The following is a 230686-nucleotide window of genomic DNA, read 5'->3' as shown; positions in this document are numbered from 1 at the left end:
AGCGTAACGACTACCAGCGTCAGGGGGAATAACGATGCGTAAGTCAGTTATTGCGATTATCATCATCGTTCTGGTAGTTCTGTTCATGTCTGTCTTTGTGGTCAAAGAAGGCGAGCGCGGGATTACTCTGCGCTTTGGTAAAGTTCTGCGTGACGATGAAAACAAGCCGCTGGTTGTGGCACCAGGCCTGCACTTCAAGATTCCGTTTATTGAATCTGTGAAGATGCTGGATGCGCGTATTCAGACCATGGACAACCAGGCCGATCGCTTTGTTACCAAAGAGAAGAAAGACCTGATCGTTGACTCCTACATTAAGTGGCGCATCAGTGACTTTAGCCGTTACTACCTGGCAACGGGCGGTGGCGATGTTTCTCAGGCAGAAGTCCTGCTGAAACGTAAGTTCTCTGACCGTCTGCGTTCTGAAATTGGTCGTCTGGACGTGAAAGACATCGTTACCGATTCCCGCGGTCGTCTGACGCTGGAAGTTCGTGATGCGCTAAACTCCGGTTCTGCTGGCACGGAAGATGAAGTCGCGACACCAGCGGCAGATAGCGCGATTGCCGAAGCGGCTGAGCGTGTTCAGGCTGAAACAAACGGTAAAGTACCGGTCATCAACCCGAACAGTATGGCGGCATTGGGCATCGAAGTGGTTGACGTGCGTATCAAGCAAATCAACCTGCCTGCTGAAGTGTCTGAGGCTATCTACAACCGTATGCGCGCTGAGCGTGAAGCGGTAGCGCGTCGCCATCGTTCACAAGGTCAGGAAGAAGCGGAAAAACTGCGTGCCACGGCGGATTATGAAGTGACTAAAACGCTGGCAGAATCTGAGCGTCAAGGCCGCATCATGCGCGGTGAAGGCGATGCAGAAGCCGCTAAACTGTTTGCCGATGCGTTCAGCCAGGATCCTGACTTCTACGCCTTCATCCGTAGCCTGCGTGCTTACGAGAAGAGCTTCGAAGGCAACCAGGACGTGATGGTCATGAGCCCGGACAGCGATTTCTTCCGCTACATGAAGACACCGAGCACTACGACACGCTAATAAAGTTCCAGCGGTTTTAAACCAGCAAAACCACCGGCATCCCCAGGGATGCGGTGGTTTTCTTTTTATAAAAGGACGATGGATGAATTCAACAATTTTGCTGGCGCTCGCGCTGGTTTTGGTGCTGGAAGGCCTGGGCCCTATGCTTTATCCCCGCGCGTGGAAGAAAATGATTTCCGCAATGGTGCAACTTCCCGAAAATACTTTGCGTCGTTTTGGTGGAGGTCTTGTGGTTGCGGGCGTTGTGGTCTACTACATGTTGAGGAAAACGATTGGCTGATCAATAAGTAGCCTATTTTGCGGATTTTCGCATGCAAAAAGTGCTGTATATCTGAAAAAGCGGTGGTAGAATCCATTTTTAAGCAAACGGTGATTTTGAAAAATGGGTAACAACGTCGTCGTACTGGGCACCCAATGGGGTGACGAAGGTAAAGGGAAGATCGTCGATCTTCTGACTGAACGGGCTAAATATGTTGTGCGCTACCAGGGTGGTCACAACGCAGGCCATACTCTCGTAATCAACGGTGAAAAAACCGTCCTCCATCTTATTCCATCAGGTATTCTTCGCGAGAATGTCATCAGCATCATCGGTAACGGTGTTGTACTGTCTCCGTCCGCGCTGATGAAAGAAATGAAAGGACTGGAAGATCGTGGCATCCCGGTTCGCGAGCGCCTGCTGTTGTCTGAAGCTTGTCCGCTGATCCTTGATTATCACGTTGCGTTGGATAATGCTCGTGAGAAAGCGCGTGGCGAGAAAGCGATCGGTACTACCGGTCGTGGCATCGGTCCGGCTTATGAAGACAAAGTAGCTCGTCGCGGTCTGCGCGTTGGCGATCTGTTTGATAAAGCAACCTTCGCTGAAAAACTGAAAGAAGTGATGGAATATCACAACTTCCAGCTGGTGAATTTCTATAAAGTTGAAGCAGTTGACTACCAGAAAGTGCTGGATGATGTGATGGCGATTGCCGACATCCTGACCTCTATGGTTGTTGATGTTTCCGATCTGCTGGACCAGGCGCGTAAGCGTGGCGATTTCGTCATGTTCGAAGGCGCACAGGGTACCCTGCTGGATATCGACCACGGTACCTATCCGTACGTAACGTCTTCCAACACCACCGCAGGTGGCGTGGCGACCGGTTCCGGCCTGGGTCCACGTTATGTGGATTACGTTCTGGGTATCATTAAAGCTTACTCTACACGTGTAGGCGCGGGTCCGTTCCCGACTGAGCTGTTTGATGACGTTGGCGAGTTCCTGTGCAAACAAGGTAACGAGTATGGCGCGACCACCGGTCGTCGTCGTCGCACCGGTTGGCTGGACTCCGTTGCGGTACGCCGTGCAGTACAGATTAACTCCCTGTCTGGCTTCTGCCTGACCAAACTGGACGTACTGGACGGTTTGAAAGAGGTGAAAATCTGTGTCGCTTATCGTATGCCGGATGGCCGTGAAGTAACGACTACCCCGCTGGCTGCAGACGACTGGAAAGGTATCGAGCCGATCTACGAAACCATGCCGGGCTGGTCTGAATCCACCTTCGGTGTGAAGGAACGTAGCGGTCTGCCGCAGGCAGCACTGAACTACATCAAGCGTATTGAAGAACTGACCGGTGTGCCGATTGATATTATCTCAACTGGCCCAGACCGTACTGAAACCATGATCCTGCGCGACCCGTTCGACGCATAATTCTGGTTATAGCGTGGCGTCGAATGGCGCTGCGCTTGCACTATCTTAGGCCGGATGAGGCGCTTTGCATCATAATCCGGCTTAAAATCACGTAAGTTCCTCGCTTTTTTCCTTCCTGAACTGAAATAAATTAGCGACCTGGCTGGTGGCTGGTTTATCATCAATGTAATTAATACCACCAGGTTTATCCGTTTTATCCCTTTTCCTGAGGTTGATGTGCAGTTAACAAGTTTCACCGATTACGGATTACGTGCGCTAATCTACATGGCGTCACTTCCCGAAGGACGTATGACCAGTATTTCTGAGGTGACAGAAGTCTACGGCGTGTCCCGTAATCATATGGTCAAAATAATCAATCAACTTAGCCGTGCGGGCTTCGTTACTGCTATTCGAGGAAAAAATGGCGGTATCCGCCTGGGTAAACCAGCTAAGGATATTGGTATTGGTGATGTGGTTCGCGAGCTGGAACCACTATCGTTGGTCAATTGTAGCAGCGAGTTTTGCCACATTACCCCAGCCTGTCGACTTAAACAGGCGCTTTCTAAGGCAGTGCAAAGTTTTCTCACGGAACTGGACAACTACACACTTGCTGATTTGGTTGAAGAGAATCAACCGCTTTATAAATTATTGCTGGTGGAGTGACGAAAATCTTCATCAGAGCTGACAATGGAGGAACCTCGATGTCACAAGATCCTTTCCAGGAACGCGAAGCAGAAAAATACGCGAATCCTATCCCGAGCCGGGAATTTATCCTCGAACATTTAACTAAACGTGAAAAACCGGCCAACCGCGATGAGCTGGCCGCTGAACTCAACATTGAAGGTGAAGAGCAGCAAGAAGCGCTGCGTCGCCGCCTGCGCGCCATGGAGCGTGACGGGCAACTGGTCTTCACTCGTCGTCAGTGCTATGCGCTGCCGGAGCGTCTTGACCTGCTGAAAGGTACCGTTATTGGCCACCGTGATGGCTACGGCTTTCTGCGCGTTGAAGGCCGCAAAGATGACCTGTACCTGTCCAGCGAGCAGATGAAAACCTGTATTCATGGCGATCAGGTGTTGGCACAGCCGCTGGGAGCGGACCGTAAAGGTCGTCGCGAAGCGCGTATTGTGCGCGTACTGGTACCGAAAACCAGCCAGATTGTCGGTCGCTACTTCACCGACGCTGGCGTTGGGTTTGTCGTCCCTGACGACAGCCGCCTGAGCTTTGATATCCTGATCCCGCCGGAAGAGGTGATGGGTGCTCGTATGGGTTTCGTGGTCGTGGTTGAGCTGACCCAGCGTCCGACGCGTCGCACTAAAGCGGTGGGTAAAATTGTTGAAGTCCTGGGCGACAACATGGGAACCAGCATGGCCGTTGATATGGCGCTGCGTACTCATGAAATCCCGTATATCTGGCCTCAGGCGGTCGAAAAACAGATCGCTGGCCTGAAAGAAGAAGTGCCGGAGGAAGCGAAAGCCGGACGTGTCGATCTGCGCTCCCTGCCGCTGGTCACTATCGATGGCGAAGATGCGCGTGACTTCGACGATGCGGTTTACTGCGAGAAGAAACGCGGCGGCGGCTGGCGTTTATGGGTGGCGATTGCTGACGTAAGCTATTACGTTCGCCCGCCGACTCCGCTGGACCAGGAAGCGCGCAGCCGTGGCACATCCGTCTACTTCCCATCGCAGGTTGTTCCGATGCTACCGGAAGTGCTGTCTAACGGATTGTGTTCGCTCAACCCGCAGGTGGACAGGCTGTGTATGGTCTGTGAAATGACCATTTCTTCGAAAGGCCGCTTAACAGGCTTTAAATTCTACGAAGCGGTTATGAGCTCCCATGCGCGTCTGACCTACACCAAGGTCTGGCACATGCTGCAGGGCGATCAGGAACTGCGTGAGCAGTACGCGCCGTTGGTTAAACACATTGAAGAGCTGCATAACCTCTACAAAGTGCTGGATAAAGCGCGTGAAGAGCGTGGCGGTATCTCGTTTGAAAGTGAAGAAGCGAAGTTTATCTTCAATGCTGAACGCCGTATTGAGCGTATTGAGCAGACGCAGCGTAATGACGCGCACAAACTGATTGAAGAGTGCATGATCATGGCGAACATCTCAGCGGCGCGATTCGTTGAGAAAGCCAAAGAGCCGGCACTGTTCCGCATTCACGATAAGCCGACGACCGAAGCGATTAATTCGTTCCGTTCGGTGTTGGCGGAGCTGGGGCTGGAGCTGCCCGGCGGTAATAAACCCGAGCCGCGTGATTACGCTGAACTGCTGGAGTCGATTGCTGACCGTCCTGACGCAGAAATGCTGCAAACTATGCTGCTGCGTTCAATGAAGCAGGCGATTTACGATCCGGAAAACCGCGGTCACTTTGGTCTTGCGTTGCAATCTTATGCACACTTTACCTCGCCGATCCGTCGTTACCCGGATCTCTCCTTGCACCGGGCGATTAAGTATCTGCTGGCGCAGGAGCAGGGCCATAAAGGCAATACCACGGAAACGGGTGGCTACCATTATTCGATGGAAGAGATGCTGCAGCTGGGTCAACACTGTTCGATGGCCGAGCGCCGTGCTGACGAAGCCACACGCGACGTCTCTGACTGGCTGAAGTGCGACTTTATGCTGGATCAGGTAGGTAATGTCTTCAAAGGCGTGATCGCCAGCGTTACCGGGTTTGGTTTCTTCGTCCGTCTTGATGAGCTGTTTATCGACGGTCTGGTGCATGTCTCCTCCCTGGATAACGACTACTATCGTTTTGACCAGGTTGGGCAGCGTCTGACGGGGGAATCCAGCGGTCAAATGTATCGCCTGGGCGATCGCGTGGAAGTTCGCGTGGAAGCGGTCAACATGGACGAGCGTAAAATCGACTTCAGTTTGATCTCCAGCGAACGTGCACCGCGCAATGAAGGTAAAACCGCGCGTGAAAGAGCGAAAAAAGGCGATGCGGGTAAAAATACCGGTAAGCGTCGTCAGATGGGCAAAAAAGTAAATTTCGAGCCGGATAGCGCTTTCCGCGGCGAGAAGAAAGGCAGAGCCAAACCTCAGGCGGATAAAAAAACGGCTGAGAAGAAAGGCGATAAAAAAGCGAAAAAGCCATCGGCAAAAACGCTTAAAATCGCTGCCGCCACCAAAGCTAAACGCGCGACGAAAAAGAAAGTCGCGCAATAACAGCCATAAACAGTAAGTCGGGCAACCTCGCGTTGCCCGCGTTACGCATAAACTATTAACGAGTACATTCATGAGTGAAATGATTTACGGCATCCATGCGGTGCAGGCTCTGCTGGAACGTGCGCCTGAGCGCTTCCAGGACGTCTTTATTCTCAAAGGTCGTGAAGATAAACGCCTGCTGCCGCTGATCCACGCACTGGAAGCACAGGGTGTTGTCATTCAGCTGGCTAACCGCCAGTTCCTGGATGAGAAAAGCGAGGGTGCGGTACATCAGGGAATTATTGCTCGCGTGAAGCCGGGTCGTCAGTATCAGGAAAACGATCTGCCGGATCTGATTGCTACGCTCGATCAGCCGTTCTTTTTGATCCTCGATGGTGTTACCGATCCGCATAACCTGGGGGCATGCCTGCGTAGCGCCGATGCTGCTGGCGTCCATGCTGTTATCGTACCGAAGGATCGTTCTGCGCAGTTGAATGCAACGGCGAAAAAAGTGGCCTGCGGCGCGGCAGAAAGCGTACCGCTGATCCGTGTGACCAACCTGGCGCGCACTATGCGTATGCTGCAGGAAGAGAATATCTGGATCGTCGGAACCGCAGGTGAAGCTGATCATACTCTCTACCAGAGCAAAATGACCGGACGTCTGGCGCTGGTGATGGGCGCAGAGGGTGAAGGTATGCGTCGTTTGACCCGCGAACACTGTGACGAACTGATCAGCATCCCGATGGCTGGGAGCGTTTCGTCGCTGAATGTTTCAGTTGCGACGGGCATCTGCCTGTTTGAGGCTGTACGCCAGCGCGGCTAAACTATCTCCCTCATTTCTCTCTTCTCTCAAGCCATCCTTCCGGATGGCTTTTTTGTGACCGTTGTCCCATGCGTGCAGCCCTCTGCCTGACCATACTTAAGGTGACGGCCATTGACGGAGGGAGACACAATGCACTGGCAAACGCATACCGTTTTTAACCAACCTGTACCGCTCAATAACAGCAACTTATATCTGTCCGATGGCGCGCTGTGTGAAGCGGTTATCCGTGAAGGCGCTGGCTGGGATAGCGATCTTCTCGCCAGTATTGGTCAGCAGCTAGGGACTGCCGAGTCGCTCGAGCTTGGCCGTCTGGCCAATGCTTTTCCACCCGAGTTGTTGCGCTACGACTCGCAGGGTCAGCGGCTGGATGATGTGCGTTTTCATCCTGCCTGGCATTTACTGATGCAGGGATTGTGCGCCAATCGCGTACATAATCTGGCCTGGGAAGAAGACGCGAGGCAGGGAACATTTGTTGCCCGGGCGGCCCGTTTCATGCTGCATGCGCAGGTGGAAGCGGGCACGTTGTGTCCGGTTACCATGACTTTTGCCGCCACGCCGTTGTTACTTCAGATGTTACCTGCCCCCTTTCACGACTGGTTTACGCCGCTGCTAAGCGACCGTTATGACTCGCATTTACTGCCCGGAGGGCAAAAGCGTGGGTTATTGATCGGCATGGGAATGACCGAGAAGCAGGGGGGGTCAGATGTGCTGAGTAATACCACTCAGGCAGAACGTCTTACAGACGGCTCGTATCGGCTGGTGGGACATAAGTGGTTTTTCTCCGTGCCGCAAAGCGATGCCCATCTGGTGCTGGCCCAGGCAAAGGGAGGCTTATCCTGCTTTTTTGTACCGCGATTTTTACCCGACGGGCAGCGTAATGCTATCCGTCTGGAGCGGCTGAAAGATAAGTTAGGCAATCGCTCCAACGCCAGCTGCGAGGTTGAATTCCACGATGCGATTGGCTGGCTATTGGGTGAAGAAGGGGAAGGTATACGTCATATCCTGAAAATGGGTGGGATGACGCGTTTTGACTGTGCGCTCGGCAGTCATGGCATGATGCGACGTGCTTTTTCTGTCGCGATTTACCATGCGCACCAGCGACAGGTTTTTGGCAAACCATTGATCGAACAACCGATGATGCGCCAGGTATTAGGTCGGATGGCGCTCCAACTGGAAGGTCAGACGGCGTTACTGTTCCGACTGGCGCGGGCCTGGGACCGTCGCGCTGATGCCAAAGAATCTCTGTGGGCCAGGTTGTTCACACCAGCAGCGAAATTCTCTGTTTGCAAGGCCGGTATGCCGTTTGTTGCAGAGGCGATGGAAGTGCTCGGCGGGATTGGCTACTGCGAGGAGAGTGAGTTGCCGCGCCTGTATCGTGAGATGCCGGTAAACAGTATCTGGGAGGGCTCTGGCAACATTATGTGCCTCGATGTATTGCGGGTGCTGACAAAACAACCCGGCATATACGATATGCTCAGCGAAGCCTTTGCTGAGGTAAAAGGGCAAGACCGACATTACGATCGAATGGTACGTCAACTACAGCAGCGTTTACGTAAACCCAGCGAGGAGTTGGGACGGGAGATTACACAGCAGCTTTTCCTGCTCGGTTGCGGGGCGCAGATGTTGCGCTATGCCTCTCCGCCAGTGGCGCAGGCCTGGTGTCAAATGATGCTCGATACGCGTGGTGGACTACGATTGTCCGAACAGGTGCTGAACGACTTGCTCCTGCGGGCAACGGGGGGATTACGGTAATAATATGCCTGATGGCGACGCTGGCGCGCCTTATCATGCCTACATTCAATGTAGGCCGGATAAGTTTACGCCATCCGGCAATCTGTTAAGCATAGAGTATGGCCTGTACGCGCCAGTTGTCGGGCTGCTGGTCTTCGTACATCTGAATGATCCGATACCATGAGGCACCCTGTTCATCCGCTTTTAACGCGACTACTCGTTCTACATCCTGCGGATTCCCTGCAATGTTACTGACAGATATCAGGCCAATTTCGTTCAGGCCTGTAACGCAGTCAGCACTGGCGAACTCGGCAGACTGCGCCGTAGTACCTACCAGTCCGGCAGAAAGCAGCAGTGAGGATAAGGCAAGTGATTGTTTCATCGTCAGCTCCATTATTCGTACCCCTACACACGGCAGGGCATTCCATCGCGATCATAAACCTCAAGCTTCCTGCTGTTGGTTTATTGTGCACAGGTAAACGCATAGCGGCGCAAAGCAATGTAAAGCTGACTAAATTCCAACCCAATGTTATTTACGATACAAAATAGCCTGTGAATACCATTGGCCTGTCACGATGGTTTCATCCACTAATAAAACCACGTAGTAATCAGCTTTAGCCGCGACGGCTTTGTCACGGATCTCTGCCAGCGCATCATCCGGAGAGCCTCTTACCAGCGCGCTGACCGTTCCTATTCGCTGTAACCCATTACTCTGGTCACGGCGGATCTCCTGCGGGTGGTCGGCAACGGGCGGTGCGGGTTGCGGCGTTCCCTGTAGCACGCTACAGGCGCTTAAAAGCATCACCAGCAATAAAGAGGCAAACCGACGCATAACTCTATCTCGTTTCCTGATAGCCATAGTGTAGTGCCTTATCAATTTCCCTTTAGGGGAATGTTCCCGAAGTGTTATCTCTCACGCGATTTTCGAATGAAAATGTTGCGAAAGCGTAACCCAGTTCTCAACATTATGAATCATTGCCGAACACATTCGCTTGCGTTAAGTATTGCTGCATGGCATACCAGAAAAAAAGAGGCGACAAATGATCGAAATTGAAACACGACAGTTGGCTGGTATCCCTGTCTTGCACGCCGTTCCGGCTGGCAAACGCGAGAGTTCACTCCCTTGCATTATTTTCTATCACGGGTTTACATCTTCAAGTCTGGTCTATAGCTATTTTGCCGTTGCTCTGGCTCAGGCCGGATTCCGGGTTGTCATGCCAGATGCGCCCGACCATGGTGCCCGCTTCAACGGTGATGCTCAGGAGCGAATGTTCCGCTTCTGGCATATATTGCAGCAAAACATGCAGGAGTTTACGACGTTACGTGCGGCGCTGGTGGCGGAAAATTGGCTATCAGATGAAAGACTTGCTGTTGCGGGGGCGTCGATGGGAGGCATGACGGCGTTGGGCATTATGGCCCGCCATCCCGAGGTTAAATGTGTAGCCAGCCTGATGGGTTCGGGCTATTTTACCAGTCTTGCACAGACGCTTTTTCCCCCTTTACGAGTCCAGACGCCAGAGCAGCAGGCAGAGTTCGATGCCGTTATCGCACCGCTCGCCGAATGGGACGTTACGCATCAGCTACAACGCCTGGCCGACAGACCGTTGCTGTTGTGGCATGGACAGGAGGACGATGTGGTGCCCGCGGTTGAAACCTTCCGCTTACAACAGGCCCTGATTCAGGCAGGGCTGGATAACAATTTAACCTGCCTGTGGGAAGCGGGCGTGCGCCACCGCATCACGCCAGAGGCGCTGGCAGCGACGGTAACGTTTTTTCGCCAGCACCTTTAAACGCGCACGATGTTTACGCCCTGAGCTTCAAGTTGTTGCAGAATCTCAGGGTTAGCGTTTTTTCCGGTAATGAGCATATCGATTTGATCGGCGCGACTGAACAGCATCCCCGCGCGTTCACCGACCTTACTGCTATCGACCAGCACCACCAGTTTACCCACTACGTTAAGCATCTTCTGCTCAGCCATCGCGGTTAGCATATCGGTTTTATACAGTCCGTCCGCGGTCAACCCTTTACCGCTGGTAAACATCCAGTGTCCGGCATACAGGCTATTTTCGCTGCCTTGCGGACTAAGCGTGATGGACTGGCTTTTGTTGTATTGCCCTCCCATGATGATCACGCTGTCATGCTCCTGGTCGATCAGATAGTTCGCCAGCGGCAGATAATTGGTGATGATCTGCACTGGCTTGCCGCACATTTCACGACCAAGCAGGAAGGCGGTTGATCCGCAGTTGATCACCACGCTTTCACCCGCATTTACAAGCTGGGATGCGGCCTTGGCAATGCGAACTTTTTCATCGTGGTTCTGCGCCTGATGCAGATTCATAGGTGTCCAGCGCGGACGTTGCTGAGTAATGGCTTCTGCGCCATTGCGGACTTTCTTGAGTTTGCCGCTTTCGTCGAGTTTATTGATGTCCCGGCGTGCTGTGGCTGGTGAAATCCCCAGACGCTCAATCACGTTCTCAACGGTAACAAAGCCCAACTGCGCCAGCATATCCAGCAATATTTGATGTCTTTGTGCTTCAGTCATGAGCTATTCCGATACAAATTGATTTGAAAAGATGATATTTGAAATAGCCTGGAAATACTAAAGTAAATGGGAAAAAATGCCGGAATATCCCGGCATTTTGTAGGGGTCACAAGAAGGATTTAAACGGCAGATCCGGTTCAATCGTGAAGCAGTCATCAAAGCCGCGCGGATAGTGATATTCAAAGTTATCTTTATCCAGCGGCCAGGTGAACTTACCGCCCACCTGCCAGATAAACGGCTTAAAGCCATACTTCAGTCGATCTTTTTTCATCTCCCACAGTACGCGGATCTCCTGAGGGTCGGCCTGGAAGTTTGACCAGATGTCATGATGGAAAGGGATCACCACTTTCGTATTCAACGCTTCCGCCATGCGCAGCATGTCGGAGCTGGTCATTTTGTCCGTAATCCCGCGCGGATTCTCACCATAGGAGCCGAGCGCAACGTCGATCTGGTGCTCGTTGCCATGCTTTGCGTAGTAGTTAGAGTAGTGCGAGTCTCCGCTGTGGTACAGCGTACCGCCCGGTGTTTTGAACAGGTAGTTTACCGCACGGGCATCCATACCATCCGGCAGCACACCTGCCGCTTTTTGATCGGCAGGTAGCGTGATTAATGCCGTACGATCAAACGCGTCAAGCGCATGAATTTCAATATCTTTCACTTTCACCACATCGCCTGGTTTTACCACGATGCAGCGCTCTTTTGGCACACCCCAACCCATCCACAGATCCACACAGGTTTGCGGCCCGATAAATGGCACGTCATCGGCGCAGTTTTGCATGACGGCGGCCGCGACATTCACGTCGATGTGATCGTTATGATCGTGTGTCGCCAGCACCGCATCGATCTGTCGAATTGCAAACGGATCAAGAACAAACGGCGTGGTGCGCAGGTTTGGCTGCAGTTTCTTCACCCCAGCCATGCGTTGCATCTGGTGGCCGGTTTTCATTAGCGGGTTACCGTGACTCTGTTTACCCGTCCCGCACCAGAAATCGACGCAAATGTTCGTCCCGCCTTCCGACTTCAGCCAGATGCCGGTACAGCCAAGCCACCACATAGCGAATGTGCCCGGGGCGACCTGCTCCTGTTCGATCTCTTCATTCAGCCAACTTCCCCACTCCGGGAATGTGCTCAGGATCCATGATTCACGCGTGATGCTTTTTACTTTACTCATCGCATTTACCTTCATATTTATTCAGATTAAGTCAATTTATGATTTGTTTTGATTGATATTGACATCATTTTTTCAAGAAGGCAATGCGTTGATTTTCGCTGTTCAACGGGGAAATGTGATCAAATCACAGCGTGACAGGATGGTCTACTTGAATGTTGGTTTTGTATTTTATTGTTTTAATAGAGTTTATTTTGGAAGCGATGAATTAGAAGTAAAGCCACTCTGCAAGTGTGTGAATTATTTGCGTACTGCATCACATTTAATCAAATTCAATCTTGTTGTGATTATTTTTGAAAATTAGAGTGAGGGCACAACATCCTGGGCATCTGTAATGAATGTTCAGCAACTTCGTCTACTGGAGATCGTTATGGAGATCCTCTACAACATCTTTACCGTCTTTTTTAATCAGGTTATGACCAACGCGCCCTTGCTGTTGGGTATTGTGACCTGTCTTGGTTACATCCTGCTGCGTAAAAGCGTCAGCGTTATTATCAAAGGCACGATCAAAACGATTATCGGTTTTATGTTGCTGCAAGCGGGATCGGGCATTCTGACCAGCACGTTTAAACCGGTGGTGGCGAAGATGTCTGAAGTTTACGGTATCAATGGTGCGATTTCCGATACCTATGCCTCCATGATGGCAACCATCGAACGTATGGGCGATGCCTATAGCTGGGTGGGTTATGCGGTGTTGTTGGCGCTGGCGCTGAATATTTGTTACGTACTGCTACGGCGTATTACCGGCATTCGCACCATCATGCTGACCGGCCACATTATGTTCCAGCAGGCGGGCCTGATTGCCGTCTCTCTCTACATCTTTGGTTACCCGATGTGGACCACTATCATCTGCACCGCGGTGCTGGTGTCCCTCTACTGGGGCATTACTTCCAATATGATGTACAAGCCGACGCAGGAAGTGACCGACGGCTGCGGTTTCTCCATCGGTCACCAGCAGCAGTTCGCTTCATGGATTGCCTACAAAGTCGCGCCTTATCTGGGTAAGAAAGAGGAGAGTGTTGAAGATCTGAAGCTGCCGGGCTGGCTGAATATCTTCCATGACAACATCGTTTCTACCGCGATTGTTATGACCCTCTTCTTCGGCGCGATCCTGCTCTCTTTCGGTATTGATGTGGTTCAGGCGATGGCGGGTAAAACCCACTGGACGGTCTATATCCTGCAGACCGGTTTTTCGTTTGCCGTCGCTATTTTCATTATCACTCAGGGCGTACGTATGTTCGTTGCTGAGCTTTCAGAAGCGTTCAACGGTATCTCTCAACGTCTGATCCCGGGTGCAGTGCTGGCTATCGACTGCGCGGCGATTTATAGCTTTGCGCCCAACGCGGTGGTCTGGGGCTTTATGTGGGGCACCATCGGCCAACTGATTGCGGTGGGCATCCTGGTGGGTTGCGGCTCTTCTATTCTGATTATCCCTGGCTTTATTCCGATGTTCTTCTCGAACGCGACTATCGGCGTGTTTGCTAACCACTTTGGCGGCTGGCGCGCGGCGCTCAAGATTTGCCTGGTGATGGGGATGATCGAAATCTTCGGCTGCGTCTGGGCGGTGAAGCTCACCGGGATGAGTGCCTGGATGGGCATGGCGGACTGGTCAATTCTGGCGCCGCCGATGATGCAGGGCTTTGCCTCCATCGGCATCGTGTTTATGGCCGTCATTATTCTGATTGCACTGGCTTATATGTTTTTCGCAGGACGCACCTTGCGCGCTGAGGAAGACGCAGAAAAACAACTGGCAGAACACTCTGCTTAATAAGGAGTTCCGATTATGACCGTACGTATTTTGGCTGTATGTGGCAATGGGCAGGGGAGTTCCATGATCATGAAGATGAAGGTGGATCAGTTTTTAACCCAGTCAAATATTGACCATACGGTAAACAGTTGCGCAGTAGGCGAATACAAAAGTGAACTGAGCGGCGCGGATATCATCATCGCTTCTACCCATATCGCCGGTGAGATTACCGTATCAGGCAATAAATATGTTGTTGGCGTACGCAACATGTTGTCTCCCGCCGATTTTGGACCAAAACTGCTGGAAGTGATCAACGCGCATTTCCCTCAGGACGTGAAGTAAGGAGGCGGCCTATGAAATTACGTGATTCGCTGGCAGACAATAACGCCATCCTTTTACAGGCCGAGGCCAGTTCCTGGCAGGAAGCGGTAAAGCTGAGCGTGGATCTGCTGGTTAAGGCTGATGTGGTTGAACCACGCTACTACCAGGCCATCCTCGACGGAGTCGAACAGTTCGGCCCGTATTTTGTGATTGCGCCCGGCCTGGCGATGCCGCACGGCCGTCCAGAGGAAGGGGTCAAGAAAACCGGTTTTGCGCTGGTGACGCTGAAAACACCGCTGGTGTTTAACCACGAAGATAACGACCCGGTCGACATCCTGATCACCATGGCGGCAGTAGACGCCAACACACATCAGGAAGTCGGCATCATGCAGATCGTGAATCTCTTTGACGACGAAGCCAATTTCGACCGTTTACGCGCCTGCCGTACCGCGCAGGAAGTGCTGGATTTAATTGATAACGCCACTGCGGCGGCTGTTTAAAAGGATACCAAAATGTCATTACCTATGTTGCAGGTTGCGCTGGATAACCAATCAATGTCTTCCGCCTATGAAACGACGCGTCTGATTGCCGAAGAGGTCGATATCATTGAGGTGGGCACGATTCTTTGCGTGGCAGAGGGGGTGCGCGCCGTACGCGATCTGAAGGCGCTTTATCCGCATAAAATTGTGCTGGCGGATGCCAAAATCGCCGACGCGGGTAAAATCCTCTCGCGCATGTGTTTCGAAGCCAACGCTGACTGGGTTACCGTCATCTGCTGTGCGGATATCAACACCACCAGGGGGGCGCTGGAGGTGGCGAAAGAATTTAACGGCGACGTGCAGATTGAACTGACTGGTTACTGGACCTGGGAGCAGGCGCAGGAGTGGCGTGACGCGGGCATTGGGCAAGTGGTATATCACCGCAGCCGTGACGCGCAGGCGGCGGGTGTGGCGTGGGGAGAGGCAGATATCAGCGCCATCAAACGCCTTTCTGATATGGGCTTTAAGGTCACCGTCACCGGCGGCCTGGCGCTGGAGGATCTGCCGCTGTTCCAGGGGATCCCTATCCACGTCTTTATTGCCGGACGCAGCATTCGCGATGCCGCCTCTCCGGTAGACGCTGCGCGTCAGTTCAAACGTTCCATCGCCCAACTGTGGGGATAAGGAGCGACTATGCTGTCGAAACAGGTCCCGCTCGGTATCTATGAAAAAGCGCTCCCCGGCGGGGAGTGCTGGCTGGAACGCTTGCAGCTGGCGAAGGAACTGGGCTTTGATTTTGTCGAAATATCGGTTGATGAGACCGACGATCGCCTGGCGCGTCTTGACTGGCGCCGCGAGCAGCGACTGGCGCTGGTGGCCGCTATCGCCGAGACAGGGATACGCGTACCGTCCATGTGCCTGAGCGCTCATCGTCGTTTCCCGCTTGGCAGTGAAGATGATGCGGTGCGCGAACAGGGGCTGGAGATCATGCGTAAAGCCATTCAGTTTGCGCAGGATATCGGTATTCGCGTTATTCAACTGGCGGGTTACGACGTCTATTACCAGCAGGCCAATAACGAAACGCGTCGTCGGTTTCGCGATGGGCTGAAAGAGAGCGTGGAGATGGCGAGCCGCGCGCAGGTGACGCTGGCGATGGAAATCATGGATTATCCGCTGATGAATTCGATCAGCAAGGCACTGGGTTATGCCCACTATCTCAACAATCCGTGGTTCCAGCTGTATCCCGATATTGGCAATTTGTCGGCGTGGGATAACGACGTGCAGATGGAGCTGCAGGCTGGGATGGGTCATATTGTTGCCGTACACGTGAAGGATACCAAACCCGGTGTATTCAAAAATGTGCCGTTTGGTGAAGGGGTTGTTGAGTTCGAACGTTGTTTTGCGACGCTCAAACAGAGTGGGTACTGCGGACCATACCTGATTGAGATGTGGAGTGAAACGTCGGACGACCCGGCACGTGAAGTCGCGAAGGCGCGCGACTGGGTGAAGGCGCGAATGGCCAGCGCAGGTCTGGTGGAGGCGGTGTAATGCAAAAACTTAAACAGCAGGTTTTTGAGGCCAATATGGATTTGCCGCGCTACGGGCTGGTGACGTTCACCTGGGGGAACGTCAGCGCCATTGACCGCGAGCGCGGTCTGGTGGTGATTAAGCCTAGCGGCGTCGACTACCAAACGATGCAGGTAGATGACATGGTGGTTGTGGATCTGGCCGGCAACGTAGTGGAAGGGCGCTATCGTCCTTCTTCTGATACCGCCACCCATCTGGTGCTGTATCGCCGCTATTCTTCTCTCGGCGGCGTGGTGCACACCCACTCAACCCACGCGACGGCATGGGCGCAGGCGGGTCTGGCAATTCCCTCGTTCGGCACGACGCATGCGGATTACTTCTTTGGCGATATTCCCTGCACCAGGGCGTTAACTGAAGCTGAAGTTCAGGGCGAGTATGAGCTAAATACCGGTAAGGTGATTGTCGAAACGCTGGGGGAGGTGGAACCTTTGCATACGCCTGGCGTAGTGGTGTACCAGCATGGCCCGTTTGCCTGGGGCAAGGATGCTCACGATGCGGTACATAACGCCGTGGTGATGGAGGAAGTGGCAAAAATGGCATGGATTGCGCGTGGCATTAATCCGGCGCTTAGCCCCATCGACAGTTATCTGATGAATAAGCATTTCATGCGTAAGCACGGTCCAAACGCCTATTACGGACAGAAGTAACGACTAAGTCCTGGAGCCCAATCATTCAGGTGATGTTATCGATCTGGCTTCGGGACTTTTTTGCAAAAAAAGCCCCCTGTGAAGGGGGCAAATTAAACTGCAGCAATGTTCTCGTTGGTTATTTCTGGTGCTAGCGGTAAATGTCTGCACTGGCGTGCATATTTCCGTTACTACCGGGTTCCCTGGTGAGGATCACGTGGTAGTAGGTTGCGCCTTGCGCATCGGTCTCTTCATTCAGGGCCTGAGTGGCTTCACTTTCAGTGGCGAAGTTATGATTTATGTAAATGACGCCTAAGCTCTGCACATCGTCCATATTCCTGGCCTGATGATTGTCAATTTTGATGGCTGCCGTTGCATTTGCACTAAGCAAAAGCATAGCCAGAAGGGTCAAAACACGGGCTCGCATATGTACCTCCTCGACTGCGGTCTCTGGTTGCCTCTCTCCTGTGAGTGATTAGCTTCTGATGTAATTTTAACCGTTACCGGCGCAGTCGATAGCGACCATTTCTGATGCAGTTGTTCAAAAAATTACCGCATAGCCATCTTTTCTTTTATTAACAGGCCGCTGGTGTGTACCGCGCGGTGAAAAATACCTGTCTTTCGCGCATAAGCACTTACCAAATAGTCAATTTAATCGGGTGAGTACGCCGTTTATAGTGAGCCGGATAATTAATATAACTTTATGATAATAAGGCAAAAACTTATGGATACTTCATTCATGGATTTCAGCTACTTTGTGATTATGTTTATGGTCGCGCTAGTGGCAGGCTTTATTAACGTGGTGTCGGGCGGCGGTGGTTTTCTCTCGATTGGCGCACTGTTAATTTCTGGTTTACCCCCGGCGAATGCGCTGGCAACCAATAAAATTCAGGCGCTGGGCAGCTCGCTGACCTCCGGGATTTATTTTTTACGCCGGGGGCATATCAACGTGCAGGAGCACAAGTATGTGTTTTTATCTGCCTTTATCGGTTCTGCGATGGGAACGACGCTTATCCAGTTCATTGAACCGGAGCTGCTGAAGAAACTGCTCCCGATCCTGATTATCGCGGTCGCTATCTACTTTATTTTGGCGCCAAATCTCAGCGAACCGAAAAGAAAGCAGCAGGTATCCCTGTTTCTCTTCTCGTTGATCGGCGGGGGATGCATTGGCTTTTATGACGGCTTTCTCGGTGCCGGGGCTGGCTCCTTTTATACCCTCAGCTATATCCTGCTGTGGGGATACAGCATCGATAAGGCGCAAATTCACTCGAATTTTATTAACCTGGCGTCCAACATCGCCTCGATATTGTTCTTCATTTTTGGCGGTAAAATGATCTGGTCGCTGGGGCTGGTGATGTTTGCCGGGCAGTCCCTCGGCGCACGTCTTGGCGCGACGGTCGTACTAACGCGCGGCAAGAAAGTTATCCGACCCATGATTGTCATTGTCTCCATTTGCATCAGCGTCAAAATGCTGCTGGATATGTATTAATGGCGACATGATAAATAATCGTACAATTACCTTGAGTTTAGTGGCAGGCGCCAGTATTATGACGCGTCAATTTTTCAGCCGACCTTTAACACGTTCCTTGCCTCCCCGGGCCTCGGCTGACCCAGACAGGAGGCTGAATAATCCGTAAGGAGCAATTCGATGCGTCATTACGAAATCGTTTTTATGGTCCATCCTGACCAGAGCGAACAGGTTCCGGGTATGATCGAACGCTACACTGCTGCCATCACTGGTGCAGAAGGCACGATCCACCGTCTGGAAGACTGGGGCCGCCGTCAGCTGGCTTACCCGATCAACAAACTGCACAAAGCTCACTACGTTCTGCTGAACGTTGAAGCGCCGCAGGAAGTGATCGATGAGCTGGAAACTACCTTCCGCTTCAACGATGCCGTTATCCGCAGCATGGTTATGCGTACTAAACACGCTGTTACCGAAGCATCTCCGATGGTTAAAGCGAAAGACGAGCGTCGTGAACGTCGCGATGATTTCGCTAACGAAACCGCAGATGATGCTGAAGCTGGGGATTCTGAAGAGTAATTTCTGATGACCAACCGTCTGGCGTTGTCCGGCACCGTGTGCAGGGCTCCCCTTCGAAAGGTCAGTCCATCAGGAATTCCTCATTGCCAGTTCGTGCTTGAGCATCGTTCTGTGCAGGAGGAAGCCGGGTTTCACCGGCAGGCGTGGTGCCAAATGCCCGTTATTATTAGCGGACACGAAAACCAGGCCATTACTCACAGTATAACGGTCGGTAGCGCAGTGACCGTTCAGGGGTTCATCTCTTGCCACAAGGCAAAGAACGGCCTGAGCAAAATGGTTCTGCATGCCGAGCAGATTGAATTGATAGATTCTGGAGACTAGCCATATGGCACGTTATTTCCGTCGTCGCAAGTTCTGCCGTTTCACCGCGGAAGGCGTTCAAGAGATCGACTATAAAGATATCGCTACGCTGAAAAACTACATCACCGAAAGCGGTAAGATTGTCCCAAGCCGTATCACCGGTACCCGTGCAAAATACCAGCGTCAGCTGGCTCGCGCTATCAAACGCGCTCGCTACCTGTCCCTGCTGCCGTACACTGATCGTCATCAGTAATCGGTCACGGTCCATTAATACGACTTTGAGAGGATAAGGTAATGCAAGTTATTCTGCTTGATAAAGTAGCAAACCTGGGTAGCCTGGGTGATCAGGTTAACGTTAAAGCGGGCTATGCTCGTAACTTCCTGGTACCACAGGGTAAAGCTGTTCCTGCTACCAAGAAAAACGTTGAATTTTTCGAAGCGCGTCGCGCTGAGCTGGAAGCTAAACTGGCTGACGTTCTGTCCGCTGCTGAAGCTCGTGCTGAGAAAATCAACGCACTGGAAACCGTAACCATCGCGTCTAAAGCTGGCGACGAAGGTAAACTGTTCGGTTCCATCGGTACTCGCGACATCGCTGACGCTGTAACTGCAGCTGGCGTTGAAGTAGCTAAGAGCGAAGTTCGTCTGCCGAACGGCGTTCTGCGTACCACTGGTGAGCACGAAGTGAGCTTCCAGGTTCACAGCGAAGTGTTTGCTAAGCTGACTGTAAACGTAGTTGCAGAATAAGTTTTTATTCTGATTACCGCGTAAAAGCGCCGGCCTTGTGTCGGCGTTTTGCTTTTCTGTTCCCTCCGCTTTTCGCTCTGGCTATTCTTTATCCTTTTCGGGATAATCATAAAAATAAAACATTATTTTAAAATGGTGATGGAATGGAACCAACGCACCAACCTCTGTTTGCGCGTAAAAATGTTGTCTACCTGAGCGCAGCGTTCTGCTGTCTGCTGTGGGGGAGCGCCTATCCGGCGATCAAAAGCGGATATGAGATCTTCCAGATTGCCACGGATGACATTCCTTCAAAAATTGTCTTTGCCGGCTATCGCTTCCTGTTTGCTGGATTATTGCTGCTATTGCTGGCGTTGGCGCAGCGTAAACCGATTGGCCGGTTAAGCCCGCGTCAGTACGGTCAGCTCACGCTGTTGGGACTTACGCAAACCTCGCTGCAATACATTTTCTTCTATATTGGCCTGGCGTTCACGACGGGGGTGAAGGGGTCGATCATGAACGCGACCGGCACCTTCTTCAGCGTGCTGCTGGCCCATTTTATCTATCAGAACGACAAGCTGAGCTACAACAAAGTGCTGGGCTGTATCCTGGGCTTTACCGGTGTAATGGTGGTGAACTTTAGCAGCGGACTGGATTTTAACTTCAGCCTGTTAGGGGACGGTTCAGTGGTGATGGCGGCCTTTATTCTTTCTGCCGCCACGTTATACGGTAAACGCATTTCTCAGACGGTAGACCCGACGGTAATGACAGGATATCAGTTGGGTGTCGGCGGTCTGGCGCTGGTTATCGGCGGCTACGCTTTTGGTGGCACGCTGACCGTACATGGCGCGTCATCGGTGGCGATTCTGGGCTACCTGACGTTACTCTCTTCGGTCGCTTTTGCGTTGTGGAGTATTCTGCTCAAGCATAACCGCGTGGGGATGATTGCGCCGTTTAACTTCCTGATCCCGGTTTCGGGGGCGGTTCTGTCGGCGATATTCCTCGGCGAAAACATTCTCGAATGGAAATATGCGCTGGCGCTGGTGCTGGTCTGTTCCGGGATCTGGTGGGTGAACAAGGTGAAGCGCTGACGCTTCACCTTGATGTCTGATGCGCTGTGTTTATCAGGTCTACAGGTGTGCTGGTTAACGGGCGCGAATAAAACTGCCGTTAGGTTGTCGAGTAAACAGTACCTGCTGACCATTACCGGTATCAATGGTTAATCCCGTTACCACGCCGTTGGCATTCTGCCTGATTTGTACCATCTGGCCGTCTTTCAGGTTGCTCAGCGGTTTTCCGGCACCTTCAACCTGCGCCATTGCGTATACATCGGTTGGCGGGAGGTTATGGTCACGGAATACCTGCGCCAGCGTTTTGCCCGAGTCTACGCGATAGGAGCGCCACTGCTGCTCAATTCCACTATCCTGTTGGAAAGGTTGCGTCTGCGGCTGAGATTGCTGAGCCTGCGGCTGCGCGTCTGGTTCTCCTTCCTGGATTGGCTCAGGCGCAAGCGGAGCGACCTGGCCCGGATCGTTTTGCGGGGCGACCAACTGTGCCTGCAGTTGAGCTTCGGTCGGCGGCTGCGACTGTGACTGTAAATCCAGCTGGGCAGTACGCGTAACCACAGGGGCATCGCTGGTGTCACTGGAGGGCAGCAGGAAGCCTATCACCAGCACGATAGCAGCAATTATAATGCCGCGTCGGTGCATAGGCGGTAGCGGATCCATAATGCGAAAATTGTCCGGTGCATGCCAGATTTTCGCCAGGGTTGGTTTTAATTCAAAGCGCCCGGGCATGGCTTTCCTCCTGCTCCGCGTCTCGTTCCTCGATCATAGAGTATAGATGGCTAATGCTATGATGTTCGTCATATTACCCGCTTTCGTGACGTCAACGCGGGGTATTCCTATTGTTTATGTTTCCTCGCGATTTGTCATCTGTTCCCGAGACAAAGTTTTACCGGATGCGGCATGGCTGATATGCTGCCCGCTACTTTACATCCGATGAAAGGAAATATGATGGCTAACCCGACTTTTGACACTATCGAAGCGCAAGCAAGCTACGGCATTGGTTTGCAGGTAGGACAACAGCTGAGTGAATCCGGACTGGAAGGACTGTTGCCTGAAGCGCTGGTAGCGGGTATCGCTGACGCGCTGGAAGGTAAGCACCCGGCAGTGCCGGTTGATGTTGTGCATCGCGCACTGCGTGAAATCCACGAACGCGCTGATGCAGTACGTCGCGAGCGTTTCCAGGCTATGGCGGCTGATGGCGTCAAATATCTGGAAGAAAACCGTGAGAAAGACGGTGTGAACAGCACTGAATCCGGTTTGCAGTTCCGTGTTCTGACTCAGGGCGAAGGTGCTATTCCTGCGCGTACTGACCGCGTTCGCGTGCACTACACCGGTAAACTGATCGACGGTACCGTGTTTGACAGCTCTGTCGCACGCGGCGAACCGGCTGAATTCCCGGTTAACGGCGTGATCCCTGGCTGGATTGAAGCGCTGACCCTGATGCCGGTAGGTTCCAAATGGGAACTGACTATTCCTCAGGAACTGGCTTACGGCGAGCGTGGCGCTGGCGCGTCCATTCCTCCGTTCAGCACGCTGGTGTTCGACGTTGAGCTGCTTGAGATCCTGTAAGCAGTGACTTCTGTTCCCTCCGAGGCCGGGGGGAACAAAAAAATAGCGTGAAAAGCTATAGTTACGTGGTTGTCGATATTTTATTTTGCAAATGCCTCGTTAGCGTGTATTTTTGTGAGCTGATTCGCGCTATCAGAGTGATATGACACTCACTTTAAACATTAAATTAACATTATATCTAAATCTTAGTATTCATCCCGCCAATTCTTACCTAATATCGATGAGTCCTGATAATCAGGAACGTCGTATCATAGACACACTAAAGGCCGTAGAGCCTGAACAACACAGACAGGTACAGGAAGAAAAAACATGGTAGATCAGGTAAAAGTCGACGCCGCTGAAGAGGCTTCGTCTGAACAGTCGCTACGGCGCAATCTCACAAACCGTCATATTCAACTTATTGCCATTGGTGGTGCTATTGGTACCGGCCTGTTTATGGGCTCTGGTAAAACCATCAGCCTCGCCGGACCGTCGATCATCTTTGTGTATATGATTATCGGTTTTATGCTGTTTTTCGTGATGCGTGCAATGGGTGAATTGCTGCTCTCGAATCTGGAGTACAAATCTTTTAGTGATTTCGCCTCTGATCTGCTCGGGCCATGGGCCGGGTATTTTACCGGCTGGACTTACTGGTTCTGCTGGGTTGTTACCGGGATGGCAGACGTTGTCGCCATTACGGCGTATGCGCAATTCTGGTTCCCCGAACTTTCAGACTGGGTCGCCTCGCTGGCGGTGATCGTGCTGCTGCTGAGCCTCAACCTTGCCACTGTAAAAATGTTCGGTGAGATGGAGTTCTGGTTTGCGATGATCAAAATCGTCGCCATCATCGGCCTGATTGTCGTTGGTCTGGTGATGGTGCTGACGCACTTCCAGTCGCCAACCGGCGTTCAGGCATCGTTCACGCATCTGTGGAATGACGGTGGCTGGTTCCCGAAAGGTCTGAGCGGCTTCTTTGCTGGCTTCCAGATAGCCGTGTTCGCGTTTGTGGGTATTGAGCTGGTGGGAACGACCGCTGCAGAAACCAAGGACCCGGAGAAATCTCTGCCGCGCGCCATTAACTCGATTCCGATCCGTATCATCATGTTCTACGTTTTTGCGCTGATCGTGATTATGTCCGTAACACCGTGGAGCTCGGTAGTGCCAACCAAGAGCCCATTCGTTGAACTGTTTGTGCTGGTCGGTCTGCCTGCCGCGGCGAGCCTGATCAACTTTGTGGTGCTGACTTCAGCTGCCTCTTCCGCAAATAGTGGCGTGTTCTCTACCAGCCGTATGCTGTTCGGCCTGGCACAGGAAGGCGTAGCGCCTAAAGCGTTTGCCAAACTGTCTAAACGCGCAGTTCCGGCGAAAGGTTTAACCTTCTCCTGTATCTGTCTGCTGGGCGGCGTGGTGATGCTTTACGTGAACCCGAGCGTGATTGGCGCGTTCACCATGATCACCACCGTGTCGGCGATTCTGTTCATGTTCGTCTGGACCATCATTCTTTGCTCGTACCTGGTGTACCGCAAGCAGCGTCCGCACCTGCATGAAAAATCAATCTACAAGATGCCGCTAGGCAAGCTGATGTGCTGGGTATGTATGGCGTTCTTCGTCTTCGTACTGGTACTGCTGACGCTGGAAGATGATACCCGCCAGGCGCTGATCGTGACGCCGCTGTGGTTCATCGCGCTGGGTCTGGGTTGGTTGTTTATCGGTAAGAAACGTATGGCAGGTATGCGTTAATTTTAGTGCCCGGTAGCGCGATGCTTACCGGGCCTGAATTCCGTAGGCCGGATTCGCGTTAGCGCTATCCGGCGATATCTTTACTCCCCGGCGAGAGCTCGCGGGAACAACACATTATTTTCCAGACTGATGTGTTCCATCAAGTCGTCGATCATCTCGTTAATGCCGTTATACATGGCTTTCCAGGTGGTGCAGGCTTCTGGCGGCGGCGTCACGTTATGGGTGATGTGTTTGATCACTTCGACCAGTTCACCGGCATCGTCATGTTCGCTTTCCATCACGCTGATTGGTCCCATCGCCTGGCTACCCATGCCCTGTTTGATCATCGGGAACAGGATCTGCTCTTCTTTCATCATGTGGCTGGACAGCTCTTCATGTAGCATGGTCAGGTTTTTCGCCAGACCGCGTGGTACGTTCGGTTTATCTGCGTGAACGCGTTCAACTTTCGTGGCCTGCAGGATCAGTTCCGGTAGCTGTTCGCGGTGTCTGTCGTGATAACGCACGATGATATGATCGATGATTTCAGCCAGTGCCACGGTACGCCAGTCTTTCTCCAGCGGCTGTTCAGCCAACTGCGCGAGCTGTGCCTCAATAACGTCTAAATCCAGCTCTTTACGCGCAGCAGCGCGTGCCAGCGTTTGCTTACCGCCGCAGCAGTAATCCATATCGTATTTACGAAACAGGGCCGAAGCGCGAGGAATAGAGAGCGCCAGTTCACCTAAAGGTTGATCGCGATAAGACATTGCCGTTACCTCATTCTCAATAATATAAGATGTATTTTAAATGCAACTTATGGCGAAGGATATAACCCTTTCGGGGTGGGGTGTTTTGTGAGGAATGTCACGAAAATTTCTTGTTTCGTTAAGGTGCTGAATCTTATTAGAAAGGAGAGGGGCGGCGAAAAAAGCCGCGCGACAGGATTAAATAAGCGCACGCCGCTGCCGATAGTTAGACCTCAGACAATACCTGCATAATAAAAGGCTACAGATGTTTAAACGAATCAAAGTGATAACCTTACTTATCACCGTGTTACTCGCCTTGGGCGCGATGCAGCTCATCTCCGCGGGCGTCTTTATTGGCGCGCTCAATAACGATAAGCAAAACTTTAACGTCTCTCAGCTTTCCAGCCAGAACGTGGCCGAGTTTACCGATGCGTGGATTAGCCTGAACCAGGCTCGCGTCACGCTCAACCGGGGCATGTTGCGTTTACAGGGAACGATGGCCAGCGAGATTAACGGCGGTCAGTTGAAGGAACTGGTGAACACGGCAAATCGCCTGTTGGCCGAATCGAAAGAGCATTACGATAAATACTACGCCCTGCCGGAAACGCCGGGGCTTGATGAACATCTGGCCGATCGACTGGAAGAGCAGTACGGCATCTATTCTGCGACGCTGGCTAAAATGAACGCGCTGCTGGCTGAAGGTAAGCTGGAAGAGATGTTCAAGCAGAATGCCGAGCAAAAGCAAACGGCCATGCAGGAAGTCTATCGGGAATGGCGTAGCGCGCAAACGGCGCTGGCCACTGCTGGAGTACAGGACAATGAGAGTGATTACCAGAAGATAATCTGGCTGCTGTCTGCCGTGATGCTGATTGTCGTCACCGTGATTATCGCCAGCTGGCTGGCGATGCAGCGAGTGCTGCTCAAGCCTCTCCACGAAGTGATGGGACATATTCGCCACATTGCTGCGGGTGATTTGACGCACAGCATCAACGCCGATGGCAGCAATGAGATGGCGCTGCTGGCAGTCAACGTTCGCGACATGCAGCAGGCGCTGGCGAACACAGTCAGCGTGGTGCGTGACGGGGCTGACACCATCTATACCGGCGCAGGTGAAATTGCCGCCGGCAGTAACGATCTCTCTTCACGTACCGAGCAGCAGGCCGCCTCTCTGGAAGAGACTGCTGCCAGCATGGAACAACTCACTGCTACCGTGAAACAGAACGCGGATAACGCGCGTCAGGCGACCAGTCTGGCAAAAAATGCCTCACAGACGGCGCAAAAAGGCGGAACCGTGGTTGATGGCGTAGTGCGTACGATGGATGAAACCGCCACCAGTTCCAGCAAAATCGCGCAAATTACCAATGTTATCGACGGCATTGCCTTCCAGACCAATATTCTGGCGCTGAACGCGGCAGTAGAAGCGGCGCGTGCGGGCGAGCAGGGGCGCGGGTTTGCCGTGGTCGCTGGCGAGGTCCGTACACTGGCGCAGCGTAGTGCTCAGGCGGCGAAAGAGATTAAGGCGCTGATTGATGACTCGGGGAATCGGGTGAATGCCGGTACGGCGCTGGTGCATGAAGCGGGTGAAACGATGGCGGAAATTGTTAGCGCCGTGACCCGTGTGACCGACATCATGGGCGAGATAGCCTCGGCTTCTGATGAACAGAGCCGGGGTATCGATCAGGTAGGTCAGGCGGTTGCCGAGATGGATCGCGTGACGCAGCAAAACGCCTCGCTGGTGGAGGAGTCCGCTTCCGCCGCCGCCGCGCTCGAAGAGCAGGCAGCACGACTGAATCAGACCGTAGCGGTGTTTAAAGTTTAACGTCTACTCCGGCCTACAAAATAATATCTTGTAGGTCGGATTAGCGCAGCGCCGTCTGGGCCATTATGATTGTGGAACCACGACGACGCTTGGTTTCTGTGGTTTGGCTCTGACGGCTATCACCACCCCAACAATCAGCAGCGCAATGCCGCTTACCGTCAGCAGCGGTGGAAATTCCTGGCGCAGGATAAAGGTGTACAACAGGCCAGCCAGCGTTTCGAAGACAATCAGCGGGCCGAGGATCACCGTCGGCAATTTTTGGCTGGCGACGTTCCAGCACAGTGCGCCAACCCACGAACATAATACCGCAATCGCTATCATCAGGCCGATAAACACGCCCGGACGCGGGCCGAAGGGCAGGGCAAAGTCCGGCGTTTGTCCGTTCAGCCACAGGCAGGCTGCAATATAACCGAGCAGAGAAACAGGCAACGTTACCAGTGCCTGGGCCGTCGCCCACATCATCGGGTGCTTATCTGGATTCTCGCGCAGCCAGCGGGCATTACGCAGCGCATACCACGCCCAACACACTACCGAGATCAGCGCCAGCGCGATTCCAGAACCATAACGCCAGCCGCTAAAGTCGGGTAAGCCTTGATTCAGCTCCGAGATATTCACGCACAGCAGACCGATACCAATCAGCACCAGCGCAGGCGACAGACGCCACCATGATAATTTGCCGTCGCGCTGGCTGTAGAGCAGGTTAGCGAAGACCGGGATCACAACCGGCAATGTACCAATAATCATCGTTGAAACCGGCGCGCCAGTGCGCTGGATGGCGCTTGCCAGGCAAACGTAATAAATCAGATTACCCATCATCGTTAGCGCCAGCGCAGTGACCCAGTCTTTGCGCGTCAACTGACGCAAGCGCACACGCCCCAGCCAGGCAATCGGCAATGCTATTAGCCCCAGCGCCAGATAGCGCCCCATCGACTGCAATACCGCCGGGTATTCCGGTACGATCAGCGGCCCAACAAAAATTAATCCCCACATCAGCCCAGCCAGCAGGGCATACAACACGCCGCTAATCATTTTTGACATCCACATCGCTTAACAATAAGTCGAGTGTAGGCAGGAAAAATGCAGCCGTATTGTATGAGATTGCTGTTCAACGCCGGACGACTTGTTTCTGATAACGTACCGGCGTAATACCGTAGCGATGGGTAAACGCGCGGGTGAGATGCGACTGGTCGGTGAGGCCGGTTGCGGCAGCGACCTCCGCGGCGGGCATTCCGTGAGTGAGAAAACCTTTGGCTCGCCACAGGCGGATAGCCATCAGCATCTGGTGCGGCGTGACGTGGAAATGAGATTTAAACTGGCGCTGAAAATGCCAGGGACTCAGCGCTGCAACCCGCGCCAGTTCGTCGAGCGTGACCGGGTGCATATAATTATCGTGCAAATACTCGCGTACCCGCTCAAAGCGATGCGCTCCCTCCGGTAATACCGGCGCATGGCGGGCCAGCGGCTGGAACGTGTCGATCAGATCGAGTAATAGCCCTTTTTGCGCCAGCGGATCCTCAGTGTTCCACAGGCCATGGATCAGCGAGCAGATCTGGCGCGAGCGTAGCGGATCGTGACGCGTTACGTCATGAAACCACCAGTGGCGAATCCCGGTGACTTCTTCCAGGAGATCGGGCTCAAGATAGATCATCCGATAGCGCCAGCCGTCGGCGGTTTCCGCTTCGCCGGTATGTAGCTCATCGGGATTCATGGTGACGACAGAATGGGCGGGGGCCACGTACTGCGTGCCGCGATAGCGAAAACGTTCGGCTCCGGCTTCTATCGCGCCAATACCAAACGCTTCATGGGTGTGGGGTTCAAAGGCGTAACGCGAGATGTGCGCATGATACAGCTCAACGCCCGGCACCTGTGCCAGATGGCGAAAGCGGGCGCTGTCTTTCTCATCAATAAACTGCTCAGGTACACCTTGCACGTCTTCTCTCCCCACGCATCATCATGTCATTATCAGAGAGGATGCGTGGGGATGCCACCACAATTAACTAATTTTTAACACTTACACGATGCCTTTGACGCTGTCTGCCAGCGACGTGGTTGGGCGACCAATCAGTTTGCTCAGCGTATGGCTGTCGTCGAAGAGGCCACCTTTAGAGGCACCGACGTCTGAGTCAGCCAGCATGTCCGCCAGTCCGGCAGGCAGACCAACACCTTTCAGCGCGGCGGCAAAATCAGCTTCGCTCAGGTTTTGATACACCACTTTTTTACCGCTCTGTTTTGCCAGTTCGGCCGCCAGCTGGCTCAGGGTCCAGCCTGCGTCGCCCGCCAGTTCATAGATTTTACCGGCATGACCGTCTTCACTGATGACGCGCGCGGCGGCAGCGGCATAGTCGGCACGGGTCGCCGAGGCGATTTTGCCTTCTCCCGCCGCCCCAATAAACACGCCGTGTTCCAGCGCGGCTGGTGCGCTGGCGAGATAGTTTTCGGTGTACCAACCGTTACGCAGCAGCGCGTACGCGATACCGGATTCAGCCAGCATCTTCTCGGTTGCGACATGCTCATCAGCCAGCCCCAGCGGGGAGCGATCGGCGTGCAGCAGGCTGGTGTAGGCGATAAATTTCACGTGGGCCGCTTTCGCCGCGTTAATCACGTTGCGATGCTGCGGGGCACGTTGTCCCACTTCGCTGGAGGAGATTAGCAGTAACTTGTCTATCCCCTGTAAGGCCGTGGTAAAGGCAGCTTCATCACTGTAATCAGCCTGACGAACGGTAATGCCCTGCTGGCTAAGCGCCGTCGCTTTAGCAGGATTACGCACAATAGCCACAATCTGGCCGGCAGGAACGGTTTTCAGTAGCGTTTCAATAACGTGTTGGCCCAGTTGGCCAGTGGCACCAGTAATCGCGATCATAGGATAACTCCTTTGGTATTGGTCTTGTGTTTAATCACATTAACACCTAAACTTACTTTTAGTAAGTACGTACAAAAAGGTTAGTATGAAAATGACAGCTTTGACGCTCTCCCAGCAATTACGTGATGGCAACTTGTTTGCCGAGCAGTGTCCCTCCCGCGAGGTGTTAAAACACGTCACCAGCCGCTGGGGTGTATTGATTCTGGTGGCGCTGCGCGACGGTACGCACCGCTTCAGCGATTTGCGCCGTAAGATGGGCGGCGTCAGTGAAAAAATGCTGGCGCAATCCCTGCAGGCGTTAGAACAGGACGGGTTTATCAATCGGGTGTCATATCCGGTGGTACCGCCGCATGTGGAGTATAGCCTGACACCGTTGGGTGAGCAGGTGAGCGAAAAAGTCGCAGCGCTGGCGGACTGGATAGAGGTGAATTTGCCGCAGGTTTTGGCAAATCATACCGTTAAGAACGAAGACGTCCCGGCATCAGCGTAAACGACCCGGTCGGGCTTGCCGGATGGCGCAGCGCCACCCGGCGTGATCTTACTTACTCAAATCCAATTGATAAATGGCGAAGCCGATGTCATCGGTAGCGACTTTCTTCAGTGGATACTGGCCTTTCTCTTTGATAAACGCAGCGGCTTTATCAGACGGTGATGTTTCAAAGCGAATATCCAGTTGTGTCTCGCTGTGAATCGGCGCCAGACGCCAGTTGTTATCTGCCGCTGGGTGAATTTCGCCTGCGCTCTTTGTCTGGGAACCTATCCATGCTGCCAGCACCGAGCGGTTTTCATCTGGTGATGCAAACGCGATGTGGCTGTCGCCGGTCCCGGCAAACTTACCGCCGTAGGCGCGGTAGTTGTTGGTCGCGACGAGGAAGGTTGCGTTCGGATCGATCGGTTTGCCGTTAAAGGTCAGATTTTTAATACGCTCCGCTTGCGGGTTAATCGTCTGGCATTCACCGTCATAGCGAGCGGGTTGTGAAACATCAATCTGATAATTCACGCCGTCAATCACGTCGAAGTTATAGGTACGGAAGCCATCCCAGTTAATTAACGACTGTGGTTTGCTGCTGTGGATATCAATCTGATTAAACTGCCCGGCGGAACATTCCAGCCACTCTTTCACCTCTTTACCGCTGGCTTTCACCACGACCAGGGTATTGGGATAGAGATACAAATCAGCGGCGTTACGGAAGGTAAGCTGACCTTTTTCGACTTCGACAAAGCTGGCCGGATCGTTCTTGCGTCCACCGACTTTAAACGGTGCAGCGGCGGAAAGTACCGGTAGTTTCGCCAGGTCCGGATCGCCCTGGATAAAATGTTCCACATAGGCTTTCTGCGCGTTATTCACCACCTGCACGGTCGGGTCGTCCTGAACCAGCGCCAGATAGCTGTACATGTTGTCGGCAGATTTACCGATTGGCTTGCTGACAAATTCACGCGTGGCATCGTGATCGGCTTTTAGGATCTCAACGATTTTTTGGTCTTCGCCAGCCAGTGATTTTTTGGCCGCGGCGTCATAAATCGGGCGCGCCTGCGCTTTCCCCTGCGTAACCTGCCATTTACCGCTGTCGTTATTCAGCACTAAATCCACCACGCCCAGGTGATCGCCCCACATGCCCGGCATCACCGCAGGAACGCCATTGAGCGTACCTGTAGTGATATCTGCGCCTTTGATGTTGGCAAAGTCTTTCCCCGGGAAAACGGCGTGAGCGTGACCAAACATAATGGCATCCACGCCCGGAACTTCACTGAGGTAGTAAACGGAGTTTTCCACCATCGCCTGGTATGGGTCGGTAGAAAGCCCGGAGTGAGCAACCACCACCACGACATCGGCACCTTTGGCTCGCATTTCCGGCACGTATTTACGTGCGGTTTCCGTAATGTCATTCACGGTCACTTTGCCGCTGAGGTTGGCTTTATCCCAGGTCATGATCTGCGGCGGCACAAAACCGATATAGCCAATTTTCAGCGTCTGCTTGTTTCCTTCCTGATCGACAACCTCAGTCTCTTTGATCAGATAAGGAGTAAACAGCGGCTTTTTGGTCTTAACGTCGATGATATTGGCGTTAACGTAAGGGAACTTCGCCCCGGCTAGCGCGTTGTGCAGATACTCAAGACCGTAGTTAAATTCATGGTTGCCAAGGTTACCCACTGCGTAATCCAGCGTATTCAGTGCCTTATATACCGGATGCGTTTCGCCCGCTTTCAGCCCCTTGGCCGCCATATAATCCCCGAGCGGGCTGCCCTGAATCAGATCACCGTTATCAACCAGCACGCTGTTTTTGACTTCACCACGTGCTGCGTTGATCAGGCTTGCCGTACGAACCAGGCCAAATTTTTCAGTCGGCGTATCTTTGTAATAATCGAAATCCATAATATTGCTATGTAAATCAGTGGTTTCCATTATACGCAGATCGACGGTCGCGGCATTGACGCTGGCTGCAATCAGCGTGGCCAGAAACGTTGCACTAAACTTAATCATCAGGGGCATCCTTTTAAGATCTAAGCCACAAAAGAAAATGTATATAAATCTTCTTGCTTACAGAACTGTGAATCATGACATGAATATAGCGTTTAAAACCGCAGACGCTATCACAGTTGGCGGATCCTTTGGCGATCGGGTATAAGTAAAACAACGAGTTAACACCACGACAGAAACGAGGTGGAGAATGTTAGAACATGTATGCCAGCTTGCACGGAATGCGGGCGATGCCATTATGCAGGTCTACGATGGAATCAAACCGATGGAGATTACCAGCAAGCAGGACGATTCTCCGGTCACGGCGGCGGATATCGCCGCGCATACGGTGATCCTCGAAGGATTACTGGCGCTGACGCCGGATATTCCGGTCCTGTCTGAAGAAGCGCCTCCTGGCTGGGATGTTCGCCAGCACTGGCAGCGCTACTGGCTGGTAGACCCGCTGGACGGTACCAAAGAGTTCATTAAGCGTAACGGTGAATTCACCGTCAATATTGCGCTTATCGAGCAAGGAAAGCCGGTACTGGGCGTGGTTTACGCGCCGGTGATGAAAGTGATGTACAGCGCGGCAGAAGGTAAAGCGTGGAAAGAAGAGTGCGGCGTGCGCAAACAAATCCATGTTCGTGACGCGCGTCCGCCGTTGGTGGTGATTAGCCGCTCGCATGCTGACAATGAGTTAAAAGAGTATCTGCAACAGTTGGGTGAGCACCAGACCACGTCGATTGGCTCATCGCTGAAGTTCTGCCTGGTGGCGGAAGGGCAGGCACAGCTGTACCCACGTTTTGGGCCAACTAACGTATGGGACACTGCCGCTGGCCACGCCGTTGCTGCCGCAGCCGGGGCGCACGTTCACGACTGGCAGGGGAAATCTCTGGATTACACCCCACGTGAATCATTCCTCAACCCCGGCTTCCGCGTCGCTATTTACTGAGTAATTTGTGCAGCAGGGCAATAACCTGCTGCACCTCTTCCTGCGTCAACGCACCATCTTTTGCCCACTGAACGCGTCCGTCCTTATCAAGTACGGCGATAGCGGAGCTCTCTTCATCCAGTTGCCAGGCTTTACGTGCAATGCCATTGCTGTCGACAATAAATTGTGACCACGGGTAGAGCTTCTTATTGCTCTCCAGACTGCTGCGCACAAACATACCGGAGCCAGGAATGGCGTCATCGGTGTTGACGATCGTGGTGGTCTGGTATTTGTCGTGCGGCAGGTTGGCCGCCTTGATTGCCTCGATCAGCGTAGCATTTTTCTCTTTGGCGGAGGTGCGTCCGGCAATGTGTTGCACAATTCGCACTTTCCCTGGCAGCTGCGCGCTATTCCAGCTTTTGTAGCTAAACTTATCGTTATCGAGAATCAGTTCGCCGCGATCGGCGATCCCCACCGGCGGTACGCGCTGGTTGGTCTCAAACGAATGCGCACCGGCAATCATCGGCAGCAGCAGGCACGACAGCGCCAGCAGTTTTTGTAAGGTCATAGGTTTTCCTTCTTTCTTTATTTTGCAGGTGATCCGACCACTTGGGTCTGGAATTTAATCATATGTGCGATTGATGCTTTTTCCCGCAAGCGCGATGCCAGTTTGCGGACGGGCGCACAAATCCTGCGAAAAATGAAGGCTTATACTGAAGACAGCGAAGCGTTGAAAAGATAATTCTGAATATTTGTAACCTGAAGGTAAATAAACTTATACACGCTGGAAACATGAGCGAGATAGTCTATAGTCATAGGGCATTAAAATTTGCGCCTGAGGATTGTCGGACCGATTGTGGTACCGCAAAGGCGTAATGCTCAGCAGGAGACAACAATGAAAATTTTCCAACGATACAACCCGCTGCAGGTGGCGAAGTACGTGAAGATCCTGTTTCGTGGACGGTTATATATCAAGGATGTAGGCGCTTTTGAATTTGATAAGGGTAAGATTCTTATCCCAAAAGTGAAGGACAAACTGCATTTTTCCGTGATGTCCGAAGTTAACCGTCAGGTCTTGCGTCTGCAAACTGAGATGGCTTGATCAAAGTGCTATGCGGTAGTTAAAAAAACGGCTCCTGGATGGGAGCCGTTGATGTTTCTGCAGGACGTTAAGACGCCTTTGCCTCTTCTTTTGCATCCGGCAGTTTCGGTACCAGTACGGTAGGTTTACTGTCCAGACGCGTCACCAGCAGTTGATCGATCTTGTAGTTATCGATATCCACCACTTCAAATTTGTAGCCTGAATACTTCACCGAGTCGGTGCGTTTCGGGATTTTACGCAGCATGAACATCATAAAGCCGCCGATGGTTTCATAGTTGCCGGACTGCGGGAACTCATCGATATCCAGGACGCGCATAACGTCATCAATCGGCGTACCGCCATCGACTAACCATGAGTTTTCATCGCGCGCCACGATCTGCTCTTCCAGACCCTGACCGACTAAATCGCCCATCAGCGTAGTCATAACGTCGTTGAGCGTGATAATCCCCACCACCAGCGCGTATTCGTTCATGATGACGGCAAAGTCTTCGCCTGCGGTTTTGAAGCTTTCCAGCGCTTCAGAGAGCGTCAGCGTATCCGGCACAATCAGCGTATTGCGGATCTGTACGCCACTGTTCAGCGCCATGCTTTGGTTCGCCAGTACGCGGTTGAGGAGATCCTTGGAATCGACATAGCCAATGATGTGGTCGATATCTTCGTTACACACCAGGAATTTGGAGTGTGGATGTTCCGCCACCTTGTTCTTCAGGCTTTGCTCATCTTCGTGGAGATCGAACCAGATAATATTCTCGCGCGAGGTCATGGAAGACGGTACGGTACGGGATTCCAGTTCGAACACATTTTCAATCAGCTCATGTTCCTGCTTACGCAGAACCCCTGCTAACGCACCTGCTTCGACCACGGCGTAAATATCGTCCGAGGTGATGTCGTCTTTACGCACCATCGGGATCTTAAACAGACGGAAGATGTTATTTGCCAGACCGTTAAAGAACCACACCAGCGGGCGGAAGACGAGCAGGCAGAAGCGCATCGGGTTGATGATACGCAAAGCCACAGCTTCTGGCGCAATCATACCGATGCGTTTCGGAGTTAAATCCGCGAACAGGATGAACAGGCCAGTAACCAGCGAGAACGACAGAATAAAGCTTAACTGTTCGGACAGCTCTGGAGTGAAGTACTTCGAGAAAAGGCTGTAAAACGCCGGGGAGAATGCCGCATCACCGACAATACCACCGAGAATTGCGACCGCGTTAAGGCCAATTTGCACGACGGTAAAAAACATGCCGGGGTTTTCCTGCATCTTCAAAACACGTTGTGCGTTTACGTTGCCTTCATCGGCAAGCAGTTTAAGTTTTATTTTGCGTGATGCAGCAAGCGAGATCTCGGATATCGAGAAAAACGCACTCACGGCGATCAGGCAGAGAATGACTAAAATACTGTTTAACATATCTTATCCGACCGTTAAGGCCAGATCCTCGGAAGGGATAAATTGATAAATCCGTGTGAAATACACATTGAAAACCGGTCCGAAGGGAGTGGACCGGCAATTTCAGGAGCTAGTATAGCGTAAGGTACTGTAAAGCCGCCAGAGGGTGGCGATTATCCTTGTGGCGGCAGACAAACGCCAATCCCGCCAATGCCACAGTACCCATAAGGATTTTTATGCAGATACTGCTGGTGATCGTCCTCGGCATAGTAAAACGGGGTTGCGGTAGTGATTTCCGTTGTAATGGTGCGCTCGTCGCCAGCGGCGGTCATTGCTGCCTGAAAACGCTCAAGGCTTGCCCGTGCCGCGACGGTTTGCTCCGGCGTTAACGGGTAAATGGCGGAGCGATACTGCGTCCCCTGGTCGTTCCCCTGACGCATGCCCTGCGCCGGGTCGTGATTTTCCCAGAACACCTGCAGCAGTTGCTCGTAGCTGATAACATGCGGATCATAGACGACGCGCACCGCTTCGGCGTGTCCGGTATCGCCGGAACACACTTCCCGATAGGTTGGGTTAGGGGTGTAGCCGCCGGTATATCCAGCCGCTGTGCTGTATACCCCGGGTAATGACCAGAATAAACGTTCAACGCCCCAGAAACATCCCATGGCGAAAAAGGCTATCTCCATACCGTCGGGCACGTTGGTCATCGAATGTTGGTTAACCGCATGCAGCGTTGCCACTGGCATCGGGGTGTTGCGTCCAGGTAGGGCATCTGCTTGAGTAACAAGATGCTTTCTATCAAATAAACTCATGGCCGTTCTCCCGAAATCAGTCATTTGGGTTAAGGTTGTAACGAGACGCGTCTTTGCCCACAATAAACGGCGTGAATACGTCTAGAGTTAAACATAAGAAATATTTGGGTTGTCGTCTGTTTTTCAACTCTTATTGTTGATTTTTTGTTAAGCCGAGGAACGGCATAGTATTTTTTTCCAGGGGTGGGAAAAAAGGATATTCAGGAGAAAATGTGCCACATATCCGTCAGTTATGTTGGGTGGGATTACTGTGCTTAAGTGGCTCCGCCGCCGCAGCGAATGTTCGCTTACAGGTCGAGGGATTATCAGGACCGCTGGAGAAAAACGTCCGTGCGCAGCTATCCACGATTCAAAGTGATGAAGTCACTCCAGACCGACGCTTTCGTGCGCGCGTTGATGATGCCATCCGCGAAGGGCTAAAAGCGCTGGGCTACTTTGAGCCAACCATTGATTTTGAGCTGCGTCCGCCGCCGGCGAAAGGACGCCAGGTGCTGATTGCCAAAGTGACCCCTGGTGAGCCGGTGCTGATTGGCGGCACCGAAGTGATTCTGCGCGGTGGCGCACGTACGGATAAAGATTACCTGGATCTGCTGAAAACGCGACCGGCAATCGGCACCGTGCTGAATCAGGGGGACTATGATAACTTCAAAAAATCACTCACCAGCGTAGCGCTGCGCAAAGGCTATTTCGACAGTGAATTTAATAAAAGCCAGCTTGGGATAGCGCTCGAACGCCGCCAGGCATTCTGGGATATCGATTACAACAGCGGTGAACGCTATCGCTTTGGCCATGTCACTTTTGAAGGCTCGCAAATTCGCGATGAGTACCTGCAAAATCTGGTGCCCTTTAAAGAGGGTGAAGAGTACGAGTCGAAAGATTTGGGCGAACTGAACCGTCGTCTGTCGGCGACCGGATGGTTTAATTCCGTGGTCGTCGCACCGGAATTTGATAAAGCCCGTGAAACCAAAGTGCTGCCGCTGAAAGGTGTGGTGTCGCCGCGAACAGAAAACACCATCGAAACCGGGGTCGGTTACTCAACTGACGTCGGTCCACGGGTGAAGACCTCGTGGAAAAAGCCGTGGATGAACTCCTATGGCCACAGCCTGACCACCAGCGCCAGCATCTCTGCGCCAGAGCAGGTTCTTGATTTCAGTTATAAAATGCCGCTATTAAAGAACCCGCTGGAACAGTATTACCTGGTGCAGGGGGGCTTTAAGCGTACCGATTTAAACGATACCGAGCAGGACTCCACTACGCTTGCGGTTTCCCGCTACTGGGATCTCTCCAGCGGCTGGCAGCGCGCGATTAACCTGCGCTGGAGCCTCGACCACTTTACCCAGGGTAACGTCACTAACACCACCATGCTGCTCTATCCGGGCGTGATGATCAGCCGGACGCGCTCGCGCGGCGGTCTGATGCCAGTCTGGGGCGACTCCCAACGTTATTCTATCGATTACTCCAACACGGCCTGGGGTTCAGACGTTGATTTCTCCGTCTTCCAGGCGCAAAACGTCTGGATCCGCACGCTGTACGATCGTCATCGCTTTGTGATGCGCGGCAACCTCGGCTGGATCGAAACCGGGGACTTCGACAAAGTACCGCCGGATCTGCGTTTCTTCGCCGGGGGCGATCGCAGCATTCGCGGCTACAAATACAAATCTATTTCGCCTGAAGGCAGCGACGGCAAGCTGAAAGGGGCCTCGAAGCTGGCGACCGGCTCGCTGGAATATCAGTACAACGTGACCGGAAAATGGTGGGGCGCGATGTTTGTCGATAGCGGCGAAGCGGTCAGCGATATCCGCAGAAGCGATTTCAAAACCGGTGCCGGGGTCGGCGTACGCTGGCAATCGCCAGTGGGACCCATCAAGCTCGACTTTGCTGTCCCTGTGGGCGACAAAGATGAACATGGTTTACAGTTTTACATCGGTCTGGGGCCTGAATTATGAGTTTATGGAAGAAGATAAGCCTCGGCGTGCTGATTTTTATCCTGCTGTTGTTAGGCACGGTGGCGTTCCTCGTCGGCACCACTTCGGGCCTGCATCTGATCTTCAACGCGGCGAATCGTTGGGTTCCGGGGCTGGAGATTGGTCAGGTCACCGGCGGCTGGCGGGATTTATCGCTCAAAAATATTCGTTATGACCAACCTGGCGTGGCGGTGAATGCTGGCGAAGTGCATCTGGCCGTGGGGCTTAACTGCCTGTGGGACAGCAGCCTGTGCGTCAACGATCTGTCGCTGAAAAATATCAACGTGGCGATCGACAGCAAAAAGATGCCGCCATCAGCGCCGGTTGAAGAGGAAGAGAGCGGTCCGCTTAACCTTTCCACACCTTACCCAATCACGCTTTCGCGCGTGGCGCTGAACAACATCAATATCAAAATCGATGACACCACGGTTTCGGTGCTGGAATTTACCTCCGGCCTGAACTGGCAGGAAAAAACGCTGACCCTGAAGCCAACGTCATTACAGGGGCTGCTGATTGCCCTGCCTAAAGTGGCGGAAGTGGCGCAGGAAGAGGTTGTCGAACCAAAGATTCAAAATCCGCAACCGGATGAAAAACCGCTCGGCGAAACGCTAAAAGATCTGTTCTCAAAGCCGGTGCTGCCGGAAATGACCGATGTCCATCTGCCGCTCAATCTCAACATTGAAGCGTTTCGCGGCGAGCAGCTGCGCGTGACCGGGGATACGGATTTAACGGTACATAACATGCTGCTGAAAGTGAGCAGCATTGACGGCAACATGAAACTCGATGCACTGGATATCGACTCGAATCAGGGGACGGTAAAAGCCAGCGGCACGGCGCAACTGACCGACACGTGGCCGGTCGATATTACGTTAAACAGCACGCTCAACGTCGATCCGTTAAAAGGCGAAAAGGTGAAGCTGAAGGTCGGCGGCGCGCTGCGTGAACAGCTGGAAGTCGGCGTAAATCTGTCTGGTCCGGTGGATATGGATCTGCGGGCGCAGGCGCGTCTGGCGGAAGCCGGATTGCCGCTCAACCTTGAGGTGGTGAGTAAGCAGGTTTACTGGCCGTTTACTGGCGACAAGCAGTTCCAGGCTGATGACATCAAGCTCAAACTGACCGGTAAGATGACCGACTATACGCTGTCGATGCGTACCGCTGTGAAAGGGCAGGATATTCCTCCGGCTACCATCACGCTGGACGCCAAAGGCAACGAACAGCAGATCAATCTCGACAAACTCAGCGTTGCGGCGCTGGAAGGGAAAACTGAGCTGAAAGCGCTGGTGGACTGGCAGCAGGCGATCAGCTGGCGCGGGCAGCTAACGCTGGATGGCATCAACACGGCGAAAGCGATCCCGGAGTGGCCATCAAAACTGAATGGCCTGGTGAAAACTCGCGGCAGTCTGTACGGCGGAAGCTGGCAGATGGAGGTGCCCGAGCTGAAGCTGACCGGCAACGTGAAGCAGAACAAGGTTAATGTGCACGGCTCGCTGAAGGGTAACAGCTACCTGCAGTGGACGATCCCGGGCCTGCATCTGGAACTGGGACGCAACAGCGCGGATGTGAAAGGGGAACTGGGGGTCAAAGACCTCAATCTCGACGCGACGATTGATGCCCCGAGCCTGGATAACGCGCTGCCGGGACTGGGCGGTACGGCGAAAGGGCTGGTAAAAGTTCGCGGTACGGTTGAAGCGCCACAGCTGCTGGCGGATATCACCGCCCGGGGTCTGCGCTGGCAGGAGCTGTCCGTCGCTCAGGTGCGCGTCGAAGGCGACGTGAAATCGGCAGAGCAAATCGCTGGTAATCTCAACGTTCGCGTAGAGCGGATTGTACAGCCTGACGTGAATATTGGCCTGGTGACGCTCAATGCCAAAGGTAGCGAAAAGCAGCATGAGCTGCAGCTGCGCATTCAGGGGGAACCGGTCTCCGGGCAGCTCTCCCTGGCAGGTAGCTTTGATCGCCAAGAGCAGCGCTGGAAAGGTGCGTTAAGCGATACCCGCTTCCAGACGCCGGTCGGTCCGTGGTCCCTTAACCGCCCTGTCGCGCTGGATTATCGCAATCAGGAACAGAAAATCAGCATTGGGCCGCACTGCTGGAACAACCCGAATGCGGAACTGTGCGTACCGCAAACCATTGATGCCGGTGCACAAGGACGCGCGGTGGTGAACCTTAACCGCTTTGACCTGGCGATGCTAAAACCGTTTATGCCGGATACAACCCAGGCCAGCGGTGTTTTCACTGGCAAAGCAGATGTGAGCTGGGACACCACCAAAGAGGGGCTGCCGCAGGGGCAGGTTACGCTGAGCGGACGTAACGTGAAGGTCACGCAAAGCGTGAACGATGCGCCGCTCCCTGTGGCGTTTGAAACGCTGAATCTGACCGCCGACCTGCACAATAACCGTGCCGAGCTGGGCTGGCTGATTCGCCTGACCAACAACGGGCAGTTTGACGGCCAGGTGCAGGTGACGGATCCGCAAGGACGCCGCAGTCTCGGCGGCAACGTCAACATCCGCAACTTCAATCTGGCGATGGTGAACCCCATTTTCTCACGCGGTGAAAAAGCGGCAGGGGTGATCAACGCCAACCTACGCCTGGGCGGTGATGTGCAAAGCCCGCAACTGCTCGGACAGCTGCAGCTGAGCGGTCTGGATATCGACGGCAACTTTATGCCGTTTGACATGCAGCCAAGCCAGTTAGCCGTTAACTTCACCGGAACACGCTCAACGCTGGCGGGCGTGGTGCGTACGCAGCAGGGCGAAATTAACCTGAGCGGCGATGCCGACTGGAGTCAGATAGACAACTGGCGGGCGCGCGTTGCGGCTAAAGGCAGCAGGGTTCGTATTACCGTGCCGCCGATGGTCCGCCTGGACGTATCGCCGGACGTGGTCTTTGAAGCCACGCCGAGCCTGTTTACCCTCGATGGCAACGTGGATGTGCCGTGGGCGCGTATCGTGGTACACGACCTGCCGGAGAGCGCGGTAGGGGTTTCCAGCGATATGGTCATGCTTAACAACAATCTGCAACCGGAGAAACCGCAGACAGCAGGTATTCCGATCAACAGCAACCTGAACATCCATGTCGGTAACAACGTGCGTATTGACGCCTTTGGTCTGAAAGCGCGTCTGACGGGCGATCTGAAAGTGGTGCAGGATAAGCAGGGGCTGGGGCTGAACGGACAAATTAATATTCCGAGCGGGCGTTTCCATGCCTATGGTCAGGATCTGATCGTACGTAAGGGCGAGCTGTTGTTCTCCGGTCCGCCTGATCAGCCGTTACTCAACATCGAAGCAATTCGTAACCCGGAAGCCACCGAAGACGACGTGATCGCCGGGGTTCGCGTCACGGGCACCGCCGATGAACCGAAGGCGGAGATCTTCTCCGACCCGGCGATGTCGCAGCAAATGGCGCTTTCCTACCTGCTACGCGGACAAGGACTGGATAGCGAACAGAGCGACAGCGCGGCAATGACTTCAATGCTTATTGGTCTGGGGGTTGCACAAAGTGGTCAGGTTGTGGGTAAAATCGGGGAGACATTTGGCGTAAGCAATCTGGCACTGGACACACAAGGGGTGGGTGATTCATCTCAGGTGGTTGTCAGCGGATACGTACTGCCAGGTCTGCAGGTGAAATATGGTGTGGGTATATTTGACTCCTTAGCGACACTCACGCTACGTTATCGTCTGATGCCTAAGCTATATCTGGAAGCAGTGTCTGGCGTAGATCAGGCACTTGATTTGCTCTATCAGTTCGAGTTTTAGCAATGCGAATATTTGTCTACGGCAGTTTACGAACCAAACAAGGCAACAGCCACTGGATGACCAATGCCCTGTTGCTGGGAAATTTCAGTATCGACAACTACCAGTTGTATAGCCTGGGCCACTATCCAGGCGCCGTTCCGGGAAAAGGAACAGTACACGGGGAAGTTTATCGTATTGATAACGCCACGCTGGCAGAGCTTGACGCTCTGCGTACCCGCGGCGGTGAATACGCACGCCAGTTAATTCAAACGCCGTACGGAAGTGCATGGATGTACGTGTACCAACGTCCGGTTGATGGCTTAACGCTGATTGAAAGCGGTAACTGGTTAGACCGAGACCAGTACTGATATGAACACGCCACCCTCGGGTGGCGTTGTTTTATTCTGGATTTAAAACTCCACGCGCGCGCCGAGGTTATAGCGGCGTCCTTCCACCTGTGCGGATTCGTTCCACGCGGTTGTCAGTTTCGGATCCTCATCCAGCACGTTGTAGACCCCAGCCATCAGTTGCGTGTGCTTATTGAGCTGATAACGTACGCCTACGTCCACCATCGTGTAGTCATCATATTTATAGTTATTGCCGCTGTTGCGGTTACTGCTGCGATAATTCACCGTACTCCATACGTCCAGGCTTTGCGTTGCCGCCCAGTTCAGCGACAGATTCGCCATATGGCGCGGATAATCGTTTAGCGCGTAGCCTTTGTTAACGCCGCTTTTTTGTTCGCTGTGGTTCCAGGTGTAGTTAGCGTTGGCTTTTACATCGGCGGTAATCTGCCAGTCGGCATTCAGTTCTATACCGTATACATCCGCCTCGCTGACGTTGAAGTATTTACTGACGGAATCCGCGTTGTAGCCGTTGACGGAGCACTGGTTCGTCGACGTGGTTTCACAAATAGTTTGTTCAGCAATTTTGTCTTTGAACTGCGTATAGAAGACGGTGCTGTCGAGCGATAGCGCATCTCCCGTCCAGTAGAGGCCCAGTTCAGAGTTAACGCTTTGTTCAGGTTTCAGGTCGTCGTTACCAACGGTGAGGAAGGGATAAGGTACGGTTGAGCCGTAAGGGGTTACGAAGTTGCTGGACGTCGCGCGCAGCTCCGGTTTTTTATAGCCTGCGGAAACGCCGCCTTTCAGCGCCCAGTCATTGCTAAAGGCCCAGTTACCGTACATTTTCGGCGTAATATGTGTGCCAAAATTGTCATCCTGGTCCATCCTCGCTGACGTGGTCAGGATGAAATCGCCAATGCTCCAGCCGTCTTCAGCAAACAATGCCCAACCGTTACGGCTGATTTTGGTCACCGGGTCAGATCCGGGCAGCGTTTTGTTGGCCACATCAAAGCGGTCATTCAGCTCTTCGCGCGTGAAATTCGCCCCAACAGTCAGTTTATGGGTGTCGAGCGTGAAAGTGGTTTGCGAATTGGCGACGTAGTTCTCCATCTGCACATACTGCGGGGACTGTCCGTCATAAACGTACTTCGAACGGCCTTTTTCATAGTTTATGTAGTTGGTCGTCGCGATGGTGTCGTCTGCATACCAGCCGGTATGCGTCAGGGTGGCGGCGTTACGATCGAACAGCCATGACCACGGCGCACCGCGTTTCTGGGTACGGTTTTTTTCCTGCTCACCGGTGACCACGTTGAGATCGAACAGGTTATTCTCGCTGGCGGCCAGGCCCAATGTCATATCAACGGATTTACGATTGTGTTTGCCAAAATAGTTATTGCGATCGTCATCGCGACGGTCAAGCCAGTCGGCCGCCACGCTAAGGCCGAGAACATCGGGCACAATCGGCCCCATGGTAAACAAATTCATCTGGCTGGTATTACCTAAATACTGGTGTTCCTGCAGCCAGGTATTGGCAGCAATTGCCGTGGTCCACTCTTTTGCGCCGTACGGTTTTTTGGTAATGACGTTAACCACACCGCCGATGGCGTCTGAGCCGTACAGCGAGGACATCGGCCCACGGATAACTTCGATACGCTCAATGGCCTCCATTGGCGGTAAGAAGTTGGCTTCAGTACCAATATCATGTCCGTAAGGGCGAGATTCACCGGTATTTTGTTTGACGCTGTTGACCATAAAAGCGGTATAGGACGGGTCCATGCCGCGGATCATAATGCTACCGGCGTTCATGCCACTGCTGTTGGTGACCGAGACGCCGGGAAGGTTTTTAATGGCTTCACCGATGCTACGGTCCGGCTGAATATCCAGCGTGTTACGATCGATAACTGAAATAGTGGCCGGCGCTTCGCGTTTTTGCTGCGAGAATCCGGATGCGGTGATCACCATTTCATCTTCGCTAGTGCGTGAGGTCTCGGTGAGTTCTTCTGCCTGGGTGGGGAAAATAACACCGCCTGAGAATGCAACGATCCCTGTCAGCGTAATAAGTTGACGCGTTTTCATAATATAGACACCTGAAAAGTAAAAAATAAAAACATCACCTTGCAGCTCAAAAAAGCTGCAAGGTGCAGATAGTTTTTTAATTATTAATATTTAGAGAGATCGATTTTCAGCACGTAGTCGGGCTTCACACCTGTCATTTTTTCCGACTGTTTGACGCTGACGTACAGGGTGTTAGCATCTGCCGAGAGCGCCAGGCTGTTAGGTAAGGCATTGGTTTCAATGCTTTGTTTTACCTGGTAGGTCTTGCTGTTCACAATGCTGATGCGTTTAGCATTACGGTGGGTGATATAAACTTCCTGGCGTTTTTCGTTATATATCACTGCCAGCGAGTTAATAACCTTAATTGGTGCAATAACCTTACCGGTATTAAGATCAACAACCAGTACGTCCGCTAAATCCGGATCGGTCAGGAATGCGCGGTTATTTTTTGCATCCAGGGCAATATTCAGGAAAAAATGTTTTTTATTTGGCTCAATTGTAAAGCGATTAATAATTTGATGGTTGGTGGTATCCAGCGTAATAAGTTCGTTTCGGCCATTCACAACATACAGGCGGTTCTTATTTGCATCCACGGCCATGCCGGTCGGGTACTGGCCCATGTTCTCGAGGGTGGCGATTTTCTCGCGCTTTTGTGTGTCCACCACCCAGACTATGCCTTTTTCAGCCACGCCGGAAACGTACAGACGGTGGTGCTGTTTATCGAGCACCATTTCACGCGTATGAACAATATCTTTCGGGTTTTTGGCTTCGCTCAGTTGTAGTATCGCCAGCTCTTTACCGCTGCGGGTATCGACTAGTGTTACTGAACCTTCCAGCGTGTTGCCGACATACAGCACCTGGTTTTCTTCATCCAGCGCGGTGGCAAAGGCACGGCGGCTGGTGTCGATGACTTCAGTCGTCGTGAGTTTCTCCAGATCGAGTTTGTAGATAAGCCCGCTGGTTTTATCTTTATCAAACGACGGCGACGAGGCGACAAAAAGCGCATTCTGCTGGCTATCAACCGCCAGCTCATACACGCCGTTACCGACATCGCGGGTCAGAAAATCTTTCTCAGGTAGCGTCTGCGCCACGCTGGACAGGCTGGTAAATAACAGCGCTGTGGCGAGTGCCACGCAGGAATAGCGTTTCAGGGACTTCACATTGTGGAGGTTCATTGACTTTTATTCACATTTATTTACATGATGAGAATGATAATGAGATCTAATATCATTCGCAATTAAGATAAATGAAATGTGACTACCCATTCTGGTAGGTCAAAAAGAAAACAGCGAAGGGGAGAGGTGGTAGAACGTAGAAATTTAAAAACCCTTACTAACCAGAGACTGGCGTTCAGGGTTTTAAGCTAACGCGAACTTACTTCTTCGCGCGCTCGAAAGAAGCAACGATTTCAGCTTTAGCGGCTTCAGCGTTGTCCCAACCGTCAACTTTCACCCATTTGCCCGCTTCGAGATCTTTGTAGTGTTCGAAGAAGTGGGTGATCTGTGCTTTCAGCAGTTCCGGCAGGTCGGTCACATCTTTGATGTGATCGTATTCTTTGCTCAGCTTAGTGTGCGGAACCGCAACCAGTTTCGCATCTTCACCGGATTCGTCAGTCATTTTCAGTACGCCAACCGGACGGCAGCGGATCACTGAACCTGGCTCCAGCGGGTACGGAGTCGGGACAAGAACGTCTACCGGGTCACCGTCCAGAGACAGGGTGTGGTTGATGTAACCGTAGTTGCACGGATAGAACATCGCGGTGGACATGAAGCGGTCAACGAACAGGGCGCCGCTCTCTTTGTCAACTTCGTATTTGATCGGATCTGCGTTGGCAGGGATCTCGATAACAACGTAGATATCTTCCGGCAGGTCTTTACCGGCAGGGACGTTGAGTAAGCTCATGTCTGTTTCCTTTAAATAAGCTATGGCAAACAAGTGGCGGGTATTATAGCCAACTCGCGCTGAATGTCTCCGCTTGTTTTCGCTTTCTCTGCGCTCATTTTCTTCTTTTTACCCCTCTATCGTGACAGAAAAATCCATATCTTCAGCCGCATTTTTCATAGCGGGATGAAAGCGATTACAAAGTTGTGATTAACGTTTTATTTACTTTTTTGAAGTGTGATGTAACGCAATTCGTTACATGCTCAATTGTCTATAGTTTTTTCGCGACGGTTTATTAACCAACAATAATCACCCTACGAGGACGCACTTATGTGGAAGCGCTTACTTTTAGTCACAGCAGTTTCGGCAGCCATGTCGTCTATGGCAATGGCAGCCCCTTTAACCGTAGGATTTTCGCAAGTTGGCTCTGAATCCGGCTGGCGCGCCGCAGAAACCAACGTTGCGAAAAGCGAGGCTGAAAAGCGTGGTATTACGCTGAAAATCGCTGACGGCCAGCAAAAGCAGGAAAACCAGATTAAAGCAGTTCGCTCATTTGTTGCGCAGGGCGTTGACGCCATCTTTATTGCGCCAGTCGTGGCAACGGGTTGGGAACCGGTTTTAAAAGAAGCTAAAGATGCCGACATTCCGGTCTTTTTGCTCGATCGTTCCATCGATGTAAAAGACAAATCTCTCTATATGACCACGGTCACCGCCGACAACGTGCTGGAAGGTAAATTGATCGGCGACTGGTTGATTAAACAAGTGAACGGCAAGCCGTGTAACGTCGTTGAGCTGCAAGGGACCGTCGGGGCCAGCGTGGCCATCGATCGTAAAAAAGGGTTTGCTGAAGCCATCGCCAACGCGCCAAACATTAAGATTATCCGCTCACAGTCCGGCGACTTCACCCGCAGTAAAGGGAAAGAAGTGATGGAGAGCTTTATCAAAGCGGAAAACAATGGCAAGAACATCTGCATGGTTTACGCTCATAACGATGACATGGTGATCGGGGCAATCCAGGCGATTAAAGAAGCAGGCCTGAAACCCGGCAAAGATATTCTGACCGGTTCCATCGACGGTGTACCGGATATCTACAAAGCAATGATTGATGGTGAAGCCAACGCCAGCGTCGAGCTGACGCCGAATATGGCAGGCCCGGCATTCGACGCGCTGGAGAAATTCAAAAAAGACGGCACGATGCCTGAGAAGCTGACCATTACCAAGTCGATCCTCTATCTGCCGGATACGGCGAAAGAAGAGTTAGAGAAGAAGAAAAACATGGGCTACTAGTTTTGCTGCCGGTCTTCCGTAGGCCTGATGGCGTTGCGCTTATCAGGCCTACGAAAAGGCCGTGATTTCGTACCGGAGGAATGCCATGACCACCGACCCCCATCAGGAAATCCTCCGCACCGAAGGATTAAGCAAATTCTTTCCCGGCGTCAAAGCGCTGGATAACGTGGATTTCAGCTTGCGTCGCGGTGAGATTATGGCGCTGCTGGGAGAAAACGGAGCCGGTAAATCGACGCTAATCAAAGCCCTGACCGGCGTTTACCACGCCGATCGCGGCACGATCTGGCTCGAAGGCCAGCCTATCTCCCCCAAAAATACCGCCCATGCCCAGCAGTTGGGGATCGGTACCGTGTATCAGGAAGTGAACCTGCTGCCCAATATGTCGGTAGCGGATAACTTGTTTATTGGCCGTGAACCGCGGCGTTTTGGCCTGCTGCTGCGCAAGCAGATGGAAAAACGCGCGACGGAGTTGATGGCGTCATACGGTTTTTCCCTCGACGTGCGCGAGCCGCTGAACCGCTTTTCCGTGGCGATGCAGCAGATCGTCGCCATCTGTCGGGCGATCGATCTCTCCGCGAAAGTGCTGATCCTCGATGAGCCCACCGCCAGTCTTGATACCCAGGAAGTAGAAATGCTGTTCGGCCTGATGCGGCATCTGCGCGATCGGGGCGTCAGTCTGATCTTCGTTACCCATTTCCTCGATCAGGTCTATCAGGTCAGCGATCGCATTACCGTCCTGCGTAACGGCGGCTTCGTTGGCTGCCGTGAAACCCGCGAACTGCCACAGATCGAACTGGTCAAAATGATGCTGGGTCGCGAACTGGATACCCATGCGCTACAGCGTGCGGGCCGTACGCTGCTGAGTGATAAACCAGTGGCGGCCTTTAGCGACTTTGGCAAGAAAGGCACCATCGCGCCGTTTGATCTACAGGTGCGCCCTGGTGAGATCGTCGGTCTCGCTGGACTGCTGGGATCCGGGCGAACGGAAACGGCGGAGGTGATCTTCGGTATTAAACCCGCCGACAGCGGCAGTGCGCTGATCAAAGGCAAAGCGCAGACCTTGCGATCGCCGCATCAGGCTTCGTGTCTGGGGATCGGCTTCTGTCCGGAGGATCGCAAAACGGATGGTATTATCGCCGCCGCTTCGGTGCGGGAAAACATCATTCTGGCATTACAGGCGCAGCGTGGCTGGCTGCGGCCTATTCCGCGGAAAGAACAAAATGAGATTGCCGAGCGTTTTATCCGCCAGCTCGGAATTCGCACCCCCAACGCTGAACAGCCGATCGAGTTTCTCTCTGGCGGCAATCAGCAAAAAGTATTGCTCTCGCGCTGGTTACTGACCAAACCGCAGTTCCTGATCCTCGATGAACCCACGCGTGGGATCGACGTCGGCGCGCATGCCGAGATCATTCGCCTGATCGAAACGCTGTGCGCGGATGGTCTGGCGCTGCTGGTGATTTCATCCGAACTGGAAGAGTTAGTGGGCTATGCCGATCGGGTCATTATTATGCGCGATCGCAAACAGGTGGCTGAGATCCCGCTGGCTGAACTGTCCGTACCGGCGATCATGAACGCCATTGCGGCCTAAGGAGACTATGGTGATGCCTCAATCTCTCCCTCAATCCACTCCGCCGCAACGGCGATTCCGCTGGCCAAAGGGCATGCCACAACTGGTGGCGCTACTGCTGGTGCTGCTGGTGGATAGCCTGGTCGCGCCACACTTTTATCAGGTGATTTTGCAAGATGGTCGGCTGTTCGGTAGCCCGATTGATATTCTCAACCGTGCCGCCCCCGTGGCGCTGTTAGCGATTGGCATGACACTGGTGATTGCCACCGGCGGCATCGACCTTTCCGTGGGCGCTGTCATGGCTATTGCCGGTGCCACCACCGCGGCGATGACGGTGGCCGGGCACAGTTTGCCGGTGGTGCTGCTTGCCGCCTTAGGCTCCGGCATTCTGGCAGGGTTATGGAACGGGATTCTAGTGGCAATCCTCAAAATCCAACCGTTCGTTGCCACGCTAATCCTGATGGTGGCCGGACGCGGAGTGGCGCAACTTATCACCTCCGGGCAGATCGTCACCTTCAATTCGCCCGAACTGTCGTGGTTTGGCAGCGGCTCGCTCTTACTGTTCCCCACGCCAGTGATCATTGCACTGCTAACGCTGGTGGTGTTCTGGCTACTGACGCGTAAAACGGCGCTGGGGATGTTTATTGAAGCGGTAGGCATCAACATTCGTGCGGCAAAAAACGCCGGGGTGAACACGCGCATTATCGTGATGCTCACCTATGTGCTGAGCGGTCTGTGTGCGGCTATCGCCGGCATTATCGTCACGGCGGATATCCGCGGGGCAGATGCCAATAACGCCGGATTGTGGCTGGAACTGGATGCCATCCTGGCGGTAGTCATCGGCGGCGGCTCGCTGATGGGCGGGCGCTTTAATCTGCTGCTGTCGGTGATCGGGGCATTGATTATTCAGGGCATGAACACCGGGATTTTACTGTCGGGCTTCCCGCCAGAACTAAATCAAGTGGTCAAAGCCGTGGTGGTGTTGTGTGTGCTGGTCGTGCAATCACAACGCTTTATCAGCCTGATAAAAGGAGTGCGTGGTCATGATAAAACGTAATTTACCGCTGATGATCACCCTCGGCGTATTTGTACTGGGTTACCTCTACTGCCTGACACAGTTTCCGGCCTTTGCTTCAACCAGAGTTATCTGCAATATCCTGACCGATAACGCTTTTCTGGGCATCATCGCCGTGGGCATGACTTTCGTGATTCTCTCTGGCGGGATCGACCTGTCCGTTGGCTCGGTGATCGCGTTTACCGGCGTATTTCTGGCGAAGGCCATTGGCTACTGGGGTATATCTCCGCTGCTGGCGTTTCCCCTGATTCTGCTGATGGGCTGCGCGTTTGGCGCGTTTATGGGGTTACTGATTGATGCGCTGAAGATCCCGGCATTCATAATACCCTGGCGGGAATGTTCTTCCTGCGCGGCGTCAGCTATCTGGTGTCTGAAGAGTCGATCCCAATTAACCATCCGGTTTATGACATGCTCTCAAGCCTGGCATGGAAAATTCCCGGCGGCGGTCGCCTGAGCGCAATGGGATTGCTGATGCTGGCGGTAGTCGTCATTGGCATATTCCTGGCGCACCGTACGCGCTTTGGTAATCAGGTTTACGCGATTGGCGGCAACGCCACCTCTGCCAACCTGATGGGGATCTCAACCCGCAGCACGACCATCCGTATCTATATGCTGTCGACCGGGCTTGCGACGCTTGCTGGCATTGTCTTTTCAATTTACACCCAGGCGGGTTATGCGCTGGCGGGCGTCGGCGTTGAGCTGGATGCGATTGCCTCAGTCGTGATTGGCGGAACCCTGTTGAGCGGTGGGGTCGGTACGGTGTTAGGAACGTTGTTTGGTGTCGCCATTCAGGGGTTGATCCAGACCTACATTAATTTTGATGGCACATTAAGTTCCTGGTGGACGAAGATCGCGATTGGCATTTTATTGTTTATTTTTATTGCCTTACAGCGCGGTCTGACGGTACTTTGGGAAAATCGTCAAAGCTCGCCAGTAACCAGAGTGGGGACGGCGGCAACACCAAAGTAACATCCTGATTTTTCACTAAACATTTAAATACCTAAACTTTTTCCGGTTGTAGTCGATAGGTTCTGTACAGGTCTGTTTTAACCCTACAACCGGAAATATAACGATGCCAAAATCCCTTTCAATTCGATCAAGTTTGTTGGTGTTATTGTCTCTGCTGACGTTCCTTCTGTTGCTGACCGGCGGTATGGGGCTATATGCCTCTACCCGCATCATTACTTCGTTGATTTACCACGGTATTATGAGTGCCTCGATGTTGGCTGCCCTCGCATTGCTGGCGGTGATTTGGTTCATGCTGCGAAATAAGTTTCTCAAGCCGCTGGATAATATGGTTGAGCAACTGGAACGTCTGGCGACGGGGGATTTGTCGCCGGTTACCGCGCTGTCGGCCAGCGCCGAATTCAACCGTCTGAACGCGGCAATGGATGAAATGCGCCATGCGCTGGGCGACTCGGTACAGCGTGTCCGCGATGCCAGTTTACAAATTGATATTGGTAGCCGTGAGCTGACGGCCGGGAACCAGCATCTGGCACAACGTACTGAATCGACAGCCACTTCGCTGGAGCAGACCGCCGCCAGTATGGAAGAACTCACGGCGACCGTGAAACAGAATGCGCAGAACGCGGAACAGGCACACCAGTTGGCAAAATCGGTGTCGGATACCGCCGATCGCGGCAGTGAGATGGTGTGCTATGTGATTGAGAAAATGCGCGATATTTCCGGCAGTTCCAGCCGAATCGCCGACATCCTCAGCGTAATCGACGGTATTGCTTTCCAGACCAATATCCTGGCGCTCAATGCTTCTGTTGAAGCGGCACGTGCCGGTGAGCAAGGGCGGGGCTTTGCGGTCGTTGCAGGTGAAGTGCGTAATCTGGCCAGCCGCAGCGCCGAGGCGGCAAAAGAGATCCGCACGTTAATCAGCGATTCACACACCCATGTGGGAGAAGGCAGCGAGCTGGCGCAGCAGGCGGGCGAAACCATGGATGAGATTGCCAATGAAGTGATGCGCATGACCAAACTGATGCGTGAAATTGCCAGCGCGTCGCAGGAACAGAGTCGCGGCATTGAGCAGGTGAATATCGCGGTGATTCAGATGGATGAAACGGCGCAGCAAAATGCGGCGCTGGTACAGCAATCTTCAGCGGCTACCCGCTCGCTGGAAGAGCAGTCACATGCGCTGCTCGAAGCAATGGCGGCGTTTAAAGTACAAACGGCGTAGGGGATAAATTTGCCGGATGATGGCGTTAACACGTCTCATCCGGCAAAGCGTATTACGCGTCCGGGAATTCGCGGATAAAGCGTTCTACATCTTCAACCATATGGTCGTTACCTACGAAGAAGGAGCGACGCTGGTGCAGGCTTTCCGGGGTGATATCCAGAATGCGATCTTTACCATCGCTCGCTTTGCCGCCCGCCTGCTCGGCCAGGAAGGCCATCGGATTGCATTCGTACAGCAGACGCAGCTTCCCTTGCGGGTGGCTGGCGGTGCTTGGGTACAGGTAGATCCCGCCTTTGAGCAGATTACGATGGAAATCCGCAACCAGAGAGCCAATGTAGCGCGAGGTGTACGGGCGCTGAGTTGACTTATCTTCTTCCTGGCAGAATTTAATGTACTTCTTCACGCCGTTCGGGAATTTAATGTAGTTGCCTTCGTTAATGGAGTACGTGCTGCCTTTCGCCGGGAAGCGCATACGTTCCTGGCTGAGGCAGAATACGCCCAGAGAAGGATCGTAGGTGAAGGCGTGTACGCCACAGCCGGTGGTATACACCAGCATGGTGGAAGAACCATAAACAACGTAGCCCGCAGCAACCTGCTTGTTGCCTGGTTGCAGGAAATCCTCTTCCGTGACCGGCGTGCCGACTGGGGTTACGCGGCGATAAATAGAGAAAATCGTACCGACAGAGACGTTAACATCGATGTTGGATGAGCCATCCAGAGGATCCATCAGCACAACATATTTTGCGTGTTCACAGCCTTCAAAGACGACGATTTCATCTTCTTCTTCCGAGGCAATGCCCGCCACAATGTCGCGCGCCTTCAGTGCAGCTTTCAGTTTTTCGTTCGCGAACAGATCGAGTTTTTGCTGAACCTCTCCCTGCACGTTCTCAGCACCGCTGGCACCCAGGATATCGACCAGACCGGCCTTGTTGATATCGCGGTGGATGATCTTGGCGCCCAGCTTTATTGCCGACAACAAAGCAGTGAGTTCACCGGTAGCATGAGAAAACTCGTGCTGCTTTTCGACAATAAATTCACCTAACGTTTTCATAACACTTTCCCTGCAATTTATGTGGAGTAAAGCGACCGCAACAATATTAACAAATATTTCCATTGCCGCGCTTAGGTGAATCGCGCCAGCAAACTACGGAATATCCTGAAATGCGTTTCTCACTTGCCGGACATGTGCGTAAAATGGCCCCCAGATTAAAAAAGGATAGTGACGTATGCGCATTCATATTTTGGGAATTTGTGGCACTTTTATGGGCGGTCTGGCGATGCTGGCGCGCTCACTCGGTCATGAAGTAACCGGTTCGGACGCCAATGTGTATCCGCCGATGAGTACCTTACTTGAGAAGCAAGGCATTGATCTGATTCAGGGTTACGATGCCAGCCAGCTCGATCCGCAGCCGGACCTGGTGATCATTGGCAATGCCATGACCCGGGGTAATCCGTGTGTGGAAGCGGTGCTGGAAAAGAACATTCCGTACATGTCCGGCCCGCAGTGGCTGCATGACTTTGTACTGCGCGATCGTTGGGTACTGGCGGTTGCGGGGACGCACGGCAAAACCACCACCGCCGGAATGGCGACCTGGATCCTCGAAGCCTGCGGCTATAAGCCTGGCTTTGTGATCGGCGGAGTACCGGGTAACTTTGAGGTTTCCGCGCGCCTGGGTGAGAGCGACTTCTTCGTTATTGAAGCGGATGAGTACGATTGCGCCTTCTTCGATAAGCGTTCTAAATTCGTACATTACTGCCCGCGTACGCTGATCCTCAACAACCTTGAGTTCGATCACGCGGATATTTTTGACGATCTGAAAGCGATCCAGAAACAGTTCCACCACCTGGTGCGTATCGTGCCGGGCCAGGGACGCATTATCTACCCGGAAAACGACATCAATCTGAAACAGACGATGGCGATGGGCTGCTGGAGCGAACAAGAGCTGGTTGGTGAACAAGGTCACTGGCAGGCGAAAAAGCTGACCACTGATGCATCCGAATGGGAAGTGTGGCTGGACGGTGAAAATGTTGGCGTGGTGAAGTGGGGCCTGGTAGGTGAGCACAACATGCACAACGGTCTGATGGCGATTGCTGCCGCGCGCCATGTTGGCGTCGTGCCTGCAGATGCAGCCAATGCGCTGGGCTCGTTCATCAATGCCCGTCGTCGTCTTGAGCTGCGCGGCGAAGCCAATGGCGTGACGGTGTATGACGATTTCGCCCATCACCCAACGGCCATTCTGGCAACGCTTGCGGCGCTGCGCGGTAAAGTGGGGGGCACGGCGCGCATCATCGCGGTGCTGGAACCACGCTCGAACACCATGAAAATGGGCCTGTGCAAAGATGACCTGGCGCCGTCGCTAGGGCGTGCGGACGAAGTGTTCCTGCTGCAACCCCCGCATATTCCGTGGCAGGTAGCAGAAGTCGCTGAAGCCTGCGTTCAGCCTGCGCACTGGAGTGGCGATGTGGATGCGCTGGCAGATATGGTGGTGAAAACTGCACAGCCTGGCGATCACATCCTGGTGATGAGTAACGGCGGGTTTGGTGGCATCCATCAAAAACTGCTGGATGGCCTGGCGAAGAAAGCCCAGGCAGAAGAAGAGTAAAAAAATGCCCGGTGGCGCTACGCTTACCGGGCTTACGATCCGTTGTGGGCCGGATAAGGTGTTTACACCGTTATCCGGCACTTTCTCAGGAGCACGATCTCCGTTGCCATCCGGCCTTCTGGTTACGCCATACTTCTCAACGGAATGGGAAGCCTCCATATGGAAATTTATAACTCAGATCGCAGAAATTAATTTCTAAATCATAAAATCTATTTCCGCTTTTCCCTTGCTAATATCCCCTCGAGAGCCAATGTGGCGTAAGTGCCACATAATAAAAGGTGCGCTCCATGCGAAAAAATTTAACCAATAATGAACTGCGAGTTTATAAATTCTGTCAGGAGAACCCTGCTGATGTTTATAAAATGAAAATTCATGAACTGGCAGATCGCGTTTATACTACCGCGCCATCTATTTCTAAGTTGGTAAAGAAATTAGGCTTTAATAATTTCCAGGAGTTTAAGGTCAACATTCGGGACGTATTCTCCAGAACGCAAAACTCGCAGCACCATAACGCGTTTGTTAGCGAATATATACAAGAAATGCAGGATGCTTTAACCAGAGTGTCTGAGAATAAAGTCAAAGTCTTTTGTGATTTTTTGTCCGACTGCAATACGATTATCACCTGGGGATACGGTACATCAGATAGCGTGGCGAACTATGTTAGCTATAATTTGATGGTGCTGGGCTTTAATATCCTCAATGAAACCGACTACACCAACTGTAATGTCCGCAGCCGCTTTCTGACCGCTAACGATTGTATGCTGATTGTTTCCAACAGCGGTGAGTCAGAAATGCTGGAAGAGATAATTTTTAATGCCAGAAAAAACGGCATCAAGGTGGCCGCGATTACCAGCCGGGAAAACTCTACGCTGGCGCTTAAGGCCGATGCAGTCTTGATCTACAAAAACGCCATTATTAAAGATACTGCTTTCGAAAATATAAGCTATCCGATCCAGATAGCCATCGTGGATATTATGCTTTTCCATTTATCCAATGTCAGAAAAGTGTCGTTGAAATTTAATTCAAAAGTAGAAGACTAATGAAAAAACTAAAACTCGTGGTGATTGGCGCGGGTAGCAGCTATACGCCAGAACTGATTGAAGGGGTAATTAAAAACTACCACCAGCTTCCCATCTCTCACATCGCTTTTGTCGACGTTGAAATGGGTAAAGAGAAAATGAACATCATTTTCGATCTCACCAAAAGAATGCTTGCCAAAGCAAATTTACCAATTGATGTCATCCAAACTTTTGACCGCAAAACAGCGCTGCTGGGTGCCGACTTCGTGGTGACTCAACTGCGCGTCGGTGGTATCGATGCCCGAATCGTTGATGAAAAACTGCCGAAGTCATACGGTTTTATTGGCCAGGAAACCAACGGCGCGGGCGGGATGTTCAAAGCTCTGCGCACCATTCCGGTCATCATTGAAATAGCGAATGAAATGAAGGCGATTTGTCCAAACGCCTGGCTGATTAACTTCACCAATCCAGCTTCCATGGTGACAGAAGCGGTACTCAAATACAGCCACAACAATCGGGTCATCGGCCTGTGCAATGGTCCTGTCAATATGACCCATCAGGTGGCCGGGCTGCTGAATGCCAACGTAGAGGATTTATACGTCGAGTTCAAAGGCTCCAACCATATGAACTTTATTACCAAAATTCTGCATAACGGCGTCGACCGTACCCGCGAAGCCATCGAGATAATCAACGCCGCCGACGTCGATGCACTGAGCTTTAAAAACATCAGCAATGAGCAGTTTAATAAAGAGCTGCTGGCCGCCGCCAATCTGATCCCCTCTTCCTATTTAAAATACTACCTCAAGACGACTGAAATGCTGGCCGAGCAGGAAGCAGCCGAGCAATCACGGGGTGAGATCGTCAAAAATATCGAAGCCGAACTGTTTAAAAAATACAGCGACGTTACGCTTCAGGATAAGCCTAAAGAGCTGGAAGCCCGCGGCGGCGCGCTTTATTCCACCGCCGCGCTGAACGTTATTCGCGCTATTTACCTCGACGATAAGAGCATTCAAACCGTCAACGTTCGTAACGGCGGTGCTATCACTAATTTACCGGAAGAGGCGGTAGTTGAAGTGAACTGTGTGCTTACCCGTAATGGTCCGATTCCAATTTGTACTGGCGAGATCCCATCTCCTGCGAAAGGGATTGTTTCCATGATGAAAGACTATGAAGCGCTGATCGTCAAAGCCGCCGCCACCGGCGATTATCAAGCGCTTATTTCAGGCTTTATTTTCAACCCATTATGCTCAAGCGACACTTCGGGCGTGGCGTTAGTCAAAGAGATGCTGCTGGCCAATAAAAAGTATCTTCCTTTATTCGCCAAAAAGATTGAATCACTTTAATAGCGAGAAGAAACGGATGAAATGTACAACGTTTGATACCAATGCCGCGCTGGCTGAACAGGTCGTTAGTGAGCTATCCGCGCTCAAACCACATTCTCGCGTGCTGATCCCCTCCGGTAGCACGCCTCACTGGATTTACGAAGCACTGGCAGCGACACCGTTTGCCGAACGCCTTACCTTCTTTGCGCTGGATGAGTGGGTCAACGTGCCCAGCGAATCAGATGGCAGCTGCCTGAACATGATTAATCAGGACTTTGTGCACAAATGTGCTTATCCGGTGCGGTTAGTCCATTTCAATCCGTTTGCCTCTACGGCACAAAATATTGCCCATTACCAAACCGCGCTCAACGGTGAAGAGTTTGACTATGTAATTCTGGGCGTGGGAATGAACGGGCATATCGGCTTAAACGAGCCGGGCGTGCCGTTTGATGAGGATTATCTACAAACTCAACTGGATGACGTAACAATTAACGTCGCCAGCCATAAATACTTCTCCGGAGATGTCACCCTCACCGAGGGTATTACCGTCGGACTGAATAAAATCATCAAGGCTGGAAAAGTGATTGTCATCATCAACCACGATGCGAAAAAAGATATTTATCAGGAGATTGTTAACGGCGATGCGCACCACACTCAGGTTCCTGCCATCTATATCAAGCAGTTCCCGCAGGTTAATTATTACGTGACAAAAAACCTTATAGGGTAAGCGGGCATGAGCATAACCTCTCTACTCGAACAAAAGATGTTGCCACTGGCCGAGAAAATCTCGTCAAACATCTACCTGACCGCACTAAAAAATGCGTTTATTGCCCTAATTCCCTTTTTGATTGTCGGTTCATTTTTCGTATTGTTAACCAACTTTCCTGTTAACGGCTATCACGAGTTTATGAGTTCGCTGTTAGGGGAAGGCGTGCTGGATAAGCTCAATTACGGGATTAACGCCAGCTACGGATTAATGACGCTGCTGGTGATTATCACCTTCTCAAAGGAGTTAGTTGAAAAGCTTAATCTCAGCCAAAGTTCCGCTATTTTACCGGTGGCGATCTTCTTCTTAATGTCGCCTGGTCATATTACGACAGGATCGGGAGAAATCGTCGCCGATGCTTACGCGTTGCTCGACTTTAGCTCTGAATCGATGTTCTTAGGGATTATCGTTACTGTGGTCACCATCAAGGTGGTTCAGTTTCTGGAAAACAGGGCTTTTACCATCAAGATGCCTGCGAGTGTCCCGCCAGAGATTGCCAGGTCGTTTAAATCGCTGGTACCTATCTTCTTAGTGCTACTGTTCTGGATTATCGTCAAGGTGCTGTTTGAGAACACGCCTTTTGGTACGCCGGGGAAATTTATCAGCGTCATGCTGCAACAGCCGTTGCTGTATCTGGGGAATTCCCTCTTATCGCAACTGATTGCTGAGATGATGATCAGTTTCTTCTGGTTCTTTGGGATCCATGGCGACTCTATCATGACATCCGTAATGGGGCCTATCTGGCAAACGCTCAGTGCGCAGAACCTGGCGCAAACTCAGGCCGGGCTGGTAGCGACCAACATCATTACTCAGCAGTTCAGGGATGTCTATTTGATTGCCGGCGGTACGGGTTTTACCGGGGCACTGTTGATTAGCATCTTTATGGTTGCCAAAAGTACGCGATTAAAGCAGCTCTCACGGCTGGCGGCACCGGCGGCAATTTTTAACATTAATGAGCCGGTTATTTTTGGTTTGCCAATCGTGCTTAATCCGCTGATGCTTATCCCGTTTATCATTACCCCAATGGTGCTGTGTACGGTTACTTATGTGGTTATCGCATTCGGCTGGGTTCCCCCCACCTCTGGTATCTCCATTCCCTGGACAACGCCGATCTTTATTTCTGGTTTCCTCACCACCGGGATTTCAGGCATTGTTTTACAGGCAGTGAATCTGGTTATCGCCACCGCGATTTATACACCGTTCGTGAAGATTTTAGATAAGCAGTATCTGCATGAAGAGAGTCAGTCAGAGAACGCTATGGGCGAAATGCAGCCCCAGCAGTAAGAGCACAGAATCCTGGCCGGATGAAGTATTTACATCATCCGGCACTTTCTGCAGACGAAGAGGTTAGATTTCGTTTTCCGCCAGTTCACGCAGATACTGGAAAATCTGACGTGCTGATTTTGGCGGCTTGTTGCCTTCTTGCTCTTTCTTCGCATTGCGAACCAGAGAACGAAGCTGCTGGCGATCGGCGTTTGGCCACAGGTTCAGCACTTCCGCTACCGCATCATCACCTTCGGCGATCAGGCGATCGCGCAGTTGCTCAAGCTTGTGAAACAGTACAACCTGTTGGTTGTGACGGTTTTTCAGCTTGTCCAGCGCCTGACGGATAGGATCAACATCGCGCTGGCGCAACATTTTGCCAATCAGCTGCAGCTGGCGGCGGCGACCTTCCATCTTAATACGCTGGGCCAACTCAATCGCGGCACGTAAATCCGCGTCGAGCGGGATTTTATCCAGCGCGTTTTTCCCCAGTTTCACCAGTTCCACACCCAGGTGTTTTAACTCCTCGGCGTCACGTTTTATTTCACTTTTACTAACCCAGATAATTTCATCGTCTTCGTCTTCGATGTCATCACCGGGAACGTCGTCGAGCCAGTCTTCGGGCTGCTTAGTCATGTCAGGCTCCTTAAAAAAAGAGGCTAATGTTACCAGTTAAGATGCGTACTGAAAAACGGTTCTCTGTTAGACTTCAGAGAAACTCTCTCTACATTATGGCATTTGCGATGAAAGTAATCTCACAAGTTGAAGCGCAGCGTAAGATTCTGGAAGAAGCGGTCTCGACGGCACTGGAATTAGCGTCAGGTAAGTCGGATGGCGCGGAAGTCGCTGTGAGCAAGACCACGGGTATTAGCGTCAGCACCCGTTATGGTGAAGTGGAGAACGTAGAATTCAATAGCGATGGCGCGCTGGGGATTACGGTTTATCACCAAAACCGTAAGGGCAGCGCATCGTCCACAGATTTAAGCCCGCAGGCGATTGCACGTACCGTGCAGGCCGCGCTGGATATTGCACGTTATACCTCACCGGACCCGTGCGCGGGCGTGGCAGATAAAGAACTGCTGGCCTTTGATGCGCCCGATTTGGATCTGTTCCACCCGGCGGAAGTTTCCCCTGACGAAGCTATCGAACTGGCAGCCCGCGCTGAACAGGCGGCGCTACAGGCCGATAAGCGTATCACCAATACCGAGGGTGGCAGTTTTAACAGCCACTATGGCATCAAAGTGTTTGGTAACAGTCACGGGATGCTGCAGGGCTACTGCTCCACGCGTCATTCTCTTTCCAGCTGCGTCATCGCGGAAGAAAATGGCGATATGGAGCGTGATTACGCCTACACCATTGGCCGGGCGATGGGCGATCTGCAAACGCCGGAATGGGTGGGGGCAGACTGTGCTCGCCGTACCTTATCTCGCCTCTCTCCGCGTAAACTTTCCACCATGAAAGCGCCGGTGATTTTTGCCAACGAAGTAGCGACTGGGCTGTTCGGACATCTGGTCGGCGCGATTGCCGGTGGTTCGGTGTACCGTAAATCCACCTTCCTGCTCGACTCGCTGGGCAAACAAATTCTGCCGGAATGGCTGACTATTGAAGAACATCCGCACCTGCTGAAAGGGCTGGCGTCGTCGCCGTTCGACAGCGAAGGCGTACGGACCGAACGCCGTGACATTGTTAAAGACGGCGTGCTGACCCAATGGCTGCTGACCAACTATTCCGCACGTAAGCTGGGACTGAAGAGCACCGGTCATGCGGGCGGGATCCACAACTGGCGAATTCCGGGACAGGGTCTAAGCTTCGAGCAGTTGCTCAAAGAGATGGGCACAGGTCTTGTGGTTACCGAGCTGATGGGGCAGGGCGTTAGCGGCATTACCGGCGATTACTCGCGCGGCGCGGCGGGTTTTTGGGTCGAAAACGGCGAAATTCAGTATCCGGTGAGTGAAATTACCATCGCCGGGAACTTAAAAGAGATGTGGCGCAATATTGTGACCGTAGGCAACGATATTGAAACGCGCAGTAATATTCAGTGTGGTTCGGTATTGTTACCGGAGATGAAAATCGCCGGGCAATGATACTCGTTAAGGCGTTAATTTTTTAATAATAAAAAAGGAAGTGAGCAATGCGTAAACACCTGTTAGCGATCGTCGCGGCTTCAACGCTGGTTCTTGGTTCTTCTGCGTTTGCAGCCGATCTCGAAGATGACATGGGGATCCTCAACGACAACCTGAAGGTCGTCGAAAAAACGGACAATGCGACTGAACTGAAAGACGCGTTGACCAAAATGCGTGCAGCCGCGCTGGATGCTCAAAAGGGAACGCCACCGAAGCTGGAGAGCAAATCCCCGGACAGTGCGGAGATGAAAGATTTCCGCCACGGCTTTGACACGCTGATCGGTCAGATTGACGGCGCGCTTAAACTGGCGAACGAAGGTAAAGTCAAAGAGGCGAAAGCCGTTGCGGAAGACCTGAAAAAAACGCGCAACGAAAACCACAAGAAGTTCCGCTAATCTACTCTATCCGGCCTGCATAACCGTAGGCCGGATAAGACGCTGCGCCCCTGCATCCCATAAGTAAACGCTATCCCCATCACATTTTTTCATTTTTATCGTCCATTCATTGTTCGCATTTCCTTCCATTTTGCTGCTCACTCTTGCGATCTCAATCACATTCTTCCAGTGATTAATCGTGGTCCCGGCCCTTTTTGCGGCACAGATCACTATCGCTGCGCCCCTTTCCACTTCGAAGTGGAAAACAACTCGCTACAAACTTTTAACCCCCGCCGCTAAGTTACCCTCAGAGCCACTAGTGGGGTAAGACGAGTGAATAACGGAGCTGTAATGAATGACATGGGGGAATCGGTGGAACTGGCCGACCGCATGCTGGCGCAGGTGTATGCCTTGCTGCGTGAACGCCACATTATTCCCAACGCTGTACAGGAACAGATGCTGACGTCGCATGTTCGCGCCATGGCGCACCGCTCGGTAACGGGTGAACCCTTACCAGAAGTCGATGCCAGCTTGTTTGATGAAATTTCTGCCGAATCAATGGCGCTTGCCCGTGACGTGGTCGCTGAGTTTGGCAATCTTCCTGAGGAAGAGGCCTGGCTGCTGTCGGTGCACTTCGAAGTCGCGAAAGACAACCTTTAAGGAGCAAAAGATGGAACAGATTACCGTAGTGATTGGCGATCGTCTGGGTAAAGGCCAGAAAGTGGCGGCAGGCGTTGAGAAAGCGGGCGGCCGTGCGGTTGTGGTGCCGGGCGTTGCGGCAGATATGAAGCTGGGTGACGTGATGAAAGCGGAAAACGCCACCTTTGGTATCTCGTTTTGCGGCAGTGGCGGCGCGGGTGCGATTACCGCGCAGACCAAATACGGCTACAAGGCGAAATACGGCATGCGCTCGGTTGATGAAGGGGTCACTGCCATCAACGAAGGTTGCAACGTGCTGGGGTTCGGTTTTATGGACAAAGAAGAACTCGGTGAGCGTCTGGTACAGGCGTGGCAAAAGAAACACGGCGCTTAAGAGCATGAAAGAACAATTCACCACCACGGTGAGAGTCACTGGCAAGGGCGAGGCCAAAGCGCGCGCCTTTGCCGATGCCCTGAACCACGTTCAGGCTGCGGTGATGAAAGCGTCGCCGCATACCTTACTGCGTATTGAGCCACAGGATGTGCAGGTTGTTCAAGCGCGTGAATCGGTGCGCAAAGAGGCATTTTTATTCCTCTTTTTGCGCCGGGAAAGACGCACCTTCAGCGTGGAGCTGGACGTGACCGTCAACGTGACTGCCATCAATCTCGACAAGGTGGATTTCGTTACGCAACGCTGATTCTTTATTAAAAGGCATAATTATGTTCCTGATAATATTAATAAAATCGCTCATCATCGGCGGCCTGGTTGGCGTCGGTGTCGGCGCTGGGGCTGCACGCATGTTTCATGCGCCTACCACTCAAGGGATGGGCGCGTTTCGTACTCTGGGAGAACTGAATTCCTGCGAAGGGGATCCGGCTTCTCACTTCTCGTTCGGCCTGGGCTTCTTCTTTAACGCCTGGGCTTCCTCCGTTGCGGCGGGGGCGTTCACTCAGGACGTCGACCATCGCATCATCCCCAACTGGGGCGCTGCTGCGCTGATGGTTAAAAACCGCAACGTCGGTGAAACGCTGCACGATCCCAAGCGCATGGCGATTGCCTGCGGCGTTATCGGGATGATCGTCGTGACCTTCCTGAATCTTACGGCGTCATCCGTACCGGAAGCGTTGCAGGTGACTGCCGTCAAGGTGCTGGTGCCTGCGGCTAACCTGCTGGTTAACACCGTGATGCCGGTGATCTTCTGGCTGGCGGCGATCGATGCCGGTAAAAAATCAGGCTTCTGGGCCACCGTCTTTGGCGGCGCGGCGCAGCTGATTATGGGCAACGCCGTTCCGGGTCTGGTCCTTGGCATTCTGATCGGTAAAGGCGTGGAAGAGAGCGGCTGGAACCACGTCACTAAAGTGATGATGGTGGCTATCGTCGCGCTGTTTGTCCTGAGCGGCTTCTTCCGCGGCTTCGACATGAAGATGATCGAATCCTTCCATCTGACCGTGCCTAACTGGCTCGAACTGATCCACAACTCGCTCAGCGGCAAATAACGGAGGCCATCATGGAACAGAATAAAGGTTTTTGGTTCGCTGACTGGTCGTTCCCGATCTTCGTTGGCCTGCTCTCCTCTGGCGTATTTGCCGGAACGCACATGTACTACCTGTACGGTATTGGCGCATTTAACGAAGTCGCTTTTGTGGCGATGCTGAAGGCGGGAATGGACACCGGCTCCTACGGGGCGGTGGCGGCATTTGGTGCAAGCTTCCTGTTTGCCCGCATCATTGAAGGTTCGCTGGTGGGGATTCTGGATATTGGCGGGGCGATTCAGACCGGGGTCGGGTTAGGTGTTCCGGCGCTGCTGTTGGGCGCAGGTATTATCTTCCCGGTTGCCAACTTCGCAGCGTCGCTGGTCACCGGTCTGGTGATTGGTCTGGCGATTGGCTACATCATTATTCTGGCGCGTAAGTTCACCATCAATCAGAGCGACTCGACCTACGGTGCGGATGTCATGATGGGGGCCGGTAACGCCTCCGGCCGCTTCCTCGGACCATTGATTATCCTCAGCGCGATGACGGCGTCTATCCCTATCGGCATCGGTTCACTGGCGGGCGCGCTGCTGTTTTACCTGTGGCAGAAACCGATCACCGGCGGGGCGATCCTTGGGGCGATGATCCTCGGGTCCATCTTCCCGATTGCCATTAGCTAACTGTTGATTTGTAAGCCGGATGAGGCGATTGCGCCGCCATCCGGCAAAGGAGAGAGCGATGTTTGATTTACTCCTGCGCCGTGCGCGCCTCGTTGACGATACGGTGAGCGATATTGCGCTCAAAGACGGCAAAATTGCGGCGTTGGGCGACGTTGATGGCCCGGCGCTGAAAACCATCGAACTGGGCGGCGAGTACTACGTCAGCGCAGGTTGGATTGATTCCCACGTTCACTGCTACCCGAAATCCCCGATTTATCACGACCAGCCGGACAGCGTCGGTATAGCTACCGGCGTTACTACGGTGGTGGATGCGGGCAGTACCGGGGCGGATGATATCGATGATTTTTATACCCTGACCCGGGAAGCGACCACCGAAGTGTATGCGCTGCTGAATATCTCCCGCGTTGGGCTTATCGCCCAGAACGAGCTGGCTAATATGGCCAACATTGACGCCGATGCGGTGCGACAGGCGGTGAAGCGCCATCCTGATTTTATCGTCGGCCTGAAGGCGCGCATGAGCAGCAGCGTGGTCGGTGAAAACGGCATTACGCCGCTGGAGCGCGCCAAAGCGATGCAAGCGCAGAACGGTGACCTGCCGCTGATGGTGCACATCGGCAACAATCCGCCGGATCTGGATGAGATCGCCGAACGCCTGACCGCGGGCGATATCATTACCCACTGCTACAACGGTAAGCCGAATCGCATTCTGACGCCGCAAGGCGAGTTGCGGGCGTCAGTGACGCGGGCGATTTCACGCGGTGTGCGTCTGGACGTTGGGCATGGCACCGCCAGCCTGAGCTTTGCGGTGGCAAAACGCGCTATTGGTCTGGGCATTTTGCCGCACACCATCAGCTCCGATATTTATTGTCGCAACCGTATCAGCGGCCCGGTGTATTCCCTGGCGAATGTGATGTCGAAATTTCTCGCCATTGGGATGTCGCTACCGCAGGTCATTGAGTGCGTTACTGCCAATGCCGCCGATGGTCTGCGCCTGAAACAGAAAGGGCGACTGCAGGTTGGTCTGGATGCCGATTTAACCCTCTTTACGCTTAAGCGCCAGCCAACCGTGCTGGTAGATGCAGAAAACGACAGCCTGCAGGCTGAACAACTGCTGGTGCCGCTTGCCGCAATACGTGCGGGCAAGGGCTATATGACCGAACAAGGGAGCGCGGAACATGCCTTCGATTTTTGAGAAATACAATTTAAAACAGGTGATTAACACCTCAGGCCGCATGACGGCGCTCGGCGTTTCTACGCCACGACCAGAAGTGGTTGAGGCCGCAATGGCGGGGATGAATCAATATTTTGAGATGAAAGACCTGGTCAATAAGACCGGTGACTACATTGCGAAATTGCTGGAGGTGGAAGGGGCTACCGTCGTCTCCTGCGCTTCGGCCGGAATCGCCCTGTCAGTGGCTGGAGTGCTGGTTAAGGACAGCGACTGGCTGCTGGAGAACCTGCACGTCGCGTCGATCGAGAACAACGAAATCGTGCTGCCCAGAGGCCACAACGTCAACTTTGGCGCTCCGGTTGGCACCATGGTGGCGCTCGGCGGCGGCAAGCTAGTGGAAGCGGGTTATGCCAACGAATGTTCCGCCACTCAGTTGGCGGCGGCCATTACGCCACGCACGGCGGCCATTCTGTATATCAAATCTCACCACTGCGTCCAGAAAAGCATGCTCAGCGTGGAACAGGCTGCGGTGGTGGCGCGTACGCATAATCTGCCGCTAATCGTGGATGCGGCAGCGGAAGAGGATTTGCAGTGCTACTACCGGGTTGGTGCGGATCTGGTGATTTATAGCGGTGCGAAGGCGATTGAAGGGCCAACCAGCGGCCTGGTGATTGGCAAAACCCAATACGTTGAGTGGGTGAAGCGCCAGACCGCGGGGATTGGTCGGGCGATGAAGGTAGGCAAAGAGGGGATTCTTGGCCTGACCTGCGCCATCGAACTGTATCTGAACGCGCAGAAAGAGAGCGGCGCGGAGATGGTCGAGAAAATGACGCCGTTCATTAATGCGTTAAACCAGCTTCACGGCGTAAGCGCCCGCGTGGTGTGGGACAGCGCAGGGCGCGACATCGCGCGCACCGAAATTAAGTTTGACGAAGCGACAACCGGCATCGCCACAGGTGAACTGGTCGACGCGCTCAAGCAGGGAGATTACGCGATTTACTTCCGTGGTTACAAAGCTAACGAAGGCATTATCGAAGCCGATGTGCGCAGCGTGGATCGCGCGCAACTGGAGATTGTGGCCCGTCGAATTAGTGAAGTGATTTCGCAGGAGAAAAAAGCATGAAACTGACCCCTAACTTTTATCGCGACCGCGTCTGCCTGAACGTGCTGGCGGGCTCCAAAGAAAATGCCCGGGATATTTACGCGGCGGCGGAAGGACACGTGCTGGTCGGTGTGTTGTCAAAAAATTACCCGGATGTCGCAAGCGCGGTTGCGGATATGCGTGAATACGCAGCGCTTATCGACAATGCCCTCTCCGTGGGGCTGGGGGCGGGCGATCCAAACCAGTCGGCGATGGTCAGTGAAATCTCCCGTCAGGTGCAGCCACAGCATGTTAATCAGGTCTTTACCGGCGTGGCGACCAGCCGCGCGCTGCTGGGTCAGCAGGAGACGGTGGTCAACGGTCTGGTCTCGCCAACCGGCACTCCGGGCAGGGTGAAAATCTCCACCGGTCCGCTGAGCAGCCAGACGCCGGACGGCATTGTGCCGGTAGAAACCGCGATTGCGTTGCTCAAAGACATGGGGGGGAGCTCGATTAAATACTTCCCAATGGGCGGCCTGAAGTGCCGTGAGGAATACATTGCAGTTGCCCAGGCCTGCGCCCGCCATGACTTCTGGCTGGAGCCAACTGGCGGTATCGATCTGGATAATTTCACTGAAATTTTGCAGATCGCCCTGGATGCCGGAGTGAGCAAAATCATTCCTCACATCTATAGTTCGATTATTGATAAGGTGAGTGGTAACACTCGCCCGGACGACGTGCGCCAGCTGATGGCGATGACCCGGGCCTGCGTAGGCTAACTGACTGATGAGGAAACTGACGTGCGATTCCCCAACCAACGTTTAGCGCAGCTGTTTGGCATGCTGCAAAACGAAGCGCTTCCACAGGACGAGCTGGCGCAGCGGTTGTCGGTTTCCACACGCACCGTACGGGCGGATATCACTGCGCTAAACGCGCTGCTCACTCAGTACGGCGCGCAGTTTGTCCTCAGCCGGGGTAACGGTTATCAACTCAAAATTGACGACCCGGCACGTTATCATGCCCTGCAAACGCAGCGACCAGACGCGTTGCTGCGCATCCCTCGCACCAGCCAGGAGCGGGTGCACTGGCTGGTGGTTCGTTTTCTGACGTCGGCCTTTTCGCTGAAGCTGGAGGATTTGGCTGATGAATGGTTTATCAGCCGCGCGACGCTGCAAAACGATATGGCTGAGGTGCGCGAGCATCTGCAACGTTATCATCTGACGCTGGAAACGCGCCCCCGTCACGGTATGAAGCTGTTTGGCAGCGAGATGGCGATCCGCGCCTGTTTGACCGATCTGCTATGGACGCTGGCGCAGCAGGATCCACAGCACCCGCTAGTGACGCAAGAGGCACTAAATGCCGGGATCCCTGAACAGCTACAACCTGTTTTGCAGGATATTTTTGCCCGTTTTCACATTCGCCTGACCGATGAGGGTGAGCTGTTTTTGCGGTTGTACTGCGCGGTGGCGGTACGGCGGATTAGCGAAGGGTATCCCCTCCCGGAATTTGCCGCAGAAGAAGCCGAGCAATCAGTGTGCCTGGCCACGCGGGAAATCGCAGCGGTATTGCACCGACTGGCGGATAAACCGCTTACCGTTTCCGAAGAGAACTGGCTGCAGGTGCATATCGCCGCCCGCCAGGTACAAGAGATCGCCCCCAGCGCCATCAATGCGGATGATGACGAAGCGCTGGTCAATTACATCCTGCGGTTTATCAACAGCCAGTACAACTACAACCTGTTGAATGACAAACAGTTACATGCTGACCTGCTGACGCATATTAAGACGATGATCACCCGGGTGCGTTACCAGATAATGATCCCCAATCCGCTACTGGAAAATATTAAACAGCACTACCCGATGGCGTGGGACATGACGCTGGCCGCTGTCTCGGGATGGGGAAAATATACGCCGTACACCATCAGTGAAAATGAGATTGGCTTCCTTGTGCTGCATATTGGCGTCGGGCTGGAGCGTAGTTACAACATCGGTTACCAGAGGCAGCCGAAAGTTCTGCTGGTATGCGATGCTGGAAATGCGATGCTGCGGATGATTGAGGCGGTGCTGGCGCGTAAGTATCCGCAGATAGAAATCGTTGATACCGTGACGCTACGCGACTACGAACAGCGGGAAAGCATCAGCGAAGATTTCGTCATCTCTACCGCGCGGGTTGGTGAAAAAGATAAGCCTGTGGTGATGATTGCACCGTTCCCTACCGATTATCAACTGGAGCAAATTGGCAAACTGGTGCTGGTCGACAGAACCCGTCCGTGGATGTTGAACAAATTCTTCGATGCCGCCCATTTTCGTGTGATCGACGAGCCAATGGATCAACAAACGTTGTTCAACGTTTTATGTCGCCAGTTGCAGGATGAAGGCTTTGTCGATGCGGAGTTTCTTGATTCGGTGGTTGAACGTGAGGCCATCGTCAGCACCATGCTGGGTGACAGCATTGCCCTGCCGCACGCCCTCGGTCTGCTGGCAAAGAAAACGGTGGTCTACACCATCCTCGCCCCGCAGGGTATCGCCTGGGGGGATGAAACGGCGCATGTGATCTTCCTGCTCGCCATCAGCAAAAGCGAATACGAAGAAGCGATGGCGATCTACGATATTTTCGTCACCTTCCTGCGCGAGCGCGCGATGACGCGACTCTGCGCATGCCGGAATTTCAGCGAGTTCAAAACGGTTGCAATGGAGTGTGTGAGCCGTTTTTGAGGGGCGGAAAACAGAACCTCTACTGCTGGAAATTAACGCAAGTGATGTACAACCTGATTACTGCTCCCGCGCCAGATTAGCGCCGGGTCTTTGAGATCCTGCACGTATTTGCCATCGACCAGCACGTTGATGAGATCGACAACCTGCATTTGCGCGGCATCGAGTTCATCGAGCTTGTAGCCGGTCCACACCCAGATGTCTTTTCCCGGACACTCAGCGCGAATGCGCTGCACCAGTTGCAGAATATCCGGCACGTTTTGTGGATGCAGCGGATCGCCGCCGGAGAGCGAGATCCCCTGACGGTGAATACGCGTGTCGTTCAGATCGGCAATGATCTTGTCTTCCATCTCTTTGCTAAACGGCTGGCCGGAATTGAGCCGCCAGGTGCTTTTGTTATAGCAACCGGGGCATTCATGCACGCATCCTGAAACAAACAGGGTACAGCGAGTGCCGGGACCATTAACGATGTCGACAGGGTAATACTGATGGTAATTCATTTGCGCTTCTCATCCGTTTATCAATTCGCGCCATAGCTGCTTCGTGCGCCCGAGTCACTTACTTATGTAAGCTCCCCGGGACTTACTCATTTGCTGCCTTGCTATGACGTGAATTGCGTTGCGGAAATAATGGCCCGAAAAGCGTCGCATCGCCGGGCAATAAAATCGTCTAAATTAACCGATCTGCCCGTTCCCTAAATGCTTAACGCGGCGCTTCACTTCTTCCTGCTTACCGGCGTTAAACGGACGAGCGTCCGGGCTGCCTAAGTAACCGCAGACGCGGCGGGTGACCGATACGCGCGCGGCGTCGTGGTTACCACATTTCGGGCAGGTAAAGCCTTTGCTGGTGCACTCAAACTCACCGGTAAAGCCGCACTCGTAGCATTCATCGATTGGCGTGTTGGTCCCGTAATACGGCACGTGCTGATAGCTGTAATCCCAGACGTCTTCCAGCGCTTTCAGGTTGTGCTGAATATTCGGGTATTCGCCGTAGCAAATGAAGCCCCCGCTTGCCAGCGGCGGGTACGGCGCTTCGAAATCGATCTTGTCGTACGGGTTAACCTTCTTTTCCACGTCGAGGTGGAAGCTGTTGGTGTAGTAGCCTTTGTCGGTCACGCCTGGGACCACGCCAAATTCGGCGGTATCCAGACGGCAGAAACGGTCGCACAGGTTTTCACTTGGCGTGCTGTACAGGCTAAAGCCGTAGCCAGTCTCGTCTTTCCACTGATCGACCGCTTGGCGCAGGCGTTCCACAATGGCGATACCTTTGGCGCGCAGCTGCTCGCTGTCATACACATGCTTGTCGCCAAACAGCGCATTGATGGTTTCGTGAATACCGATGTAGCCCAGAGAGATGGATGCGCGACCATTTTTAAAGATTTCTGACACGTCATCGTCCGCTTTCAGACGCACGCCGCAGGCCCCTTCCATATACAGAATGGGCGCCACGCGGGCCTTCACGCCTTCCAGGCGCGCAATGCGGGTCATCAGCGCTTTACGCGCCAGCACCAGACGATCGTCGAGCAGTTTCCAGAAGGTGGCTTCATCGCCATGCGCTTCCAGCGCGATACGCGGCAGGTTAAGGCTGATAACGCCGAGGTTGTTACGCCCGTCGTGAATCTGTTCGCCGTTCTCGTTTTCCCACACGCCGAGGAAGCTGCGACAGCCCATTGGCGTTTTGAACGAGCCGGTCACTTTGACCACCTGATCGTAGTTCAGGATGTCCGGATACATACGCTTGCTCGCGCACTCTAGTGCCAGCTGCTTGATGTCGTAGTTCGGATCGCCAAACTTGTGGTTCAGACCGTCACGAATCGCGAACACCAGTTTCGGGAACACTGCGGTTTTACGGTTTTTACCCAAGCCGGCAATACGGTTACGCAGAATGGACTGCTGGATCAAACGCGATTCCCAGCTGGTTCCCAGGCCAAAACCAAAGGTCACGAACGGCGTCTGACCGTTGGCGGTATGCAGGGTGTTCACTTCATACTCGAGAGACTGGAATGCGTCGTAGCACTCTTTCTCGGTACGGGAATGGGCATAACCGTCGGCGTCCGGGATCTGCCACTCTTCAGCGGTTTTACGATGTTTATTAAAGCTCTCGGTAACGAACGGCGCGAGAACTTCATCAATACGGTTAATGGTGGTGCCGCCATAAATATGGCTGGCGACCTGCGCGATAATTTGCGCGGTGACGGCGGTCGCGGTAGAGATGGATTTTGGCGGTTCAATCTCCGCGTTACCCATCTTAAAGCCCTGCGTCAGCATGCCTTTCAGGTCGATCAGCATGCAGTTAAACATTGGGAAGAACGGAGAGTAGTCGAGATCGTGATAGTGAATATCACCACGCTCGTGCGCCTGGACGACATCACGCGGCAGCAGGTGCTGACGCGCATAGTGTTTGGCAACGATACCGGCCAGCAGGTCGCGCTGGGTTGGGATCACTTTGCTGTCTTTGTTGGCATTTTCATTCAGCAGAGCAGAGTTGGTTTGCTCAACCAGACCACGAATTTCCTGGTTCAGACGGCCACGTTTTTCACGCTGGATATCACGGTCGTGGCGATATTCGATGTACGCACGGGCGAGTTGTTTGTACGGGCCAGACATTAGCTGGTTTTCTACCGCTGTCTGGATCTCGTTGATATCGACCTTGCTGCGCTCATTCATCTGGCTACTAACGACTTCTGCGACGGTGGCACAGTAATCTGCGTCATCGACTCCCGCTGCTTTAGCTGCACGCAGAATGGCTTCTTTGATGCGCTCTGATTTAAACGGCACTTTACAGCCATCTCGTTTCATCACATGCGGTGTCATGATCACTCCATATTTATAAGAACAGGTTATCCACAGAGGTTGGGGAGGTCATCAGGGCTTTATTCATCTCTATTGCCAATGACTTCCCGCAATCCTGACCCACTTTATCCACAATTCCACCGTGAAGCGGTGCACTGTAGTTGTAGCAATTGTAGTCGATTAATACAACATATTGGGTCGGCGTGCATTTTAAGTTCTATATGTAGTGATTTGCATCAAGGATGTTTACGATTTATTTGATGTAGCGCAAAGTAAAAATCGGAGCGTACAGATGACGGGCACTACAGCCGATTGTAAATTGTGGGCAGAAAATTCTGATTAATTATTCAACAAAAACAGAAAGGTAAGCTGAGCGTATGCATCAAAGCCCGGCAGCGTTATGCGTACCGGGCCTGAACATAATTGCAAGCTATTTTTGCAACCACCAGACGGCTTCAAAAGGACGCAGCGTCATGTCTGCGGGTTGGCTGGCGACCTCGGCATAGTTGTGCATCAGCACCTGCCAGTTGCCGTCGGTCTGGGTCGGCTGCCAGCTCTGGAAGGTATCGCTCAGATTAGCAATGACCAGCAACCGCTGTCCTTGCCATTCACGTTGATAGCACCACAGATGCGGGCTGCCCGGTAGCAGATCCTGATAGTCGCCCCAGGTGATAACCGGCTCTGCTTTACGCAATGCGATCAGCTTCTGATAGGTATAGAACACCGAGTCGGTATCGCGCAGCGCTGCCGCCACGTTGATATCCGCTGCGTTGTCGCACAGATTGATCCACGGCTCACCCTGGGTGAAGCCCGCGTGTTTGCTGGCATCCCACTGCATCGGCGTGCGGCTGTTATCGCGCGATTTACTGGCGAGGATCGCCAGCAGCTCTTGCGCATCGCGCCCCTGGCCGTTCAGGGTGGCAAACATGTTATGGCTTTCCACATCGCGGTAATCGGTAATCTGGCGGAAGTGCGGATTGGTCATGCCGATCTCTTCACCCTGGTAGATGTAGGGCGTGCCCTGCATACCGTGCAGCACCATCGCCAGCATTTTTGCGGCCGGAACGCGGTATTTACCTTCATCGCCAAAACGCGACACGATGCGTGGCTGGTCGTGGTTACACCAGAACAGCGCGTTCCAGGCCTGATTGTGCATGCCTTGCTGCCAGTGGCGGAACAGGGTTTTGAGCGCCACATAGTCGGGTTTGGCTAACGTCCACTTCTCACCGTTGGGGTAATCCACTTTCAGGTGGTGGAAGTTGAAGGTCATCGACAGTTCGCTGCCATCGAGTGCGGCGTACTGCTGGCAGTTTTCCAGCGTGGTGGAGGACATTTCTCCGACCGTCATCAGGCCGCGGGGCGTGAAGACGTCGCGATTCATTTCACGTAAAAACGCATGCGCGCGCGGGCCGTCGGTATAAAAACGCCGCCCATCGCCGTCGGGATCGCTCGGGAAGTCCTGATCTTTAGAGATAAGATTCACCACGTCGAGACGCAGCCCGTCCACGCCGCGATCGGCCCAGAACTCGCACACTTTTTTTAGCTCGGCGCGGACCGCCGGATTCTCCCAGTTCAGGTCTGCCTGCTCCGGAGCAAAGAGGTGCAGATAGTACTGCTCGCTTTCGGCGTGCCAGCCCCAGGCGCTGCCGCCAAATTTGGAGCGCCAGTTATTCGGGAGACTGTCTGGCGTGCCGTCGCGCCAGAGGTAAAACTGACGATACGGGCTGTCTTTATCCAGCGCCTCGCGAAACCAGGGGTGCTGGGTTGAAGTGTGGTTAAACACCATATCGAGAATAATACGGATGCCGCGCGCTTTCGCCTGCGCCACCAGTTCGTCAAAGTCTGCAAGCGTTCCGTAGGCCGGATCGACAGACATGTAATCCGCGACGTCGTAGCCGTTATCAACCTGCGGCGAAATATAGAACGGCGTTAGCCAGATGGCATCAACCCCCAACGTTTGCAGATAGCCGAGACGCTGCGTCACGCCGCGTAAATCGCCGGTGCCGCTGCCGGTGGTGTCCTGAAAACTCTTGGGGTAAACCTGATAGATGACGCCGTTTTGCCACCAGTGGGGAATATTCATGGTTGTTTCCTGGAAATACGATGGGGCGCAACTGCGCCCCGAAGAAAAGTTAGACAATTTGTAGTGTGCCCATACGGTGTTTACGCTGATAAACGAATGAGGTCAGTACCATGGGGATAACAATCGCAATGACCATTGCCATGCCAAATACCTGCCAGTAAGTCGGCTGGATGGAGAGGATGCCTGGCAAACCGCCGACGCCAATTCCGTTCGCCAGCACACCGTTCAGGCCGCACAGCAGTCCGGCGAGACCGGAACCGATCATCGCGCACAGCATCGGGAAGCGGTATTTCAGGTTGATCCCGTACATGGCCGGTTCAGTGACCCCGAGATAGGCGGAAATCGCGGCAGGAACGGAGATTTCACGTTCATTGTGTTTGCGACTGGAGATGATGATCCCGACTACCGCAGAGGCCTGAGCGATATTCGACAGTGCGATCAGCGGCCATACCGGCGTACCGCCCATGCTCTGAATCATCTGCATGTCGATAGCCAGCGTGGTCTGATGCACGCCGGTTATCACCAGCGGGGCATACAGGAAGCCGAACAGCGCCGCGCCAATCGGGGCAAAGCTGCCGGTCAGCAGGTGACGGACCGCAAACGCGACACCGTCGCCGATCATGCGGCCAAACGGACCGATAAAGGCGTGCGCGAGGAACACCGCGAGGATCAACGAGCACACCGGGACGATCACCAGATACAGATAATCCGGGACGATGCGTTTCATGCGTGTTTCAATAAACCCGAGCGCCAGACCGGCCAGCAGTGCCGGAATAACCTGCGCCTGATAGCCCACTTTCTCAATGCTGAACAGGCCGAAGTTCCACACTTCCGGTACCTGTTGACCGAGTAGATAGGCGTTCATTAGCTGCGGTGAAACCAGGGTCACGCCCAGCACAATACCGAGGATCGGCGTTCCGCCCATTTTCTTCACTGCTGACCAGCAGATCCCGACCGGCAGATAGAAGAAGATCGCTTCGCCAATTAGCCACAGGAAGTCGTAAAGGGTTTTCAGCGAAGGGTGCATCTGCGCCAGCGTCTGCCCGTTGCTCATGGGCAGATCGCCAATCACATTACGAAAACCCAAGATCAAGCCGCCGCTAATCAGCGCTGGCAGCAGCGGGAAGAAGATCTCCGCAAAATGAGAAATCAGCTGTTCGTGCCATTTCATATTCTGCCGCGCGGCTTTTTTCGCCTGCTCTTTGTCGGCGCTGGCCTGACCGGTTGTCGCCAGCAGCGCTTTGTAGTAATCGCCCACTTCGGTGCCAATCACCACCTGAAACTGCCCGGCGTTGGTGAAGCAGCCTTTGACCATTGGCAACTGTTCGATCTCTTTTGGCCTGGCATTCGCAGGCTGATTCAGCACAAAACGCAGGCGAGTAATGCAGTGACTTACCGTGGCGATATTGTCGCGCCCGCCTACCAGCTCAATCAGCCGGTCGATGTCTGCTTGTTTTATTTTGCTCATGATGATGTGTGTTCCCCGTAGGCCGGATAAGACGTTTTAGCATCGCCATCTGGCAACTCTCTCGTTGCTGTGGCCAGAGTATATCGTCGATGATTTTTTAAAAATGGGAACGTTCCCGAAACGTAGCGAAGATCACAAATTAACGCTCAGAAAGCGATCAGGAGAGGGTGGAAGGAATAACGATTTGTCGTAGTTCGCTACGGCCGTTGATCTGCTCGATCAGCTGCGAGGCAGCTTGTCGTCCGGCTTCGGCATATCCTGGATCGACGGTGATAATTTCCGGATGGAGGAATTTCATCAGCGGCGTACTGCCCACGCTCGCCAGCTGTAGATTCTCAATTCGCTGCTCTTGCAGATATTTGCTGACACCAAGGGCGAGGGTGTCCGTCGCGCAGACTAAGGCAGTGGTTTCCGGGGTGATGACGTTGGCGGCCTGCTCATAACCCTGCTTCATGGCAAGACCCGGTAGCGCGGCTACAGGATGCAGTTTGTGTTTCTTACAGAACGCCAGGTAGGCTTCATGGCGACGCTTACCGGTGGTCACGTCGCTATGGGGAACGCCAAGAAAGCTGATATGGCGATGCTCGCGATCGTATAAACGCTGCATCAGGGTGCGAATGGCGCCTTCATCGTCATAGCAGACGGAGGCAAAGCCTTTGGCATCTCTTGCCAGCAGCACCAGCGAATCCTGCCAGGAGGCGAGCATGGATTCACTTATGCCGGTAAAACCAAACAGCACCACGCCGTCAATATTGCGGCGTCTGAGCATGCCGAGATGCTCTTCAACCAGCTCGGGCGAGAACTGGCTTTCCATCATGATCGGGTCGTAACCCTGCTCATAAAAGGCGGGCAGCATGGTTTGCACGGCGAGATTTTCCGAAAGCGAGTCCAGACGCGTGACGATGATCGCCACCACCTTGTCACTTTGTCCGCGCATGGCGCGTGCGGAGCGGGAAGGGGAAAAACCGTGCTGATTCATCACCGCTTCAACGCGTTCGCGGGTGCGTTCGCTCACGCCGCTTTCATTGTTAAGCACACGGGAAACGGTTGATTTTCCCACACCGCTTAAGCGGGCGATGTCTTTAATTGTCAGCCGGTTTTGCATCCTGTTTTCCCGTGTTGCGTGTGAAGTTATGCCAAATAGAGAATAACTTTACTCAAGCGCAGCGCAATGGGCAAAGTCTGGTATACGTTTGGTTTAGTTTCCATGGTTTATCATACTGCCATAATTGCCACAAACCTTATGGTTTTCTGCGTATAATCCGCAGCGCAAATCATTCACTTACCGGAGGCTATATGGATCCCGATCCCACCCCTCTCCCGAGATGGAGAAACTCCCCTTTCCGGTAAGCCTGTCTTTCACTGTCTTACCGGAGCAGTAAGACAGTGACGTTCTGACGTCCCTGTTGTGATTTTAATATTGCCATCAGGTAAGGCTTTGCCACGCCTGAAGGATTTACTGCGCCTGTTGAGACTGGCGCAGAGGGACTGCCTATGTTCAAAAATATTACTCGCCAGCTATTTGCCCGGCTAAACCGCCATTTACCACATCGTCTGGTGCATCGCGATCCGTTGCCTAATGCCCAGACCGTTGCCAGCACGCCGATCCCACCATCGCTGAGCGAACATTGTCTGAAAATGGCGCTGATGGACGAAGCCGCGCTGTGGAAAACGTTTGGCGCGCACCCGGAAGGATTAAACGCCGCAGAAGTGGAAAACGCTCGCGAATTACATGGTGAGAACCAACTGCCGGCGCAGAAGCCGTCGCCGTGGTGGGTGCATCTGTGGGTCTGCTACCGTAACCCGTTTAATATTTTGTTGACCATCCTCGGTGCGATTTCCTATGCCACCGAAGATCTGTTTGCCGCTGGCGTCATTGCTCTGATGGTCGTCATCTCTACGATGCTGAATTTTGTGCAGGAGGCGCGTTCCACCAAAGCGGCAGATGCGCTGAAAGCGATGGTCAGTAACACCGCTACGGTGCTGCGCGTTATCAACGAGAAAGGAGAGAACGGCTGGGTTGAACTGCCGATCGACCAGTTAGTTCCCGGCGATATCATTAAGCTGGCGGCAGGGGATATGATCCCGGCCGATCTGCGTGTGGTGCAGGCTCGTGACCTGTTCGTGGCCCAGGCTTCGCTGACCGGTGAATCGCTGCCGGTGGAGAAAGTCGCAACCAGCCGCGACCCGCAGCAAAGCAACCCGCTCGAATGCGATACCCTGTGCTTTATGGGCACCAACGTGGTGAGCGGCACGGCGCAGGCCATCGTGATTGCGACCGGAGCCAATACCTGGTTTGGGCAACTGGCGGGCCGCGTCAGCGAGCAGGAAAGCGAGCAGAATGCTTTCCAGAAAGGGATCAGCCGCGTCAGCATGCTGCTGATCCGTTTTATGCTGGTGATGGCGCCGATTGTGCTCATCATCAACGGCTATACCAAAGGCGACTGGTGGGAAGCGGCGCTGTTTGCCCTGTCTGTCGCGGTGGGGCTGACCCCGGAAATGTTGCCGATGATCGTCACCTCGACGCTGGCGCGCGGGGCGGTGAAGCTGTCAAAACAAAAGGTCATCGTCAAACACCTCGACGCCATTCAGAACTTTGGCGCGATGGATATCCTGTGTACCGATAAAACGGGCACCCTGACACAAGACAAAATTGTACTTGAGAATCATACAGATATATCTGGTAAACCCAGTGAGCACGTCCTGCATTCTGCGTGGTTGAACAGTCATTACCAGACCGGGCTGAAGAATCTGCTGGATACGGCAGTGCTGGAAGGCGTGGACGAAGAATCAGCCCGCCAGCTCTCTACCCGCTGGCAGAAAATTGATGAGATCCCGTTTGACTTCGAACGCCGCCGCATGTCGGTGGTGGTCGCTGAAGAAACCGATGTGCATCAGCTGGTGTGCAAAGGCGCGCTGCAGGAGATCCTCAGCGTCTGCACCCAGGTGCGCTACAGCGGTGAGGTTGTCCCGTTAGATGACAACATGCTGCGTCGGGTGAAGCGCGTCACGGATACGCTGAACCGCCAGGGGCTGCGCGTGGTGGCGGTGGCGACGAAGTACCTGCCAGCGCGTGAGGGCGATTACCAGCGTATTGATGAATCAGATCTGATCCTCGAAGGCTATATTGCGTTCCTCGATCCGCCGAAAGAGACCACCGCGCCAGCGCTCAAAGCGCTGAAAGCCAGCGGTATTACGGTGAAAATCCTGACTGGCGATAGCGAGCTGGTGGCGGCGAAAGTGTGTCATGAAGTGGGGCTGGATGCGGGCGATGTGGTTATCGGCAGCAGCATTGAAGGGGTAAGCGACGATGAGCTGGCAACGCTGGCCCAGCGCACCACGCTGTTTGCTCGTCTGACACCGATGCACAAAGAGCGCATTGTCACGCTGCTCAAGCGCGAAGGTCATGTGGTTGGCTTTATGGGGGATGGCATTAACGATGCCCCGGCGCTGCGCGCGGCGGACATTGGTATCTCCGTTGACGGCGCGGTTGATATTGCGCGTGAAGCGGCTGATATCATCCTGCTGGAAAAGAGTCTGATGGTGCTGGAAGAAGGGGTGATCGAAGGACGCCGTACTTTTTCTAACATGCTGAAGTATATCAAAATGACGGCCAGTTCTAACTTCGGTAATGTGTTTAGCGTGCTGGTGGCGAGCGCCTTCTTACCGTTCCTGCCGATGTTGCCGCTGCACTTACTGATTCAGAATCTGCTGTACGATGTATCCCAGGTGGCGATTCCATTTGATAACGTCGACGAAGAGCAGATCAAAAAGCCGCAGCGCTGGAATCCCAGCGAGTTGGGGCGCTTTATGATCTTCTTTGGACCGATCAGCTCGATCTTCGACATTCTGACATTTTGCCTGATGTGGTTCGTCTTCCATGCGAATACGCCAGAACATCAGACGTTGTTCCAGTCTGGCTGGTTCGTGGTAGGCCTGCTGTCGCAAACGCTGATTGTGCATATGATCCGTACCCGCCGCGTGCCGTTCATCCAAAGCCGCGCCGCATGGCCGCTGATGCTGATGACGCTGGTGGTCATGGTGGTAGGCATTGCATTACCGTTCTCGCCGCTGGCCAACTATCTGCAATTGCAGGCGCTGCCGCTGAGCTACTTCCCGTGGCTGATTGCGATTCTGGCGGGCTACATGACATTAACCCAGCTCGTGAAAGGTTTTTATAGCCGCCGCTACGGCTGGCAGTAAGCACAAGATATCGGCTGCGTTGGCCCCTTAAAAAGCCAACGCAGCTGTAACCTGGCGCAGGAGGAGTATCGGAATCGCCCGATGATTCGCGCCGCAGAAAATTCATGCGTATTATTATTTCTGTTAAAAGATAATTAATTCGATAAATGTGAATGATAAGTGAATAAATTCACCTAGAATATTGTTTTTTAATATTCATATATTAAAAATTATAATTTATAAGATATGCCTTAGCACTCCCCCTCCATTCATTCCGTAAAATATCGAGAATTAAAAAATTTACATAAAAATCTATGATTGCAACATGTTGTATTTTATGTTTTTTTTAATGATTCCTTTATTCTTATTTTTATCAATTCCAATAAAAACAATGCGTTGAGATATATATTCATGGCGATGATTCGTTGTTATGAAATATGTCTTTGGATATACTCGCTTCTATATAAATTTATTTATATGGTGCCGCTGTTGCACAGGTTCGGAGAATCTGCGGCGGCATGTTTCGTCGCTATGTCGTTTTATCTATATCATTTCGCTCACATCAGAGAGAGTAACATTATGCAAAGGAAAGCTATTTCATTTTGTATTGCCCTGGCATTAAGCGGTAATACATTTGCCGCCGATCTTAACAACAACGAAGACAAAAAAAAGCAGTGTCCCGAAAATATCAGCAGCCTTTCTCAGGCTGAGCTGGCTAAACTGTCGCCGGAGTGCCAGAAAGCCACGGAAAGCTTTTTAGAGCAGAACTGGGCGTGGGTGACGGGCGGTATCGCCGCGCTGGCGGCCACGGTGGGTATCGCGGCGAGCGGCGGAGGTGGCGGCGGCAGCCATTCGTCCTCCGGGTTGCCTGTTGATCCGGTGGACCCTGTCGACCCTGTCGATCCGGTGGACCCCGTTACACCTGATACCTCCACCTTCGTTTATGACAATGGCGTTACCCTTGATCGGGGCGCGAAAACCCTGACCTTTGCCTCTCTGGTGGTGAATGGCGTCACTTATACCAATACCACCTTCGCCATTACCAAGCAGGGCGACGGCTACCTGCTGACCGCACCGGACGGCAAAACCCTGACCGTGACCAGCCTGAACGTGATGGGCAATGCGCTGGTGATGCAGGGAACGTACGGCAGTAACAACCTGTTCTGGTCGTACAACCGCGCAGGAGAGCTTACCCTGGCGAGCGCAGATACCACGGTTATCGACGGCGACGGGCAGCAGAAAACGGTTGATGGCGGCTCCACCGCAGGCGGCCCGGGCGATACCGGGACGATTATCAACGGTGATGATAACGATGTTAATGTGAATGGCGATACCGGCGCTACTGGCGGCGGCACCGGCACCGACGTGGACGGCAACGGCAACACCATCAACAACGGCGGCAACAACACCGCAGACGGTGAAGGCTCCAATGGTACCGATGTTAACGGCGACGGCAACACCATCAACAACACCGGTGATAACAGCGGCACCAACGGTGGTACCGGCACCGACGTGGACGGCAACGACAACACCATCAACAACGGCGGCAAAAATACCGCAGACGGTGAAGGCTCCACCGGTACAGACGTGACCGGCGACGGCAACGACATCAACAACACCGGCGATAACGGCGCCACCAACGGCGGCACCGGCACAGACGTTGACGGCAACGGCAACACAGTTGATAACGGCGGCAACAATACCGCCGATGGCGCCGGCTCTACCGGTACTGACGTGACCGGCGACGGCAACACCATCGACAATAAAGGTAACAACACTGCCGATGGCGCAGGCTCTACCGGTACGGACGTAGACGGTAACGGCAACACCATTAACAACGGTGGCGACAACAGCGGCACCAATGGTGGTACGGGCACTGACGTGACCGGCGACAACAACGACATCAACAACAACGGCAAAAACACTGCCGACGGTGAAGGCTCCACCGGCACCAAAGCTGACGGCGACGGTAACTCCATCAATAACGGCGGCGAGAGCAGCGCCACCAACGGCGGTACCGGCACCGATGTGAACGGCGACGGCAACACCATCGACAACAAGGGTAACAACACTGCCGATGGCGCAGGCTCTACCGGTACGGATGTAGACGGTAACGGCAACACCATTAACAACGGTGGCGACAACAGCGGCACCAATGGTGGTACGGGCACTGACGTGATCGGCGACAACAACGACATTAACAACACCGGTGACAACAGCGCCACTGGCGGCGGTACCGGCACTAAAGCTGACGGCGACGGCAACACCATCGACAATAAAGGTAACAACACTGCCGATGGCGCAGGCTCTACCGGTACGGATGTAGACGGTAACGGCAACAAAATCATTAACGAAGGCGACACCAGCGCAGCCAATGGCGGCACCGGCACTAGCGTGGACGGCAACGAGAACGCCATCGACAACAAGGGCAAAACCACGGCGGATGGTGCGGGCTCCACCGGTACAGACGTGACCGGCGACGGCAACGACATTAACAACACCGGTGACAACAGCGCCACTGGCGGTGGTACCGGCACTAAAGCTGACGGTAACGGCAACACCATCGACAACAAGGGTAACAACACTGCCGATGGCGCAGGCTCTACCGGTACGGATGTAGACGGGAACGGCAACAAAATCATTAACGAAGGCGACACCAGCGCTGCTGCAGGCGGCACTGGCACCAGCGTGGATGGCAACGACAACATCATCGACAACAAAGGCAAAACCACCGCTGATGGCGCAGGCTCCATCGGTACGGATGTCACTGGCGACAAAAACGAAATCACTAACGAAGGAGATACCAGCGCCACTGCCGGCGGCACCGGCACCAGCGTGGACGGCAACAATAATACCGTTGATAACAAAGGAAAAACGACTGCGGACGGCACAGACTCTGCCGGTACAGATGTTGCTGGTAATAACAACATTATCAATAACGACGGCGAGAGTTCTGTGACTGGTGGCGCGACGGGGACAAAAGTCAGCGGCGACAGCAACACTATAAATCAGAATGGTAAAATGGTGGTGGGCGAGTTATCCACCGGTCTGAACGTGACAGGTAATGCAAACATCGTTAACCTGGCGTCTGACGATATGACAATTACCGGCAAGCAAGCGACGGGGGCCATAGTTGCTGGTGATGATAATGAGGTCACGCTGTCGGGCGTAATGAATGTTAATACCTCTGCAACAGGTCTGAATGTTTCTGGCACATCGGCGGATGTTAAATTATCCGGTACGGTGAATGTTACCGCGAATACGGAAGACTCACTCAGCAAACCATTGCGTTTTGCTGATGGCCTGGGCTATCGCGGCGTTGTTGTCTCGTCGCAAAATGACTCTGCACAAAACGCCACCAACGTTCTGGTTGATGGCTCTATCAACGTGAAGGATAACCGCACCGACCCGATGGCGTATCCGAATTCACCGACCGATCCGGTGCCGTTTGGCCGTGATATGACGGGTCTGGATGTATCAGGAGCCTTTAATAATGTGACGGTGACCGGATCGATTTCCCTTGATGCTACTCCTTATCACACTGAATTGATTAATAACGGCACAATTAAAGGCGCGACTAACACTTATCAGGACCATGTGAAAGGGCTGAACGTTACCGGAAACAACAATGCGGTGGTGGTTCAGGACGGTATCAATCTTAACAGTGCCATAGAAACATCCGACTGGGCCATTGCGCCGGATATGGTCGGTATTGCGGTTAATGGTGCCGGAAACCAGGTCACAGTTCAGGGGGCATCAAGCTTAACCGGTAGAAGTGCAAGTGATGGTTACATGGAGTTTGCCAGCATAACCGGCGGCGGTTTGTTGATATTAGATGATACTTCGACGCTGAACATCGCTACTAAAAATAACGGTAGTAACGCGAATATTTTTGGTACTCAGTCAATTTTGGTTGAGGATGCCAACAGTAAATTTATAAACAAAGGCGACGTCAAGGTGACCGCCACAGGAGGGTCTTTCAACTCGCTGGCTTTTGCTAAAAAAGGAAGCATGATTGAGAACAGTGGTTCCATAACGATGGATGCAACACCGATAACCGTAAGTAATGGTTATATTGTTGACACTTTAGCTGGTTTTAATAGTGGTACTAAAATCATTAATACCGGTGATATTAATGTCATCCACAATAAGATCGCCAATCAGACATGGTACACTTTCACAAACGACTATACCCCTATAGCTAATAAGATTTCCGTTTTAGGGATTTCGGTAATACAGCCAGGTGTGACAGGTTCTAATAGTGGAACAATAACCACGACGGGAGGGAATACCTGGGCAATGGGGGCAAATATGGGTGCCACCATTACTAACGAAACCGGCGGTGTGATTGTTCACAATGCAAACTCTGCGACGCAAAACTTAACGCTTCAGTGCAACGCTAACCTGAATTGTATTTCTGCTATTGGCGGCGGTATGGTTATCAAAAGCGGAACCGCGACGAATAACGGCGCCATTACCGTCAATGACTCCGGCGTGGGGATGTATGCCAACGGCGGCACCATTATCAATAAAGGCACCATCAACCTTGAGAATACAACCGAGACAACACCTGCAGCGAATACGCAATTAATTGGCATGGCTGTGTTCAATGGCGGTGTTGCGTACAACGATGGCACCATCAATATTAATGCCGACAACGGCCAGGCGTTCTACAACGATGGCGCAGCAGGCAGCACCATCCATAACAGCGGCACCATTAATCTGAACGGCGGTGCAATGTCGTCAGATGATACACAGATGGGTTCTGCGCCAACTGACAGCAATTCTGCCCCCGCTTCTGTTCAGCGTGTGAGAGGTTATGTGTTGGGTACCAGCGCCAGCGGCTCTGTCGGTACGCTTAATGCGGGTAATAACGCCCTGGCACTGGATTCTGTCAGCGTGGATACCGGTTTCACCGCAGGTACGGCTGCCACGACTCAGACCTTCGACAACGTCTTTACCGGGGCTGATGTGGAAGGCGTGGAAAACATCACCTCTGAAAGCGTGGTGTGGAGCGCGCAGGGTCAGAAAGACGCGAACGGCAACGTGGACGTCACCATGACCAAAAACGCCTACACCGATGTGGTGACCGACAGCAGCGTCAGCGGTGTTGCCGGCGCGCTGGATGCCGCGTACACCAACAACGAGCTGTTCAGCAGTCTGAACCTGAAGACCTCTGCCGACGTGACGAAAGCGATGAAGCAAATCAGCGGCAACAAGGCTGTGAACGTCTCCCGCGACGCCCGCAGACTCAGCAACCGCTTCGATATGCTGGCGGATGCCGCGCCGGAACTGGGTAACGGTCTGTCGTTTAACCTGGTGGCGAAAGGTGACCAGCGTGCCGAACTGGGTAAAGACACGCAGTACGACATGATGGCCCTGCGTCAGAAACTGGGCTTTGGCGATAATCAGTCGCTGACCATGGAGTACGGTATTGCCCGTCTGGACGGTAAAGGCAATGTCTCTTCCGGCAGCGACGGTATCACCGGCGGTTACAGCCAGTTCCTGGGTCTGGAGCACGCCATGCCGCTCGGTGAGGAAGGTCTCTCCTGGAACAACGCCCTGCGTTACGACGTACATCAGCTCGACAGCAAACGCGGCATTAACTACGGTGATGTCAACAAACAGGCGCTGGCGGACAGCCGTCAGCAGTACCTGGAGCTGCGTACCGAGGGTCGTAAAACCTTCGCCGTCAGCGAAGGGCTGGATGTTGTGCCATATGCTGGTCTGAAACTGCGTCACACCATGGAAGACGGTTATCAGGAGCGCGGTGCTGGCGACTTTAACCTGAACATGAACAGCAGCACGGAAACGGCGGTTGATTCAGTGGTGGGTATGAAGCTGAGCTATGCCGGTAAGGATGGCTGGGCAGCAACGGCGACGCTGGAAGGCGGCCCGAACCTGAGCTACGTCAGCACTGGCAAAAAAGCGTCCCTGCAGGGGGCGGCAGGTCAGAGCTTCAACGTTGACGACGGTCAGAAAGGTGGCAGCATCAACAGCATGGCACAGGTGGGTGTGAAGTATAACGCCGGTAACACCAGCGCCGGGCTGGACGCTTTCCACTGGAAAGAGGACAACATCAGCGACAAGGGCTTTATGCTGAATATTAAACACAATTTCTGATAACAGCCTGAGTGAGTAAAAACAGAACCGCCGGAGTGATTTCCGGCGGTTTTTTTTACGCTTAGCGACGAACGGCGATCGCTTCAATCTCGATTTTCACGTCTTTCGGCAGACGGGCAACTTCCACGCAAGAACGCGCCGGGAAAGTGGCGTTGTGCTCGGTGAAGAACGCTTCGTAGGTCGCGTTTACGGTTGCGAAATCGTTCAGGTCTTTAACGAAGACGGTAGTTTTTACGATGTCGCCCACTTTCAGGCCTGCTGCTTCAACGATAGCTTGTACGTTTTCCAGCGACTGACGCGCCTGAGCGGACACGTCTTCCGATACGGCACCGGTTTTCGGATCGACCGGGATCTGACCGGAAGTGATTACCATGCTACCCAGGTCAACGCCCTGAACGTATGGGCCGATTGCTGCTGGTGCATTTTCCGTCGCGATAGTCTTGCTCATGATTTCTCCTGAATTACAGCGGTAATAGAATGTTCTCGGCCATTATAGGGAGCCGGGAAATCATTACCAACACCAATTAGTTGGCCAGCACCACATAATGCGAAAACTCTTTTTCACAGTATTTGCATTTGAGTGCGATGTCGTCAGCGCGCTTTTTCACTGAAAAACTGGACGATACTGGTTCAGCATGGCTGATGCAGTTGCTGTTCGGGCAAACCAGCACGTTATCGATACGTTCAGGCAGGCTCGGACGTGATTTACCCACCACGTCATAATCGTCAATGCGGTTTACCGTTGCCTGCGGAGCGTACAGGGAGAGCTGGTTTACCTGCTCGTCGGTCAGGAACGTATTTTCGATTTTAATCAGGTCTTTACGGCCCATTTCGCCAGATGGCAGGTTCAGGCCGATGGTGATACGCTGGTCGGTTTCAGTCAGTTTGAACAACGTCAGCAGCTTAAAACCAACCTGTGCGGGAATATGGTCAATTACGGTGCCACGTTTGATGGCTTCAACCTGCAGTTTGTTATCGTGTGTCATCTCTTTTTCTCCCTTACAGTGCCAGTTCGCTATTCAGTACCAGTGCCAGTAACGCCTGGCGGGCGAAGATGCCGTTGCCAGCCTGCTGGAAATACCAGGCGTGCGGCGTCTTGTCGACGTCGGTGGTGATTTCATCAATGCGCGGCAGCGGATGCAGCACCTTCATGTTCGCTCTGGCACCGTTCAGATCGCTGGCACGCAGAACAAACTGTGCTTTCACATTGGCGTATTCGGACGGGTCCAGACGCTCTTTTTGTACGCGGGTCATGTAGAGGATATCGACCTCCGCCATTACCTCTTCGATAGTGCCATGCAGGCTCCAGGCGATACCTTTTTCATTCAGCATATCCAGAATGTATTGCGGCATGGCCAGCGCGTCCGGGGCGATGAAGTAGAAGCGGTTACCTTCGAACTTTGCCAGCGCCTGGGTCAGGGAGTGGACGGTGCGGCCATATTTCAGGTCACCCACCATGGCGATTTGCAGATTGTCCAGGCGACCCTGCGTTTCCTGAATGGTAAACAGATCCAGCAGCGTTTGGGTGGGATGCTGGTTGGAACCGTCGCCGGCGTTCAGTACCGGCACGTTACCGGAGAACTCGGTTGCCAGACGCGCGGCGCCTTCCTGCGGATGGCGCATCACGATGGCGTCAACATAGGTGCTGATGACGGAAATGGTGTCGGCCAGAGTTTCGCCTTTTTTGCCAAGCGACGTGTTGCTGCTGTCAGAGAAACCCACCACGCTGGCGCCCAGACGGTGCATGGAGGTTTCAAAAGATAAACGGGTGCGGGTTGACGCTTCAAAGAAGCAGCTGGCGATGACCTTATGTTTTAACAGCTCTGGCTGCGGGTTAGCTTTTAATTTCGCCGCCGTCGCGAGGACCAGATTAAGGTCATCGCGGCTGAGGTCGTTTATGGAAATGATGTGTTTTTGATAGAGCGGGTTAGCCATGTTTATCTCCTGACGCCTGGGCAAAAAAAAAGCCCCTCAATTGAGGGGCTCGGAATGGGTGATCAACGGAAAGAAAAACGGCAGGCCAGCGTCCTTTTTCAGACGCGGTAAGACAAAATGTCGTACACACTGAACCATACATCCTCCCGGCAAATTGTCCGCGATTATACTCAGCTCCGTTATGGGATCAAGCGAAAAATGCACTATTTATTCATCGCAAACGGTTCTTATGAATTTTAATTCATTTTGAATAGATAATTAATCTGTTTATGGACCAGGCCCGTTCGCTGTACCACCCGCGGCGCGACCCAGACAATACTGCTACCGGCAATGACGCCGAGAATTTCTGGTAACGCGTGATAATCGAGGATTCTGGCTACGGCGCGACCATAGCCAGCCGCCGTGTGGATGAGGATAAACTCGCTATTGTGTTCCACGCTGACCACCATTTCAGCAATCGATCGGGCAGCATCAGGCGCGGGTCGTGATTGCGGATTTACAGAATAAATTTTTTGCCCTTTTGTATTTCTTATTTTTATAGCACCGAGCAGTTTCAGCAGACGAGATACCGTTGACTGGCTAATCCCGGTGAAACCATGGTGTTGTAGATCGCGGCGAAGCGCTTCCTGAGACAGGTAGCTTTTTTCGCTAATCAGGCGCTGACAAATCGCCAACTGTTTCTGCTCTTTGGTCGAGTAATCATCGAATTCCTTCATAAAAAACCCTAAATTTATCATTTGTATCAATGCGATGGCGAAATTCACCACATTTGCAGTATCAATAACGGCTCAAACGGGCGGTTGTGCAGAAAAACGAGAGCGCGCTCAAAAAAGCCGTCGGGATCCGACGGCCAACAGGACTACAGCATCGCGCCGATACTCAGAACAACCATGTTCAGCACCGTCAGAATTAGCAGCAGTGGTGCGACCCATTTCAGGTAGCGCACATAAGGAACACGAGCGATGGCCAACCCTCCCATCACAACCGCTGAGGTGGGGGTAATCAGATTCACAATGCCGGAAGCGGATTGATACGCGGTGACGACCAGATCCCTTTGCACATGGGCGAAGTCAGCCAGCGGGGCCATAATGGGCATCGTGAGCACCGCCAGGCCAGACGAGGAAGGGACCAGGAAGGAGAGCAAGACTTCCAGCCAGTAAGTCACATTGATGAAAATGGTGGTGGACAGACCGGAGACTAAATTTTCGGCGCTGTGCAAAATGGTGTGGGTGATCATGCCGTTGTCCATCACCACGACGATACCGCGCGCAATGCCGATAATCAGCGCCACGCCGAGCAGATCCCGAGCCCCGTCAATGAAGGTACTGGTGAATGCTTCTTCACTCATGCGGGCAATCACGCCGACGATAATCGCAGATGCCAGAAAAACCCCAGATATTTCCGCCATCCACCAGCCGAGCACCGCGACGCCATAAATCATCACTGCAAAGGCGGCGGCGAATATCAGCAGGATCCACTTACGCGTAGCCGTGAATTCAAGATTGGTATTGGCGCGACTACCGAGAAAATGGGCACGGTTTTCCTCCATTTTATCGGCCACGATGGAAAGCTCAGGATGGCTGCGAACTTTCCGTGCATAGCGCATGACCCATACCACACAGATAACATAGCCGACGACCAGCAGCAGAATGCGCATCAGCATTCCCTGGGTGAAGGGGATCCCGGCGGCGTTAGCGGCGATAACCGTTGCGAAAGGGTTGATTGTTGAACCGAGGGTGCCGATGCCTGCGCCAAGCAAAACGGTTGCAGCAGCAACCAGTGGATCAAAGCGCGCAGCCATCATGACCGGAACCAATAAGGTGTAGAAAGGGAGTGATTCTTCCGCCATGCCGTAAATCGTGCCTCCGGCGGCGAAAAGTCCCATCAGGATGGGGATCATCCACTCTTCTTTGCCGTTCAGCCTGACCGTCACGCGTTCGATGCCGGCGTCGATGGCGCCCGTTTTGTTTACCACGCCGAGAAACCCGCCAATAATCAGGACAAACAACGCCACATCAATCGCGCCTGCGGTGTAGGTTTCGTGGTTATAAAGCCCGTCAATCGGAGCCAGCAGTACAGCCGTTAAACCTTGTGGATGCGCCTCTGTTGGGGCATAGGTACCGGCAACCGGCACTTCTTTGCCCAGGGTGGCATTTATCGCCATCTGGTATTTCCCGGCAGGGACAATCCAGGTCATAACGGCGACGAGCGCAATAAGAATAAACAGGATGGTATACGCGCTGGGAAATTTGAATTTGCCCATGATGTTCTCCGGATAGCTTGGGCATATGCCGCCAGGCGACACATGCCCGCTGGGGTTAGTCGCCGAGTGTCGCTACCATGACCGCTTTAATGGTATGCATCCGGTTTTCTGCTTCGTCGAAGACGATGGAATGCGCTGACTCAAATACCTCCTCCGTGACTTCAAGCCCTTTCAGGCCGTAAGCCGCTTCGATTTCACGGCCCACTTTGGTGTGCTCGTTATGGAAGGCGGGCAGGCAGTGCATGAATTTCACATTGGGATTGCCGGTCGCATCGATGACCTGCTGGTTAATTTGATAAGGCGTCATCAGGCTGACGCGTTCTGCCCACGCCTCTTTGGGTTCTCCCATCGAAACCCAGACATCGGTGTAGAGAAAGTCCACGTCGTAAACGCCTTCCTCAACATCCTCTGTGAGCGTAATGCGCGCGCCCGTCACGCTGGCGATTTCACGGCATTCGGCAACCAGCGCCTCGTCCGGCCAGAAGGATTTCGGTGCGACCAGACGAATATCCATCCCCATTTTCGCCGCGCCGACCATCAGCGAATTGCCCATGTTATTGCGGGCGTCACCGAGGTAAGCGAAGCTCAGTTCGGGTAAGGTTTTACCCGGGGCGTGTTCCAGCATGGTCATCAGATCCGCGAGGATCTGCGTAGGGTGGAATTCATTCGTCAGCCCGTTCCAGACCGGCACACCAGCGAACTGCCCCAGTTCTTCCACGATCTCCTGGCCGTAGCCGCGGTATTCAATACCGTCATACATGCGACCTAACACGCGGGCGGTATCTTTCATCGACTCTTTATGACCAATCTGCGAGCCGCTTGGGCCAAGGTAGGTCACCTGTGCGCCCTGATCGAAAGCGCCGACTTCAAAGGCGCAGCGGGTGCGAGTTGACGTTTTTTCGAAGATTAGCGCGATATTTTTACCGACCAGCGTTTGCCTTTCGCGCCCGGCTTTTTTCGCCGTTTTTAACTCGATAGCCAGATCGATCAGGTACTGGATTTCCGTTGGGGTGTAGTCCAGCAATTTGAGAAAATTGCGATTTTTCAGGTTAACAGTCATGAAAATATCCTTATGTAGGCTGGATAAGGCTTCGCTTTACCCAGCAAAAAAAGCCTTAAGCGTTAACATCAGTGGCTTCGCGCCGAATTAGCGTGCCTTTGTCACCGGCGAGAATGGCCGAACCGTCAGCCAACGAGCCGATGCCAGCAATTCCGTGACAGTGAGAGACAAATTCCGCGCAGGCGGTGACTTTGGGGCCCATTGAACCGGCGTCGAATTGCATTTCGCCGAGCCGTTCCGGCGTAACCTGGGCCAGCGGGCGCTGGGTAGGTTTGCCCCAGTCGAGATACACCGCATCGGCATCGGTCAGGATCAGCAGCGCATCGGCGTGGATTTGTTTGGCGAGCAGGGCGGCGGAGAGATCTTTGTCGATCACCGCTTCAATACCGTGGTAGCCATCGGCTTTTTCCACCACCGGTACGCCGCCACCGCCGTTGCAGATAACCAGATGATCGCGGGCGATCAGTGTGCGAATGGCGTCACTTTCCACGATACGTTTGGGTTGTGGAGAGGGCACAACACGGCGGAACGCTTTACCATCGGCTTTGAAAACCCAGCCTTTTTCCGCCTGTAACGCGTGGGCCTGGGGTTCGTCATAAATAGGCCCGATATATTTGGTGGGATTGCTGAAGGCTGGATCGTGGGCATCGACTTCAACCTGAGTCAGCAGGACACTAATTTCACGCTGTGGGAGCTGGTTTTTCAGGGCCTGTTGCAGCATATAGCCAATCATTCCCTGACTTTCTGCGCCGAGAATATCGAGCGGATAGGGGGTGACGTTGGCATACGCACTGTTTTGTAACGCCAAAAGTCCAACCTGCGGGCCATTGCCGTGTACCAGAATTACGCGCCACTGCTGCGTGAGTTGAGCGAGAGTTCTTGCCGCCAGCTCAATATTCTTGCGTTGGATGTCGGCTTCCAGCGGTTCGCCACGTTTGAGTAGTGCATTGCCGCCCAGCGCCACAACCAGGGTAGGTTTGTTTTCCATAACGTCTCCTTAAATACCGTCGCGTTCCAGCGGACAACTCATGCAGCGCGCACCGCCGCGCCCACGTCCCAGTTCGTCGCCAGGAATGGGTAAAACAGTGATGCCAGCTTTGTCGTATTTTTCGTTGGTCCAGATGTTGCGTTCGTAGCCCACCACAACCCCGGGGCGCAGCGTCAGAACATTGTTCGCGTCATTCCACTGTTCGCGTTCAGCTTCGAAGGCGTCGCCACCGGTGGTGATCAGATTGATCTGGTCGAGGCCAAGTGCTTTTTCGAGGGCATGTACCAGCGTACTTTCCTGGGTGCGTTTCAGGCCGCCACGCCCGTCTGGTGTCAGGGTCCAGCACTGGACATCCGGGCGCACCACTTCCGGGTAGACGGAGAAGGTATCGATATCGATGTGGGTCATGACGGTATCGAGGTGCATACAGGAGCGATGTTTCGGCAGTTCGACTGCGATGACGCGTTCTGCCTGGCGATGCTTAAATAGCGACTGGGCAAGGAACTCAATGCCCTGCGGCGTGGTACGTTCCGACATACCGATGAGAACTGCGCCGCGACCAATGACCAGCACATCTCCACCTTCTAATGTGGCGTGGTCGTAATTAATATTTTCATCGCCGAAATATTTAATAAACTCACCATCGGCAAATTGTGGATGCCAACGGTAAATCGCCCGCAAGTTATTAGTTTCTCGTTGACGTGCAGTTTTTGCCATCGGATTAATGGATACGCCGTTATATATCCAGCATGAGGTGTCGCGGGTAAATAAGTGGTTTGGTAATGGCTTCATAATAAAGTCATTAATATCGTGAGTATCGACCACCATATTTTTGATTGAGGCAGGAATTTCTCCGTATGTCAGCCCACCGCTTAAATGTCGGGCGAGTTCCCGGTGCTGCATATCTGCAAGCCAGGCGCGAATATCCGTGGCGAAAGCGGGGCCAAGCCGATAATCAGAAATTTGTGTATCCAGTAGCCAGCTTTTGGCATCGGGGATATCCAGAGTTTGTGTCAATAAATCAGTGAGTAACAGAACCTCAATTCCCTGTTGACGTAACGTGTTGGCGAAAATGTCATGCTCTTCTCCTGCACGTTCTACCGAAAGAACATCATCAAAAAGCAATTCCTGGCAATTTGATGGCGTCAGCCTTTTTAGGCTGAGGTTAGGGCGATGTAGCATTACGCTACGTAATTGACCGATTTCAGATCCGACATAATGCTTTTCCATCATTATTCCTTTAATACGATTTTAAAAAATAAAGAGGAGATGCCTGCAAATAATGTTTATTGCAGTCATGATTTTTCAGCTGATTTCAGAATCTATATTTAGATCTTATCTGATATAGAAACGTGATTCATTTCACAGTCAGGTCGATGTTTGGCATTTGTTGTTTAATTTATGAGATGGCTCTGAGAATTTAAAAAATAAAAACATGAATAATTGAATTACTACGCAGGAATATGTCTTGTTATTTAACTGTGTTAATTTTATGTACATATCTAAATATTTAATAAATTAAATAGTGCGTTGATTTTTATATGTTTTTCTATATTTAATGAATTTTTATGCGAATCTATTATTTTATTATTTGTGCTGTAAGGTTTATTTCAAAATAAATATGACGATGAAGAAAGATAACGAAGGAGACGTAAACTGTGATCGATAGCTGGTTTTTCTAACAAAGCTTTCTATAACAGTGAGTTAGTGACTGAGTTGAAAAGTATGAGACGAAAGTTATGCAGAGTTTATGCATAACCTGTTGCTGGCTATTAGCAATTATTTAACATCATCAGCGATAAACATGCGTTGACGCAAAATATCGGTAAATAGCAGTGGTATGGCAGACCGTTTTTTCGTATAACAACCAAAATGAAACGATGTTTTAATTAAGGGGTTTGAAATGATTGTCGGCAATATTCACAACCTGGATGCCTGGCTGCCGGAAGAGCTGCGTCAGGCGATTGAGCACATTAAAGCGCACGTGACGGATGCGACGGAAAAGGGTAAGCACGACATCGACGGCGAACGTCTGTTCTATCTGATTGCTGAAGATATGACGGAGCCGTTTGCGCAGCGCCGCGCCGAATATCACGCTCGCTATCTGGATATTCAGATCCTGCTCAAAGGTCAGGAAGGCATGACTTTCAGCACGCAGCCTGCGGGCGCACCGGAAACTGACTGGCTGGCGGATAAAGATATCGCCTTCCTGCCGGAAGGCGAACAGGAGAAAACGGTGGTGCTGAATGAAGGTGACTTCGTCGTCTTTTATCCGGGTGAAGTGCATAAACCGCTGTGCGCAGTCGGCGCTCCGGCGCTGGTACGCAAAGCCGTGGTGAAAATGCGGGTAGCATAAACCAGTTTGCCGGGTGCGACTTACCCGGCCTACGGAAGTGCGATGGTAGGCCGGATAGGGTGCGTCAGCATCGCCATCCGGCAATTCAATCACGCAATGCTATGATTTGGAAAGCGTCGCGACCATCACCGCTTTGATGGTGTGCATTCGGTTTTCCGCCTGATCAAATACGATACTGGCGGGTGACTCAAACACCTCGTCGGTCACTTCCATGCCGCCGTGCAGACCATATTCCTGCGCCATTTGTTTGCCAAGCGTGGTTTGATCGTCATGGAACGCGGGCAGGCAGTGCAGGAATTTCACCTGCGGATTGCCGGTCAACGCCATCATCGCGCTATTAACCTGGTACTTACGCAACTGCGCAATACGTTCGGCCCATTTCTCTTTCGCTTCGCCCATCGATACCCAGACGTCGGTATAGATGAAGTCCGCGCCTTTCACGCCCGTGGCGACATCTTCGGTTAGCGTTATATTGCCGCCGTTTTTCTGTGCCAGCGCTTTGCACTCTGCAACGAGGCTTTCCTCCGGCCAGCAGGCCTGGGGCGCGACCAGACGCAGATCCAGTCCGGTTAACGCAGCGGCTTCCAGCATGGAATTGCCCATATTGTTGCGGGCATCGCCGGTGTAGACCAGCACCATCTCATTAAACGCTTTACCCGGCAGGTGTTCCTGCATCGTGAGTAAATCCGCCAGCAACTGGGTGGGGTGAAATTCGTTGGTTAATCCGTTCCAAACCGGAACTCCGGCATATTCCGCCAGCGTCTCGACAATTTCCTGACCGTGGCCCCGATACTGAATACCGTCGTACATACGACCGAGTACGCGGGCGGTGTCTTTGATCGACTCTTTATGACCAATCTGGCTGCCGCTCGGCCCGAGATACGTCACGCGCGCGCCCTGATCGTATGCGGCAACTTCGAAAGAGCAACGGGTGCGGGTTGAGTCTTTTTCGAAGATGAGCGCGATGTTTTTACCGGTGAGTTTAGCGACCTCTGTACCGTTTTTCTTATCCGTCTTGAGCTGCGCGGCGAGCTGGAGCAGTGACGTGAGTTCAGCAGAGGTGAAATCAAGCAGTTTCAAAAAATGTTTCTGATAAAACGCAGACATAGTTCCCTCACATGGCTTAGGCCATTTATTGAATTAAAATTCAATTTATATGGATGTTTATTCATTTGCAACCTTGTTTAACAAATCTTTCCTGGAAAGGTGGAGGCAATGACAGCGGTATGTGACAATAAGAGTATCGGCAGGACATTATGAGGAATGAGCCATGGCAAACCCGGAACTACTGGAAGAACAGCGTGAAGAAACGCGCTTGATTATTGAAGAGTTACTCGAAGATGGCAGCGATCCAGACGCGCTGTACACCATCGAGCATCACCTTTCCGCGGACGACTTTGAAACCCTGGAAAAAGCGGCAGTAGAAGCCTTCAAGCTGGGTTATGAAGTGACCGAGCCGGAAGAGCTGGAAGTGGAAGAGGGCGACACGGTTATTTGCTGTGACATCCTGAGCGAATGTGCTCTGAATGCCGAGTTGATCGACGCTCAGGTTGAGCAACTGATGAACCTGGCTGAAAAATTTGATGTGGAATACGACGGTTGGGGCACCTATTTTGAAGACCCGAACGGCGAAGAAGGTGAAGACGGCGACGATGAAGACCTCGTCGACGAAGATGATGACGGCGTGCGTCACTAAGTCATCTGCTGACCTACGGTAGCGTCTGCTGCCGTAGGCCAAGGATAACGTATGGATTACCTGCAAATACTTTCCCCGATCCACAACTTCCTGCACTGTAAAACGCCCCAGGCCTGGCTTGATAAAGCGCGAGCCCCGGCGAATCTCCCTCTGTTACTGACGGATCATCTCGTCTGCGAGCTGAAAGCGGCGCAAACGGCCATGCTGCTGGTGCGTAAGTATGTTGCAGATAAACAGGGATCGCAGGCGCTACTGGACTGGCTGAAACCCTATGAAGCGTATGCTTTCAGAGAAGGGGATGAACCGGATTTTATCGCGCTGAATAAACAGATTAGCAAAAGCGTAATGCCGCAAACTGACGATCCGTGGGGGCGTAAGCTGATCGACAGCATGGTTTTGCTGATCAAAGAAGAGCTGCACCACTTCTGGCAGGTGCGTGAGGCGATGATGAGCCGCAACATTCCCTACGTCAAAATTACCGCCAGCCGTTATGCCAAAGGCATGCTCAAAGAGGTGCGAACCCACGAGCCATTAACGCTAATCGACAAACTGATTTGCGGGGCTTACATTGAGGCGCGTTCTTGTGAACGGTTCGCCGCGCTGGCGCCGTATTTGGATGACGATTTACAGGCATTTTATCTTTCGCTGCTGCGATCCGAGGCGCGGCACTATCAGGACTATCTGGCGCTGGCACAGCAGGTTTCTGCCGACGATATCAGTAGTCGGGTGCGATTCTTTGGCGAAGTAGAAGCCGCATTGATTACTTCTCCCGACGATGAATTCCGCTTCCACAGCGGCGTGCCAGCCTGACTTCCTTCTCTGACGCGCGGCGCTAATCGTCGCGCGGTTTTACCTTTCCTGTTTCCATTAGCAAAATCTGGTGGCTGGAAATCGCTCGCTGCTGCCGTAATAATCAAAACACACGAAGGGGAAATATATCCCCGCAACAGAGACTGTTTTGCATAAGGATGGTTAATGAACTGGGCACACGTATTGTTGGCGGGTTATATCGGGGCGGTGATTGCTATCGTCGTTGGCATGTTTCGCAAAAAAGGCTGGCTGGGCAAGATCTCCGGCGCGGTGGTTTTTGTGGTAGCGATTGTCGCGTGGAATCTGTTTGATGTGCACTACCTGATCCCGCGCGAAAGCCCTGATTATGGGCTGACGGACGCGCAGAAATTTGAAAATGCGATGCTGGCAATGCCTGTTTATCAGGTACTTAAAGAGCAGGAACCCGCGTTATGGCAGAACATCCTCAACCAGGCAACGCAACTGAAAGAAGCTGGGAAAAGCGAACAACAGATTATCGACGCTATTCAGCCGCAAATCCTGCAGGTACAGATGGCGCGTTTGCAGCAGGCACCCGATGCCAATGTGATTGAGTATATGAAAATTAACCTCGAGCAGATTGCTGCGGTGGCAAAAGTGGGCGATGACGAGTGTTTTCGCTTTCTGTTCCCGGCGGTGAAAGGCGGGATTAACCCGGTGCGTATTATTCCGCGGGAGCTGATGAATAGTCGAATGGCCAGCGACATGAGTATGATGCACGCGGCTTATGGCCCGAATAAACATACGGTTACGGCGCAAGAGAAACAGCTGGCGCTTCAGGATCTGCAATCCATCAGCCCGGGATTGGTACAACGCTTTGGACCGGATATCCAGATTATGGCTGATCCGAGTAAAGGCGTGGGCAAAGAGAAAGTCGCCTGTGAAATGGTGCAGGATTTATGGTCACAGGTGCTGAAGCTGCCAACCGCTCGCGCGGCTGGCGTCATTCGGCTGATGCTCTCCGCCGAAATGCAGTAACACAACCATTGCCCCTCCGGCTGAAGTCAGAGGGGTTTTAACATCCGCACTTCGCAATCTACGTGCCCGGTACAGCCCAGCGCTTCGCTGATATGCTCAAACCCTAAATGTTCATACAGGCGGATTGCCTCGGTCAGAAACGCCGTGGTCTCCAGATAGCACTGTTTGAAACCCTGCTCACGGGCATGTTCGAGGGCCATCAGCGCCAGCTTTTTCGCCAGCCCCTGACCGCGTGCGCTCGACAGGAAGTACATCTTTTGCAGTTCGCAAATGTCCGGTTCGCTACATCCTAACGGCGCAACGCCGCCGCCGCCCACGACTTCACCGTTTTGCTCAACCACCCAGTAGGCCGCGCCCGGCTGGCTGTAAACCTGGAATAGTTCATCCAGATTAGGGTCGGCAACGGTATAGCCCTTATCGGCAGTAAGCCCGTATTCAGCGGAAACTTTGCGGATCACCGCAGCGATAGCGGCATTATCTGCTGCGGTGATTCGGCGCAGCGTAAGCGTGGTGGGTAGCACAACATTCATAATATGGCTCAATTCTAAAAATACACTTATATATTTATTTAATACCACTCTCTTCTGTCGGGTGCAAGACGTTCCTGAATCAGAAAAAATTAAAACACATTGGCTAATTAAAAATAGTATTGTAAACGAACCAGTAAATAAACACTGGTTTTTATTTTTTATCTTAATGGAATTTATATTAGGGATATTGTTCATGAATGATTTTGTTGGTGGTCGGGAAAATCAACGACACACATTTATTTTTATCGGTAAAGGATGGCAGTACTTTATTATTTGCATTGTCAATTTTTTGCTGTGTTGTATTACTCTGGGTATTTATACACCGTGGGCGATAGTGAAATGTCGGCGTTATATTTACGAGAATATGACTCTCAATGGCCAACCCTTTACCTATAAGGCGACAGGTGGCGCGATATTCGTAAGCTTCTTGTCGATTATGGTGGTTTATGGTGCCAGCATGAGTTCTATTGCTAACGGCAGCCCTCTCGTTGGTTTTACTTTGATTGGTTTACTGGTAGCTGTCCTTCCATTAATGACCATAAAAAGCCTGCAGTATCAGGCGATGATGACGTCGCTTAACGGTGTGCGTTTTGGTTTTGACTGCTCACAATTACATGCATGGCTTTTTTTACTGGTTGTGCCAGTGGTGCTTGCTCTGGTGAACTGGGGAGTGATTTATCTTCTGATACTTGCCACCGACTGGATTGAGGGCAGTACTGGAATGCTTATCAGAATAGCATTTATCGCGTTGGTGGGAATTGTGGGCATGGGTATCACCTACGGTATTACCTATGCAAAATGGATGCAGTTAGTGGGTAATGGCGGTAATTTTGGTATTCACCGCTTTACTATTAACGTCAATATGAAAGCAAGCATAGTGGGGTGTATTAAAGCCGTGCTGGTACTGCTGCCATTTGTTGTTGTGATTGTCTGGCTAATTGCCCCTATTTTTCTGCAAATGGTGATGTTGGCTGTGTTAGGTGTGGCCGACGACGAATTTATCCGGGAGAATCAGAGCAGAATAATGGCGAGCTATTTTCTCTATTTCGCTGGAATTATTGTGGTTGGAAGCTATTTATACACCACGCTACGTAATCTGTTCATGAATAACCTGGCGCTGGCCGAGGGCAAAATCCGCTTTCATTCTTCCGTCACTGCACATGGCCTGATCTGGCGTTTTGTACTGGTGTTGTTTATTTCAGGCATCACGTTTGGGCTAGCTTATCCGTGGATGAAAATGTGGCTGGTCAGTTGGCTGGCCAGTAACTCCCATGTACAAGGGGATTTGGATGCGCTGGAACTGACTGACCATACAGAGGCGTTGGAAACAGGTCCGGCGATGTGGGTATCACGTGGTATGATGACCTACTTCCCGTTCATCTGATACAACAAGGCCGGAGCATGCTCCGGCCTTTAATACGTGTATAACGTCAACGGCAATTACAGCGCGGCGATGACCGCCTGCTGCTCAATCAGCTTCGCTTTCGCTTCCGCATAACCGTCCAGCTTCTCACGCTCTTTGGCGATAACTGCTTCCGGTGCGCGAGCAACGAAACCTTCGTTGGAAAGTTTGCCTTCGATACGGGCAATCTCACCTTCGATTTTCGCCACTTCTTTCGCCAGACGCGCCAGCTCATCTTCTTTATTGATGAGGCCAGCCATCGGGATCAGCAGCTCGGCGCCGTCGATGATTTTGGTCACGGAGACTGGACCTTTGTCATCGGCTGGCAGTACGGTGATGCTTTCCAGACGCGCCAGGTTCAGCAGGAAGCTGCGGTTATCGTTCACACGGCGCATCGCATCAGCGCTGCAACCGCGCAGCAGCAGTTCGAGCGGTTTACCTGGGGCGATGTTCATTTCCGCACGGATGTTACGTACGGCAACGATCGCCTGCTTCAGCCATTCGGTATCAGCCAGTGCGGCTTCATCAACCTGTGCGGCGTTATATTCCGGGAACGGTTGCAGCATGATGGTGTCGGCGGTAATACCGGAAATCACCTTCACGCGCTGCCAGATGGTCTCGGTGATGAACGGGATGATCGGATGCGCCAGGCGCAGTAGACCTTCCAGAACGGTGACCAGCGTATTGCGGGTGCCGCGCAGTTCAGACTCGGAACCGCCGTTCATTACCGGCTTGGTCAGCTCCAGATACCAGTCGCAGAACTGGTTCCAGGTGAATTCGTACAGAATGCCCGCGGCGATGTCGAAGCGGAAGTTGTCCAGCGCTTCGCGGTACGCTTTGATGGTCTGGTTGAATTCAGCAAGGATCCAGCGATCCGCCAGCGACAGGGTCATTTCGCCGCCGTTGAAGCCGCAATCCTGGTCTTCGGTGTTCATCAGCACGAAGCGACTAGCGTTCCACAGCTTGTTACAGAAGTTACGGTAACCTTCCAGACGCTTCATATCCCAGTTGATGTCGCGACCGGTAGAGGCCAGCGCCGCCAGGGTGAAGCGTAGTGCGTCGGTGCCGTGCGGCTCGATGCCGTCCGGGAACTGCTTCTCGGTACGCTTGGCAATCTTCTCGGCCAACTGCGGCTGCATCATGTTGCCGGTACGTTTCTCCAGCAGTTCTGCCAGGGAGATACCGTCGACCATATCCAGCGGGTCAATGACGTTGCCCTTGGATTTGGACATCTTCTGGCCTTCGTCGTCGCGGATCAGACCGGTCATGTAGACGGTCTTAAACGGCACCTGCGGCTTGCCGTTTTCATCTTTGATGAAATGCATGGTCATCATGATCATGCGGGCAATCCAGAAGAAGATGATGTCGAAACCGGAAACCATCACGCTGGTTGGGTGGAACTGACGCAGCGCGTCGGTGTTTTCCGGCCAGCCCAGGGTAGAGAAGGTCCACAATGCGGAGGAGAACCAGGTATCGAGAACGTCTTCGTCCTGGCGAAGCTGAACGTCGGCACCGAGGTTGTTTTCCTGACGCACTTCGTCTTCGGTACGGCCAACGTAGACGTTGCCGTCGTTGTCATACCATGCCGGGATACGGTGACCCCACCACAGCTGACGGGAAATACACCAGTCCTGAATATCGCGCATCCAGGAGAAGTACATGTTTTCGTACTGCTTCGGTACGAACTGAATGTCGCCGTTCTCAACCGCTTCAACCGCCGGTTTCGCCAGCACGTCGGCACGGACGTACCACTGGTCGGTCAGCATCGGTTCAATAACCACGCCGCCACGGTCGCCGTAAGGTACGGTCAGGTCGTGCGGTTTAATTTCTTCCAGCAGGCCCAGCGCATCAACAGCGGCAACCACCGCTTTACGCGCGGCAAAGCGCTCCAGCTTCTGGAACTCGGCCGGGATTTCATTGGAATAAACGTCGGACTCTTCGCCTTTGGTGTCGTACACTTCCGCGGTTTCACGGATGTCGCCGTCAAAGGTCAGAATATTGATCATCGGCAGGCCGTGACGTTTCCCGACTTCGTAGTCGTTAAAGTCGTGCGCCGGGGTGATCTTCACGCAGCCGGTGCCTTTTTCCATATCAGCGTGTTCATCGCCGACGATGGGAATGCGGCGGTTAACCAGCGGCAGAACAACAAATTTGCCAATCAGATCTTTATAACGCGGATCTTCCGGGTTGACGGCCACGCCGGTATCGCCCAGTACGGTTTCCGGACGGGTGGTGGCGACGACCAGGTAATCTTTACCATCAGCGGTTTTCGCACCGTCGGCCAGCGGATAGCGGATGTGCCACATTGAGCCTTTCGACTCGCGGTTTTCCACTTCCAGGTCGGAAATCGCGGTGCGCAGTTTCGGGTCCCAGTTCACCAGGCGCTTGCCACGGTAAATCAGGTCTTCTTTGTACAGGCGAACGAAGACTTCTTTCACGGCATTGGAAAGACCTTCGTCCATAGTGAAGCGCTCGCGCTCCCAGTCAACGGAGTTGCCGAGACGGCGCATCTGGCGGGTGATGGTGCCGCCGGATTCCGCTTTCCACTGCCAGATTTTGTCGATAAACGCTTCGCGACCGTAGTCGTGGCGGGTTTTACCTTCTTCAGCGGCAATCTTACGCTCAACCACCATCTGGGTTGCGATACCCGCGTGATCGGTACCTGCCTGCCACAGGGTGTTTTTACCCTGCATGCGCTGGTAGCGGATCATGGTATCCATGATGGTTTGCTGGAAAGCATGACCCATATGCAAACTGCCGGTGACGTTCGGCGGCGGGATCATGATGCAGAAGGACTCTTTGCTTTCATCGCCGTTAGGTTTGAAATAGCCCTGCTTTTCCCAGTGCTCGTAAAGCGGCTGTTCGATATCTTGTGGGTTGTATGTCTTTTCCATTATTTCCAGGTTGCCGTATTCAGGTTAAAACCGGCCACGCGGTAAGCTTTGTAGCGATCGCGTGCCGATTGTTTCAAAGAATCTTCGTAAGGAACGAAGTCTATCACTTCTGTGAAAGCGGTGGCAAAATCTGCAAAGCCAACGCGCAAACTGATAAGCAGGTCGCGCGGGCTGCTGTTGCGTTTCTCCGGCCAGGCAATCTCTACCGGTGCGCCGCCTCTGGGGCCTTCACCTGCCAGATTATGCGGAACAAAGCTTTCTGCCGGTCTTGCCCACAGGGCTTCATCCAGTCGAAGAGCCTGCTTTTCGTTTTCGCAGGCGATCAGCACGCGCTTGCCAGCACGCCAACGTTCTGCGGCAATTTCACACACCAACTGCTCGACGGCGCTTAAGCCATCGTGTTGCGTGTCATTGTCCAGAAGATAGAAAGTTGCGTTTCTCATATATGGGGCTTCTTCTGGTGAATTTAAATGCGTTGCCATGATGCACAACCGTAGGCCGGATGGCGTTGCGCTTATCCGGCCTACGGGTCTTATTGCTTGTGCTTACCGCCTTACTCTTCGCCGTTAAAACCGGCACGATTGAGCAGGAACTGCGACAGCAGCGCCACCGGACGACCGGTTGCGCCTTTGGCTTTCCCTGAACGCCATGCGGTACCGGCGATATCGAGGTGCGCCCAGTTGTACTTACGGGTAAAGCGTGACAGGAAGCAGCCCGCGGTAATGGCGCCGCCAGGACGTCCGCCGATGTTCGCCATATCCGCAAAGTTGGACTCTAGCTGCTCCTGGTATTCATCGCCCAGCGGCAAACGCCACGCGCGGTCGCCAGCCTGTTCGGACGCACCGATCAGCTCATGCGCCAGCGGGTTGTGGTTCGACATCAGGCCAGTGATGTGATGGCCCAGCGCAATCACGCACGCGCCGGTCAGGGTTGCGACGTCAATCACCGCTTCTGGCTCAAAGCGCTCGACGTAGGTTAATACGTCGCACAGGACCAGACGGCCTTCGGCATCGGTATTGAGTACTTCAACGGTCTGACCAGACATGGTGGTCAGCACGTCGCCTGGGCGATACGCGCGGCCACCTGGCATGTTTTCGCAGCCTGCCAGCACGCCGACGACGTTGATTGGCAGTTGAAGCTCGGCCACCATGCGCATCACGCCATATACCGCTGCCGCGCCGCACATGTCGTATTTCATCTCATCCATGCCTTCGGCAGGTTTGATGGAGATACCGCCAGAGTCAAAGGTTAACCCTTTACCGACCAGCACGATCGGACGCGCGTCTTCGGACGGATTGCCTTTGTACTCGATGACCGACATCAGCGACTCATTCTGCGAGCCGTGACCGACGGCCAGATAAGAGTGCATGCCCAGCTCTTTCATCTGCTGCTCGCCGATCACGCGGGTTACAACATTTTTGCTGTAGCTGTCTGCCAGTTGGCGCGCCTGAGAGGCAAGGTAGGCGGCGTTACAGATGTTCGGCGGCATGTTGCCGAGATCTTTTGCCGCTTTAATGCCGGCGGCGATCGCCAGACCGTGCTGGATCGCACGCTCACCGCTGGTCAGTTCCCGGCGGGTCGGTACGTTGAAGACCATTTTACGCAGCGGTCGACGCGGCTCGCTTTTGTTGGTCTTCAGTTGATCAAAGCTGTACAGCGTTTCCTGTGCCGTCTCAACGGCCTGACGCACTTTCCAGTAGTTATTGCGCCCTTTGACGTGCAGCTCAGTCAGGAAGCAGACGGCTTCCATTGAGCCAGTATCATTCAGCGTATTGATGGTTTTCTGAATGACCTGCTTGTATTGGCGCTCATCAAGCTCGCGCTCTTTGCCACAACCAATGAGGAGAATTCGCTCAGACAGAACGTTAGGAACATGGTGCAGCAACAGGGTTTGACCTGGTTTGCCTTCCAGTTCGCCACGACGCAGCAGTGCGCTGATGTACCCGTCGCTGATCTTGTCGAGCTGCTCTGCAATCGGAGAGAGACGGCGTGGTTCAAAGACACCCACGACGATGCACGCACTCCGCTGTTTCTCCGGGCTACCGCTTTTTACACTGAACTCCATGCACTACGCTCCTGAATCTTAAAGACAACGGCGGTGGCTACGGATAGAATTGCAAGCTTTCGTAACTCATACCCGCTGTTGCGGTGACTTCGTGTTAATCTTAACGTTATTACGGCATTGGCACGTCAGAACAATTTCTGAGAGGTGGATCCGTTGAGTATAATGATCTTAGCGACGATTTCGACGACTCAAGAGAATAAATGACGTTTAAGCCATGAAACAAGCTAAATTCCGGCAAAAGACGGGTTTTTACGGGCGTATTTAAAGTGATAATCATAAGATATCTGGTTCGGGAAACGCTCAAAAGCCAACTTGCGATCCTATTCATCCTGCTTTTGATCTTCTTTTGTCAAAAGTTAGTCAGGATCCTTGGTGCGGCGGTTGACGGTGATATCCCGGCGAATCTGGTGCTCTCGCTGCTGGGGCTGGGCGTGCCAGAAATGGCGCAACTTATCTTGCCATTAAGCCTGTTCCTCGGGCTGCTGATGACGCTGGGCAAACTGTATACCGAAAGTGAAATTACGGTCATGCACGCCTGCGGGCTGAGCAAGGCTGTCTTAGTAAAAGCGGCGATGGTGCTGGCGCTGTTTACCAGTATTATTGCGGCGGTCAACGTGATGTGGGCCGGACCGTGGTCCTCCAGACATCAGGACGAAGTCCTGGCGGAGGCGAAAGCGAACCCCGGTATGGCGGCGCTTGCTCAGGGGCAATTCCAGCAGGCCACTAACGGCGGCTCGGTGCTGTTTATCGAAAGCGTTGACGGCAGTAATTTCAACGATGTGTTCCTCGCGCAAATCCGCCCGAAAGGTAACGCCCGTCCTTCGGTGGTGGTAGCGGACTCCGGTCATCTTACTCAATTGCGCGATGGCTCTCAGGTCGTGACGCTGAACCAGGGGACGCGTTTTGAAGGGACCGCGCTGCTGCGCGATTTCCGCATTACCGACTTCCAGAATTATCAGGCGATTATCGGTCATCAGGCCGTGGCGCTGGATCCAAACGATACCGACCAGATGACCATGCGTACGCTATGGACCACCGACACCGATCGCGCCCGTGCGGAGCTGACCTGGCGTATCACGTTAGTATTCACCGTATTTATGATGGCGCTGATGGTTGTACCGCTGAGCGTGGTGAACCCGCGTCAGGGTCGCGTACTGTCCATGCTGCCAGCAATGCTGCTTTATTTGCTGTTCTTCCTGGTTCAGACATCGCTGAAGTCGAATGGCGGCAAAGGCAAGCTGGATCCGGTGTTCTGGATGTGGACGGTTAACCTGGCGTATCTGGCGCTGGCGATTGTGCTTAACCTCTGGGATACGGTGCCGATGCGCCGCTTACGTGCCCGTTTTATGCGTAAAGGAGCGGTATAATGCAGCCTTTTGGTGTACTTGACCGCTATATCGGTAAAACCATTTTCACCACCATCATGATGACGTTGTTCATGCTGGTGTCGCTCTCCGGGATCATCAAGTTTGTCGACCAGCTGAAAAAAGCCGGGCAGGGGAGCTACGATGCGATGGGCGCCGGGCTGTATACCCTGCTCAGCGCGCCGAAAGATATCCAGATCTTCTTTCCGATGGCGGCGCTGCTGGGTGCTTTGCTGGGGCTGGGCATGCTGGCGCAGCGCAGTGAACTGGTGGTCATGCAGGCTTCTGGCTTTACCCGTATGCAGGTGGCGTTGTCGGTGATGAAAACCGCGATTCCGCTGGTGCTGCTGACGATGGCCATCGGCGAATGGGTGGCGCCGCAGGGCGAACAGATGGCGCGTAACTACCGTGCGCAGCAGATGTACGGCGGTTCGCTGCTCTCGACCCAGCAAGGTTTGTGGGCGAAAGATGGCGACAGCTTTGTCTACATTGAGCGGGTGAAAGGTGACGCCGAGTTAGGCGGAATTAGCATCTACTCCTTTAACGACAAGCGCCGTTTGCAGTCCGTCCGCTATGCCGCAAGTGCGACGTTTGACCCGGAGCAGAAGGTCTGGCGTTTGTCGCAAGTGGATGAATCCAACCTGACCGATCCGAAGCAAATCACCGGCTCGCAGACGGTGAGCGGCACCTGGAAAACCAACCTTACACCCGACAAGCTCGGCGTCGTGGCGTTGGATCCTGATGCGCTCTCGATTAGTGGTCTGCATAACTACGTGAAGTACCTGAAGTCGAGCGGCCAGGACGCCGGACGCTACCAGCTCAATATGTGGAGCAAAGTCTTCCAGCCGCTGTCTGTGGCGGTAATGATGCTGATGGCGCTGTCGTTTATCTTTGGTCCGCTGCGTAGCGTCCCGATGGGCGTGCGCGTGGTGACAGGGATTAGCTTCGGCTTTGTGTTCTATGTGCTGGACCAAATCTTTGGCCCGCTGACGCTGGTGTACGGCATTCCGCCGATTATCGGCGCGTTGCTGCCAAGCGCCAGCTTCTTCCTGATAAGCCTGTGGCTGATGCTGCGTAAGTCCTGATATTCGCCCCTCCCGCTGTGCGGGAGGGGCGCCTTCCTGCTAGCGTTTTCTCCCGCCCATCAAACTCCCCAACATGCCGCGGATTATCTGATTGGTGACCTGTCGCGCCGCGCTCTTCGCCACACTCTGTACCACGCCATCGCGCTTGCCGCCGCGCGGTCCGGTGCTGCCAAACAGAATATCCTTCAATCCACCGAGAATACCGCCGTCCACATCGATCGCTTTACCGTTGGCGGGAGGTGTATTTTGCTGCTCGGTGCTGGCCTGCACGCCTTGCTGTAAACGCTCATAGGCGGACTCGCGGTCGATCTGTTCTTCATATTTACCGTACAGCGAGGAGTGATTAATCAGCCCGTTACGCTCGTCATCCGTCACTGGTCCCATCCGCGAGCACGGCGCAATCACCATTGCTCGTTCAACCACAGACGGGCTGCCTTTAGCGTCCAGAAACGACACCAGCGCCTCGCCGGTTCCCAGTTCCTGAATGGCTTTTTCGGTATCAAATGCCGGGTTGGCGCGCATGGTTTGCGCGGCGGTTTTCACCGCTTTCTGATCCTTCGGTGTGAACGCGCGCAGGGCGTGCTGCACGCGGTTCCCCAACTGACCGAGCACGTTGTCTGGAATATCTGACGGGTTTTGCGAGACGAACCACACGCCGACCCCTTTCGAGCGGATCAGGCGGATCACCTGTTCGATTTTATCCAGCAGCACCTGCGGAGCGTCGTTGAACAGCAGGTGAGCTTCATCGAAGAAGAACACCAGTTTTGGCTTCTCCAGATCGCCTGCTTCCGGCAGCTGTTCGTACAGTTCGGAGAGCATCCACAGCAGGCTGGCGGCGTACAGTTTGGGCATCTGGTAGAGCTTCTCTGCGCTGAGGATGTTGATCATCCCTTTGCCGCTGGCGTCAGTTCGCATCCAGTCTTTGATGTCCAGCATCGGTTCGCCAAAGAAGTGCGCCGCCCCCTGTTGCTCCAGCGACAGCAGTCCACGCTGGATTGCCCCGACCGAGGCGCTGCTGATATTGCCATATTGATTCTGGAAGGATTTGGCGTTATCGCCGATGTACTGGGTAATGGCTCGCAGGTCTTTGAAATCGAGCAGCAACAGACCCTGGTCATCGGCAATGCGGAAGATAATATCCAGCACGCCGGACTGTACGTCGTTGAGGTTCAGCAAACGGGCCAGCAGCAGCGGGCCGAGGTCAGATACCGTGGCCCGCACGGGGTGACCTTTTTCGCCGAAGATATCCCACACCGTGACCGGATTAGCATGCGGTTGCCAGTCGGTAATGCCGATATTTTTCAGGCGGGCGAGCAGCTTTTCAGAGGCCTGCCCTTCCTCGGCCACGCCGGTTAAGTCGCCTTTCACATCGGCCATAAATACCGGTACGCCAATTTCAGACAGCGATTCGGCCAGCTTCTGTAGCGTGACGGTTTTACCGGTCCCGGTCGCGCCGGTAATCAGTCCGTGACGGTTGGCCATGCCTGGCAGTAAAAACAGTTCGGTGTCCGGCGTGCGGGCAATTAGCAGGGGTGTGCTCATTGAGATTTCCTCCATTTATCTTGCCTGGAGTATAGGCAATGTCCATCAAAGAGAGTATGCGATGGCCAGAGAAAATGACTTAAAGCGTATTGCCGTGATAAATCTGGTACCCCAAATCCACGGTGTTGTGGTTATGGTCGTTGTTCTTGATTTTGCTCAGCAACATCTGCGCTGCCATGCGGCCAATGTCAAAACGCGGGGTGATCACGCTGGCGAGGCTTGGGATCATCTGCCTGCCCATTTCCAGCCCGTGAAAACCGGCAATTGAGATCTGTTCCGGAACGGCCAGATCGCGCTCGCGGCACAGCAGCAGCGCGCCCATCGCAATATCGTCGTTGGTGCAAAAAACGCCGTCTAAATCCGGATGCGCGGCGAGCGCGTCACGCATCATCTGGGTGCCGAGATGGATGGACGAAATAGAACGCGGATTGACGCGCAGCGGCGCCAGACCCCGGCGGGTCATGGCATCGCAATAGCCGCGATAGCGCTGTTCATCGCGGACGTCGTCTTTCGAACCGAGATAGAGGATTTTGCGCCGCTGGCGTTTATCCAGCATGGTGCTGACCATATCAAATGCCGCCTGACGGTTATCGAAGCCCACTTCCATGTCCAGACGATCGCCCTGAATATCCATCAGCTCCACCACCGGAATGTTGGCTGAACGCAGAAACTTCACCGTACGCAGGGTGTGATATTTCTCGGACAGGATAATGCCGTCGATATTGTATGACAGCAGATTGATCACCGACTCTTCCTCGGATTCCCGGTCGTAATTGTAGTTGGCGATCAGCGTCTGATAGTTATGGTCCGAGGTGACCGACTCAATGCCGGCCAGAATGTCAGCGAACAGCTGGTTTTGAAACGAGGGGATCAGCACGCCAAGCGTATAGCTTTGCGCATTCAGCAGCATCGCGGGCGCGCGGTTGGGGATGTAATTAATCTCCTCCATAATCTGCGCGATGCGTTCACCGGTTTCCTTTGCGACCTTTTTTGGCGAGCGAATGTAGCGGCTCACCGTCATTTTGGTCACGCCCGCCAGCGTGGCGATGTCTTGCAAAGAAATTCTGTGGTTCCTCATTTTCTCTCCAGTGCCGGGGAGCGCGGATCTGTGCTCCCCGGTGATGACTGTCTTAATGCAGAATGGCGTTCAGCGCCAGAACCCCCAGCAGCCCCATAATGGAAATCAGCGTCTCCATTACCGTCCAGGTACGCAACGTTTCCCCGACGCTGAGATTAAAATAGCCTTTAAACAGCCAGAATCCCGGATCGTTAACGTGGGAGGCAATCACGCTGCCCGCGCCGGTAGCCAGCACCATCAGCGCCGGGTCGGCATGAGTGACGTTGATAATCGGCAGCACCACGCCTGCGGTGGTGATCGCCGCCACGGTGGCTGAACCGAGCGCGATACGCAGCAAGGCGGCGACCGTCCAGCACATCAGCAACGGAGAAAGCGACGTGCCGGTCATCAGGTGCGAGATATATTGCCCCACGCCGCTGTCGACCAGAACCTGCTTAAACGCGCCGCCCCCGGCGATGATAAACACAATCATCGCAATCGCGCCGATAGAGTCGCCAATGATATCCATAATTTGCTCGATCGTACGTCCGTTACGCCGACCAAGGGTAAAAATGGCGAGCACGATAGCGATAAACAACGCGACCGCAGGGTTACCGATAAACTCAAAGAACACCCGTACGCTGTTGGTTTTCGGCAGCGTGATTTCGCACACTGCGGCGACCGCCATCAGTATGACCGGGATTACCGCAGCAAAGATACTGTTCCAGAACGACGGCATCTCTTCTTCGGTGAACAGATGCGGGTTGAATAACCCTTCCGGCGGCGCTTTCTCAAAGCGGGTCAGCAGCTTAGAAAACAGCGGCCCGGCAACAATCACCGTCGGGATAGTAATAATAAAGCCGTACAGCAGGGTGGTGCCGAGATTAGCCTCGAAAATGGTGGCAATCGCGGTCGGCCCCGGATGCGGCGGCAGAAAACAGTGGGTCACGGACAGCGCAGCTACCATCGGGACGCCAACATACAGCAGCGGCAGGCCGGAAGAGGCCACCACCGTAAACACCAGCGGCAGCAGCAGAACAAAGCCGACTTCGAAAAACATCGCCAGACCTACCACCAGTCCGGTGATCACCAGCGCCCACTGCACGCGTTTCTTACCAAACGTGCCAATTAACGTGGTGGCGATGCGCTGAGCCGCGCCGGTATCGGAAATCAGCTTACCGAGCATTGCACCGAAGCCAAGGATCATCGCCAGACCGCCGAGCGTCCCGCCGATCCCATTTTGTATTGAATGCAAAACGGCCTGGGCATCCATCCCTTCGGCAAAACCGACGACCGCCGCCACCAGGACCAGAGCAATAAAGCCGTTAACTTTAAAACCAATCATCAGGACCAGGAGCAGCGCGACGCCTGCCGCAATTATTATTAATGGCATAATCGTTTCTCTTATATCCCCGTCATACTGCAAGTTGCAGGTGTGTTGGCTGCGCTCACTCACCCGAATCACTTACTCAAGTAAGCTCATCGGGTTCATTCACTTGCCGCCGTCCTGCAACTCGAATTATTTAGGGGTGGCCAAAAATGCAGCGCCTGGGCGCTGCGTGATGTTGCGTTGTGTTGTATCAGACGGCGACCAGCATGCCGCCATCGACAAACAACAGGTGCCCGTTAACAAAATCGGATGCTTTGGAAGAGAGGAATACCGCCGCGCCAATCAGCTCCTGCGGATCGCCCCAGCGCGCGGCTGGCGTACGTTTGCAAAGCCAGGCGGTGAAGGCTTCATCCTCGACCAGCGCTTTGGTCATCTCGGTTTTGAAGTAGCCCGGTGCGATACCGTTGACCTGGATATTGTGGCGCGCCAGCTCAACGCACATACCGCGGGTGAGCATTTTCACCGCGCCTTTCGAGGCGGCATACGGCGTGATGGTGTCGCGGCCCAGCTCGCTTTGCATGGAGCAGATGTTGATGACCTTTCCAGCCTGACGTTCCACCATGCGACGCGTTACTGCCTGCGAGACCAGGAACACCGCCGTCTGGTTAACGGCAATCACATCGTTCCAGTCCTGCTCCGGGAACTCGGTAAACGGATGGCGGCGCTGAATACCGGCGTTATTCACCAGCACATCGAGTGGGCCAATGTCTTTTTCGATATGGTCGATGGCGGCATCAATGTCCTGTTTCTGCGTAACATTGAAGGGCGCGGCAACGGCGCGGATCCCTTCCTGTTGCAGTTTGGCGACGGCGGCCTCCGCGCGCTCCGGCGTAATATCATTGACGATAATCTGCGCGCCATATTTACCCAGCCCGGTCGCCAGTAAATAACCAATACCCTGGGCCGAACCGGTGATCAGAATATTTTTGCCATCCAGTGAAAAAAGATCGTTCATTATGTTCTTCCTTATTTTGTTTCAGCAAAAACGAGCTGGACTTTCGCTGCCTGGGTTTTATCCCCGGCAAAGATCAGCGCCTGTTCAAGCTCGGTAAACGGATATTCGGCGCTGAGTAATGGCAGCGGATCGATAACGTTATTCGCCAGCCACGACACCGCAGTGTTGAACTCGGTGGTAAAGCGGAACGAGCCTTTGAGCGCGATCTCTTTGCCGATCAGCATCATCATCGGGAAGTCCGGCACCGCACCGCCCATGCCGACCTGCACCATCACGCCTTTCGCGCGGGTGACTTCCAGGCAGGTGGTGATTGAGGACGGATGACCAGAGACTTCGAAGCTGATGTCGAAGTAGCCTTTTTCTTTTTTCCACTCATCGAGCGAGTCCTGCTGCGGGTTAATCAGCGTGTTAGCACCCATCTGCTGGGCCAGCGACAGCGAGCGCGGGCTGATATCAGCACAGACAATTTCTGCTGCGCCGAGCGTTTTCACCGCGCTGACGATCAGGCAGCCGATAGGCCCCACGCCGGAGATAAACACGCGCTTGCCCTGCAGGTCTCCTGCTTCATGCGCGGCGTGGATCGCGACTGCCAGCGGTTCGGCAAAGGCCATGACTTTTTCATCGGCGTGCTGGGGGTAGGGGATGCACTGCGCGGTATCGACGGTTTTAAATCGGGTAAAGCCGCCGTCAACGTGGGGAAAATACATGGCGCTGCCAAAAAAGCGCATTTCCGTGCACTGGTTTTCGTCGTGCTGCAGACAGTATTTACAGTGGCCACAGGGCTTCGACGGATTAATAGCCACCGACTGACCTTCATGTAATTCTTTTGAGTCGCTGTGCACCACTTTACCAATAACTTCATGGCCTAAAATCATCGGTGCTTTAACGGTAAAATTACCGACTTTTCCTTCCTGATAATAATGTAAGTCGGAACCACAAATTCCGCCGCGGGTAATTTGTACCAGCGTTCCTTTATTATTCCATTCAATATTTTGGTCGGTAACGGCAACAGTTTTCTTACCCGCGACAACGCAGGATTGGGTTTTGACTTGCATAAATGCCTCACTGGTCAGGTAGTAACCTCGGCAGCATTTAAACGGTTTTGATTGTTATTATTTGTGATAAAGATCACGCTGGAAAATTGTTACACTACAATGTTACGCATAACGTGATGCGCCTTGTAAATCTGCTCAGCCACGCCGAAAAAAGGTGAATTCTGCAATGTGGAAGGCGTAGTATCGCGCCATGGAATATGAATCTGGAGTTTTTTCAATGGCCGGGGAAAGTTATATTTTGATGGGCGTTTCGGGTAGCGGTAAATCTTTAATTGGCAGCAAAATTGCTGCAGTATTATCGGCTAAATTCATTGATGGTGACGATCTCCATCCGGCCAAAAATATTGATAAAATGTCTGAAGGTATTCCATTAACCGATGAAGACCGACTACCGTGGTTAGCACGATTAAATGACGCTTCATACAGTTTATATAAAAAGAATGAGACCGGGTTTATTGTCTGCTCGTCATTAAAAAAACAGTATCGCGATATATTGCGGCAGGGCAGTCCGAATGTGCATTTTTTGTGGCTGGACGGCGATTACGAGACCATTCTGGCGCGCATGCAGCGCCGGGCAGGGCATTTTATGCCGGTGGGATTACTCAAAAGCCAGTTCGATGCGCTGGAGTGCCCGCAGGAGGACGAACGTGATATTGCCCGCATCGACGTGAACCATGACATCGAGCATGTGACGGAACAGTGCCGCCAGGCGGTGCTCGCGTTTCGTAACAGGCAATAAGCTCAGCCCCTTGCGGGACTGAGCCTTGCATCAGAAGTCGGCTTTCAGCACCACGCGGTAGCGGGCTTTGCCGTCACGCACGTGCTGGATAGCGTCGTTAATTCGCGACATCGGGTACAGTTCGGTGGTGGGCGACACCTTGCTGCGCCCGGCAAACTTCATCAGCTTGCGCAGTTCGAACGGCGTACCGGTTGCCGAACCGGAGATGCTGCGATCGCCGGCAATTAAGGTGAACGCTGGCACCGGCAGCGGCTTCAGCACCGCGCCGACGGTATGGAAGTTACCACCGTAGGCCAGCGCTTCAAAATACGGCTGCCAGTCGAGATCGACGTTAACCGTGTTAATAATGAGATCGAACTGGCCCGCCAGCGCTTTTAGAGCATCCGGATCGCGGCTGTTAACCACCTTATCCGCCCCCATCGCCAGCACTTCCTGCTCTTTCGCCGGATTGGAGCTGAACGCGGTCACTTCGCACCCCATCGCGTGTAACAGCTTAATGGCGATATGCCCCAGGCCGCCGATGCCGATCACCCCAACGCGGCTGGTGGCGGTGATATGGTGCATCAGCAGCGGTTTGAACACCGTGATACCGCCGCACAGCAAGGGACCCGCCGCCGCCAGATCGATGCTTTCCGGCAGCGGGATCACCCACTGCCAGTCGGCCCGCAGCTTCTCGGCAAAGCCACCGCGATTGAGAATAGTGGGAACGGAACCTTCCAGGCAGTTAATCTGATTGCCGCTGATACAGGCGTCGCAATGCCCGCAGCTGCGCGCCGTCCAGCCAATGCCGACTCGCTGACCAACCTTCAGACCTTTATCTTGCGCCGCGCTGCCGAGCGCCGCCACGCGACCAATCACCTCATGCCCGGCCACCAGTGGATACTGAGAGAATCCCCATTCGTTGTCGATCATCGACAAATCGGAATGGCAGATACCGCAGTAATCGACCTGGACTTCGACATCTTCCGGCTTAAGCTCGCCCGCATCATATTCATAGAGTTCGAGTTCGCTGCCCGCCGCTTTTGCGGCGTAGCTTTTTATCATCGACATCGTGTTTCCCTCAGTGTGGTGTTGAACTGGAAGTGTAGAGCATGGGGAAACGGGACGCTTCGCAGAAGGGGGGATTAATAAGGGGGCAAACTGTGACGATGGTTGCAGGTGAGAAAGGGAATGCTGAAATTTTCAACACTTAGCGAGTCAGGCACACGCTGGTGCTTGCATGGTGGCGCATGACAGGTATAATCCACAACGTTTTCCGCATCCCTTCCGTGCCGGAGTGGCGAAATCGGTAGACGCAGTTGATTCAAAATCAACCGTAGAAATACGTGCCGGTTCGAGTCCGGCCTTCGGCACCAAAAGCATGTAAATGGACCTCAATTGAGGTCTTTTTTTATGTCTAAAATCCAGTATTTACCCGCTTTTCCCGCTATATTAACTCTCTCAAGGTCAACCGACATCAACGTACATCTACCAACATATGTTGGTACAGATGATGGTATTTCCGGTTCGATAATGCTTGTACCAACAGGGAGGGGATAAGCATGGCGTTAACAGATATCAAAGTCAGAACAGCCAAGCCAACGGATAAGCAATATAAGCTGACCGATGGCAGCGGTATGCACCTTCTTGTCCATCCTAATGGTTCTAAATACTGGCGTTTGCAGTATCGTTTTGACGGCAAGCAAAAGATGCTGGCACTTGGGGTTTATCCTGAAATCACACTGGCGGATGCCAGAGCGCGTCGTGACGAAGCGCGTAAGCTGCTAGCGAATGGCGTCGATCCGGGAGACAAAAAGAAAAATGATAAGGTTGAACAGAGTAAAGCGCGGACCTTCAAAGAGGTGGCGATCGAGTGGCATGGCACCAATCAAAAGTGGTCTGAAGATCATGCCCATCGCGTGCTAAAAAGTCTGGAAGATAATCTCTTTGCAGCGCTTGGTGAACGTAATATCGCTGAGTTAAAAACTCGGGATTTATTAGCGCCCATTAAAGCCGTAGAGATGTCTGGACGTCTTGAAGTGGCTGCCCGGCTTCAACAGCGCACTACAGCCATCATGCGTTATGCGGTGCAAAGCGGGTTAATTGATTATAACCCGGCTCAGGAGATGGCAGGAGCGGTTGCTTCTGGCAATCGACAGCACCGTCCTGCGCTGGCGTTAAAGCGTATCCCAGACCTGCTTCAGAAAATAGATGGCTATACCGGAAGACCATTAACCCGTTGGGCAGCCGAACTTACCCTGCTTATCTTTATTCGATCCAGTGAACTACGTTTTGCTCGTTGGTCGGAGATTGATTTTGAAACGTCGATGTGGACGATCCCGCCAGAGAGAGAACCTATCCCTGACGTTAAGCATTCTCACCGGGGATCAAAGATGCACACACCGCATTTGGTGCCGCTTTCTAAACAAGCGCTGGCGATCCTGAAGCAGATAAAACAATTCTGTGGCGAGCATGAGCTGATTTTTATTGGCGATCACGATCCGCGTAAGCCGATGAGTGAAAACACGGTGAACAGTGCATTGCGGGTGATGGGCTATGACACCAAGGTTGAGGTTTGTGGTCACGGCTTCCGCACGATGGCCTGTAGTTCATTGATTGAGTCAGGGTTGTGGTCGAAGGATGCGGTAGAACGACAGATGAGCCATATGGAGCGTAATTCAGTACGAGCGGCATATATCCATAAGGCGGAGTTTATCGACGAACGCAAACTGATGCTGCAATGGTGGGCTGATTTCCTGGACGCAAACCGGGAGAAGGGGATTACGCCGTTTGACTATGCGAAGATCAACCAAGGGAACGGTGAGTGAGTCGGGTACCTTTATTTCCCAATTGATTTTTAAATTAAAATTCCCCGCCAACCCGATTCGGGTTGGCGGGGAATATATCTCTTTTTTATCGTTGTGTGAAACGTCCAGATACGGTTTTCTGGCATCTGAAGTGGGAGCAGAACTGCAAAATATGGAGCAGTATTTAACCATCTGACGCTACCAGTTACTTTGTTTTTACTTGTTCTGGCACAGGGTTTAAGCCGCCTAATTTGACGGATTGTTCTGTGCCACATGCGAACGTTGTAAATGAAATAGATGAGCAAATTAAAATTGCTAATTTTCTGACCGCTGTCGACGAAAAAATCATACTACTGGGTAAGCAGTATGATCTGCTGTGCCAGTACAAGAAAGGTATTATGCAGAAGATTTTTAGTCAGAAATTGCGATTTAAGGATGAAAATGGTGATGTATATCCTGCGTGGAAGACTAAATCATTTAAGGAACTGTATAAACTATTAAATACTAATTCTTTATCTCGCAGTGAACTTAACTACGAAAATGGTTATGTTAAAAATATTCACTACGGTGATATTCATACAAGATTTAATAGTCGGTTTGATATAACTAAAGAATTAGTTCCTTATCTTTCTAAGACTATGAAAATTTCTGAGGAATGCTTCTGTAGAAATGGCGATCTAGTAATTGCAGATGCATCTGAGGATTACAATGACATTGGTAAATGTATTGAGATTACTAATGTTAATCAGCAACAAATAGTTGCAGGATTACATACTTTTTTAGCAAGACCTATCACCAGTATGGCTTTAGGTTTCGGTAGCTATATGATGCAGTCATCAGAGGTCAGAAGAAAAATAAAAATAATTGCGACCGGTGTTTCTGTCTTAAGTATTACAAAGAAAAATCTATTAGATCTGATGATTCCATTACCAAGCATTGATGAGCAAACCAAAATCACCAATTATCTTTCCTCCCTTGACGACAAAATTGCCGTCAAAAAAGCGGAATTGGATAAGCTAAAAACTTGGAAACAGGGTTTATTACAACAAATGTTTGTATAACGATTTGGTCCGGTCGGTATCGGGCCTACCTTACAGCAGAAGGCACAGCACACTGATGGCAACGCAAAGCGAATACGAATTAGAAACGCAACTGGTGGAACAACTGGTTGGCATGCACTACGAACCGGTGAAGGTCACCGATGAAGCCAGCATGAAAGCCAACCTTAAAACGCAGATTGAGCGGCATAACCGGCTGGAAGCAGTTCCGCTGACGGACGGCGAATTTAACCGTATTTTTTTGCATCTTACCAAAGGTAATGAGGTGATTGATCGTGCTAGGACTTTGCGCGATCGTTACCAATTGTTGCGTGATGATGGTACCGAAAAGTGGCTCAGCTTTATCAATAAGGAGGAGTGGTGCCAGAATGAATTTCAGGTCACGCGGCAGGTGAAGCAGTTCAACGCCGAGCAAAACACGCGTAAGACCCGTTTTGACGTTACGCTGCTGATCAATGGCCTGCCATTGGTGCAGATCGAGCTAAAACGTCGTGGTCTGGGGCTGAAAGAGGCGTTTAATCAGATTGACCGCTACCATCGCGATGCCTTCTGGGTCGGTAGCGGCCTGTTCCAGTATGTGCAGATATTTATTATCAGCAACGGTGTGGACACCAAATACTACGCTAATAACCGTGCCAATCATTTCGAGCAGACCTTTTTCTGGACCGATGAAAAGAATGAATCGCTCAAAACGCTAGAGAAGTTTGCCGATGCGTTTCTGAAAGTGTGCCATATCGCCAAAATGATCACTCACTACACGGTGCTGAACGAGACCCGTAAGTGTCTGATGGTAATGCGACCATACCAGTTTTACGCCTGTGAAGCCATGATCCGCCATGTGAAGGAGAACCTTCATAAACAGGAGCGTCCACAGAACGGTTACATCTGGCATACAACCGGATCGGGTAAGACACTAACCTCATTCAAGGCCAGCCAGGTGATTATGTCGATGCCGGAAGTGGATCGGGTGATCTTTGTGGTCGATCGCCGGGATCTCGATTATCAGACGGCAAAAGAGTTTAATAGTTTTGCCAAAGACAGTGTGGACACCACTGACGACACAAGTACGCTGATTAAGCATCTGAAGCAAACCAGTAGCAAGCTAACGCTCACTACCATCAATAAGCTGAACATAGCCATCAAAAGTGAGAAGTCTAAAGCGCAGCTAGAACATCTACGCAAAGAGCGTATTGTTTTTATTTTTGACGAATGCCACCGCAGTCAGTTTGGTGATACGCATAAAGCCATCGTCAATTTCTTTGAGAATGCGCAGTTGTTTGGTTTCACCGGCACACCGATCTTTGCCGACAATGTGAACATCACCAACGGCGTCAAACAGACCACTGAAATGCTGTTTGATAAATGCCTGCACAAGTATGTGATTGTTGATGCCATTCGCGACGAAAACGTGCTGCGTTTTGCTGTTGAGTATGTTGGCACCTACAAGCGCAAAGAGAGCGGTAATGAGATCGATATCGACGTAGAAGATATCGACACCAAAGAAGTGATGGAAAGCGATATTCGGCTGGGGAAAATCACCGACTACATTCTGGCACATCATAACGCTAAGACTCGTAACCGTGAGTTTACCGCCATGTTCTGCGTTGGATCGGTGGATATGCTGATCACCTACTATCGGTTGTTTAAAGAGAAACAGGCAGCGCTTCTGGCGATGGATGCGGGTTATAAGCCGCTGAAGATTGCCACTATCTTCACCTATGCGGCCAACGAAGCGGATAAAAGCGATAAAGAGATGGTAAACGGCCTGCTGGATGAGGAAGATATCAGCCTGCCACAGGGTGGCAAAATCGATGTTTCCAGCCGGGACCATCTCGACAGTTTTATCGCTGATTACAATACGTTGTACGGCACCAGCTACTCAGCCAATGATTCGCAAAGCTTCTATAACTATTACAAAGACATTGCCAAACGCACGAAAGAGAAAGGGATTGATATCCTGCTGGTGGTGAATATGTTCCTGACGGGCTTCGACAGTCCGGCGCTGAATACGCTGTATGTAGATAAAAACCTGCGTTTTCACGGCCTGGTGCAGGCGTTTTCACGCACTAATCGCATCCTCAACGAGAAGAAAAGCCACGGGAACATCGTCTGTTTCCGTAACCTGAAAAAAGCTACTGACGATGCTATTGCATTGTTCTCCAATAAAGATGCTTCGTCTGTGGTGTTGGTGAAACCGTTTGAAGAGTATCTGGGAGATTATCAGAAAGCGGTTGATCGTCTGCTGACGCTAACGCCAACGGTAGAAAGCGTGGACAATCTGCCGGATGAGCAGGCACAACTGGATTTTGTCACTGCGTTCCGCGATGTGATGCGCTTGAAAAATATTCTCGAAAGTTTCGCCGACTTTGACGAGGTAGGCAAACCTATTTCCGACCAGGCACTGGCAGATTTCACCAGTAAGTACCTTGATATCCACGACAAGGTGAAGAAGCACTCCGGGAAAGAGAAAGTCTCGATTCTTGATGACGTGGATTTTGAGGTTTCACTAATCCATCGCGATGAAATTAATGTCGGTTACATTCTGCGCCTGCTGGCAGGCATTCAGGCAATGCCACCGAAAGAACAGCAAGATCAGAAGAAAAAGATCATGGACATTATCGACAGCGATGTCACGTTGCGCAGTAAACGTGAGTTGATCGATAACTTCATCGAACAGAGCCTGCTGCACGCTTCATCAGATGAAGATATTACCCAGGTGTTTGAAGCGTATGTAGAGCAGGAGAAACGCAAGGTACTGGCTGCTCTCTGCGCCGAGGAGCGATTGGATTCTATTAAGCTGACTGGCTTGCTGGATAACTATCTGTTTACCGACGTGATGCCGCGTGAAGATGAGGTGGCTGAAACCCTGACCTGGACGCCTAAGATTCTGGAGCGCAAAAGCGTTCGGGCGCGAGTATATGAGCGCGTGCGTGGTGTGATTGATACATTTATCAACGGTATGCAGGGTTTTTAAGCGTATTATTTGCTACGAGTAGTGAACCGCCAGAAATATAAGGAGCCTGACGATGTCTGTGAACTGGACTAAAGCTGAGTTTTTTAAGTGCGCTTTGCAGGTAAACCCTGCGGGCTATAACAAGTATCGCGGGAAAGAATCACTCAGTGAAGAGGTCTACAACCAGCAGCTTCTGGAGGCCTGTCTTGAGGCTGGGGTTCAGGTTGTTGGTATTGCTGATCATGGTGCTGTGGATGCGGTGGACAGACTTCGTCAGCTCTTTAATGAACATGGTATTGTCGTTTTTCCTGGTTTTGAGATTTGCTCCAGCGAGAAAATTCATTTTGTCTGTTTGTTTGATGAAAATCGGACAGTGCAAGAGCTGGAACGTTATTTGAGCAATTTGGGGTATGAAGACCCCGATGACTGTATTTCCCCATCGAAGCTCAGTGCTGTGCAGATCATTGAAAAAGTAGATGATCTGGACGGATTTATTTTTGCAGCGCATAGCACTAATGATAATGGTGTACTGAAATGCCGTATGAACCATGTATGGAAAGAAAGTGCATTGTTGGCGGCGCAGATTCCTGGAACGGTTGATGACTTAAAAGGGGTTGAGGATGATTTTTACCGGAAAGCCATCCTGAACAAACTTCCTGATTATCGTCGTGAGCGGCCTATTGCCATTATCAACGCAGCAGATGTTGCTCAGCCTGAAGAAATTAAAACGGCAGGAGCATCTTGCTTGATAAAAATGACCAGGCCATGTTTTAGCTCATTTAAACAGGCATTTTTAGATCCTGAATCACGGGTACGTCTGAATGCAGATAAGCCGCATAGCTATGCTTCGGCAATTGAAAATATCCGTTTTATTGGTGGATATCTGGATGAGACCGATATTACTTTTTCCGACCACCTTAATGCTGTTATTGGCGGTCGTGGGACAGGTAAATCGACTTTGCTGGAGGCTATTCGTTTCGCTCTTGGTAAGCAGCCTTTTGGCGATTCGGCACAAAAGCAGCACAGCGCAATTATTAAGAGTAACCTTGGGAATGGTGCGCTAGTCCAACTGAAGGTCCGCTCCGCTGCAATGCAGGGGCGTGCATTTACCATTAGCCGCAAATTTGGTGGGCAATCCATCGTAACTGACAGTGAAGGTAATGTTTCGCCTTATTCTCCGGATGATTTACTTCCTGGGCTGGAGTTGTACGGGCAGAACGAAATTTACGAAATGACCCGTGATGCGCAGAGTCGCAATCATTTAGTGGAGCGGTTTTTGGAAGGTGATCACAACCAGTTCGATGTGATTATCAACAAAGCGTTGGCTCGTCTCGGAGATAGCCGCCTAACTATCCTTAGTGCTCTGGAGCAAAAGGCGGAAGCGGAACTTGAAGTTGCACGGCTGCCGAAATTACTGGAGCAGGCAGAACAATTTAAACAACTTGGTCTGGATGAAAAACTCAAAATCGTTCCCTTGCTGGAAAAAGAAAAGCAGCTTAGTTCACGCCATCAGGAAGAATTGTCCAGAGTGCAAGATGCTCTTCTGACGTTAAAAGATAGCCTCCCCGATCTTGCTTATCTCAGCGATGCGGTGATAAATGTTCTGCCGCATCAGTCTCTTCTTCTCCAACAGCGTGATGTGCTTCAGCGGGTGCAGGAGCAGACGGCGGTACTGGTTCAGCAACTGGATGAGGTTGTTCAGCGTTCATCAGCAGAACTTACTCCTTTACAAAGCGAGCTATCAAGTTTAATCGGTGCAGAAGAAGCTCAACTTGAAAAGGCCTTTAAAGATATCCCGGCCAGCCAGGGAAAAAGCGGGCGACAGATTGGTGCAGATTATCAAACGTTGTTACGCCAGATAGCCTCTATTCGTCCTAAAGCAACGGCTCTGGAGAACCGGCAGAAACAACTTGATGAGCTATATCAGCAGCGAAAAAGATTACTTCTGGAGCTTATCCAGGCGCGTTCTCAACGTTCCGCTGCGTTGGCGAAATCAGTCAAACGTCTGAACAGAAAACTAGATGAAAAAGTGCGGCTTAATTTACAGCCAGAAGGCGATCGTCAACCTCTGTTGCATTTTCTGGAGCAATGTAATCTGGAAGGGGTTGGTCCACGACGTTTAGCTTGGGTGATGGAGTATGATTTTACGCCCGAAAATCTGGTTGAGAGTATCCGTCATGGTGAATTAGCGTTGCATAATGCTGGGTGGGGAATAACCCCTACTGTCGCGCAGGCATTGCTGCGCTTGAGTGAGAAACAGCTTCTGGAGCTGGAAGCATTATCACTACCGGATACGATGCAAATTGAGCTGAATGTCATGCATGACGGTGGCGGTGTTCTCTGGCGTCATATTGATGAACTCTCTACCGGGCAACAGTGTACTGCTGTCTTGCATTTATTGTTGTTGGAAAATCAAGACCCACTGATCCTCGATCAGCCAGAAGATAACCTGGATAACGCATTTATTGCAGAGCGTATAGTGACAGAGCTGCGCAAGGCGAAGCTCTCCCGGCAGTTTTTATTTGCCACGCATAACGCTAACATACCGGTGTTCGGTGATGCTGAGTGGATTGGTGTATTGAGCGTGGAAGAGGGTAAAGGTCGTATTCTTCCTGAGCAGCAGGGGGCTATTGATTTGCCGGAGATCCAACGCCTGGCGGCGAATATTCTCGAAGGTGGTCAAAGTGCCTTTAATCAACGCCGGGAAAAATATGGGTTTAAATAACAGAAAAGCGAGAGTCAGCCATGCTTAAAAGCGAGTTACTGGAGATCATTGCCAACGGAGAAAGCTCCGGAGTGGAGTTTAAGCGTGATGATATCCGCCCGGAGCAACTGGCGAAAGAAGTTGTTGCTATGGCTAACTTCCAGGGAGGATGCGTCCTGCTAGGTGTTGAGGATGATGGCACCATTTCTGGTATTCATCGTCAGAACCTGGAAGAGTGGGTGATGAATGTAATGCAGGATAAAATTCACCCAATGCTTTTGCCGTTCTATGAAGAAGTCCGAATGGATGATTCTCTTACGGTGGCTATCGTGAGCTTTCCTCAAGGAATTTCTAAACCTTATGTCGTGCGCCATCAGGGGAGGGAAGAAATCTTCATTCGCGTGGGGTCCACGTCCAGATTGGCGACTCGCGAGCAGCAAATGCGTTTGTTCGAAATTGTCGGTATGTTACATACCGAGGTGATGCCCGTTCCGAGAACAGATATTACCTGCCTGGATGAAGCCCGCTTATTGAATTATCTGCGCGATATTTTGCATGACCCAGATATTCCGGAGACACCGGAACAATGGCAACAACGGTTGCTGGGGTTGAGCTTTCTGACGCAAGCGGGTGAAAATGTTTGCTGTACGATTGCCGGGTTAGTTCTTTTTGGTAAATATCCACGCCAGTATTTACGTCAATCGGGTATCCGTGTCTTTGCCTTTGCCAGTGAAGACAAAGAATATCAGCCGTTGTTGGATGATATTCTGGATGGCCCAATGGTGGGACGTTTTGATACCGAAGAGGCTGGGAGAGCGTTGATCGATGGAGGATTAATTGAGCGTTTGATGTCAACCATCATGCCATTTATTACTTCTGAGGCCTCTCAACCCGATACGAACTTGCGTCGGGAAACCACCTGGTATTATCCGTTAGAAGCTGTTCGTGAAACCGTTGTAAATGCCCTGGCGCATCGTGACTGGACACGCTTTGTTGAGATTGAAATCGGCTTATATAATAACCGATTCGAGGTTATTAGCCCCGGTGCGCTGAATAACTCTATGTCGGTTGAGAAGATGGTGGCAGGCCAGCGCTCACCGCGTAATACGATTATCATGGAAGTCTTGCGCGACTATGGTTACGTTGATTTCAGGGGAATGGGGGTCAGGACAAAAATTATCCCTCTGACGCAGGCTTTGAGTGGACAAGCACCGGAGTTTACCGCAACGGATGATTATCTGAAGACGGTTCTTTACCGTTCACCATCTCCTTGATATTGACCCAACATTATTGTTTATTCCGAATGTTAGAATATTTCAGTAATGTTGGGATATAATTTCCAAATTGTAGTTATTCTATATTTTCAAATATAAGATTTATACTGAATATAAAAAATCAATTAAGGTAGTTTTATGACTAAACTATTTTAAGATAGATATTATCTCCATGACAACATCCTACGGCTCGCTGTGAATCACCTTCAAGCGGGTTTTATTTTAATTGCCTCAGGAGATAAAAATGATTTGTCCACATTGCGGTTCAACCAACACACAGAAACGAAATGTCGGTAGAAAAATTGGAGGCGGTATTGGCGCAATCGCCGGTGGCGTTGCGGGTATGTCTGGCGGTACTGAGGGTGCAGCGCTCGGTGCGGCGGCAGGCTCAATTATTCCCGGCGTTGGAACGATTGCTGGTGGGGTGATCGGATTTCTGGTGGGGATGGGAAGCGGGGTAGCACTTGGTGCTACGGCCGGTGGTGGTCTGGATGGGGAGGTCTTCGACGAATATATTTGCCATACTTGCATGCTAACATTTGATATCTAGAGTATAAACCTCTCTAAATCACGGTGTGGCATAGTCGATACAGTTGAAGGCCCTCCAGAGAAGCAGAGAGACAAGACTCTCATGGGAAGCGGTTCCTGTGATGCAACACGATACTATTTGCGTTTGTTTCAGTTGGCTAAATACCTGCGCGGAATAGTGCTCCACTTTCGTCTGGCGCTTGTAGGGCAAGGCATTGGGGCTGTTACCTCTTCCTGACCACGCCGAATCGGGCCTGAAATGCGTTGCTCGCACGCAACCAGCCATATGTCAGTAACTGGCAGGTGTAGCTGTATTAGACGCAGCTATTTAGTAGTAATTAGCACTAAGAAACCTGTTGCCTCACCAGAGTTCTCTGCCCGATAATAAAGCAACTTATTACTCCGCAACCGTTACCCTTCAGGGTTGCATAGATTGCCAGCCACACCATCTTTTTTTACCGACAGGTTTGTCAGGAACGTTTTTTATTTCCTAATCATAGGTCGGAGAACGTAACCAAGGCCTGCTGCCGTTTTTCAAGGAACTCTGTTATGTTTAAATACGTACTTTCAGCAATCGCATTGGCGGCAACTAACGCCAGCGCTTATACCGATGTCACTGATGCACTTAACCGACAATACGAAATTTTTGAATGCCAGTTAGACAATGGCGATTATTTCCGAATGACTAATCGGGATGGTTTCCTCCAGTACAACATAGACATTCATAACAAAGATAAAGGAACCACCTGGAACTTTCGGTACCCAGAAAAACCGGATAATAAATTGCTCCACATCGACGCGCGTTACGGAAATGATGAGCGTTACGGGTACCGCGACCGTATTTCCGTTTCATTCATGGGGGGCGGTGATAATAAGAAGGGGGTGATGAAAGTCACGCTGGATACTACTGCTATTCACCAGCTTCATACTAATGATAATCCGAACTGGAAAACTGGACGCGGAATGATTGAGTATTACGATGGCAATAAATTAGTCAACAGGATGATGTGTAAAAACGATGTGCATTTTGCGTGGGAACTGCGTTACCTCATTAAGTCGGAGCAACTGAAACCAGGGTTCACGATGGATTACATTAGCTACAAGGATGGTGAGAAAGTGCATCTTCCATCCTTCTGATAATCCAGATACCTGCATACAGCACATTTTTATGTGGCGTCCGGCTATGTTTTAATTAATAAAAATACTCGCAGAGAGACTCTGCTGAGTATTTAATTAAAGAATCGATTTTTCCACTACTAAATTGGATGTGAACAAAGTACACCATGGAGCAATAAAGAATAGGCAGAAATATTATCTGAAAGTGTGGAATGCCAGAATTAACCAAACAGATGACATTGCCTATAGTATAACAATTACAACTAATTAAGGATGACTCTCATGGCAACAACCAAAACCATTAAATCTATTATCGCAGCGGCTATCCTGGCGACTGCAACGGCGCACGCTGGCGATATGCATCAAGTATTTCAGTGCGATCTTGATGACCATCAGCAGGTTACGGCTTACGCTCAAAATGGCGTGGTCTGGTACGGCTACGTGAATGATCAAACCCATCAGTCATGGGAATATCCAAATGACGATCAGCTCGATGACAATAAATTGTTAACGGTATACAACCTGACTATGCGCTCGGGCGCTTTGCCGTATGTAGAATCTGAGCTGTGGTTCAAATTCAATGACGGCAGTAAGGTTGGTTATGCAATACTTGAATCCGGCTACAATCTGAAAGATGGTCGTCAAACCGGGTCTTATACCATGGTTATTGATGGGCAGCAGACATATACAGCCCAATGTGTTAACAGCAATATTGGGGCCGATGCTATGGCGCAGGATATTCAGACGCACTATTTTGCTAAAGGTTATAACGTATCTAAAGACAGTGCGACTAATACCTTTAATCTGCCAATGTAAACTGCTCACAATATCGCCGGACGAACAGCATCAGCGTTTATTAAATTCACTCTGATGCTGGTTCTGTTTTTACCGGAGAATTCGTCTGCCAGCCAATGATGCCCCGAACCGGTATATACTACCGTATCACCCGTTAACTCTAATCGCAGTATCTCACCGGTCAAAATGCTGTTGTGCTAATCGTTTATATACCTCTAATCACCCACTGAAAATCACCGCACTGTACGCCAGCCCAAGGACTGGTTATGTCATCACCATAATTCGGACTAAATTACTGATACCAGCGTCATAACTTAGCAATAGAAAATTGGTCGTTTATTGATGGAACTTAAAAATATTCAGAGAAATATCCCCGGAATTCACACGTGATCGGCGAAAACGATCAATATCGAAAAATTGATCTGTGAAAACGATCTGATTTTTCAAAAAACCTCTGCCAGCATCAGCCATAAATTTTCCCAGGTATCTGAAAGGCTATTCATGAATACCGCTTTTATGCTGCCACCCGAACTCTCGGCACAGACCTGTCCCGAGGTCTGTGGTCTGGTCTGGAGCTACTCGACGGGCAGTGATGGCCTTACCCCTTTTGACAGTCTGAGCATCTATAGAGGTGCGCAGCTTATCGCAAAACAACCCTGTACCGGTGACGGCTGACCACAGCACTGGCCCCGTCCAGCACGGCACTGCAATGACGACGGACGGCTCACCGACACCCTCATGCAATAATAACCCATCAGGAATTTAACCATGCATACCTGCGCCCGCTGTGGCAAAAAGCGAAGCATTATCGAACGGTTGTTCGCCCTGGACGACGAATACTGCGACGAATGTTTGTTCGATACCGACCAGGAGCACCGCGAGAAACGGGTATTACCCGTTCGCCAGCGAGGTAAGTCCGCAGAGGAGCGTAAGTCATGACGCCGCCATTTGTGACGCCTGATATCAGCATTATTATCCCGGCATATAACGCGGAGGCTACCATTGGCGGGATACTCGACCGTATCCTGCGTGAAACCCGCCTGGCGCTGGAGCTGATTGTCGTGAACGACGGTTCGACAGATTCCACCAGCCGTATCGTTCAGGGTTACCACGACAGCCGTCTCACCCTGCTGGAACAGCCCAACCGGGGCGTCTATGCTGCCAGGAACGCCGCGCTGGCGGTACACCGTGGGGAGTGGGTGATATTTCTGGATGCGGATGACACGGTGACTGATGGCTTTATCTATAACCGCTGGCGAACTGCCGTTGAAATACAGGCGGATGTGGTGCTGTTCAACGCCTGGCGTGGCACTGACGGCGGACCGTACGGGTTGGTTCACTGTAAACAACCTTACGGGCGGTTACTCACCGGGCACGAATGGGTTCGCCACTGTGTCGGCCACCGCGAATGGCCGCATTATCTGTGGCTACAGATAACCCGCTCAGCCTACCTGAGCGAGCACGGGCTGACGTTCCAGGCGGGGAAAAGCCACAAGGATATCCTCTGGACCGTGCAGTTGGCGGTGAACAACGGGCGGTTTTACGTTTCAGACGAGAAAGACTATACTTGGCGTACCAACCCCGCGTCGATTACTCACCGGGCCGACTACTACGATTACCGGGCGCTGGACTATATCGATGTGATTGCCAGGCTGCATCGGTTAGCGTTGTTACCGGAGAATCACCCGATACGTAGCGCCATCCTGCGCCATGCCCTGGTGGAAGCTCGCCACTTCCTGGGGCTGTACCGCCGACGCGTTCAGGATCGGGCTGGTATAAAGCGAGAGTTCCGGGCGCGTACTGCTCTGCGGGCCTTAAGCCGGGGTATACACAGTGCCAGCGACGTGTGCTTCTTTATCAAGCTGGTTGCAAAGCTACGGTAAATTCTCTGTACACCGATGGGTTGAAGTCAGGTCCAGTACCCCTACATTGCGTAGCAATAAACAACCCTGTCGGCCAGGATATACAAATGACAGAAGCTGCGGAAGAACTCACATTCCCGGTTAAATCAACGCGGTACAGACTAAACTTCCCGCTCATAGCGTAAAGCAGGCACTTCCCGGTAATTAATGGGTAACTCATGGGGTATCACGCCACTGGTCGTAGAAGGCGAAGAACAGATATTCGTCCACCAGCCTGTGATGTTCCAGGTTGGCACTCTGCCAGTCAATTATACCCCGCATGAGTTGATGCTGACGGTTTGCAAGCAATGCGCTGAAGACCGCCAGCGCCTGAGCCTCGCGCTGATACGGCGATAAATGGCGATATGCCGTCGTGTAATCCCGTAGCCCCAATCTATGCACCTCACTGGTCAGAACGCTGCTCCAGGGCGTCTCAGGCATAAAGCGGATGGCAGAGCGAGGCGTTAACCGTTCGCTACAATCCGCTGGTGACGTCGGGAGTAAGAACGCCGGAACCAGCATGATACCAATCCCGGAGATATTCGCAGGCACTACCCTGAGCAGGTCGCGATGACGCGATAGCAAACGACCCGTTACATCATCACAGGTAACGCACTTGTTTAAGAACTGCTGATAATGCCGTTGCACTGCGGATAGTGGGATCATATCGTTCATGGTTATTACCTCACTTATCCACGGGATTTTGCTATCTGCTGTTGCAGCCAGCTTTCCACTTCACTTTTCAGCCAGCGTGAAGACCGACCTAATTTAATCGGCTTTGGAAATACCCCATCCTGGATAAGTTTATAAAACCACTTATCTGTGAGACCGGTAAATGTGGTGATAAATTTCATATCGACTAATTGATCGCTTAATAATGTATTTGGCAGGCTGGTCATGATGTTCTCTCCAGTAAACAGGAGAGCAGTACCGGGATGGGTTTGAATGAATGTGGTACTGCTCATGACAAAAACAGTCGCCGTAATAAATCACTTCCAGAGATGGGCTCTTGGCCTTCCCCTGCGGGTTCTATCTGGAATAGTGCTAAACCGGATATTTATTCCATCAGGTTTTTGCTCAGTCTTCGCCAGATAACTGAGAATGTATTTCATAGCGTTTATCCCCTCATCGTCATTGTATTCAGTTACTTCTTCCCCTCTGACTTTATAATGGCGCTGTGGCGTACATCGATGAGCATAACCCTCTGCATCGGTAATACGCTGCCAGCACTCAGCTATCTCCTGAAAGACCGGCCAGGCTTTATTGCGTAACTGAGCATTGATGAATATTGCACTATGTACATGGTGTCGGTGGTTATCCCCATATTCAGTAACCCAGAGATAACCCGCGATACCGTGGATATCTTTTAATGCGTTCTCCAGTTGAACCATATCAGCACACAGGCCATGAATATCCTGCTGAGTAAACTCAGGTGAGTAACTCAGATAGGCAAAATCGATTCTTAACAGAATTAGTTTGGAGAATTTGTTGAAGAGGTTGTCTACATGCTGGTGCAGGCAGCTTTCCAGATGAGGGGATGTTGGGTGATTAGCGTTTGTAACTGGGATTGATTTCATCATGCGTTCCTCATTATGTTGTATCATGAACATGAGAGAGGAACGTAAGTTTTTAGTTGACTCTGGTTAGTAATATTAGATAGGGTATTGATAACGATGTACGTTGTATCCGGTCAGATATACTGTAGCTGTATAATAACAGTAATAACCTTATTTCAGCATGATGGCACATATCACGAATCACTGCTTCCGGGGTCGTGACTGGCTAGCACTGACGGCTATATCCAACCAGGGTGACAGAGCATAGTCTGGTCGATAAAACTAAAAATTCATTCACTGAAGTTCAACGTCGATCATCATTCACTCTTTAGACCTTTAAAATCGTCACGGCGCATTTTCGGTTAATTTTTGATAAATTTGCGACAAAAACACCATAAAATCATGCAGAATGACGGTAAAATCACGGCGTGATTGTTTACATAATGAGGTGTTTGTTGATGAGTTATGAAAATTATGTTTCTGAAAATAACATTCGAAAGTGCCAGTTTTATGTCCGTTACATGGAAAGCCGAAGACGTTCAGGAATAAGCATTCGCGATGAATTTGACTGGGATAGTAAATCTGGAAATACGAGTGACACATGTCAATGGATTAATGATGAACTCAACGATTATTTTCGGAAAAATAAGCGGCGGATAGATCAGTTCATAGAGGAAATGGAGGCGGCCTGTAAGGATGAATTGTTGCCACCAACTGACTTCGAGTGGATTAAAGATAAAAGAATTTGCTTATGGATATGGCATAAAAATAATTCTCATCGTCAAAGACGTGGTGATGCTTTTCCCGATCATCGCGGAAGATTTAACGCCATTGTAGAGTATTTTGATTCACTAGATGAATCAGGAAACCGGAAAAGAGAACTAATTAATGACTTTAAATATGATTGGCAAACAAATGGAAATAAACCCGATCCATTTGCTAGTAAAAGCGAGGAAGTGATAAATTATCTATGGAGTTATTCGATAAAATTGCATGGGAATATCACTCGGCATTTCTCACCGATTAGTGATGAAGATAAAAAAATATGCCTGACTGGTTTTTATGATTGTATTCTGGATACGCCAGAGAAAAAAGAATTGTTTCTTAGGAAGATAAAAAGCGCTCTATCCACCCATAAGCACCGAGAAAAGGCAGGCAAAGGTAACATCAATAAAAAATTTTTATTATCCCTAGAGAATGATAACAAGCTGAATGAAATGATCTCATCCTCAAATATGAAACGTGATGATTTCATGAATCGCCTTATTGCTGAGGAGCATAAAAGACATACCGAAAGAAAGGACCATCTTTAATAATTTCTCAATTATATATTATCCCTGTGGATTTTTGAGGAATACGCCATGCCTCTTTCCTTTTAAATATTTATAATGATGATATCTACAAGAGTAATGAAAAATATGATGAAATATATTCATCCTTGGACATTTAACACCCGCCAGTAACCACCTCTTTGTATATTCCATAACCACATCAACGCCCCGCTCATTTGAGCGGGGCGTTTTCTTTTATGTCGTCCCATTAACTAGATAAGGAATGACCTATGCGATTAGCCAGCCGCTTCGGGCGGATAAACCAGATACGCCGTGACCGTCCATTAACTCATGAAGAACTGATGCAGGTGGTCCCCAGCGTGTTCAGTGAAGACCGCCACGAATCCCGCAGTGACCGATACGCTTACATCCCCACCATCACATTGCTGGAGAACCTGCAACGCGAGGGGTTTCAGCCGTTCTTTGCCTGCCAGTCCAGAGTCAGGGACCCCGGCAAACGTGAACACACCAAGCATCTGCTGCGTCTGCGTCGTGCCGGGCAGATTACCGGTATGCAGGTGCCGGAGATTATTTTGCTCAACAGTCACGATGGCTCCAGTTCATACCAGATGCTACCGGGATACTTCAGAAGCGTCTGTACCAATTCACTCGTCTGCGGTCAGTCGTTTAGCGAAATCCGCGTGCCGCACCGGGGAGACGTGGTGGAGAAGGTTATCGAAGGGGCTTACGAGGTGCTCGGCGTGTTTGACCGCGTGGAGGAAAAACGCGAGGCCATGCAGTCGCTGCAACTCCCGGCCCCGGCGCAGCAGGCTTTTGCGAAAGCCGCGCTGACGTACCGCTTTGGCGAAGACCACCAGCCGGTGACTGAAGCTCAGATTCTGGCTCCCCGCCGCTGGCAGGACGAGTCCGGCGACCTGTGGACGGTCTATAACCGCATCCAGGAGTCGCTGATAAAAGGCGGTCTGGCCGGACGCTCTGCCCAAGGAAAACGTAATCACACCCGCGCCGTAAAAGGCATTGACGGCGACCTGAAGCTCAACAGAGCGTTATGGGTGATGGCCGAAGAACTCCAGCAGGTGCTGAGCTGATACCCGACAGCATCGCATCCATTTCCCCGTATCTATCCAACTCATTCATTTACAGCGAGATTTCATCATGCAGCACACCACTACACCTGAAGCAACAACGACACCGGTACGCCAGATGCAACCCGATCACACCGCTATCACGGCCAGCCTTGTCCCGGATGAAGAACGTATCGCCTTCTGGAGTCGTCGCTTTGGCCGTGTCCGCCAGTGGGTATTTCTCGAGCCCCAGGTGTTTTCCTGGCTTGACCTCTGGAGTACCGACTATCAGGGCGGCATCTGGGATTTTCACATACTGTCGAATGGCGGCGCGTTCCTGACTCCGCCGGAGCTGGAGAGCTACACGCTGTTTAACGAGCATAACGGTAATGACGCGGAGCTCAGTACCGAAGCCACCGGTATCGCCGTCTGCCTGATGGCCTGGAGTCACCATGCCTGTCGTACCGGTTGCCAGGCTATCAGTGAACACTACTACCGCTTGCGCGATTATGCGCTGGCCCACCCTGAATGCAGCGGCATCATGCGGCTGATTGACTAAGGAGACTCCCTTATGAACACAGCACTATCGCTGGTTTCCATCCAGCCCGATGTCATACCTTCTGCGGCAATCAGCCTGACCCCAGGCGCACAGCGCATCATCCGTCAGGCACTGTCGATACTGGAACAGCACCTGCGCCAGCCCGGTGTATCGTTCCTCTCGGCAGAGGAAACCCGCGACTGGTTGCGCCTGAAAATGGCCGGACTGGAGCGGGAGGAATTTATGGTTCTGTTTCTGGATAACCAACATCAACTACTGGCCTATGAAACCCTGTTCACCGGAACTATCAACCATACCGAAGTATACCCCCGCGAGATTGTGAAAGCAGCGTTGCGCCATAATGCCGCTGCGGTGATCCTCGCGCATAATCATCCCTCCGGTGCGGCAGAGCCCAGCAAGGCGGATCGGCTTATCACCAGTAATCTGCAAAATACGCTGCGGCTGGTTGATATTCGTACCCTCGATCATTTGATCGTCGGCCACCGGGATATTGTCTCGTTTGCTGAGCGGGGCTGGCTATGAACATCATCAGTAAGCGCCAGGCGATGACGATTTACCGGCAGACACCCGGCTCACGGCTGGCCTCCTGGTGTACCGGTCATTACCGCTGGACCGGCAGCGTCTGCCATTACACCGGTCGCCAGATACCCGATATCAGCGGTGTACTGGCTGTATTTGCCGAACGTCGTCAGGACCGCCATGGGCCCTATGCACTCCTGCGCTGCGTGACCCTGAATTAATCAACGCTCGTTATCTTTAAGGAAAACTAAAAAGGAAAACTAAAAATGAAATCAAATAACACTAAATCAACCCCTGTATGGGGATTGCCCACGACCTCTAATCCGTCATTTGGTGCGCGCCTGATCCAGGAGGGTAAGCAGTTGCATTATCTGGCCGACCGTTCGGCTATTAACGGCACATTCACCCATGTGCAATTACAGACGCTGAATATCGTATTTCCGGTATTTGTAAAACAGATGCAAGCCGCATTATGTTCCGGCGAACTTAATCCGCGCAAAGCCAGACGGTTTACTTCCACACTGAATGGCATGACCCTGGAGGCCGATACCAATGGCTCGTTTGGCTATGTCTATATCGTGATTTACCTGACTACACAGAGCCAGGGAGAACCGTTATGACCCGCGCCTGTAAAATCAGTGAAGTTATTGCCCACCTGCAACAGCATCATAACGAAGGTTTTGTCCTTTGCAGCCTGTGGTATGAAGATGACGTGCGAAATGTTGATTCCTCCGTCACGACAGAAGAGGCCAGAGCCGTACTCAGTCACGCCGCAAAGCACCACAATGCTGAGCAGGGCATTAACTGGGACACACTGGACGCCGCATTGCAGACTATTCGTCAGAAGTAATTCATAACCCCTCTCCGTTACCAGAATATCCCTTTCACTCAACAGAGACACTTTTATGCAAATCCAACCCCAGCACCCGATACGGGCGGCATCGACACAACCGTCGCCTGTCGAAATCTGGCAGAAAATGCTGACCTATTTACTGGCTAAGCATTATGGCCTCACTCTGAACGACACACCATTTAGCGAAGAAAAGGTGATTCAGGAGCACATTGACGCCGGTATCACACTGGTTAGTGCCGTTAACTTTCTTGTAGAAAAGTATGAGCTTGCTCGTATTGATCGCAGGGGAGTTCGCTGGCAGGAACAATCACCCTATCTCCGGGCTGTCGATATTCTGCGGGCGCGACAGGCAACCGGTCTGTTGCGACGTATTCGTCATCTGGCGGCACACTGAATCTTGCGAGCAGCCTTCCCATATTACATTCCCGATCTTTCTTCCCTGTTAACTCCCTGCATAATGCGTCTGCCATTCCCGGCAGGCGTGTTTGCTTTTATACGGACGAAAAATTATGCAAACAGAAGCTGAAGTTTTAACTGATCATAACGAACTTATCTGCTCGACAAATATTGAACGGATCGTCACCGGACGGAATGCAGCGCTGCAACAGATTGAAGTAGTTATCCACCAGCTTGATGAGATCTCCCGTCTGACATTGAGCATCGGCGGCAACACGGCGGAGCACTGGGCTATGCGGCAAGGGCGAGCTTTTGACTGCTGGTTGATGCAATCGGTGGATAAAGCCTTGCCGGTAATCGCCCGCAATATCGATCGTGGTATCTGGCGTGACCTGATGCTGAAATCGGGGATGTTGTCGTTGATGGATGCTGAGGCTCGCGGTCAGTGGGCAAAGGATCTGGAAGAGGGCGATCTTCCTGCTATCAGCGAGGCCAATATTGTCAGCACTTTTGAGCAACTCCACCATAACAAGCAGGGTGTTTTTGAACGTGGAGTTATCAATGTCTTTAAGGGACTAAGCTGGGACTACAAAACTAATAACCCCTGTTACTTCGGTAAGAAAATCATAGTCAATAATCTGGTGAAACACGACAGATGGGGCTTTAGCCTGAACTGGGGCTGGCGGCGTGACCAACTTGCCGATCTGGAGCGTATGCTGTACTTGCTGGATGGCAAAACCATCCCCGATAACCGGCATGATGTCTCCATCCGGTTTATGGATTTTGTGCGCGATAACCCGCATCAGCAGGTCTTTGAGGATGATTTATTCTCTATTCGCTACTTCCAGAAGGGCAGCGGACATATCACGTTCAAACGTCTGGATCTGGTGGAAAAGATGAATGACATCGTGGCGAAGCACTTTCCGGGGATGTTGCCTGCGAAATGAGATGTGATGTTTTTATAGGCACCTCTATGCTAACCTTAATAGGAGTTATTAAATGTTATTAAAGGAGGTAATCCCTATGGGTTCGCTTACTAAACAAACCATCAGCGCACAGATACCCGTTGAATTGGCCGCTGCTGTTGAAAATCTGGCAATTGAGTTAGATCGTTCTAAAAGCTGGATCATTAAGGAAGCGTTGACCAGTATGCTGGCCGAACGAGAACGGCGTCATCAGAGTATCCAGGCCGGTCTTGCTGATGTGGATGCCGGTCGTGTGGTGAGTCATTCGAACATGGTGGATTTCGCTAACCGTTTAAAGAAAGCCTGATAGATGGAAATTTACTGGACGCTTAAAGCTCAGGATGATCTGGAACGTATCTACCGTTTCGCCCTTCAGTACAGCCGCCAGCACGCCGATAACGTTTTGGATCGCCTGATTATTGGCTGTGCTGGTCTTACAGCGCATCCGGCAATTGGCGTGCAGCAGACTCGGTATGAACCTCGGGAAGTCCGAAAAGTGTTATTCGATGACTATGAGGTTCACTACGAACTCCGTGGCAATGACATCTATATCGTGGATCTCTGGCATACAAAAGAAGAGCGATGAAGGAATTTTCTTTTCGTTCACGAGCGTTGATTACTGAGTAAAAACACATTTTTGTGTCTTTACTCATTTATGTGTTTTAATGGCACCTTCTGCCCCTTGTGAAGGATGGATGCCATGTTACAGAACAACATCAAACAGCTTCGTACCCAGCTATCTATCACCCAACGCGAGCTGGCGTTTATGGTCGGCACCAGCCAGCAGCAAATTCAGCGTATTGAAACCGGGAACGTTGCTGCAAAGCTGAGCCTCGCGCAGGCAATATGCAATGCCTTGGATAAACCTCTAAACGTAGTGTTCCCAGAAAGCGATCGGTTGATAAACGACTTCCGCAAGAAGCGTCGTAAAACCGATGAAGATCTTGAAGCGATAGCCACAAGCGGCATTGAAATGGACAGTGGTCTCTGGACCGTAAAACTTTGGCTACAGGGACATCAGGACTATTTGCTGCTGCCCATTTCAGCGGCGGATAAGCGGAGGTTTTATTATTATTTTCAGGAGAAAACCGCCCCAAACACAGAGCGCTTCTTCGTTTTTGATTCTTCCGAGTATCGTTATGCGTTAAATATGCGTGAAGTGGTATTTCACCAGTTTTTGTCTGATGGTCTGCGGCCAATCGTTGACGAAGAGGATGATGCCTGCGAAGACGATTATTTTAATGTCCATATTACCCTGGTGAACGGAGGAGGTGAGATTCCACTGTGCGTTGAGACTGATACGCCGCAAAACGAAGAGACGTGTGAAATCGGTCAGTTGAACGCGTTTTTTGAAATGCTGGATTGTGAACCTGAAACAACGGATCGTTACATGCTGACCGATGAGGATGGTGAAGACGCTTTTGTCCGTATTGGTTCTATCGCGATGGTGAGAGTTGCGCTTGACGTGCTGGAACCAGTCGAAGACGATGATGAGTGATTGGTTTAATAACTTTGGCTGGCGTTAATCGTCCGGGTTCGATACCGAAAATCAATGAATTTATGTGTTGGTATCTGCGTTGGTATATTGTCAGTGATAATATTTAAATTATTTATAAATTATGAGGTTAAGTGTAATGTACGAGTCCGGCCTTCGCACTCACCCTCTAAACACCTCCTTCCTGTGCCACTCTACAAACCCTTCTTTTGGATAATTCTCGCGCATCATAGGCAGCGCTATCGATTTACCGTCGAAATCCCAGAACAGTCTGCCCACCATGCCGCTGCCATTCACTGCGGGTGACACCTGAACTCGCATACTCTCATCCAGCCCAATCGAACCTTTATCAAAGGCTTTATGGTGGATTGCACACAGCGCCAGTCCGTTTGAAATCTCGCACGGGCCACCATGCTGTTTCCATTTGATATGGGCCGCTTCAAGCGCAACTGAAGTGCTGTCGTGGCGCATATTGAAGCCACAAATGGCGCATTCATAGTTATAAGCACGCAGAACCTGCTGGCGGAACAACGGGTCCCGCTGTTTGCGGATTTGGAGGATATCAAACCCCAGTTCATCCGCGATTTCTTCTTGAATGCTTTCGGTGAAGTGCGCTTCGAGGATTTGCTGGGCCAGGGCGTTGATGAGGTTCTTGTTCTTTTTCAGCAGGGCAAAATGTTGTTCATCAAAGCCTCCGGCAACGTTATGCGTCACCAGTTCTCCGGCAGGGGGCTGTTTACTGCTGCCGGATGTTGAGCACTGCTCGGCGTTTTGTAGCTCCCAGAACCCATCGCCCTGTAAGCGCCAGAAGGGCATATCCGGGCGGTACTGCGCGCGCTGTGGTCCAAATCGTTCCAGCAGGCTATGCAACGGGTCGCGAACCTCCGAACCGTAGTCAAACAGGCGACCGTGACCCTGCTGATAACCCGCCAGCACATGAAGCAGCAGCAAAGGTTTGTGCGGCGCACGCTGCTCGCCTTTACGCCAGATGGTGATGTCGGCAATTGCCTGCTGCAGGGTTTTACTGGAACTCATTGATTTCATTATCAGGTAAATAATTGCGATGATGCTCGCAAAATATCACCTGATCAAGCAAAGACGGGTTGATGCGCTATCGACGTCACTTATTGGTATCAATTTGATAAAGCACTATCCGTGGCATGTTGTCTGACATCAACGACATCACTTTTATGTTTTCTGAAAAACACATACGCCACGGCAGTTACCGTTCCCCCACCAGGGTACGCAGGAGTACGATAAGCATGCAAATTATTGCATATCGAAGGATCTCTAGTGGACACAGTAGAGGAACTCAACGGAACATACTTTTATAAAGGGGTCTGTAACATTTCTGCAGGTGAGCTATTTTTCTGGATTTTTCTCGACAAAATTGATGAACAATTTGGGGGAATTAAAGATGTGGTAACAATGTCATGTATCATTCTTGGGCTACCATTGTTGAAAACACGGGGTAAGCCATATGGGGCAACACAAGGCACATCAATTGCCTCCAAATATTCTCGTGAGTTTCTTAACGTAACATTGTCCGTCAGGCTTCCTACCATCACCAATGCCAGTATCAAATATTTAAAACCAATGATGACTAACAATCTGGGGGCATTCGTTGGACGAACAATTCCTGTGATTGGTTGGGCATTACTCGCAAGTGATGTCGCCCAAATTGTCTATAAAACGGTGAATACCTACAACACCATTGCCAGAGAGGAAGATCGCGTATGGTGACGGATAACGAGGTATTAGAATTTTTTCGGGGAGAGTTATCTCTCGCGGTAACGTTTACTTTCAAGCCTATCCCGATTGAACTTGATACGCCGCTGCAAGGTTACGCTGAATGGGATGAATTACCGTATGCCATTGATGATTTTGGAGAGAAATATAACGTTGATGTTTCTGTGATTGATTTCGATGCCTATTACCCGTGGGAAAGAGAATCGGTCTATAGAAAATGGTTTACCAACGAACCCATCAAACAAGTGTCAAAACCGCTTACTGTGCGTATGTTCGCAGAATCAGCCAGAGCAGGCCGCTGGTTATATGATTGATTACAAGGAGTGTTGAAAATGGCTGTACCCGTTCATTTATTTTTAAAAGACGATGGTGGCGCGATGATTCGTGGAGGCTCGGATGTCCAGGGACGTGAAGGCAGTATTGAGTTACGTGGTTTAACACATAACCTTAGCATTCCAACAGATGGTGCTACCGGGAAGCTAACCGGCACACGCCAACATGGCCCATTTCTTTTTGACAAAGAGATCGATTCCTCCAGCCCATACCTTTACAAAGCAGTTGCGACAGGTCAGACACTTCAAAGTGCGGAACTTAAGTTCTATCACATAAACGACGCAGGCCAGGAAGTGGAATATTTTAATACCCTGCTTGAAGGTGTAAAAGTTGTATCAGTGACACCAATCGTGCATGACACACGTACGGTAACGGGAACCGGACATTTGGAAAGCGTACAGCTGCGCTATGAAAAAATCACCTGGTGTATTGTAGATGGCAATATTCAATATACCGACGCCTGGAACGAACGCACCACGGCATAAAGCAAAAGTGGCGTAATACCCCAAAAAAGGCGCCCTTCGGCGCCTTAATTACTATCACACTCTCACCCCTTCGACCCTTTCCCCGAAATCACCCCGATAAACTCCAGCACCTGCTTTTGCTTACGCGCGGAGAGCTTTTCCACGGCGCGCAGGGATTTCATCAGTTCTGACTCTTCGGGTTCGGGCGCGCGGGCGGTTAACACAATGCAGCCTTGCATGACGCGCACATCGACGCGGGTGCCGGTGTCGAATCCGGCGGCTTTAAGCCACTGGCCCTTCATCACGATGGACGGAAACTGGACATACTTCACCGGCAAACGGCTGTAATCAGGATAACCGCTCGCATAACCCACCTTCAGGCAACGGTTATCTGCGACGTACACTTCTGGATCAAATGAAACTGCAATACAATGCGTATCAGTCATGATGGCTATTCTCGTGAAATAGTTACTGTGATTAGCGATGCGGAGGTGTTGGCGCACCTTCGCATCGCGCTAATAAAACCCCTGTAAATTACCCCAGTAATTGGCGGGAAGTCCAGATGTAAATAACATGAAATAAGCGCGATTAGCACGCTTTCGGAATAAATAGAAATCCTCTCTATCCCAATAAACATAGTATTATTCACCGTATAAATTCATTCCTGTCCCATCCTCCTGATACCTGCCATTTCCAGAAAATAACGCCCATGTGTATCAGGCCAAAAATGAGATCTAACTCACTGAAGCAAATAGCAAACTCTGAAACAACGCCGTTTTGTACACTTTGCTTTACACTTTTAGTGATGTGAATCACAAATATAAACCTGTGAAGTGATCCGACTCTCACAAAATGGGGTGTACTCATTCAGCAATACAGTATGAGCACAGCCTGGAAAGTTAAGTTTTCAGTATTTCCCCTCTCCACGGGGGCACCATCGCAAATGGCAAATCAACACGCAAAAAAAACTTGTTGAATATGAACGGGTAAAAAAATGACGTGTGATTTGCATCACCTACATTTACAGCTTTTTAAATTATTGCCAGTGATTAATGTTGACCAGGCTATTTCCATAATCAATTAAATCTTGCATAGTGCCTCCACATTATTTCTCCCCCTGACTCAGGAGGCGAATAGTTATATTTCATCAGACTTTATTGATGAACCAGGTATGCTTTACTTCACATTAATACGTACATGACCACTGTTACTGGAGAAACAAAATGAATTATCCGGCAGAACCCTTCCGTATTAAAAGCGTTGAAACTGTATCTATGATCCCGCGTGATGAACGCCTTAAGAAAATGCAGGAAGCGGGATACAATACTTTCCTGTTAAATTCGAAAGATATTTATATTGACCTGCTGACAGACAGTGGCACTAACGCAATGAGCGACAAGCAGTGGGCCGGCATGATGATGGGTGATGAAGCCTACGCGGGCAGCGAAAACTTCTATCATCTGGAAAGAACCGTGCAGGAACTGTTCGGCTTTAAACATATTGTTCCTACTCACCAGGGGCGCGGCGCAGAAAACCTGTTATCGCAGCTGGCAATTAAACCGGGGCAATATGTTGCCGGGAATATGTATTTCACTACCACCCGTTATCACCAGGAAAAAAATGGTGCGGTGTTTGTCGATATCGTTCGTGACGAAGCGCACGATGCCGGTCTGAATATTGCTTTTAAAGGTGATATCGATCTTAAAAAATTACAAAAACTGATTGATGAAAAAGGCGCCGAGAATATTGCCTATATTTGCCTGGCAGTCACGGTTAACCTCGCAGGCGGGCAGCCGGTTTCCATGGCTAACATGCGCGCGGTGCGTGAACTGACTGCAGCACATGGCATTAAAGTGTTCTACGACGCTACCCGCTGCGTAGAAAACGCCTACTTTATCAAAGAGCAAGAGCAGGGCTTTGAGAACAAGAGCATCGCAGAGATCGTGCATGAGATGTTCAGCTACGCCGACGGTTGTACCATGAGTGGTAAAAAAGATTGTCTGGTGAATATCGGCGGCTTCCTGTGCATGAACGATGACGAAATGTTCTCTTCTGCCAAAGAGTTAGTCGTTGTTTACGAAGGTATGCCATCTTACGGCGGCCTGGCCGGACGCGACATGGAAGCCATGGCGATTGGTCTGCGCGAAGCCATGCAGTATGAGTACATCGAGCACCGCGTGAAGCAGGTTCGCTATCTGGGCGACAAGCTGAAAGCCGCAGGTGTACCGATTGTTGAACCGGTGGGCGGTCACGCGGTATTCCTTGATGCGCGTCGCTTCTGCGAGCATCTGACGCAGGACGAGTTCCCGGCGCAAAGCCTGGCTGCCAGTATCTATGTGGAAACCGGCGTACGTAGTATGGAGCGCGGAATTATCTCTGCGGGCCGTAATAACGTGACCGGTGAACACCACAGGCCGAAACTGGAAACCGTGCGTCTGACTATTCCACGCCGCGTTTATACTTACGCGCATATGGATGTGGTGGCTGACGGTATTATTAAACTTTACCAGCACAAAGAAGATATTCGCGGGCTGAAGTTTATTTACGAGCCGAAGCAGCTCCGTTTCTTTACTGCACGCTTTGACTATATCTAAATAATAATTATGGCCCCATCTCAGGATGGGGCTTTTTTGTATTTCTTTTCCATGAACAGGAAGCCTTTGCGGTGCCCGTTACCGTGACATAACTACAAAAGTAAACCCTGACTCCGACATTTTTATTATCCGCATGATGTACAAATGACAGCTGTAATTATAACGAATAGTCTACAGGAACATTTATCATGGATATTAATGCCATTGAGCGACAGAGTAGTACCCCCGGACTGATTAGCGGAACCATGTTGGTTATCGCGACCGTAGTGGGTGGAGGGATGTTTTCCCTGCCGATTGCGATGGCTGGCGTATGGTTCCCCGGTGCGTCAGTTATTCTTCTGTTTATCGCCATCATGATGTTATTAACCGGTCTGATGCTGGTCGAAGTTAACCTGCATTATGGCGCTGGTGCCAGTTTTAATACTTTTACTCAGGATTTATTAGGCCGAAAGTGGAATATTGTGGTCGGTATCGCTTTCGGCTTTGTGCTGTATATTCTGACCTATGCCTATATCTCTGGTTCGTCGGCGGTGATGGCGCAAACCGTGTTCAAATACAGCGGCGTGCGCTTTCCGGCGAATATCTCGGTGGTGATCGTCAGTATGCTGGTCGGGGCGATTGCCTGGTACAGCTCCTTGTTGGTTGGACGTATTACTACCGTGTTGATTATCGGTAAGTTTATCGCGTTCTTTGCCACCTTCTCTGGCCTGGTGGGTCATATCGAAGTGGCGAAACTTGTCGACAGCGTGGCGGTGGCGCTGCCCAATTCGCAGTACCTGCCGTATATCCTGATGACGTTGCCGTTCTGCATTATCTCGTTTGGTTTTCACGGTAACGTGCCGAGCCTGGTGAAGCTGTATGGCACGAGCGGGATCTCGAATATTACGCGTTCGATTATCATCGGCACGCTGTTTGCCCTGCTGCTGTATATCTTCTGGCTGGGCGTCACGATGGGCAACATCAGCCGTTCCTCATTCCCACCGATTATCGCCAAAGGCGGCAATATCGATGTGTTTGTCGAGGCCATCAGCGGGCTGTTCACCAGCCGTTATATGGATCTGATCCTGACCTTCTTCGGCAACTTTGCGGTAGCCAGTTCCCTGCTGGCGGCGACGCTTGGCCTGTTCGATTACATCGCCGACCTGTTTCACTTCCCGGATGACGGCATGGGTCGCCTGAAAACCGCGCTGGTGACCTACTTCCCGCCAGCCGCCGTGTGCTTCTTCTTCCCGAACGGGTTTGTCCACGCCATTGGTTACGCCGGTCTGGCCTTTACCATCTGGAGCGTGATCCTGCCGCCGTTCCTGGTGAAAGCGGCGCGGAAACGTTTTCCGACCGCCAGCTATACCGCGCCGTGTAATAACACCGTGCTCAATCTGGTCATTGTCTGTGGGGCGGTTGTCTATCTGACGGTTGTTCTGGACGTATTTGGTCTGCTGCCAACGTTTCGCTAGACGGAGTCAAAATGAAAAACGTGTTGTCTGTTCAGTCGTCAGTCGTTTATGGCTATGCCGGAAATAAAGCCGCCGTGTTGCCGATGCAGCTCTCGGGGATCGATGTCTGGCCGTTTTACACCGTACAGTTTTCCAACCACACCCAGTACGGGATGTGGCAGGGCATGGCGATGCCGCACGGCGAGCTGAGCGCCATCATCAGCGGGCTGGATGATCTGCAAAAACTGGCGCAATGCGATGCCGTGCTGTCCGGGTATCTCGGGGACAAACGCCATTGCGAAGAGGTGAAGCTCGCGGTCACCACCATTCGCCAGCGTAATCCGCAGGCGCTCTATTTTTGCGATCCGGTGATGGGCGACCCGCAAAAAGGCTGCATCGTCGCGCAGGGCGTGGAGTCCTTTTTTGTCGATGACGCCATTCAACTGGCTGATGTGATGGGGCCGAATCTCTATGAGCTGGGCGTGCTGACGGGCAGACAACTACGTAGTTTTGACGAGGTGGTGGAAGCGGCGCAGCAGCTGGTGGCGTGGGGCGTGAAGAAGGTGCTGGTGAAACATCTCGGCGACTGCTCGCGCGACAAACAGGCGTTTGAAATGCTGCTGGTGACGGCTGAACAGACGTTACACATCGCCCGGCCGCTGTATACCTTTGCCAAAATGCCGGTGGGCGTTGGGGATCTGATTTGCAGCGTGATGCTGGCTTCACTGCTCAACGGTTATGAGGACAAGCAGGCGCTGGAGCGGACCACCAGTGTCGTCGACGCGGTGATGCGGCTGACGAAAGAGCACGACTCGTATGAACTGCGGCTGATAGACGCGCGTCACCAGATAATGGAGCCGCAAATTCGCTATCTGGCAACGGTGCTGTAGCGCCGCAAGGAGGCTCTATGTTTCTGACACTGCTACGATTTCAGCATCCGCTGATCTACCGTTTTGCATGGCTTCGTCTGTGGGTCAGGGTGTTAAGAGCGTGCGGGCTGCGTAAGTGAAAGGGGAGAACATTTTTCTCTGCTGCCGGATGCGGCGCTTGCGCCTTATCCGGCCTACAAATGAGCGTGAAACGTAGGCCCGATAAGCGAAGCGCCATCAGGCATTAGCGCCAGGCATTACACGCGGAAGTAGCGTGGTGGGATCAACGCGGAAAAGGCGTCGAACTTCTTCACCATCTTTTTCCAGAACAACATAACAACAATCCTCGATTTGAAACATCGGCGCTATTTTAGTCAGCGCCGACAAATCGTAAAGCCAGTCGCTTCGTTTCGATCCTGAAGCGGTGTAAACCTTTTTGGTCACCAGGTCGTCAAATACGGTTGCCGTGAATTTGACGGGGTTGACAATGGATTACGCCATAAACCAGTAATAAAAGAGACCGACTTTCAGGCCGAGGATCACAATATAGGCGCAGCAGTATTTCATGGTGCCAGACATTATCTGGTTGGCCTGTCCGTCCATTTTGGTGGCTGAAACCGCAATGGCGATACTCTGCGGCGAAATCATTTTCCCCCCCGTTGCGCCAGAAGTATTCGCCGCCGCGAGCCAGTTGGGATCGATATGTAGTTTACTGGCGGCAATGGTTTGCAGTTTGCCGAACAAAATATTCGAGTTGGTATCGCTGCCGGTAACAAACGTGCCCAGCGCGCCAATCACTGGGGCGAGGAAGACGTAGGAACTGCCGGTCAGATCGACAATCGACTGGGCCAGCGTGGAGATAATCCCGCTGAGATCCATCACCGTGGCCAGCGCGACAATCGCCATAATCGCCACAATGGAATTTTTAAGCTGGAAAATGGTTTTGATAAACACTTCCAGCATCCCGCGTGCGGACGCTCCCTGAATAAAACCGCCGATAAGGGTCGCAAAGATGATCAGCATCCCCGGCGTGGTCACCCATTCAACTTTCAGCGCCAGCGTGTTGCCGTCGGCGAGCGTGAAATGCAGCACCGAGGCCAGTTGGGACGCCGCGCCTTTGATCGTCGGGAACAGCGGTGAGCACAGCAGGATAAAAACAAAAATAAACAGATAGATAGAGCCTACGCGGAACAACACTTTTGCCGAGCGCGGCGTGGTTTCGCGGGTATGGCTGACCTCAATGCGCCACTCGGGATCGGTTTTCCCTTTGCGCAGGCGACTGACCATCGCCACGGCAAACAGGCTGACCAGGCTACCGGCAAAGGCGGGCAATTCCGCGCCAAGATGAATGGCGACAAAATATTGCGGAACCAGCGTGGTGATGCCGCAAATCAGCGTGATCAGAAATACGCCACGAATGGCTTTCAGGCCGCCGCCAATAATGCAGACAATGACAAACGGCAGCAAGATATTAAACAGCGCGAGCTGCAGAATAATGGTTCCGCCTAAGGTATACACCGGCAGGTTAACCTGTTCCGCCAGAATAGAAACCGGGATCCCGACCGCGCCGAACGCGGTGGGAACGGTATTCGCCACGAGGGAAGCGATCGCCGCCTTCAGCGGGTTGAATCCCAGCGCAATAAGAATGCCGATCGGAATGGCAACCGCCGTGCCATAACCTGCCGCGGCTTCAAGGAATCCGCCGAAGCACCATGAAATCAGTAGCACCTGAATACGCTTATCTTCGCTAATGCTGGCGAGAATATCGCGCAGAATATCCAGCGCCTTGGTCGCCTGCATGACGTTATAACTGAAGATGGCGCCGAGGATCACAATCACAATCGGCCATAACCCCTTCAGGGCGCCATAGCCTATCGCGGCTTTCAGATTCTGTACGGGCATTTCCCAGAATATGGCCGACAGCGCGGCAGTGAATACCAAAGAGATCAACACGGAATAATGGATGGGCATTTTCAATTTCAATATTAAAAATACCATCAGTAGTAAAGGAGAGAGTGCCAGGGCAAACATAAAATATTCGTTCATTGCTATTCCTGATTGGTTCATTAAACCTGATTTATATTTATGCTGGGGAGGCTACATTGCTGGGTTAATAAAGTATGTAAACTGAATCGCTTCAGTGAATAAAGTAATTATGATTTGTAGTTTTGTAACTATTGTAATCTTTTAATTAAAATCCAATGCCAGGTAAATATACTTAAGAGTAAGCTGAATACCTATAAATAGTTATATGATAACCTTTTTAATAATGCTGGTGATGAGAATAGTAAGCACCTGAAACTGTTTTTAAGGTGTTCATAACTCTGTGGTTTTAAATATAAAAATGTGAGCGAGACCGAAAGAAATAAACCTGGTTGTTGCATATGGGGGTTGATTAGGGGATTATTTAGTTTTGTCATACAAATGAAAATACAGACATATGCGACTGTCCTGACTTAAGAAGCGGAGAGTCGGCATCAAAGGAAAACGACCCGAGCATCACCATGAACCCAGGCATTAGTAAAAACAGCAAACAGAAAACTGGGCGTGAAATACGGCTGAACCTTTGCTTGATATCGCGATATCAAGCGCAATAAACAGAAATGAAGCAATGGAGTAGTTATTGTGAATGTAAATTTCTTTGTTACCTGCATTGGTGACGCACTGAAATCACGGATGGCACGAGACTCCGTATTGCTGCTGGAAAAACTGGGTTGTCGCGTTAATTTCCCCGAGAAGCAAGGGTGTTGCGGTCAGCCAGCCATTAACAGCGGTTACATCAAAGAGGCGATCCCCGGGATGAAAAACCTGATCGCCGCCCTGGAAGATAACGACGATCCGATTATCTCGCCAGCAGGCTCCTGTACCTACGCGGTAAAAAGCTATCCGACGTATCTGGTCGATGAACCGGAATGGGCGCTGCGTGCCGAAAAGGTTGCCGCGCGTATGCAGGATCTCACCTCCTTTATCGTTAACAAGCTGGGCGTGGTGGACGTCGGCGCCAGCCTGCAGGGCCGCGCTGTCTATCATCCCTCTTGTAGCCTGACTCGGAAGCTGGGGGTGAAGGAAGAGCCGCTCACGCTGCTGAAAAACGTGCGCGGGCTGGAGCTGCTGACGTTTGCCGATCAGGACACTTGCTGCGGCTTTGGCGGGACGTTCTCGGTCAAAATGGCCGAGATATCCGGCGAGATGGTGAAAGAGAAAGTCTTACATTTGATGGATGCGCAGCCGGAATATTTGATTGGCGCAGACGTCAGTTGCCTGCTGAACATTGGCGGTCGACTGCAACGGGAAGGCCAGCCGGTCAAAGTGATGCATATTGCTGAAGTGCTGATGAGCCGCTGAGGGGAAAGAGATGTCGATAAAAACCAGCGATGTAGAATTTAAACTGCGCATTCGTCAGCAGATAGAAGATCCGATCATGCGCAAAGCCGTGGCCAATGCGCAGGAGCGTATTGGCGCAAATCGACAAAAAATGGTCGATGAGTTAGGCCACTGGGAAGACTGGCGCGATCGTGCCAGCCAGATCCGCGATCACGTGCTGAGCAACCTCGACGCTTACCTGTATCAACTCTCCGAGAAAGTGACGCAAAACGGCGGCCACGTCTATTTCGCCAAAACCAAAGAAGAGGCCACCGCTTACATTCTGCAGGTCGCGCGCAGCAAAAACGCGAAGAAGGTGGTGAAGTCCAAGTCGATGGTGACCGAGGAGATCGGCGTCAACCATGTCCTGCAGGATGCGGGAATCCAGGTGATCGAAACCGATCTCGGGGAATACATCCTGCAATTGGATCAGGATCCGCCTTCGCACGTCGTGGTGCCGGCTATTCATAAAGATCGCTATCAGATCCGCCGGGTGCTGAACGAGCGTCTGGGGTATGACGGCCCGGAAACCCCGGAAGCCATGACCTTGTTCATTCGCCAGAAGATCCGCGAGGATTTCCTGAGTGCCGAAATCGGTATTACCGGCTGTAACTTTGCCGTGGCGGAAACCGGTTCAGTATGCCTGGTGACCAACGAAGGCAACGCGCGCATGTGCACCACGCTGCCGAAAACGCACATTGCGGTGATGGGCATGGAGCGTATCGCGCCGACCTTTGCCGATGTGGATGTGCTGATCACCATGCTGGCGCGCAGCGCCGTGGGCGCTCGTCTGACGGGCTATAACACCTGGCTGACCGGCCCGCGTGAGGCGGATAACGTGGACGGACCGGAAGAGTTCCATCTGGTGATTGTCGATAACGGTCGCTCGCAGGTGCTGGGCTCTGAGTTTCGCGATGTGCTGCGCTGCATCCGCTGCGGAGCCTGTATGAACACCTGCCCGGCGTATCGCCACATCGGCGGACACGGCTATGGCTCGATCTATCCCGGCCCTATTGGAGCGGTGATTTCTCCACTGCTCGGCGGCTATAAAGATTTTAAAGACCTGCCGTACGCCTGTTCCTTATGTACGGCCTGCGACAGCGTCTGCCCGGTGCGTATTCCGCTGTCAAAACTGATCCTGCGTCATCGTCGGGTGATGGCCGAGGAGGGCATTACCCCGAAAGCTGAGCGACGGGCGATCAAAATGTTCGCTTATGCCAATAGCCATCCGGGGCTGTGGAAAGTGGGGATGATGGCGGGCGCGCATGCGGCAAGCTGGTTTATCAATGGCGGGAAAACCCCGCTCAAGGTTGGCGCGATTGGTGACTGGATGGAGGCGCGCGATCTGCCTGATGCTGACGGCGAGAGCTTCCGCAGCTGGTTTAAGAAACATCAGGCGCAGGAGAAAAAGAATGGATAACCGTACCGCGTTTTTAAACACCATCGCCCAGGCGCTGGGTCGCCCGCCGCGTTTCGAACCGCAAGCGGATGCCGCGCCGGTTAACAATTATGCCAACGAGCGCCTGACCGAACTTAGCCCGCAGCAGCGCTGCGATGCGTTTATCCAGTTCGCCAGCGAAGTGATGCTGGCCCGCTGTGAACTGACTCGCGAGGACCAGGCCGCAGAAGCAGCGCTACGCCTGTGTGAAGAATTGGGTCAGCCGGTAGTGCTGAGCGGCGACAGCCGGCTGGTGGCGCTGGGCATCACCGAACGCTTGCAGCAGGAATGCAACGCCGTGGTCTGGGATCCGGCGCGAGGCAGCGAAAATATTACCGAGGCCGAGCAGGCGAAAGTCGGCGTAGTGTATGCCGAGTATGGCCTGACTGAATCCGGCGGCGTGGTGCTGTTTTCCGCGCCGGAGCGCGGGCGTTCTTTGAGCCTGTTGCCGGAGTCCTCGATTTTCGTGCTGCGTAAAAGCACCATCCTGCCGCGCGTGGCGCAACTGGCAGAAAAACTGCATCAGAAAGCGCAGGCCGGTGAGCGTATGCCGTCGTGCATTAACATTATCAGCGGACCCAGCTCGACGGCGGATATTGAGCTTATCAAGGTGGTTGGGGTGCATGGCCCAGTGAAGGCGGTGTATCTGATTATTGAGGATTGTTAAGGCAGGAGAAAGAACCGCTCTGGGCTGTGGGCCAGAGCGGTATCGACGTTATGCAATCATGCTGATGATCAACACGATAATCAGACCAACCACGGAGTTCACCAGCTCCAGCAGACCCCAGGTTTTCAGCGTATCCTTCACCGACAGATCAAAGTAGCCTTTGAACAGCCAGAACGAGGCATCGTTGATATGGGTCAGGGTGTTGGAGCCTGCCGCCGTCGCCAGTACCAGCAACGCCGGATCGACGCCCACCAGTTGACCGGTTGCCGGGTCGAGAATGGCTGCGCTGATAATCCCCGCTGCCGTCATGGCTGAGACCACGCCCTGACCGGTTGCCAGACGAATAAGCACGGTTATCAACCACGCCATGATGTATGGCGAAATATTGCCGTGCGACATCAGCATGCCGATGGTATCGCCGATGCCGGTATCGATAATGGTCTGCTTCAGTACGCCGCCCGCGCCGATGATCAGGATCACCATGGCGATGCTTTTCACCGCGTTTTCAAAGGCGTTCATCACCCACTGCATGTCGTGACCACGCGCGGTACCAAACAGCACGAAGGCGACAATCATGGCGATAAACATCGCAATTGGCGAGGAGCCTAAGAAGTTGACCACTTCCCACGCCTGCGTTCCTTTCACCAGCCAGATGTTGGCGATGGTGGTGGAGATCATGATGATCGCCGGGATCAGCGGAACCAGAATAGAGATGCCGAAAGACGGTAGATTGTTCTGGTCAACCGGTACGTCGGCCTTCATGAATGACGGCGTCGGGCGATCGAGGTTGCCGAGGAACTTCGGCAGGATAAGCCCGGCGCAGATCACGCTCGGAATAGTCACCAGAATACCGTAGATGTAGACCATACCCATGTCAGCGCCGTAGGCGTTAACCAGCGCGACCGGACCAGGCTGCGGCGGGAACAGAGAGTGGGCGGTGGTGGCGGCAGCAACGGCAGGAATCGCCAGCTTGAGGAACGGGATCTTTGCTTCTGCAGCAATGACGATCACCAGCGGCGCCAGCATAATAAACGCCACTTCATAGAACATCGCCAGGCCAAAAATCAGACCAATAATGATCACCGACAGCTGCACATAGCGCAGCCCGAGTCGCGCCAGCAGCGTATGAGCAATCTGATGCGCCGCTCCGGAATCGACCATCAGCTTACCGATGACTGCCCCGAATACCACGATAATCGCCAACTCACCCAGCGTGCTGCCAAAGCCGGATTTCATGGTGTGCAGCAGCGCCATTAAGTCCATACCCGCCAGCATGCCGACCGAGAGCGCCGCCAGCAGCAGGGCGACCATCGAGTTTATTTTGAATCTTAGATTGAGCACCAGCATCAGACCGATGCCGAATACGACCCACAGAATATTGAGAACATGCATATAACGTCTACCTTTATTGGTTGAACTATTATGATTTTGGTTGAGATGTTATCCGTATTGGTTAACCATTGATGCGATGAATGTCACATTGCGTTACATGTTTACATCTTTACTGCGCTTCCTGGCCGCAAAATGGCGATCTAATCAGCAAAAATCGTGATTTGGTTAACCAATTAATTCCTTCAGGTTGACATGTCATACCAAAAGGAGGAATTTATGTGCCATATCGTCGAGTCCATAACGTAAATGAGGAATAAAAGATGGAACAGACATGGCGCTGGTATGGTCCTAACGATCCGGTCACCTTAGCGGATGTACGTCAGGCGGGTGCCACGGGCGTGGTCACCGCCTTGCACCATATCCCGAACGGGGAAGTGTGGACGGTTGATGAGATCCTAAAACGTAAAGCCATTATTGAGCAGGCGGGCCTGGTCTGGTCGGTCGTCGAAAGCGTACCGATCCACGAAGACATTAAAACCCGTTCTGGTAACTATCAGCAGTGGATCGCCAACTACCAGCAAAGCCTGCGTAACCTGGCCCAGTGCGGCATTCGTACCGTGTGCTACAACTTCATGCCGGTTCTCGACTGGACCCGTACCGACCTGGAATACGTCCTGCCGGACGGCTCCAAAGCGCTGCGTTTTGACCAGATTGAATTCGCCGCCTTTGAGCTGCACATCCTCAAACGTTCGGGCGCGGAAGCGGATTACACCGCCGAAGAGATTGCTCAGGCGAATGAACGCTTCGCCACCATGAGCGATGAAGACAAAGCGCGTCTGACCCGCAATATCATCGCCGGTCTGCCAGGCGCGGAAGAGGGCTATACGCTTGACCAGTTCCGCCAGCATCTTGCGCGTTATAAAGATATCGATAAAGCCGCACTGCGTGAGAACTTTGCCGTCTTCCTGAAAGCAATTATTCCTGTGGCGGAAGAAGCCGGCGTGCGGATGGCGGTACACCCGGACGATCCGCCGCGCCCAATCCTCGGCCTGCCGCGCATTGTTTCCACCGTGGAAGATATGCAATGGATGGTCGATACGGTCAACAGCATGGCGAACGGTTTTACCATGTGCACCGGCTCCTACGGCGTCCGGGCGGACAACGATCTGGTCAACATGATCAAACAGTTTGGCCCACGTATTTACTTCACCCACCTGCGCTCCACGCTGCGTGAAGATAACCCGAAAACCTTCCATGAAGCGGCGCATCTTAACGGCGACGTCGATATGTACGAAGTCGTGAAAGCGATCGTTGAGGAAGAGCAGCGCCGTAAAGCCGAGGGTAAAGAGGACCTGATCCCAATGCGTCCGGACCACGGCCATCAGATGCTTGACGATCTGAAAAAGAAAACCAACCCAGGCTACTCCGCGATTGGTCGACTGAAAGGGCTGGCGGAAGTGCGTGGTGTTGAGATGGCTATCCAGCGCGCTTTCTTTAGCCGCTAAAGCGAGTTGCCGGTCACCTGTCTGGCCGGCTTTTTCTTTTCTCTTCCGTTGGTCATTCAACGGGTTCTGGAGTTCACGATGACAACGACAATTGCCAATAGCAACCTGCCGGTTGCTCGCCCTGCATGGGACTGCTCGCGCCTGCAATCCCGCATTGTTCACCTGGGATGCGGCGCATTTCACCGCGCGCACCAGGCGCTGTACACCCATCATCTGCTGGAAACCACCGACAGCGACTGGGGGATCTGTGAAGTTAACCTGATGCCGGGTAACGACCGCGTGCTGATTGAAAACCTGCGCAAACAGCAACTGCTGTATACCGTGGCGGAAAAAGGCGCGGACAACACCGTGCTGAAAGTGATTGGCTCGATGAAAGAAGCGTTGCACCCGGAGCTTGACGGCTGTGATGGTATTTTACAGGCTATGGCGCGCCCGCAGACGGCAATTGTCTCGCTGACGGTCACGGAAAAAGGCTACTGCACCGATGCTGCCAGCGGACAGTTAGATCTCAATAACCCGCTGATTAAACACGATCTGGCGAATCCAGGCGCGCCGAAATCGGCGATTGGTTACATCGTACAGGCGCTGCATCTGCGTCGTGAGCAAGGGCTTGCGGCCTTTACCGTGATGTCTTGCGATAACGTGCGTGAAAATGGTCATGTGGCGAAAGTCGCGGTGCTGGGTTTGGCGCAGGCGCGCGACCCGCAGCTGGCGCAGTGGATTGAGGCTAATGCCACTTTCCCGTGCACCATGGTTGACCGCATTGTTCCGGCGGCGACGCCAGAAACGTTGCAAGAGATTGCCGACCAGTTGGGCGTGTACGATCCGTGTGCTATCGCCTGTGAGCCATTCCGTCAGTGGGTTATCGAAGATAACTTTGTCAACGGTCGCCCTGACTGGGATAACGTTGGTGCGCAGTTCGTTGCCGATGTGGTGCCGTTTGAAATGATGAAACTGCGTATGCTCAACGGCAGCCACTCTTTCCTCGCGTATTTGGGCTATCTCGGCGGTTATGAAACTATCGCTGATACCATGACAAATCCGGCGTACCGCAAAGCGGCGTTCGCGCTGATGATGCAGGAGCAAGCGCCGACGCTGTCGATGCCGGAAGGCACCGATCTTAACGCCTATGCGACGCTGCTCATTGAGCGTTTCAGCAACCCATCACTGCGTCACCGCACCTGGCAGATTGCGATGGACGGCAGCCAGAAATTGCCGCAGCGCCTGCTGGATCCGGTGCGTCTGCATCTGCAAAACGCCAGCGACTGGCGTCACCTGGCGCTGGGCGTGGCGGGCTGGATGCGCTATACCCGTGGCGTGGATGAACAGGGGCAGGCCATTGATGTTGTCGACCCCTTGCTGGCTGAGTTCCAGCGCATTAACCAACAGTTCCAGGGGGCCGAACGCGTGACGGCGCTGCTGGGGCTGAGCGGCATTTTTGGCCATGATCTGGCGGAAAACGCTGATTTTGTTGAGACAATTATCGCGACGTATCAACAGCTGTGTGAACACGGTGCACGCGAGTGCGTTGCGGCGTTAGGCGCTGACGCATAATCCCCGAAGTATGACGGGTCAATCAAAATGCTGATTTGGTTGACCCGTTTTCTGTTTTTGGCTTCCCGCAAATGCTATAGTTCAGGCGAAAAAACGTTTTTTGTAGGCTTGATAAGATGCGTCAGCGTCGCCATCAGCCAATGGCACAGGTGCCAGTTGGCAGCGCATGTGCCTTATCCGGCCTACGGATCTGAATTGACGCATCTGACGGACATAACACGATGAAATCGAACACTTCTCAACAAAGACCCTACCAGGAAGTGGGTGCAATGATCCGCGATCTGATTGTCCAGACGCCGTACCAGCCCGGGGAGCGTTTGCCGCCGGAACGTGAAATTGCTGAGATGCTCAACGTCACTCGCACGGTGGTTCGCGAAGCGTTAATTATGCTGGAAATTAAAGGTCTGGTGGACGTGCGCCGCGGCGCCGGGATCTACGTACTCGACAATGCAGATGCGCAGACCATCGACAGTACGGATGTCAATCATTGCAATGACGCTGGTCCTTTTGAGCTGCTGCAGGCGCGACAGCTGTTGGAAAGCAATATCGCCGAATTCGCCGCGCTGCAGGCTACCCGTGAAGATATCGTTAAAATGCGCCAGGCGTTACAGCTGGAAGAGCGGGAGCTGGCCTCCAGCGAAGCGAACGGTTCTGAAAGCGGCGACATGCAGTTCCATCTCGCCATAGCCGAAGCCACGCATAACAGCATGCTGGTGGAGCTGTTTCGCCAGTCATGGCAGTGGCGTGAGAACAACCCGATGTGGATCCAGCTCCATAGCCACCTTGACGATACCCATTACCGTAAAGAGTGGATGGGTGACCACAAACAGATCCTGGCGGCATTAATCAAAAAGGATGCCCGCGCAGCCAAGCTGGCAATGTGGCAGCATCTGGAAAACGTCAAACAGCGCCTGCTGGAGTTTTCAAATGTTGATGACATCGACTTTGATGGTTATCTGTTTGATTCCTGGCCGCTGGATAAAGTTAACGCCTGATTTTCCTTCCTCTCCCATGCGGGCTGTTGCAGCCCGCGCGACACTTTTCAGCACAAAAGTTTATTGCATAACAACGCTTTTTTCTCGTCATGAACGTCACGTAAAAAAAGGTTTCCATCACCTCAGATGATGATTTTTCCGCCGTCGTTACGCGGTGAAAATTGATTTATATCAATTAAAAACAACTTATTTTTGCATGCGAAAAAATGCATTGTTTACCTTATTTTTACCTTTCCGTGCTTATTTTTAGACAAAACGGGCCTGTGTTAAGTGAGAATCAAACTGATTTCCGCGGTGGTCAGAGCGAGGCTGCCCGGAATAACAGTGCATAAAAACAGGCGCTTCACGGAAATGTAGACATTAATAACGTCACGTAACTTATTGGCTGTAATGATGTTTTGATTTGAGGTCATGTTTATTGTCAATAGTTCTGGCTTTTTTAATCAAATGAATAAAAGTGAACATATGTAAAGTTAAAATTACACATTATTCTATAATCAAGTTATCTTTCATTTGAAATGCTGTTCCAGTTTTTTGTCCGCTATTAACAGTTTCATTACTATTGTCACTGTATTTTGCCGTTGACATGTTTTTACACTGACTGCATATTTCATCGCCATAAGCGTGTTTGCGTTCAGGAGATGATAATGCCCTCTCGAGATTACCCCGATATTAGAAAGGCCAGGGGTACCCGTTCAAAAGATATGGTTCTTTTAAGTGCCCGTGTCGATACCTCTCTGTGGGAATATGTTCGTACGCTGGCATTTGAAACCCGTAAAAGTAAACAAGATATTATTGCCGAAGCAATAATGTTATATCGCTCTGTTAATGAGAGCGTAAACGAAGAATCCAAGTAATTACTCTCTGTTCGGGTTTTATTTAACCCCAAATGATATGTGTCTTGCCACTTTATTATTACCTTCATTGGTGTGTTAGAGGTTTTCCCCTTTTCCATAGGGGGCTTTTTTATGCGGGTATTCTGCCTTCATAACAAAGTTGATAGCAAAATTCACAATTAAAAGTGAGTAATAACATGAAAAAGTCAGCAGTGGCATTAGCTGTAATGGTATTAGGGGTAACCTCCGTTCATGCAGCGGAAATTTATAATAAAGATGGCAACAAACTGGATCTGTACGGCAAAGTAAAAGCGGTCCATTCCTGGACTGGCGGCACCGATGCCGACGGTACATACGCGCGTCTGGGTTTTCGCGGTGAGACACAAATCAACGATCAACTGACCGGTTATGGCCAATTTGAAAGTCAGTTTGATGCCTCTAAAGCAGAAGGTTCTCAGAATGGCGTCAATACACGTCTGGCGTTTGCTGGCCTGGATTATGGCCATGACGTTAGCTTTGACTACGGTCGTAACTACGGTATCGCTTACGACGTGGGAGCTTACACTGACACTCTTTCAGAGTTCGGCGGCGACTCCTTTGAAGATGCTGACCGCTTCCTTACTTCACGTACTTCTGGCGTTGCAACACTCCGCACCAAAAATCTCTTTGGAGCCGTTGATGGTCTGAACATTGGTGCGCAATACCAGGGTAAAGGTGATGCCAACTCGGAAGACCCGACAAAACCTAATTTGACTAAGCAGCACGGTAACGGCTACGGCTTCTCCCTGGGCTATGACAACATTGCGGATTCCGGCGTGTCTGCTATTGCGACCTACACAAATAGTTCAATCACAACAGCCCAAAAGAAAGGCAATAAAGACGCTAAATGGGATGGCGAAAACGCAGAGTTCTGGGGCGCGGGTCTGAAATATGATGCTAATGCCATCTACGTCGCGACTATGTACGGCGAGTCCCACAACCTGATTCAGAAGGCGGATAAAGCTGAGCACTTTGAAGCAATGGCTGCGTATGTGTTTGATTTTGGTCTGCGTCCGAACGTGGGTTACGTTCACGCGCGTGACAACAACAATAATGACCTGACCGAATACGTTGCGTTGGGCACGGATTACTACTTCAACAAAAACATCGTGGCTGATGTGGGTTACAAAATTAACCTGCTCGACGGCAAAGACGACGACAACAAGGTTGTTGCGGGTCTGACCTATCAGTTCTAGGTTTTGTACTGATATGCAAAAGGCGTCTTAGTTAAGACGCCTTTTTTACCTCTGCCGTGTTTAAACTGGCTGACTCTCTTTCACCTGTACACCGCTAAACAGCCATTGCCAGATGCCCACTTTTACCCATGCGACCACGCAGAGAATCAGGTAAAAAAGTGGATTATGCGTAATGGTAACGTACATGACCTCCATTAAATCCACATGCAAATTTCCGGCAATTGCCATATTGATAACAAAAATTGAGGCTACCGCGCTGGCCAGTAAAATAAATACGGCCTGAAGCTGGGTTATCTCTGGTAACCTGCCAGAGGCCCATTGCCATAAAAATGTTGTTGTTAACAGGAATATAAGAAACAATCCTAACGCGCCAAACAGGCCAAAGTCTTTATAATCCTTTAGCGTGCCAATTAAACCCACCAAAATAATTAACCCCAGTAGTATTTTTTTAAACCATGACATGTACTTTTCCCGAAGATAGTGTTAATGCTGAGTTAATATGTCCATTTTTACGCATTTTAAATTGAGTTTATAAATGAACAGCCGGGAATTATAAATTGTCTGGCGGGTAATTGCTGATTATTTGTGGTTTATTAAATGTTGACATTTGATTGCGGACTAATCCTAAGATACCTGTTTATAAGGTTGTCGATTATACCCTTTTGGGGGAGGCGAAACGCTGTTTGTATAATTGTGTGAGGCTGATCAGTGCCGCAATAAACAAGGCGACGGCACCGCATAGCGTGGCATTAACGATCGCTTGAGCGCCGCTTCCCAGCAGGCTGGTTAATAGCGGCCCGAGTATTTGACCAATGCCGTAAGTCAGGGTGACCAGGCCCAGCAGATTAATATTGCGCGGTACGCTAAGTTGACGGGCGAGCGGCATGACCAGCGAAGTGGTCCCCATAAACGTTGCGCCAAAACCCACGCTGCTTATCACCAGCAGCGGCAAGGAGTCGCTGGCGAGCGTCATGACCACGCAAGCGCTTTGGATCAGTAAATTCGCCGTCAGGCATTGCAACACCCCCCTGCGTCGGGCAGCCCACAGCCAGGCGAAACAACCCGGAATAATCGATATGCCGACCAACGACCAGAGATGGGCCGTCAGCAGCGGCGACCCGGCACTTTTCGCCATCAGTGGCAGGTATGTAGCGACAATGATGTAGCCAAATCCGGCTAACCCATACAGTAGCGCCAGCAGCCACCAGGACATAGGCTGATGCTCTGTTTTTACCGGTGCTGCGGCGGGGAGCGCATGGTCGCGAGATGGCAGGAGCATAACGAGTAGCACAAAGAATACAGCGGAAGCTGCCGCTGCCCCCAGCCAGAGCGTGTGCGATGACAGCGCAAAATGCAGACCGCTGATGACATATTCATTGCCCAGCAAAATGCCTGCGCCAACGCCGGAGAACAACGCCGCGATCACGAAGGGATGCCGGGTATGATGCAGGACGATCATCGAACCAAAGATCATCATACCGGCACTGGCGACGCCTGCCAGAAAACGGATCATCATCACCAGCGCGGGCTGCTTAACGCTTGCCATTGCCAGAATCAACCCTGCGGTAGCGAGCGCAGAAGTTAACAACATCGGGCGTAAACGTGAGGGAAGATGGAAGAGCCCGAAGGAGAAGAGCAGGCTTCCCGCCAGATATCCAGCGTAGTTGGCGCTGGCAATCCAGGAGAGCTGGTCAAACGTAAACTGGCCTTCCGACAGCAGTACCGGGAGCATCGGCGTATACAGAAAGCGTCCAATTCCCATGCCCAGCATTAAGACCAGCATGCCAAAGAGCGCGACGCTGATGGCATGACGATTTGAATCGGGGCTTCCCTGGGACATACGGACTCTCATTTCACGCTGTTAGGTTGATAATTGTTATATTACATGTGCAAATGATAATGAAAAGTAAAATAAAAACAGGGATTTTACTTTCTCCTTAAAAATTCGCCAGCGTCAGCAGGGAAGGAATTTGCGACAACAGATATAACACCAGCCCAATAGAACCGCCGACCAGCGTGCCGTTGATGCGGATAAACTGTAAATCTTTGCCGATGTTTAGCTCAATTTGCTGCGACATATCGTGCGCATCCCAGCTTTTCACCGTGTCGCTGATGTGGCGCGTCAGGAAGGTGGCGAACTCCGGCGCAACTTTATACGCGGCCTGCTCCAGATGCCCATTCAGTGAGGCGCGCAGGGCGCTGTCGGCAACCAGTGTTTCGCCGAACCACTGTCCGGCGCTGGCGATGCGCTGCTTCACGCGCGAATCGTCAGCGTTAATGTCGGTTTTCACCCACTGGCGCAGGTCTGCCCACAGTTCGCCAAGATAACGGTTGAAGGCCTCGTCTTCCTTCAGATAGTTTTTCATGCTTTCGGCCCGCACGGCCATCTCCGGATCGTGTTTGAGCTTATCGATTAGCTTAAACGTGGCGCGATCGAAGGCGTGGCGGATCTGATGCGCCCGATCGTGGCTGATGTCATCCAGTAAGGAATTAACGGCATCAGACACCAGTTCGGCGCTGTGCTCGCCCAGCCATTCAGTCGGCAGGATCTTCGCTTTCAGCGGATGCTCGGTCTCCAGCCAGTGCACGATCTGTCGGGCGATAAACGCCCGCGAGCTGTCGCGCTGGAGCAGGGCGATAAGTTGGGCGATCAATGTGTCGAGCAACACCTGATGGCGGTTGTTTTTGGTCATGCTTTCCAGCATCAGCGCGCTGGTACCGGAGAGATCGACCTTGTCGATGGCTTTGTGCACTGCCCGCTTGATCAGCCGCTGAATGCGGGCGTCGTCGGTGAGTTCGAGAAAACCGCTCATGATCTGCAGCAGATGCTGGCCAATTCGCTGGGCGTTTTCCGGTTGGCTGAACCAGTTACCAATCAACAACGCCGGTTCATGGCGGCGGATCAGGGCGATCAGGGACTGGGTGTCGAGAAATTTTTCCTGCACAAACTGACCGAGATTCTCCCCGATCCGATCCTTATTGCGTGGGATAATCGCCGTATGTTGCGAGATAAACGGGATTGGTACCCGTCGAAAAAGCGCCACCACGGCGAACCAGTCCGCCAGCGCGCCGACCATCGCCGCTTCGGCGATCGCTTTGATCCCGAGCACCCAGAAGTTAGGCGGCAGAAACAGCGTGATGACGAAGGTAGCGGCGGCAATCAGCAGCAATGAGAGCGCCAGTCGCTTGGCGCGTTTGAGTTCAGCAATTTTATTCATAGGCTTAAGGATAGAGCCAGACGGGGGGATCGCGCAAAAAATGTGGAGCGCCTCCCATTTTCAGACGTGCAAAGCTTACTCTGGGATCCAGTTGTCCCAGGCGGGTAAGGGGCCGAGTTCCGCCACCAGAAAATCGATAAACGATCGCACCTTCGGATTGCTGTACTTACTGGGAAAATAGAGCGCATACAGGGCGTGGGTTTCGCAGGTGATGGTGCCGTCGAGCATCAGCGGCGTTATCTCTTCTTTTTGAATATGATCGCCAATCAGATAGGTGGGCAAATACGCCACTCCCTGATCTTCTAACACCGATTTCAGCAATACCAGACTGCTGTTGGCCTGGATAGGCATATGCAGTTTTAACTGATGCAGACGATCCTGTTCATCCGCCACCTTCAGCACCGGCGTGAGACCTGGGTAAACCAGGCAATCATGATTGACCAGATCGCTACGACGCTGGGGCATGCCTTTTTTGGCAAGGTAGCCGGGTGAGGCGCAGTACGCCCAGCGGACAGGCACCAGCTTGCGCATTGCGTAGTTCTGCGGTGGTGCGGTGGAGATTCGCAGGGCGATGTCGAAATCTGTTTCGTTCAGATTCACGAAGTTATCGTTGAGATCGATATACAGATTCACATCTGGGAACTGGGAACGATATTTATCCACCAGGTTCACCAGCCGGGAATAACCAAACGCAATTGAGCAGGTTATGCGTAATTCACCCTGCGGGCTGTGATAATAACCGGAGGTGGTATTCAGCGTTTCATCGAATTCTTTCAAAAGCTTATTGGCGCGGTTAAAGAGATATTGCCCGGCATCGGTCAGGGTAATACTGCGGGTGGTACGTTTAATTAATGTCGTGCCTAACGTATCTTCCATTGCCGCCAGGCTTTTGCTGACCGCAGATGGCGAGACGTTGAGCTGCGCCGCGGCTTCTGACAATCCTCCGCAGTCGACGATTTTAATGAAAAACTCCAGATGCTTGAGTGAAATCGGCGTACTCATAGTTTCCTTTTATTCACAAGTGATTTGCAAAAACGGTACGAATAGGCCGTTACATTCGCGTTTTAAACATGCAACTATTGAATCACAGGAAACAACTTGCTGGCAAAATGAAAAAATAACAACTTAGGTGAGTTACGTCACAAAATAAAAGGAGGCGAAACGGAAACTCATCACATTGTGAATTTAATCTCATTAAATATTATTCTAAAGGTACCGATTATGTGGTCACGACTCGAACCCTACAGATCGTCGATTATTTTATTAGTTGCTCTGGTGATTGGCGGCTTATTAGGTATTTATGCCCCCTCGTTTGCAAGTAAACTCCAGCCAATCGGCCAGATATTCTTAAATCTGCTATTTATGATTATTGTGCCGCTGGTGGGGATCAGCGTCATGTCTTCGATCGCCAGTATGACCGACCTGAAAAGGCTGGGGCGCATTATGGCGATTATCTTTATTGTTTCGATCGCAATGGCCTTTATTCCGGCCGCCGGGATAGTCGCGCTGGCGCTATGGTATAACCCGGCGCAGGGCGTCACTATCGATCTTTCGCAGTCGGTGCAGGCGGGCAGCGGTAAGATGGATTTTGTCAGCATGATCACGACCAGCGACTTTATCGGACTGTTTTCTAAGTCCAATATTCTGGCGCTGATTGTGATGGCGATTATTGCTGGTGTGGCGATTGGTCAATCGGATCAGGCCGGTAAGCGCATTGCGTCGCTGCTGGAAGATGCCAATACCGTGATCATGAAGATCGTCTCGATCATTATGAAGGTCGCACCGATTGGCCTGGGCTGCTATTTCGCTGCCACTATGGCCAGTCAGGACTCTGCACTGCTGTTAACCTTTGCTCGCGCCATCGGCCTGTTCATGGTGGCCACGCTGGTCTACTTTGTTTTTGGCTCAATTCTCTATTCGTATATTGGCGGCGGTATTCCGGCGGTCAAAGCTTTCTGGCGTAATGCGATTGAACCGTCTGCGACTGCGCTGGGGACCTGCTCTTCGCTGGGGACACTCCCGGTGACGCTGCGTGCCGGTAAGGCGATGGGGATTAACCCGGAAATCGTTGATGTCTCCATTCCGCTACTGGTTAACCTGAACAAAGGTGGCGTGGCGATGATTGCCGCGCTGAAAATTGTCTTTATCTATTCCGTGCTGGGCATGGAGTTCACCACCGAGACCTTCTTCCTGACCATGCTGATTGCGGTGCTCTCCGCCATTATCGTCGGCGGCGTACCGGGCGGGGCATTCCTCGGTGAAATCTTTATCGTCACTACGCTGGGCCTGCCAATGGAAGCGATCCCGATGTTGGTAGTGCTGGGCACGATTACCGATGCGCCTGCCACACTGATTAACGTTATCCATGATTTGAATGCGGCGCAGATTGTTGAACGGTTCGCTGGAAAAAAGCAGACCAACACTGAAATAAACTCTACTGCTGCGGTGGTATAGGTTTCACACGGATTAAGAACAGGAGATGTTATGAAAGACGCAATGAAGCTTGAGACGCAATTAGTTGTTGCGGGTCGCGACAAACGCTACACCCAGGGTGCGGTGAATCCGGTTATCCAGCGCGCTTCTTCGCTGGTGTTTGATACCGTGAAAGACAAAAAATTCGCCACCGCCAATCGCGCAAATGGCGAGCTGTTTTATGGTCGCCGCGGAACCTACACCCACTTTGCCTTCCAGAAGGCAATGAGCGAACTGGAAGGCGGCGTTGGCTGCGCGCTTTACCCGTGCGGCGCTGCGGCGGTGACCAATGCGATTCTGGCGTTTGTTCAGGGTGGCGATCATATTTTGATGACGGGCGCGGCCTACGAGCCAACCCAGGATTTTTGCAATAAGATCCTGAGTAAATTCAATGTGGAAACAACGTATTACGATCCGTTGATTGGTGCTGGCATCGTTGATCTTCTGCGTCCGGAAACGAAAGTTGTATTCCTCGAATCGCCAAGTTCGATCACCATGGAAGTCCAGGATGTACCGGGGATGGTGAAAGCTATCCGCGCGGTTAATCCGGAGATTGTCATTATGATCGACAACACCTGGGCGGCGGGCGTACTGTTCAAAGCGCTGGAATATGGCGTGGATATTTCCATTCAGGCGGGAACGAAGTACACCATCGGTCATTCGGACGGCATGCTGGGCACGGCGGTGTCCAACGCGCGTTGTTGGGATCGTCTGCGCGAGAACTCCTATTTGATGGGGCAAACGCTGGATGCCGATACGGCCTACAACGGCAGCCGTGGATTGCGCACCCTGGCGGTACGTCTTAAGCAGCATCAGGAGAGCAGCATCCATATTGCCCGCTGGCTGTCGGCAAGGCCGGAAGTGGCGCGGGTGAATCATCCGGCATTACCGGAATGTCCGGGACACGAGTATTTTCAGCGTGACTTTGCCGGAAGCTCAGGCCTGTTCTCGTTTGTGCTGAAAAAGAGACTGACCGACGAGCAGATGGCGAATTTCCTCGATAACTTCTCGCTGTTCCATATGGCTTATTCGTGGGGCGGATTTGAGTCGCTTATTCTGGCGAATCAGCCGGAAGAGCTGAACAGCATTCGCCCAGCCGGAGAGGTAGATTTCAGCGGCACACTGGTCAGGGTGCATATTGGCCTTGAGGATATTGGCGACCTGATTGCCGATCTGGAAGCAGGGTTTGCGCGCATTGCTTAAGATAATGTGATGGTTGCCGGATGCGGCGCAGGCGCCTTATCCGGCCTATCACTACGACATAGGCCGGATAAGCGTCAGTGCCATCCGGCTGGTTAGTTTTCAGTGGCTAACGTTGTTGTTTCATGCTGGCGAACCCGCTTCAGTAAGCCTGCCAGGGTAAAGACGACAGCAATACCCGCCGCAACCGCCAGCAGATGAAACGAAATCCTGCCGCCGTTAAACCACAGCCAACGTCCGATTTCGACAGAAACCGCCATCACCGTCAGGATGACCATATTCAGCGACGCCGAGACCGTACCCTTCGGTAAGCTGTTGGAAAACAGCGTAAAGCGGAACAGCGTCGGAAAGATCATACCAATGCCAAACGCATACAGGCTGGTTCCCAGCACCGACCACAGCCAGACGTGCGGCCACAGCAAATTGCCGACAATCAGCACCGCCAGTCCGCTCAGTTGAATCGGGGCCGCCCGCCAGATAAAACGTGGCTGGGTTGGATCCTTCACAAAACGAACAACCACCATATTGGCGACGATTACCGCGCCAAACACCGGTGCCTGCGCCCAGGCAAACTCTGATGTGCTCATCCCGCCAGCGTCGATCAGGATCACTGGCGAGACCGCCACCCAGCTCATCATCGGGATATAGCTTAACGACAGCGTGGCTGCGCCAAACAAGAACACCCGGTTACGGAAAACGTCGCGGAAATCACGCAGTACGCCGCGTGCACTGAACGGCACCGCGCCGCGCTTAACGGTTTCCGGCATTGCTAACGCTAGCCCTATCAGGGCGATAAGCCCCATGGCGGCGATAATGGCGAACAGGATTTTCCAGTGTACAAAGTGCATCAACGCTGCGCCGGAGAGCGGGCCGATAACCGGCGCAACCAGCACAATGGAGGTGATTATCGCCATTAACTTTATGGCCTTCGTTTGCCCAAACGCTTCCTGCACCGTGACATAGCCAACGGTAGCGATAAAGCAGATGCTGGTGCCCTGTACAAATCGGGCGACCAGAAATTGCGTCATTGAGGTGGTCAATAGCGTGGCAGCGCAGGCGAGCGTAAAAATTAACGCCCCCGCAATCAGCACCGGTCGACGGCCAATCCGGTCGGAGAGCGGTCCCAGCAACCATTGCAGCGCCATGCCGCCAGCCAGATAGAGGCTCACCGCAGCGGGGGCCAGGCTGACGTCGGCGTTGAAATCACGCACCACATTGATAATGCCTGGCTGGATCAGGTCCGTCGACAGATAAGCGGCGAAGTCATATAAAATCAACGCGACAGGAAAAAGTAGCGTCGTGGTGCGTTGGGAGAAAAACGCGAGAATCCGTTGCATAAAACAGCTCCTTTTCGGGAGAAAACCCTCAACGGGAATAGCGAAATTCAATACCGTCTTTGAGACGTCAGACCGATGACAAAAAAAAGCAGACTGCAAATGTACTGAATTTCATGTAATCAAAAACGCTGCCTGCGCGAGGCGCAAACAGGAGAAACGTTTTCAGACTCGGGTCAGAAAACGTAACGATTACAGGTAACAATCAGCACATCGCACCTCGGGAAGAATTGGTTGAATGGATAATAGCCACCCAAAGTGTAATGCGGATTGGATATTAATTAAACGAGTTTATCCGCTTTATTTGCAGAAAATCGTCACGCTTATCAGAAAGTGACACTCTGCAGAAAACGCAGCGCGATCGCACTGCCGAAGACGATCAGCACGCAGCCGGCGATACGCTCGATCCACACGATCCCTCGGGTTAACCGCCGCTGGATCTGCGGTAAGCCGATGAACATCACGATCAGCAGATCCCAGAATAACACCACGCTGGTCATCCAGATCCCGCTCATGGTTTGTTGCAGCAGCGTCACCGACGGGCCGAGCAGGGCGGTCATTAGCGCCAGATAGAACAGCGCATTTTTTGGGTTGAGCAGCGACGAACCTAATCCCAGCAGCAGCTGTTTGCCAAATCCTGGACAGGTAGACTGGGCGTCTGCTCCGGTCAGGGTTTGCGGGCGGCTGCGTATCAGTAGGCTGCCAATCCATAATAAATAGAGCGCGCCCAGCAGCTCAATAACCGTAAACAGCAGGGGAAGCTGGCGCAGGATCCCCCAACCAATAATCGCCAGCAGGATATACAGCCCGTTGCCGATAGCGATCCCTACGCACAGCCCGGCGCTGCCGCGCATCCGGTAACGTACGGCGTAACCGACCAGTAAAAAGAAGTCCGGCCCTGGGCTGAGTAGTGCAACAAAATGCGCCAGCGCCAGCGCGGGAAAAGCAGACGGAAAAAGTTCAGCAAGCAGCGACATAGCGACCTCAGAAAATGAAACAGAGATCAGCGTACGCCTGACGCAACGCTAATTATTGTCTGATATTGATCGTCCCAATGCGTACTGGCTCGGTGTGGCTGCTGTGTAGCGAACAAAGGTGCGATGGAAATGGCTCTGGTCGGCAAACCCGCTCTGGTAGCCGACATCGGTAATTTCGTCCCCGGCCCGTAGCCGTTGGCGGGCATAGTCAATTCTCACGATGTTCAGATAATTTCCCGGCGTCAGCCCGGTGTCCTGCTTAAAGGTCCGAATCAGCGTCTCTTTACGCATGTGACACTCATCTGCCAGCTCATCCAGCGAGGGTGGGGAGTGCAGACTGGACTGCAACCGCTCGCGCAGATACTGGCTGGTGACGCTTAGGTTTTCCGGTGTTACCGACTGCAATGGCAGCGAGCGAAGCAATGCTTGTGCAGCATCAGTTATCTGCGTCGTTTGCCGTTGCGGCATGAGCGCCACAAGGTGCATGTAGCACTGGAATAATTGCGGGTCGCGGATAACAGGAGTGCGCGTACAAAGCCGTTGATTGCTGTTCAGCGTAGGCAGATGGGCAAGACACCACCGGGCATCAAGATAAAGCATGTGATAGCTGCGAAATTTCCCGTTGACGGGATTACAGCTGTGAGGTGCCAGTGGTGGGATCACAATGAGATCGCCCACCTTCAGATGGTATTCCTTGTCATCGCACAGGCAGCAGGTTCCTCCCTCGAGAATTGCCCCAATCGAGAGCTGAGAGTGGTGATGGCGCTTATAGGCCTGCTGGCTGCGCCAGGTGCTGCGCAGCTCCAGCCACGGCAGTTGCTCATCACGCCAGAACGATTGTGGAATATCTCGGGTATGCGTCACATCGTGTCCTCCATGAAAGTGATGATTTGTTATAGCACAGGCCCTGCGGTGAAAAAGCGGGAATGTGCATTGAGGTCGTGATTCTGCGTGATGCGTTCCAGACAAATGCAGACGTTACAAAGGGGCGTTTTTATCCCGGAAATCGCCTCGCAAAGAGAGAAAGTTACAGGTGAGGGTGTGGTTTACCAGCGCTACAGTCACGGCATCTTATTTCCAGGTGATGGATCGCCATGAACAAAGCACCGACTTCCACCCCGCATGATGCGGTCTTTAAAACGTTTTTGCGCCACCCTGAGACAGCTCGGGATTTTCTACAAATACATCTTCCCGCTTCGCTGCGCGAACTTTGCGATTTTCAGACGCTGAAACTCAAGCCGGATAGTTTCATTGAAGAGGATTTACGTGCGCACTATTCCGACGTGCTGTGGTCCGTGAAAACGACGGAAGGTGATGGTTATGTTTATGTGGTGATTGAACACCAAAGCACACCAGATGCGCATATGGCATTCAGGTTGATGCGTTACGCGGTAGCGGCCATGCAGAAGCATTTAGATGCCGGGCATCAGCAATTACCGCTGGTGGTGCCGATGTTGTTCTATCACGGTGCGAAAAGCCCGTATCCTTATTCCCTATGCTGGCTGGACGAGTTTGCTAACCCGAAGCTGGCTCGTCAGCTGTATGCAGTGGCGTTTCCGCTGGTGGATATTACGGTTATCCCGGATGACGAAATTGTGCAGCATCGACGTATGGCGCTGCTGGAGTTAATCCAAAAACATATTCGTCAGCGCGACCTTATGGGGCTGGTCGATCAAATTGTTTCCCTGCTACTTACCGGACTGACTAATGACAGCCAGATAAAGACGCTGTTTAATTATATTTTACGAACTGGCGATGCGCCTCGATTCAGTGAGTTTATTCGTGAGGTTGCCGAACGTTCACCGCAGCATAAGGAGCATTTGATGACGATCGCCGACAGATTGCATGAGGCAGGGCTACAAAAAGGCAGGCTGGAAGGGTTACAAGAAGGGTTACAGGAAGGACGACAAGAAGGGCTTATAGAAGGACGACGTGATGAGGCGCTCCGTATTGCCCACACCATGCTGGCAGACGGTATTGATATCTGCACGGTACAAAAAATTACCCGGCTTTCCGCAGAAGATATTCAGGGTTTAAGTCATTAGATATGACTTAAATCGTATAATCGCCTGCCCGGAATCACCGGGCGGTCCGGTTTACTCTATCGCCATCTTTACCGCCTCGCCGAGCTTTTGCATCACTTGCTGGTGCTTCTCGTTTGGCGGTAACGCGCAGTTGATGCGCACGCAGTTGCGATACTTTCCGGAAGCGGAGAACAGCGATCCCGGTGCGACCTGGATTTTCAGGCGACAGAGCTGCTTAGCGACGCAGACCATATCGACCTGGAGCGGCAGCTCGACCCACAGCATAAAGCCGCCTTTTGGTCGTGTGACGCAGATCCCGCAGGGAAAATATTCCCGTACCCAGCAGGTGTAGATCTCCATATTACGCTGATAAATCTGGCGCATACGCCGGATATGCCGATGGTAATGACCTTCGCGCACAAAGGAGGCTGCTGCCAACTGCGTAGCGGGAACGTTAGTACCAATGACGGCGTACTTCATATGTAGCAGTTTATTGTAATAGCGACCGGGAACCACCCAACCCACGCGCAGTCCGGGGGCTACGGATTTGGTAAACGAACTGCAGAGTATTACCCGGCCGTCACTGTCCCAGGAGTGGATCGTACGCGGGCGCGGATACTCTGTGGCCAGTTCGCCATACACATCATCTTCAAAAATGACGATGTCGTGACGCTGGGCGAGGGCGAGCACCGCCCGCTTACGCGCATCCGGCATAATGAACCCGAGAGGGTTGTTGCAGTTGGGAACCAGCAGCACGCCTTTAATCGGCCACTGATCCAGCGCCAGCTCCAGCGCTTCAATGCTGATCCCGGTATCCGGATCGGTTGGGATCTCAATCACCTTGATCCCCAGGCCGCGCAGTAGCTGCATTGTGCCGTAGTAGGTGGGGGATTCAACGGCGACAATGTCCCCTGGCTGACAAACCGCCAGCAGCGCCAGCGACATTCCGCTCTGGCTCCCGTTGGTTATCACAATATCATCGGCGTTGAGGAGTGAACCGCTGTCCAGCATCAGACGGGCGATCTGCTGGCGCAGATCCTGGCTGCCGGGAAGCTTGTCGTACCCCAGCACTGCCTTCAGGTTATGCTGCACTACGCGGCTGAGTTCGCGCCAGAGCGGTTTCAGGCTCGGTTGACTGACATCTGGTGCGCCGCTGCTGAAGGGGATCACAGATTTATCGCTATGCCCTTTTAGCATATCCAGCACCAGATCCCACTGCGTTATCTCGACCGGACGCTGCACCGGGCGTGACATCGGCGGTACGGGCGGCAGCGCTTTTTGCGGCGCGACAAAATAACCGGAACGCGGCTGCGGGGTGATCAGTTGCCGCTGTTCCAGCATCTGATACGCCTGCTGGACGGTGCTGATACTGACCCCGTGCTCCTGACTCAGGTTACGTACCGAAGGCAGTTTTTCGCCATGGCGATACAACCCCTGCTCAATGCGTTCGGCCAGCAGATTGGCCAGATGTTGATAACGCGTCATGCTGTATCCCTCATGGGTATCATACAGATAAAAAAACCAGTACAGATTGGCGTGAAAAAAGCGATGCAGAACTCTTTTTAACCAATCTGTATGTTAAATAAAAGTACTTTGTGAGTCTGTATTGCTTAGGGCCAAATCCGTGAAGATAAAGCCTCAGACAAGGCGGGGAGGCAAGGTATGGAATTTCATGAGAATAAAGCAAAGCAGCCATTTATTGGGTTTGTTCTGATCTGGCGGGCATATAAGGGGTGGCGGTTACGGGCGCAAACGCGGCGCGTATTGCAACAGATGAGTAATGAGCGGCTGCGGGACGTCGGGCTGCGACGCGATCAGATCGAATAGCCGCGGATGGTGTTTCCTGAACGGTTTTGTGGCGACCTCGTTTGTGGTGGGGCGATGGAAGAGGAAGGACTGGGAGAAATTGCTCCTGGTTCTGCCAACGAAGGGAGTATTATTGAAGCACTTTTGCTTCATGGAAGGATTATTATCAGGATGAAAGCTACAGAAGCCCGATTACTCGATTTCCTCAAACGCTCACAGCAATTTGTTATTCCCATCTATCAACGAACCTATTCATGGTCTGAGCAGCAATGTCGTCAGCTTTGGGACGATATTCTCCGTGCCGGACAACGTGACGATATTTCGGCCCACTTTATTGGCTCCGTTGTTTATATAGAGCAGGGACTGTATCAGGTTTCGGGGATTTCTCCGTTACTGGTTATTGATGGTCAACAGCGCCTGACGACGGCGATGTTACTCCTTGAGGCGTTATCCCGTCATCTTGGCGATGAAGAGTTGATTGATGGCTTCTCCGCCATGAAGTTGCGCAATTACTATTTGCTCAACCCCTACGAGTCCGGAGAGCGGGGATACAAGTTGTTGCTGACGGAGACGGATAAAGATAGCCTGCTGGCACTGATTAAACAAAAACCGCTGCCTGAAAACGGTTCGCAGCGGATTGAGGCCAATTTTAACTTCTTCGATGAACAAATCAGCAAATTAGGCGATGACTTGATTTCGCTGTGTCGTGGGCTATCAAAGCTATTGATTGTCGATGTCGCACTGAATCGCGGGCAGGATAACCCGCAGCTAATTTTTGAAAGCATGAACTCTACGGGCAAGGCGCTCAGCCAGGCCGATTTAGTGCGTAATTATATCCTGATGGGGCTGGAGCCGGAACATCAGACGCGGCTGTATGACGACCACTGGCGACCGATGGAAATTGCTTTCGGACAGAAAGGCTATAGCGAATATTTTGACAGCTTTATGCGTCATTATCTGACGGTCAAAACGGGGGATATTCCTAGGACCGATGAAGTTTATGAAGCATTTAAGTTACATGCGCGTAGCCAGGCTATCGCCGAAGAGGGTGTGGATGCGCTGGTAGCGGATATTCAGCGCTATGCGGAATATTTCTGTGCGATGGCGCTGGGGAAAGAGAGCGATAAGCAACTTGCTATAGCGTTTCAGGATTTACGGGAGTTAAAGGTTGATGTTGCTTATCCGTTCCTGCTGGTGCTGTACCACGATTACCGGGAGGGCAATTTATCACACGATGATTTTCTGAGTGCGATACGCCTGGTTGAGTCGTATGTTTTCCGCCGCGCGGTGTGCGCTATTCCCACCAACTCGCTGAACAAGACCTTCGCCACATTTTATAGAGTACTGGATAAAGAAAACTATCTGGAAAGTATTCAGGCGCATTTACTGGAACTGCCGAGCTATCGACGTTTCCCGGACAACGATGAATTTAGCCACAAGTTAAAAGAGCGCGATCTGTATAACTTCCGTAGCCGTAGTTACTGGCTACGCCGCCTGGAAAATTACGGGCGCAAAGAGCGCGTGGCGGTGGATGAATATACGATTGAACATATTATGCCGCAGAATGAAAATCTGTCGGCAAAATGGCGTGAAGAGCTGGGCAGCGACTGGCAGCGGATACATAAAGAGCGGCTACATACGTTGGGAAACCTGACGTTAACCGGCTATAACTCCCGTTACAGCGATAAAGCCTTTGTGGAAAAACGCGATATTGATGGCGGCTTTAAAGAAAGCCCTTTGCATTTAAACGCCGGATTAGGGCTGTGCGAGAAGTGGGATGAAGCGGCGATGGATGCTCGGGCTGAGCGGCTGGCGAAGCGTGCCGTTCAGGTCTGGAGTGCTCCTGAGTTGGATGAAGATGTTCTTGATGGCTATCGTCAGCAGCCTGAAAAAGCGATGAACTACAGTCTGACGGATTTCCATCAACTGGAGGTCGGCTCACATAGCCGGATGCTATTTGACCAACTGGCACCAGAGATTTTAAAGCTGGATGCGAGTATCACACAGGAAGTGCTGAATCTGTATATCGCCTTCAAGGCGGAGACCAATTTTGTGGATGTCGTACCGCAGAAAAGCCGGTTGCGCCTGTCGCTGAATATGCCGTTCCATGAACTGGTCGATCCGAAAGGGATGGCGAAAGACGTAACGGATCTTGGTCGCTGGGGCAATGGTGATGTAGAGGTCGGTTTCAGCGATATTGCCCAGCTACCGTATGTGATGGGGCTGATTCGCCAGGCATTTGAAAAACAGATGGATAGTGCGGTGGTATAGCCTCGTCGTAACCCCGGCAGCATGGAGGCTGCCGGGGATAACGTTATCGTTTCTGCCTGAGCGGTTTGGCCGAAATTACGTCGATAAACTCCTGCACCTGCTGCTGTTTACGCGCGGACAGCTTGCACACCCGACGCAGCGACTGCAGTAACGCTGGTTCTTCCGGTTCCGGCAGCTTGGCCGTCAGCACAATGCAGCCGGGCATCACTCTGACATCGAATTTGCAGCCGGTGGCGAAACCGGCTGCCTCCAGCCACTGGCCTTTCATAATAATTGCCGGAATATGCGTGTAATCCGGATAACGACTCGCATAGCTGACGGTACCCAGGCGATTATTTGCCGGGGAGACTTCTGGATCGGTGAATTCTGCAATAGAATGCGAGGTAGTCATGGTCTCTATTCCTTATTAATAGGGATTGTGATTAGCGAGGCGCTCGTGTTGCAGCACGGGCACCTTGCGTTAAAAACCTGTACATATCATCAGGGAATAGAAGGAAAGTCCAGCTGAAAATGAATGAAAATAATGGCGTGGATGCGGGGATGGATTATTTCTGGTGATGGGAATAAAGCGGCTATTTAGCCGCTTTATTGGTTTCTGGGGCGGGTTAATTTATGGCGGCGTCGGTGAGGGCGTCGGCCAGGTGGAGCTGGGTTTGTTGGGCGGATTTAATTTGTAATTTCAAACTATCGCATATATGAAATAGCTCAGTTATTTTTTTATGAATTCTAAATTGTTCTTGTAATGGCGGACATGCAAAAGCATAAAGCATCACACTATTAGCAGATAGATTAGGCTGCGCTGAACCGTTATCAAAACGAAAAATTTGCGAGCGTCCAAATGGACTGATTAAATAATTATATATATGCTCTCCCATTTCTCTAATAAACGGTCGAATGATCATTAGAGAGGATGCGATAGCACCAGATTCGTATGGTTTTACGAATGCTGTTTTACCGAATGTAGCTCCGCGTAAACAATAAACTAAATCTCCGCTTTGAATTTTCCCACTTCTTAACTCATTAAATTTTTTCTCAGTAATGAAATTCATATCTGTTATTGATAGAGTTCCATTTTTCTCTATATGACCTGTATTTATCCAAGGGATTCCGTGAACAACGTATTCATTTTTATTAGGATAGTTGCTTCCCCGATCTCCGTTAATAAACTCAGAGATTAAACCAAATTTACACCATTCCCACCCCTCCGGCAGTTCAAATGGTTTTTCTTCATCACTAATCGGTGGCAACGGTTTTTGTTTTTTAATTTTCCCGTCTTTCACCAACTGTGCTTTTTCCTGCGTAATACGTTTGAGCAGTTCGGAGGCCGGTTCGTCGTTCGGATCCTGCGGAACCAGTTTGCCCATCACCGCCAGTTGTAGAATGGTCTGTTTTAAGGCGTCAATACTGGCTTCGGTGGTAAATAGCGTGTCGAAATGCTCGCTTATACGCGCCCAGTTTTCGGCCAATTCATCGGCGTTCTGGCTGTTGGTTAGCGTAGTTAGCAGGGTTTCAACCAACTGTTGATGGGCGTCCAGACTGGACAGGGAGTGCTGTTCCAGTTGGTCGCAAAGGGACATCAATTCCTTAATTTTAACAACAATTTTATTTTGTTCATTGAATGGAGGGAATCCAGTGATGTAATTCACCAATTGTTCTTGCTTGATTCCTTCTACTGTTGTGCCTGTACCTTTTATTTTTACAGTGGAATAGGTATTAAAGAAGAAATCAGGAATAATACCACTTGTTAGCTTTACCGCTTTTAAATCTTGATTAAAAGCGATTGGGCAAGAAGCAATAGCAATCTTCCCTAATCCCATGCGAGTGCAAATTAATACATCACCAGAATCAGCTAATTTACTACCAGAGGATAAACCGGCTTCTGTAATATAGTCTTGGGTTTTCGAAATATGTTGCGAAGAGCCCAAGTCTTTCACGCTAGCCCAAGGTATATCCCCTCCCCAAAATGCAGGGTTGATTTTGCTTGGAGTTCCTCCACTCTGGATTGAGTTAAATAAGGTTCCCAGCCGCACCCACTCCCACCCCACCGGCAGCTCAAACGGTTTCTCCTCCTCGCTAATCTCCGGCAGTGGCTTGGGCTTTTTAATCTTCCCCTGCTTCACCAGCTCGGCTTTTTCCGCCGCAATGTGTTTCAGCAGCTCAGACGCCGGTTCGTCGTTCGGATCCTGCGGCACCAGCTTGCCGCGCACCGCCAGCTCCAGAATCAGCTCGCGCAGCTTCTTAATGCCGTACAGGTCAATCTTACCCGAACTGCCCCGCCCCGCCGTGGAGCGGGTTTGCAGCGCCGTGGTCCAGGTATCGATATGGTCGACAATCAGTTTTTCCACCGCCATCAGTTGGCCTCCTTACCGGAGAGCGCCGCGCCGAGGATATCGCGCAGCTGGTGGCACAGGGTCTGGATCGCTTCCTGCTGTTTGGCATACTGTGCGAGTAGTTCGTCCGGATCGTGGCTGACGGTTTCCGCCTGGTGTGGGTTCTTGATATCGAGATTAAAGTTGCGGGCAATCACCTCGTCGATGCTGACCTTCCACGCCTGTTCGTTCTCGACGCGGCTGGCGAAGCCGTCGGCCTCGTTGCCCCACCAGTCGATCTCGGCCTGGAATTCTTCAAACTTCATCGGTTTGGTTTTGCTGTAGTTCTTCACCCCTGCCGGGTACGGGTGCTCGTAGAACCAGACCTCTTTCGTCGGCTGGCCTTTGGTAAAGAACAGCAGGTTGGTTTTGATCCCGGTGTACGGGTTAAACACGCCGTTCGGCAGACGCACGATGGTGTGCAGGTTGCACTCCTCGGTGAGCAGCTTTTTGATCTTGGTTTTCACGCCTTCGCCAAACAGCGTGCCGTCCGGCAGCACCACCGCCGCGCGGCCGTTTTTCGCCAGCACTTCAATAATCAATTGCAGGAACAGATCCGCCGTTTCGCGGGTCTGCATCTCTGCCGGGAAGTTCTTCTCGATGCCGTCTTCTTCGGTGCCACCGAATGGTGGGTTGGTGACGATTACATCCAGCTGTTCATCCCACGACGACAGTGGCTTGTTGAGGGTGTTGTCGTGACGAATTTGCACCGGTACTTCGATGCCGTGCAGCAGCATATTGGTGGTCGCCAGCAGGTGCGGGAGCTGCTTTTTCTCCACGCCGTGGATCTGCTGTTGCAGCGTCTGGTGATCGGCCACGCTTTTCACGTATTTGTTTTTTACGTGATCGAATGCGCAGGCGAGGAAGCCGCCGGTGCCGCAGGCTGGATCCATAATTGACTCGCCGAGCTTCGGATCGACGCGATCGACCATAAAACGGGTGACGGCGCGCGGAGTATAAAATTCACCGGCATTGCCCGCCGATTGCAGATCTTTGAGGATCTGTTCGTAAATGTCGCCGAACAGGTGGCGTTCGCTAGCGCTGGTGAAGTCGATTTCGTTCAACTTGTTGATCACCTGACGCAGCAGGGTGCCGTTTTTCATGTAGTTATAGGCATCGCTGAACGCCTGTCTGACCACAAAGCCGCGCGGGTTTTTATCGATAGGTGCAGTGAGGTTTTTCAGCGCCGGGAACAGGTCGTCGTTGATGAATTCCAGCAGGGAATCGCCGGTAATGCCTTCGGCGTTCGCCGCCCAGGTGCGCCACAGGTAGCGCTGCGGAATAGGGTACTGATAGTTATCCTGCTCCAGTTCCAGCGCCTCTTCCTGGGCGTCAAAGATTTTCAGAAACAGCAGCCAGGAGAGCTGGCCGAGGCGCTGCGCATCGCCGTCCACACCGGCGTCTTTGCGCATAATGTCCTGTAATGATTTGATAACTGAACTGATTGACATGATGTGTTCCATGTTTCATTAACAATAAGGCCTTCTGCTACGTGGTGGCAGCAGAAGGCACAAAAGGGGAGTCGTTACGCGGAGCGGGGCGGTAAGTGGTAGATTTCGCTCTCCAGCTCGCTGATGGCCTGATTATACCCGTTACGGTCGCCGAATCCGCTTTTAATGATCTCCGGCAGCGTACCCATGCTGTCGAACGGCTTGAGCTTCAGCACCTGAATACTCTCTATTTCCTGCACGCCCGCGTCGGCGTATTTATCCAGCAGCGTATTCAGCACCGCCTGCGCGGCGTCGGAGTATTTGGTGAAGTAGTTGCGCTTACGCACGTTCTCCGCCCGCTCTTTGCGGGTGAGCGGCGGCTGACCATACACCACGTGGCACAGCATGTCGAACGGGTCGAGTTCTTTACCGACCTCTTCCGCCAGCACTTCCCAGATAATCCCCTGCTGTTCCAGCTCTTTAATGATGGCCTGTTTGCGCTCGGCGTCCTGCCACTTGCGGGTGAAATCATCCAGCGAGGCGTACTCTTTGAGCAGCGTTTTGCGGGTGTAGTCTTTGAAGGATTCGGTGACCAGCTTGCCGTCGGCATCGTAATACTGCACGCGCTGGGCGATCACGCCGACGGCGACGCCGTTGACGTGGAACTTGCGCACTTTGTTTTCATCGTCTTCCGGCAGCGGGCCGACATCGTCTGAACCGGTGACGGTATACGGCGCGGGATCTTCATCGGCACCGGTAATAACGTCCTCAACCTCTTCGTCGTGCTCGTCGAACTGCTCTTCAAAATCAGAGTCCGGGTCGGCGATATCTTGCGGTGTGGTATCCATCACCTTTTCCGGGATGCCGTCGAAGCGTTCGTCGGCGAACAGCTCGGTGGCCTTTTTGAAATCGAGGATGGTGAACCATAGCTTGCCGTAGCGTTCATCGATACGGGTGCCGCGACCGATGATCTGCTTGAATTTGGTCATCGACTGAATGTTTTGGTCCAGCACCACCAGTTTGCAGGTTTTGGCATCCACGCCGGTGGTCATCAGCTCGGAGGTGGTGGCGATAACCGGATAGGCCTTCTTGGGGTTAATAAAGTTATCCAGTTGGGCTTTGCCGATGTCGTCATCGCCGGTGATTTTCATCACGTACTTGTCGTTCTTTTTCACTTGTTCCGGGTTGAGATTGACCAGCGCGCGGCGCATCCGCTCCGCGTGATCGATGTCGTTACAGAAGATGATGGTTTTATCCATCGGGTTGGTGCGTCTGAGGTAATCGGTAATGGTTTTCGCCACCAGCTCGGTGCGCTCATCAATCACCATCGTGCGGTCAAAATCTTTCTGGTTGTAGATGCGGTCGTCGATCAGCTCGCCGTTTTTATCCGTCTGGCCTTTGGTTGGGCGCCAACCCTGGAGATCGACGTCGATGTCGACGCGCACCACTTTGTATGGGGCAAGGAAGCCGTCTTCGATGCCTTCTTTCAGCGAGTAGATATACACCGGGTCGCCGAAGTAATCGGTGCTGGAGACTTCATAAGTCTCTTTCGGCGTGGCGGTTAAGCCAATCTGCGTGGCGCTGCTGAAGTAGTCGAGGATTTCGCGCCAGGCGCTGTCTTCCGAAGCGCTGCCGCGGTGGCATTCGTCAATCACAATCAGATCAAAGAAATCCGGGGCCACTTGCTTAAAGGCTTTTTGATCTTCTTCCGGGCCGGTGATGGCCTGGTACAACGCGAGGTGGATTTCAAAAGCCGGGTCGATGGTGCGCCCGGTGACCTTGGTCATCGCTGTGCCAAACGGCAGGAAGTCGTTATTTTTGGTCTGAGCGACCAGAATATTGCGATCGGCGAGGAACAGGATCCTCTTCTTACTTTTCGCTTTCCATAAGCGCCAGATAATCTGGAAGGCGGTATAGGTTTTCCCCGTTCCGGTTGCCATCACCAGCAGAACGCGGTCTTGCCCGGCGGAAACGGCTTCAATGGTTTTATTGATGGCCTGTAGCTGGTAATAACGCGGCGCTTTGCCGCTGCCGTCGTCGTAGTAGTCCTGAGTAATCACCGGAAGTTGAGCTTCGGTGTAGCCTTTTGATAAGCACAATTTTTGCCACAGTTCCGAGGGAGAAGGGAATTCGCCGAGGGTAATCGGTTTTTCCATTAGTTCGCCGTCAGCAACCGTGGCATCGCGGAAGATAAAGCCGTCGCCGTTGGTGGCGAAGACGAAAGGAACGTCCAGCAGGCGTGCGTACTCGATACCCTGTTGCATCCCTTTGCCGATTTCGTGTTTGTTGGCTTTGGCTTCAATGACCGCCAGCGGAATACCCGGCTTGTAATACAGCACGATATCGGCAGATTTCACCGCTCTGCGCGCTGCAACCTTACCGCGTACGATGACTTTACCGTCCCGGAGTTTGACCTCTTGTCTGATTTGCGTTGTGTCGTTCCAGCCAGCGTCAAGGATGGCGGGCATAACGCATTTGGTGATGATGTCTGCTTCCGTCAGGGTACTCAGGTTCAGGTCAGCCATTGGGCGCTCTCGATTTAATCAGGACCATTCCGATTGTACATAAAATCAGAGGGCAGGCTATGACGTCAAATGGCATAAAAGCAATGTGTTATGGGAAACGACTCGAAGGATGATGTTACTGAGGTCGCGGTCTGGTATTGAGTTAGGGTATAATTAATCACCTTTACAACGCTGAATTCTGGGATTCAGCGTTGTATTTTGTGGATAAATGACACCAGTAATTTATAAAAGGCGATTTCACCATGCTTAATGCGGATGCAGAAAACGACAACATCGAACTTGAGGATCAGGAAGAGCTCGAGTTAACGTCACATCCGCATCAGATGGGGACAGATACTGAGGTCAGGATCGCAAAAGAACAATCGAGCGTTTTCGAATTGCTGCGCCGTGAGGCTCGTGGGCAGCTTGTTCTTGCACCTGAGTTTCAACGTAAAGTCGTCTGGGAGCGGAAGAGGCAGTCGGAGTTAGTTGAATCTATCTTAATGGGCATTCCCATTCCTTTGATTTATCTATTTGAAGATGAAAATGGTGTTCGGCAAATTATTGATGGCAAACAACGTATTTCAGCGTTGAAACTTTACGTTAATGATGAGTTTCCTCTTACAGGATTAACGATGTTACCTGAGCTTTGTGGTATGAAATTTTCGGAGATCGCTCCGATATTGCAAGCAAAGCTAGAAGATTGTCAATTACATTCATATGTCATTCAACCGCCAACGCCAGAATATGTAAAATTCAATATCTTTGAACGAGTTAACCGTGGTGGCATTAACTTAAATAAACAAGAAATGCGCCATGCACTTTATCAAGGTAAGGTGACAAAATTAATACAAGAACTTACTGAAAGTAGAGAGTTTTTTCTTGCCACCGGTGGTGGAATAAAATCAGATAGAATGAGAGACCGTTATCTCATGTTGCGTTTTATATCTTTTTATTTATTGCGTAAAGGTTTAATGCCTGGTATTGAGTTTCGTTCGGATATTGATACTTTTCTTGCTTCCTCAATGAAGTTTTTGAACACAAGGGCTGATGATGAACTAATTAAACATATAAAAATTATTTGTCTCAGAGGGTTAGCTAATATATATCATAAACTTGGTGAAGAAGGATTTCGTTTTAACCCTAAACCTGGAGGGTATAGACGCCCTGTAAATATGGGGCTGTTTGAAGTGCTGGTTTTTGTTTTTGGGCATTTTAAAGTCGATTCACCATCTTTTCGAAGAGATGATGAAATTCACATTATCATTGATGAATATAAAAATAACTTTGATGCAATAGGTATTTTTTCTGGCGCTGTTGATACAACAGAGTATGTGAAAATGCGTTTTGATTTTGCTCAAGAATTGATAAGAGGGATTAGAAATGCTTAAAGGTATTAATATCCATGGATTTAAAAGCTTGGGGGCGGCAAACCTTTTGCTGTCTCCGTTAACTATATTAACCGGCACAAACTCTTCCGGAAAGTCTAGTGTGCTACAAGCATTGATGCTATTGATAAAGCACAGTGCTTCAGTCAATCAATATAGCATGGAAGATGTGATTCGTTTTTTAGCTGATTTTTCTATTATTAGAAATAAAAAAATAAATGCGAAGTCTATTGTTATAAGCGCTCAGGATATTGAGAATAACAGCCATACATTAACACTTAATGCAGAAAACACTGATATTGATAGTCGGCTTGGTTACCAATATGAGCCTAGATTTGTCGGTGGCGAGCCGGAGTTGCTATATCTGAATGCCAATCGATTAGGTGCACAAGAAATGGTTCCTGTATCTGAGCGGCGCGTAGGTGGTGCGGGTGAGCACCTGTTTTCAACATTTGATAAAATGAAGCACTTACCCGTACCTGATTATTTGGTGAAGGCTAGCGAATCGACGACACTAGCGTATCAATTGTCTTATTGGTTAAAGTTGATCACAGGGACGACATCTGAATTGGTTACTGAGAAAGTAGGTGATCAAGTTAAAGTCGCTTTTACTCTGAGAGAACTTGAGGGGAATGTTTCGCCGCTGAATCTGGGGGCGGGAATGAGTTATATTGCCAAAGTACTGATCATTTGCCTGATGGCAAAAAAAGGCGATCTTATCTTGTTGGAAAATCCAGAAATTCAGTTGCATCCAAAAGCACAGGCTCATTTAGCTATATTCCTGTCTTTTATAGCGAGTAAAGGCATTCAGATTATTGTTGAGACACATTGCGAACATCTGATAAATCGACTCGCCTACCAGGTTTATGATGATGAAATTGCATCTTCTGACGTGGTTGTTCATTATAAACCGAATGTTGACGAGTCTTTTATTTCATTGCTTATTGATGGCGATGGTGAATTTACTGATCTCAATAACAATAAAGTTGCATTTCCAAAAGGCTTTTTTGATGCAACATTAGCTGAATTAATGGAAATGAGATAACATGTTCGGAAATATTGTGCTTGAAACAGCTTTATTAGTTGAGTATCTCAATCATACAGGGACAAAAAAGTATAAAAAATTATTAAAGAAGTTGAGTTTTCCTTATTCTACTAACAAAAAACAGTGGATGGAAGCAAAGGTTTTAGGTTTGAATGACTTAACATATAATCGAATTCTCCCAATGTTAATGAATGAAGGGGAAAAAGATGACAGTCTTGAGGAATTAGCGTCAAAGTCAGCACTTAAAGTTATTTTGACTGAAGATCCATTGAAAAAACTTCCATATGTACATTATAAAGATGGCATGATTAGTAACAATGTTACGATCAAAATTAATGCAAATGAATCTCGTGATGATTTGAAAACCTATCTGGAGTTATTATGTAGGGATGCATGCAAAATTGTCATATGTGACAATTATTTTGCAAAAAACTGGGATAATACTAAAAGCTTGTTTTACTCTATACTTCCCAGATCTAGGTTATTTATCGAATATGCTGAGACGCCAGTAAATTTAAATGTTGTGCTAAATAGTACTAAAATAACTAATCAGTTTGCTCAAAGCATATATTCAGAGTGGAGTGTACAACAGACTATTTATCCGAAGTATACAAATTGCCATGACAGGTATTTATTAATTGAAATGCCTAGTCATAAGATTGAGATTTTACTGTCAAGTGGATTTGACCATATTTGGAAAACAAACCCCAAAGAGTTGACATGTGTTTTTCGTAATGTGATTTAATAAAATTATTGTGCTCTCTGGCCGTATGAGCTCATTACCTCGGCCAGAGAATTGTATCAGATTTTACTTCTTCAATCCCGCAAACGCCGCTCGGATCTCGTCTTCCGGCAGGTTAATGCCGATAAACACCAGCAGGCTGTGCGGTTGTTCGTCGCCCCACGGGCGATCCCAGTCGGCGCTGTACAGACGCTGAACGCCCTGGAACAGCAGGCGGTTTGGCTCGCCTTCAATCCACAGCATGCCTTTGTAGCGCAGCAGCTTCTCGGCGGATTCCAGCAGCAGATTTTCCATTACCCGCGACACGTCACTGATGTTTACCGGGTAATCCAGCTCGACGACGATCGAGGAGATATCATTTTGCTTGTCGGCGATAAAGTGGAAGCGCGGTTTGGCGCTGACCACGTTCTCCTCGAGCATGAAACCGTTGGTATCGAACAGCAGGGAGAGGTCGATATCACCATGCGTGACGGTATAAACCGGGGCGCGGGCGTTGATGCGCGCCAGGCGCTCACGCAGTTTCTCGCTTTCACCCGCCACGTCGGTTTTGGTCAGCAGGATGCGGTCAGCGTAGCCCACCTGCGACTGGGCTATGGTGAACTGGTTCATCTGCTCGTCGGCATGTACCGCGTCAACCAGCGCAATCACACCGTCCAACAGGTAGCGTTCGCAAATCACTTCATGGGAGAAAAAGGTCTGGATAATCGGGCCGGGGTCGGCCATGCCAGTGCACTCGATCACCAAACGGTCGAAATGGATGGCGCCTTTGTCGAGGTTGTCGAGCAGATCTAACAGTGCGTCTTCCAGCTCACTGGAGCGTGTACAGCAAATGCAGCCGTTGGTCAGGGTTTTGATCTGCGTGGCGCGGTCGCCAATCAGTTGATCGTCCACCGAGACTTCGCCGAATTCGTTTTCGATAACGGCAATCTTATAGCCGTGCTGCTCGTTGAGAATATGGCGCAGCAGGGTGGTTTTACCCGCGCCAAGAAAACCGGTGAGTAGGGTAACTGCAATCGGGGTCATTCATTTCTCCTTCTAACAGCAACTGCTTCCGCCGCTACCGTAGCGGGCTTCCTGGCGCTCGCGGAAGAATTCTTCGTAGGTCATGTACGGCTTATCGGGATGGTTGGTCTTCATGTGCTCGACGTAGTTGTCGTAGTCCGGAATGCCAATCAGCATCTTTGCCGCCTGACCGAGGTATTTTTTTGCCTGACCTAAAGTACCAAACATAAACAATCCTGATAAGCGAAAAGCCCCGCCGAAGCGGGGCTGAATACGGTTAGTGATGTGAAGAGGTCTTCACGCCGCCTTCCGGCACCGGTACATACGGCGTCTCTTTATCAGAGCGACCGTTGATGGCGCGGGCTTTCTGCCAGGTACGGAACCCGTAGAAAATGATGCTGTACACCACCACCAGGAACAGAATACTCAGGCCTGCGTTGGTGTAGTTGTTGACAACGATGTGGTTCATGTTGGCAATCTGCTGAGCGGTCAGTTCGCCGCCGTTAGCAATCTTCTCTTTGTACTGATTCGCCATGAAGAAGAAGCCTTCCATCTGCGGGTTTGTGCTGAACAGTTTCAGACCCAGCGCCCAGGTGGTGCAGATAAGCAGCCATACTGCCGGAACAACGGTAACCCAGATGTATTTGGTGCGCTGCATTTTAACCAGTACCACGGTGCCGAGAACCAGCGCCACGGCAGCCAGCATCTGGTTAGAGATACCGAACAGCGGCCACAGGCTCTTAACGCCGCCCAGCGGGTCAACAACACCTTGATACAGCAGGTAACCCCACAGGCCTACGCAGCCCGCAGTACCGATGATGCCCGCAACCAGAGAGTCGGTTTTTTTCAGGAACGGAACGAAGTTCCCCAGTAAATCCTGCAGCATAAAGCGGCCAGAACGGGTACCGGCATCCAGTGCGGTCAGGATGAACAGTGCTTCAAACAGAATACCGAAGTGGTACCAGAAGCCCATATCAGCCATCGGCAGCACTTTGTGGAACACGTGAGCGATACCAACAGCCAGCGTCGGCGCGCCACCTGCGCGGTTCAGAACGGACGGTTCACCGATGTCTTTCGCGGTCTGCAGGATCTGCTCAGGCGAAATGACGAAGCCCCAGGAGCTGACGGTCGCCGCCGCATGTGCGGTTACGTCTTTCAGCTGCGCCATAATCAGCGGGGCGTTCTCGCCGCTCATTTCATGCAGGTTCGGCATGGTGATGCCAAGGCCTGCTGGCGGGGTGTTCATTGCGAAGTACAGACCCGGTTCGATGATAGATGCAGCAACCAGCGCCATAATCGCCACGAAGGATTCCATCAGCATGGCGCCGTAACCGATAAAGCGCGCGTCGGTTTCACAGGCCAGCAGCTTCGGTGTGGTACCAGAAGCGATCAGCGCGTGGAAGCCAGATACCGCACCACACGCGATGGTGATGAACAGGAACGGGAACAGAGCGCCTTTCCACAGCGGACCAGTACCATCAACGTACTGAGTCATCGCCGGCATTTTCAGTTCCGGGTTGAGGATAACAATCCCCACCGCCAGACCGACGATAACGCCGATTTTCAGGAAGGTAGCCAGATAGTCGCGCGGCGCGAGGATCAGCCATACCGGCAGCAGCGCAGAGATAAACGCATAGCCGATCAGGGTAAAGGTAATGGTGGTGTCTTTAAAGGTCAGTGCCGGGCCCCAGTATGGGTCGTGAGCAATCACGCCGCCGAAGTAGATAGACGCAACCAGCAGCACAATACCAATCACCGACACTTCGCCCACACGACCCGGTCGCAGGAATCGCATGTAGATCCCCATGAATAGCGCGATAGGTACGGTTGAGCAGACGGTGAACACACCCCATGGGCTTTCAGCCAGCGCTTTCACCACGATCAGCGCCAGTACCGCAAGGATGATGATCATGATTAAGAAGCAGCCGAACAGCGCAATGGTTCCCGGGATCGGGCCCATCTCTTCTTTGATCATCTCACCCAGAGATGCGCCGTTACGGCGTGAAGAGATAAACAGCACCATGAAGTCCTGCACCGCACCGGCCAGCACGACACCCGCCAGCAGCCACAGCGTACCGGGCAGATAGCCCATCTGCGCGGCCAGTACCGGCCCAACCAGCGGACCTGCACCTGCGATAGCGGCAAAGTGGTGGCCAAACAATACGTTACGGTTGGTTGGAACGTAGTTCAGACCGTCATTGTTGATGACCGCCGGCGTGGCACGCGTCGGGTCAAGTTTCATCACCTTTTGGGCGATGTACAGACTGTAGTAACGATAGGCCACCAGATAAACAGAAACTGAGGCGACCACGATCCACAGGGCACTGATGTGCTCACCCCGACGTAATGCCACTACCGAGAGGCAGAATGCACCGATGATTCCGAGAATCACCCAGGGTATGTGCTTGAATATCTTTTTCGTATCCATAGTAAAACCTGGTATCTAATTAATAATTGGCCGAAGCCGCGTGGGTTTGATCTTGTGTTTGAGGAGGTAAATTGACTGCTATGTTGGGGGGATCTTGCCAGAGAAATACGCGCGTAAAGTAAGGTAAATAAGTGAGCGGTTGTATGTCAGCTTAAGCGGTCCCAAGTGTCAGTGAGCGGTAAGCAATGGGGACTAACGGGTATATTTATGTGATTGAGATCACTAATAAACCCGCTTAGCGCTTTGGCAGACGGCGTGGATCGACGAATCGTCGATGCTGAGATCGATTCAACTAGCACAAATTTCATAAAGTTTTCCCTTTCCAGGCCGAAAATTCTGACATCTGTCTAGCGGAAAGAGAAAACATGTTAAAACGTATGAAGATTGTTACCAGCTTACTGCTGGTATTGGCGCTATTTGGCCTTTTACAGCTCGCCTCGGGCGGCTTGTTTTTTAACTCACTTAAGAATGACAAAGAGAACTTTACCGTTCTGCAAACCATTCGCCAGCAACAGTCTGCGCTGAACGCCACCTGGGTTGAGCTGCTGCAAACGCGTAATACCCTGAACCGGGCGGGTATTCGCTACATGATGGATCAGAACAATATCGGCAGCGGTGCGACCGTTGCTGAGCTGATGCAGGTAGCCAGCACGGCGCTGAAACTGACGGAAAAAAACTGGGCGATTTACGAGTCGCTCCCGCGCGATCCGCGTCAAAGTGAAGCCGCGTTCCAGGAGATCAACCGCACCTATGACATCTATCACGGCGCGCTGGCGGAGCTGATCCAGTTACTGGGTGACGGGAAGATCAACGCGTTCTTTGATCAACCCACGCAGAGCTATCAGGATGGTTTTGAGAAGACATACATCAACTACATGCAGCAGAACGATCGCCTGTATGACATCGCGGTGGCAGATAACAACAGCTCTTACAGCCAGGCGATGTGGGTACTGGTCTGTGTACTGATTACCGTACTGGCGGCAATTATTGCGGTCTGGTTCGGCATTAAACTGACTCTTATCTCCCCAATGAACCGTCTGATCGACAGCATTCGTCATATCGCCAGCGGCGACCTGGTGAAGCGTATTGAGGTGGAAGGTTCCAACGAGATTGGCCAACTGGCGGAAAGCCTGCGTCATATGCAGGGTGAGCTGATGAACACCGTAGGTGATGTGCGTAACGGTGCCAACGCGATTTATAGCGGGGCCAGCGAGATTGCGATGGGCAACAACGATCTCTCCTCGCGTACCGAGCAGCAGGCTGCATCTCTGGAAGAAACCGCAGCCAGCATGGAACAGCTGACGGCGACCGTGAAGCAGAACGCCGAAAACGCGCGTCAGGCTAGCCATCTGGCCCTGAGCGCTTCTGAAACCGCGCAGAAAGGCGGCAAAGTGGTGGATAACGTGGTGCAAACCATGCGCGACATCGCTTCCAGTTCGCAGAAAATCGCCGACATTATCAGCGTCATCGACGGCATTGCCTTCCAGACCAACATTCTGGCGCTCAACGCCGCGGTAGAAGCCGCGCGTGCGGGCGAGCAGGGCCGTGGTTTTGCGGTGGTTGCGGGTGAAGTTCGTAACCTGGCCCAGCGTAGTGCGCAGGCCGCGCGCGAGATCAAGAGCCTGATTGAAGACTCGGTCAGCCGTGTGGATGTGGGTTCAACGCTGGTAGAAAGCGCTGGTGAAACCATGGATGAGATCGTCAATGCGGTAACCCGCGTGACCGATATCATGGGTGAAATCGCCTCTGCTTCTGATGAACAGAGCCGCGGTATCGACCAGGTCGGTCTGGCCGTTGCTGAGATGGATCGTGTGACGCAGCAGAACGCCTCGCTGGTGGAAGAATCCGCCGCCGCCGCTGCGGCGCTGGAAGAGCAGGCCAGCCGTCTGACCCAGGCCGTTGCCGTGTTCCGTATTCAGCATGACCAACAGCGCGCGCGTGACGTTGCTGCCGCTAAACCGGTTTCAACGGTCCAGCCGCGAAAAGCTGCGGTAACGGATGCCGGGGATAACTGGGAAACGTTCTAAGTTGGTAATGCCCGATAAGGCGTAGCCGCCCGCGGGCAATTAACGCAGCATCAGGCGCATGGCGCAGCGTAGTTCGTACGTCTGCCCGTGCGCCGCTTCGTCTTCTCTTTTCTGGCGCAGCAGTGCAGGAAGCGCCTCGTCAGCCAGCATTTCAAACCCCAATCGTGCGTACAATGGCGCATTCCACGGCACATCGCGAAAGGTGGTCAGCGTGAGCGATGTATAACCTTTCTCGCGCGCCTGTTCGGCAACATAGCCAATCAATCTGCGACCAATACCTTTTCCCTGCCACTCCAGATGCAGTGAAAGTTCAGCAATAAACAGCGATGACCCCAGCGTTTCGGCAACTAAAAAACCGACCGGATGCTCGTCGACCTGCGCCAGCCAGCTCATGCCAGCGGCGACAAATGCCCGATGCTGGTCAGCCGATATAGTCTGGTCGTCAGCAATCCACGCCAGTTCGGGGATGAGTAAAAAACGTTGCCCCGCAGATCGTTCGATGGCGGGAAGAGCGGCAGTTTCTGCCAGAGTGGTGGAGCGTAAGGTGATGTTCATTTGTCGAGCATAACATGCCCGATAAGCGCGGTGTTATCGGGCATCATGAGGATTAATCTTTACGCGGATCGCTGATGGGTTGGCGCACCAGGAAGATGTAGGCGAGGGCTCCCACCATGGTGACGCAGCCACAAATGATCAGCGCCAGACGGAAAGAGTTGGTGGTATCAACAATAAATCCGGTGACGATTGGTGCAAACGACGCGCAGATAAAGCTGGCAAAGTTCTGGATACTGCCCACGGAGGCGGTCATGCGTGAGGCGACGGCTACGTGGATCAGGCCCCAGCACGAGGTGCCGGCGAAGTGGATACAGAACAGCGCCATACCGATCAGTAATACGGCGGCCATCGACGTTGTGGCCTGCGGCACGATGAAAGTGAAGGCCGCAGAACAGAACATCCCGGCGATAATACAAATCTTACGGCTCTTAATCGGTGCCATACCGCCTTTCACCAGCCAGTCGGTGACAAAACCGTTAATTAACATGCCGGCTGCGCCAAACAGGAATGGGATCGCTGCCATTAATCCGGTGCTTTTTAAATCCAGGTTGTAGGAGGTTTGCAGGTAGCCTGGCAGCCACGCCAGATATAACCACGCGGTGTAGTTGATGCCGCTAAAGCCCAGCATCATGCCCCACATAGTGCGGTTGCGGAACAGGCTGCGCCATTCGGCAAAGCTCAGCGGATCGCGGCGGGCATTGACGCTACCGGCGTTCAGATACGCTTGTTCAGTAGCGCTCAGCGCAATCTGCTCGCGGTTGCGATACAACATGTACCAGCCGATGGCGAGGAAAATACCCAGCACGCCGATGGTAATAAACATCCAACGCCAGCCCATCACCAGCATCATGGCAGCCAGAATCGGCGGGCTAATGGCAACACCGATGGTGGAAGCAGCGTTGAATAACCCCATTGGGCGACCGCGCTCTTTGATGTTAAACCAGTCGTTGATGACCTTTACGCCGCACGGGTTCATGGGCGCTTCGCCGATCCCCATCCCGATACGCACGAGAACAAACTGAGTGAAGCTGTGAACCATGCCAGACATCGCCTGAAACAGCGACCAGAAGAACATCCCCAGCCCCAGCATAATGCGCGGACCTTTGCGATCCAGCAGCGGGCCGCAGGGCAGCTGTGCAATACCGTAAGCGAGAGAAAACACTGACAGCAGTACGCCGATTTGCGTGGCGCTCAGCCCCAGTTCTTCACGAATCGTTAAGTTGGCGACCGACAGTGAACTGCGGTCGAGATAATTAATCACCGCAGCAAAAAATAATAAAATCATTGCTGTGGTCTGAATACGTTTTATTCGGCTACTGCGTTGCACCATGCCCTCAGGCGGAACGTTAATATCCGCAGATGACGACGTGCCAAACGAAGAACTCGGGTCGAGGGTAATATTATTTTTTTCCACGCCGGACTCCTGAACCTCAATAATTTATTTTCACACAGCCGGGCTGTGCAGTATTGAAAAATACCAGTGATGAATCAATTTGCTCATCACCGCTCACAAAAGTTTTTAATGCAGTCGACTTAGCGTGAGCATAGGCAAGCGGTATTTTTCCGGCGTTTTTATTTTTATAAAATCGTGCTCCCGGTAATGGTTTGCTGTTTTTTATCGGTACTTAATGAGCGGCGCTATGGCTTTGGTTGATGGAGCGAATCATCGATTGTTTGGCTGAATTCAAATGGTTACAGAGCGCCAGGGTGGCATCCAGGTCGCTGCGGCAAATCAGTGCGCTGAGGATGGTCATATGCTCATCAATGGCAATGATATTGCGCTGCTTGAGGTCGCTTTCATCCCACTGATAATGAAAGTGGAAAATCACGGAGATGATTTCAAGCGATTGATTAAAAAATATATTATCTGCTGCGGAGAGCAGTAAAGCATGAAACTCACGGTCTAACTGCGAGAACATACGAAAGCTGCTGCCGATGCTGTCGCGCAGGACCCGGTGACGCTCCAGCAGTGTTTTAGCCTGCAGCCAGCGCGGGTCATCGTCGGGCAGATTGAGAAAATGCTGCAGGGAATGGGTTTCCAGCATCTCTCTGAGTTCAAACAGCTGTTCCGCATAGGCCTGATCGAACTGCTTCATGCTCCAATGGCCGCGTTTTTCGTTTTTGATCAGATTGTAACGTTCGAATTTTAAAAGATATTCTCTCACCACCACCGGGCTGACCCCTGCTGCTCTGGCAAGCTGTAGTTCGGAGAAACTCTCGCCTGCGCGTAGCTGACGCTGGTTGATCATGGTGAAAAAAGCCTGCTCAAAAATCCGGTTTTGCTCAGTCATGGAGGCGGTTGTACAGGCAAAACCGTCGTCATGGTCGGGTTTACGTACGATGACATAGTGGCTGCCGACCTGGGTCAGCACGCCGCACTCGCCTAAGTGGCTCAGCATATGGCGCACGGTGGTGCGGCTGATGTTGTACATCTCCGCCAGCGCGCTCTGCGACGGGAGGGGGGAAGGGATATGGCCACGCGCCATATCGTCAATCATCTGGTTAATCACATTGTGACGTAAGTTCTGCGAACGGCTCATGGCTTCTCCTTTTTGCGTATTAAAACCCGATTTAAAACATTTTTATGAGCTGGGATTCACAGATTGTGTTTCTGCTTTCTCCGGCTTTTTTATTTTCGTTGATATCTGAGGCAACAAAAAAACAGGAGAGCAGAATCATGTCTACGATGAATACGTTGATTTGCCAGGAACCTAAAAAATTAGTCTGGAAAGAGCGTGAAATACCTATTCCGGGTGAGGGTGAAGCATTAATAAAAATTAAATCAGTCGGGATTTGCGGTACCGATATTCATGCCTGGGGTGGCAATCAGCCATTTTTCAGCTATCCACGTGTACTGGGGCATGAAATATGTGGGGAAATTGTCGGGCTGGGCAAAAATATACAGAATCTGAAAAATGGTCAGCAGGTGGCGGTTATTCCTTACGTGGCCTGCCAGCAGTGTCCGGCCTGTCTGAGCGGGCGCACTAACTGCTGCGAGAAGATTTCGGTGATTGGCGTGCATCAGGATGGCGGCTTCAGCGAATACCTGTCCGTACCGGTCACCAACCTGTTGGATGCGCAGGGAATTGATCCGCAGGCGGCGGCGCTGATTGAGCCTTATGCCATTAGCGCGCATGCGGTACGCCGGGCGGCGGTGGCTCCGGGTGAGCAGGTGCTGGTGGTCGGTGCCGGTCCGATTGGTCTGGGCGCGGCGGCGATTGCCAAAGCCGATGGCGCACAGGTGGTGGTCGCCGATACCAGTCCGGCTCGCCGGGAGCATGTGGTTTCCCGGTTGGGGCTCCCGGTTATTGATCCGTCTGCTGAAGATTTTGATGCGCAGTTGCGTGACCAGTTTGGTGGTTCGCTGGCGCAAAAGGTCATTGATGCCACGGGCAATCAGCATGCGATGAACAACACGGTGAATTTGATTCGCCATGGCGGCAGCATTGTTTTCGTTGGGCTATTCAAAGGCGATTTGCAGTTCTCCGATCCGGAGTTCCACAAGAAAGAGACCACCATGATGGGCAGTCGCAACGCCACACCGGAAGATTTCGCCAAAGTGGGCAGCCTGATGTCGGAAGGCAAACTGACCGCCGACATGATGCTCACGCACCGTTACGCGTTTGCCACACTGGCAGAAATCTACGAACGGGATGTGATTAACAACCGTGAGCTGATTAAAGGCGTGATCACGTTCTGAGAGGATAAATGCGATGAAGACATTGAATCGACGTGATTTTCCGGGGGCAAGCTACCCAACGCGCGTGATCCAGTTTGGTGAAGGGAATTTCCTGCGAGCGTTTATCGACTGGCAACTGGATATCCTCAACGAGCAAACCTTTCTGAACGCTGGCGTGACCATCGTTCGCCCGATCAATAGTGATTTTCCACCGTCGCTGAATACCCAGGACGGGCTGTATACCACGCTTATTCGCGGTCTAAACTCGCAGGGCGAAGCGGTGAGCGAGGCGCGGCTTATCCGTTCGGTGAATAACGAAATCAATCCGTATCAGGACTTCGCGGCGTATCTGGCGCTGGCCCACAATGCGGATATTCGCTTTGTGTTTTCAAATACCACCGAAGCCGGAATTAGCTATCACGCGGCAGACCGGGTCGATGATGCGCCGCCGGTAAGCTTTCCGGCTAAACTGACGCGTCTGATGCTGGAGCGTTTTAATCATTTTGAGGGCGCGGTGGATAAGGGGTGGGTCATTATCCCGTGCGAGCTTATCGACTATAACGGTGAGGCGCTCAAAACGCTGGTACTGCAGTATGCGCAGGAGTGGCAGCTTCCCCCGGCGTTTGCCGACTGGGTGGCGACGGCAAACACCTTCTGTTCCACGCTGGTCGACCGCATTGTCACCGGCTACCCGCGAGAAGAAGCCGCCGCGCTGGAAGCTACGCTTGGCTATCACGATGCGTTTCTCGATACCGCGGAGCATTTTTACCTGTTTGTGATTCAGGGGCCGCAGTGGCTGGCCGAGGAGCTGAATCTGGCGCAGTGCCCGCTGAACATTCGGGTAGTGAGCGATATTAAACCGTACAAAGAGCGTAAGGTCGCCATTCTCAATGGCGCGCATACGGCGTTGGTGCCGGTGGCCTGGTTGTGTGGTCTGGAGACCGTCGGCGAAGCGATGCAGGATGCCGATGTCCGTCACTTTATCGAGCGGGCGATTAGCGAGGAAATTATACCGGTATTGGATCTCCCGGCGGATGAACTGCGTGAATTTGCCGACGCGGTGAGTGGGCGTTTTCAAAACCCCTACATTCGTCACCAGTTGCTTTCCATTGCGCTTAACGGGATGACCAAATTCCGTACCCGAATTTTGCCGCAACTGCTGGCGGGCCAGCAAAATGGGCGCTGGCCCGTGCGGTTAACGTTCGCCCTCGCGGCGCTGCTGGCGTTTTATCGCGCAGAGCGGGAGGGAGAACGCTATCCGATACAGGATGATGAGCAGTGGGTTAGCCTGTATGCCAGTCTGTGGCCGCGAGTTGGCAAAGATTTAACGCTGCGTGAACTGGTGGATACTGTGCTCGGCGATGCGGCGCACTGGGGTGAAGATTTGACGTTGCTGCCCGGGCTTGCCGGGCTGGTGACGGCAAACCTGGAAATGATTCTGGTGCAGGGTATGCGCCAGGCAGTGAAAAGTCTGGAATAAGGTTGCCATGCAGCGCCCGGTGTGGTGTTGGGCGCTGTTTTTTTTTCAGACAATAAATGCGGCTAGCTGTAAGACTGATAAGCGAAGCGCCATCAGCCATTTCATGTTACGAGCCCTGAGCGACCACTTTGATTTCAACCATCCCGATCCCCAGTTTACGCGGCGAGTGGCCGAGAATATTGCCCTCGTTGGTGGCGACCGGATCGGGCGGGACAATCACCAGCGTATCGGCATCCGCCGGGTTATCAAAATGCAAGGTAGTGGTAGTGACATCATGGCCTAACACCAGCGTCTGTTCCTCGTGGCCAACGCGTACGGGAATAGGGCGATTGGCGTTGTCGCCGAAGGCTTTCGCTGTAATGACCAGATCGAATTTCTTCGGCAGCGGGGCCTTGTACTCGATGGTCACCTCTTTGCTGAGCTGCGCATTGGACCAGCGTCCCCAGGATTCGGGGCGTGAAATGCCGCTAAACTGTTTAACCTCTTCCGGCGCGCCCGCCACGTTGAAGACGAAGCTGTCGGCTTTGTAGCGAATGTCGTTATCGACAATTTTCAGCGTATCAACGTTACCTTTGTAGCGCTCCATGTCGATCACCGTGTCTTTAAACACGGTTTTACTTTTCCATTTGGCTTTGTCGACGTGCTGCACGATTTGCTGTCCGCCTAACTGGCCTTGCGATACGCACCAGTCGGTGGAGAGCGCCAGCTCCGGGGCCCATAGCTGCGCCATTTTGTAGCAGCGATCAACCCAGACAAAGTTATCTCGCGGCGCGAAATCTGCCAGTTGGAAGCGCAGCGGGGCCGAGTATTCGCTTTCCGGCAGCGGCTCGACGCGTTTGTCCGATACGCGCAGCAACAACGGCAGGCGGAAATGGCTGCCGGAGAAAGAGATCATGTTTTTGTCCTGGTCGACGGTGAACTCTTTCATCTCTTTCGGGAAATTCCACAGGCGGATGATATCGGGCTTCCACGCCAGCATTTTTTCTTTGATGTTCAGGAACACTTCCGACACGGATTCGCTCGACAAACTGCTGCGGCCAAGACCGATAAAGTTATCGCCACCGAGAATATCCAGTACCGTTGCCCCGTTATCCATCGTGTTACGCTTCACCGCCAGCGTGTCCTGCTGTGGCTGGTCGCCGCGCAGCACGAAGAACAGGTTGTTGCGATCCTGCTTGTTCAGATACTTCCATGCGGTGTTGTTCATCGCCAGATGATCGGAAGAAACCACGATAACGGTATCTTTGAACCACGGTGAGGCTTTAATCTTATTGATAAATTCGGCAATGTTTTCCTGGCTGCAGCTGACCGCGCTGAAGGATTGGTTGGCCTTCCCGTCGATGTCATAACGTTTACGGTTGCAGCTACGTGAGATAAATCCATCTGGATGATGGGTATCCACAGTCAGCGTAAACAGTGAAAAGCGCTGGCCCGAACGCGAAAGCTCTTCGAATTTTTTCCATGCTTCATCCAGCACGGTATCGTCGTAGAAGCCCCAGTCGTTGCGATAGGCCGGGTCCGCAACCACGCTTTTTAACTCTTCCGCACCGTAGAGATGATCAAAACCGTGAGATTTCAGGAACACGTCTTTGCCGGCAAAGCGCAGGTTGGCTCCCTGCACAAAGTAGTTTTGATAGCCGGAGTTTTTCAGGATATCACCCAGACAGATATTGTTGGGGAAGAAGCTGGAGACCGACGCCGAGGCGTTGCCTTCAAACGGCGCAAACAGCGGAATACCGCACTGGGAGGCGACCATGCCAGCGATGGTGTAATCGGTACCCGGCAGTTGCATGGTATTGCTGAAATCCAGACCTTCGTTTTTCAACGCACCGAGTTCCGGGGTCAGATCCGGGAACGCGTCGTTGTTAAAATAGGTGCGCTCGAGGCTTTCGCCATAGATATAAACCAGGTTCAGCTTCGGGTTGGGAATCGTTTTTGACGGCTCTTTATAATAGGTTGGGAAATCCGGATCGCCATCGCGCGACTGCGACTTTACCAGTTCGGTTATCTGGTGAAACGCCGGGCTGGCATCTACGGAGGCCAGCGCCAGCAGCAGGGCCAGCAGACTGTAACCCACATGATGCGGATGATGGCGACGGCGGCGCAGAATCCAGCCGAGAGCGACAAAAACGGTCGTCAGGGCCAGCGCAATCCCGACTCCAGGTAAGATATATTTTCCAATTCCCGCGCCGGTCAGGCTGTTGGTCAGCGTGTACAGAACCGCGTCATTGATACCGTCGCCGGTGAAATAGTCACTGGCATACAGCGTGATATTCAAGACAATAAAAATCCCCAGCACCGTTAACGTGGCAGCAAACCACCAGGTATTGCGACCCGCTTTCCAGGCGTAAATCAGCACTGAAGCGAGAAACAGAGTGATGGAGATGAGTTCTGACAACGATCGATCCTCAGTAAACCGGGCAAACGCCAGGCAGGCTAATGATTTTGGGAAAGCACAATGTAATAGCGATGTTGCATTGCTGCAATTGTAGTGACATTAAATTACGTTGTTATTCAGAATTGGTTTAGATATGCGTGTTTTTTGCGGGGGATTTACTGATTATTTGACGTGTGAATTTTATGGGGAGCAGGTTGATGCCGCGCAGGGTATACGCGGCATGTCGTGCGTCAGGAAATGAAGTTCATACCCTGTTTTAACACCAGATCGCAGGCCTTGGTTTTTACCTGCTTCGCCAGCGAGCTGTTGCCAATTGTGTTCAGGTCCAGTTGTTGACCATCTTTGGCGTTGAGCAGCCCCTGAATGCCGTCCATATAGTTGGTGTCTTGTTTCTGCTCCGGAGCACTGAGACCCAGTTTATCCAGCACCTGGTTTTTGACGTTCTGCGTGTCGGTGACCGAGGCCAGTTTCTGTTTCGCACAATATTCCAAGATCCCGGCGGCGTTATTCATGCTGCTGGAGGTCAGCGACTGATTGCTGCCATTCAGTAGACTGGTCAGGGAAGAGAGCGACGAGCCGCCCTGCGAGCCGGAGCTTTGTTTGCTCAGTTCGCTGGCCGCGCTGGAGAGCGAATCCTGCCAGGAGGCGGCGAAAACGCTGGTCGAGATGAGCGTGCTGGCGGCAAGCGCACAGCACAGCAGACGTTTGGTTGTTTTCATCATTATATGCAACTCGTGTTATGCCTTTTCAGCGCAGTATAGCGCCGGCAGTCTTAGGAGTGGTCCTAATACGTTAATACTCTTTACCGGTTACCCGACTACGGTAGCTTTCCCAGTTAAAAATCACCCACAGGCTGTTGCCAAGGCGCATACGGTCCATTACCCGCTCGCCCAGCAGTTTGTTCATTTCATCCATATTGCTGTTGGTCAACATACCGGTCGGGCGTTTTGAAGACGAGCGGCGATCGACGATCTGGTTGATGATCACCTTTTCATAGCGGGATTCGGTCTGCACGCCGATTTCGTCGATCACCAGCAAATCGACATTGCTGAGATCGTTGAGTAGCTGTTCTTCGCTGGTTTCACGGTTGCTGAAGGTATCTTTCATGGCTGACATAATGTCCGCGACGGTGATAATCAGCACCGACTTGCCGCGCAGCAGCAGTTCGTTGCAGATAGCGGCGGCCAGATGGTTTTTGCCGGTGCCGGGCTTGCCAGAGAAAATAAAGCTGGCGATGTTGCCGTCAAACTCTTCAACGTACTGGCGAGCTTTGCTCAGGGCGTTCATCTGACCTTCGCATTCCACCCGATAGTTATCGAACGAACAGTTCTGATGCAGTGGACGAATACCGGAACGGTTGAATGTGCGCTGCATTTTCATGGCTCGGTTTTCACGGGCCAGCGCTGCGGCGCGAATTTCACCTTGCTCTTTTTGCCATGCCAGCAGCTCCTCGCCCGTTTTAAAGGCTGGCTCGACATTAGCCGGCATCATTTTTTGCAGACGTTTCATCAGGTCGCCAACGTTTTTCATCGTTATCCTCTAAAACCCGGTGGAATATGGTTGTCAGGCTCGCTGACACTGTTCACATCGCGCTTCGGCATTCCGCCATTGCTGGCCCGGCCAATCTGGATGCTGCGTGCCAGTTTTTGCTGCCACTGAATATGGTGAAAGACTTTGCCTTCGGCCTGCCAGTAGGCGACAAATGAGGCCAGTTCCTCGGCGGTGACCGGTTCTCTTAACGCCACCCCCCACAGAGCGGCCTGGCGCTGAAAGTCGGCATCGGGCTGCCAGTCAGCGTACATCGCAAATTTCCCCATTGGCACGACAACAGGAGCGGTTTGCGGCTCTTCATAAAATTGTGCATCCAGCGTCACATCGCTTCCCGGGCGTGACAGCTTCTCTTCAAGCGCCAACAACTCGGCCAGTCGTGCAGGCGTCACCGCGTAAAATGCTGGCGCGTTATTGGCGAATACGGCTACGGCGCCGCCCGCAGACCTGGCCAGCACCGTGTGGTGATCGTGTAGTAAGGCGTCAATGCTAGTGACGTCCGGCGTCAAAATTTTGCTGGGCATAATGTTTCTCAATACTGAACAACAACCGAGAAGGGGACTGCTTTTATAGTAACACAGAGAAGAAGGAGAGCAGCAGAAGAGGGGGCGATTCCCCTCTCTGTGAGGAGCTAACAAAGCGTGCCGCTAAACGCGCGGGCGTTTGCGATACAGCCATAATCCCGGTACGGATAGCCCGATGGAGAGCGCTCCGACAATCGATGAGGCTTTCAGGAAATTGGTCAACAGCGTGATCATCAGCGCTTCGCTGTAACCAAAATGGCCGATTTTTACCGCCGAGATCATGGCGGTATAGGCAGAGATCCCAGGGAACATGGGGATTACTGCCGCAACGGTGAAGACTTTCGGATGCGCCAGATACCAGCGTGACCACTGGATCCCAATGCAGCCCACCAGTAGCGACGCCATAAAGGTTGACCATTCGATATTAAATCCTGCGCTCATCATCACCATTCGTGAACCGTGGCCGAGTGCGCCGAGTAACGCGCACCAGGGGAGCGCCCGATGTGGTACGTTAAATACCATGGCAAAGCCAAGCGCCGGGATTGCCGACAGGATCATGTCCTGCATTAGCGCCAAAATGAAATCGATCACGCCCATCCGCGCAGCCCCCATAAGGTCATCGACATGACTACGCCAATGCAGGTCGCCAGCGTCAGCAGACTGGCAATAGCCCAGCGAGCGAGCCCAGTATTAATGTGTCCCTTAAACATATCCGCGACGGAGTTGATCAACGGAAAACCCGGAACCAACAGCAGCACGCTGGCGGCCATGGCGATGGTTGGAGTGTGGTTAAACGTCGGCAACGTCAGCAGCAGACCAGAAATCGAGGTTGCCACAAACGCAGTAATGCAGAAGTTGATTTGCGGGTGCAAATGCCAGGACGCCAGAATCTGGCGAATATACATTGCCACCATACTGGCGAAAAAGGTGATCACCGCGCCATCCCATCCGCCATTATTGAGTTTACAAAAGCAGGCGCAGGACAAGCCGACCATAAAGGCGACCAACCATCTTGGATAGCGCAGCGGCTTAATCTGGCTAAAGCGTTTCTCAACGCCTTTAACATCCAGCAGTTTGTGTTCCGCCAGAATAACGATGTGCTGCACCTCCGTCACGACGTGCATGTTAATTCCGCGATCCTGATTTTTTCGCGTTGAAGTCAGGCACTGCCCGTCTTTAATGGTGGTCAGGACGATGGCGTTAGAGGAGATAGCGCTTTCTACGCTATCCATGCCAAGCGCCAGCCCGAGGCGGGTGGATAGCTCGTCAACCAGCGCACTTTCTGCCCCATGCTGAAGTAAAAAAAGACCGCATTGAATACATAACCGTGTAACCGTTCGCTGTGACGACTGCTCTGTTTGCATGACTCGCTCTGACTGAAAAGGATCTCTTTGCGTGGCGGATGTCTTCTTTTTATCATGAAGCATGATCCTGTTGGCTCTGGCTAAGATCAATCTTTGCGTCGAAAAAAGATGCAGATAGTACGTCTGATGCGTTTGCACACCTCACTTGCTTATCAATAAAGACAGCGCTTATGAAAATGTAATGTTATTTATCAGGATGGAAAATACGTAAGCAACGCTAACGATCTATTGTAGTTCTTTTAATTGTACAAAGAGTGTATTCATGAGTAATTATTGGCATGATGGTTCAATAGTTTGATGCTACTGGGATTGTAGCGGTATAACTTTGTTTATAAATAAAAGCCAAGGATAAACAATTCACCTCGTCTATTGTTTAGGGTTTCCTGTTAATTAATACTTTTAATTTATCAGGGGATTTTTAATAAGTGCGAATACGGACTGGTGAGTGTGGAGGAGATATGTTGCCAGGACGCTGCAAAAACGCAATTATTATTAGTAAATTACCGATCGTACAAACCGGACTTAAAGGTGTAATGCAGGGGCAGTTCGCTGATTATGAACTTGCCTACTGCCGCTCCGTCGAAGAATTGACGTTGCTGCAGTTGCGTTGTGCCGATTTGGTGATTGCTGATTTATCCGGAGACTGTAATCATCCACGTTCAGTCTGCGAACAGTATTATTCTTTATTATCTCAATACCGCGATATTCACTGGGTATTTCTCGTTTCTCGTGTTTTTTATCCGCTGGCCATTGAATTGCTGATGTGTCCTGTCAGTTCGCTGTTATCTGATGCCGAGACGATTGAAAGTTTGGTGAATGTTATTCACGCAGGAAATAGCCGAGCCGAGAGAATTAGCAAGTCGCTGCTTTCTCCGCCCGTGATGCCAGAATTAGCAGACCATAGCGCCCGCTCAATTGTACTTACCCTCTCGGAGAGGAAAGTGCTGAGACTCCTGGGAAAAGGTTGGGGAATTAATCAGATTGCGACATTGCTGAAGAAAAGCAATAAAACGATTAGCGCCCAAAAGAACAGTGCTATGCGCCGCTTGTCGATACATAGCAATGCAGAAATGTACGCCTGGATAAACAGTTCTCAAGGATCGCGAGAATTGAATTTACCTTCAGTTTATGGAGAAACCACGGAATGGAAAGCCGAAGCATCAAAAGAAACGTTGCGCTGGTAGAGAAGTGCGCGATGAGTAGCGTCGGTATTAAGAGCCTGTTTAATACCATGCCGGATAACCAATACGAACTTCATATCTTTTCGAGCCAGCCTGCATTTAGTCAGGTGATGTTAAAAACGTCGTTTTCGGCGGTTATTTTCTCCCTCTCTGCAATCAGAACCGATCGCAGGGCCGGGTTAGCTTATCTGACGGAATTAGCGGTAAATTTTCCGCGTATTCGCCGGGTGGTTATTGCTGATGATGACGCTGAAGCGCGATTAATCGGCTCTTTGTCACCGTTGCCGTTAGATGGCGTTGTGAGCAAATCTTCTTCATTAACGGTACTGCAGGACGCGTTATTTACGGTATTGAACGGCCCCAACCGGGGAACCGAAGGTTCTAAAAACCATTGGTATATCAATCAAAGCCGTATGCTCAGTCCAACAGAACGAGAAATACTGCGCTTTATGTCGAATGGCTATTCAATGCCGCAGATCGCTGCTCAGTTAGAGCGGAATATTAAAACCATTCGGGCACATAAATTTAATGTGATGTCCAAGCTGGGCGTGAGCTCAGATGCCGGACTGCTGGATGCTGCAGATATCCTGCTGTACCTGCGTGCAGGTGAACCTGCACCTTTTCTACAGGCGGCTTCTTAGCGGGTAATGTTAGATCGTTTCGTGCCGGGTTTCGTTATCGGCACGGAACGTGAATCATCCCTGACACACATCCACCCAGGTGGCGGAAGTCAGCTCAGCCATCCTTTCTGGCGTGATACGAACGGCGCTGTGGATGGCGCCTGCGGCGGGAAGCACTTCAGCGTAATGCTTCAACGAAACGTCGCAGTATACCGAAATCGGCGTTTCCAGTCCGAAAGGGCAAACACCGCCAACGGGATGGCCCGTCGCGTTAACCACTTCATCGCTACTCAACATCCGGGCTTTGGCACCGAAAGTGCTCTTTAGCTTTTTGTTATCCAGTCGGGCATCACCTTTGGCGACGACCAGAATAATGTCGTTCTTGACCTTCAGCGAAAGCGTTTTCGCGATCTGGCCAGGTTCGACGTTATGGGCTTTCGCTGCCAGATCGACGGTAGCTGTGCTCTGATCTAATTCGATAATCTCAATATCTGGTGCATATTGCGCTAAAAATTGGCGTACAGATTGCAAACTCATTCTTCTCTCCAAATCGTCTACAGGCAGCTCCATCCAGCAGAAAACCGCATGGCGTAATTTGTCATAGGGGCAAGCTCGCTGTAAATATTTTAATGTAACAACATGGCAACATTGGCAGTTTTTCGATCGTCTTCACAATCAAAGAAACCGGTTACAGTAACCGGTTGCAGAATGCTCAAATGGCGATTAATACTGAAGTTGTCACTTCCTCTGTATTACATAATAAGAGCCATCTATGAAACTGAACTCAAAATGCAGTAGCGCTGGCGTTCCTCCTGGCACGGTTGCGAAAAGTAGTAATGGGCTTTACGTGGTGGTGTTGACACCAGCACGGTTGCAGGGTTTTGCACAACGGGAGAACGGCTATGTCTACTAATAATGCTGTGTTTAATGTGATTTTCCGCTTCGTTGAAAATTACGTCAGCCCTGTTGCCGGGCGCATCTCTTCACAACGTCATGTGATGGCTATCCGTGATGGGTTTATTTCGGCGATGCCCTTTATGATCGTAGGCTCGTTTCTGCTGGTTTTCGCCTATCCACCTTTTTCTCCGGATACCACCTGGGGGTTTGCACGTGCGTGGCTGGATATGGCGAAACAGTTTGAAGGCCAAATCCTCACACCGTTTGATATGACGATGGGGATCATGTCAGTCTACATATGTGCGGCTATCGCTTATAACCTGGGCAAGCACTATGTGAAGTCACATCAGCTAGATCCCTTCATGTGCGCGATGCTATCGATCATGGCTTTTTTGCTGATTGCTGCACCGAAAACTAAAGGCACGATGCCGGTTGATAGCCTTGGCGGTACGGGGATTTTCACTGCCATCCTGGTGGCTATTTACTGCGTTGAAATGATGCGCTTCCTGAAGGCGCACAACATCGGCATTCGTTTACCCGATCAGGTGCCGCCGATGATCAAAAACTCCTTCGATCTGCTGATCCCTGTGCTGGTGGTGGTGCTTACGCTGTACCCGCTGAGTCTGGTGATTCAGTCGCAGTTTGACATGCTGATCCCGCAGGCCATTATGGCCATCTTTAAACCACTGGTGTCTGCAGCGGATTCTCTGCCAGCGATACTGCTGGCGGTGCTGATCGGCCATCTGCTGTGGTTTGCCGGTATTCATGGCGCGGCAATTGTGTCGGGAATGCTGCAAATGTTCTGGCTCACCAATCTCGGGATGAACCAGTCGGCGCTGGCGCAGGGCGCGCCTTTACCGCATATCTTTATGGAAGCGTTCTGGACGTTCTTTATTGTGGTTGGAGGTTCCGGCGCGACGATGGGGCTGGTGATTTGCTATCTGCGTAGCCGTTCGGCCCATCTACGATCGATCGGGCGTTTGAGCGTTGTCCCGAGCATTTTTAATATTAACGAACCGGTGATTTTCGGTACGCCGATTGTCATGAACCCGGTGTTCTTTATTCCCTTCCTGTTGGCTCCGATGGTGAACGCGGTGCTGGCCTGGGCGGCGATGAAGCTGGATTTAATTGGGCGGGTGATTTCAGTGGTTCCCTGGACGGCCCCGGCACCGGTTGGCGCGGCATGGGCGTTAGGCTGGGATTATCGTGCGGCCATTCTGGTTGTCCTGCTGGCACTGGTGTCTGCCGTCATCTACTTCCCATTCTTTAAGGTTTACGAAAAGCAGCTATTAGCGCAGGAAAAAGAAGAAGCACAGCGTATAGAAGAAAATCAGCAGGTTGCATAACTGACGGGCGAGGGGCTACGGCTCCTCGCTTACTTCAGCGTGCAGTCACCGCATTGCTGGACATCGGGCAGGCGATAGCGCTGGCAGCAGGTTCTGCGCACTAACAGTCCCTCGCGCGGAACAACGGTACGCCACAGGGGATTATCCCGACCGCAGGAGAGTTGCTTCTCAAAAAAACAGGTCTGGCGCAGTGTGGTCAGCAGTTCTTCACCTAATAACGGCTTCATTTCCGTTAAATACCAGTGAATTAAATATCCGGTGTTGCTCCAGATAAGCTTCGCATTGATCTCGCCTGTCGCTTCCAGCGCCTGCACAACCGGCGTCAGCGCCGAGAGAATCAGTGTTTCCATGCGTTGCTGAGGAGACTGGGCCGTGACCTGGTGATCCTGATGCACGTCGATCCAGAAGCAGGCAGCACGGCCTGTTTCGTGGAATTCTACGTGCATGTGTTCAGGAGAGACGTCGATGGCCTCTTTTTGCGTCAGCAGGGCCACCATGAGCGGAGGCATCATCAGGCCGATATACCACTGCGCCCAGAGAGAAATCAGCGGCTTATTTTCGCGTGGCAGCGTGGGCTGATTGCGATAAATATGGTCTGAATAGACAGCCAGCAATGAACTTAGCGTCGTTGATTGCGTCCATTCATGTAGCGTCATCGCACCTGGCACGGGCGTTTCGTCAAGACGAATGAAGTCCAGCAGGTGCTCACGGGTGTTGGCTATCGTTGCGCGTACGGCAGCAGCCAGCGAGGGCATCTTTGCAGGCAGAGGGCTACGCCAGATGACATCTTCAACGATCGGTGCGGAACGATAAGCCATGTCGATATAAGGATGTTAATCTTAATGATAATGATTGCTAATCCTATAATTGACATTGAGCGATGGCAAGATCTTTGTCGCCATCCCGGGCCACACCGCACAGATAGCTCAGGCAGAAGGGCAGTTTACCCGCAGGTCATCGCTGACCAGCGTACTGTTGCGCCCAAGGCTCTTGGCCTCATAAAGGGCTTTATCCGCTCGGGCAACAGCGGCATCAATATCCTGCTCGACCAGAGGCGCAATACCAATACTCACGGTTACGTTGGTTGCCACGCTCTCGTTAAACATGTGAGGAATTTTAAGGTCGTACACCTTCTGGCGAATACGTTCGGCGGCAGCCTGGGCCTGCTGGGGATCGACCGCGGTCAGCAAAACCATAAACTCTTCCCCACCAAAGCGCGCCACCACGTCCCGGGAGCGCACGGAGTCACGAATCGCGGCAGAGACGCGGATCAGCGCCTGATCTCCCATCATATGACCGTAGTGATCGTTATAGGCTTTGAAGTGGTCGATATCCAGCAGCAAGACGTAGTGCTTCGCGTTGCTCAAGGCCAACAGCGTATCGAGTCGGTGTTGTAGCCCCCGACGATTGTACAAACCGGTTAGCGGGTCGAGCATGCTGAGTCCGTTCAGGGTTTCCCGTTCTTCCAGCAGTTTATACATCAGCTGCTGGGCGAAGCCATCGTAGCGCTTTTGTATCACATGCTGGATGGCGATCCCGGCCATGGGCAGCGCCATAAAATAGATAATTCGCAAACCATGCTCGCTGCCATTCAGCCATAAACAGACGGCGACGGAAGGCAATGAGTGAAGCGTAAACGCGATGATATTATTGGCAAAAGCGATAGAACCAATAAACAGCACGCTGAGAAGCGCGATTAATAGAAAATAATAATCATTATGACCCAGAGCGTTATATTTCAGGAAAATATGTAATGCCCATAGCAAACCAAAAACGATTGAAATAAAAGGAAGATTAATTCTTTTATCCACATATTTCCTATGCCATGCCAGCAACAATGTACTCATCACGAGAATCAGCAATGCCGGTACTGACAACGCTTTGACGGCAAACAGGGGAAAAAAAAGCGTAAACAGTGCGGAGACTGCGTTGAGCAGCAGAAATAATCGTAAAGAGAGTTGGTATTTTTTGGTGCGCAGAGCTCGCCAGGATTGTACTGTCATAGGTAAATATTGTTAGTTATCTGCAATGTACGAAGGTGTGTTGGTAAATAAAACAAATAACGAACGGAGTATCATTCGCAGAGGTTTTTATTGTTTTTAGTTGAAAAGCTAACCGGCGAGCAATTTATCACCTTAAATTATTCATGTCATCAATCGTTAAGTAAAACTCATATAATTGATAGTGCCTCCTAGCTGACAAATGAGAAAATTTATCATATGATATTGGTTATCATTATCAATGTCATAGGTGGTACCATGTTGCAACGTACGCTGGGCAGTGGATGGGGTGTTCTGCTGCCGGGAATACTGATTGCCGGGATGGCATTTAGCGACCTGTCGGTCTACGTATGGAAGGCGATGATTGTATTAGGATTACTGTTGACTTCACTCATGCTGTACCACAAGCGTTTGCGGCATTTTGTCCTGTTGCCTTCATGTGCGGCGCTGATCGGCGGCATTGTTCTGGTGATGATGAACGGGAATCAGGGATGAACAAAACAGGGAAGAAAATCAAGAGGGAAATAAGATAATTGGTGCGAGGGGGGGGACTCGAACCCCCACATCCTAAGGACACTAACACCTGAAGCTAGCGCGTCTACCAATTCCGCCACCTTCGCACAGTCATCTTATTTTTTGATATCGCCTCGTTGGTGCGAGGGGGGGGACTCGAACCCCCACATCCTAAGGACACTAACACCTGAAGCTAGCGCGTCTACCAATTCCGCCACCTTCGCCCAGTGCGAGCAATATCAACGTGGATTATGGTGCGAGGGGGGGGACTTGAACCCCCACGTCCGAAAGGACACTAACACCTGAAGCTAGCGCGTCTACCAATTCCGCCACCTTCGCATACCATCGACACTCAAAAAAGTATCGTTACCACGGAGGCGCATTCTAGTGGTTTTCAACTTTTCGTCAATAGTTAATTGCCCAGGACGCGCTTAATTGATGTAAAAATGGGCGCTAAACGCAGGCCGTGTAAACGAAGTGCCACCCCGCATTTAGCAAACCCTGCCGGATGGCGGTGCAGGCACCTTATCCGGCATGGGATGGCCGTTCTACTTCTTCGCCTGACGCGTCATGATGGTGCGATAGACCTTGAAGCGACCGGTCTGCGCGATAACTTCGTGGAAGCCAAACACTTCATCCAGTACCTTCGGATAAGGCAGGAAGGCGTTCGCCACGATACGCAGTTCACCGCCGCTGTTGAGGTGGCGCACTGCACCGCGAATCAGCGTTTGCGCGGCATCGAGGCTGGTCTGCATCCCGTCGTGGAACGGTGGGTTGGAGATGATCATATCAAAGCGACCCGTCACGTCAGAAAAGACGTTACTGGCGATTACGTCTCCTTCAATACCGTTGGCAGCAAGCGTTGCGCGGCTGGCTTCAACGGCGGCGGCACTAACATCGCACAGGGTTAAGCGCACTTTTGGCGAGTGGCTGGCTAAGGCGACGGAGAGTACGCCTGCACCGCAGCCGACATCCAGAACTTTGCCTTTGGTGTGCGGCGTCAGCGTGGAGAGCAGCAGTTGGCTGCCAACATCCAGGCCGTCACGGCTGAATACGCCCGGCAGCGTTTTGATGGTCAGATTTTCGGTCTGGTATTCATCCCAGTATTTTTCTGCATCAAAGACCGGCTGTTTTTCCAGACGACCATGGTACAGGCCACAGCGACGCGCGCTGTCGACTTTGTTCAGCGGCGCGTATTCGGCCAGCATCTGCTCTGCGCTACGAACGCCGCTGCGGTTCTCACCAACAACAAAAATATCGGTGCCCACCGGTAACAGCGACAGAATGTTCATCAACTGGAACTGGGCTTCCGGCTTATTCTTCGGCCAGTAGTAGATCAGCGTATCGCTATCGGCAACGTCATCGGTCTGGGCGACGAGGCTAAAGCGAACGTTGTCGCCCATCTGGCGGTTAAGCACCTGCCAGTGGTGAAGCTGCTGAGTGCGCGCACGGCTGGCGGCGCATTCAAAATGGGCAGGCAGGTCATCCTGCAAATCACCGGCAAACAGAATACGGCTTTGTTCGAAATCATCACTGTGGCGCAGCAAGACTTCACTTGCCGGGGTAAAAGCAGACATGGAGTGCTCCTTAAATTGTACAGCGGGGGATTATAGTTGTTTGATGGCACGGATTCGACAAATTTGCTATATTTGCGCCCCTGATAGACAGGAGTGTTTCGCTATGACATCCCGACGAGACTGGCAGTTACAGCAATTGGGCATTACGCAGTGGTCATTGCGTCGTCCCGGCGCACTGCAGGGCGAGATCGCGATTTCAATTCCTGCGCACGTCCGTTTGGTGATGGTTGCTGCACAATTACCCGCACTAACCGAACCGTTGATGGGCGATATTTTACGCGCATTAACCGTCAGCCCGGATCAGGTTTTACAACTGACGCCTGATCGTGTCGCCATGCTGCCGCAGGGCAGTCGCTGTAATAGCTGGCGGCTGGGAACCGAAGAGCCGCTGCTGCTGGAGGGCGCTCAGGTCGAGAGTCCTGCGTTTAATGAATTACGGGAAAACCCCGCGGCCCGCGCCGCGTTATGGCAACAAATCTGCGCATATGAACACGATTTCTTCCCTCGAACCGACTGATTTACCTGCAGCATTTCAGATTGAAAAACGCGCCCACGCTTTTCCGTGGAGTGAAAAAACATTTGCCAGCAACCAGAGCGATCGCTACCTCAATTTTCAGTTGAGGGTTGACGACGTAATGGCCGCCTTTGCGATTACACAGGTCGTGCTGGATGAAGCTACGCTGTTCAATATTGCCGTCGATCCTGACTTTCAGCGCCGAGGCCTGGGGCGTGAGCTACTGGAATACCTGATCGATGAGCTGGAAAAGCGTGGCATTTTGACACTGTGGCTTGAAGTACGCGCCTCAAATGCTGCCGCTATCGCGCTGTACGAAAGCCTGGGCTTTAACGAGGCGACGATCCGGCGCAATTACTATCCGACGGCCGATGGTCATGAAGACGCCATTATAATGGCATTGCCAATCAGCATGTAAGACAAGGTGTAATGATGAAGAAGTGGGACTGGATTTTCTTTGATGCCGACGAAACGCTGTTTACGTTTGACTCGTTTACCGGCTTACAGCGGATGTTTCTCGACTATAGCATTACCTTTACCGCTGAAGATTTTCAGGACTACCAGGCCGTAAATAAACCGCTGTGGGTGGATTATCAAAACGGTGCGATAACCTCATTACAACTCCAGCACGCTCGTTTTCAGAGCTGGGCTGAACGCCTGAAGGTTGAGCCAGGCCAGCTTAATGACGCCTTTATCAATGCGATGGCGGAGATCTGCTCGCCGTTGCCAGGGGCGGTTTCTTTGCTCAATGCGATTCGTGATAAAACAAAAATCGGTATTATTACTAACGGCTTTACGGCGTTGCAGCAAATCCGCCTTGAGCGGACGGGGCTGCGCGACTATTTTGACCTGCTGGTGATTTCTGAGCAGGTTGGCGTGGCAAAACCTGACCCCCGTATTTTTGACCATGCGCTGGAGCAGGCGGGCAATCCTGAGCGTTCCCGCGTACTGATGGTGGGCGACACCGCAGAGTCCGATATTCTTGGCGGCATTAACGCCGGGCTATCCACCTGCTGGCTAAATACGCACCACCGCGAGCAGCCAGCGGGCATTCAGCCGACCTGGACCGTGGCGTCATTAAGTGAACTGGAGCGGCTCCTGTGTAAACACTGATTGCCTCCCCCCCGTTGATGGGTAAAATAGCCGCAATTTTTCGTATTCAACTTGCACGGCCTGTTGCCGTGCTTACCTAAGAAGATTTGACTATGACGTTGTCTCCTTATTTGCAAGAGGTGGCCAAACGCCGCACTTTTGCCATTATTTCTCACCCGGATGCCGGTAAAACGACAATTACTGAAAAGGTACTGTTATTCGGACAGGCGATCCAGACCGCCGGTACGGTAAAAGGCCGTGGCTCCAGCCAGCATGCGAAATCTGACTGGATGGAAATGGAAAAGCAGCGTGGTATCTCCATTACCACTTCTGTGATGCAGTTTCCATATCATGACTGCCTGGTAAACCTGCTGGACACCCCAGGGCACGAAGACTTCTCTGAAGATACATACCGTACTCTGACGGCGGTGGACTGCTGCCTGATGGTCATCGACGCCGCAAAAGGCGTTGAAGACCGGACCCGTAAGCTGATGGAAGTTACCCGTCTGCGTGATACCCCGATCCTGACCTTTATGAACAAACTCGACCGTGACATCCGCGATCCGATGGAGCTGCTGGATGAAGTCGAGAATGAACTGAAAATCGGCTGTGCGCCGATCACCTGGCCGATTGGCTGCGGTAAGTTGTTCAAAGGCGTCTATCACCTATATAAAGACGAAACTTACCTGTACCAGACGGGTAAAGGCCACACCATTCAGGAAGTGCGCATTGTTAAAGGTCTGAACAACCCGGAACTCGATGCCGCCGTGGGGGAAGACCTGGCGCAGCAGCTGCGCGACGAGCTGGAGCTGGTGCAGGGCGCGTCTAACGAGTTCGACCATGAGCTGTTCCTCGCGGGCGAAATCACCCCGGTATTCTTCGGTACCGCGCTCGGTAACTTCGGCGTTGATCATATGCTGGATGGCTTAGTGGAGTGGGCGCCTGCGCCGATGCCGCGTAAAACCGACACCCGCGTTGTTGAAGCCTCAGAAGAGAAGTTCACCGGCTTCGTGTTTAAAATTCAGGCCAACATGGACCCGAAACACCGTGACCGCGTGGCGTTTATGCGCGTGGTGTCCGGCAAGTACGAGAAAGGCATGAAAATGCGCCAGGTGCGCATTGGTAAAGACGTGGTTATCTCCGATGCGCTGACTTTTATGGCTGGTGACCGTTCTCACGTGGAAGAAGCGTATCCGGGCGATATTCTGGGTCTGCACAACCACGGCACTATCCAGATTGGCGATACCTTTACCCAAGGCGAAATGATGAAGTTCACCGGTATTCCGAACTTCGCGCCGGAGCTGTTCCGTCGTATTCGTCTGAAGGATCCGTTGAAGCAGAAACAGCTGCTGAAAGGGCTGGTTCAGCTGTCCGAAGAGGGCGCAGTGCAGGTTTTCCGTCCGATCGCTAATAACGATCTGATCGTGGGCGCTGTTGGTGTGCTGCAGTTCGACGTGGTGGTTTCACGCCTGAAGAGCGAATACAACGTTGAAGCGATTTATGAGTCGGTCAACGTAGCGACAGCACGCTGGGTAGAGTGTTCTGACGTGAAGAAATTCGAAGAATTCAAGCGTAAAAACGAAATTCAGCTGGCGCTGGATGGCGGCGATAACCTCACTTATATCGCGCCGACCATGGTTAACCTGAATCTCACCCAGGAACGTTACCCTGACGTTCAGTTCCGCAAAACGCGCGAACACTAATCGACCTTCAGGGCACGGTATCCGCCGTGCCCTACAACTTTTCCTGTCTTTTAAATCCCTTGCGGAATGTTCTTAAAACCTCTCGTTTTTCTTTTGTTTGCACGTTTTTTAGTCAATCTGGACTGCGATCACGAAATCCTGAACTATATTTAACAATGTGATGACATAAATGTCGGCGTTAAATGCTTTTTAGGCTGCCTGTTGCAGCTTCTATTGCTGATATTTATTCCACTTACAAGATTAGTTGCTGGCTCAAGCCGTTTTACGGCAGAGCGCAGCTTTTAGCAAACATACAGGAATACATCGATGACAATGACAGGACTTAAGATTTCTAAAACGCTGCTGGCCGTGATGCTGACCTCCGCTGTTGCAACGGGTTCTGCTTATGCAGAAAACTCCACGACGGATAAAACGCAATCCGGCGTCGAAAGTGCGGGGCAGAAAGTCGATAGCTCCATGAACAAAGTCGGTAATTTCATGGATGACAGCACCATCACTGCGAAAGTAAAAGCCGCGCTGGTGGATCACGATAGCATTAAGAGCACCGACATTTCCGTTAAAACCGACCAGAAGGTGGTGACGCTAAGCGGGTTTGTTGAAAGCCAGGCACAGGCCGAAGAGGCAGTTAAAGTCGCCAAAGGCGTTGAGGGTGTGACCTCCGTTAGCGACAAACTGCACGTACGTGATAGCAAAGACACTTCTGTAAAAGGCTATGCGGGCGATACGGCAATCACCAGTGAGGTAAAAGCCAAGCTGCTGGCCGATGATATTGTCCCTTCCCGCAAAGTGAAAGTTGAAACCACCGATGGCGTGGTACAGCTTTCAGGAACCGTTGAATCGCAGGCTCAAAGCGATCGCGCTGAGAGCATCGCCAAAGCGATTGATGGCGTGAAAAGCGTCAAAAACGATCTTAAAACTCACTAATTAGACTTAATTCGTCCTCCCGACGTTTGTCGGGAGGCGTGTTGTGCACCACACTGAAAATATCGCCGATGGGCAGCCTGAGTGCTCATATCAAGCGGTGACATTAACTATGGTAAAGGAGAAGCGCATGTTTCGATGGGGCATCATATTTCTGGTTATCGCGTTAATTGCCGCTGCACTGGGTTTTGGTGGACTGGCGGGTACCGCTGCTGGCGCAGCGAAAATTGTTTTTGTGGTGGGGATCATTCTGTTTCTGGTCAGCCTGTTTACAGGTCGTAAACGGCCCTAGCGACATCCCCTTTATTCTTCAAGTTAAAGGTGCGCTGGCTACGCGTGCTCGCCCGTATCACTTACCAGAGTAAGCAGATCGGGATTCACGCCCTTGCCGCCTTCTTGTGACTCGAATTATTTTGGGGATTAACCGTAAAGATAACTTGCTACTAAGCCAGTCCACCGGACTGGCTTTTACGGTTTTAGCATCAGGCAATTTGCGTTACTTTGTTGTTCTATTACAAAAACAACAGGAAGGCAGAGGTGGGGCAGAGAATACCCGTCACGCTCGGCAATATTGCGCCGTTATCGTTACGTCCGTTTCAACCAGGCAGTATGGCGCTGGTGTGTGAGGGCGGCGGACAAAGAGGCATCTTCACCGCTGGCGTACTGGATGAATTCATGCGCGCGCAGTTCAATCCTTTTGATCTCTTCTACGGGACCTCCGCTGGTGCGCAAAACCTTTCAGCCTATCTTTGTAACCAGCCGGGTTACGGCCGTAAAGTCATCATGCGTTACACTACCCGACGTGAATTTTTTGACCCGGTGCGCTTTGTGCGCGGGGGAAACTTAATCGATCTCGATTGGCTGGTGGATTCGACTGCGTCTCAGATGCCGCTGGCGATGGATAACGCCGAGCGCCTGTTTGCCGCAGGGAAATCGTTTTATATGTGCGCCTGTCGGGGCGATGACTACACGCCTGGCTATTTTTCGCCGAACCGGCAAAACTGGCTCGATCTTATTCGTGCCTCCAGCGCGATTCCCGGGTTCTACCGCGCAGGGGTTGCGCTGGATGGTGTGAATTATCTCGATGGGGGAGTCAGCGACGCCATCCCCGTGCAGGAAGCGGCGAAGCAGGGGGCAAAAACGCTGGTGGTTATCCGCACCGTGCCTTCGCAAATGTATTACACCCCGCAGTGGTTCAAGCGTATGGAACGCTGGCTGGGCGAAAGCAGCCTGCAACCGCTGCTGAATCTGGTCCAGCACCATGAAGCCAGCTATCGCGCGATTCAGAGTTTTATTGAGAAACCGCCGGGCAAGCTGCGTATCTTTGAGATCTACCCGCCCAAACCGCTCCATAGCATGGCATTAGGAAGCCGTATTCCGGCGCTGCGGGAAGATTACAAGACCGGACGCCTGTGTGGTCGTTACTTCCTGGCAACCGTCGGTAAGCTGCTGGCGAAAAATGCGCCGCTGCCTCGTCAGACGCCGAAGATTGTGGTGCCGGGACCGGTCGTGGTTCCACCTGCGCCGGTGGCTAACGACGCTCACGCCCCCGTGGTGACCAATGCGCCTCAGGCTAACGACACGACGTTTAATAATGAGGATTTGGCGTGAGTTATCGTTTTATTGATACGCATTGTCACTTTGATTTTCCGCCGTTTACGGGCGATGAATCTGCCAGTATTCAGGGCGCGACTGACGTCGGCGTGCAAAGCATTATCGTTCCGGCCACCCAGGCGGCAAATTTTTCCCGTGTACTGGCGTTAGCGGAAAATTACCCTCCATTGTTTGCCGCCCTGGGGCTGCATCCCATTGTTATTGAGCAACATAGCGATGACTGCCTGGAGCAGTTGCAGCAGGCGCTGGATAAGCGTCCGCAAAAGCTGGTGGCGGTAGGCGAGATTGGGCTGGATCTTTATCGGGACGATCCGCAATTCGATAAGCAAGAGCGGCTGCTGGAAGCGCAGCTTAAGCTGGCGAAGCGTTACGAGCTGCCGGTGATCCTGCATTCGCGGCGCACTCATGACAAGCTGGCGATGCACCTGAAACGCCATGCTTTGCCGCGAACCGGCGTGGTGCATGGGTTTTCCGGGAGCGTGCAGCAGGCCGAACGTTTTGTGCAACTGGGCTACAAAATTGGCGTGGGCGGCACCATTACCTATCCGCGCGCCAGTAAAACCCGCGAGGTAATGGCGCAACTGCCGCTGGACTCACTGCTGCTGGAAACTGACGCGCCGGATATGCCGCTCAAAGGCTTTCAGGGACAGCCGAATCGCCCGGAGCAGGTGGTCAGAGTCTTTGATGTCCTCTGCGAGCTGCGCCCGGAACCTGCGGATGTTATCGCTGATGCGCTGTATCGCAATACAACGGCGTTATTTGATTTTTAATTGCCGGACGACGGATACGTCGCATCCGGCAATTACAGGTACAGCGCCGGGAAGATCAAATTATCCACTCCGCGCTCGCGCAATCTTTGCGCCAGTTGCTCCACATCCTCAGGCGTGGCGCTCGGCCAGTCCTTCGCTTCGCCGTACACCCCGTGCGCATGAAAGGCATTTAGCCGCACTGGAACATCACCTGAACGTTTGATAAACGCCGCTAGTGCATCGATATGCTGTAGATAATCCACGTGGTCAGGAATAACCAGCAGGCGCAGTTCCGCAAGTTTTCCCTGCCCAGACAAAAAGGTAATGCTTTGTTTAATCAGCGTGTTATCGCGGCCAGTCAACTGTCGATGACACGCGCTATCCCAGGCTTTTAAATCGAGCATTACGCCGTCGCATACCGGCAGTAGTTTTTGCCAGCCGGTTTCGCTCAGCATGCCGTTGCTGTCTACCATGCAGGTCAGGTGTTGCAGCTGCGGATCGGTTTTGATCGCGTTAAACAGCGCCACGATAAACGGCAACTGGGTGGTCGCTTCGCCGCCGCTGACCGTAATTCCTTCAATAAACAGCACCGCCTTGCGAATATGCTGCAGCACTTCATCAATGCTCAGGGGTTGCGCCATCGGCGTGGCCTGCTGTGGGCACATGTGCAGGCAGGTATCGCACTGCTGACATACGTCGGATTGCCATCTCACTTTCCCCGCACTCAGGCTCAGCGCCTCATGCGGGCAATGCAGGACACATTCCCCGCAGTCGTTGCAGCGTCCCATCGTCCACGGATTGTGGCAATTTTTACAGCGCAGGTTACATCCTTGCAGAAACAGAGCCAGGCGACTGCCCGGCCCGTCGACGCAGGAGAAAGGAATGATCTTACTTACTGAAGCGCATCTGCTGTTCATGGCTAATCACGCGAGGTTGTCGTTCCAGAATGCGCGTATTGCGCGCGGCTTCTTCGCCCAGCCAGGTGGTGTTGGTGCGTGAACCTTCGGCGCGATATTTTTCCAGATCCGACAGGCGTACCATATAGCCGGTGACGCGGACCAGATCGTTACCACTCACGTTGGCAGTAAACTCACGCATCCCAGCTTTAAACGCCCCGAGGCACAATTGCACCAGCGCCTGAGGATTGCGCTTGATGGTTTCATCCAGCGTGAGAATGTCGCTGATCCCAGCGTGATAATACGCATGATGCGGTGCGACGGTTTGCAGGTGAGTGATCGGATCTGGCTCATCGCCGTAGGGCAGACGCGCGCCCGGCGTGGTGCCGATGTCAGAACTGATCCCTGACTGTGCGTGCAGCATTGCGCGCTGCTTCCAGCCAAATTTCACCGGGGTACTTTCTACAAACTCCGCCAGTTGGGCGCTGATGCGATAGCCGAGCTGATTGGCGACCTCGTCTTTTCCGTAGCGAGCATTCTGCCCCGCCTTATCGCACAGCAGATTCACCGCCTCCGCCAGGCCATACATGCCGAACATAGGGACAAAACGTTCGGGATCAATCAACCCTTCCTGCACCAGGAAGCTATTCTCAAAGAAATGTGATTTTTCATAGAGGAATTCACATCGTGAATCAATGATGGCGATTTGCTGCTGGCAATAGTGCGGTAGGGTGCGCGTAAAGAAGTCATCGACAGAGGTGCTGCGCTCTGCGATGGCTTTCAGATTGAGCCTGACCAGCGTGCTTCCACCCCCGGCGAGCGGCAACGAGTTGTAACAGCTGACGACGCCATACTGACCTTTTGTGAAAATTTTATCATTTTCGGGGCCGTTGGAAATGTGCGGCTTACTGCACTCGCAGATATTTTGCGCCACGTTGAGCAGCAGGTCGTCAGGTGTAATTTGCGGATCATAAATGAACGTCAGATTAGGCGAAACCTGCTTTATCTCTGCGTCTGCGCGTAAAATTGCACGGGTGACAGGCGTATCTGCGGGGCCGATATTGGCATGCATAAATGCGTCTGGCAGGGTTCTGTCGAGATAACGCCAGAAACGTTTTATTCGAATATCGATCTCATCTTGTGTTAGAATTCTAACATACGGTTGCAACAGAACGTCGAGCTGGCCGAGATAGACCGGCATCGAGGTGACTGACGGAACGTGGTGATACAGGATGGTGAGTAAGGATAACGCGTCATCAAGATCCCTGGCTCCTTCCAGTTCCAGCCATGAGGAACCGTTGGCCAGAAAACGCGCGTAGTCGGGTAAAACATAGCGCGGTTTGAACGGGGCATGACCTTCATACATATCGCAGATCACCCCGTCATCCAGCGCCTGGCGAGCCTCAGCAGGTAGTTGCGGGTAAGGCAGCGCGTTTTCAGCCTCCAGCGCCAGGAAGTGGCGTTTCTGCTCAGGGCTGAGCACCGGACTGGTCACGATTTGTTGGCAACGCTGTTGCAGCGCGAGTTCGCTTGAAGTGGGCATCGTTGATTCCTTTTTATCCCGAAGGTGTAACGCCATTGTAGAAAGCAACGCCGCCACAACCTTTGATCCGGATGCGCCTGATGCCACCGCATCCCTTCTTGAAAGGTGATTTATTTGAAGTAGATCTCATTAGAGTAATGCAAATCTGTATGTGGTTTTCATTAACTGTGATGTATATCGAAGTGTAATAGCGAGCGGATGTTAGAATACTAACAAACTCGCAAGGTGAAATTTTATACGGCGATGCCGTTGGAGAATGTTATGACCGATTTAACAGCAAGCAGCCTGCGTGCACTGAAACTGATGGATCTGACCACCCTGAATGACGACGACACCAATGAAAAAGTGATCGCGCTGTGTCATCAGGCGAAGACCCCGGTAGGCAACACTGCCGCTATTTGCATCTATCCGCGTTTCATCCCTATTGTGCGTAAAACGCTGAAAGAGCAAGGCACTCCGGACATCCGTATTGCAACCGTGACCAACTTCCCGCACGGCAACGACGACATCGAGATTGCGCTGGCTGAAACCCGCGCGGCGATTGCCTACGGCGCGGATGAAGTTGACGTGGTGTTCCCTTACCGTGCCCTGATCGCCGGTAACGAGCAGGTTGGTTTTGATCTGGTTAAAGCATGTAAAGATGCGTGTGCGGCGGCAAACGTGCTGCTGAAAGTGATCATCGAAACCGGTGAGCTGAAAGAAGAGAGTCTTATCCGTAAAGCGTCTGAAATCTCCATCAAAGCGGGTGCTGATTTCATCAAAACCTCCACCGGTAAAGTGCCGGTAAATGCGACGCCGGAAAGCGCACGCATCATGATGGAAGTGATCCGCGACATGGGCGTTTCTAAAACTGTAGGTTTCAAACCGGCAGGCGGCGTGCGTACCGCAGAAGATGCACAGCAGTTCCTGGCGATTGCCGACGAACTGTTTGGCGCTGACTGGGCCGATTCCCGTCACTATCGTTTTGGCGCATCCAGCCTGCTGGCGAGCCTGCTGAAAGCGCTGGGTCACGGCGACGGTAAGAGCGCAAGCAGCTACTAATTACTCGTCATACTTCAAGCCGCAGGTGCGTTAGCTGCACTCCCTCACCCCAGTCACTTACTGTAGTAAGCGCCTGGGGATGAGCTTCCTTGCCGCTTCCTGCGACTCGAATTGTTTAGAGTAATCATTCATTGCAGTGGGTTTTCCGCTGCATTTAACCTGATTTATCGGGGGTTACCATGTTTCTCGCACAAGAAATTATTCGTAAAAAACGTGATGGTCATGCGCTGAGCGATGAAGAGATTCGTTTCTTTATCAATGGGATTCGCGACAACACCATCTCTGAAGGGCAAATCGCCGCCCTGGCGATGACCATTTTCTTCCACGATATGACAATGCCTGAGCGTGTTTCGCTGACCATGGCAATGCGTGATTCAGGAACCGTGCTGGACTGGAAAAGCCTGCAGCTGAACGGCCCGATTGTGGATAAACACTCTACCGGCGGCGTGGGTGACGTAACGTCACTGATGTTAGGCCCGATGGTCGCTGCATGTGGCGGCTATATTCCGATGATCTCCGGACGTGGTCTGGGTCATACCGGCGGTACGCTCGATAAACTGGAAGCCATCCCAGGGTTTGACATCTTCCCGGACGATGCGCGTTTCCGTGAAATTATTAAAGACGTGGGTGTGGCGATTATTGGGCAAACCAGCTCGCTCGCACCGGCGGATAAACGTTTTTATGCCACCCGCGATATTACCGCGACGGTGGATTCCATCCCGCTGATTACCGGCTCTATCCTGGCGAAAAAGCTGGCGGAAGGGCTGGATGCGCTGGTGATGGATGTGAAAGTAGGCAGCGGCGCCTTTATGCCGACCTATGAGCTTTCTGAAGCGCTTGCCGAAGCGATTGTCGGCGTGGCGAACGGAGCGGGTGTACGCACCACCGCGCTGTTAACCGATATGAACCAGGTACTGGCATCCAGCGCAGGTAACGCGGTAGAAGTCCGCGAAGCGGTGCAGTTCCTGACAGGTGAATACCGCAATCCACGTCTGTTAGACGTCACGATGGCGCTGTGCGTGGAAATGCTGATCTCCGGCAATCTGGCGAAAGACGATGCCGAAGCCCGTGCGAAATTGCAGGCGGTGCTGGATAACGGCAAAGCGGCAGAGATTTTTGGTCGCATGGTTGCAGCGCAGAAAGGCCCGACCGATTTCGTCGAAAATTATGCGAAGTACTTGCCGACGGCAATGCTCAGCAAAGCGGTATATGCTGATACCGAAGGTTTTGTCAGCGCTATGGATACCCGAGCGCTGGGAATGGCGGTTGTTTCCATGGGCGGCGGTCGTCGTCAGGCTTCGGACACCATTGATTACAGCGTTGGCTTTAGCGACATGGCGCGTCTGGGCGACAGCGTAGACGGACAGCGTCCGCTGGCGGTGATCCACGCCAAAGACGAAGCCAGCTGGCAGGAAGCGGCGAAAGCGGTCAAAGCGGCAATTAGCCTTGACGATAAAGCGCCAGAAATTACACCGACAGTCTATCGTCGTATTACCGAATAACTGTATACTGATCTGATCGCTTTTTTGCGGCGCAGATGTTGGAGAACAAGATGAAACGTGCATTTATTATGGTGCTGGACTCCTTTGGTATTGGTGCGACTGAAGATGCGGATCGCTTTGGCGACGTAGGCTCAGACACTATGGGACACATTGCAGAAGCCTGTGCGAAAGGCGAAGCTGACAAGGGTCGCAAAGGTCCACTGAATCTGCCTAACCTGACCCGTCTGGGCCTGGTGAAAGCTCACGAAGGTTCTACCGGTAAAATTGCTGCTGGTATGGACGGTAACGCGGAAGTGATTGGTGCCTACGCCTGGGCGCATGAACTCTCTTCCGGGAAAGACACGCCGTCTGGCCACTGGGAAATCGCGGGTGTTCCGGTTCTGTTTGACTGGGGTTATTTCTCCGATCATGACAACAGCTTCCCGCAGGAACTGCTGGATAAACTGGTCAAACGTGCCAACCTGCCGGGCTACCTCGGCAACTGCCACTCTTCCGGTACCGTGATCCTGGATCAACTGGGTGAAGAGCATATGAAAACCGGCAAGCCGATTTTCTATACTTCTGCAGACTCCGTGTTCCAGATTGCCTGTCACGAAGAGACTTTTGGCCTGGATAAACTCTACGAACTGTGTGAAATCGCTCGTGAAGAACTGACCGAAGGTGGTTACAACATCGGTCGTGTTATCGCGCGTCCGTTTATCGGTGATAAAGCGGGTAATTTCCAGCGTACCGGTAACCGTCACGATCTGGCCGTTGAGCCGCCAGCACCGACTGTGCTGCAGAAACTGGTCGACGAGAAAGACGGTCACGTGGTTTCCGTCGGTAAAATCGCGGATATTTACGCTAACTGCGGCATCACCAAAAAAGTGAAAGCTACCGGCCTGGACGCGCTGTTCGACGCCACCATCAAAGAGATGAAAGAAGCGGGTGATAAGACCATCGTCTTCACTAACTTCGTTGATTTCGACTCTTCCTGGGGACATCGTCGCGATATCGCTGGTTACGCTGCAGGTCTGGAACTGTTCGACCGCCGTTTACCTGAACTGATGGAACTGGTGGGTGAAGATGACATTCTGATCCTGACCGCTGACCACGGCTGTGACCCGAGCTGGACCGGCACTGACCACACCCGTGAGCACATTCCGGTGCTGGTTTACGGCCCGAAAGTGAAACCAGGTTCTTTAGGCCACCGTGAAACTTTCGCGGATATTGGCCAGACGCTGGCGAGCTACTTTGGTACATCGCCGATGGACTACGGTAAAAACATGCTGTGATACCCGTTGTCTTTCGCGCTGTAGATGCGTTGACTTCATTCGCTCGCCCCGGTCACATAGGTAATCTATGCTCCCGGGGGTTCCGAATTCGTCGCCTTCCTACAACGCGAAATCCTTAGGGTATTTGAATTCGTTTTGTCGGTTGGGTAAGGCATTGCTACCCCCTCGACAAAAACAATAAATCAAAAGGGAACTGAAGATGGCAACTCCACATATTAATGCAGAAATGGGTGATTTCGCTGACGTCGTATTGATGCCGGGCGACCCGCTGCGCGCAAAGCATATTGCTGAAACTTTCCTCGAAGATGTTCGTGAAGTGAACAACGTTCGCGGCATGTTAGGTTTCACCGGTACTTACAAAGGCCGTAAGATCTCCGTTATGGGTCACGGGATGGGTATCCCGTCCTGCTCTATCTACACCAAAGAGCTGATCACCGATTTTGGCGTGAAGAAAATCATTCGCGTAGGCTCCTGCGGCGCTGTGCGTATGGACGTTAAACTGCGTGACGTGGTTATCGGTATGGGCGCCTGCACCGACTCCAAAGTAAACCGTATCCGTTTTAAAGATCATGACTTCGCAGCTATCGCTGACTTCGACATGGTGCGTAATGCAGTTGATGCGGCAAAAGCGCTGGGCGTAGACGCGCGCGTGGGCAACCTGTTCTCCGCTGACCTGTTCTACTCTCCGGACGGCGAAATGTTCGACGTAATGGAAAAATACGGCGTGCTGGGCGTGGAAATGGAAGCGGCGGGTATCTACGGCGTTGCGGCTGAGTTTGGTGCGAAAGCGCTGACCATCTGTACCGTGTCCGACCATATCCGTACTCACGAGCAGACCACTGCCGCTGAACGTCAGACGACCTTCAACGACATGATCAAAATCGCACTGGAATCCGTTCTGCTGGGCGATAAAGAGTAAGTGTTGTGATGCCCGGTAGCGCTGCGCTTACCGGGCTACAATCGATGTATGCCGGACCGCCATCCGGCATTTTCAGGCCAGCGTTTAGCTCACTGCACTGGCAATCCACGATGACAGCTCGCGTAACTCTTTCTCCTGCTGTGGGAAATCAACCAGCAGCGCTTCGCACTCCTGTTGCAGCATATCCGCACGGTACAAACACCCCTGCAGACGACCCGCCAGCGATTCTAACGGCGCGGGATTGAGGCTGTCGGTAAAGACCTGCGTACGGGTGATATGACCTTTTTCCACGTCGAAATGCAGCTCAACGCCGCCCCAGGTGAAACGCTCGTCCAGAAGATGCGAGAACGCAGGCGCCTGACCAAAATTCCACTCCCAACTGCTCTGACGGGCAAAGGTTTCGGCAAAGTTCGGCAGATCCGGGGTTTTGTCCGGCGAGATAATTTCCGCTTCGACACGTTCGCCGTAGTGGGCAAAAAAGGCTTCCGTGATGGCCTGACAGACCTGTTGATGGGTGATGCCCGGCAACAGCTCCGTTAGATTCGCTACGCGTGAGCGAACCGAGGTGATGCCTTTGGCGGCGAGTTTCTTTTTATCCGGATTGAGATAGTTTGCCAGGCGGCTGAGATCGGCGTTCAACAACAGCGTGCCGTGGTGGAATCCGCGGTCTTTCGTTTCCCGATAAGCAGAGCCGGAAACTTTGCGATCGCCGTCTGGCGTTTTCACGACCAGATCGTTACGCCCGGAGGCGTCGGCGTCTACGCCCAGCGCGTTCAGGGCATGGAGGACAATAGCAGTAGAGATGGTTTTGTCGTACTCCGGTTTACCGGCCATAAAGGTAAAGCAGGTATTGCCTAAGTCATGGAACACCGCGCCGCCGCCGCTGCTGCGACGGGCGAGCCGCACGTTGTCTTCTTCCATACGGCGGGTATTACACTCTTTCCACGGGTTTTGCGCCCGGCCAATCACCACCGTATCGGCGTTACGCCACAAGAACAGGACGCGCTGCGTGGCGGGCATCTGGCGAAAAATGCACTCTTCGACCGCGAGGTTAAACCACGGATCGTAAGAGTCTGAGATAAGCAGGCGTAGTGTCGTCATGGTCGATTTCCTTTCTGTTATTACTCTTTCTTCTCGTTGTCTTCTTCCTGTACCGGTTTGTTGGCGGTCAGCAGGAAAGGGGATTGCTGCCAGCGGGTGCGCTTGCCTTGCAATAAGGTACGGGTGAGCACCACGCCAATTGCCAGTGACAGAAGCAGCATTAGGCGTAAGATGTTGGTGGTGTTATCCACCTGCTTGGCTTCGGTGGCGAGCGTGTGGGTATCCAGCGTCAGGCGTAGATAGCCCAGCGGACCATTTCTTCCCTGAATGGGCTCGACAATCTGCTGGTTAAAATAGCCCCCGGCTTTTTTGCCGTCCAACGCCAGTCGGTCTCGAACGTTGACGCTCTCACCGGTGCGTGTAATCAGGTCTCCCTGTTCATCGTAGACGCCCGCATCCAGAATACGGCTACTTTCCGTGAGCTGCGAGAGTACCGCTTTAATGCGCTTTTCATCCGGTGTTTCGGTACGCATCAGCGGGGCGACGTTCAAGGAGACCTGGCGAGCCAGCGTGCGCGCCAGCTCTTCGAGCTGCGGATTACGCTGCTGTTGGTGGCTTTGACTAAACCAGGACGCGCCCTGCATCAGAGCAACGAGCAGCGCAAGGCAGGACAATACAATCACTGCACGATGAAGTCGGAATTTCAGTTTTGTGCGAGCCATATTCCACCTGCTGAAAATTTGAGACTTAATGTTGCCAGAAGCGCTGGTTACAGGGTAGCCTCATGCGTTATTTTCCCCTGATGATTCCGACCCGAACGATTTTACAGGAGCTTTAATGCCTAACATTACCTGGTGCGATCTACCTGAAGATGTTTCTCTGTGGCCAGGTCTGCCTCTCTCTTTAAGCGGTGATGAAGTCATGCCGCTGGATTACCACGCGGGCCGCAGTGGCTGGCTGCTGTACGGTCGTGGTCTGGATAAACAACGGTTAACGCAATACCAGAGCAAACTGGGTGCGGCGATGGTGATCGTGGCGGCGTGGTGCGTTGAGGATTATCAGGTGATTCGTCTGGCGGGCTCGTTAACGCCGCGTGCGGCAAAACTGGCGCATGATGCCAAACTGGATGTTGCGCCACTGGGTAAAATTCCGCATTTGCGCACGCCGGGTTTGCTGGTGATGGACATGGATTCAACGGCTATCCAGATCGAGTGTATCGATGAAATTGCCAAACTGGCGGGAACCGGCGAAATGGTTGCGGAAGTCACCGAACGCGCGATGCGCGGCGAGCTGGACTTTACCGCCAGCTTGCGCAGCCGCGTGGCGACGTTGAAGGGCGCTGATGCCAATATTTTGCACCAGGTGCGCGAAACGCTACCACTGATGCCTGGCCTGACTCAACTGGTGTTAAAACTGGAAACGCTCGGCTGGAAAGTGGCAATTGCCTCCGGCGGTTTTACCTTCTTTGCCGATTATCTGCGTAACAAACTACGTCTGACGGCGGCTGTGGCAAACGAGCTGGAGATCATGGACGGTAAATTCACCGGCAACGTGATCGGCGATATCGTCGATGCCCAGTACAAAGCAAACACCCTGACCCGCCTGGCGCAGGAGTATGAGATCCCGATGGCGCAGACGGTGGCGATCGGCGATGGCGCCAACGATCTGCCGATGATCAAAACGGCTGGACTGGGTATAGCGTATCATGCCAAACCCAAAGTGAATGAAAAGACGGAGATTACGATCCGTCACGCTGACCTGATGGGCGTGTTCTGCATTCTCTCTGGCAGCATGAACCAGAAATGATTTAATTGCCTGATGGCAAAGTGACCGTAGGCCGGATAAGCGCCCACGCTGTCCGGTAAACGCGCTAACGAAAGAGGTAAAACGTGGCCAAAGCTCCAAAACGCGCCTTTGTTTGTAACGAATGCGGGGCCGATTACCCGCGCTGGCAAGGGCAATGCAGCGCCTGTCAGGCCTGGAACACCATTACCGAGGTACGCCTTGCCGCGTCACCAACGGTGGCGCGTAACGAGCGGCTCAGCGGCTATGCCGGGAATGCGGGCATCGCAAAAGTGCAGAAGCTGTCTGATATCAGCCTTGAAGAGTTGCCGCGTTTTTCCACCGGATTTAAAGAGTTTGACCGCGTGCTGGGCGGCGGTGTGGTGCCCGGCAGCGCCATCCTGATTGGCGGTAACCCCGGCGCAGGGAAATCAACGCTGCTGCTGCAAACGCTGTGCAAGCTCGCTGAGCAGATGAAAACCTTGTACGTCACCGGCGAAGAGTCTTTGCAACAGGTGGCGATGCGCGCGCATCGACTCGGTCTGCCGACGGCGAATCTGAACATGCTGTCGGAAACCAGTATCGAACAAATTTGCCTGATTGCCGAAGAAGAACAGCCGAGGCTGATGGTTATCGACTCCATTCAGGTGATGCACATGGCGGACATTCAGTCTTCGCCGGGCAGCGTGGCACAGGTGCGCGAAACCGCGGCTTACCTGACCCGCTTTGCCAAAACGCGCGGCGTGGCGATTGTCATGGTCGGCCACGTCACCAAAGACGGCTCGCTGGCCGGTCCAAAGGTGCTGGAGCACTGTATTGACTGCTCGGTGCTGCTCGACGGTGACGCCGATTCCCGTTTTCGTACTCTGCGTAGCCATAAAAACCGCTTTGGCGCGGTGAATGAACTGGGCGTCTTTGCCATGACCGAACAGGGGCTGCGTGAAGTTAGCAACCCTTCCGCTATCTTCTTAAGCCGTGGCGATGAAGTCACCTCCGGCAGTTCGGTGATGGTGGTCTGGGAAGGCACGCGCCCGTTGCTGGTGGAGATTCAGGCGCTGGTCGACCATTCGATGATGGCGAATCCGCGTCGTGTGGCGGTCGGTCTGGAGCAGAACCGTCTGGCGATTCTGCTGGCCGTGCTGCATCGTCACGGCGGCTTGCAGATGGCGGATCAGGACGTGTTCGTCAACGTGGTCGGTGGCGTGAAGGTTAACGAAACCAGCGCCGATCTGGCACTGCTACTGGCAATGGTTTCCAGCCTGCGCGACCGACCGCTGCCGCAGGACTTAGTGGTCTTTGGCGAAGTGGGACTGGCGGGTGAAATCCGTCCGGTACCCAGCGGCCAGGAGCGTATTTCGGAAGCGGCGAAGCACGGCTTTCGTCGGGCGATTGTTCCTGCCGCCAACGTGCCGAAAAAAGTGCCGGAAGGGATGCAGGTCTTTGGCGTTAAGAAGCTTACGGATGCTTTAAGCGTGTTTGACGACCTATAATAAAATACCCGCCGTCTTTCCGGCGGTATTGGGTATTACGTTTATTTTTACAGCAGGAGGCTCTTGTGTCATTTGATTATCTGAAAACTGCCATTAAGCAAAAGGGCTGTACCCTGCAACAGGTGGCAGATGCCAGTGGCATGACCAAGGGATATTTAAGTCAACTGCTGAATGCCAAAATTAAAAGCCCCAGCGCGCAAAAGCTGGAGGCGTTGCACCGGTTTCTCGGGCTGGAGTTTCCGCGCCAGCAGAAGAATATCGGTGTGGTATTCGGTAAGTTTTATCCGCTGCATACCGGCCATATCTATCTTATCCAGCGCGCGTGTAGTCAGGTCGATGAACTGCATATCATCATGGGGTATGACGACACGCGCGATCGCAGCCTGTTTGAAGACAGCGCTATGTCGCAACAGCCCACGGTGCCCGATCGTCTACGCTGGCTGCTGCAAACCTTTAAGTATCAGAAAAATATCCGTATTCATGCCTTCAACGAAGAGGGTATGGAGCCGTATCCACACGGTTGGGATGTGTGGAGCAATGGGATTAAAACGTTTATGCAGGAGAAAGGGATCCAGCCTAACTGGATTTACACCTCTGAAGAGTCAGATGCCCCGCAGTATCTGGAACATCTGGGGATCGAAACCGTGCTGGTGGATCCCAAACGAACGTTTATGAACATCAGCGGCGGGCAAATCCGTGAGAACCCATTTCGCTACTGGGAGTATATTCCTACAGAAGTGAAGCCGTTTTTCGTGCGCACTGTGGCGATCCTCGGCGGAGAGTCGAGCGGAAAATCGACGCTGGTGAACAAGCTCGCCAATATCTTTAACACTACCAGTGCGTGGGAATATGGGCGTGATTACGTCTTCTCCCATTTGGGTGGTGATGAGATGGCGTTGCAGTATTCCGACTACGATAAAATCGCCCTGGGACAAGCCCAATACATTGATTTTGCTGTCAAGTATGCCAATAAAGTGGCGTTTATCGACACCGATTTCGTTACCACTCAGGCCTTCTGCAAAAAGTATGAAGGGCGTGAACACCCGTTTGTGCAGGCCCTGATTGACGAGTATCGCTTTGACCTGGTGATCCTGCTGGAGAACAATACTCCATGGGTGGCGGATGGCTTACGCAGTCTCGGCAGTTCGGTTGACAGAAAAGCGTTTCAGTCGCTGCTGGTCGAGATGCTGCAGGAAAACAATATCAATTTTGTGCACGTTCAGGAGCCCGACTATGACGGTCGATTTCTGCGCTGCGTGGAGTTGGTGAAAGAGTTGATGGGCGAGCAGAGATAGCGTAAATGCCGGATGGCGTTGCGCTTATCCGGCCTACAAGTCGGACTCACCTCGTAGGCCGGATAAGCGCAACGCCATCCGGCGCTTAACGGTAATTACTTCGAAATACGCTTGTACTTAATACGCTTCGGCTCCAGCGCATCTGCGCCCAGCGTGCGTTTCTTGTACTCTTCGTATTCGGTAAAGTTACCTTCGAAGAACTCAACCTTACCTTCATCCTGGTAATCCAGAATGTGGGTCGCGATACGGTCGAGGAACCAACGGTCGTGCGAGATGACCATCGCGCAGCCCGGGAACTCCAGCAGGGCGTTTTCCAGCGCGCGCAGGGTTTCGATATCCAGGTCGTTGGTTGGTTCATCAAGCAGCAGCATGTTGCCGCCAACCTGCAGCAGCTTCGCCAGGTGCAGACGACCGCGCTCACCGCCGGAGAGTTCGCCTACGCGTTTACCCTGATCAACACCTTTAAAGTTGAAGCGGCCTACGTAGGCGCGGCTTGGCATCTCGGTGTTGCCGATCTTCATGATATCCAGCCCGCCGGAAACTTCTTCCCACACGGTTTTGCTGTTGTCCATGGCGTCACGGAACTGGTCAACGGAAGCCAGCTTGACGGTTTCACCCAGTGTGATGGTGCCGCTGTCTGGCTGTTCCTGACCGGACATCATACGGAACAGGGTAGATTTACCCGCGCCGTTCGGACCGATGATGCCGACGATGGCGCCTTTCGGTACGGAGAAGCTCAGGTCGTCAATCAGAACGCGATCGCCGTAGGATTTACGCAGATTGGTGACTTCAACGACTTTATCACCCAGACGTGCTCCAGGTGGGATAAACAGTTCGTTGGTTTCGTTACGCTTCTGGTATTCGGTGTTGTTCAGCTCTTCAAAGCGTGCCAGACGGGCTTTACCCTTAGACTGACGGCCTTTAGCGCCCTGACGCACCCACTCCAGCTCTTTCTCAATGGATTTACGGCGAGCCGCTTCCTGAGACGCTTCCTGCGCCAGACGCTGATCTTTCTGCTCCAGCCAGGAGGAGTAGTTGCCTTCCCATGGAATACCTTCGCCGCGGTCAAGCTCCAGAATCCAGCCCGCAACGTTGTCTAGGAAGTAACGGTCGTGGGTAATCGCCACCACGGTGCCTTCGAAGTCGTGCAGGAAGCGTTCCAGCCACGCAACGGATTCGGCGTCCAGGTGGTTAGTCGGCTCGTCGAGCAGCAGCATGTCTGGTTTTTCCAGCAGCAGGCGGCACAGCGCGACGCGGCGGCGTTCACCACCGGAGAGGTTCTCAATTTTAGCATCCCAGTCCGGCAGACGCAGGGCGTCAGCGGCACGCTCAAGCTGCACGTTCAGGTTATGACCGTCGTGCGCCTGAATGATCTCTTCAAACTTGCCCTGTTGCGCAGCCAGTTTATCGAAGTCGGCGTCCGGCTCGGCGTACTTTGCGTACACTTCATCCAGACCTTTCAACGCGTTAACCACTTCGGCAACCGCTTCTTCCACGGATTCACGAACGGTATGTTCCGGGTTCAGTTTTGGTTCCTGCGGCAGGTAACCGATTTTAATGCCAGGCTGTGGGCGAGCTTCACCTTCGATATCGGTATCAATGCCGGCCATGATGCGCAGCAGGGTTGATTTACCCGCGCCGTTCAGACCAAGTACACCGATTTTGGCGCCAGGGAAGAAGCTCAGTGAGATGTTTTTAAGAATATGACGTTTCGGCGGAACGACTTTGCCGACACGATGCATGGTATAAACAAATTGGGCCACGTTGGACTCGCCTCTTTATTTATCCCGTCATACTTCAAGCTGCAGATGCGTTGGCTGTGAGTTACTCGGCTCATCTATGAGCCTCGCCCTTGCGGGCCGCTGCTCCGCAGCGTTCAAATCTGTTCCTGACAGATTTGTTGTTCCCCCCAGTCACGCACTTTGTACGCTCAGGGGATTTACTCCCTCGCCGCCTTGCTGCAACTTGAATTATTTAGGGCTAATTATTGGTAAATAGTTATCAAAGGCGAAGTGTAGCCTTTTTCATTGCCCAATCCCAGCCAGCAGATCTCATTCGCAACAAAAGTAAAAAAGTGTCCGTGACGTGGCGCATTCTGCAATGTCTGGTTAGCATGAACTAATTAAGCGGCATGATGCTGCACAGACGTAACATGAGAAGAGGAAGAGCTTGTGGACAAAGCCAATCAATTTACCTGGCGCCTGCTGGCGGCCAGCGTATGTCTGCTGACGGTCAGTCAAGTGGCGCGAGCCGATTCCCTGGATGAGCAGCGCAGTCGCTATGCGCAAATTAAACAGGCCTGGGATAACCGACAGATGGATGTCGTAGAGCAGATGATGCCCGGCCTGAAGAATTATCCTCTGTATCCTTATCTGGAATATCGTCAGATTACTGACGATCTGATGAATCAGCCCACCATTACCGTTACCAATTTTGTGCGCGCCAACCCGACGCTGCCCCCCGCGCGTACTCTGCAATCACGTTTCGTGAATGAACTGGCGCGACGGGAGGACTGGCGTGGACTACTGGCGTTCAGCCCAGAAAAACCGGGTACCACGGAAGCGCAATGCAACTATTACTTTGCGAAATGGAGCACCGGGCAAACCGAAGAGGCCTGGCAGGGCGCGAAAGAACTGTGGTTGAGCGGGAAAAGCCAGCCGAACGCCTGTGACAAATTATTCGGTGTA

Annotated in this window: 215 protein-coding genes, 4 tRNA genes and 1 pseudogene (2 of these 220 running past the window's edge); 133 read left to right on the top strand and 87 right to left on the bottom strand. The window is 52.2% G+C overall.

The genetic code is table 11. The features are described from left to right. The 8 genes from hflK to HV345_RS21075 form a co-directional block, all read left to right on the top strand. Positions 1-32: the end of an FtsH protease activity modulator HflK gene (gene hflK, locus HV345_RS21110; protein ID WP_016151416.1), read on the top strand. It extends 1222 nt beyond the left edge of the window; the window shows 32 of its 1254 coding nt (coding positions 1223-1254); the start codon falls outside the window, past its left edge; its stop codon occupies positions 30-32. A gap of 2 nt (positions 33-34) precedes the next feature. Continuing rightward, the gene (hflC, locus tag HV345_RS21105; RefSeq protein WP_016155510.1) at positions 35-1039 is read left to right on the top strand and encodes a protease modulator HflC; all 1005 of its coding nucleotides are present in this window, start codon (positions 35-37) and stop codon (positions 1037-1039) included. A gap of 82 nt (positions 1040-1121) precedes the next feature. Continuing rightward, on the top strand, positions 1122-1319 hold the full coding sequence (locus HV345_RS21100) for a DUF2065 family protein (RefSeq protein WP_047358897.1): 198 nt from the start codon (positions 1122-1124) through the stop codon (positions 1317-1319). A 102-nt stretch (positions 1320-1421) separates the two neighbouring features. After that, positions 1422-2720 carry an adenylosuccinate synthase gene (purA, locus tag HV345_RS21095; RefSeq protein WP_003025606.1) on the top strand — a complete coding sequence of 433 codons (1299 nt, stop codon included), beginning with the start codon at positions 1422-1424 and terminating at the stop codon, positions 2718-2720. 216 nt (positions 2721-2936) lie between these two features. Next, the gene (gene nsrR / locus HV345_RS21090) at positions 2937-3362 is read left to right on the top strand and encodes a nitric oxide-sensing transcriptional repressor NsrR (RefSeq protein ID WP_003025609.1); all 426 of its coding nucleotides are present in this window, start codon (positions 2937-2939) and stop codon (positions 3360-3362) included. Between the two features lie 38 nt (positions 3363-3400). Continuing rightward, a complete protein-coding gene (rnr, locus tag HV345_RS21085) occupies positions 3401-5863 on the top strand; it encodes a ribonuclease R (RefSeq protein WP_094761025.1) in 2463 nt (820 codons plus the stop codon). 70 nt (positions 5864-5933) lie between these two features. Continuing rightward, entirely contained in the window at positions 5934-6665 is a 732-nt protein-coding gene (rlmB, locus tag HV345_RS21080; RefSeq protein ID WP_003830482.1) for a 23S rRNA (guanosine(2251)-2'-O)-methyltransferase RlmB, read from the top strand. Positions 6666-6794: 129 nt separating this feature from the next. Continuing rightward, entirely contained in the window at positions 6795-8417 is a 1623-nt protein-coding gene (locus HV345_RS21075) for an isovaleryl-CoA dehydrogenase (RefSeq protein WP_016155511.1), read from the top strand. Positions 8418-8502: 85 nt separating this feature from the next. On the opposite strand, the gene yjfN is transcribed toward HV345_RS21075, so the two are convergent. Both yjfN and bsmA read right to left on the bottom strand, forming a co-directional pair. Continuing rightward, positions 8503-8778 (bottom strand): DUF1471 family protease activator YjfN, encoded by a 276-nt coding sequence (gene yjfN / locus HV345_RS21070; protein WP_016151420.1) that lies wholly within the window; start codon positions 8776-8778, stop codon positions 8503-8505. A 147-nt stretch (positions 8779-8925) separates the two neighbouring features. Continuing rightward, positions 8926-9255 (bottom strand): biofilm peroxide resistance protein BsmA, encoded by a 330-nt coding sequence (gene bsmA, locus HV345_RS21065; RefSeq protein ID WP_029139740.1) that lies wholly within the window; start codon positions 9253-9255, stop codon positions 8926-8928. A gap of 181 nt (positions 9256-9436) precedes the next feature. Between bsmA and yjfP the strand changes: the two genes are divergently transcribed. Further along, positions 9437-10186 (top strand): esterase, encoded by a 750-nt coding sequence (yjfP, locus tag HV345_RS21060; protein ID WP_181636021.1) that lies wholly within the window; start codon positions 9437-9439, stop codon positions 10184-10186. Here yjfP and ulaR read toward each other — a convergent pair. Together ulaR and ulaG are read right to left on the bottom strand one after the other, a co-directional pair. After that, entirely contained in the window at positions 10183-10938 is a 756-nt protein-coding gene (gene ulaR, locus HV345_RS21055) for an HTH-type transcriptional regulator UlaR (RefSeq protein WP_047414946.1), read from the bottom strand. The genes yjfP and ulaR overlap by 4 nt on opposite strands. Before the next feature lie 106 nt (positions 10939-11044). Beyond that, on the bottom strand, positions 11045-12109 hold the full coding sequence (gene ulaG / locus HV345_RS21050; RefSeq protein WP_049282114.1) for an L-ascorbate 6-phosphate lactonase: 1065 nt from the start codon (positions 12107-12109) through the stop codon (positions 11045-11047). A gap of 367 nt (positions 12110-12476) precedes the next feature. Between ulaG and ulaA the strand changes: the two genes are divergently transcribed. Genes ulaA through HV345_RS21020 form a run of 6 tightly spaced genes read left to right on the top strand, consistent with a single transcriptional unit; the run spans position 12477 to position 16887 of the window. After that, complete coding sequence (gene ulaA, locus HV345_RS21045) at positions 12477-13874, top strand: PTS ascorbate transporter subunit IIC (protein WP_016155515.1); 1398 nt, start codon at positions 12477-12479, stop codon at positions 13872-13874. A 15-nt stretch (positions 13875-13889) separates the two neighbouring features. Further along, a complete protein-coding gene (gene ulaB / locus HV345_RS21040) occupies positions 13890-14195 on the top strand; it encodes a PTS ascorbate transporter subunit IIB (protein WP_016151426.1) in 306 nt (101 codons plus the stop codon). Between the two features lie 11 nt (positions 14196-14206). Further along, positions 14207-14674: a PTS ascorbate transporter subunit IIA gene (gene ulaC, locus HV345_RS21035; RefSeq protein WP_016151427.1), complete on the top strand. Its 468-nt coding sequence runs from the start codon at positions 14207-14209 to the stop codon at positions 14672-14674. Positions 14675-14686: 12 nt separating this feature from the next. Further along, complete coding sequence (gene ulaD / locus HV345_RS21030) at positions 14687-15337, top strand: 3-keto-L-gulonate-6-phosphate decarboxylase UlaD (protein WP_046275837.1); 651 nt, start codon at positions 14687-14689, stop codon at positions 15335-15337. A 9-nt stretch (positions 15338-15346) separates the two neighbouring features. After that, a complete protein-coding gene (locus HV345_RS21025; RefSeq protein ID WP_016151429.1) occupies positions 15347-16201 on the top strand; it encodes an L-ribulose-5-phosphate 3-epimerase in 855 nt (284 codons plus the stop codon). Beyond that, the gene (locus HV345_RS21020; RefSeq protein WP_047358892.1) at positions 16201-16887 is read left to right on the top strand and encodes an L-ribulose-5-phosphate 4-epimerase; all 687 of its coding nucleotides are present in this window, start codon (positions 16201-16203) and stop codon (positions 16885-16887) included. The genes HV345_RS21025 and HV345_RS21020 overlap by 1 nt, the downstream gene beginning before the upstream one ends. A 130-nt stretch (positions 16888-17017) precedes the next feature. Here the strand turns inward: HV345_RS21020 and yjfY are convergent, their stop codons facing one another. Then, the gene (yjfY, locus tag HV345_RS21015; protein WP_016155520.1) at positions 17018-17293 is read right to left on the bottom strand and encodes a DUF1471 family protein YjfY; all 276 of its coding nucleotides are present in this window, start codon (positions 17291-17293) and stop codon (positions 17018-17020) included. 297 nt (positions 17294-17590) lie between these two features. Here yjfY and HV345_RS21010 point away from each other — a divergent pair, with 297 nt between their 5' ends. From HV345_RS21010 to HV345_RS20985, 6 genes are all read left to right on the top strand, one after another. Beyond that, a complete protein-coding gene (locus HV345_RS21010; protein WP_101700308.1) occupies positions 17591-18355 on the top strand; it encodes a TSUP family transporter in 765 nt (254 codons plus the stop codon). Between the two features lie 159 nt (positions 18356-18514). Continuing rightward, entirely contained in the window at positions 18515-18910 is a 396-nt protein-coding gene (rpsF, locus tag HV345_RS21005; RefSeq protein ID WP_016151433.1) for a 30S ribosomal protein S6, read from the top strand. A 6-nt stretch (positions 18911-18916) separates the two neighbouring features. Beyond that, complete coding sequence (gene priB, locus HV345_RS21000) at positions 18917-19231, top strand: primosomal replication protein N (protein WP_003025674.1); 315 nt, start codon at positions 18917-18919, stop codon at positions 19229-19231. Between the two features lie 4 nt (positions 19232-19235). After that, on the top strand, positions 19236-19463 hold the full coding sequence (gene rpsR, locus HV345_RS20995) for a 30S ribosomal protein S18 (protein WP_000135199.1): 228 nt from the start codon (positions 19236-19238) through the stop codon (positions 19461-19463). A gap of 41 nt (positions 19464-19504) precedes the next feature. Then, on the top strand, positions 19505-19954 hold the full coding sequence (rplI, locus tag HV345_RS20990; protein WP_003025676.1) for a 50S ribosomal protein L9: 450 nt from the start codon (positions 19505-19507) through the stop codon (positions 19952-19954). 143 nt (positions 19955-20097) lie between these two features. Then, positions 20098-21021 carry a DMT family transporter gene (locus HV345_RS20985; protein ID WP_181636020.1) on the top strand — a complete coding sequence of 308 codons (924 nt, stop codon included), beginning with the start codon at positions 20098-20100 and terminating at the stop codon, positions 21019-21021. Between the two features lie 54 nt (positions 21022-21075). Here HV345_RS20985 and HV345_RS20980 read toward each other — a convergent pair whose 3' ends face one another. Beyond that, a complete protein-coding gene (locus HV345_RS20980; RefSeq protein ID WP_016151435.1) occupies positions 21076-21726 on the bottom strand; it encodes a LysM-like peptidoglycan-binding domain-containing protein in 651 nt (216 codons plus the stop codon). Between the two features lie 219 nt (positions 21727-21945). On the opposite strand from HV345_RS20980, the gene fklB reads away from it, so the two are divergent. Together fklB and cycA are read left to right on the top strand one after the other, a co-directional pair. After that, entirely contained in the window at positions 21946-22566 is a 621-nt protein-coding gene (fklB, locus tag HV345_RS20975) for an FKBP-type peptidyl-prolyl cis-trans isomerase (protein ID WP_029139741.1), read from the top strand. 309 nt (positions 22567-22875) lie between these two features. Next, a complete protein-coding gene (gene cycA, locus HV345_RS20970; RefSeq protein ID WP_016151437.1) occupies positions 22876-24285 on the top strand; it encodes a D-serine/D-alanine/glycine transporter in 1410 nt (469 codons plus the stop codon). Positions 24286-24365: 80 nt separating this feature from the next. On the opposite strand, the gene ytfE is transcribed toward cycA, so the two are convergent. Beyond that, on the bottom strand, positions 24366-25028 hold the full coding sequence (ytfE, locus tag HV345_RS20965) for an iron-sulfur cluster repair protein YtfE (protein ID WP_003025690.1): 663 nt from the start codon (positions 25026-25028) through the stop codon (positions 24366-24368). Between the two features lie 244 nt (positions 25029-25272). On the opposite strand from ytfE, the gene HV345_RS20960 reads away from it, so the two are divergent. Continuing rightward, positions 25273-26826 carry a methyl-accepting chemotaxis protein gene (locus HV345_RS20960; protein WP_181636019.1) on the top strand — a complete coding sequence of 518 codons (1554 nt, stop codon included), beginning with the start codon at positions 25273-25275 and terminating at the stop codon, positions 26824-26826. Between the two features lie 63 nt (positions 26827-26889). Here HV345_RS20960 and HV345_RS20955 read toward each other — a convergent pair whose 3' ends face one another. The 3 genes from HV345_RS20955 to HV345_RS20945 form a co-directional block, all read right to left on the bottom strand. Beyond that, a complete protein-coding gene (locus HV345_RS20955; RefSeq protein WP_049283043.1) occupies positions 26890-27855 on the bottom strand; it encodes a DMT family transporter in 966 nt (321 codons plus the stop codon). 76 nt (positions 27856-27931) lie between these two features. Then, positions 27932-28756: an AraC family transcriptional regulator gene (locus HV345_RS20950; protein ID WP_016155523.1), complete on the bottom strand. Its 825-nt coding sequence runs from the start codon at positions 28754-28756 to the stop codon at positions 27932-27934. An 81-nt stretch (positions 28757-28837) separates the two neighbouring features. After that, positions 28838-29686 carry an SDR family oxidoreductase gene (locus HV345_RS20945; RefSeq protein ID WP_181636018.1) on the bottom strand — a complete coding sequence of 283 codons (849 nt, stop codon included), beginning with the start codon at positions 29684-29686 and terminating at the stop codon, positions 28838-28840. An 85-nt stretch (positions 29687-29771) separates the two neighbouring features. Between HV345_RS20945 and HV345_RS20940 the strand changes: the two genes are divergently transcribed. Then, positions 29772-30176, top strand: coding sequence for a helix-turn-helix domain-containing protein (locus HV345_RS20940; protein WP_016151443.1), 405 nt, complete (start codon positions 29772-29774; stop codon positions 30174-30176). 48 nt (positions 30177-30224) lie between these two features. Here HV345_RS20940 and cpdB read toward each other — a convergent pair whose 3' ends face one another. Continuing rightward, entirely contained in the window at positions 30225-32168 is a 1944-nt protein-coding gene (gene cpdB, locus HV345_RS20935; RefSeq protein WP_181636017.1) for a 2',3'-cyclic-nucleotide 2'-phosphodiesterase, read from the bottom strand. Positions 32169-32355: 187 nt separating this feature from the next. Here cpdB and cysQ point away from each other — a divergent pair, with 187 nt between their 5' ends. Then, complete coding sequence (cysQ, locus tag HV345_RS20930; RefSeq protein ID WP_016151445.1) at positions 32356-33096, top strand: 3'(2'),5'-bisphosphate nucleotidase CysQ; 741 nt, start codon at positions 32356-32358, stop codon at positions 33094-33096. Here the strand turns inward: cysQ and HV345_RS20925 are convergent. Next, positions 33086-33643 carry a YtfJ family protein gene (locus HV345_RS20925; protein ID WP_047358569.1) on the bottom strand — a complete coding sequence of 186 codons (558 nt, stop codon included), beginning with the start codon at positions 33641-33643 and terminating at the stop codon, positions 33086-33088. The genes cysQ and HV345_RS20925 overlap by 11 nt on opposite strands. 327 nt (positions 33644-33970) lie before the next feature. Here HV345_RS20925 and HV345_RS20920 point away from each other — a divergent pair, with 327 nt between their 5' ends. Next, positions 33971-34177, top strand: a complete 207-nt coding sequence (locus tag HV345_RS20920; RefSeq protein WP_003025710.1) for a DUF1107 domain-containing protein — start codon at positions 33971-33973, stop codon at positions 34175-34177. A gap of 67 nt (positions 34178-34244) precedes the next feature. Here the strand turns inward: HV345_RS20920 and HV345_RS20915 are convergent, their stop codons facing one another. Next, a complete protein-coding gene (locus tag HV345_RS20915) occupies positions 34245-35585 on the bottom strand; it encodes a hemolysin family protein (RefSeq protein WP_003830418.1) in 1341 nt (446 codons plus the stop codon). A gap of 152 nt (positions 35586-35737) precedes the next feature. Beyond that, positions 35738-36376 carry a peptide-methionine (S)-S-oxide reductase MsrA gene (gene msrA / locus HV345_RS20910; RefSeq protein ID WP_016155527.1) on the bottom strand — a complete coding sequence of 213 codons (639 nt, stop codon included), beginning with the start codon at positions 36374-36376 and terminating at the stop codon, positions 35738-35740. Positions 36377-36588: 212 nt separating this feature from the next. Between msrA and tamA the strand changes: the two genes are divergently transcribed. From tamA to HV345_RS20895, 3 genes are read left to right on the top strand one after another with little or no spacing between them, the layout of a single operon-like run. After that, on the top strand, positions 36589-38322 hold the full coding sequence (gene tamA, locus HV345_RS20905; protein WP_016155528.1) for an autotransporter assembly complex protein TamA: 1734 nt from the start codon (positions 36589-36591) through the stop codon (positions 38320-38322). Then, positions 38319-42095: an autotransporter assembly complex protein TamB gene (gene tamB / locus HV345_RS20900; protein WP_181636016.1), complete on the top strand. Its 3777-nt coding sequence runs from the start codon at positions 38319-38321 to the stop codon at positions 42093-42095. Before tamA ends, tamB begins: the two co-directional genes overlap by 4 nt. 2 nt (positions 42096-42097) lie before the next feature. Next, entirely contained in the window at positions 42098-42442 is a 345-nt protein-coding gene (locus tag HV345_RS20895; RefSeq protein WP_029139743.1) for a gamma-glutamylcyclotransferase, read from the top strand. Between the two features lie 42 nt (positions 42443-42484). On the opposite strand, the gene HV345_RS20890 is transcribed toward HV345_RS20895, so the two are convergent. From HV345_RS20890 to ppa, 3 genes are all read right to left on the bottom strand, one after another. Further along, positions 42485-44494 (bottom strand): TonB-dependent receptor domain-containing protein, encoded by a 2010-nt coding sequence (locus HV345_RS20890; protein ID WP_016155530.1) that lies wholly within the window; start codon positions 44492-44494, stop codon positions 42485-42487. 83 nt (positions 44495-44577) lie between these two features. Continuing rightward, positions 44578-45648, bottom strand: coding sequence for a YncE family protein (locus HV345_RS20885; protein ID WP_181636015.1), 1071 nt, complete (start codon positions 45646-45648; stop codon positions 44578-44580). Positions 45649-45847: 199 nt separating this feature from the next. Further along, positions 45848-46375 (bottom strand): inorganic diphosphatase, encoded by a 528-nt coding sequence (gene ppa / locus HV345_RS20880; protein ID WP_003025726.1) that lies wholly within the window; start codon positions 46373-46375, stop codon positions 45848-45850. Positions 46376-46684: 309 nt separating this feature from the next. Between ppa and ytfQ the strand changes: the two genes are divergently transcribed. The 5 genes and pseudogenes from ytfQ (at position 46685) to HV345_RS20855 (ending at position 52468) form a co-directional block, all read left to right on the top strand. Next, entirely contained in the window at positions 46685-47641 is a 957-nt protein-coding gene (gene ytfQ / locus HV345_RS20875) for a galactofuranose ABC transporter substrate-binding protein YtfQ (RefSeq protein ID WP_016151454.1), read from the top strand. Between the two features lie 85 nt (positions 47642-47726). Then, entirely contained in the window at positions 47727-49229 is a 1503-nt protein-coding gene (ytfR, locus tag HV345_RS20870; protein ID WP_046275826.1) for a galactofuranose ABC transporter, ATP-binding protein YtfR, read from the top strand. A gap of 13 nt (positions 49230-49242) precedes the next feature. Continuing rightward, positions 49243-50265: a galactofuranose ABC transporter, ATP-binding protein YtfT gene (gene ytfT, locus HV345_RS20865; protein WP_149381767.1), complete on the top strand. Its 1023-nt coding sequence runs from the start codon at positions 49243-49245 to the stop codon at positions 50263-50265. Beyond that, positions 50252-51252 (top strand): annotated as a pseudogene (yjfF, locus tag HV345_RS20860) (galactofuranose ABC transporter, permease protein YjfF). Before ytfT ends, yjfF begins: the two are co-directional and overlap by 14 nt. A gap of 103 nt (positions 51253-51355) precedes the next feature. Next, the gene (locus tag HV345_RS20855; RefSeq protein ID WP_016155535.1) at positions 51356-52468 is read left to right on the top strand and encodes a methyl-accepting chemotaxis protein; all 1113 of its coding nucleotides are present in this window, start codon (positions 51356-51358) and stop codon (positions 52466-52468) included. 52 nt (positions 52469-52520) lie between these two features. Here HV345_RS20855 and fbp read toward each other — a convergent pair whose 3' ends face one another. After that, positions 52521-53519 carry a class 1 fructose-bisphosphatase gene (gene fbp, locus HV345_RS20850; protein ID WP_016151459.1) on the bottom strand — a complete coding sequence of 333 codons (999 nt, stop codon included), beginning with the start codon at positions 53517-53519 and terminating at the stop codon, positions 52521-52523. 175 nt (positions 53520-53694) lie between these two features. Here fbp and mpl point away from each other — a divergent pair, with 175 nt between their 5' ends. The 5 genes from mpl (at position 53695) to HV345_RS20825 (ending at position 59462) form a co-directional block, all read left to right on the top strand. Next, on the top strand, positions 53695-55071 hold the full coding sequence (gene mpl, locus HV345_RS20845; RefSeq protein WP_016151460.1) for a UDP-N-acetylmuramate:L-alanyl-gamma-D-glutamyl-meso-diaminopimelate ligase: 1377 nt from the start codon (positions 53695-53697) through the stop codon (positions 55069-55071). A 287-nt stretch (positions 55072-55358) separates the two neighbouring features. Further along, entirely contained in the window at positions 55359-56111 is a 753-nt protein-coding gene (locus HV345_RS20840; protein ID WP_049283031.1) for a MurR/RpiR family transcriptional regulator, read from the top strand. Continuing rightward, positions 56111-57433, top strand: a complete 1323-nt coding sequence (locus tag HV345_RS20835) for a 6-phospho-beta-glucosidase (protein WP_065554558.1) — start codon at positions 56111-56113, stop codon at positions 57431-57433. Before HV345_RS20840 ends, HV345_RS20835 begins: the two co-directional genes overlap by 1 nt. Positions 57434-57449: 16 nt before the next feature. After that, the gene (locus tag HV345_RS20830; RefSeq protein ID WP_019078227.1) at positions 57450-58139 is read left to right on the top strand and encodes a 6-phosphogluconolactonase; all 690 of its coding nucleotides are present in this window, start codon (positions 57450-57452) and stop codon (positions 58137-58139) included. 6 nt (positions 58140-58145) lie between these two features. After that, positions 58146-59462 carry a PTS sugar transporter subunit IIC gene (locus HV345_RS20825; RefSeq protein WP_016155539.1) on the top strand — a complete coding sequence of 439 codons (1317 nt, stop codon included), beginning with the start codon at positions 58146-58148 and terminating at the stop codon, positions 59460-59462. 63 nt (positions 59463-59525) lie between these two features. Here the strand turns inward: HV345_RS20825 and yjgA are convergent, their stop codons facing one another. After that, the gene (gene yjgA / locus HV345_RS20820; RefSeq protein ID WP_016151465.1) at positions 59526-60077 is read right to left on the bottom strand and encodes a ribosome biogenesis factor YjgA; all 552 of its coding nucleotides are present in this window, start codon (positions 60075-60077) and stop codon (positions 59526-59528) included. A 95-nt stretch (positions 60078-60172) separates the two neighbouring features. Between yjgA and pmbA the strand changes: the two genes are divergently transcribed. The 11 genes from pmbA to HV345_RS20765 all read left to right on the top strand — a co-directional run bounded on the left by pmbA (position 60173) and on the right by HV345_RS20765 (position 69696). After that, a complete protein-coding gene (gene pmbA / locus HV345_RS20815) occupies positions 60173-61525 on the top strand; it encodes a metalloprotease PmbA (RefSeq protein WP_047358563.1) in 1353 nt (450 codons plus the stop codon). Between the two features lie 47 nt (positions 61526-61572). Beyond that, positions 61573-61959, top strand: coding sequence for a cytochrome b562 (cybC, locus tag HV345_RS20810; RefSeq protein WP_047358562.1), 387 nt, complete (start codon positions 61573-61575; stop codon positions 61957-61959). 330 nt (positions 61960-62289) lie between these two features. Continuing rightward, positions 62290-62598 carry a PRD domain-containing protein gene (locus tag HV345_RS20805; protein ID WP_016151467.1) on the top strand — a complete coding sequence of 103 codons (309 nt, stop codon included), beginning with the start codon at positions 62290-62292 and terminating at the stop codon, positions 62596-62598. Between the two features lie 10 nt (positions 62599-62608). Then, positions 62609-62971 carry an SFCGS family glycine-rich protein gene (locus HV345_RS20800; RefSeq protein ID WP_003830384.1) on the top strand — a complete coding sequence of 121 codons (363 nt, stop codon included), beginning with the start codon at positions 62609-62611 and terminating at the stop codon, positions 62969-62971. Positions 62972-62975: 4 nt separating this feature from the next. Then, complete coding sequence (locus HV345_RS20795; protein WP_181636014.1) at positions 62976-63275, top strand: DUF4312 family protein; 300 nt, start codon at positions 62976-62978, stop codon at positions 63273-63275. A gap of 22 nt (positions 63276-63297) precedes the next feature. Then, the gene (locus HV345_RS20790) at positions 63298-64074 is read left to right on the top strand and encodes a DUF4311 domain-containing protein (protein WP_005134210.1); all 777 of its coding nucleotides are present in this window, start codon (positions 63298-63300) and stop codon (positions 64072-64074) included. A gap of 11 nt (positions 64075-64085) precedes the next feature. Next, positions 64086-64730: a DUF4310 family protein gene (locus HV345_RS20785; protein ID WP_003830379.1), complete on the top strand. Its 645-nt coding sequence runs from the start codon at positions 64086-64088 to the stop codon at positions 64728-64730. A 58-nt stretch (positions 64731-64788) separates the two neighbouring features. After that, positions 64789-65922 (top strand): amidohydrolase/deacetylase family metallohydrolase, encoded by a 1134-nt coding sequence (locus HV345_RS20780; RefSeq protein WP_047358560.1) that lies wholly within the window; start codon positions 64789-64791, stop codon positions 65920-65922. Then, positions 65906-67024 (top strand): DgaE family pyridoxal phosphate-dependent ammonia lyase, encoded by a 1119-nt coding sequence (locus HV345_RS20775; RefSeq protein WP_181636013.1) that lies wholly within the window; start codon positions 65906-65908, stop codon positions 67022-67024. Before HV345_RS20780 ends, HV345_RS20775 begins: the two co-directional genes overlap by 17 nt. Continuing rightward, positions 67021-67761: a KDGP aldolase family protein gene (locus HV345_RS20770; protein WP_016151471.1), complete on the top strand. Its 741-nt coding sequence runs from the start codon at positions 67021-67023 to the stop codon at positions 67759-67761. Before HV345_RS20775 ends, HV345_RS20770 begins: the two co-directional genes overlap by 4 nt. A gap of 21 nt (positions 67762-67782) precedes the next feature. Then, the gene (locus HV345_RS20765; RefSeq protein ID WP_049043244.1) at positions 67783-69696 is read left to right on the top strand and encodes a transcription antiterminator; all 1914 of its coding nucleotides are present in this window, start codon (positions 67783-67785) and stop codon (positions 69694-69696) included. Positions 69697-69728: 32 nt separating this feature from the next. Here HV345_RS20765 and nrdG read toward each other — a convergent pair whose 3' ends face one another. From nrdG to treR, 5 genes are all read right to left on the bottom strand, one after another. Beyond that, on the bottom strand, positions 69729-70193 hold the full coding sequence (nrdG, locus tag HV345_RS20760; protein ID WP_016151476.1) for an anaerobic ribonucleoside-triphosphate reductase-activating protein: 465 nt from the start codon (positions 70191-70193) through the stop codon (positions 69729-69731). 174 nt (positions 70194-70367) lie between these two features. Continuing rightward, positions 70368-72506 carry an anaerobic ribonucleoside-triphosphate reductase gene (gene nrdD, locus HV345_RS20755; protein WP_016151477.1) on the bottom strand — a complete coding sequence of 713 codons (2139 nt, stop codon included), beginning with the start codon at positions 72504-72506 and terminating at the stop codon, positions 70368-70370. Between the two features lie 409 nt (positions 72507-72915). Next, a complete protein-coding gene (gene treC / locus HV345_RS20750; RefSeq protein ID WP_181636012.1) occupies positions 72916-74568 on the bottom strand; it encodes an alpha,alpha-phosphotrehalase in 1653 nt (550 codons plus the stop codon). A gap of 49 nt (positions 74569-74617) precedes the next feature. Further along, the gene (gene treB, locus HV345_RS20745) at positions 74618-76036 is read right to left on the bottom strand and encodes a PTS trehalose transporter subunit IIBC (protein WP_016155564.1); all 1419 of its coding nucleotides are present in this window, start codon (positions 76034-76036) and stop codon (positions 74618-74620) included. Between the two features lie 157 nt (positions 76037-76193). Next, complete coding sequence (gene treR, locus HV345_RS20740; protein WP_016155565.1) at positions 76194-77141, bottom strand: trehalose operon repressor TreR; 948 nt, start codon at positions 77139-77141, stop codon at positions 76194-76196. Between the two features lie 191 nt (positions 77142-77332). Between treR and mgtL the strand changes: the two genes are divergently transcribed. From mgtL to HV345_RS20730, 3 genes are all read left to right on the top strand, one after another. Next, entirely contained in the window at positions 77333-77386 is a 54-nt protein-coding gene (gene mgtL / locus HV345_RS26745; RefSeq protein WP_223870169.1) for a mgtA regulatory leader peptide MgtL, read from the top strand. A 144-nt stretch (positions 77387-77530) separates the two neighbouring features. Further along, the gene (gene mgtA, locus HV345_RS20735; protein ID WP_181636011.1) at positions 77531-80239 is read left to right on the top strand and encodes a magnesium-translocating P-type ATPase; all 2709 of its coding nucleotides are present in this window, start codon (positions 77531-77533) and stop codon (positions 80237-80239) included. Between the two features lie 558 nt (positions 80240-80797). Next, on the top strand, positions 80798-86341 hold the full coding sequence (locus HV345_RS20730; protein ID WP_181636010.1) for a hypothetical protein: 5544 nt from the start codon (positions 80798-80800) through the stop codon (positions 86339-86341). 61 nt (positions 86342-86402) lie between these two features. Here HV345_RS20730 and ridA read toward each other — a convergent pair whose 3' ends face one another. The 4 genes from ridA to pyrL all read right to left on the bottom strand — a co-directional run bounded on the left by ridA (position 86403) and on the right by pyrL (position 88414). After that, positions 86403-86789, bottom strand: a complete 387-nt coding sequence (ridA, locus tag HV345_RS20725; RefSeq protein ID WP_016151491.1) for a 2-iminobutanoate/2-iminopropanoate deaminase — start codon at positions 86787-86789, stop codon at positions 86403-86405. Positions 86790-86865: 76 nt separating this feature from the next. Next, the gene (gene pyrI, locus HV345_RS20720) at positions 86866-87327 is read right to left on the bottom strand and encodes an aspartate carbamoyltransferase regulatory subunit (RefSeq protein WP_016151492.1); all 462 of its coding nucleotides are present in this window, start codon (positions 87325-87327) and stop codon (positions 86866-86868) included. Positions 87328-87340: 13 nt separating this feature from the next. Further along, on the bottom strand, positions 87341-88276 hold the full coding sequence (pyrB, locus tag HV345_RS20715) for an aspartate carbamoyltransferase (RefSeq protein ID WP_016151493.1): 936 nt from the start codon (positions 88274-88276) through the stop codon (positions 87341-87343). A gap of 36 nt (positions 88277-88312) precedes the next feature. Beyond that, entirely contained in the window at positions 88313-88414 is a 102-nt protein-coding gene (gene pyrL / locus HV345_RS20705) for a pyr operon leader peptide (RefSeq protein ID WP_003025819.1), read from the bottom strand. On the opposite strand from pyrL, the gene HV345_RS20700 reads away from it, so the two are divergent. Next, complete coding sequence (locus HV345_RS20700; protein ID WP_085951096.1) at positions 88394-88516, top strand: hypothetical protein; 123 nt, start codon at positions 88394-88396, stop codon at positions 88514-88516. The genes pyrL and HV345_RS20700 overlap by 21 nt on opposite strands. Here HV345_RS20700 and HV345_RS20695 read toward each other — a convergent pair. The 5 genes from HV345_RS20695 to arcA form a co-directional block, all read right to left on the bottom strand. Next, entirely contained in the window at positions 88513-88992 is a 480-nt protein-coding gene (locus tag HV345_RS20695) for an arginine repressor (protein ID WP_003839609.1), read from the bottom strand. The genes HV345_RS20700 and HV345_RS20695 overlap by 4 nt on opposite strands. A 143-nt stretch (positions 88993-89135) precedes the next feature. Beyond that, complete coding sequence (locus HV345_RS20690; RefSeq protein WP_181636009.1) at positions 89136-90539, bottom strand: YfcC family protein; 1404 nt, start codon at positions 90537-90539, stop codon at positions 89136-89138. A 55-nt stretch (positions 90540-90594) separates the two neighbouring features. Beyond that, positions 90595-91599 (bottom strand): ornithine carbamoyltransferase, encoded by a 1005-nt coding sequence (argF, locus tag HV345_RS20685; RefSeq protein ID WP_016155572.1) that lies wholly within the window; start codon positions 91597-91599, stop codon positions 90595-90597. Positions 91600-91654: 55 nt separating this feature from the next. Beyond that, a complete protein-coding gene (arcC, locus tag HV345_RS20680; RefSeq protein WP_016151496.1) occupies positions 91655-92587 on the bottom strand; it encodes a carbamate kinase in 933 nt (310 codons plus the stop codon). A gap of 9 nt (positions 92588-92596) precedes the next feature. Further along, the gene (gene arcA / locus HV345_RS20675) at positions 92597-93817 is read right to left on the bottom strand and encodes an arginine deiminase (RefSeq protein ID WP_019078252.1); all 1221 of its coding nucleotides are present in this window, start codon (positions 93815-93817) and stop codon (positions 92597-92599) included. 673 nt (positions 93818-94490) lie between these two features. Here arcA and HV345_RS20670 point away from each other — a divergent pair. Next, complete coding sequence (locus HV345_RS20670; protein ID WP_016151499.1) at positions 94491-94943, top strand: YhcH/YjgK/YiaL family protein; 453 nt, start codon at positions 94491-94493, stop codon at positions 94941-94943. Between the two features lie 99 nt (positions 94944-95042). Here HV345_RS20670 and argF (HV345_RS20665) read toward each other — a convergent pair whose 3' ends face one another. Continuing rightward, positions 95043-96050 carry an ornithine carbamoyltransferase gene (gene argF, locus HV345_RS20665; protein WP_016155574.1) on the bottom strand — a complete coding sequence of 336 codons (1008 nt, stop codon included), beginning with the start codon at positions 96048-96050 and terminating at the stop codon, positions 95043-95045. 163 nt (positions 96051-96213) lie between these two features. Here argF (HV345_RS20665) and rraB point away from each other — a divergent pair, with 163 nt between their 5' ends. The 3 genes from rraB to HV345_RS20650 all read left to right on the top strand — a co-directional run bounded on the left by rraB (position 96214) and on the right by HV345_RS20650 (position 98445). Beyond that, positions 96214-96639, top strand: coding sequence for a ribonuclease E inhibitor RraB (gene rraB / locus HV345_RS20660; protein ID WP_016151501.1), 426 nt, complete (start codon positions 96214-96216; stop codon positions 96637-96639). Between the two features lie 51 nt (positions 96640-96690). Then, positions 96691-97449 carry a tRNA isopentenyl-2-thiomethyl-A-37 hydroxylase MiaE gene (miaE, locus tag HV345_RS20655; RefSeq protein ID WP_019078254.1) on the top strand — a complete coding sequence of 253 codons (759 nt, stop codon included), beginning with the start codon at positions 96691-96693 and terminating at the stop codon, positions 97447-97449. Positions 97450-97614: 165 nt separating this feature from the next. Next, the gene (locus HV345_RS20650) at positions 97615-98445 is read left to right on the top strand and encodes a topoisomerase II (protein WP_181636008.1); all 831 of its coding nucleotides are present in this window, start codon (positions 97615-97617) and stop codon (positions 98443-98445) included. A gap of 26 nt (positions 98446-98471) precedes the next feature. Here the strand turns inward: HV345_RS20650 and HV345_RS20645 are convergent, their stop codons facing one another. Beyond that, on the bottom strand, positions 98472-98975 hold the full coding sequence (locus HV345_RS20645) for a GNAT family N-acetyltransferase (RefSeq protein ID WP_019078256.1): 504 nt from the start codon (positions 98973-98975) through the stop codon (positions 98472-98474). A gap of 193 nt (positions 98976-99168) precedes the next feature. Between HV345_RS20645 and HV345_RS20640 the strand changes: the two genes are divergently transcribed. After that, positions 99169-100359: a YjgN family protein gene (locus tag HV345_RS20640; RefSeq protein ID WP_181636007.1), complete on the top strand. Its 1191-nt coding sequence runs from the start codon at positions 99169-99171 to the stop codon at positions 100357-100359. 56 nt (positions 100360-100415) lie between these two features. Here HV345_RS20640 and HV345_RS20635 read toward each other — a convergent pair whose 3' ends face one another. From HV345_RS20635 to pepA, 3 genes are all read right to left on the bottom strand, one after another. Beyond that, positions 100416-103271 carry a valine--tRNA ligase gene (locus HV345_RS20635; RefSeq protein WP_016151504.1) on the bottom strand — a complete coding sequence of 952 codons (2856 nt, stop codon included), beginning with the start codon at positions 103269-103271 and terminating at the stop codon, positions 100416-100418. Next, a complete protein-coding gene (gene holC / locus HV345_RS20630; RefSeq protein WP_016151505.1) occupies positions 103271-103714 on the bottom strand; it encodes a DNA polymerase III subunit chi in 444 nt (147 codons plus the stop codon). Before holC ends, HV345_RS20635 begins: the two co-directional genes overlap by 1 nt. A gap of 110 nt (positions 103715-103824) precedes the next feature. Beyond that, positions 103825-105336 (bottom strand): leucyl aminopeptidase, encoded by a 1512-nt coding sequence (gene pepA / locus HV345_RS20625; protein ID WP_003025870.1) that lies wholly within the window; start codon positions 105334-105336, stop codon positions 103825-103827. Positions 105337-105489: 153 nt separating this feature from the next. On the opposite strand from pepA, the gene HV345_RS26260 reads away from it, so the two are divergent. From HV345_RS26260 to lptG, 3 genes are all read left to right on the top strand, one after another. Further along, positions 105490-105540, top strand: a complete 51-nt coding sequence (locus HV345_RS26260) for a hypothetical protein (RefSeq protein WP_212723231.1) — start codon at positions 105490-105492, stop codon at positions 105538-105540. 62 nt (positions 105541-105602) lie between these two features. Continuing rightward, positions 105603-106703 (top strand): LPS export ABC transporter permease LptF, encoded by a 1101-nt coding sequence (gene lptF, locus HV345_RS20620; RefSeq protein WP_016151506.1) that lies wholly within the window; start codon positions 105603-105605, stop codon positions 106701-106703. Next, complete coding sequence (gene lptG / locus HV345_RS20615; RefSeq protein WP_008786067.1) at positions 106703-107785, top strand: LPS export ABC transporter permease LptG; 1083 nt, start codon at positions 106703-106705, stop codon at positions 107783-107785. Before lptF ends, lptG begins: the two co-directional genes overlap by 1 nt. A 39-nt stretch (positions 107786-107824) precedes the next feature. Here lptG and HV345_RS20610 read toward each other — a convergent pair whose 3' ends face one another. The 5 genes from HV345_RS20610 to idnD form a co-directional block, all read right to left on the bottom strand. Next, entirely contained in the window at positions 107825-109327 is a 1503-nt protein-coding gene (locus tag HV345_RS20610) for a helicase HerA-like C-terminal domain-containing protein (RefSeq protein WP_046275851.1), read from the bottom strand. Between the two features lie 79 nt (positions 109328-109406). Beyond that, the gene (locus HV345_RS20605; protein WP_094761000.1) at positions 109407-110405 is read right to left on the bottom strand and encodes a LacI family DNA-binding transcriptional regulator; all 999 of its coding nucleotides are present in this window, start codon (positions 110403-110405) and stop codon (positions 109407-109409) included. Between the two features lie 52 nt (positions 110406-110457). Continuing rightward, positions 110458-111777: a gnt-II system L-idonate transporter gene (gene idnT / locus HV345_RS20600; RefSeq protein ID WP_016155581.1), complete on the bottom strand. Its 1320-nt coding sequence runs from the start codon at positions 111775-111777 to the stop codon at positions 110458-110460. 187 nt (positions 111778-111964) lie between these two features. Further along, positions 111965-112729 carry a gluconate 5-dehydrogenase gene (gene idnO, locus HV345_RS20595; protein ID WP_181636006.1) on the bottom strand — a complete coding sequence of 255 codons (765 nt, stop codon included), beginning with the start codon at positions 112727-112729 and terminating at the stop codon, positions 111965-111967. 11 nt (positions 112730-112740) lie between these two features. Then, entirely contained in the window at positions 112741-113784 is a 1044-nt protein-coding gene (gene idnD / locus HV345_RS20590) for an L-idonate 5-dehydrogenase (protein WP_181636005.1), read from the bottom strand. A 217-nt stretch (positions 113785-114001) separates the two neighbouring features. On the opposite strand from idnD, the gene idnK reads away from it, so the two are divergent. Then, positions 114002-114523 (top strand): gluconokinase, encoded by a 522-nt coding sequence (idnK, locus tag HV345_RS20585; protein WP_046275803.1) that lies wholly within the window; start codon positions 114002-114004, stop codon positions 114521-114523. 30 nt (positions 114524-114553) lie between these two features. On the opposite strand, the gene HV345_RS20580 is transcribed toward idnK, so the two are convergent. Next, positions 114554-115573, bottom strand: coding sequence for an NAD(P)-dependent alcohol dehydrogenase (locus tag HV345_RS20580; RefSeq protein ID WP_103283431.1), 1020 nt, complete (start codon positions 115571-115573; stop codon positions 114554-114556). Between the two features lie 220 nt (positions 115574-115793). Here HV345_RS20580 and HV345_RS20575 point away from each other — a divergent pair. The 12 genes from HV345_RS20575 to HV345_RS20520 all read left to right on the top strand — a co-directional run bounded on the left by HV345_RS20575 (position 115794) and on the right by HV345_RS20520 (position 129620). After that, positions 115794-115878, top strand: a tRNA-Leu gene (locus HV345_RS20575). Positions 115879-116064: 186 nt separating this feature from the next. Next, positions 116065-117330: an integrase arm-type DNA-binding domain-containing protein gene (locus tag HV345_RS20570; RefSeq protein ID WP_065945031.1), complete on the top strand. Its 1266-nt coding sequence runs from the start codon at positions 116065-116067 to the stop codon at positions 117328-117330. A gap of 245 nt (positions 117331-117575) precedes the next feature. Continuing rightward, the gene (locus tag HV345_RS20565) at positions 117576-118370 is read left to right on the top strand and encodes a restriction endonuclease subunit S (RefSeq protein WP_181636004.1); all 795 of its coding nucleotides are present in this window, start codon (positions 117576-117578) and stop codon (positions 118368-118370) included. A 55-nt stretch (positions 118371-118425) separates the two neighbouring features. Continuing rightward, positions 118426-121341, top strand: a complete 2916-nt coding sequence (locus HV345_RS20560) for a type I restriction endonuclease subunit R (RefSeq protein ID WP_065945027.1) — start codon at positions 118426-118428, stop codon at positions 121339-121341. Between the two features lie 52 nt (positions 121342-121393). Continuing rightward, positions 121394-124045, top strand: coding sequence for a TrlF family AAA-like ATPase (locus HV345_RS20555; protein WP_181636003.1), 2652 nt, complete (start codon positions 121394-121396; stop codon positions 124043-124045). Positions 124046-124065: 20 nt separating this feature from the next. Then, on the top strand, positions 124066-125298 hold the full coding sequence (locus tag HV345_RS20550) for an RNA-binding domain-containing protein (protein WP_181506252.1): 1233 nt from the start codon (positions 124066-124068) through the stop codon (positions 125296-125298). Between the two features lie 244 nt (positions 125299-125542). Then, the gene (locus HV345_RS20545) at positions 125543-125848 is read left to right on the top strand and encodes a hypothetical protein (RefSeq protein ID WP_181506251.1); all 306 of its coding nucleotides are present in this window, start codon (positions 125543-125545) and stop codon (positions 125846-125848) included. Positions 125849-126375: 527 nt separating this feature from the next. After that, a complete protein-coding gene (locus tag HV345_RS20540; RefSeq protein WP_181506250.1) occupies positions 126376-126963 on the top strand; it encodes a hypothetical protein in 588 nt (195 codons plus the stop codon). A 261-nt stretch (positions 126964-127224) separates the two neighbouring features. Continuing rightward, positions 127225-127758 carry a hypothetical protein gene (locus HV345_RS20535; protein ID WP_181506249.1) on the top strand — a complete coding sequence of 178 codons (534 nt, stop codon included), beginning with the start codon at positions 127225-127227 and terminating at the stop codon, positions 127756-127758. A 480-nt stretch (positions 127759-128238) separates the two neighbouring features. After that, complete coding sequence (locus HV345_RS20530) at positions 128239-128412, top strand: hypothetical protein (protein ID WP_181506248.1); 174 nt, start codon at positions 128239-128241, stop codon at positions 128410-128412. 93 nt (positions 128413-128505) lie between these two features. Then, a complete protein-coding gene (locus tag HV345_RS20525) occupies positions 128506-128676 on the top strand; it encodes a hypothetical protein (RefSeq protein ID WP_181506247.1) in 171 nt (56 codons plus the stop codon). Continuing rightward, positions 128673-129620 (top strand): glycosyltransferase, encoded by a 948-nt coding sequence (locus HV345_RS20520; protein ID WP_181506246.1) that lies wholly within the window; start codon positions 128673-128675, stop codon positions 129618-129620. The genes HV345_RS20525 and HV345_RS20520 overlap by 4 nt, the downstream gene beginning before the upstream one ends. A gap of 195 nt (positions 129621-129815) precedes the next feature. Here HV345_RS20520 and HV345_RS20515 read toward each other — a convergent pair whose 3' ends face one another. The 3 genes from HV345_RS20515 to HV345_RS20505 all read right to left on the bottom strand — a co-directional run bounded on the left by HV345_RS20515 (position 129816) and on the right by HV345_RS20505 (position 131218). Next, positions 129816-130313, bottom strand: coding sequence for a hypothetical protein (locus tag HV345_RS20515; protein ID WP_181506245.1), 498 nt, complete (start codon positions 130311-130313; stop codon positions 129816-129818). A gap of 14 nt (positions 130314-130327) precedes the next feature. Next, positions 130328-130537 (bottom strand): AlpA family transcriptional regulator, encoded by a 210-nt coding sequence (locus HV345_RS20510; protein WP_181507051.1) that lies wholly within the window; start codon positions 130535-130537, stop codon positions 130328-130330. Positions 130538-130627: 90 nt separating this feature from the next. Then, positions 130628-131218 carry an inovirus-type Gp2 protein gene (locus tag HV345_RS20505; protein WP_181506244.1) on the bottom strand — a complete coding sequence of 197 codons (591 nt, stop codon included), beginning with the start codon at positions 131216-131218 and terminating at the stop codon, positions 130628-130630. A gap of 434 nt (positions 131219-131652) precedes the next feature. Here HV345_RS20505 and HV345_RS20500 point away from each other — a divergent pair, with 434 nt between their 5' ends. From HV345_RS20500 to HV345_RS20445, 12 genes are all read left to right on the top strand, one after another. Further along, entirely contained in the window at positions 131653-132507 is an 855-nt protein-coding gene (locus tag HV345_RS20500) for a hypothetical protein (protein ID WP_181636002.1), read from the top strand. A 248-nt stretch (positions 132508-132755) separates the two neighbouring features. After that, positions 132756-133574, top strand: coding sequence for a DUF932 domain-containing protein (locus HV345_RS20495; RefSeq protein WP_181506242.1), 819 nt, complete (start codon positions 132756-132758; stop codon positions 133572-133574). Positions 133575-133689: 115 nt separating this feature from the next. Further along, positions 133690-134109 (top strand): antirestriction protein, encoded by a 420-nt coding sequence (locus tag HV345_RS20490; protein WP_181507050.1) that lies wholly within the window; start codon positions 133690-133692, stop codon positions 134107-134109. Positions 134110-134121: 12 nt separating this feature from the next. Further along, complete coding sequence (gene radC, locus HV345_RS20485) at positions 134122-134631, top strand: DNA repair protein RadC (RefSeq protein ID WP_181506241.1); 510 nt, start codon at positions 134122-134124, stop codon at positions 134629-134631. Continuing rightward, positions 134628-134849, top strand: coding sequence for a DUF987 family protein (locus tag HV345_RS20480; RefSeq protein WP_181506240.1), 222 nt, complete (start codon positions 134628-134630; stop codon positions 134847-134849). The genes radC and HV345_RS20480 overlap by 4 nt, the downstream gene beginning before the upstream one ends. 45 nt (positions 134850-134894) lie before the next feature. Further along, positions 134895-135248, top strand: coding sequence for a type IV toxin-antitoxin system YeeU family antitoxin (locus HV345_RS20475; protein ID WP_181506239.1), 354 nt, complete (start codon positions 134895-134897; stop codon positions 135246-135248). Next, on the top strand, positions 135245-135478 hold the full coding sequence (locus HV345_RS20470) for a hypothetical protein (RefSeq protein WP_181506238.1): 234 nt from the start codon (positions 135245-135247) through the stop codon (positions 135476-135478). Before HV345_RS20475 ends, HV345_RS20470 begins: the two co-directional genes overlap by 4 nt. Positions 135479-135533: 55 nt before the next feature. Next, positions 135534-135875, top strand: coding sequence for a TA system toxin CbtA family protein (locus HV345_RS20465; RefSeq protein WP_181506237.1), 342 nt, complete (start codon positions 135534-135536; stop codon positions 135873-135875). A gap of 115 nt (positions 135876-135990) precedes the next feature. Next, positions 135991-136824: a DUF4942 domain-containing protein gene (locus HV345_RS20460; RefSeq protein ID WP_181636001.1), complete on the top strand. Its 834-nt coding sequence runs from the start codon at positions 135991-135993 to the stop codon at positions 136822-136824. Between the two features lie 76 nt (positions 136825-136900). Then, the gene (locus HV345_RS20455; RefSeq protein WP_094760973.1) at positions 136901-137149 is read left to right on the top strand and encodes a CopG family ribbon-helix-helix protein; all 249 of its coding nucleotides are present in this window, start codon (positions 136901-136903) and stop codon (positions 137147-137149) included. A 3-nt stretch (positions 137150-137152) separates the two neighbouring features. Continuing rightward, positions 137153-137428 carry a type II toxin-antitoxin system RelE/ParE family toxin gene (locus HV345_RS20450; RefSeq protein ID WP_181636000.1) on the top strand — a complete coding sequence of 92 codons (276 nt, stop codon included), beginning with the start codon at positions 137153-137155 and terminating at the stop codon, positions 137426-137428. Positions 137429-137542: 114 nt separating this feature from the next. Then, positions 137543-138340, top strand: coding sequence for a helix-turn-helix transcriptional regulator (locus tag HV345_RS20445; RefSeq protein ID WP_181635999.1), 798 nt, complete (start codon positions 137543-137545; stop codon positions 138338-138340). A gap of 159 nt (positions 138341-138499) precedes the next feature. On the opposite strand, the gene HV345_RS20440 is transcribed toward HV345_RS20445, so the two are convergent. After that, positions 138500-139372: a phosphorothioated DNA-binding restriction endonuclease gene (locus HV345_RS20440; RefSeq protein ID WP_181635998.1), complete on the bottom strand. Its 873-nt coding sequence runs from the start codon at positions 139370-139372 to the stop codon at positions 138500-138502. Positions 139373-139630: 258 nt separating this feature from the next. On the opposite strand from HV345_RS20440, the gene HV345_RS20435 reads away from it, so the two are divergent. From HV345_RS20435 to HV345_RS20425, 3 genes are read left to right on the top strand one after another with little or no spacing between them, the layout of a single operon-like run. Further along, on the top strand, positions 139631-140080 hold the full coding sequence (locus HV345_RS20435) for an STM2901 family protein (protein WP_003830103.1): 450 nt from the start codon (positions 139631-139633) through the stop codon (positions 140078-140080). After that, on the top strand, positions 140074-140400 hold the full coding sequence (locus tag HV345_RS20430; RefSeq protein WP_016151544.1) for a DUF1493 family protein: 327 nt from the start codon (positions 140074-140076) through the stop codon (positions 140398-140400). The genes HV345_RS20435 and HV345_RS20430 overlap by 7 nt, the downstream gene beginning before the upstream one ends. 18 nt (positions 140401-140418) lie before the next feature. Beyond that, positions 140419-140904, top strand: coding sequence for a type VI secretion system tube protein TssD (locus HV345_RS20425; protein ID WP_016151545.1), 486 nt, complete (start codon positions 140419-140421; stop codon positions 140902-140904). Positions 140905-140966: 62 nt separating this feature from the next. Here HV345_RS20425 and symE (HV345_RS20420) read toward each other — a convergent pair whose 3' ends face one another. After that, on the bottom strand, positions 140967-141329 hold the full coding sequence (gene symE, locus HV345_RS20420; RefSeq protein ID WP_181635997.1) for an endoribonuclease SymE: 363 nt from the start codon (positions 141327-141329) through the stop codon (positions 140967-140969). A 777-nt stretch (positions 141330-142106) separates the two neighbouring features. Between symE (HV345_RS20420) and HV345_RS20415 the strand changes: the two genes are divergently transcribed. The 3 genes from HV345_RS20415 (at position 142107) to pdxY (ending at position 145800) form a co-directional block, all read left to right on the top strand. Beyond that, positions 142107-143477, top strand: coding sequence for a tyrosine phenol-lyase (locus HV345_RS20415; RefSeq protein ID WP_016155590.1), 1371 nt, complete (start codon positions 142107-142109; stop codon positions 143475-143477). Between the two features lie 188 nt (positions 143478-143665). Continuing rightward, a complete protein-coding gene (locus HV345_RS20410; protein ID WP_016151548.1) occupies positions 143666-144931 on the top strand; it encodes an aromatic amino acid transporter in 1266 nt (421 codons plus the stop codon). Between the two features lie 11 nt (positions 144932-144942). Further along, complete coding sequence (pdxY, locus tag HV345_RS20405) at positions 144943-145800, top strand: pyridoxal kinase PdxY (RefSeq protein WP_016155591.1); 858 nt, start codon at positions 144943-144945, stop codon at positions 145798-145800. A gap of 471 nt (positions 145801-146271) precedes the next feature. Here pdxY and HV345_RS20400 read toward each other — a convergent pair whose 3' ends face one another. Then, a complete protein-coding gene (locus HV345_RS20400; protein WP_016151550.1) occupies positions 146272-147825 on the bottom strand; it encodes an L-lactate permease in 1554 nt (517 codons plus the stop codon). A gap of 579 nt (positions 147826-148404) precedes the next feature. Here HV345_RS20400 and HV345_RS20395 point away from each other — a divergent pair. Genes HV345_RS20395 through HV345_RS20385 form a run of 3 tightly spaced genes read left to right on the top strand, consistent with a single transcriptional unit; the run spans position 148405 to position 151247 of the window. Then, positions 148405-149124: a (Fe-S)-binding protein gene (locus HV345_RS20395; protein ID WP_181635996.1), complete on the top strand. Its 720-nt coding sequence runs from the start codon at positions 148405-148407 to the stop codon at positions 149122-149124. Positions 149125-149134: 10 nt separating this feature from the next. Then, the gene (locus HV345_RS20390) at positions 149135-150562 is read left to right on the top strand and encodes a LutB/LldF family L-lactate oxidation iron-sulfur protein (RefSeq protein ID WP_016151552.1); all 1428 of its coding nucleotides are present in this window, start codon (positions 149135-149137) and stop codon (positions 150560-150562) included. Beyond that, complete coding sequence (locus tag HV345_RS20385) at positions 150555-151247, top strand: lactate utilization protein C (protein ID WP_016151553.1); 693 nt, start codon at positions 150555-150557, stop codon at positions 151245-151247. The genes HV345_RS20390 and HV345_RS20385 overlap by 8 nt, the downstream gene beginning before the upstream one ends. Positions 151248-151295: 48 nt before the next feature. On the opposite strand, the gene gntP is transcribed toward HV345_RS20385, so the two are convergent. Next, entirely contained in the window at positions 151296-152639 is a 1344-nt protein-coding gene (gntP, locus tag HV345_RS20380; protein WP_019078289.1) for a gluconate permease GntP, read from the bottom strand. Between the two features lie 260 nt (positions 152640-152899). Between gntP and uxuA the strand changes: the two genes are divergently transcribed. The 5 genes from uxuA (at position 152900) to HV345_RS20355 (ending at position 158704) form a co-directional block, all read left to right on the top strand. Continuing rightward, positions 152900-154084 carry a mannonate dehydratase gene (uxuA, locus tag HV345_RS20375; protein WP_047414556.1) on the top strand — a complete coding sequence of 395 codons (1185 nt, stop codon included), beginning with the start codon at positions 152900-152902 and terminating at the stop codon, positions 154082-154084. 78 nt (positions 154085-154162) lie between these two features. Further along, the gene (locus tag HV345_RS20370) at positions 154163-155638 is read left to right on the top strand and encodes a fructuronate reductase (protein WP_181635995.1); all 1476 of its coding nucleotides are present in this window, start codon (positions 154163-154165) and stop codon (positions 155636-155638) included. Between the two features lie 221 nt (positions 155639-155859). After that, on the top strand, positions 155860-156633 hold the full coding sequence (gene uxuR, locus HV345_RS20365; protein ID WP_029139754.1) for a Uxu operon transcriptional regulator: 774 nt from the start codon (positions 155860-155862) through the stop codon (positions 156631-156633). 647 nt (positions 156634-157280) lie between these two features. Next, positions 157281-157490 (top strand): hypothetical protein, encoded by a 210-nt coding sequence (locus tag HV345_RS20360; protein WP_016151558.1) that lies wholly within the window; start codon positions 157281-157283, stop codon positions 157488-157490. A 176-nt stretch (positions 157491-157666) separates the two neighbouring features. Then, a complete protein-coding gene (locus tag HV345_RS20355; RefSeq protein WP_181635994.1) occupies positions 157667-158704 on the top strand; it encodes a porin in 1038 nt (345 codons plus the stop codon). Positions 158705-158764: 60 nt separating this feature from the next. Here HV345_RS20355 and HV345_RS20350 read toward each other — a convergent pair whose 3' ends face one another. The 4 genes from HV345_RS20350 to HV345_RS20335 all read right to left on the bottom strand — a co-directional run bounded on the left by HV345_RS20350 (position 158765) and on the right by HV345_RS20335 (position 162924). Then, positions 158765-159166 carry a hypothetical protein gene (locus HV345_RS20350; RefSeq protein WP_049269974.1) on the bottom strand — a complete coding sequence of 134 codons (402 nt, stop codon included), beginning with the start codon at positions 159164-159166 and terminating at the stop codon, positions 158765-158767. Positions 159167-159356: 190 nt separating this feature from the next. Further along, positions 159357-160544: an MFS transporter gene (locus HV345_RS20345; protein ID WP_181635993.1), complete on the bottom strand. Its 1188-nt coding sequence runs from the start codon at positions 160542-160544 to the stop codon at positions 159357-159359. A 97-nt stretch (positions 160545-160641) separates the two neighbouring features. Next, positions 160642-161922 carry a DUF445 domain-containing protein gene (locus HV345_RS20340; RefSeq protein WP_115191031.1) on the bottom strand — a complete coding sequence of 427 codons (1281 nt, stop codon included), beginning with the start codon at positions 161920-161922 and terminating at the stop codon, positions 160642-160644. A 75-nt stretch (positions 161923-161997) separates the two neighbouring features. Continuing rightward, the gene (locus HV345_RS20335) at positions 161998-162924 is read right to left on the bottom strand and encodes a LysR family transcriptional regulator (RefSeq protein ID WP_016151563.1); all 927 of its coding nucleotides are present in this window, start codon (positions 162922-162924) and stop codon (positions 161998-162000) included. 219 nt (positions 162925-163143) lie between these two features. Here HV345_RS20335 and HV345_RS20330 point away from each other — a divergent pair, with 219 nt between their 5' ends. After that, a complete protein-coding gene (locus HV345_RS20330; protein ID WP_003019196.1) occupies positions 163144-164376 on the top strand; it encodes a dicarboxylate/amino acid:cation symporter in 1233 nt (410 codons plus the stop codon). Positions 164377-164406: 30 nt separating this feature from the next. Next, positions 164407-165597 (top strand): cystathionine beta-lyase, encoded by a 1191-nt coding sequence (gene metC, locus HV345_RS20325; protein WP_016155600.1) that lies wholly within the window; start codon positions 164407-164409, stop codon positions 165595-165597. Positions 165598-165689: 92 nt separating this feature from the next. On the opposite strand, the gene mdtM is transcribed toward metC, so the two are convergent. From mdtM to HV345_RS20310, 3 genes are all read right to left on the bottom strand, one after another. Next, on the bottom strand, positions 165690-166931 hold the full coding sequence (gene mdtM / locus HV345_RS20320; RefSeq protein ID WP_181635992.1) for a multidrug efflux MFS transporter MdtM: 1242 nt from the start codon (positions 166929-166931) through the stop codon (positions 165690-165692). Between the two features lie 323 nt (positions 166932-167254). Beyond that, complete coding sequence (locus tag HV345_RS20315; protein ID WP_181635991.1) at positions 167255-167905, bottom strand: LysE family translocator; 651 nt, start codon at positions 167903-167905, stop codon at positions 167255-167257. Positions 167906-167953: 48 nt separating this feature from the next. Continuing rightward, positions 167954-168769, bottom strand: coding sequence for an AraC family transcriptional regulator (locus HV345_RS20310; protein ID WP_181635990.1), 816 nt, complete (start codon positions 168767-168769; stop codon positions 167954-167956). Positions 168770-168999: 230 nt separating this feature from the next. Here HV345_RS20310 and HV345_RS20305 point away from each other — a divergent pair, with 230 nt between their 5' ends. Further along, on the top strand, positions 169000-169950 hold the full coding sequence (locus HV345_RS20305; protein ID WP_181635989.1) for an Rpn family recombination-promoting nuclease/putative transposase: 951 nt from the start codon (positions 169000-169002) through the stop codon (positions 169948-169950). A gap of 51 nt (positions 169951-170001) precedes the next feature. Here the strand turns inward: HV345_RS20305 and HV345_RS20300 are convergent, their stop codons facing one another. Beyond that, the gene (locus HV345_RS20300) at positions 170002-171414 is read right to left on the bottom strand and encodes a PLP-dependent aminotransferase family protein (protein ID WP_181546380.1); all 1413 of its coding nucleotides are present in this window, start codon (positions 171412-171414) and stop codon (positions 170002-170004) included. A 177-nt stretch (positions 171415-171591) separates the two neighbouring features. Here HV345_RS20300 and HV345_RS20295 point away from each other — a divergent pair, with 177 nt between their 5' ends. Beyond that, a complete protein-coding gene (locus HV345_RS20295; protein WP_181546378.1) occupies positions 171592-171756 on the top strand; it encodes a DUF1127 domain-containing protein in 165 nt (54 codons plus the stop codon). 150 nt (positions 171757-171906) lie between these two features. Beyond that, positions 171907-174006 (top strand): DUF262 domain-containing protein, encoded by a 2100-nt coding sequence (locus HV345_RS20290; protein WP_181635988.1) that lies wholly within the window; start codon positions 171907-171909, stop codon positions 174004-174006. A gap of 43 nt (positions 174007-174049) precedes the next feature. Here HV345_RS20290 and symE (HV345_RS20285) read toward each other — a convergent pair whose 3' ends face one another. From symE (HV345_RS20285) to hsdR, 4 genes are all read right to left on the bottom strand, one after another. After that, positions 174050-174397: an endoribonuclease SymE gene (gene symE, locus HV345_RS20285; protein ID WP_114683345.1), complete on the bottom strand. Its 348-nt coding sequence runs from the start codon at positions 174395-174397 to the stop codon at positions 174050-174052. A 214-nt stretch (positions 174398-174611) separates the two neighbouring features. Beyond that, the gene (locus HV345_RS20280; protein ID WP_181635987.1) at positions 174612-176357 is read right to left on the bottom strand and encodes a restriction endonuclease subunit S; all 1746 of its coding nucleotides are present in this window, start codon (positions 176355-176357) and stop codon (positions 174612-174614) included. Next, positions 176357-177826, bottom strand: coding sequence for a type I restriction-modification system subunit M (locus tag HV345_RS20275; protein ID WP_181635986.1), 1470 nt, complete (start codon positions 177824-177826; stop codon positions 176357-176359). The genes HV345_RS20280 and HV345_RS20275 overlap by 1 nt, the downstream gene beginning before the upstream one ends. 74 nt (positions 177827-177900) lie before the next feature. Continuing rightward, positions 177901-180330 (bottom strand): EcoAI/FtnUII family type I restriction enzme subunit R, encoded by a 2430-nt coding sequence (gene hsdR, locus HV345_RS20270; RefSeq protein ID WP_181635985.1) that lies wholly within the window; start codon positions 180328-180330, stop codon positions 177901-177903. A gap of 242 nt (positions 180331-180572) precedes the next feature. Between hsdR and HV345_RS20265 the strand changes: the two genes are divergently transcribed. From HV345_RS20265 to HV345_RS20255, 3 genes are read left to right on the top strand one after another with little or no spacing between them, the layout of a single operon-like run. Further along, a complete protein-coding gene (locus HV345_RS20265) occupies positions 180573-181700 on the top strand; it encodes a DUF262 domain-containing protein (protein WP_181635984.1) in 1128 nt (375 codons plus the stop codon). Further along, a complete protein-coding gene (locus HV345_RS20260) occupies positions 181693-182742 on the top strand; it encodes an AAA family ATPase (RefSeq protein WP_181635983.1) in 1050 nt (349 codons plus the stop codon). Before HV345_RS20265 ends, HV345_RS20260 begins: the two co-directional genes overlap by 8 nt. Before the next feature lies 1 nt (position 182743). Then, positions 182744-183487 carry a hypothetical protein gene (locus tag HV345_RS20255; RefSeq protein ID WP_181635982.1) on the top strand — a complete coding sequence of 248 codons (744 nt, stop codon included), beginning with the start codon at positions 182744-182746 and terminating at the stop codon, positions 183485-183487. Positions 183488-183550: 63 nt separating this feature from the next. On the opposite strand, the gene yjiA is transcribed toward HV345_RS20255, so the two are convergent. From yjiA to btsT, 3 genes are read right to left on the bottom strand one after another with little or no spacing between them, the layout of a single operon-like run. Then, entirely contained in the window at positions 183551-184507 is a 957-nt protein-coding gene (yjiA, locus tag HV345_RS20250) for a GTPase (protein WP_016155616.1), read from the bottom strand. A gap of 12 nt (positions 184508-184519) precedes the next feature. Further along, the gene (locus HV345_RS20245; protein ID WP_003830038.1) at positions 184520-184714 is read right to left on the bottom strand and encodes a YbdD/YjiX family protein; all 195 of its coding nucleotides are present in this window, start codon (positions 184712-184714) and stop codon (positions 184520-184522) included. 49 nt (positions 184715-184763) lie between these two features. Next, complete coding sequence (btsT, locus tag HV345_RS20240) at positions 184764-186914, bottom strand: pyruvate/proton symporter BtsT (RefSeq protein ID WP_003830033.1); 2151 nt, start codon at positions 186912-186914, stop codon at positions 184764-184766. A 365-nt stretch (positions 186915-187279) separates the two neighbouring features. Here btsT and tsr point away from each other — a divergent pair, with 365 nt between their 5' ends. Then, entirely contained in the window at positions 187280-188941 is a 1662-nt protein-coding gene (gene tsr / locus HV345_RS20235) for a methyl-accepting chemotaxis protein (RefSeq protein WP_181635981.1), read from the top strand. A 39-nt stretch (positions 188942-188980) separates the two neighbouring features. Here tsr and HV345_RS20230 read toward each other — a convergent pair whose 3' ends face one another. The 3 genes from HV345_RS20230 to HV345_RS20220 form a co-directional block, all read right to left on the bottom strand. Next, positions 188981-189496 (bottom strand): GNAT family N-acetyltransferase, encoded by a 516-nt coding sequence (locus HV345_RS20230; RefSeq protein WP_104651994.1) that lies wholly within the window; start codon positions 189494-189496, stop codon positions 188981-188983. A 52-nt stretch (positions 189497-189548) separates the two neighbouring features. Continuing rightward, entirely contained in the window at positions 189549-190910 is a 1362-nt protein-coding gene (locus tag HV345_RS20225) for an MFS transporter (protein ID WP_016155619.1), read from the bottom strand. A 211-nt stretch (positions 190911-191121) separates the two neighbouring features. After that, complete coding sequence (locus tag HV345_RS20220; RefSeq protein WP_047414521.1) at positions 191122-192036, bottom strand: GntR family transcriptional regulator; 915 nt, start codon at positions 192034-192036, stop codon at positions 191122-191124. A 137-nt stretch (positions 192037-192173) separates the two neighbouring features. Here HV345_RS20220 and HV345_RS20215 point away from each other — a divergent pair, with 137 nt between their 5' ends. Beyond that, complete coding sequence (locus tag HV345_RS20215) at positions 192174-193196, top strand: zinc-binding alcohol dehydrogenase family protein (RefSeq protein WP_149382300.1); 1023 nt, start codon at positions 192174-192176, stop codon at positions 193194-193196. A 13-nt stretch (positions 193197-193209) separates the two neighbouring features. Beyond that, on the top strand, positions 193210-194655 hold the full coding sequence (locus tag HV345_RS20210; protein ID WP_181635980.1) for a tagaturonate reductase: 1446 nt from the start codon (positions 193210-193212) through the stop codon (positions 194653-194655). A 106-nt stretch (positions 194656-194761) separates the two neighbouring features. On the opposite strand, the gene opgB is transcribed toward HV345_RS20210, so the two are convergent. The 6 genes from opgB to HV345_RS20180 all read right to left on the bottom strand — a co-directional run bounded on the left by opgB (position 194762) and on the right by HV345_RS20180 (position 200489). Continuing rightward, positions 194762-197053: a phosphatidylglycerol--membrane-oligosaccharide glycerophosphotransferase gene (opgB, locus tag HV345_RS20205; protein WP_181635979.1), complete on the bottom strand. Its 2292-nt coding sequence runs from the start codon at positions 197051-197053 to the stop codon at positions 194762-194764. Between the two features lie 230 nt (positions 197054-197283). After that, positions 197284-197775 (bottom strand): DUF2501 domain-containing protein, encoded by a 492-nt coding sequence (locus HV345_RS20200; protein WP_016151586.1) that lies wholly within the window; start codon positions 197773-197775, stop codon positions 197284-197286. 70 nt (positions 197776-197845) lie between these two features. After that, positions 197846-198583 carry a DNA replication protein DnaC gene (gene dnaC, locus HV345_RS20195; protein ID WP_016155623.1) on the bottom strand — a complete coding sequence of 246 codons (738 nt, stop codon included), beginning with the start codon at positions 198581-198583 and terminating at the stop codon, positions 197846-197848. A 2-nt stretch (positions 198584-198585) separates the two neighbouring features. Next, a complete protein-coding gene (gene dnaT / locus HV345_RS20190) occupies positions 198586-199125 on the bottom strand; it encodes a primosomal protein DnaT (protein WP_016151588.1) in 540 nt (179 codons plus the stop codon). A gap of 123 nt (positions 199126-199248) precedes the next feature. Next, positions 199249-199722, bottom strand: a complete 474-nt coding sequence (locus HV345_RS20185; protein ID WP_016151589.1) for a threonine/serine exporter — start codon at positions 199720-199722, stop codon at positions 199249-199251. Beyond that, positions 199713-200489: a threonine/serine exporter ThrE family protein gene (locus HV345_RS20180; protein WP_181635978.1), complete on the bottom strand. Its 777-nt coding sequence runs from the start codon at positions 200487-200489 to the stop codon at positions 199713-199715. Before HV345_RS20180 ends, HV345_RS20185 begins: the two co-directional genes overlap by 10 nt. Before the next feature lie 458 nt (positions 200490-200947). Between HV345_RS20180 and HV345_RS20175 the strand changes: the two genes are divergently transcribed. Together HV345_RS20175 and bglJ are read left to right on the top strand one after the other, a co-directional pair. After that, positions 200948-201673: a response regulator transcription factor gene (locus tag HV345_RS20175; protein WP_047414511.1), complete on the top strand. Its 726-nt coding sequence runs from the start codon at positions 200948-200950 to the stop codon at positions 201671-201673. Next, on the top strand, positions 201634-202311 hold the full coding sequence (bglJ, locus tag HV345_RS20170) for a DNA-binding transcriptional activator BglJ (RefSeq protein WP_029139757.1): 678 nt from the start codon (positions 201634-201636) through the stop codon (positions 202309-202311). Before HV345_RS20175 ends, bglJ begins: the two co-directional genes overlap by 40 nt. A gap of 54 nt (positions 202312-202365) precedes the next feature. Here bglJ and HV345_RS20165 read toward each other — a convergent pair whose 3' ends face one another. Beyond that, positions 202366-202827, bottom strand: coding sequence for a YbaK/EbsC family protein (locus HV345_RS20165; RefSeq protein WP_016151593.1), 462 nt, complete (start codon positions 202825-202827; stop codon positions 202366-202368). 365 nt (positions 202828-203192) lie between these two features. Here HV345_RS20165 and HV345_RS20160 point away from each other — a divergent pair, with 365 nt between their 5' ends. After that, positions 203193-204533 (top strand): PTS sugar transporter subunit IIC, encoded by a 1341-nt coding sequence (locus tag HV345_RS20160; protein WP_047358381.1) that lies wholly within the window; start codon positions 203193-203195, stop codon positions 204531-204533. A gap of 29 nt (positions 204534-204562) precedes the next feature. Here the strand turns inward: HV345_RS20160 and fhuF are convergent, their stop codons facing one another. Together fhuF and HV345_RS20150 are read right to left on the bottom strand one after the other, a co-directional pair. Beyond that, positions 204563-205351, bottom strand: coding sequence for a siderophore-iron reductase FhuF (fhuF, locus tag HV345_RS20155; protein WP_181635977.1), 789 nt, complete (start codon positions 205349-205351; stop codon positions 204563-204565). 108 nt (positions 205352-205459) lie between these two features. After that, positions 205460-206536, bottom strand: coding sequence for a GGDEF domain-containing protein (locus HV345_RS20150; RefSeq protein ID WP_016151597.1), 1077 nt, complete (start codon positions 206534-206536; stop codon positions 205460-205462). Positions 206537-206752: 216 nt separating this feature from the next. On the opposite strand from HV345_RS20150, the gene HV345_RS20145 reads away from it, so the two are divergent. Next, a complete protein-coding gene (locus tag HV345_RS20145) occupies positions 206753-207028 on the top strand; it encodes a DUF1435 domain-containing protein (RefSeq protein ID WP_019078313.1) in 276 nt (91 codons plus the stop codon). Positions 207029-207067: 39 nt separating this feature from the next. On the opposite strand, the gene HV345_RS20140 is transcribed toward HV345_RS20145, so the two are convergent. From HV345_RS20140 to rsmC, 4 genes are all read right to left on the bottom strand, one after another. Next, positions 207068-207153 (bottom strand) — tRNA-Leu (locus HV345_RS20140). Positions 207154-207184: 31 nt separating this feature from the next. Then, positions 207185-207270: transfer RNA gene (locus tag HV345_RS20135), tRNA-Leu, on the bottom strand. Between the two features lie 28 nt (positions 207271-207298). Beyond that, positions 207299-207385, bottom strand: a tRNA-Leu gene (locus HV345_RS20130). Positions 207386-207594: 209 nt separating this feature from the next. Continuing rightward, complete coding sequence (gene rsmC / locus HV345_RS20125) at positions 207595-208623, bottom strand: 16S rRNA (guanine(1207)-N(2))-methyltransferase RsmC (RefSeq protein WP_181635976.1); 1029 nt, start codon at positions 208621-208623, stop codon at positions 207595-207597. Positions 208624-208726: 103 nt separating this feature from the next. Here rsmC and HV345_RS20120 point away from each other — a divergent pair, with 103 nt between their 5' ends. The 8 genes from HV345_RS20120 (at position 208727) to HV345_RS20085 (ending at position 215237) form a co-directional block, all read left to right on the top strand. After that, on the top strand, positions 208727-209140 hold the full coding sequence (locus HV345_RS20120) for a DNA polymerase III subunit psi (RefSeq protein WP_075847916.1): 414 nt from the start codon (positions 208727-208729) through the stop codon (positions 209138-209140). Beyond that, the gene (rimI, locus tag HV345_RS20115) at positions 209109-209555 is read left to right on the top strand and encodes a ribosomal protein S18-alanine N-acetyltransferase (RefSeq protein WP_181635975.1); all 447 of its coding nucleotides are present in this window, start codon (positions 209109-209111) and stop codon (positions 209553-209555) included. Before HV345_RS20120 ends, rimI begins: the two co-directional genes overlap by 32 nt. A 14-nt stretch (positions 209556-209569) precedes the next feature. Further along, positions 209570-210250 (top strand): pyrimidine 5'-nucleotidase, encoded by a 681-nt coding sequence (yjjG, locus tag HV345_RS20110; protein WP_016151600.1) that lies wholly within the window; start codon positions 209570-209572, stop codon positions 210248-210250. A 92-nt stretch (positions 210251-210342) separates the two neighbouring features. After that, on the top strand, positions 210343-211932 hold the full coding sequence (gene prfC, locus HV345_RS20105; RefSeq protein ID WP_016151601.1) for a peptide chain release factor 3: 1590 nt from the start codon (positions 210343-210345) through the stop codon (positions 211930-211932). 306 nt (positions 211933-212238) lie between these two features. Continuing rightward, on the top strand, positions 212239-212856 hold the full coding sequence (gene osmY, locus HV345_RS20100; RefSeq protein WP_016151602.1) for a molecular chaperone OsmY: 618 nt from the start codon (positions 212239-212241) through the stop codon (positions 212854-212856). A gap of 127 nt (positions 212857-212983) precedes the next feature. Then, a complete protein-coding gene (locus HV345_RS20095) occupies positions 212984-213145 on the top strand; it encodes a DUF1328 domain-containing protein (RefSeq protein WP_003019081.1) in 162 nt (53 codons plus the stop codon). Between the two features lie 245 nt (positions 213146-213390). Beyond that, positions 213391-214464 (top strand): patatin family protein, encoded by a 1074-nt coding sequence (locus HV345_RS20090; RefSeq protein ID WP_016151604.1) that lies wholly within the window; start codon positions 213391-213393, stop codon positions 214462-214464. Beyond that, positions 214461-215237 (top strand): metal-dependent hydrolase, encoded by a 777-nt coding sequence (locus tag HV345_RS20085; protein WP_181635974.1) that lies wholly within the window; start codon positions 214461-214463, stop codon positions 215235-215237. Before HV345_RS20090 ends, HV345_RS20085 begins: the two co-directional genes overlap by 4 nt. Positions 215238-215269: 32 nt before the next feature. On the opposite strand, the gene HV345_RS20080 is transcribed toward HV345_RS20085, so the two are convergent. Then, positions 215270-216133, bottom strand: coding sequence for a YjjW family glycine radical enzyme activase (locus HV345_RS20080; RefSeq protein WP_181635973.1), 864 nt, complete (start codon positions 216131-216133; stop codon positions 215270-215272). Continuing rightward, positions 216105-217655 carry a YjjI family glycine radical enzyme gene (locus HV345_RS20075; RefSeq protein ID WP_181635972.1) on the bottom strand — a complete coding sequence of 517 codons (1551 nt, stop codon included), beginning with the start codon at positions 217653-217655 and terminating at the stop codon, positions 216105-216107. Before HV345_RS20075 ends, HV345_RS20080 begins: the two co-directional genes overlap by 29 nt. A 261-nt stretch (positions 217656-217916) precedes the next feature. Here HV345_RS20075 and deoC point away from each other — a divergent pair, with 261 nt between their 5' ends. The 4 genes from deoC to deoD all read left to right on the top strand — a co-directional run bounded on the left by deoC (position 217917) and on the right by deoD (position 222391). Then, the gene (deoC, locus tag HV345_RS20070) at positions 217917-218696 is read left to right on the top strand and encodes a deoxyribose-phosphate aldolase (protein WP_220132118.1); all 780 of its coding nucleotides are present in this window, start codon (positions 217917-217919) and stop codon (positions 218694-218696) included. A 179-nt stretch (positions 218697-218875) separates the two neighbouring features. After that, positions 218876-220198, top strand: coding sequence for a thymidine phosphorylase (deoA, locus tag HV345_RS20065; protein ID WP_016151609.1), 1323 nt, complete (start codon positions 218876-218878; stop codon positions 220196-220198). A gap of 50 nt (positions 220199-220248) precedes the next feature. Further along, the gene (deoB, locus tag HV345_RS20060; RefSeq protein WP_016151610.1) at positions 220249-221472 is read left to right on the top strand and encodes a phosphopentomutase; all 1224 of its coding nucleotides are present in this window, start codon (positions 220249-220251) and stop codon (positions 221470-221472) included. A gap of 199 nt (positions 221473-221671) precedes the next feature. Beyond that, a complete protein-coding gene (gene deoD / locus HV345_RS20055; RefSeq protein ID WP_000224864.1) occupies positions 221672-222391 on the top strand; it encodes a purine-nucleoside phosphorylase in 720 nt (239 codons plus the stop codon). A gap of 84 nt (positions 222392-222475) precedes the next feature. Here deoD and lplA read toward each other — a convergent pair whose 3' ends face one another. Beyond that, the gene (lplA, locus tag HV345_RS20050) at positions 222476-223492 is read right to left on the bottom strand and encodes a lipoate--protein ligase LplA (protein ID WP_181635971.1); all 1017 of its coding nucleotides are present in this window, start codon (positions 223490-223492) and stop codon (positions 222476-222478) included. A 20-nt stretch (positions 223493-223512) separates the two neighbouring features. Further along, entirely contained in the window at positions 223513-224154 is a 642-nt protein-coding gene (locus tag HV345_RS20045; RefSeq protein ID WP_016151612.1) for a YtjB family periplasmic protein, read from the bottom strand. A gap of 115 nt (positions 224155-224269) precedes the next feature. On the opposite strand from HV345_RS20045, the gene serB reads away from it, so the two are divergent. The 3 genes from serB (at position 224270) to nadR (ending at position 227999) form a co-directional block, all read left to right on the top strand. Further along, the gene (gene serB, locus HV345_RS20040; protein WP_003829946.1) at positions 224270-225238 is read left to right on the top strand and encodes a phosphoserine phosphatase; all 969 of its coding nucleotides are present in this window, start codon (positions 224270-224272) and stop codon (positions 225236-225238) included. Between the two features lie 83 nt (positions 225239-225321). Then, the gene (gene radA, locus HV345_RS20035; RefSeq protein ID WP_181635970.1) at positions 225322-226704 is read left to right on the top strand and encodes a DNA repair protein RadA; all 1383 of its coding nucleotides are present in this window, start codon (positions 225322-225324) and stop codon (positions 226702-226704) included. A gap of 65 nt (positions 226705-226769) precedes the next feature. Next, on the top strand, positions 226770-227999 hold the full coding sequence (gene nadR / locus HV345_RS20030) for a multifunctional transcriptional regulator/nicotinamide-nucleotide adenylyltransferase/ribosylnicotinamide kinase NadR (RefSeq protein ID WP_016151614.1): 1230 nt from the start codon (positions 226770-226772) through the stop codon (positions 227997-227999). A gap of 95 nt (positions 228000-228094) precedes the next feature. On the opposite strand, the gene ettA is transcribed toward nadR, so the two are convergent. Continuing rightward, positions 228095-229762 carry an energy-dependent translational throttle protein EttA gene (gene ettA / locus HV345_RS20025; protein ID WP_003019019.1) on the bottom strand — a complete coding sequence of 556 codons (1668 nt, stop codon included), beginning with the start codon at positions 229760-229762 and terminating at the stop codon, positions 228095-228097. A 408-nt stretch (positions 229763-230170) separates the two neighbouring features. Here ettA and sltY point away from each other — a divergent pair, with 408 nt between their 5' ends. After that, positions 230171-230686 carry the 5' end (the start) of a murein transglycosylase gene (sltY, locus tag HV345_RS20020; protein WP_047358370.1) on the top strand. Its footprint extends 1422 nt past the window's final position, so 516 of the gene's 1938 nt are visible here — the first part of the coding sequence; the start codon lies at positions 230171-230173; its stop codon lies beyond the right edge, outside the window.

Origin of the sequence: Citrobacter sp. RHBSTW-00986 (assembly GCF_013783065.1) — a bacterium.
Taxonomy (GTDB): domain Bacteria; phylum Pseudomonadota; class Gammaproteobacteria; order Enterobacterales; family Enterobacteriaceae; genus Citrobacter; species Citrobacter braakii.
The sequence above is the reverse complement of the archived record's forward strand: the minus strand, read 5'-3'. Positions and strand labels throughout refer to the sequence as shown.

What these genes read in the sequence shown, in the direction of transcription:
- hflC (WP_016155510.1), top strand. Translation starts at nt 35, where the DNA reads ATGCGTAAGTCAGTTATTGCGATTATCATCATCGTTCTGGTAGTTCTG.
- HV345_RS21100 (WP_047358897.1), top strand. Translation starts at nt 1,122, where the DNA reads ATGAATTCAACAATTTTGCTGGCGCTCGCGCTGGTTTTGGTGCTGGAA.
- purA (WP_003025606.1), top strand. Translation starts at nt 1,422, where the DNA reads ATGGGTAACAACGTCGTCGTACTGGGCACCCAATGGGGTGACGAAGGT.
- rnr (WP_094761025.1), top strand. Translation starts at nt 3,401, where the DNA reads ATGTCACAAGATCCTTTCCAGGAACGCGAAGCAGAAAAATACGCGAAT.
- rlmB (WP_003830482.1), top strand. Translation starts at nt 5,934, where the DNA reads ATGAGTGAAATGATTTACGGCATCCATGCGGTGCAGGCTCTGCTGGAA.
- HV345_RS21075 (WP_016155511.1), top strand. Translation starts at nt 6,795, where the DNA reads ATGCACTGGCAAACGCATACCGTTTTTAACCAACCTGTACCGCTCAAT.
- yjfN (WP_016151420.1), bottom strand. Translation starts at nt 8,778, where the DNA reads ATGAAACAATCACTTGCCTTATCCTCACTGCTGCTTTCTGCCGGACTG.
- bsmA (WP_029139740.1), bottom strand. Translation starts at nt 9,255, where the DNA reads ATGGCTATCAGGAAACGAGATAGAGTTATGCGTCGGTTTGCCTCTTTA.
- yjfP (WP_181636021.1), top strand. Translation starts at nt 9,437, where the DNA reads ATGATCGAAATTGAAACACGACAGTTGGCTGGTATCCCTGTCTTGCAC.
- ulaR (WP_047414946.1), bottom strand. Translation starts at nt 10,938, where the DNA reads ATGACTGAAGCACAAAGACATCAAATATTGCTGGATATGCTGGCGCAG.
- ulaG (WP_049282114.1), bottom strand. Translation starts at nt 12,109, where the DNA reads ATGAGTAAAGTAAAAAGCATCACGCGTGAATCATGGATCCTGAGCACA.
- ulaA (WP_016155515.1), top strand. Translation starts at nt 12,477, where the DNA reads ATGGAGATCCTCTACAACATCTTTACCGTCTTTTTTAATCAGGTTATG.
- ulaB (WP_016151426.1), top strand. Translation starts at nt 13,890, where the DNA reads ATGACCGTACGTATTTTGGCTGTATGTGGCAATGGGCAGGGGAGTTCC.
- ulaC (WP_016151427.1), top strand. Translation starts at nt 14,207, where the DNA reads ATGAAATTACGTGATTCGCTGGCAGACAATAACGCCATCCTTTTACAG.
- ulaD (WP_046275837.1), top strand. Translation starts at nt 14,687, where the DNA reads ATGTCATTACCTATGTTGCAGGTTGCGCTGGATAACCAATCAATGTCT.
- HV345_RS21025 (WP_016151429.1), top strand. Translation starts at nt 15,347, where the DNA reads ATGCTGTCGAAACAGGTCCCGCTCGGTATCTATGAAAAAGCGCTCCCC.
- HV345_RS21020 (WP_047358892.1), top strand. Translation starts at nt 16,201, where the DNA reads ATGCAAAAACTTAAACAGCAGGTTTTTGAGGCCAATATGGATTTGCCG.
- yjfY (WP_016155520.1), bottom strand. Translation starts at nt 17,293, where the DNA reads ATGCGAGCCCGTGTTTTGACCCTTCTGGCTATGCTTTTGCTTAGTGCA.
- HV345_RS21010 (WP_101700308.1), top strand. Translation starts at nt 17,591, where the DNA reads ATGGATACTTCATTCATGGATTTCAGCTACTTTGTGATTATGTTTATG.
- rpsF (WP_016151433.1), top strand. Translation starts at nt 18,515, where the DNA reads ATGCGTCATTACGAAATCGTTTTTATGGTCCATCCTGACCAGAGCGAA.
- priB (WP_003025674.1), top strand. Translation starts at nt 18,917, where the DNA reads ATGACCAACCGTCTGGCGTTGTCCGGCACCGTGTGCAGGGCTCCCCTT.
- rpsR (WP_000135199.1), top strand. Translation starts at nt 19,236, where the DNA reads ATGGCACGTTATTTCCGTCGTCGCAAGTTCTGCCGTTTCACCGCGGAA.
- rplI (WP_003025676.1), top strand. Translation starts at nt 19,505, where the DNA reads ATGCAAGTTATTCTGCTTGATAAAGTAGCAAACCTGGGTAGCCTGGGT.
- HV345_RS20985 (WP_181636020.1), top strand. Translation starts at nt 20,098, where the DNA reads ATGGAACCAACGCACCAACCTCTGTTTGCGCGTAAAAATGTTGTCTAC.
- HV345_RS20980 (WP_016151435.1), bottom strand. Translation starts at nt 21,726, where the DNA reads ATGCCCGGGCGCTTTGAATTAAAACCAACCCTGGCGAAAATCTGGCAT.
- fklB (WP_029139741.1), top strand. Translation starts at nt 21,946, where the DNA reads ATGGCTAACCCGACTTTTGACACTATCGAAGCGCAAGCAAGCTACGGC.
- cycA (WP_016151437.1), top strand. Translation starts at nt 22,876, where the DNA reads ATGGTAGATCAGGTAAAAGTCGACGCCGCTGAAGAGGCTTCGTCTGAA.
- ytfE (WP_003025690.1), bottom strand. Translation starts at nt 25,028, where the DNA reads ATGTCTTATCGCGATCAACCTTTAGGTGAACTGGCGCTCTCTATTCCT.
- HV345_RS20960 (WP_181636019.1), top strand. Translation starts at nt 25,273, where the DNA reads ATGTTTAAACGAATCAAAGTGATAACCTTACTTATCACCGTGTTACTC.
- HV345_RS20955 (WP_049283043.1), bottom strand. Translation starts at nt 27,855, where the DNA reads ATGATTAGCGGCGTGTTGTATGCCCTGCTGGCTGGGCTGATGTGGGGA.
- HV345_RS20945 (WP_181636018.1), bottom strand. Translation starts at nt 29,686, where the DNA reads ATGATCGCGATTACTGGTGCCACTGGCCAACTGGGCCAACACGTTATT.
- HV345_RS20940 (WP_016151443.1), top strand. Translation starts at nt 29,772, where the DNA reads ATGAAAATGACAGCTTTGACGCTCTCCCAGCAATTACGTGATGGCAAC.
- cpdB (WP_181636017.1), bottom strand. Translation starts at nt 32,168, where the DNA reads ATGATTAAGTTTAGTGCAACGTTTCTGGCCACGCTGATTGCAGCCAGC.
- cysQ (WP_016151445.1), top strand. Translation starts at nt 32,356, where the DNA reads ATGTTAGAACATGTATGCCAGCTTGCACGGAATGCGGGCGATGCCATT.
- HV345_RS20925 (WP_047358569.1), bottom strand. Translation starts at nt 33,643, where the DNA reads ATGACCTTACAAAAACTGCTGGCGCTGTCGTGCCTGCTGCTGCCGATG.
- HV345_RS20920 (WP_003025710.1), top strand. Translation starts at nt 33,971, where the DNA reads ATGAAAATTTTCCAACGATACAACCCGCTGCAGGTGGCGAAGTACGTG.
- HV345_RS20915 (WP_003830418.1), bottom strand. Translation starts at nt 35,585, where the DNA reads ATGTTAAACAGTATTTTAGTCATTCTCTGCCTGATCGCCGTGAGTGCG.
- msrA (WP_016155527.1), bottom strand. Translation starts at nt 36,376, where the DNA reads ATGAGTTTATTTGATAGAAAGCATCTTGTTACTCAAGCAGATGCCCTA.
- tamB (WP_181636016.1), top strand. Translation starts at nt 38,319, where the DNA reads ATGAGTTTATGGAAGAAGATAAGCCTCGGCGTGCTGATTTTTATCCTG.
- HV345_RS20895 (WP_029139743.1), top strand. Translation starts at nt 42,098, where the DNA reads ATGCGAATATTTGTCTACGGCAGTTTACGAACCAAACAAGGCAACAGC.
- HV345_RS20890 (WP_016155530.1), bottom strand. Translation starts at nt 44,494, where the DNA reads ATGAAAACGCGTCAACTTATTACGCTGACAGGGATCGTTGCATTCTCA.
- HV345_RS20885 (WP_181636015.1), bottom strand. Translation starts at nt 45,648, where the DNA reads ATGAACCTCCACAATGTGAAGTCCCTGAAACGCTATTCCTGCGTGGCA.
- ppa (WP_003025726.1), bottom strand. Translation starts at nt 46,375, where the DNA reads ATGAGCTTACTCAACGTCCCTGCCGGTAAAGACCTGCCGGAAGATATC.
- ytfQ (WP_016151454.1), top strand. Translation starts at nt 46,685, where the DNA reads ATGTGGAAGCGCTTACTTTTAGTCACAGCAGTTTCGGCAGCCATGTCG.
- ytfR (WP_046275826.1), top strand. Translation starts at nt 47,727, where the DNA reads ATGACCACCGACCCCCATCAGGAAATCCTCCGCACCGAAGGATTAAGC.
- ytfT (WP_149381767.1), top strand. Translation starts at nt 49,243, where the DNA reads ATGCCTCAATCTCTCCCTCAATCCACTCCGCCGCAACGGCGATTCCGC.
- HV345_RS20855 (WP_016155535.1), top strand. Translation starts at nt 51,356, where the DNA reads ATGCCAAAATCCCTTTCAATTCGATCAAGTTTGTTGGTGTTATTGTCT.
- fbp (WP_016151459.1), bottom strand. Translation starts at nt 53,519, where the DNA reads ATGAAAACGTTAGGTGAATTTATTGTCGAAAAGCAGCACGAGTTTTCT.
- mpl (WP_016151460.1), top strand. Translation starts at nt 53,695, where the DNA reads ATGCGCATTCATATTTTGGGAATTTGTGGCACTTTTATGGGCGGTCTG.
- HV345_RS20840 (WP_049283031.1), top strand. Translation starts at nt 55,359, where the DNA reads ATGCGAAAAAATTTAACCAATAATGAACTGCGAGTTTATAAATTCTGT.
- HV345_RS20835 (WP_065554558.1), top strand. Translation starts at nt 56,111, where the DNA reads ATGAAAAAACTAAAACTCGTGGTGATTGGCGCGGGTAGCAGCTATACG.
- HV345_RS20830 (WP_019078227.1), top strand. Translation starts at nt 57,450, where the DNA reads ATGAAATGTACAACGTTTGATACCAATGCCGCGCTGGCTGAACAGGTC.
- HV345_RS20825 (WP_016155539.1), top strand. Translation starts at nt 58,146, where the DNA reads ATGAGCATAACCTCTCTACTCGAACAAAAGATGTTGCCACTGGCCGAG.
- yjgA (WP_016151465.1), bottom strand. Translation starts at nt 60,077, where the DNA reads ATGACTAAGCAGCCCGAAGACTGGCTCGACGACGTTCCCGGTGATGAC.
- pmbA (WP_047358563.1), top strand. Translation starts at nt 60,173, where the DNA reads ATGGCATTTGCGATGAAAGTAATCTCACAAGTTGAAGCGCAGCGTAAG.
- cybC (WP_047358562.1), top strand. Translation starts at nt 61,573, where the DNA reads ATGCGTAAACACCTGTTAGCGATCGTCGCGGCTTCAACGCTGGTTCTT.
- HV345_RS20805 (WP_016151467.1), top strand. Translation starts at nt 62,290, where the DNA reads ATGAATGACATGGGGGAATCGGTGGAACTGGCCGACCGCATGCTGGCG.
- HV345_RS20800 (WP_003830384.1), top strand. Translation starts at nt 62,609, where the DNA reads ATGGAACAGATTACCGTAGTGATTGGCGATCGTCTGGGTAAAGGCCAG.
- HV345_RS20795 (WP_181636014.1), top strand. Translation starts at nt 62,976, where the DNA reads ATGAAAGAACAATTCACCACCACGGTGAGAGTCACTGGCAAGGGCGAG.
- HV345_RS20790 (WP_005134210.1), top strand. Translation starts at nt 63,298, where the DNA reads ATGTTCCTGATAATATTAATAAAATCGCTCATCATCGGCGGCCTGGTT.
- HV345_RS20785 (WP_003830379.1), top strand. Translation starts at nt 64,086, where the DNA reads ATGGAACAGAATAAAGGTTTTTGGTTCGCTGACTGGTCGTTCCCGATC.
- HV345_RS20780 (WP_047358560.1), top strand. Translation starts at nt 64,789, where the DNA reads ATGTTTGATTTACTCCTGCGCCGTGCGCGCCTCGTTGACGATACGGTG.
- HV345_RS20775 (WP_181636013.1), top strand. Translation starts at nt 65,906, where the DNA reads ATGCCTTCGATTTTTGAGAAATACAATTTAAAACAGGTGATTAACACC.
- HV345_RS20770 (WP_016151471.1), top strand. Translation starts at nt 67,021, where the DNA reads ATGAAACTGACCCCTAACTTTTATCGCGACCGCGTCTGCCTGAACGTG.
- nrdG (WP_016151476.1), bottom strand. Translation starts at nt 70,193, where the DNA reads ATGAATTACCATCAGTATTACCCTGTCGACATCGTTAATGGTCCCGGC.
- nrdD (WP_016151477.1), bottom strand. Translation starts at nt 72,506, where the DNA reads ATGACACCGCATGTGATGAAACGAGATGGCTGTAAAGTGCCGTTTAAA.
- treC (WP_181636012.1), bottom strand. Translation starts at nt 74,568, where the DNA reads ATGAATATTCCCCACTGGTGGCAAAACGGCGTCATCTATCAGGTTTAC.
- treB (WP_016155564.1), bottom strand. Translation starts at nt 76,036, where the DNA reads ATGAGCAAAATAAAACAAGCAGACATCGACCGGCTGATTGAGCTGGTA.
- treR (WP_016155565.1), bottom strand. Translation starts at nt 77,141, where the DNA reads ATGCAAAACCGGCTGACAATTAAAGACATCGCCCGCTTAAGCGGTGTG.
- mgtA (WP_181636011.1), top strand. Translation starts at nt 77,531, where the DNA reads ATGTTCAAAAATATTACTCGCCAGCTATTTGCCCGGCTAAACCGCCAT.
- HV345_RS20730 (WP_181636010.1), top strand. Translation starts at nt 80,798, where the DNA reads ATGCAAAGGAAAGCTATTTCATTTTGTATTGCCCTGGCATTAAGCGGT.
- ridA (WP_016151491.1), bottom strand. Translation starts at nt 86,789, where the DNA reads ATGAGCAAGACTATCGCGACGGAAAATGCACCAGCAGCAATCGGCCCA.
- pyrI (WP_016151492.1), bottom strand. Translation starts at nt 87,327, where the DNA reads ATGACACACGATAACAAACTGCAGGTTGAAGCCATCAAACGTGGCACC.
- pyrB (WP_016151493.1), bottom strand. Translation starts at nt 88,276, where the DNA reads ATGGCTAACCCGCTCTATCAAAAACACATCATTTCCATAAACGACCTC.
- HV345_RS20700 (WP_085951096.1), top strand. Translation starts at nt 88,394, where the DNA reads ATGTCGTACACACTGAACCATACATCCTCCCGGCAAATTGTCCGCGAT.
- pyrL (WP_003025819.1), bottom strand. Translation starts at nt 88,414, where the DNA reads ATGGTTCAGTGTGTACGACATTTTGTCTTACCGCGTCTGAAAAAGGAC.
- HV345_RS20695 (WP_003839609.1), bottom strand. Translation starts at nt 88,992, where the DNA reads ATGAAGGAATTCGATGATTACTCGACCAAAGAGCAGAAACAGTTGGCG.
- HV345_RS20690 (WP_181636009.1), bottom strand. Translation starts at nt 90,539, where the DNA reads ATGGGCAAATTCAAATTTCCCAGCGCGTATACCATCCTGTTTATTCTT.
- argF (WP_016155572.1), bottom strand. Translation starts at nt 91,599, where the DNA reads ATGACTGTTAACCTGAAAAATCGCAATTTTCTCAAATTGCTGGACTAC.
- arcC (WP_016151496.1), bottom strand. Translation starts at nt 92,587, where the DNA reads ATGGAAAACAAACCTACCCTGGTTGTGGCGCTGGGCGGCAATGCACTA.
- arcA (WP_019078252.1), bottom strand. Translation starts at nt 93,817, where the DNA reads ATGGAAAAGCATTATGTCGGATCTGAAATCGGTCAATTACGTAGCGTA.
- HV345_RS20670 (WP_016151499.1), top strand. Translation starts at nt 94,491, where the DNA reads ATGATTGTCGGCAATATTCACAACCTGGATGCCTGGCTGCCGGAAGAG.
- argF (WP_016155574.1), bottom strand. Translation starts at nt 96,050, where the DNA reads ATGTCTGCGTTTTATCAGAAACATTTTTTGAAACTGCTTGATTTCACC.
- rraB (WP_016151501.1), top strand. Translation starts at nt 96,214, where the DNA reads ATGGCAAACCCGGAACTACTGGAAGAACAGCGTGAAGAAACGCGCTTG.
- miaE (WP_019078254.1), top strand. Translation starts at nt 96,691, where the DNA reads ATGGATTACCTGCAAATACTTTCCCCGATCCACAACTTCCTGCACTGT.
- HV345_RS20650 (WP_181636008.1), top strand. Translation starts at nt 97,615, where the DNA reads ATGAACTGGGCACACGTATTGTTGGCGGGTTATATCGGGGCGGTGATT.
- HV345_RS20645 (WP_019078256.1), bottom strand. Translation starts at nt 98,975, where the DNA reads ATGAATGTTGTGCTACCCACCACGCTTACGCTGCGCCGAATCACCGCA.
- HV345_RS20640 (WP_181636007.1), top strand. Translation starts at nt 99,169, where the DNA reads ATGAATGATTTTGTTGGTGGTCGGGAAAATCAACGACACACATTTATT.
- HV345_RS20635 (WP_016151504.1), bottom strand. Translation starts at nt 103,271, where the DNA reads ATGGAAAAGACATACAACCCACAAGATATCGAACAGCCGCTTTACGAG.
- holC (WP_016151505.1), bottom strand. Translation starts at nt 103,714, where the DNA reads ATGAGAAACGCAACTTTCTATCTTCTGGACAATGACACGCAACACGAT.
- pepA (WP_003025870.1), bottom strand. Translation starts at nt 105,336, where the DNA reads ATGGAGTTCAGTGTAAAAAGCGGTAGCCCGGAGAAACAGCGGAGTGCG.
- lptG (WP_008786067.1), top strand. Translation starts at nt 106,703, where the DNA reads ATGCAGCCTTTTGGTGTACTTGACCGCTATATCGGTAAAACCATTTTC.
- HV345_RS20610 (WP_046275851.1), bottom strand. Translation starts at nt 109,327, where the DNA reads ATGAGCACACCCCTGCTAATTGCCCGCACGCCGGACACCGAACTGTTT.
- HV345_RS20605 (WP_094761000.1), bottom strand. Translation starts at nt 110,405, where the DNA reads ATGAGGAACCACAGAATTTCTTTGCAAGACATCGCCACGCTGGCGGGC.
- idnT (WP_016155581.1), bottom strand. Translation starts at nt 111,777, where the DNA reads ATGCCATTAATAATAATTGCGGCAGGCGTCGCGCTGCTCCTGGTCCTG.
- idnO (WP_181636006.1), bottom strand. Translation starts at nt 112,729, where the DNA reads ATGAACGATCTTTTTTCACTGGATGGCAAAAATATTCTGATCACCGGT.
- idnD (WP_181636005.1), bottom strand. Translation starts at nt 113,784, where the DNA reads ATGCAAGTCAAAACCCAATCCTGCGTTGTCGCGGGTAAGAAAACTGTT.
- idnK (WP_046275803.1), top strand. Translation starts at nt 114,002, where the DNA reads ATGGCCGGGGAAAGTTATATTTTGATGGGCGTTTCGGGTAGCGGTAAA.
- HV345_RS20580 (WP_103283431.1), bottom strand. Translation starts at nt 115,573, where the DNA reads ATGTCGATGATAAAAAGCTACGCCGCAAAAGCGGCGGGCAGCGAACTC.
- HV345_RS20570 (WP_065945031.1), top strand. Translation starts at nt 116,065, where the DNA reads ATGGCGTTAACAGATATCAAAGTCAGAACAGCCAAGCCAACGGATAAG.
- HV345_RS20560 (WP_065945027.1), top strand. Translation starts at nt 118,426, where the DNA reads ATGGCAACGCAAAGCGAATACGAATTAGAAACGCAACTGGTGGAACAA.
- HV345_RS20555 (WP_181636003.1), top strand. Translation starts at nt 121,394, where the DNA reads ATGTCTGTGAACTGGACTAAAGCTGAGTTTTTTAAGTGCGCTTTGCAG.
- HV345_RS20550 (WP_181506252.1), top strand. Translation starts at nt 124,066, where the DNA reads ATGCTTAAAAGCGAGTTACTGGAGATCATTGCCAACGGAGAAAGCTCC.
- HV345_RS20545 (WP_181506251.1), top strand. Translation starts at nt 125,543, where the DNA reads ATGATTTGTCCACATTGCGGTTCAACCAACACACAGAAACGAAATGTC.
- HV345_RS20540 (WP_181506250.1), top strand. Translation starts at nt 126,376, where the DNA reads ATGTTTAAATACGTACTTTCAGCAATCGCATTGGCGGCAACTAACGCC.
- HV345_RS20535 (WP_181506249.1), top strand. Translation starts at nt 127,225, where the DNA reads ATGGCAACAACCAAAACCATTAAATCTATTATCGCAGCGGCTATCCTG.
- HV345_RS20530 (WP_181506248.1), top strand. Translation starts at nt 128,239, where the DNA reads ATGAATACCGCTTTTATGCTGCCACCCGAACTCTCGGCACAGACCTGT.
- HV345_RS20525 (WP_181506247.1), top strand. Translation starts at nt 128,506, where the DNA reads ATGCATACCTGCGCCCGCTGTGGCAAAAAGCGAAGCATTATCGAACGG.
- HV345_RS20520 (WP_181506246.1), top strand. Translation starts at nt 128,673, where the DNA reads ATGACGCCGCCATTTGTGACGCCTGATATCAGCATTATTATCCCGGCA.
- HV345_RS20515 (WP_181506245.1), bottom strand. Translation starts at nt 130,313, where the DNA reads ATGAACGATATGATCCCACTATCCGCAGTGCAACGGCATTATCAGCAG.
- HV345_RS20510 (WP_181507051.1), bottom strand. Translation starts at nt 130,537, where the DNA reads ATGACCAGCCTGCCAAATACATTATTAAGCGATCAATTAGTCGATATG.
- HV345_RS20505 (WP_181506244.1), bottom strand. Translation starts at nt 131,218, where the DNA reads ATGATGAAATCAATCCCAGTTACAAACGCTAATCACCCAACATCCCCT.
- HV345_RS20500 (WP_181636002.1), top strand. Translation starts at nt 131,653, where the DNA reads ATGAGTTATGAAAATTATGTTTCTGAAAATAACATTCGAAAGTGCCAG.
- HV345_RS20495 (WP_181506242.1), top strand. Translation starts at nt 132,756, where the DNA reads ATGCGATTAGCCAGCCGCTTCGGGCGGATAAACCAGATACGCCGTGAC.
- HV345_RS20490 (WP_181507050.1), top strand. Translation starts at nt 133,690, where the DNA reads ATGCAACCCGATCACACCGCTATCACGGCCAGCCTTGTCCCGGATGAA.
- radC (WP_181506241.1), top strand. Translation starts at nt 134,122, where the DNA reads ATGAACACAGCACTATCGCTGGTTTCCATCCAGCCCGATGTCATACCT.
- HV345_RS20480 (WP_181506240.1), top strand. Translation starts at nt 134,628, where the DNA reads ATGAACATCATCAGTAAGCGCCAGGCGATGACGATTTACCGGCAGACA.
- HV345_RS20475 (WP_181506239.1), top strand. Translation starts at nt 134,895, where the DNA reads ATGAAATCAAATAACACTAAATCAACCCCTGTATGGGGATTGCCCACG.
- HV345_RS20470 (WP_181506238.1), top strand. Translation starts at nt 135,245, where the DNA reads ATGACCCGCGCCTGTAAAATCAGTGAAGTTATTGCCCACCTGCAACAG.
- HV345_RS20465 (WP_181506237.1), top strand. Translation starts at nt 135,534, where the DNA reads ATGCAAATCCAACCCCAGCACCCGATACGGGCGGCATCGACACAACCG.
- HV345_RS20460 (WP_181636001.1), top strand. Translation starts at nt 135,991, where the DNA reads ATGCAAACAGAAGCTGAAGTTTTAACTGATCATAACGAACTTATCTGC.
- HV345_RS20455 (WP_094760973.1), top strand. Translation starts at nt 136,901, where the DNA reads ATGGGTTCGCTTACTAAACAAACCATCAGCGCACAGATACCCGTTGAA.
- HV345_RS20450 (WP_181636000.1), top strand. Translation starts at nt 137,153, where the DNA reads ATGGAAATTTACTGGACGCTTAAAGCTCAGGATGATCTGGAACGTATC.
- HV345_RS20445 (WP_181635999.1), top strand. Translation starts at nt 137,543, where the DNA reads ATGTTACAGAACAACATCAAACAGCTTCGTACCCAGCTATCTATCACC.
- HV345_RS20440 (WP_181635998.1), bottom strand. Translation starts at nt 139,372, where the DNA reads ATGAGTTCCAGTAAAACCCTGCAGCAGGCAATTGCCGACATCACCATC.
- HV345_RS20430 (WP_016151544.1), top strand. Translation starts at nt 140,074, where the DNA reads ATGGTGACGGATAACGAGGTATTAGAATTTTTTCGGGGAGAGTTATCT.
- HV345_RS20425 (WP_016151545.1), top strand. Translation starts at nt 140,419, where the DNA reads ATGGCTGTACCCGTTCATTTATTTTTAAAAGACGATGGTGGCGCGATG.
- symE (WP_181635997.1), bottom strand. Translation starts at nt 141,329, where the DNA reads ATGACTGATACGCATTGTATTGCAGTTTCATTTGATCCAGAAGTGTAC.
- HV345_RS20415 (WP_016155590.1), top strand. Translation starts at nt 142,107, where the DNA reads ATGAATTATCCGGCAGAACCCTTCCGTATTAAAAGCGTTGAAACTGTA.
- HV345_RS20410 (WP_016151548.1), top strand. Translation starts at nt 143,666, where the DNA reads ATGGATATTAATGCCATTGAGCGACAGAGTAGTACCCCCGGACTGATT.
- pdxY (WP_016155591.1), top strand. Translation starts at nt 144,943, where the DNA reads ATGAAAAACGTGTTGTCTGTTCAGTCGTCAGTCGTTTATGGCTATGCC.
- HV345_RS20400 (WP_016151550.1), bottom strand. Translation starts at nt 147,825, where the DNA reads ATGAACGAATATTTTATGTTTGCCCTGGCACTCTCTCCTTTACTACTG.
- HV345_RS20390 (WP_016151552.1), top strand. Translation starts at nt 149,135, where the DNA reads ATGTCGATAAAAACCAGCGATGTAGAATTTAAACTGCGCATTCGTCAG.
- HV345_RS20385 (WP_016151553.1), top strand. Translation starts at nt 150,555, where the DNA reads ATGGATAACCGTACCGCGTTTTTAAACACCATCGCCCAGGCGCTGGGT.
- gntP (WP_019078289.1), bottom strand. Translation starts at nt 152,639, where the DNA reads ATGCATGTTCTCAATATTCTGTGGGTCGTATTCGGCATCGGTCTGATG.
- uxuA (WP_047414556.1), top strand. Translation starts at nt 152,900, where the DNA reads ATGGAACAGACATGGCGCTGGTATGGTCCTAACGATCCGGTCACCTTA.
- HV345_RS20370 (WP_181635995.1), top strand. Translation starts at nt 154,163, where the DNA reads ATGACAACGACAATTGCCAATAGCAACCTGCCGGTTGCTCGCCCTGCA.
- uxuR (WP_029139754.1), top strand. Translation starts at nt 155,860, where the DNA reads ATGAAATCGAACACTTCTCAACAAAGACCCTACCAGGAAGTGGGTGCA.
- HV345_RS20360 (WP_016151558.1), top strand. Translation starts at nt 157,281, where the DNA reads ATGCCCTCTCGAGATTACCCCGATATTAGAAAGGCCAGGGGTACCCGT.
- HV345_RS20355 (WP_181635994.1), top strand. Translation starts at nt 157,667, where the DNA reads ATGAAAAAGTCAGCAGTGGCATTAGCTGTAATGGTATTAGGGGTAACC.
- HV345_RS20350 (WP_049269974.1), bottom strand. Translation starts at nt 159,166, where the DNA reads ATGTCATGGTTTAAAAAAATACTACTGGGGTTAATTATTTTGGTGGGT.
- HV345_RS20345 (WP_181635993.1), bottom strand. Translation starts at nt 160,544, where the DNA reads ATGTCCCAGGGAAGCCCCGATTCAAATCGTCATGCCATCAGCGTCGCG.
- HV345_RS20340 (WP_115191031.1), bottom strand. Translation starts at nt 161,922, where the DNA reads ATGAATAAAATTGCTGAACTCAAACGCGCCAAGCGACTGGCGCTCTCA.
- HV345_RS20335 (WP_016151563.1), bottom strand. Translation starts at nt 162,924, where the DNA reads ATGAGTACGCCGATTTCACTCAAGCATCTGGAGTTTTTCATTAAAATC.
- HV345_RS20330 (WP_003019196.1), top strand. Translation starts at nt 163,144, where the DNA reads ATGTGGTCACGACTCGAACCCTACAGATCGTCGATTATTTTATTAGTT.
- metC (WP_016155600.1), top strand. Translation starts at nt 164,407, where the DNA reads ATGAAAGACGCAATGAAGCTTGAGACGCAATTAGTTGTTGCGGGTCGC.
- mdtM (WP_181635992.1), bottom strand. Translation starts at nt 166,931, where the DNA reads ATGCAACGGATTCTCGCGTTTTTCTCCCAACGCACCACGACGCTACTT.
- HV345_RS20315 (WP_181635991.1), bottom strand. Translation starts at nt 167,905, where the DNA reads ATGTCGCTGCTTGCTGAACTTTTTCCGTCTGCTTTTCCCGCGCTGGCG.
- HV345_RS20305 (WP_181635989.1), top strand. Translation starts at nt 169,000, where the DNA reads ATGAACAAAGCACCGACTTCCACCCCGCATGATGCGGTCTTTAAAACG.
- HV345_RS20300 (WP_181546380.1), bottom strand. Translation starts at nt 171,414, where the DNA reads ATGACGCGTTATCAACATCTGGCCAATCTGCTGGCCGAACGCATTGAG.
- HV345_RS20295 (WP_181546378.1), top strand. Translation starts at nt 171,592, where the DNA reads ATGGAATTTCATGAGAATAAAGCAAAGCAGCCATTTATTGGGTTTGTT.
- HV345_RS20290 (WP_181635988.1), top strand. Translation starts at nt 171,907, where the DNA reads ATGAAAGCTACAGAAGCCCGATTACTCGATTTCCTCAAACGCTCACAG.
- symE (WP_114683345.1), bottom strand. Translation starts at nt 174,397, where the DNA reads ATGACTACCTCGCATTCTATTGCAGAATTCACCGATCCAGAAGTCTCC.
- HV345_RS20280 (WP_181635987.1), bottom strand. Translation starts at nt 176,357, where the DNA reads ATGGCGGTGGAAAAACTGATTGTCGACCATATCGATACCTGGACCACG.
- HV345_RS20275 (WP_181635986.1), bottom strand. Translation starts at nt 177,826, where the DNA reads ATGTCAATCAGTTCAGTTATCAAATCATTACAGGACATTATGCGCAAA.
- hsdR (WP_181635985.1), bottom strand. Translation starts at nt 180,330, where the DNA reads ATGGCTGACCTGAACCTGAGTACCCTGACGGAAGCAGACATCATCACC.
- HV345_RS20265 (WP_181635984.1), top strand. Translation starts at nt 180,573, where the DNA reads ATGCTTAATGCGGATGCAGAAAACGACAACATCGAACTTGAGGATCAG.
- HV345_RS20260 (WP_181635983.1), top strand. Translation starts at nt 181,693, where the DNA reads ATGCTTAAAGGTATTAATATCCATGGATTTAAAAGCTTGGGGGCGGCA.
- HV345_RS20255 (WP_181635982.1), top strand. Translation starts at nt 182,744, where the DNA reads ATGTTCGGAAATATTGTGCTTGAAACAGCTTTATTAGTTGAGTATCTC.
- yjiA (WP_016155616.1), bottom strand. Translation starts at nt 184,507, where the DNA reads ATGACCCCGATTGCAGTTACCCTACTCACCGGTTTTCTTGGCGCGGGT.
- HV345_RS20245 (WP_003830038.1), bottom strand. Translation starts at nt 184,714, where the DNA reads ATGTTTGGTACTTTAGGTCAGGCAAAAAAATACCTCGGTCAGGCGGCA.
- btsT (WP_003830033.1), bottom strand. Translation starts at nt 186,914, where the DNA reads ATGGATACGAAAAAGATATTCAAGCACATACCCTGGGTGATTCTCGGA.
- tsr (WP_181635981.1), top strand. Translation starts at nt 187,280, where the DNA reads ATGTTAAAACGTATGAAGATTGTTACCAGCTTACTGCTGGTATTGGCG.
- HV345_RS20230 (WP_104651994.1), bottom strand. Translation starts at nt 189,496, where the DNA reads ATGAACATCACCTTACGCTCCACCACTCTGGCAGAAACTGCCGCTCTT.
- HV345_RS20220 (WP_047414521.1), bottom strand. Translation starts at nt 192,036, where the DNA reads ATGAGCCGTTCGCAGAACTTACGTCACAATGTGATTAACCAGATGATT.
- HV345_RS20215 (WP_149382300.1), top strand. Translation starts at nt 192,174, where the DNA reads ATGTCTACGATGAATACGTTGATTTGCCAGGAACCTAAAAAATTAGTC.
- HV345_RS20210 (WP_181635980.1), top strand. Translation starts at nt 193,210, where the DNA reads ATGAAGACATTGAATCGACGTGATTTTCCGGGGGCAAGCTACCCAACG.
- HV345_RS20200 (WP_016151586.1), bottom strand. Translation starts at nt 197,775, where the DNA reads ATGATGAAAACAACCAAACGTCTGCTGTGCTGTGCGCTTGCCGCCAGC.
- dnaC (WP_016155623.1), bottom strand. Translation starts at nt 198,583, where the DNA reads ATGAAAAACGTTGGCGACCTGATGAAACGTCTGCAAAAAATGATGCCG.
- dnaT (WP_016151588.1), bottom strand. Translation starts at nt 199,125, where the DNA reads ATGCCCAGCAAAATTTTGACGCCGGACGTCACTAGCATTGACGCCTTA.
- HV345_RS20185 (WP_016151589.1), bottom strand. Translation starts at nt 199,722, where the DNA reads ATGGGCGTGATCGATTTCATTTTGGCGCTAATGCAGGACATGATCCTG.
- HV345_RS20180 (WP_181635978.1), bottom strand. Translation starts at nt 200,489, where the DNA reads ATGCAAACAGAGCAGTCGTCACAGCGAACGGTTACACGGTTATGTATT.
- HV345_RS20175 (WP_047414511.1), top strand. Translation starts at nt 200,948, where the DNA reads ATGTTGCCAGGACGCTGCAAAAACGCAATTATTATTAGTAAATTACCG.
- bglJ (WP_029139757.1), top strand. Translation starts at nt 201,634, where the DNA reads ATGGAAAGCCGAAGCATCAAAAGAAACGTTGCGCTGGTAGAGAAGTGC.
- HV345_RS20165 (WP_016151593.1), bottom strand. Translation starts at nt 202,827, where the DNA reads ATGAGTTTGCAATCTGTACGCCAATTTTTAGCGCAATATGCACCAGAT.
- HV345_RS20160 (WP_047358381.1), top strand. Translation starts at nt 203,193, where the DNA reads ATGTCTACTAATAATGCTGTGTTTAATGTGATTTTCCGCTTCGTTGAA.
- fhuF (WP_181635977.1), bottom strand. Translation starts at nt 205,351, where the DNA reads ATGGCTTATCGTTCCGCACCGATCGTTGAAGATGTCATCTGGCGTAGC.
- HV345_RS20150 (WP_016151597.1), bottom strand. Translation starts at nt 206,536, where the DNA reads ATGACAGTACAATCCTGGCGAGCTCTGCGCACCAAAAAATACCAACTC.
- HV345_RS20145 (WP_019078313.1), top strand. Translation starts at nt 206,753, where the DNA reads ATGATATTGGTTATCATTATCAATGTCATAGGTGGTACCATGTTGCAA.
- rsmC (WP_181635976.1), bottom strand. Translation starts at nt 208,623, where the DNA reads ATGTCTGCTTTTACCCCGGCAAGTGAAGTCTTGCTGCGCCACAGTGAT.
- HV345_RS20120 (WP_075847916.1), top strand. Translation starts at nt 208,727, where the DNA reads ATGACATCCCGACGAGACTGGCAGTTACAGCAATTGGGCATTACGCAG.
- rimI (WP_181635975.1), top strand. Translation starts at nt 209,109, where the DNA reads ATGAACACGATTTCTTCCCTCGAACCGACTGATTTACCTGCAGCATTT.
- yjjG (WP_016151600.1), top strand. Translation starts at nt 209,570, where the DNA reads ATGAAGAAGTGGGACTGGATTTTCTTTGATGCCGACGAAACGCTGTTT.
- prfC (WP_016151601.1), top strand. Translation starts at nt 210,343, where the DNA reads ATGACGTTGTCTCCTTATTTGCAAGAGGTGGCCAAACGCCGCACTTTT.
- osmY (WP_016151602.1), top strand. Translation starts at nt 212,239, where the DNA reads ATGACAATGACAGGACTTAAGATTTCTAAAACGCTGCTGGCCGTGATG.
- HV345_RS20095 (WP_003019081.1), top strand. Translation starts at nt 212,984, where the DNA reads ATGTTTCGATGGGGCATCATATTTCTGGTTATCGCGTTAATTGCCGCT.
- HV345_RS20080 (WP_181635973.1), bottom strand. Translation starts at nt 216,133, where the DNA reads ATGAACAGCAGATGCGCTTCAGTAAGTAAGATCATTCCTTTCTCCTGC.
- HV345_RS20075 (WP_181635972.1), bottom strand. Translation starts at nt 217,655, where the DNA reads ATGCCCACTTCAAGCGAACTCGCGCTGCAACAGCGTTGCCAACAAATC.
- deoC (WP_220132118.1), top strand. Translation starts at nt 217,917, where the DNA reads ATGACCGATTTAACAGCAAGCAGCCTGCGTGCACTGAAACTGATGGAT.
- deoA (WP_016151609.1), top strand. Translation starts at nt 218,876, where the DNA reads ATGTTTCTCGCACAAGAAATTATTCGTAAAAAACGTGATGGTCATGCG.
- deoB (WP_016151610.1), top strand. Translation starts at nt 220,249, where the DNA reads ATGAAACGTGCATTTATTATGGTGCTGGACTCCTTTGGTATTGGTGCG.
- deoD (WP_000224864.1), top strand. Translation starts at nt 221,672, where the DNA reads ATGGCAACTCCACATATTAATGCAGAAATGGGTGATTTCGCTGACGTC.
- lplA (WP_181635971.1), bottom strand. Translation starts at nt 223,492, where the DNA reads ATGACGACACTACGCCTGCTTATCTCAGACTCTTACGATCCGTGGTTT.
- HV345_RS20045 (WP_016151612.1), bottom strand. Translation starts at nt 224,154, where the DNA reads ATGGCTCGCACAAAACTGAAATTCCGACTTCATCGTGCAGTGATTGTA.
- serB (WP_003829946.1), top strand. Translation starts at nt 224,270, where the DNA reads ATGCCTAACATTACCTGGTGCGATCTACCTGAAGATGTTTCTCTGTGG.